Source organism: Streptomyces sp. MA5143a, assembly GCF_900290235.1.
Taxonomy (GTDB): domain Bacteria; phylum Actinomycetota; class Actinomycetes; order Streptomycetales; family Streptomycetaceae; genus Streptomyces.
In genome coordinates, this window is sequence record NZ_OLMK01000010.1 from 1 (window position 1) to 230,686 (window position 230,686).

The following is a 230,686-nucleotide window of genomic DNA, read 5'->3' on the forward strand; positions in this document are numbered from 1 at the left end:
GGTCCGCGCTGGAAGGTGTTGATGTACGACGGGCCGGTGTCGGCCGGTCCGGCCTCGCACTTGCCCGGCGAGTTGCCGTAGCCGTAGACGTTGTCCACGTCCTGCAACCAGTGCATGCCGTAGATGTCGTCCGTGTTGTAGGCGCTCTTCAGCTCCGCGGCGATGGGGTCCGAGCCGACCGAGACCGACGTGTTGAGCTGCGCCGGGTACTCATTGGGGGTGTCGTGCTCGGGGGCGTACGTCGCCGGCTTGTTCGCCTGGTAGAAGGAGTTGGTCGGCTGGTCGGCCTTGGTGGGGATCATGTACTTCTCCATGATCTCCCAGGCGCCGTTGAACTTGGACCAGTCGCCCGTGACCTTGCCGTACATGGCCTGGAGCCACAGGAGGTAGCTGTACGCCTCCGAGGTGGTCTCATGGCCGTGGTCCGGCGCCTCGACGATCAGCGTCTCCACCGAGTGGTACGGGATGCCCTCGGGGGAGAAGTAGCCGTTCGCCGGGTTGGTGATCTTGCCGTAGAGCTCCAGGAAGCGGGCGTCGTACACCTTCGACCCCGCCAGCTGCGTCACCGTCACCGAGGCCTTGGCGTGGCCGGTGGCCGTCGACTCGAAGACCGCCGAGCCCGTGCCCGAGGAGTCGGCCGTGACGGTCACCTTCTGGGCCGTGTTCCAGTTCGACGGCGTGAAGGTCAGCGACGCGCCACCCGTGACCGACAGGCCGGAGTTGCCGGAGGCCCGCGCGGTCGTCACCGTCACATTGCCCGACGGCTGGGTCGAGAGCTTCACGTCGTACGTGCCCGTCTTGCCCTGCTGCACGCCCAGTTGCGTCGGTGAGACCACCACCGCGGGGCCCGAGGCGACCGTGATGCCGACCGGCGCGGAGTCCGCCGACGCGCCCAGGCTGTCGTACGCCTTGGCGACCAGCGAGTGGCTGCCCACGGACAGACCGGTGGCCGAGAAGGTGTACGGCGAGGTCGTGTCCGTGCCCAGCAGCTTGGTGTCGTCGTAGAACTCCACCTTGGTGACGGTCGCGTTGTCCGCGGCCGCCGCGGTGGCCGCCATCGGCACCGGGTCGCCCTGCGAGTACGTGGCACCCGCGGTCGGGCTGGTCAGCACGGTGATCGGCGGCTGGTGGGCGCCGACACACGCGGTGCCGTTGATCGCGAAGCTGGTCGGCGCGGTGTTCGTGCCGCTGTAGGTGAACTGGGCGCCGGTGCTCACCGAGGCCCCGACGGCGATGGTGCCGTTCCAGGACGCGTTCTTCGCGGTCACCGCCTTGCCGGACTGTGACCAGCTGCCGCTCCAGCCGCCGGTGAGCGTCTGGTTGCCCGCGTAGGAGTACGTCAGGGTCCAGCCGTTGATGGCCTCGGTGCCCCGGTTGGTGAGGGTCAGCTCGGCGGTGAAGCCCGAGCCCCAGTCATTGGTCTTGTAGTCGACGTTGCAGGCCACGGCCGCCGCGGCGGCGGGGGACGATCCCGTGCCCAGCATCGTCAGGGGAAGAGCGAGGGCCGCGACCACGGCGGTCCACAGGCGCCGTGCGGTACGGCGTCCGCGTCTGGGGTGCATGCTCTGGTTCCTTCCGTGCGGCTCTTACGAAGGTGGGGGCGGAGCAGCAACAACAAGCCTTGAACCAGTGGGAGCGCTCCCATATTGAGGAGAGGGGTGCAGACGGTCAAGGTGCTTGAAGAGTCGAAAAGATTCGACGACGGGCGAAAAGATTTGTGGTGGGCAATAACGCAACACCCCTGTCTTTTACCGGCGCTTGGCGCTACCTTCACCAGCACCAGTGGGAGCGGTTCCACCAGTCGGCGCGGCCGTCACGGCGCGCCCGATCTGCAAGGAGTCGCTCATGCGCCACCCTCCGCGTTCAGGTCTTTTACTCGTCTCCGTGAGCGGGCTCGTCCCGCCGGACGGTGACGGGCCGCCGGTGTTCGAGCTGCCCGGCGACAGGGTCGTCCGGCGGGTTCGCGGACACCTGCGACCTGGGTCCGCGGCCGTGGAACCGACCCACCCCGCCCCGTGGCGATCCGCTTTTCGCCCGGGCCGGAACCGGAGCACACGGCCGGCTCACGCCGGCCCGGCCTGAACCCCGCCCGCGACGACAGTCCCACGTCGTCGGGCGTCGGGCCGAGCGAGCGTCCGCGCCGCCCCGGCGGACGGGCACCCCGCACGACCCCCTACGGAACCTCCACGTACACCCCACTACGGAAGAGGAAACCCGCACTCATGAGCCGTACCAGAACAGCACTCCTCGCGGCGATGGCGCTGGTCGCCGGCGCCGCCGGGACCGCGGTGGCCGCCGTGCCGGACGACTCCGGCATCCGGGCGATCCCCTGCACCGTCGACTACAAGGTGCAGAACCAGTGGTCCACCGGCTTCACCGCCGCCGTCACGATCACCAACAACGGCGCCGCGAAGTCCTCGTGGTCAGCGAAGTGGTCGTACGCGGGCAACCAGCGGGTGGGCAACGGCTGGAACGCGAAGATCTCCCAGAGTGGCAGCGCGGTGACGGCGTCCAACGAGACGTACAACGGGTCGCTCCCCACCGGCGGGTCGGTCAGCTTCGGCTTCAACGCCTCCTACAGCGGCTCCAACGCCCTCCCGGCGACCTTCACGCTGGACGGTGTCACCTGCAACGTCGACGACGGCGGCGGCGGTCCGGGCGAGCCGGGCCCGGGCAACCCCGGCTCGCGGGTGGACAACCCGTACGCCGGCGCCAAGGTGTACGTGAACCCGGAGTGGTCCGCGAACGCCGCCGCCGAGCCGGGCGGCAGCCGGATCGCCAACCAGCCCACCGGTGTGTGGCTGGACCGCACCGCCGCCATCGCGGGCGCGGGCGGCAAGATGGGGCTGCGGGCCCACCTCGACGAGGCGCTGCGGCAGAAGGGCTCGGGCGAACTCGTCGTCCAGTTGGTGATCTACAACCTGCCCGGCCGCGACTGCTCGGCCCTCGCCTCCAACGGTGAGCTGGGCCCCACGGAGATCGACAAGTACAAGACGCAGTACATCGACCCGATCAAGGCGATCCTCGCCGACTCCAAGTACGCCGGCCTGCGGATCGTCACCACGGTCGAGATCGACTCGCTGCCCAACCTCGTCACCAACGTCGGCAGCCGCCCGACGGCCGTGCCCCAGTGCGACGTGATGAAGGCCAACGGCAACTACATCAAGGGTGTCGGTTACGCGCTCAACAAGCTGGGTGACGTCCCCAACGTCTACAACTACGTCGACGCCGGCCACCATGGCTGGCTCGGCTGGGACGACAACTTCGGCCCCTCCGCCGCCATCATGAAGGAGGCGGCGACCGCCGAGGGCGCCACGGTGAACGACGTCCACGGCTTCATCACCAACACGGCGAACTACAGCGCCCTGAAGGAGAACAACTTCACCATCAACGACACCGTGGGCAGTAAGTCGGTCCGCGAGTCGAAGTGGCTCGACTGGAACCGCTACGTCGACGAGCTGTCCTTCGCCCAGGCGTTCCGGGCCCAGGCAGTCTCGGCCGGCTTCAACTCGAACGTCGGCATGCTGATCGACACCTCCCGCAACGGCTGGGGCGGCGCCGCCCGGCCCACCGGGCCGGGCGCGAAGACCACCGTGGACACGTACATCGACGGCGGGCGCTACGACCGCCGCTTCAACACCGGCAACTGGTGCAACCAGTCCGGAGCCGGTCTCGGCGAACGTCCGCAGGCGGCCCCGGCGCCGGGGATCGACGCCTACGTGTGGATGAAGCCCCCGGGCGAGTCCGACGGGGCCAGCTCCCAGATCCCGAACGACGAGGGCAAGGGCTTCGACCGGATGTGCGACCCGACGTACACGGGCAACCCGCGGAACAACAACAACATGTCCGGTGCCCTGGGCAACGCGCCGCTGTCCGGGCACTGGTTCTCCGCCCAGTTCCAGGAGCTGATGCGGAACGCGTACCCGGCGCTGTGACCTTCGCCGGCTGAGAGGATCCGCCAGGGGCGCGCACTTCCCCCACCCCCTGGCGGGTCCGGCCGCACGGCACACCCGCACCGGCGACGGCCGCCCGCCCCCCTTCACCACGGGGGCGGGCGGCCGTGGCCGTTGCGGTGGCATGGTGGTGTGACGCACGTCACCGAGACGTGGGTGGGTCACGGCGATGACTTCCGGACGGGACGCCGGTCTTCATCCCCGTAACACCTGAGCGGACGAGGAGACCATCCCATGCGCATCGTCATCACCGAGTTCATGAGCCTGGACGGCGTCGTGCAGGCCCCCGGCGGCCCCGAGGAGGACACCGACGGCGGCTTCGCCCACGGCGGCTGGACGCAGGAGTTCTTCGACCCGGAGGTGGTCGGCGGGGCCTGGGACGAGGCGCTGCGCGCGGCCGACGCGCTGCTGTACGGGCGCCGCACCTGGCAGGCGATGTCCGGGGCCTGGCCCGAGCGTGCCGGTGACCCCTTCGCCGACCGGATCAACGCCCTCCCCAAGTACGTGGTCTCCAGCACCCTCGGCGACGACGAGCTGACGTGGAACACCACCCGCGTCCCCGGTGAGGAAGCCGTCGCCCACATCCGCAAACTGCGCGAGAGCGAGGGCGGCGACCTGCTCGTCATGGGCAGCGCCGGCCTCGCCCGGACCCTCCTGCACGAGGGCCTCGTCGACGAGCTGCGGCTGATGGTCATGCCGGTCGTCCTCGGCGGCGGAAAGACGATCTTCCCCGACGGCGGCGCCAAGCACACCCTGAAGCTGGTCTCCACGGTCACGAGCCCCACCGGTGTGAACGTCTGCGTCTACCGGGCCGCCGACCAGGGCTGAGGCCCGGAGCGTCCGCAGCCGGGAGAGTTTGCCGTTACGGCAAGGGAGGTTGCCGTTCGGTGGGGCGTCGGCGCAGGCTGACGGCAACCGGAAGAGAGGCTCACCACCATGGGACACGACCACCAGCACGGCCACGGCCACGGCCACGGCCAGGGCCACGGACACGGGCACGGGCGTCACGACCACACCGACATCGACTGGGCCGAGCTGGCCGAGCACCTGGAGGAGCAGGCGGAGCTGTTCGCGCCGCTGAACCGCCAGGCCGCCGCCTGGGTGGCCGAGCGGCAGCCGGAGCCCGGGCTCGTCGTCGACGCGGGCAGCGGTCCGGGGGTGGTGAGCACGCTGCTCGCCGAGACGTTCCCCGGCGCCCGGATCGTCGCGGTGGACGGCTCGGGGCCGCTGCTGGAGCGGGCCCGGTCCCGGGCGGAACGCCTCGGCGTGGCCGACCGGTTCGCCACCCTGGAGGCGGACCTCCCCGCGGGTCTGGCCGAGTTGGAGTACCCCGTGGATGTGCTGTGGGCGAGCCGCAGTTTGCACCACCTCGGCGACCAGCGGGCCGGCCTCGCCGCCTTCGCCGAGCGGCTGGCCCCGGGCGGGGTGCTGGCGCTCGTCGAGGGCGGGCTGCCCACGCGGTTCCTGCCGCGGGACATCGGCATCGGCCGCCCCGGACTCCAGTCCCGGCTCGACGCGGTCGAGGAGCTGTGGTTCGGCGAGATGCGGGCCGCCCTGCCCGGCACGGTCGCGGAGGCGGAGGACTGGCCGGGCCTGCTCACCGCCGCGGGCCTGCGCGACGCGACCTCCCGCACCTTCCTGCTGGACCTGCCGGCCCCGGTGTCGGAGGCGGCGCGCGCCCACGCCCTCACCCTCTTCCGGCGGCGCCGGGAGACCCTCGCGGAGTACGCGGACCACCTCGACCCGTCCGACCTCTCCACCCTGGACCGGCTCCTGGATCCCGACGACAAGGCGAGCCTCCACCACCGCCCCGATCTGTTCGTCCTCGCGGCCCACACGGTCCACCTCGCCCGCGCGTGACGCGAGCGCGGCGGCGGTGCACGCCCGTGGCACACGAAACCGCCCGCCGGAGCATCTCCGGCGGGCGGTTTCGTCGGTCGGCCTCGGCCGCGGTGGACCTCAGGCCATGCCTCGGGCCGTGTCTCAGCCCATGTCGAAGGTCGCCGGGTCGGGACCGATGCGGCGGTCCTCGTTCAGCGCGCTGATCGCGGCGATGTCCTCGATGTCCAGGGAGAAGTCGAAGACCTCGATGTTCTCCTTGATACGGGACGGGGTCACCGACTTGGGGATGACCACGTTGCCCAGCTGGAGGTGCCAGCGCAGCACGATCTGGGCCGGGGTGCGGCCGTGCTTCTGCGCGATGGCGATGATCGCCGGGACCTCCAGCAGGCCCTTGCCCTGGCCGAGCGGCGACCAGGCCTCGGTGGCGATGCCCTGCTCCGCGTGAAACTCGCGGGAGGCGTGCTGCTGGAGGTGGGGGTGCAGCTCGATCTGGTTGACCGCCGGGATGACGCTGGTCGCCTCGATCAGCGTCTCCAGGTGCTCCGGAAGGAAGTTGGAGACACCGATGGCCCGCGCGCGGCCGTCGGCGTACAGCTTCTCGAACGCCTTGTACGTGTCGACGTAGGTGCCTCGGGCCGGGATCGGCCAGTGGATCAGGTACAGGTCCACGTACTCCAGGCCGAGCTTGTCCAGCGACTCGTCGAAGGCACGGAGCGTGGCGTCGTAGCCCTGGTCGGTGTTCCAGAGCTTGGTGGTGACGAAGAGGTCCTTGCGGGGGACTCCGGAGGCGGCGAGCGCCTTGCCGGTGCCCCGCTCGTTGCCGTAGATCGCGGCCGTGTCGATGCTGCGGTAGCCGGCCTCCAGCGCCGTGCCGACGGCCTGCTCGGCCTCGTCGTCCGGCACCTGCCAGACGCCGAAGCCCAGCTGGGGCATCTCGACGCCGTTGTTCAGGATGATCGGGGGGACCTTGCTGCTCACGAGCTCTCGATCCTTAAAGTCGTCGGTTGGTGCTTCCCATCGTCAACGATCACGGCGCGCGATGCATTCCTGAGCGGCCCGCTCGCCCGCCGAATCGCAGAATGGCCGGAAATGGATCCGACACCGTTCCGACGTGCATCGCTGAACTCCGGTCACGTACGTGAATGGACGGCCATGACCCCCCACGCAGGACCCTCCTCGGCGCCGCACTCGGCGGCACGGCCGCCGCGTCGGCCGTACCGGCCTGGCGCCCCTGCACGACTCCGGCGACACCTCGGGCTCGCTGCGGAACATGTGGGGCTACCAGTTGGTCTGACCTGGGTGCGCGAAGGAGCGCGGGCGGGTTCCCGGCGCTCTCACGCCCGGTACAGCGCCTCCACCTCCTTCGCGTACGTCTTCTCGATCGCCTTCCGCTTCAGCTTCAGCGACGGCGTCAGCAGACCCTGCTCCTCGGTGAACTGGTGCGCCAGTATCCGGAAGGTGCGGATCGACTCGGCCTGCGAGACCAGGGTGTTGGCGGCGACCACCGCCCGCCGCACCTCGGTCTCCAGCTCCGGGTCGCGCACCAGGTCGGCCGGTGACAGCTTCGGCTTGCCGTGCATCTGGATCCAGTGCTCGACCGCCTCCGCGTCGAGGGTGACGAGCGCGGCGATGTACGGCCGGTCGTTGCCGACGACGATGCACTGGGCGACCAGCGGATGGTCCCGCACCCGCTCCTCCAGGATCGCCGGGGAGACGCTCTTGCCGCCCGAGGTCACCAGGATCTCCTTCTTGCGCCCGGTGATCGTGAGGTAGCCGTCCTCGTCGAGGGCGCCCAGGTCCCCGGTGGCGAGCCAGCCGTCGTGCAGGGTCTCGTCGGTGGCCTTGGGGTTGTTGAGGTACCCCTGGAAGACATTGGGGCCGCGCAGCCAGACCTCGCCGTCGTCCGCGATGTGCACGGTCATGCCCGGGATGGGCTGGCCGACGGTGCCGTACCGGGTGCGCTCGGGCGGGTTCGCCGTCGCGGCCGCCGTGCACTCCGTCAGCCCGTACCCCTCGTAGATGTGGATGCCGGCGCCCGCGTAGAACAGGCCGAGCCGGCGGTCCATCGCCGAGCCACCGGACATCGCGTACTTGATCCGGCCGCCCATGGCCTCCCGGATCTTCGCGTAGACGACCTTGTCGAAGAACTGGTGCTGCACCCTGAGGCCCGCCGAGGGGCCGGGCCCGACGCCCCAGGCCTTCGCCTCCATCGCGTCCGCGTACTTCACGGCGACCTCGACGGCCTTCTCGAACGGGCCCGCCCTGCCCTCCCGCTCGGCCTTGCGCCGGCTCGCGTTGAACACCTTCTCGAAGATGTACGGCACCGCGAGGAAGAACGTCGGCCTGAAGGCGGCCAGGTCCGGCAGCAGCACGGCCGCGCTCAGCTGCGGCTGGTGCCCGAACTTCACCTTGCCCCGGATCCCGGCCACCTGCACCATCCGCCCGAAGACGTGCGCGAGCGGCAGGAACAGCAGGGTCGCCGGCTCCTGGCCCCTGCGGGACTCGAACAGCGGTGCCCAGCGCTCGATGACCGTGTCCGCCTCGACCATGAAGTTGGCGTGGGAGATGACACAGCCCTTGGGGCGGCCCGTGGTGCCGGACGTGTAGATGATCGTCGCGACCGACTCCGGGGTCACCGCCCGCCGGTGCCGGTGCACCACCTCGTCGTCGAGCTGGGCGCCCGACTCGTACAGCTCCTCCACGGCGCCCGCGTCCAGCTGCCACAGCCGGCGCAGCTGCGGCAGCCGGTCGATGACCGTGGCGATGGTCATCGCGTGGTCCTCGTGCTCGACCATGGCGGCCGTGCACTGGGAGTCGTACAGCATCCAGAAGACCTGCTCGGCGGAGGAGGTCGGGTAGACGGGGACGACCTGGGCGCCGATCGTCCACAGGGCGTAGTCGAACAGGGTCCACTCGTACCGGGTGCGGCACATGATGGCGACCCGGTCGCCGAACCGGACCCCCTGCGACAGCAGGCCCTTGGCCAGCGCCAGCACCTCGTCGCGGAACTCGGCGGAGGTCACGTCGCGCCACTCGCCCCGCTCGTCCTTGCGGCCGAGCGCGATGTACGTCGGGTCCTCCTGGGCGTACTCGAAGACGACGTCGGCCAGACCGCCCACCGGCGGCGCCGACGCCAACGGAGGGTTGGTGAACTCGCGCAAACCCGCTCCTCGTGGCGCTCCGCACAGCGCGTGAAAGCTACCTCACCGGGAGCCGGGATGGGAGGGGAATCGGAGGGGACGAATCGGCAAGATCAGTACGAGCGGGTGCCGGAGAAGGTGCGCAGACGGGCGGAGTTCGGGCGAAACTCCTTACGGCGCAGTAGGTTTCGGCACCGTAATCTCCACCGAATCTGTACGACCCGCTTACGGCCGCCACCGGGGCCGGGTCGCGCCGCTTCACGGCCGGCCACGACGGCCTCCGGTCGCCCGGACCGACATCGGTTCCAGCGCGGTCGGGCACGTGCCGTCACACCCCGTGGGCCCGGCCGTGGAGGCGGTCGCCGCCGGAGAGGACCGCCGCGGCCAGCGCGTCCGCCGCGCTCGCCGCCGCTCCCGGCCGCCGTCCGTGCACGAGAACGAAGTCGACCTCGCCCAGCTCCGGCAGCCCCGCCCGCTCGGGCACCCGGACCAGACCGGGGGGCACCAGACGACGGGAATGAGCCATCACACCGAGGCCCGCGCGGGCGGCGGCGATCAGGCCGTTGAGACTGCCGCTGGTGCAGGCCACCCGCCAGGCGCGGCCCTCCCGCTCCAGTGCCTCCAGGGCCAGCGCGCGGGTGATGCCCGGCGGCGGGTAGACGATCAGTGGGACCGGGCGGTCGGGGTCGAGACGCAGCCGCTCCGCGCCGATCCACACCAGCCGGTCCGTCCAGACCGGCTCGCCGCGCGGGTCCTCGGGGCGCCGTTTCGCCAGCACCAGGTCGAGCTTGCCCGTCGCCAGCTGCTCGTGGAGCGTGCCGGACAGCTCGACCGTCAGCTCCAGGTCGACCTCGGGGTGGTCGTGCCGGAAGCCCTCCAGGATCTCCGGCAGCCGGGTCAGCACGAAGTCCTCCGACGCGCCGAAGCGCAGCCGGCCGCGCAGCCGGGTCCCGGTGAAGAACGCCGTCGCCTGCTCGTGCACCTCCAGCAGACGGCGCGCGAACCCCAGCATCGCCTCACCGTCCTCCGTCAGCTCCACCGAGTGCGTGTCCCGGGTGAACAGCTGCCGTCCGGCCGCGTCCTCCAGACGGCGCACATGCTGGCTGACCGTGGACTGGCGCAGCCCCAGCCGCCGCGCCGCCTGCGTGAAGCTCAGCGTCTGCGCCACGGCGAGGAACGTCCGCAGGTGCGTGGGGTCGTACATGAGGGGCACCCTACTCCGGTCATCATGAAACGCGATGGCAGTCAGAGCCGTATGACGGATTCCCGATCACGAAGGGGGAGAGGAGCATGGAGAGGGGCTTGCCGGCCCCCGCCGCACCTCCGATCGAAAGCACGTGGAGCACCGTGAAACGCCTGCGCTGGCCGAGTTGGATGCCGATCGACCCGTACATCCTGCTGTTGCTCGGGACGGTGGGCCTCGCGGCGCTCCTCCCGGCGCGGGGCACCGCCGCCGAGGTCGCCTCCGGCGCGTCCACGGCCGCGATCGCCTTCCTGTTCTTCCTCTACGGCGCCCGGCTCTCCACCCGTGAGGCCCTCGACGGCCTCAAGCACTGGCGGCTCCATGTCACGGTCCTGGCCTGCACGTTCGTCGTCTTCCCGCTGCTGGGACTGGCCGCCCGGGGCCTCGAACCGGTGTTCCTGAGCCACTCCCTCTACACGGGGCTGCTCTTCCTCACCCTGGTCCCGTCGACCATCCAGTCGTCGATCGCGTTCACCTCGATGGCCCGAGGGAACGTTCCCGCCGCGATCTGCGCGGGCTCCTTCTCCTCCCTCGCCGGCATCGTCATCACCCCGCTGCTCGCGGCGAGCCTGCTCGGCGGCAGCGTGGGCGGCTTCTCCGCCGACGCGGTCTGGAAGATCGTGCTCCAGCTGCTGGTGCCGTTCGTCGCCGGACAGCTCGCCCGCCGCTGGATCGGCGATTTCGTCACCCGGCACAAGCGGATCCTCGGCCTCGTCGACCGCGCCTCGATCCTCCTCGTCGTCTACGTCGCGTTCAGCGAGGGCATGGTGCGCGGCATCTGGAGCCAGGTCAGCCCGCTGCGGCTCGGTGGACTGCTGGTCGTCGAGGCGGTGCTCCTCGCCGTGATGCTCACGCTCACCTGGTACGGCGCGAAGCTCCTGCGCTTCGACCGGGCCGACCGGATCGCCATCCAGTTCGCCGGCTCCAAGAAGTCCCTCGCCTCCGGACTGCCCATGGCGAGCGTCCTCTTCGGCGCCGAGGCGTCCCTCGCGGTGCTCCCGCTGATGCTGTTCCACCAGATGCAGCTCATGGTCTGCGCGGTCATCGCCAAGCGCCGCTCGCACGACCCCGAGGCGGCGGAGGTCACGGAGCGGCCAGACGGAGGGACACGAACCGCGGTCGGTACAGGGACACATTCCGCGTGATGTTCAGCTGTGCCGCCGCCGCGTTCGCGTCCAGCCAGTTGACGTCGTAGCTGAGGACGAGGCGCCCGTCGCCGCCGAGCGCCTCGTGCGCCTGCGGGTTGTACGCCGCGACCCCGTCCCCCGGCAGCGGCGGGCCGAACCCCTTCGTGGGCCCGTGCCAGGGCCCGGTGGGGGAGCAGGCCCAGTACGCGGTGACGGTCGTCAGGCCCTCGGTCCCGGCGGCCATGGTGAACAGCACATAGGTGCGCCCGTCCCGGACGACGCTGAAGGCGCTGCCGACGCCCTTGTCCTCGCCGTCGCCCAGTACCGCCGCGGGCCGCCCCCGCACCGCCCACCGTGAGCCGTCCCAGTACTCCCACGCGCCCGGCTGCCCGAGCCTGCCGCGCGGCACCCGGGCGACATACGCGTGGGAGGTCGGCCGGGAGGCGGCCTGGGCGTCGGTGCCGCCGAAGACGTACGTCCAGTCGCCCGTGTCGACGGCCGTCGTCCCGAACAGCACCCGCCGGGCGGGATCGGCGACCGACGCCTGGTCGAGGACCGTCGTGACCCCCTCCAGGCGCAGTGCGGGCAGCGACAGGGTGGCCACCTCGGTGGCCGTGGGCACCCCGTAGATCCAGGGCGCCTGACCCGTCGTACGCGTCCACAGCAGCACCCGGACGACCTTCTCGGCGGAGCCGGGGGAGCGGGGCTCGACCCGGGCGGCCACCGGCCAGCGCCACTGCCGCGGGGCGGGGTCCGGGAAGACGGGGGCCGGGAGCGTGGACTCCAGCCGGCCCGAGGGGGACATCACGACGGCCGAGTTGCGCATCAGCGGCGTCGCGACGTCCCGCCAGGCCACGGACTCGCCGACCGGGTTGGGCGGTGCGTGCACCGGGCCCAGATAGGTGTCGGAGAACAGCCACAGCACCCGCCCGTCGGGCAGGCGCACCGAGTGGGTGCCGTCGCCGCCGGTCCAGTCGTCGGTGCGGGTCGCGTCGTCACCGTAGCGGGCGAACTCGCCGGTCAGGGGCTCGTCCGGGGCCCAGTCCCGGACGGTGCGGGCCGTGCAGGTGCGGCCGCCCTCCCGGTCGTCGTCCGGGAGGGCGGTGAGCAGCACGGCCGCGAGGGCGAGGACCAGTGCCAGAACGATGACCGGTCCCGCCCCCGTCCGCCGTCGTGCTCCCGCGTCGCCCTGCACGGGAGGGACGTTAGTGGCCCCGCTCCACGCGGTCCATGGGCAGCCACAGGATCGCGCCGCGCCGCGCGGCCGTGTCCCCGGTCCGCAGACCGGCCACCTCGTCGTCGCTCAACGCCCGGTCGACGACGAGGACTTCGTCGAGTGCCCCGGTGAAGTGCACCCGGCTGTCCACGCGTTGCCCGAGATGCACTCCGAACGGCGAGTTCCGGCTGACCGATCCGGTGACGTCGGTGACGGCGGACCGCGTCCCGTCCACGAACAGCGTCAGCTGCCCGCCGCCGCGTCGCAGCGCCAGATGGTGCCACCGCCCGTCGTTGTACGCGCCCGTCGACCGCACCGAGACGCTCTTCGGCGGCGCGGCCCCGTCCCGCACGGTCATCAGCCCCGTCAGCCTCCCCGACGCCGGCTCACCGCGCACCCACACCTGGGGCTGTGTGGTCCCGACCCCGCCCATCCACAGCAGCGGATGCTCCCCGGTGGCCGCCGTGTAGCGGAACCAGAGCGACGCGGTGAACTCCTTGTCGCGCAGCGGCAGCCGGGACCGGTACGGCAGTCGTACGGCGTCGTCGGCGCCGTCGAACGCGATCGCGCCCCCGAACGCCCCGTCCGTGGGCCGCGCACCCCCGAGCACGGCGGCCCGCCCACCGCCGGGTGCCCGGTCGGGAGTCGTCGGGTCGGGGCCCCGGCGCGGCTTCAGCCAGTCCTCGGTGAACCGGGCGAAGCGGATCTCGTCGCGGGCGTCGACGGCACCGCCCTCGTACAGCAGCCCCACCACGTCGCCGGAGCCGTCGGCGCCGCGGCCGATCCGCACCAGGTCCGAGTAGCCGGACCAGTCGGTGGTGACGACCGTGCCCCGGTCCACGCTCTCCCAGGTGCGGCCGTCGTCGTACGAGGAACGGATCGCCATGGTCCGGCGGCGGTCCGGGTCGGCGGGCCCGGCCAGCAGCATGCGGTCGCCGAGCCGCAGCACGGAGCCCTGCACCTGGGGCATGTACAGGTCCGGGAGCGCCCGGAACGGGGAGGCGAAGCCGCGACCGCCGTCCCGGCTGACCGTCTGGCTGCGGTGCCCGAGGTCGGTGCCGTCCTGCTCGCGCCCGCTCACCAGGACCGAGCCGTCGGCGCGTTCGGTGAGCGTCAGCTCCGACGGCTTCTGCCGGAACGTTCCGTCGGCGGCGATCGGCCAGGTGTCGGTGGCGCCGATCCGCCAGGTCTCCCCGCCGTCGTCGCTGGTGACGAGCGCCGCGTGGTTGGCGGAGATCCGGCCGTCCGCCCAGGTCTCGGCGTTCACCCCGAAGACCAGCCGGCCCGCGTGCCGGCCGCGGGTGAGCTGGATGCCGTGCACCGGCCCGGTGGCGTACCAGGAGTTCCAGTGGGCCGGGCGGATCCGGTCGGCGAGCGACCGCGGCTCGGACCAGGTCAGTCCGTCGTCGTCGCTGTACTGGAGGTGAGGGGTGCGGTCACAGGGCACGTCGCAGCTCGCGCTGTCCGTGCGGCCCGTGTTGTAGGTCTGCGCGAGCACGATGCGGCCGGTCTCCCGGTCCACGACGGGGGCGGGGTTGCCGTGGGTGTCACCGGCGCCCTCGTTGACGACCAGGAGCGGGCCCCAGGTGCGGCCGCCGTCCGTGGACCGCTTCAACACGAGGTCTATGTCGGCCGCGTCCCCGCAGTTCAGGACGCGTCCCTCGGCGAAGGCCAGCAGGGTTCCGGCCGTGCTCCGCACGATCGCCGGGATGCGGAAGCAGGCGTAGCCGGGGTCCTGGGACGCCTTGAAGAGAACCTGTTGCTCGAACTCGGGGGCGCCGGCCCCTGGTCGGGCGTCCGCTCCGGCGGGGTGGGGGAGGGCGAGGAGTGCGGAGGTGGTGAGTACGGCGGTGAGCAGGGCGGTGAGGGGGGATCTGAGACGTGCGCGAAGACTTGACGGCACGGTGCGGCCAGCCCTTCATGCGTCCGGATGAGGGGACGTCGGACGTCCCATGTCCGATGTCCGGCCACAGACGGTACGGGGGGTTGGAGGGGCCGACAAGAACCGTGCGGGTGGTGTGTCAGCGGGCGCCTGGTAGCTCGGGGGTGCGCGGTGCGTTGCCGGGTGCGGGTGGGTGGGGGCTGAACCGGCGGAGCCCTGTCGCGGAGGCCGGTCAGCCGCCCTGGGTGGCCGTGGCCCGCAGGGCGATCCGGTGTTCACCCGCGTACACGTTCATGGAGGCTCCCCGGAGGAAGCCGACGAGGGTCAACCCCGTCTCGGCGGCCAGGTCCACCGCCAGCGACGACGGCGCCGACACCGCCGCCAGGACCGGGATCCCGGCCATCACCGCCTTCTGCGCCAACTCGAAGGAGGCCCGCCCCGACACCAGCAGCACGGCCCGCGACAGCGGCAGCGACCCGTTCTGGAGCGCCCGCCCGACCAGCTTGTCCACCGCGTTGTGCCGGCCCACGTCCTCCCGTACGTCGAGCAGCTCGCCGTCCTCGGTGAACAGGGCCGCCGCGTGCAGGCCTCCGGTCCGGTCGAAGACCCGCTGGGCCGCGCGGAGCCGGTCGGGGAGGCCCGCGAGGAGGTCGGGGTCGAGGCGGACCGGGGGAGCGTCACCGCCGTGCGTGTCGTCCATGGGCCAGCGGGCCGTCGTACGGACCGCGTCCAGGGACGCCTTCCCGCACAGCCCGCAGGACGACGTGGTGTAGACGTTGCGTTCGAGCGTGATGTCCGGGATCACCACGCCGGAGGTCGTCCGCACGTCCACCACGTTGTACGTGTTGGAGCCGTCGGCGGTGGCGCCCGCGCAGTACACGATGTTCTGAAGGTCGGACTTCTCGGCGAGGACGCCCTCGCTGACCAGGAACCCGGCGGCGAGCGCGAAGTCGTCGCCGGGGGTGCGCATGGTGATCGCGAGGGGCTTGCCGTTCAGCCGGATCTCCATCGGTTCCTCGGCGACGAGGGTGTCCGGGCGCGTGGAGACCGCACCGTCCCGGATGCGGATCACCTTGCGTCGTTCCGTGACTCGTCCCATGTCCTGCCCCTGTCCCGACCGGTGCCGATCAGTCCCGGTTCTGTACGTGCTGGTAGCCGAAGCGGCCCTTGATGCACAGGTTGCCGTGGGTCACCGGGTTGTCGTGCGGCGAGGTGACCTTCACGATCTCATTGTCCTGCACGTGGAGTGTGAGGTTGCAGCCCACTCCGCAGTAGGCGCACACCGTCGTCGTCTCCGTCTGCGCCGACTCGTCCCAGGTGCCGGCCTTCCGCATGTCGAACTCCGACTTGAAGGACAGCGCGCCCGTCGGGCACACCTCGACGCAGTTCCCGCAGTACACGCACGCCGATTCGGTCAGCGGCACGTCGTGCTCCACGGCGATCCGCGCGTCGAACCCGCGCCCCGTGACGGAGATCGCGAAGATGTTCTGCCACTGGTCGCCGCAGGCGTCCACGCACTTGTAGCACAGGACGCACTTGGCGTAGTCGCGGACGTAGAGGTCGTTGTCGATCCTCGGTTCCTCGTTCAGCCGGGCCGCGTCCGGGCCGAAGCGGTCCGGTTCCGCCTCGTACTCCTTGAGCCACCCGGCGACCTCGGGGGTCGTCGACAGGTCGACCGAGGACGCGAGGAGTTCGAGGACGATCCTGCGGCTGTGCCGGGCCCGCCCGGTGTCGGTCCGCACCGCCCTACCGGGCTCGGCGCGGCGGGAGCAGGCGGGGACGAGGGTGCGCGCGCCCTCGACCTCCACCACACAGACCCGGCAGGCGTTCTTCGGGGTGAGGGTGTCGCCCTGGCAGAGGGCCGGGATGTCCTTGCCGGCGGCCCGGCAGGCGTCGAGGAACTCGTCCGCCGAGTCGGGCGCGCTCCCCGCGAGGACGGCGGACCCGACGGTCGCCGGCGCCGCCACCGCCGTACGCACCGGGTCCCCGGCCTTGATCGCGAGCGCGGCCGGCGCCCGTTCGCACAGCCCCAGACACGGGCTCCGCCGCACGCTCACCCCGCTGCCGGGTCCCAGCCGCGCCTCGACTCCCGCGCACAGCTCCGCCGCACCGGACGCCGCGCACGCCAGGTCCGTGCACACATGGAGCACGGTCGCGGGGCGCGGCCGGACCGAGAACATCGCGTAGAACGTGGCCACGCCGTACGCCTCGGCCGGCGGCACAGATAGTCCAGCGCGCCCTCGCTGATCCAGCCGACCCGGTCGTTGATCGCGTGCAGCCCCGGCAGCAGCAGGTCGCGGCGGTCCCGGGCCTCCCGGCCGCCCCGCGCCCACCGCAGGTCGGCGGCGCGCGTGCCGTCGCGGGCCGCGCCCTCCCAGGAGGACTCCGGCGGTCCGAGCAGCGTGTCGACGGCTGCCCTCTCCTCGTCGGTGGGTTCGCTGTCGCCGAAGTACAGGTCCACTTGCGTCACCTCACGATGGTCGCGACGGGCAGCTTGTCGATCCGGATCGCCGACGCCTTGAACTCCGCCGTCCCGGCGATCGGGCAGTTCGCCTCGAGCGTCAGCCGGTTGGTGTCCACCTCGTCGGGAAAGCGCATGGTCATGAAGGCGAGCCCGGGCCGCAGCGCCAGGTCGATCCAGACGGGCGCCACCACCGACCCGCGCCGCGAGGACACCCGGACCTCCTCGCCGACCACGACGCCGTAGCGCTCGGCGTCCTCCGGGCACAGCTCGATGTACTCCCCGCGCCGCAGCGGCGAGGCGAAACCGCCGCTCTGCACACCGGTGTTGTACGAGTCGAGCCGTCGCCCGGTGGCCAGCCGGATCGGGTACTCCTCGTCCGTCAGGTCGACCGGCGGATCGTGCCGGACGATCCCGAAGGGGGCGGGCCTGCCCCGCCGCTCCGGGTCCCGCTCCCACAACCGGCCGTGCAGATAGGGCGGTTCGAGCCGGTCGGTGCTCGGGCAGGGCCACTGGATGCCCTGGTGCTCCGCCAGCCGCTCGTACGTCATGCCGTAGTGGTCCGGCGACACGGAGCGCAGCTCGTTCCAGACGGCCTCGGCGTCGGCGTACTTCCACTCGTGGCCGAGCCGGGCGGCGAGGTCGCAGAGGATGTCGATGTCCTCGCGGGCCTCACCGGGCGGGGTCACCGCCCTGCGGACCCGCTGGACCCGCCGTTCGCTGTTGGTGGTGGTGCCGTCCGTCTCCGCCCACCCGGCGGTCGCGGGCAGCACCACGTCGGCCAACTGGGCCGTCCTCGTCAGGAAGACGTCCTGCACGACGAGGAAGTCCAGTTGCCCCAGGCGCCGTACGGCCGCCCGCCACCATGGCCTCCCCGAACGCCCGGCAGCGCGCCGAGACGCTCCGGTCGGGCTCGCCGATGGAGAAACGGGTGCCTTCCACATGCCGTACGACGCCCGGCCCTTCGAGTTCGGTCGCGGCGTAGACGACACAGCCGACGGCCCGTTCGGGCGCGAGCACCGCGCTGACCGCGCCGCCGGGGTCCACGCTCTCCACGCGGTGGCCGTCGTGCGGGCCGCCGTGCCGGTGGAAGTACCACCAGGGGATGCCGTTCTGGGCGGCGACCACCGCCGTGGTGTCGTGCAGCAGGGGCTCGATCAGCGGCCCGCACGCCGCGTACGAGTGGGCCTTGAGGCCGAGGAGGACGACGTCGACCGGGCCGATCTCGGCCGGGGTCGTCGGTGGCGTGGGCACGGGCGGTGAAGTCGCCGCGCGGGCTGAGCACACGCACCCCGTCCCGCCTCATGGCCGCCAGATGCGGTCCACGGGCGACGAGATGCACATCGGCGCCCGAGCGGTGGAGCGCGGCGCCGACATAGGCACCGATCGCACCGGCGCCGAGAACTGCGACTTTCATGGCGGGGAGCTCCGTTCGGTCGAGGGATACCGCGGAGATGACGCACTGCCGAAATATGTCGACGAAATATTGTCTACAGTATGGAAGTTGACCCGGCAAGGGTGCGCGCGACGACTGGAACCGATCGCCCCCGGACGTGCTCCCTCGGCTTTGGTCCCGGACATGTCCATGTCCTAGGGTTCCCGGGCGAGAACGATCAACGGGGTGAACGAATGCGCGTGACAAGGGCCTTGGCGGCCGCGGTGGCCGCCGCTGCGATGGTCGTGTCCCTGGCCGGATGCGACGACAAGGACCAGGCCGGCACGAGCCCGGTCGGCAGGGAGCGGGCCGGTGAGGACCGAGCCGGTGAGGACCAGGCCGACGAGTCCGTCGTGACCGGGCAGCGCAACGGAGGTGCCACGAGTGACCTGCCGGGCGGGCTGACCACACGGCAGAAGCTCATGCTCGACAACCTCCCGGAGTCCGGGGCGGTCATGGCGGCCGGTGAGTACCTCCAGCGGTTCACGACCTGCGAGCGGTACAGCATCGATCCGGCCGACACCCGCTACTACCCCATGGACGAGGAGTTCGACGAGAGCTGGGGCGTGCGCTTCCGCGGCACCTGCGACGACGCGGGCGACAGCTACATCCGTGTCTTCTGGACCGGGACGGACGGCATGAAGACCTTCCAGGAGGCCTACCGCGCCGACATCGCCGAGCGGGTCAAGAAGTCACCGAGCGCGGGCATCGACGGCGGCTTCGCCATCGGCAGGGACTTCGCGGTGATCGCGCCGGACCCCGACACCGTGCGGCAGCTGTCCTCGTCGTTCCTGCTGGTCCTCAACTGCAACCCGAACTTCGAGCCCGTCGGCGACACGAGCACCGCGCCCGCACAGGTGGACGGGTGTGTGCTGACGGACGACTTCACCGACTGAGCTGTCCCGCACGACCGTTCGGCGCGCGTCGCATACCGTTCACCGCATACGGTCGACGCGCCGCCTTCTCAACTTCCCCGTCACTCCCTACCGTCCGGGATCATGAGTCCCCCCGTCGCGCCCGTGGGCTGGAGCCGCTGGCTCGTTCCCCCCGCCGCCCTCTCCGTCCATCTCTCCATCGGACAGGCCTACGCCTGGAGCGTGTTCAAGCCGCCGCTCGAATCCGCGCTCGGCCTCAGCGGCACACAGAGCGCGCTGCCCTTCCAACTCGGCATCGTCATGCTGGGGCTGTCCGCCGCGTTCGGCGGGACGCTCGTCGAGCGCAACGGGCCGCGCTGGGCCATGACCGTGGCCCTGATCTGCTTCTCCTCCGGTTTTCTGATCGCCTCCCTGGGCGCGGCCACCGAGCAGTACTGGCTGATCGTCTTCGGCTACGGCTTCGTCGGCGGCATCGGCCTCGGTATCGGCTACATCTCGCCCGTGTCCACCCTGATCAAGTGGTTCCCCGACAGACCCGGCATGGCCACCGGCATCGCCATCATGGGCTTCGGCGGCGGCGCGCTGATCGCCTCGCCGTGGTCCGCGCAGATGCTGGAGTCCTTCGGCGCGGACTCCTCCGGGATCGCCGTCGCCTTCCTCGTCCACGGACTGTCGTACGCCGTGTTCATGACCCTCGGGGTGCTGCTCGTGCGGGTGCCACGCGGCGAGAAGCCCGTCCGGAGCGGACCGAGCGCCTTCGAGGGCCCGCAGGTCTCGGCCCGCGACGCCATCCGCACCCCGCAGTTCTGGTGCCTGTGGGTCATCCTCTGCATGAACGTGTCCGCGGGCATCGGCATCCTGGAGAAGGCCGCCCCGATGATCACGGACTTCTTCGCCGAGTCCTCCACCCCGGTCTCGGCCGGCGCGGCGGCCGGGTTCGTGGCGCTCCTGTCGGCGGCCAACATGGCGGGCCGCATCACCTGGTCGTCGACCTCCGACCTGATCGGACGCAAGAACATCTACCGCGTCTACCTCGGCGTCGGCGCCCTGATGTACCTGCTCATCGCGCAGTTCGGCGACTCCTCCAAGCCGCTGTTCATCGTCTGCGCCCTGGTGATCCTCTCCTTCTACGGCGGCGGCTTCGCCACCATTCCCGCCTACCTCAAGGACCTCTTCGGCACCTACCAGGTCGGCGCCATCCACGGTCGGCTGCTCACCGCCTGGTCCACCGCCGGCGTCCTCGGCCCGCTGATCGTCAACTGGATCGCCGACCGCCAGGAGGAGGCGGGCAGGAGCGGCCCCGACCTCTACGGCATGTCCTTCTTCATCATGATCGGCCTGCTCGTCGTCGGCTTCGTCGCCAACGAACTGGTCCGGCCCGTCCACCCCCGCTTCCACGTCCCCGCCCCGAGGGAGGCCGCCGATGTCGTCCAGCGACAGCAGCCCGAATCAGCCTGACCGGCGCCCACTGATCGTCTTCGCCTGGCTGTGGGTGGGCGTTCCGCTCGCCTACGGACTGTACGAACTCGTACGAAAGGCCACGCAACTGTTCACCGCATAACTGCTCGGACGAGTACATGGATGTCCAGAGGTCTGACAGAAGCCCACAACATGGGTTCGTCTTTACTGTCGCCTCACTCGCCCCCTTACCCGTGGGTCACTGCGCAGACTGGTGAATCCCGCTGACCACAGGCTATGAGGGGGAACACCCATGATCGGCTCGCGCATCGCCGCCGTCGGCCACTACCAGCCCGCCAAGGTGCTCACCAACAAGGACCTGGCGGGCATGGTCGACACCAGTGACGAGTGGATCACGACCCGTGTGGGCATCCGCACCCGGCACATCGCAGGACCCGACGAACCCGTCGACGAGCTGGCCGGGCACGCCGCCGCCAAGGCGCTCGCGACGGCCGGGCTCGCCGCCGCCGACATCGACCTCGTGGTCGTCGCCACCTCCACGGCCGTCGACCGCTCCCCGAACATGGCCGCCCGGGTCGCCCGCCGGCTCGGCATCCCCTCCCCGGCCACGATGGACATCAACGTCGTCTGCGCCGGCTTCACCCACGCCCTCGCCACCGCCGACCACGCCGTCCGCGCGGGCGGGGCCACCCGGGTGCTCGTCATCGGTGCCGACAAGATGTCCGAGGTGACGGACTGGACCGACCGTACGACCTGTGTGCTCGTCGGGGACGGCGCGGGCGCGGCGGTCGTCGAGGCGACCGACCCCGCCACCGGGGCGCCCGGCATCGGCCCGGTGCTGTGGGGCTCGGTGCCCGAGATGGGCCACGCGGTACGGATCGAGGGGACGCCCGCTCGGTTCGCCCAGGAGGGGCAGAGCGTCTACCGCTGGGCCACGACCAAGCTGCCGCCCATCGCGCGCGCCGCCTGCGAGAAGGCCGGGCTCGCCCCCGCCGACCTCGCCGCGGTCGTCCTGCACCAGGCCAACCTGCGCATCATCGAGCCCCTCGCGGAGAAGATCGGCGCCGTCAACGCCGTCGTCGCCCGGGATGTCACCGAGTCCGGCAACACCTCGGCCGCGAGCATCCCGCTCGCCTTCTCCAAGCTCGTCGAACGCGGCGAGATCTCCAGCGGTGACCCCGTGCTGCTGTTCGGCTTCGGCGGAAACCTGTCGTACGCCGGGCAGGTCGTCCGCTGCCCCTGAGCACCGCCCCGGTGGTGATGTGACGAGACGGACGCGTCAACTCCCTGGCCCATGGGGCTCGTAGACTGTAGACGAAAGACAATCCATACTGGCTGTTGACTTCGACTTTCCAGTACGGGCCGTTGACTTTCCGTGTGCAGTACACCCAGTGGTGCTCTGGAGGGGGACCCGATGTTGTCGACAGGACTGCCGCAAGGGACCGTGCCCAAGCTCGAACGCCCCGGCCCGCTGCGCGACCGTGTCTACGAGGCCCTGCTCGAACTGATCACCACCCGCGCCCTGCGCCCCGGCCAGCACCTGGTCGAGAGCGAACTCGCCGGCCACCTCGGGGTGTCCCGGCAGCCGGTCCGCGAGGCCCTCCAGCGGCTGAACACCGAGGGCTGGGTCGACCTGAGGCCCGCGCAGGGCGCGTTCGTGCACGAGCCGACGGAGGAGGAGGCCGACCAACTCCTCACCGTCCGCACCCTGTTGGAGGCGGAGGCGGCCCGCCTCGCTGCGGCGAACGCCGGTACGGCGGGGATCACGGCGCTGGAGGAACTCTGTGCGGAGGGAGAGCGGGCCGTCGACGCGGACGACGTGGACGCCGCCGTCGCGATGAACGCCCGCTTCCACACGAAGGTCATGGAACTCGCCGGCAACACGGTCCTCGCCGAACTCGCCGCCCAGGTCGACCGCCGCGTCCGCTGGTACTACACGCCGGTCGCCCGGCAGCGCGGCCACCAGTCCTGGATCGAACACCGCGCACTGATCGCGGCGATCTCGGCCCGCGACGAACAGCGGGCGACGGAGGTCATGCGGGCGCACACGGAGCACACCCGCAAGACGTACCACGAGCGCCCTCGCCCGTAGCGCCGGGTCAGGACTCCGTCGCCGACAGGTCGAAGGTGGCGACGCCCCGATGGCTGAGGGCCACCAGGGCTTCGGGGCCGTCGAAGGCCCCACCGAAGCCGGTCACGCAAGCCGTGGCCCCTCATGAAGCCGTCGCTGTGTCCATGCCGGTTTCGTATACCCGTCCGAGGCGTCGTACCAAGCAAACCGCCCTGGCCTGGGCTGATTCAAGGCTCTGTGATCACGTGGGTCCGAGACGCGGTGGTAACCGGACGCTTCTTTGTCCTGCGAGTGGAGAAAGTAGGCGGCAATCTGTGCGCAACTTCTTCCCAGTCGGGGTGACCGCTGCTACGTTCCCTGCGAAAGCAAGCCACCCTGAGGTGGCCGGAACCCAGCGCGACACAGGCCGGTTGAGGCGGGGAGGGGCTCGTGAGACGGATGACGGCTCGTCCCGCGAACGCGCATCAGGCACGCCTGCTGAAGCTGTTGCGGGACGGCGGACCCCACTCCCGCGCACAGCTCGGCGACCGCGTCGACCTCTCCCGGTCGAAGCTGGCCGTCGAGGTGGACCGGCTGCTGGAGACGGGTCTGGTGGTGGCCGACGGGCTCGCCGCCTCGCGCGGCGGCCGACGCTCGCACAACATCCGGCTCGCCCCCGGGCTCCGCTTCCTCGGCGTCGACATCGGCGCCACCTCCATCGATGTGGCCGTCACCAACGCCGAGTTGGAGATCCTCGGTCACATCAACCAGCCCATGGACGTCCGGGACGGCCCCGTCGCCGTCTTCGAGCAGGTCCTCTCCATGGCCGCCAAGCTGAGGGCCTCGGGGCTCGCGGAAGGGTTCGACGGCGCCGGCATCGGCGTCCCCGGACCGGTCCGCTTCCCCGAGGGCGTCCCGGTGGCCCCGCCGATCATGCCCGGCTGGGACGGGTTCCCGGTGCGCGAGGCGCTCAGCCAGGAACTCGGCTGCCCGGTGATGGTCGACAACGACGTGAACCTGATGGCGATGGGGGAGCAGCACGCGGGCGTGGCCCGTTCCGTGGGCGACTTCCTCTGCGTCAAGATCGGCACCGGCATCGGCTGCGGCATCGTCGCCGGCGGCGAGGTCCACCGCGGTACGACGGGCAGCGCCGGCGACATAGGCCATATCCTCGCCGTGCCGGACGGCCGCCCCTGCGCCTGCGGCAACCGGGGCTGCCTGGAGGCCCACTTCAGTGGCGCCGCGCTCGCCCGCGACGCCAAGGAGGCCGCCCAGCAGGGCCTCTCGGTGGAGCTGGCCTCCCGGCTGGAGACCAACGGCACCCTGACCGCCGTCGACGTCGCCGCCGCGGCCGCCGCCGGTGACGCCACCGCCCTCGACCTGATACGCGAGGGCGGCAACCGCACCGGCCAGGTCATCGCCGGACTCGTCAGCTTCTTCAACCCCGGCCTGGTGGTGATCGGCGGCGGGGTGACCGGCCTCGGCCACACCCTCCTCGCCGCCATCCGCACCCAGGTCTACCGCCAGTCCCTGCCCCTCGCGACCGGCAACCTGCCCATCGTGCTGGGGGAGTTGGGGCCCACCGCCGGAGTGATCGGCGCGGCCCGCCTCATCAGCGACCACCTGTTCTCACCCGCGTAACCGCTCCGTACGGAGCGATCACCAGCACAGCGCCCTGCTCGGCTGCCCCATCCTGCTTCGCCCTGCCCCACCCCGCTCTGCTCTGCCCTGCCCGAACGCGCCTGCCCCGCAGGCTGATTCGCCCTGCAACCGGCCCGCACGCCCGCCAAGGGGAACTCATGGCACCAGAATTACCGCTGCTCACCATGTCCGGCATCACCAAGTCGTTCCCCGGCGTCCGGGCCCTCGACGGCGTCGACCTCGATGTGCAGGCGGGGGAGGTCCACTGCCTGCTCGGTCAGAACGGCGCCGGCAAGTCCACCCTGATCAAGGTGCTCGCGGGCGCCCACCAGCCCGACGGCGGCACCATCGGCTGGCGGGGGGAGCCCGTCACCCTCAAGTCGCCGATCGCCGCCATGCGGTTGGGCATCGCGACCATCTACCAGGAACTGGACCTGGTGGAGCATCTCTCCGTGGCCGAGAACGTGCATCTTGGGCACGAGCCGACGACCGCCGGATTCGTCGTCCGGGGCAAGGCGGCACGCGCCTCGACCGCCGCCCTGCTGAAACGCCTCGGGCACCCCGAGATCGATCCGGCGCGGCTCGTCGGTGAACTCTCCGCCGCCCAGCAGCAGATCGTCTCCATGGCGCGGGCGCTCTCCCACGACGTACGCCTCATCGTGATGGACGAGCCGTCCGCCGCCCTCGACCCCGACGAGGTCGACAACCTGTTCAGGATCGTGGGGGACCTGACCGCCGACGGGGTCGCCGTCGTCTACATCTCGCACCGGCTGGAGGAGATCCGCCGGATCGGCGACCGGGTGACCGTACTGAAGGACGGCCGGGCCGTGGCCGGCGGACTGCCCGCGAAGTCGACGCCGACCCGCGAGGTCGTGGCGCTGATGACGGGACGGAACGTCGAGTACGTCTTCCCGGACCGACCGCCCGCCCCGCCGCCGGAGGCCACCGCGCCCGTACTGGAGGTGCGGGGGCTGGCCCGTGACGGGGAGTTCGAGGCCCTCGACCTCGACGTCCGGCCCGGGGAGATCGTGGGCCTCGCCGGACTCGTCGGCTCCGGACGCTCCGAGATCCTGGAGACGATCTACGGCGCCCGCAGGCCCTCCGCGGGAGAGGTCCGCGTCGACGGGCGGCCGCTGCGGACCGGCAGCGTACGGGCCGCCGTACGCGCCGGGCTCGGGCTCGCCCCCGAGGAACGCAAGGCGCAGGCGCTGCTGATGCTGGAGTCGGTCACGAGGAACGTGTCGGTGTCGACGATGTCCCGCTTCGCCCGCGTCGGCTGGATCGACCGGGGCGCCGAGCACCGGGCCGCCCGCGCCGCGACCCGCGAGCTGTCCCTGCGCCCGGACAACCCCGCCGTCCCCGTCCGCACCCTCTCCGGCGGCAACCAGCAGAAGGCGGTCCTCGCCCGCTGGCTGCTGCGCGGCTGCCGGGTGCTGCTGCTGGACGAGCCCACCCGGGGCGTCGACGTGGGTGCCCGCGCCGAGCTGTACGCGGTGGTGCGGCGCCTCGCCGACGAGGGCCTCGCCGTGCTGCTCGTCTCCAGCGAGGTCCCCGAAGTCCTCGGCCTCGCCGACCGCGTGCTCGTGCTGCGCGAGGGCCGGGTCGTGCACACCGCGCCCGCCCGCGAACTCGACGAACACCGCGTCCTCGACCTCGTGATGGAAGGAAGCCCCGTGGCAAGTGCAGCCAGTCCCGCCGGTGCGGGCAGTCCGGTGACCGGCACGGGCGGTCCAGTGCCCGGCGCGGCCGACCAGGTGTCCGGCGTCACCGGCCCGGCGACCGGCGACGGGAGGACGGCATCATGACCCAGCACGCCTCCCCGCCCCGCGACGGCACCGACAAGGTGACCCCGGTCGCCGAACCGCCCGCCTGGCGCACCGTCCTCTTCCGCGCCGACGTCCGCACCCTCTCCCTCCTCGGTGTCCTCGCCGCGCTGATCGTCATCGGCGGCCTCACCAAGCCCGACGAGTTCCTCGACACCCGCAACCTCCAACTCGTCCTCACCCAGGCCTCGGTGATCGGTGTCGTCACCGTCGGCATGACCTTCGTCATCACCTCCGGAGGCATCGACCTGTCGGTGGGCGCGATCGTCGCCCTGGCCTCCGTGTGGGCCACGACCGTCGCCACCCAGGAGTACGGCTTCGCCGGCATCCTCTTCACCGCGGTGATCGTCGGCGTCGGATGCGGCATGGTCAACGGACTGCTCATCGCGTACGGCGGGATGGTCCCCTTCATCGCCACCCTCGCCATGCTCGCCTCCGCCCGCGGACTCGCCCTCCAGATCACCGACGGCAAGACCCAGATCGTCGAGGTGCAGGGCGTCCTCGACCTCGGTGAGCGCGACGCGTACGTCCTCGGCATCCCGCCCCTGGTCCTCGTCTTCGCGGTCGTGACCGTCATCGGCTGGCTCGTCCTCAACCGCACGACGTTCGGCCGGCGCACCGTCGCCGTCGGCGGCAACGCGGAGGCCGCCCGGCTCGCGGGCATCGACGTCCGCCGCCAGCGCCTCTACCTCTATCTGCTCTCCGGGCTGTGCTGCGGCATCGCCGCGTTCCTGCTGATCGTGCTGGCCGGCTCGGGCCAGAACACCAACGGCAACCTCTACGAACTCGACGCCATCGCCGCCGCGATCATCGGCGGAACCCTGCTCACCGGCGGCCGGGGCACCATCACCGGCTCCGTGCTCGGCGTCCTGATCTTCACCACGATCACCAACATCTTCGCGCTGAACAACCTCCAGAGCGACGTCCAGCAGATCGCCAAGGGCGCGATCATCGTCGCCGCGGTCCTCGTCCAGCGACGCACGGCCAGCACGACCTGACCCACACGACCTGACCCACCGAAGAGTCCCCACCGGAAAGGTCCACCGCCATGCCACAGTTCCCCAGCCGCAGAGGACTGCTCTTCGGGACCGCCGCCGTCTCGGCCGGCACCCTCCTCGTCGGTTGCACCAGCAACGACACCGGCGACAAAGCTGGCGCCGACAAGCAGCCCGCCGCCGACGACAAGCCCGGCAAGGAAGTGACCATCGGCTTCGCCGGCCCCCAGGCCGACCACGGCTGGCTCAACGCGATCAACGACAACGCCAAGAGCCGCGCCGAGCGGTACGAGGACGTCACCCTGGAGATCACCGAGGGCTCCAACGACACCGCCCAGCAGATCGGGCAGATCGAGACCCTCATCAACAAGAAGGTCGACGTCCTGGTGATCCTGCCCGCCGACGGCAAGGCCCTCACCCAGGTCGGCCTCAAGGCCATGCGCGCCGGAATACCCGTCGTCAACCTCGACCGGATCTTCAACTCGCCGCAGGCGTACCGCTGCTGGATCGGCGGCGACAACTACGGCATGGGCCTCAACGCAGGGCACTACATCGGCGAGAAGCTCAAGGACAAGTCCGACGCCCGCGTCATCGAACTCGCCGGCCTCGACAACCTGGAGCTGACCAAGCAGCGCACCCAGGGCTTCGACGACGCCCTGAAGAACTACCCCAACATCAAGAAGGTCGCCCGCCAGGCCGCCGAGTTCACCGTGGAGTCCGGGCAGGCCAAGATGGCCCAGCTCCTCCAGGCCCAGTCGAAGTTCGACGCGCTGTGGAACCACGACGACGACCAGGGCGTGGGCGCGCTGCGCGCCATCGAGCAGGCCGGACGCGACGACTTCCTCATGGTCGGCGGCGCGGGCGCACTCTCCGCCTTCCAGGCCATCGAGAAGGACGACGGCGTCCTCAAGGCGACCGTCCTCTACCCGCCGACCATGGCCGCCTCCGCGATCGACCTCGCCCGCGCCCTCGGCCAGAGCAAGGGCATCGGCGGCCTCGCCGAGTTCGAGATCCCGTCCTCGCTGACGCTCTACTCGGCCGTCGTCGACAAGGACAACGTCGACCAGTACATGTCCACCGGCTTCAAGTGACGGCTCCCGCCGGACGGGCCCGACCGGACCGACCACCGGGAGCCGGCAGCCTCGGCTCCCGGAGATCCGGGCAGGGCCCCACCCCCCACCGCGCCGCGACCACGAGGAGGACACACGCATGGGACAACCGCAGCAGCCCGACCAGGCCGAGGCGGAGGAGGCAGGGGCCCCGGGCCCCGGCACCGGCGCCGGGACCTGGCCCGCCGGGCTCGCCGGCGGGGCCGGCAGACCGCCGCTGCGGGTCGGCATGGTCGGGTACGCGTTCATGGGGGCCGCGCACTCACAGGGCTGGCGCACCGCGGGACGGGTCTTCGACCTGCCCCTCACCCCGGTCCTCGCCGCGGTGTGCGGACGCGACCGGGACGCCGTGCGGGCCATGGCCGACCGGCACGGCTGGGCCACGACCGAGACCGACTGGCGGGCCCTCGTCACCCGCGACGACATCGACCTCGTCGACATCTGCACCCCCGGCGACAGCCACGCCGAGATCGCCCTCGCCGCCCTGGCCGCGGGCAAACACGTCCTCTGCGAGAAGCCGCTCGCCAACACCGTCGAGGAGGCGGAGGCCATGACGGCGGCGGCCGAGGAGGCCCACGCGCGCGGCCAGGTGGCGATGGTCGGCTTCAACTACCGCCGGGTGCCCGCCACCGCGCTGGCCCGGCGCATGGTCGCCGAGGGGCGGCTCGGCACCCTCCGCCACGTCCGGGTGACCTACCTTCAGGACTGGCTCGTGGACCCGGAGTTCCCGCTCACCTGGCGGCTGCGCAAGGAGACGGCCGGCTCCGGGGCGCTCGGCGACCTCGGGGCGCACATCGTCGACCTCGCGCAGTACCTCGCCGGGGAGCCGGTCGTCGGGGTGTCGGCGCTGACCGAGACCTTCGTACGGGAACGCCCCCTGCCCGCCGGGGCGTCCAGCGGGCTGGCGTCGGCCGGGGGCTCCGACGCGCGCGGGGCCGTCACGGTCGACGACGCCGCCCTGTTCACCGGCCGCTTCGCCTCCGGCGCGATCGCCTCCTTCGAGGCCACCCGCTTCGCCACCGGACGCAAGAACGCCCTGTGCATCGAACTCAACGGCGAGCGCGGCTCGTTGGCCTTCGACCTGGAGCGGCTCAACGAGCTCTCGTACCACGACCACACCGAGCCCGGTGCGCACGCCGGCTTCCGCCGCATCCTCGTCACCGAGTCCGACCACCCCTACCTGGACGCCTGGTGGCCGCCGGGCCACGGCCTCGGCTACGAGCACACCTTCGTCCACCAGGCCCGCGACCTGGTCCACGCCGTCGCGGCGGGCGAGCGGCCCGCACCGTCCTTCGCCGACGGGCTCCAGGTGCAGCGTGTGCTCGCGGCGGTCGAGGAGAGCGCCGAGAAGAACTCCGTCTACACCCCCACCGCGGTCTGAGGAGGCCCCGCAACCATGCCGCGCACCTTCACGCTCTTCACCGGCCAGTGGGCCGACCTGCCCCTCGAAGAGGTCTGCCGCCTCGCCCGCGACTTCGGCTACGAGGGACTCGAACTCGCCTGCTGGGGCGACCACTTCGAGGTCGACAAGGCGCTCGCGGACCCGTCGTACCTCGCCTCCCGGCACCAGCTCCTCGAGAAGTACGGCCTGAAGTGCTGGGCCGTCTCCAACCACCTCGTCGGCCAGGCCGTCTGCGACGCCATCATCGACGAACGCCACCAGGCCATCCTGCCCGCCCGGATCTGGGGTGACGGCGAGCCCGAGGGCGTACGGCAGCGGGCCGCCGCCGAGATGGCCGACACCGCGCGGGCCGCGGCGGCCTTCGGCGTCGACACCGTCATCGGCTTCACCGGCTCCGCGATCTGGCACCTGGTCGCCATGTTCCCGCCCGCCCCCGAATCGATGATCGAGCGCGGCTACGAGGACTTCGCGACCCGCTGGAACCCGATCCTCGACGTCTTCGACGCCGAGGGCGTGCGGTTCGCCCACGAGGTCCACCCGAGCGAGATCGCCTACGACTACTGGACCACCCGGCGCGCGCTGGAGGCGGTCGACCACCGGCCCGCCTTCGGCCTCAACTTCGACCCCTCGCACTTCGTATGGCAGGACCTCGACCCGGTCGGCTTCCTGTGGGACTTCCGCGACCGGATCTACCACGTGGACTGCAAGGAGGCCCGCAAGCGCCTCGACGGCCGCAACGGCCGCCTCGGCTCGCACCTGCCCTGGGGCGACCCGCGCCGCGGCTGGGACTTCGTGTCCGCCGGCCATGGCGACGTGCCGTGGGAGGACGTCTTCCGGATGCTCCGCTCGATCGGCTACCAGGGCCCCATTTCCGTCGAGTGGGAGGACGCCGGCATGGACCGGCTCCAGGGCGCCCCCGAGGCCCTGAACCGCCTCAGGGCGTTCGACTTCGAACCGCCGTCGGCCTCGTTCGACGCGGCGTTCGGCGGCAACGACTAGTGCTGTGACCGGAAAGGTTCACCGGCTCGCGGCAAACCTTTCCGGTCACAGCACCAGGGCCCTTGCGGGGTCCGGCCGGGAGTGCCCGCACGGGGCTCCCGGCCCGACCCCGGCCCGGCTCATCGGGCCGGCTGTCCGGCCGGGGCCCCACGGCCCGGCCGTGTCTCCGGGGTGACGGCGCACCCCGGCGTACCGCACACACCCGTACAGCTCCGTACGACCAAGCCCCTCCTTGGAGGCCTTTCGTGCACCCGTACGACGACAACAGACACCCCACCAGCCCCACCAGCGCCACCAGCCCTTTCAGACGCCGGAGAGTCCGCGGGCCGCTGGCTCTGCTGAGCGGTCTGCTGCTCGCCGGCGCCTCGCTCTCGCTGACCTCGCCCGCCGCGGGTGCCGCCGAGGCCGCCCCGCGGGCCGCCGCGGCCGAGGACTTCCAGCAGGTCACCCTCGCCAAGGGCGAACCCGAGGTCGGCGAGCCCATGTCGCTCGCCGTGCTCCCGGACCGCTCGGTGCTGCATACCTCCCGCGACGGCGAACTGCGGCTGACCGACGCGGCTGGCAACACCCGCCTCGCCGGCAAGCTCGATGTGTACTCCCACGACGAGGAGGGCCTCCAGGGCATCGGCGTCGACCCCGGCTTCGCCGACAACCGCTTCATCTACCTGTACTACGCGCCCCCGCTGAACACCCCGGCCGGGGACGCCCCCGAGACCGGCAGCGCCGCCGACTTCGCGCCCTTCGACGGCGTCAACCGCCTGTCCCGCTTCGTCCTGAAGACGGACGGCACGCTCGACAAGGCCAGCGAGAAGAAGATCCTCGACGTGCCCGCCTCGCGCGGCATCTGCTGCCATGTCGGCGGCGACATCGACTTCGACGCGGCGGGCAACCTGTATCTGTCGACCGGCGACGACAGCAACCCGTTCCAGTCGGACGGCTTCACCCCCATCGACGAGCGCGCGAACCGCAACCCGGCCTTCGACGCGCAGCGCACCTCCGCCAACACCAACGACCTGCGCGGCAAGATCCTGCGCATCAAGGTCAACGCCGACGGCTCGTACGCCATACCCGACGGCAACCTCTTCGCGCCCGGCACCGACAGAACGCGGCCCGAGATCTACGCGATGGGCCTGCGCAACCCGTTCCGCTTCAGCGTCGACAAGAAGACCGGCATCCTCTACGTCGGCGAGTACGGCCCCGACGCGGGCGCCGCGAACCCCTCGCGCGGACCGGCCGGCCAGGTCGAGTTCGCCCGCGTCACCAAGCCCGGCAACTTCGGCTGGCCGTACTGCACCGGCAAGAACGACGCCTACGTCGACTACGACTTCGCCACCGGCGCCTCCGGCGCGGCCTTCGACTGCTCGGCACCGAGGAACACCTCCCCGAACAACACGGGCCTGACCGAACTGCCGCCCGCCGAACCCGCGTGGATCCCCTACAACGGCAACTCCCTGCCGGAGTTCGGCGACGGCTCCGAGTCCCCGATGGGCGGCCCCGTCTACCACTACGACGCCTCCCTCGACTCCCCGGTGAAGTTCCCCGAGGCCTACGACGGGGACTTCTTCGCCGGTGAGTTCGGCCGCCGCTGGATCAAGCGCATCACCAGCGACGCCGACGGCACCGTGCGCTCCATCGCCGACGTGCCCTGGACGGGCACCCAGGTGATGGACATGGCCTTCGGCCCGGACGGCGCGCTGTACGTCCTCGACTACGGCATCTCCTGGTTCGGCGGCGACGAGCACTCCGCCCTGTACCGCATCGAGAACGCCACCGACGGCCACTCGCCGGTCGCCCAGGCCGCCGCCGACCGCACCTCCGGCCAGGCGAGGCTCAAGGTCCGCTTCTCCTCCGCGGGCACCAGCGACCAGGACGGCGACGCCCTCACCTACAGCTGGGACTTCGGCGACGGCTCCACGTCCACGGCGGCGAACCCGACGCACACCTACAAGAAGAACGGCACCTACACGGCGACCGTCACCGCGAAGGACCCCTCCGGCCGCACCGGCAGCGCCAGCGTGCGCATCGTCGTCGGCAACACCGCGCCCAAGGTGACCCTGGAACTCCCGCAGGACGGACAGCTGTTCGCCTTCGGTGAGGCCGTACCGTTCAAGGTGCGGGTCAGCGACCCGGAGGACGGCCGGACCATCGACTGCGCCAAGGTCAAGGTCACCTTCGTCCTCGGCCACGACAGCCACGGCCACCCGGTGACCTCCGCCAACGGCTGCACCGGGACCATCCAGACCAGCGCCGACGGCGGCCACGACGAGAACGCCAACATCTTCGGGGTGTTCGACGCCGAGTACACCGACGGCGGGGGCGGCGGCCAGGACCCGCTGACCACCCACGACCGGCACGTCGTCCAGCCCAAGCACCGCCAGGCCGAGCACTACGGCGACTCCTCCGGCATCACCGTCCAGTCCAAGGCCACCGCCCACGGCGGCAAGACCGTCGGGGACATCTCCCACGGCGACTGGATCTCCTTCAAGCCGTACGTCCTGTCCAACGCCACGAAGATCACCGCGCGGATCTCCTCCGGAGGCGCGGGCGGCAAGCTGGAGGTCCGGGCGGGCTCGCCCACCGGCAGGCTGCTCGGCGGCACCACCGTGCCGGTCACCGGCGGCTGGGAGAACTTCCAGGACGTCACCGCCGACCTGACCAGGGCCCCACGCGGCACCACCACGCTCTACCTGGTGTTCAAGGGCAGCGGCTCCGGCGGACTGTTCGACGTGGACGATTTCACGTTCACGACGAGGTGAGGGGCGACCATGCGAACGAACGGACGTATGGGGACGGCCGCGATCGGCGCCGCCCTGCTGATCGGCTGCGTCTCGGGGCCCGCCGTGTCCGATGAGGCGGCCGACCCCGGGACGGCACACGGCTCCGCACAGGCCCGGGTGCTGGTGTTCTCCAAGACCGCCGGCTTCCGGCACGACTCCATCCCCGAGGGCATCACCGCCGTACGGGAACTGGGCGCCGCCCACGGCTTCCGGGTCGACGCCACGGAGGACGCCGGCGCCTTCACCACCCGCAACCTCGGACGGTACGCCGCCGTCGTCTTCCTCTCCACCACCGGCGACGTCCTGAACCCGGCCCAGCAGACCGCGTTCGAGCGGTACATCGGACGCGGCGGCGCCTACGTCGGCATCCACGCCGCCGCCGACACCGAGTACGACTGGGCGTTTTACGGCGGACTCGCGGGCGCGTACTTCCAGTCGCACCCCGCGATCCAGCCCGCGACGGTCGACGTCGAGGACCACGCCCACCCGGCCACCGCCTCACTGGGCGCGACCTGGAACCGCACGGACGAGTGGTACAACTACCGCTCCAACCCTCGCGCGCGGGCCCATGTCCTCGCCTCGCTCGACGAGTCGTCGTACAGCGGCGGCACCATGAACGGCGACCATCCCATCGCCTGGTGCCAGAACTACCGGGGCGGCCGCGCCTTCTACACCGGGGGCGGCCACACCAAGGAGTCGTACGCCGAACCCGCCTTCCGGCAGCACCTGCTGGGCGGCATCCGATGGGCGATCGGCGAGGCCCAGGCCGACTGCCGGCCGGAGAACGGCTACCGCCCGCTGTTCGACGGCACCTCCCTGGACGGCTGGCGGCAGGCCGGGCCGGGCTCCTTCGAGCGCGGCGCCGACGGCACGCTCACCTCCCACGGCGGCATGGGCATGCTCTGGTACGCCGACCGCAGCTTCGGGTCGTACTCCCTGAAGCTCGACTGGAGGACGGACGGCGCCTCGGGCGACGACAACTCGGGTGTCTTCGTGGGCTTCCCGCCCTCGGACGACCCGTGGTCGGCCGTGCACAACGGCTACGAGATCCAGATCGACGCCACCGACGTACCCGAGCGGACCACCGGGTCCGTCTACGGCTTCCGCTCCGCCGACCTCAGGAAACGCGACCGCGCCCTGAACCCGCCGGGGGAGTGGAACACGTACGAGATCCGTGTGGAGGGCGAACGCCTCCGCGTCTGGCTCAACGGCGTACGGATCAACGATTTCACCAACACCGATCCGGCCCGGAGCCTCAGGGACGGTCACCTCGGCATCCAGAACCACGGTGCCGGCGACCGGGTGTCCTTCCGTGACATCCGGATCAAGGAACTGCCCGCGCGGACCGCCGGCACGGCGGCCCCGCACACGGGCGACTGAACGGCGGCGGGCGGGGGACGCCGGACCCCCGCCCGCCGCCTCCCCGCCCGGCACACCCACCCTCCGGTGCTCCCCAGGTCCGCCCGGCGCGTCCGGGTCCCCGCACCACGTGCTCGACAAGGAGGCTGCCCATGTCCGCGTCCCCGTCCGTGTCCGTGCCGGGTTCCGCGCCGGGTTCCGCGCCGCGTGTCGGCGTCTGGCTGATCGGGGCCCGCGGCTCCGTCGCCACCACCGTCGTCGCGGGCTGCGCGGCCCTCACCGCGGACCTGCACGCCCCCACGGGCATGGTCACCGAGACCCCCCTCTTCGCGGGCTCGGGCCTCCCGCCCCTCGCCTCCCTCGTCTTCGGCGGCCACGACACCACGGACTGCCCCCTGCCCAAACGCGCCGAGGCCCTCGCCGCGGCCGGAGTCCTGCCGCACGGCCTGCCCGCCGCCGTCACCGCCGAACTCACCGCCACCGACCGCGAGATCAAGCCCGGCGGGCCCCTCCCCGGCGACACCCGGACCCCCGACGAGCTGATCTCCGCCTTCACCGCCGACCTCCAGGACTTCGTACGACGCCGGGGCCTCACCCGCGCCGTCGTCATGAACGTGGCCTCCACGGAGCCCGCCCCCACCGGCACCGCCCCGCCCCCCAGTTCCCTGTACGCGGCGGCCGCCCTGCGCGCCGGCTGCCCCTACGTCAACTTCACCCCGTCGACGGGCCTGGACCACCCCGCCCTCGCCTCCCTGGCGGAGTCGGCGGACGTGCCCTGGGCGGGCCGCGACGGCAAGACCGGCCAGACCCTGCTCCGGTCGGTCCTCGGCCCGATGTTCGCCCAGCGGGCGCTGACCGTCCGGGCCTGGTCCGGCACGAACCTCCTCGGCGGCGGCGACGGTGCCGCCCTCGCCGACCCGGCGGCCGCCGCCGCCAAGAACGCCGGCAAGGAACGCGTCGTGACCGACACCCTCGGCACGGCCCCCGAGGGCGAGACCCACATCGACGACGTCCCCGCCCTCGGCGACTGGAAGACCGCCTGGGACCACATCGCCTTCGACGGCTTCCTCGGCACCCGCATGGTCCTCCAGACCACCTGGCAGGGCTGCGACTCCGCGCTCGCCGCACCCCTGGTCCTCGACCTCGCCCGACTCCTCGCCCGCGCCCACGAAGCGGGCCTCACGGGCCCCCTGCCCGAGCTGGCCTTCTACTTCAAGGACCCGACGGGCGAGGCCCCGTCGGCCCTGGGGGAGCAGTACGCGGCGCTGGGGCGGTTCGCGGAGCGGCTGCGGCGAGGGGCGCGGGAGACGACCACGACCACCGCGCCGGGGGCCCCGCACGGCACACCGGGGGGCCGTTCATGAAACCCCTCGCCTTCGGCTACGGCACCAACGGTCTCGCCGACCTCCGGCTCGACGACGCCCTCGCCCTCCTCGCCGACCTCGGTTACGACGGCGTCGGGCTGACCCTCGACCACATGCACCTCGACCCGCTGGCCCCCGGCCTCGCCGCCCGCACCCGGCGGCTCGCACGACGGCTCGACGCCCTCGGCCTGGCCGTCACCGTGGAGACCGGCGCCCGCTACGTCCTCGACGCCCGCCGCAAGCACGGGCCGACCCTGTTGGACCCCGACCAGGACGACCGCGCCCGCCGCGTCGGCCTGCTCCTGACGGCCGTACGGGTCGCCGCCGACCTGGGCGCCCACGCCGTGCACTGCTTCAGCGGCGTCACCCCGCCCGGCACCGACGAGGACACCGCCTGGAAGCGCCTCCCGGACGCGATCACCCCCGTCGTCGAGGCCGCCACCGCCGCCGGCGTCCCGCTCGCCGTCGAACCCGAACCCGGTCACCTCCTCGCCACGCTCGCCGACTTCCACCGACTGCGCGAGGCCCTCGACAGCCCCGCCGCCCTCGGCCTCACCCTCGACATCGGCCACTGCCAGTGCCTCGAACTCCTCCTGCCCGCGCACTGCGTCCGCGCCGCCGCGCCCTGGCTGCGCCACGTCCAGATCGAGGACATGCGGCGCGGTGTCCACGACCATCTGCCGCTCGGCGAGGGCGAGATCGACTTCCCGGCCGTCCTCGACGCGCTGGCCGCCGTCGACTACCGGGCCCTGACCGTCGTCGAACTGCCCCGCCATTCCCACGCCGGCCCGCACCAGGCCGAGCGGTCCCTCGCCTTCCTCCGCCGGGCGACCGGCCGCACGGCGGGGCCACCGCCGGGGCCCGCCGCCGCACCTCCCGGGAGCACCTCGTGATCCACCACCGCCCCCCGACCCCGGCCGACCCGGCGGCCCACCCCGGCCACCCGGCCCGCACCGCCCCCGCCGCACTGCGCGGCCCACTGACCGAGCGGCTCGACGACCCCGCCCGCGCCTGGCTCGACCGGGCCCTCACCGAAGCCGCCGACCACCCCGGCACCCACGGCCCCATCTCCGTGTGGGAGCTGCGCCTCGCCGAGGCGGGCCGCCGCTGCGGCGCCGAGCACGCCGACGCCGTCCGCGTCCTGATCCTGCACGCGGCCCGCCCCGACACCGCCGCGCTCGACCGGGTCTACCGGCAGGGCACCGCCGACGAACGCCGGGCCGTTCTGCACGCCCTGCCCCACCTGGTGCCCGGCCCCGACGCGCTGCACCTCGTCGAGGACGCCCTGCGCACCAACGACACCCGCCTCGTCGCCGCCGCCCTCGGCCCCTACGGGGCCCGCCACCTCGGCCCGCACGACTGGCGGCACGCCGTCCTCAAATGCCTGTTCACCGGCGTCCCCGTCGACGAGATCACCGACCTGGCCCGCCGCGCCCACGGCGACACCGAACTGGCCCGCATGCTCGGCGCGTTCGCCGACGAACGCACCGCCGCGGGCCGTCCCGTCCCCGGGGACCTGAACCGCGTACTGGCCCTGACCGCGCCCCCACCGGCCGACGGGACCGGCACCGACGGCAAGGAGACCTGATGCGCATCTTCGACCCCCACATCCACATGACGTCCCGCACCACCGACGACTACGAGGCGATGCACGAGGCGGGCGTCCGCGCGGTCGTGGAACCGGCCTTCTGGCTGGGACAGCCCCGCACGTCCCCGGCCACCTTCCTCGACTACTTCGACTCGCTGCTCGGCTGGGAGCCCTTCCGGGCCGCCCAGTACGGCATCGCCCACCACTGCGCGATCGCCCTCAACCCCAAGGAGGCCAACGACCCTAACTGCACCCCCGTCCTGGACCACCTGCCCCGCTACCTCCTCAAGGACCGGGTCGTGGCCGTCGGCGAGATCGGCTACGACTCCATGACGCCCGCCGAGGACCTCGCCCTGGAGCACCAGCTCCAGCTCGCCGCCGACCACGGCCTGCCCGCCCTGGTGCACACCCCGCACCGCGACAAGCTCGCCGGACTGCGCCGCACCGTCGAGGTGGTGCGGGCCTCCGAGCTGCCGCCGGAGCGGGTGCTGCTGGACCACCTCAACGAGACCACCGTCAAGGAGGCCAAGGACAGCGGCTCCTGGCTCGGCTTCTCCGTCTACCCCGACACCAAGATGGACGAGGAGCGCATGGTCGCCGTCATCAAGGCGTTCGGCACGGAGAAGGTGCTGGTCAACTCCGCCGCCGACTGGGGCAGAAGCGACCCCCTGAAGACCCGCCGGGTCGCCGACGCCCTGCTCGCCGCCGGGTTCGGCGAGGACGACGTGGACCTCGTGCTGTGGCGCAACCCGGTCGCCTTCTACGGGCTCAGCGGCCGCCTCGACCTCGACGCCGCCCCGACCGGCGCCACCCACGAGGGCAACAGCATCCTGCGCGGCGGGGAGTGACCCATGCGCTTCCGCCACCCCGACGGATCCACCGTCCACCTCGCCTACTGCACCAATGTGCACCCGGCCGAGTCCCTCGACGGTGTCCTCGCCCAGCTGCGCGACCACTGCGAGCCCGTCCGGCGACGCCTCGGCCGTGACCGCCTCGGCATCGGCCTGTGGCTCGCCAAGGACGCCGCCGACGCCCTGATCACCGACCCCTCCGCCCTGCGCGGGCTGCGTGCCGCACTCGACCTGCGCGGCCTGGAGGTCGTCACCCTCAACGGCTTCCCGTACCAGGGCTTCGGCGCGGAGGAGGTCAAGTACCGGGTGTACAGGCCGGACTGGGCCGACCCCGAGCGCCTCGACCACACCACCTCCCTGGCCCGGGTCCTCGCCGCGCTCCTCCCCGACGACGTCACCGAGGGCACCGTCTCGACGCTCCCGCTGGCCTGGCGCACCGCCTACGACGACGCCCGCGCCGACGCCGCCCACGCGGCCCTGCGCACCCTCGGTGAACGCCTCGACGTGGTCGCCGAGCTGACGGGCCGCTCGATCCGCGTCGGACTGGAACCCGAACCCGGTTGCACCGTCGAGACCACCGCCGACGCCATCGGTCCGCTCACCGCGATCGGCCACGACCGTATCGGCGTCTGCGTCGACACCTGCCATCTCGCCACCTCCTTCGAGGACCCGCGCACCGCCCTGGACGCGCTCGTCCGGGCCCGCGTCCCCGTCGTGAAGTCGCAGCTCTCGGCAGCCCTGCACGCCGAGCACCCCCACCTCCCCGAGGTCCGCGAGGCGCTCGCCGCCTTCGACGAACCCCGCTTCCTGCACCAGACCCGCACGGCGACCGCCGCCGGTCTGCGCGGCACCGACGACCTCGGCGAGGCCCTCACCGGTGACGCCCTCCCCGACGCCTCCCCGTGGCGCGCCCACTTCCACGTCCCCCTGCACGCGGCCCCCGCGGCCCCCCTCACCTCCACGCTCCCGGTCCTCAAGGCCGCCCTCACCCGCCTGGTCGGCGGCCCGCACCCCCTCACCCGCCATCTGGAGGTCGAGACGTACACCTGGCAGGCCCTGCCGGCGGAGCTGCGCCCCACCACCCGCGCCCGCCTCACCGACGGCATCGCCGCCGAACTCAGCCTGGCCCGGGATCTGTTGACGGACCTCGGACTGAAGGAGCTGCCGTGACCACCCCCACCACGCTCCTCGTCCTCGACGTCGTCGGACTCACCCCCCGCCTCCTCGACCACATGCCCCACCTCAAGTCCCTCGCCCGGTCCGGGTCCCGCGCCCACCTCGGCACGGTCCTTCCCGCCGTGACCTGCGCCGCCCAGTCCACCTTCCTCACCGGTTCGCTCCCCGCCGAGCACGGCATCGTCGGCAACGGCTGGTACTTCCGGGAACTCGGTGACGTCCTGCTGTGGCGCCAGCACAACGCCCTCGTCGCCGGGGACAAGCTGTGGGACGCCGCCCGCCGCGCCCACCCCGGCTACACCGTCGCCAACATCTGCTGGTGGTACGCCATGGGCGCCGACACCGACATCACCGTCACCCCCCGCCCGATCTACTACTCCGACGGCCGCAAGGAACCCGACTGCTACACCCGGCCCCCGGCCCTGCGCGACGAACTCACCGACCAACTCGGCACGTTCCCCCTGTTCCACTTCTGGGGCCCCGGCGCCGACCTCGTCTCCAGCCGCTGGATCATCGACGCGACCCGCCACATCAACCGCACCCGCCACCCCGATCTGACCCTCTGCTACCTCCCGCACCTCGACTACGACCTCCAGCGCCACGGCCCCGACGACCCGCGCTCCCTGAAGGCGGCCGCCGACCTCGACCGGGCCCTGGCACCCCTGCTCGACGACGCCCGCGCCGAGGGCCGCACCGTGGTCGCCCTCTCCGAGTACGGCATCACCCATGTGGACCGGCCCGTCGACATCAACCGCGCCCTGCGCCGCGCCGGGCTCCTGGAGGTCCACGCCCAGGACGGCATGGAGTACCTCGACCCCATGGCCTCACGGGCCTTCGCGGTCGCCGACCACCAGATCGCCCACGTCTACGTACGCCGCGCCGAGGACCTGGAGGCGACCAGGGAGGCCCTCGCCGCTCTCCCCGGCATCGACCAGCTCCTCGACGACGAGGGCAAGAAGGCCCACCACCTCGACCATCCGCGCTCCGGTGAACTCGTCGCCGTGGCCGAGCCGGACGCCTGGTTCACGTACTACTACTGGCTCGACGACGATCGCGCGCCCGACTTCGCGCGCACCGTCGAGATCCACCGCAAACCCGGTTACGACCCGGTCGAGCTGTTCCTGGACCCTCGCGACCCGTATGTGAAGCTCAAGGCGGCCACCGCGCTGGCCCGCAAAAAGTTGGGGATGCGCTACCGCATGGCGGTCGTGCCTCTGGACCCCTCACCTCTTCGCGGCAGCCACGGCCGCCTCCCCCTGAGCGACGACGACGGTCCGCTCCTCATCTGCTCCACCCCCCGCGCCGTCGGCGACCGCCTCGCGGCCACCGAGGTCAAGGCACTGCTGCTCCGTCTGGCCGGTCTGTCATGACCGTCCGGCATCCGCACCGATCACCAGTGAAGCACCCACCACTGACAACGCCCTCCCACACCAAGGAGTCCCCGGCATGAGCCGCACCCACCAGCCCGACCCCGAACTCACCCACCGCCTCAGCAGACGAGGCATGCTCGGTGTGGCCGCCGGCGCCACCGTCGCCGCCCTCCTGGGCACCGCCGCGTCCCCCGCCCAGGCGGCCGACGCCCCCGAGGCCGCCACCGCGGGCAAGGGCCGGGGCCGCCCCGTCCTGCCGCCCGGCCGCCTCGGCATCCAGCTCTACAGCCTCCGCGACAAGGTCTCCACCCTCGGCTTCGCCCCGGTCTTCGCCGAGCTGGAGAAGTACGGCTACGACGAGGTCGAGTTCGCGGGCTACACCCAGGGCTCCGCTGGCCCGATCACCCTGGCGCAGCTGAAGCGGCTGGCCCGGAACCACGGTCTGACCCCGATCGGCAGCCACGTCGGCTACTACTCCAGCGACCCGAACGCGTACACCTTCGCCCAGAACCTCGACAAGGTCCTCGACGACGCCCAGGCCCTCGGTCTGAAGCACATCGGCACCGCCGCCGGCCCGTTCCGCTACGGCACCACCGTCGACGCGATGAAGCGGGCCGCCGAGGAGTTCAACACCTACGGGGCGGCGGCCAGGGCGCGCGGCATGAAGTTCTACCAGCACAACCACTCCGAGGAGTTCGCCTTCGCCTCCGACAAGCCGCACGTCCGCCTCTACGACGTGCTGCTCCGCGAGACCGACCCCGGCCTCGTCTACCTGGAGATGGACATCTTCTGGGCGTACGTCGCCCAGTTCCGCTTCTCGAAGCGGCCCGACGGCACCCCCGCCCCGTTCGAGCCCCTCGACTACGTCCTCAGGCGCCCGAACCGCTACCCCCTCTTCCATGTGAAGGACGGCGAGAGCGACCCGTCGAACCCCTTCGGCTACCGCATGGTGGACGTCGGCGACGGCGACATCGACTACCAGAAGTTCATCTCGGCCGTCACCCGGCTCAAGGGCCACCGCCTCGCCCACCACTGGCAGGCCGAGCACGACAACCCCACCGAGTCGTTCACCTTCGCCCGCCGCTCCAGCGAGCACCTGCACGCGCTGCGGGAGAAGTGCTGACCCGGGCGGACACGACAACGGCGGCAGGCGGCCGCCCCGTGGTGCGGGACCACGGGGCGGCCGCCCGCCGCCGTACGCGCGGGCGTGCCGTACGCGCGGGGCCTCAGGCCACTTCGTCGCCGAGCGGCCGAGGATTGGGAGCGATGTGCTTGGTGCGCGGCCGCCCCGGCGGGTGCAGGAACAGGGCCACGACACCGGCGAACAGCGAGAGGGAACCGGCGAGCACGAACGCCCCCGTGTAGTCCCAGGCGCCCACGACCACGGCGCCCATGCCGGAGCCCAGCAGACCCGACACCAGCTTGGAGCTGTACACCAGGCCGTAGTTGGAGGCGTTGTTGTTCTCACCGAAGTAGTCCGCGGTCATCGCCGCGAACATCGGGAAGATCGCGCCGCCGCCGAAGCCGGAGATGCTGGAGAACACCAGGAACAGCGGCAGGTTGCCGATGTTCCCGGACCAGAGGATGCCGTACTGCGCGAGGCCCAGCACCACACAGACGAAGATCAGGCACTGCTTGCGGCCGTACCGGTCGGAGAGCCAGCCGATGACACCGCGGCCCGTGCCGTTCACGATCGCCTTCAGGGACATGGCGGTCGCGACGATCCCGCCCGCGAAACCGGCCTCGTTGCCGAACGGGACCTGGAAGGCGATGCCGAAGATGTTCACCCCCGAGGTGCACAGCAGGCAGAACCACATCAGGGCCACCCGGCCCGTGCGCCACGCCTCGCCCGGCGTGTACTGCTTCACGGCCGGCGGGTTCTTCTCCAGCGCGCGCCGCGCCCGCGGGTCGTCCGGCTTGCGCAGCGGGTCGACCTGCGCGGGCCACCAGTTCTTCGGCGGGTCCTGGAGGAAGTGCCCGGCGACGGCGACGACCGCCGCGAGGAAGACCCCGACGCAGACCAGCACCCAGCGGAAGTTCGTCAGGTCCATGTAGCCGGTGAAGATGAACACGAAGGGCACCGAACCGTAGGCGAACCCGCCGTTCACGAAGCCGGTCTTGCCGCCCTTGCGCTCCGGATACCACTTGCCGACCATGTTCACGCAGGTCGCGTAGACCATGCCGGCGCCCATGCCGCTGAACATGCCGAAGCCGATGTACGCGACGACGACGTGCGGCGCGAACGCGAGGGAGAAATAGCCGAGCAGGGTGCCGACGGCGCCCAGCATCATCGCCCAGCGGGCGGGCAGCTTGCCGCTCTCGCGGAGCTTCCCGGCCGGGAAGGCCACGGCGGCCTGGAAGAACACCCACACGCCGAGCATCCAGAAGATGTGCTGGTTGCTCCAGTGGTGAGCGGTGTGCAGGGTCTCCTCGGCGGACGCGAACGCGTACTCGGCCGAGCTGATGCCCATCATGCCCACCCACGGCAGGATGACCATCCACTTGCGTGTGCGCCCCATGATGTCCAGGTCGGACTCGCCGAGCCGGTACACCCGGCCATTGGCGTCCGTCACCTCCCGGTAGGGGACGGATGTGGAGATGTCAGTTGTCGCCATGTCGATCGAACCCTTCGCGTGGAAGAACTGGCCAGCGCCCCCTGTCCGTGTTTCTTCGCGCCGGGACCCGCGGTGAGCGGTCGCCGCGAACCCCGTGGTTCGAGCCCTCCCTCAGCTCACCGACCGCCCCCCAACAGCCCCGCGGCCCGTGCCCAGCGATACTTCGCGCCGAGCACGGCCACCGGCTTCTCCGTCGTGTACGGGTAGGCCACGACCCCCCGTTCGAAGAGGTACTGGCAGGCCTCCTCGACCTCGACGTCGCCGGCCAGTGACGCCACCACCGGCTTCTCGACGCCCCGTTCGCGGAACTCGGCCACCACGCGCGCCGTGAGTTCGGCGAACACCATCGGCGGGGTGACGATCGTGTGCCAGTAGCCGAGGACCAGCGCGTGGATGCGCGGGTCCTCCAGACCCAGCCGGACGGTCGCCTCGTACGTCGACGGCGGCTCGCCCCCGGTGATGTCCACCGGGTTGCCCGCGGCCCCGAACGGCGGGATGAACGCCCTGAACGACGCGTCCAGGTCCGGTGGGATCTCCATCAGCGACAGCCCGTTGTCGGTCACCGCGTCCGACAGCAGCACACCGCTGCCGCCGGCCCCCGTGATGATCACGACGTTGTCGCCCTTCGGCGTCGGCAGCACCGGCAGGGCGCGCGCGTACTCCAGCATCTCGTTCAGGCCCGGCGCCCTGATGACACCCGCCTGCCTGAGGATGTCCTCGTACACCGCGTCGTCGCCCGCCAGCGCGCCCGTGTGCGAGCCCGCCGCCTTCGCCCCGGCCGCCGTACGGCCCGCCTTGAGGACCACGACCGGCTTCTTCGGGACGGTGGCCCGCGCCGCCTCCACGAAGGCGCGCCCGTCCTTGAGGTCCTCCAGGTGCATCGCGATGCACCGGGTGTTCGGGTCCTCGCCGAACCAGGTCAGCAGGTCGTCCTCGTCCAGGTCCGACTTGTTGCCGAGGCCGACGATCGCCGACACACCCGTCTTCGTGGTGCGGGCGAAGCCCAGGATGGCCATGCCGATGCCGCCGGACTGCGAGGTCAGCGCCACCCCGCCCTTGACGTCGTACGGCGTGCAGAACGTGGCGCACAGGTCCTGCCACGTCGAGTAGTAGCCGTAGATGTTCGGCCCGAGCAGCCGGACGCCGTGCCGTTCGGCGATCGCCACGATCTCCGCCTGGAGCGCGTGCTCACCGGTCTCGGCGAACCCGGAGGGGATGAGGACGGCGTTGGGGATGCCCTTGCGGCCCACCTCCTGAAGCGCCGCGGCCACGAACTTGGCGGGGATCGCGAAGACCGCCACATCCACCTCACCGGGAACGTCCGTGACACTCTTGTACGCCTTGCGGCCCAGAATGTCATCGGCCCGGGGGTTCACCGGATGGATCTCGCCGGGGAAGCCGCCGTCGACGAGGTTGCGCATCACCGAGTTGCCGATCTTGCCCTGCTCGTTGGAGGCGCCGATCACGGCGACCGACGAGGGCTGCATCAGCCGGCGCATCGAGGTGAGGATCTCGTCGCGGGTGTACGTACGCCGGGGCCTGGGCACCGACTCCGCGAGGATCACCCGGATGTCAGCGGCGACCGCGCCCTCCGGGGTGGCGATCACCGGGTTGAGGTCGACCTCGGCGATCTCCGGGAAGTCCGCGACCAGTTGGGACACCCGGCGGATCTGCTCGGCGATCGCCCACCGGTCGACGGGGTCCGCGCCGCGGACCCCGCGCAGGATCTCCGCCGCGCGGATCGAGTCCAGCATCGACAGCGCCTCGTCGGCGGTGACCGGCGCGAGCCGGAAGGTGACGTCCCCCAGGACCTCGACCAGCACCCCGCCGAGCCCGAACGCGACGACTTTGCCGAACGTCGGGTCCGTCACCGCGCCGACGATGACCTCCTGTCCCTTCGGCAACAGCTCCTGCACCTGCACGCCCTCGATACGGGCCTCGGGGGCATAGGCTCGGGCGTTGTCGACGACGGTGTGGAACGCGGCCCGCACGTCGACGGCGCCCTCCACCCCGACGATCACCCCGCCGGCGTCGGTCTTGTGGAGGATGTCCGGGGAGACGATCTTCATGACCACCGGTCCGCCGAAGCGGGCCGCGTACCTCACGGCCTCGTCGACGTCCCGCGCCAGCTCCTCGCCGGGTACGGCGATGCCGTACGCGTCGGCGATCACCTTGCCCTCGGGAGCGGTGAGCGCGGAGCGGCCCTCGGCGCGCACCGTGTCGAGGAGCGCGCGTACCCGCGGCTTCCGGTCCTCGGCCATCACTCAGATCACCCCGTTCGTCTTGAGCAGGCGCAGTTCCTCGTCGCCGAGGCCCAGCTCGCCCACGTAGACCTCTTCGTTGTGCTCGCCGAGCAGCGGCGAACCGGTGACGTCCACGGGGGAGTCGGAGAGCTTCAGCGGGCTGCCCACGGTCACGAAGGCGCCGCGCTCGGGGTGCGGCACGGTGACGACCATCCCGTTGGCGACCAGGGAGTCGTCCTCGATGATCTCCTTCGTGGAAAGGATCGGCCCGCAGGGGATGTTGTGGGCGTTGAGCCGCTCCAGCACCTCCCACTTGGGCAGGGTGGACGACCACTCCTCGATCAGCTGGAACATCTTGTTCAGCTTCGGCAGCCGGGCCTCCGGGGACGCCCACTCGGGGTCGTCGGCCAGCTCGGGCCGCCCGATGAGTTCGCTGATCGGCTGCCAGCCGACGGGCTGCACGATGACGTACACATAGTCGTTGGGGCCGCCCGGCGCGCACTTGACCGCCCAGCCGGGCTGGCCTCCGCCGGAGGCGTTGCCGGACCTCGGGACCTCGTCGCCGAAGTCGTCGTTCGGGTACTCCCGCAGTGGGCCGTGGGCCAGCCGCTGCTGGTCGCGGAGTTTCACCCGGCAGAGGTTGAGCACGGCGTGCTGCATGGCGACGTTGACCCGCTGGCCGCGCCCGGTGTTCTCCCGCTGGTACAGCGCCGCGAGGATCCCCGCGACGGCGTGGATGCCCGTGCCGGAGTCCCCGATCTGGGCGCCGGTCGCCAGCGGCGGCCCGTCCTCGAAGCCGGTGGTGGCCATCGACCCGCCCATGGCCTGGGCGACGACCTCGTACGCCTTGAAGTCGGTGTACGGGCCCTCACCGAAGCCCTTGATGGAGGCGTAGACGATCCGCGGGTTGATCTCCTTGATGCGGTCCCAGGTGAAGCCCATGCGGTCGACCGCGCCGGGGCCGAAGTTCTCCACCATGACGTCGGAGCGGCGGATCAGCTCGGTGAGGATCTCCTTGCCGCGCCCGGTCTTGGTGTTGAGGGTGATGCTCCGCTTGTTGCAGTTGAGCATCGTGAAGTAGAGGGAGTCGACGTCGGGGAGGTCGCGCAGCTGCCTGCGGGTGATGTCGCCGCTCGGTGCCTCCAGTTTCACGACGTCCGCGCCGAGCCAGGCGAGGAGCTGGGTGGCGGACGGACCGGACTGGACGTGTGTCATGTCGAGGACGCGGATGCCTTCGAGAGCCTTGGTCATGCCGAGGTCACCTCACTTGTACATCGTCTGGTTCATGGTTCCGGGGGCGTACGCGTCCGGGTCGACCCAGACGTTGATCAGCGACGGCTTGCCCGACTCCCGGGCGCGCCGCAGCGCGGGCCCGATGTCGGCGGGGTCGCGGACCTCCTCGCCGTGACCGCCCAGCATCCGGGCGAACCTGTCGTAGTGGACGTCGCCGAGGGTGTTGCCGATCCGCTCGCGTTCCTCGCCGTACTTGGCCTTCTGGCCGTAACGGATCTGGTTCATCGAGGAGTTGTTGCCGACGATGCCGACGAAGGGGAGGTCGTAGCGGACGAGGGTCTCGAAGTCCCAGCCGGTGAGGGAGAACGCGCCGTCGCCGAAGAGGGCCACGACCTCCTTGTCGGGCCGTGCCTGCTTGGCGGCGAGCACGAACGGGACGCCGACGCCGAGCGTGCCGAGGGGGCCGGGGTCCATCCAGTGGCCGGGCGACTTGGGCTGGACGACCTGGCCGGAGAAGGTGACGATGTCGCCGCCGTCGCCGATGTAGATCGAGTCCTCGGTGAGGAAGTCGTTGATCTCGCTGACCAGCCGGTAGGGGTGGATGGGCGAGGCGTCGGACCTCAGGCCGGGGAGCCGCTTGTCGATGGCCACCTGTTCGGCGGCGCGCAGCTCGTCGAGCCACTCCTTGCGCTTCGCCGCGCCCCCGTTGAGCCGTCCGGACGCCGCCTCCGTCACGGACTTGAGCACGAGGCCCGCGTCGCCGACGATCCCGAGGTCGATGTCACGGTTCTTGCCGACGGTCCGGTAGTCGAGGTCGATCTGCACCACGGTCGCGTCCTGCGACAGCCGCTTGCCGTAGCCCATGCGGAAGTCGAAGGGCGTGCCCACGACGACGATGACGTCGGCGTTCGAGAAGGCGTAGCGGCGGGAGAGCTGGAAGTGGTGCGGGTCGCCCGGCGGGAGGGTGCCGCGCCCGGCGCCGTTCATGTAGGCCGGGATGTTCAGGGTGCGCACCAGTTCGACGGCGGACTCGGTGCCGCGGGTCGTCCACACCTGGCTGCCCAGCAGGATCGCGGGCTTCTCCGCGTGCACCAGCAGGTCGGCGAGCCTCTCGATCGCCTCGGGGTCACCGGCGGAGCGGGTCGAGGCCCGGTAGGCGCCCGCCTTCGGCACCCGTGCCTTCTCCACGGGCACCTTGGCGTCGAGGACGTCGCGGGGGATCTCCAGGAAGGAGGGGCCGGGGGCGCCGTGGTAGCACTCGCGGAACGCCATCGACACCATGTCCGCGGCGCGCGCCGTGTCCGGCACGGTCGCCGCGAACTTGGTGATCGGCGTCATCATGTCGACGTGCGGCAGGTCCTGGAGGGACCCCATCTTGTGCTGGGTGTGCGCCCCCTGACCGCCGATCAGCAACATCGGGGACTCCGCCCGGAAGGCGTTGGCGACACCGGTGACGGCGTCGGTCGTACCGGGGCCGGCGGTGACGACGGCGCAGCCGGGCTTGCCCGTGATGCGCGCGTATCCGTCGGCGGCGTGTGCGGCGACCTGTTCGTGACGTACGTCGACGACCTCGATGCCCTCGTCGACGCAGCCGTCGTAGATGTCGATGATGTGGCCGCCGCACAGGGTGTAGATGACGTCCACACCCTCCGCCTTGAGTGCCTTCGCGACGAGATGACCACCGGAAATGAGCTCCTGGCTGTTGCCGTCGGGCATGGCGAAGTCCTGTCCCTTCGTAGGGGGTTGGAACGCTCTCGCGGTTGATTGCATACAGTCGACGCATACTGTATGAAGCTTGTTATCCCGCATCCGGTGGGTGGTGTCCAGGGGGCGTGCGGCACTTTGAGTCAGGAGCCGGAATGGACCTGTTCGAACACCAGGCAAGGGAACTCTTCGAGGAACACGGCATCGTGGTGCCGCGGGCGGAGGTCACCGACTCGTCCAAGGAGGTGCGCGGGATCGCCCGCCGACTGGGCGGACGCGTCGTCGTCAAGGCCCAGGTGAGGACCTCTACGTCTCCTACGTCCTCGACCGCGCCGCCGGCCGCTTCCTCGCGATCGCCTCCGCCGAGGGCGGCACGGACATCGAGGAGGTGGCGGCGACCCGCCCCGAGGCCGTGGCACGTGTCCCCGTCGACCCGGCGGAGGGCGTCACCTCGGCGAAGGCGGCCGAGATCGCCGACGCGGCCGGACTGCCCGCGCGGACCGTCGACGTCCTCGTACGGCTCTGGGAGGTGCTGGTCCGCGAGGACGCCCTCCTCGTCGAGGTCAACCCGCTCGTCCGGACCACGCGGGGGCAGATCCTCGCCCTCGACGGCAAGATCACCCTCGACGACAACGCGGCCTTCCGGCACGCCCGTCGGGGCGGGACGAGCCTCGCCCCCGACGACCCGCTGGAGGCGGCGGCCGCCGCCAAGGGCCTCACCTACGTGAAGCTGGACGGCGAGGTCGGCGTCATCGGCAACGGCGCCGGACTCGTCATGTCGACCCTCGACGTCGTCGCCGGCTGCGGCGCCCGCCCCGCCAACTTCCTCGACATCGGCGGCGGCGCCTCCGCCCGGATCATGGCCGACGGCCTCTCCGTCGTCCTCTCCGACCCGGACGTGAAGTCCGTCCTCGTCAACGTCTTCGGCGGGATCACCGCCTGCGACGCGGTCGCCGAAGGCATCGTGCGGGCCCTGGACGGCGTCCGGCCGACCAAGCACCTCGTCGTCCGACTCGACGGCAACAACGCCGCCCGCGGCCGGGCCGTCCTCGACGCCCGCGCCCACCCCCTGGTGCAGCAGGCCACCACCATGGACGGCGCCGCGCGCCGCGCCGCCGCACTCGCCCACGCAGCCTGAGGAGCCCGGACATGGCCATCTACCTCACCCGGGAGAGCAAGGTCCTCGTCCAGGGCATGACGGGCGGCGAGGGCAGGAAGCACACCCGCCGCATGCTCGCGGCCGGCACGCACGTCGTCGGCGGCGTCCACCCCCGCAAGGCGGGCCGCACCGTCGACTTCGACGACACCACCGTCCCCGTCTTCGGCTCCGTCCACGAGGCCATGGACGCCACCGGCGCCGATGTGAGCGTCCTCTTCGTCCCGCCCGCCTTCACCGGAGCCGCCGTCGTGGAGGCGGCCGACGCCGGCATCGGCCTCGCCGTCGTCATCACCGAGGGCGTCCCCGTCCACGACGCCGTCGCCTTCACCGCGTACGCGCGAGCCAGGGGCACCCGGATCATCGGCCCCAACTGCCCCGGCCTCATCAGCCCCGGCCAGTCCAACGCCGGCATCATCCCCGCCGACATCACCAAGCCGGGCCGCGTCGGCCTCGTCTCCAAGTCCGGCACGCTCACCCACCAGTTGATGTACGAGCTGCGCGACATCGGCTTCTCCACCTGCGTCGGCATCGGCGGCGACCCCGTCGTCGGCACCACCCACATCGACTGCCTCGCCGCGTTCGAGGACGACCCGGACACCGAGATCATCGTCCTCATCGGGGAGATCGGCGGCGACGCCGAGGAACGGGCCGCCGCGTACGTCCGCGAGCACGTCACCAAACCCGTCGTCGGCTACGTCGCCGGGTTCACCGCGCCCGAGGGCAGGACGATGGGCCACGCCGGCGCCATCGTCTCCGGTTCGTCCGGCACGGCCCGCGCGAAGCAGGAGGCCCTGGAGGCGGCCGGCGTACGCGTCGGGAACACGCCCACCGAGACCGCCCGGCTGGTCCTGGCCACCCTGGAAGGCGGTGTGTGACATGACCCCCACCCCGACCCCTGCCGCCCGATCCACGCGCACGTCCGCCGCCGACCCGGCCGCCCCACCCCCGCCCACCCCCGCCGACCCGGCCACGGCCCCTCCCGCCCTCACCCTCAAGGCGGGCACCTCCTGGTCCGACGCCTGGCAGGCCGACGGCCGGGTGCTGCCCGCGACCAGCCCCGTCGACGGCAGCCCCGTCGCGGGCCCGCCCCGTCTGGACGCCGCCACCGCGCACCGGGTGGTACGCGCCTCACTCGATCAGCACCGGGTCTGGCGCCACGTCCCCCTCGGCGAACGCCGGGCCCGGGTCGCCGCCGCCCTCGACGCCCTCACCCGACACCGCGACCTGCTGCTCGTCCGGGAGATCGGCAAACCGTGGCGGCTCGCGCGGGCCGACGTGGACCGGGCCATCGACGGGGTGCGCTGGTACGTCGACGGCATCGAGCCCATGGTCGAGGGCCGGGCCCCGCCCGGTGTCCAACATCGCCAGCTGGAACTACCCGATGAGCGTGCTCGTCCACGCGATGCTGGTCCAGGCCCTCGCCGGGAACGCGGTCATCGCGAAGACCCCGACCGACGGTGGCGTCGCCTGCCTCACCCTGGCCTGCGCACTCGCCGCCCGCGAGGGGATCCCCGTCACCCTGGTCAGCGGCAGCGGGAGCGAGCTGTCGGAGGCGCTGGTGAGGGCCCCCGAGATCGGCTGCGTCTCCTTCGTCGGCGGCCGCGACACCGGCGCCGCCGTCGCCACGGCCGTCGCCGACCTCGGTAAACGGCACGTCCTGGAGCAGGAGGGCCTGAACACCTGGGGCATCTGGAACCACACCGACTGGGACGCGCTCACCGCCGTCGTCCCCAAGCCGTTCGACTACGGCAAACAGCGCTGCACGGCCTACCCGCGCTTCGTCGTCCAGCGCGCCCTGTTCGACGACTTCCTCGCCGCGTACCTCCCGGCGGTCCGCACCCTGAGGGTCGGCCATCCGCTGGCCGTCGAGCACCCGGACGACCCCTTCCCGCGGCTCGACCTCGGCCCGGTGATCAACGCGGCCAAGGCCAAGGAACTCACCGACCAGGTCACCGAGGCCGTCGACCGGGGCGCCGTCCCGCTGTACCGGGGCAGACCCGCCGACGCCCGCTTTCTGCCCGGCCAGGACACGAGCGCCTACGTCCAGCCCGTCACCCTCCTGAACCCGCCGCCGTCCTCGCCGCTCCACCACGCGGAACCCTTCGGCCCCGTCGACACGATCGTCCTCGTCGACACCGAGGCGGAGCTCCTCGCCGCCATGAACGCCTCGAACGGCGCGCTCGTCGCCACCCTGTCCACCGACGACCGGGCGACCTACGAGCGGCACGGCGAGCTGCTGGTGAAGGCGGTCACCCAGGGGCCGCCGGGGGAGAGGCTGCCGGGCAACTTCCCCGAGTACCGCCTCAGGCCGTGACCATCCTACCGTGACCGCCCGATCACCCCTGGTGAGAGCCGTGCGGGCCTGCTCGGCGAGGCCCGCACGACCCGCCCCAGGACCCGGATACGCAGGTGAAAGCCACTCCGAAACCTTGGTATTGTTGTCCATGTCGCCGCGGGGAACACCCCCGGCCAGGCGGCAGACACCTAGTCCGGGTGGCGGAATGGCAGACGCGCTAGCTTGAGGTGCTAGTGCCCTTTATCGGGCGTGGGGGTTCAAGTCCCCCCTCGGACACCAGCAAAGCGGACATCATGAGATCGTTCGTTAGCTTTCAAGAATCACCGGCCGAGTCTGTGACTCGCCGGTGTTTCGTCGTTTCTGGTGCCTTCTGCCTTCTGCCTTCTGCCTTCTGCCTTCTGCCTTCTGCCTTCGGGCCTCGGCCGTGCGGCAGGCGACCGCCGAAGAGGCATCCGGCCGAACCCGGACGGCGCCACAGGCCCGCGACGCCACGAGGACTGGATCCTCGACGTTCTCGCGCTAATGGCCCGGGCCGTACCGGATCCCCGGGTGTGCGCATGCGCCGGTGTCGCGGTCGGGCCGGGCGTGTCACCAGCAGCGACGTCTGTGCGGCCGCGCGCGGTACACGGCTCCCGGGCCGCGGCGGGGGAGTGGTGGGAGAGGCGTGAGACCGCTGCCGCACGGCGGGATCAGCCCCGGCGGCACCGCTCCCAAAGCTCCGTGAGGATCGCCTTCTCGCGGGAGTCGACGTCACCGTCCACGGTGGCCACGCGCTCCGCCGCGTCGAGGACGTCACCGAGATCACCCGGTTCGGCGGCCACGCGCTTCCACACCTCGGCGGGGTCGATGTCGACGACGTTCGCGAGCCTCTCGTCGACCACCTCGTGCCGCTCCCGGACCAGCCTCACCAGGTGCCGCATCAGCAGTGCCTCGTCATCGGCGATCTTGGTCTTCGCGTTGGCCCTGAGGACGAGCCACGCGACCCACAGCATCAACCGCGGGTGCCGGCTGCGCTCGCTCAGCTGCTCGGCGAGTTCGATCACCCGCGCCTCGTTCCGGAACACGGCCCGCGCGTGCCGGCCGGCGACGAGCGTGGTGTAGCGGTTCAGCAGGACGGCGAGGGGGACGCCTACCAGGGGAATCCCGATCTTGATGACATTGCGCTGGAGCAGGTGCTTCCCGACGACGGGGAGTGCCCTCCCTGCGGCGAGTGTCGTTCCGGAGTAGAAGCGCTTGACCAACGGTCGCACCATGACCGGGATCGCTTTGGTCACGGTCTTGTTGGCCGCTTCCCCGCTCTTGATGGTGAAGGCCACGCGGATGAGCTTCCACAGGTCCTCGGGGTCGTGCACGTCGATCGGTACCCGGTAGAGGACGGAGATGTCGTAGGCCAGGCGCAGTTGGAGCTGGGAGATGAACGCGACGTCGACCATCATCGTCGCCGCGGCCGCCGGGACGGTCGCCGGTGAGGCGCCCCCGAGGCTGCCGATGGTGGCGGCGACGGTCGCCGTGTACGCCCCGGCGGAGAGCCCGCCTTCGAGCGCGGCGTACCGTGCCGCCATCTTGATCCGCTGGTCCACGATGACGTCCGCGGGCACACCTTCGTAACGGTCCTGGAAGTACTGCCAGTCGACCTTCTCGGTGTACGCGTTCATGGCGTGAGCGGCGAGCTTGGTGAACCAGTTGCCCGACTTGATGTCGTCCGCGCTCAGGCCCTTGACGAAGTCCTTGATCTCGGACTGCTCCTGCTCGACGACCTTCCGGTCGGCGGCGTCGTCGGCTCCGTCCGTGTCGGTGTCGGCAGCGTGCGTGGGCGCTTCTGTCACGGCGCGTTCCCCTGACTCTTCCGCGGTCGGCCGAGCCGTGGGCGCGAGCCCCGGCTGCCGTCTCCGCGCGTTGTTTCGGCGAGCGGTACCACGGCCACTCGACGTCCTCCCCAAGAGGCGCAACCCTAGCGCCTCGTCACACGATTCGCGCCGGTTTGGGGCACGGGACGCGGGTGTCCATGGGAGGGCTGTACGCGGGCACGGTTGGGTTCCACGTCCATGCCGGCAAAGCCGTGCCCGGTCTGTGAGTTGTGGCTGCCTCCGCTGGACACCGAGACTGTCAACCACCGGCGAACAGGGGCCAATGGAAGGGGGTAATGGGCAACGGGAGGGGCGGATAAGGGGATGTAGGGGTGGTGGGTATTTCCGGGACTCTATAGCCTCCTCAGCAGGTTTCCGAACGGGGCCTTCAGCAATTCGTCGAATCATCACGCCTCGGCATATCGGCGAAATCGGCGAGCCGCACATTCCCTGTCGTTTCGCCGCGGCCGTGAACCCGGCAGGCAGTGAGGAGAGGACCGCGATGAAGGCCCTAGTCCTGGCCGGCGGGACGGGAACCCGTCTGCGCCCGTTCAGCCACTCCATGCCCAAACAGCTCTTTCCCGTCGCCAACAAACCGGTGGTGGAGCACGTGCTGGAGAACATCGGCCGGGTGGGCGTCACCGAGGTCGGCGTGGTCGTCGGCGACTGGGAGGATCGCGTACGCGAGGTACTGGGCGACGGCTCCCGGTACGGGGTGCGGATCGTGTACATCCGCCAGGAACGGCCGCTGGGCCTGGCCCATTGCGTGCGGATCGCACGGGATTTCCTCGGTGACAGCGACTTCGTCATGTATCTGGGCGACAACATCCTCCCCAACGGGATAAGCGCGGTCGCCGAGACGTTCCGCACCGAACGCCCGGCCGCGCAACTGGTGACGCACAAGGTGTCCGACCCGCGGGCCTTCGGGGTGGTGGAACTGGGTCCGGACGGCTCGGTCGCCCGGCTGGTGGAGAAGCCACAGAACCCGCGCAGCAACCTGGCCCTCATCGGCGTGTACTTCTTCACGTTCCACATCCACGCGGCCGTGGACGCCATCGCGCCCAGTGCCCGCGGAGAGCTGGAGATCACCGACGCCCTCCAGTGGCTGGTGGCCTCCGGCGCCGACGTGCGCGCGAGCGAGTACAGCGGCTACTGGCAGGACACCGGCCACGTGGACGACGTACTGGAGTGCAACCGCCGTCTCCTCGCCGGCCTCACCGGCGACGTCGTCGGCGAGGTGGACGAGACGAGCGTGCTGATCGGCCCCGTCGTGCTGGAGGCGGGCGCCAGGATCATCCGGTCCCGGGTCGAGGGCCCGGTGATCATCGGTGCGGGAAGCACGATCGAGGACTGCCGGGTCGGCGCGTACACGTCGATCGGGCGGGACTGTGTCCTGCGCCGTTCCGGCATCGACCACTCCATCACCCTCGACGGGGCGACCGTGACGGACGTACCGAGCCTGCACGGCTCCATGATCGGCCGGTCGGCCGTCGTCGGCGCCGGCCGGGAGAACCCGGGGCATCGACTGATCATCGGCGACGACGCCCGCGTGGAGGTGGCCGCATGAAGGTCTTCGTCACCGGAGGCGCGGGCTTCATCGGTTCGCACTATGTGCGGACCATGCTGGCGGGCGGCTACGAGGGCTTCGAGGACGCCGAGATCACCGTCTACGACGCCCTGACCTACGCCGGAACCCGCGGCAGCCTGCCCGAGTCCCACCCGCGGATGCGGTTCGTCCAGGGCGACGTCTGTGATCTGCCGACCCTGATGGAACTCCTGCCGGGACACGACGTCGCGGTGCACTTCGCGGCCGAGTCCCACGTGGACCGCTCCATCGACGACCCCGCGGTGTTCGTGCGGACCAATGTGGCCGGCACCCAGACCCTGCTGGAGGCCTGTCTGCGGGCCGGAGTGCCACGGGTGCTGCACGTCTCCACCGACGAGGTGTACGGCTCGATCACCGACGGGTCCTGGACCGAGGAGTGGCCCCTGGCGCCCAACTCCCCCTACTCCGCGTCCAAGGCGGGGGCGGACATGATCGCCCGCGCGTACTGGAGCACCCACGGCCTCGAAGTCTCCGTCACGCGCTGCTGCAACAACTACGGGCCGTACCAGAACCCGGAGAAGCTGATCCCGCGGTTCGTCAGCAATCTGCTGGAGGGCAGGCCGGTGCCGCTGTTCGGCGACGGTTCCAACGTCCGTGAGTGGCTGCACGTGGACGACCACTGCCGGGCGCTGCACCTGGTGCTCACCCGGGGGCGCCCCGGTGAGGTCTACAACGTCGGGGGCGGAGCCGAGCGGACCAACCTGTGGCTCACGGAGCGGTTGCTGGAGCTGTGCGGGGCCCCGCCGTCCATGGTGCACAGGGTGACGGACCGGCCGGGACACGACCTGCGGTACGCGCTCGACTGCACGAAGATCCGCGAGGAACTGGGCTACGCCCCCCGGATCGACTTCGACGCGGGACTGGCCGACACGGTCGCCTGGTACCGGGACAACCCCGACTGGTGGAAGCCCCTCACGACCCCGCGGACGGTCACCGAACGGCCCCACACCGGCTGACGCCGTCCACCGGCTGACGCCGTCCGGACCGTCCCCCGCCCGTTCGCGGGCGGGGGACGGCGGTATCTACTCCGCCAGGACGCAGTCCTCGTAGCGAGGCAACATGCCCGTGGCGAGAGCCTCGGCGAGACTCGGGGCCGCCTGGTCGCGGGGGGAGAGGATCGGGGTGATGTCCTGGGGCCAGGGCAGGACCAGCTCCGGGTCCAGCGGGTGGATCGCCAGTTCCTGTTCGGCGACGTAGTTGCCGCTGACCATGTAGGCCATCACGGTGTCGTCCTCAAGGGCCACATAGCTGTGGGCGACGCCGAGAGGGAAGTACACGGCCCGGAAGGACCCGCCCCCGAGTTCGACGGCGTCCCACTTGCCGAAGGTAGGGGAGCCGACCCGGGCGTCGAGCATCACGTCCAGCGCGCGTCCGCCGGCGCAGTACACGTACTTGCTCTGCCCCGGAGGCGTCCGGGTGAAGTGCAGCCCCCGGATCACCCCGCGCATGGACCGGCTGTAGTTGAGCTGGGCGGGGGAGAAGGGCCGGCCCACCGCCGCGACGAACGCCGGTTCCTGATACGGCGCGACGAACAGGCCCCGCTTGTCGGCGTGGACGTCGGGGGTGAACTCGAAGGCACCGGCGATCGCCAGCTCACGCGCCCGCATGCCGCTCACCCCTCTCGGGGCGTCCGGCGGGCCCGCTCGGCGGGAGAACGCGATGTGTCATGGTCAGGTGATCCCATCTCGGTCGGGGTCGGTGGAACGTGAGGTACGCCGTCCTCCGAGGGGCGTGGCCCGCGCAGTCGGGGGAGCCGCGTACCGCCTGAGACCGCGCCGGCCGGCCGGGACTCGTCTTCGCGCCGATGCTCCTCCGCGGCCAACGGGGCGAACAACCCCTAATCCCTCCAGCCCCGCCACTACGAGCGCCCTGACGTCCGGGTCGCGGGTCACCCCCTAGCCTCTCCGGGCGCCGTGGATAGGGGGCCTGGACTCTGGTTTCCCGCTCACGCCTCGGACTTGAATGGGCGTACGCGTCCGAAGGAGACGCTCCGCCCGGATCGAGGAGGAGTCGGCCACGTGTCACCGCAGGCCTGGGCCGACCGGACGGTCGTCGTGACGGGCGGCACCGGTTTCATCGGATCGCACTTCGTCGAGGAACTGCTGGCGCGTCACGCCCACGTGATATGCCTGTACCGAAGGGACGACGGACGCATGTTGTCCCAACTTCCCTCCACCGAGCGACTATTGACCATTCAGGTCGACCTGTGCGACGAACCCGCGCTGCGCCGCGTGTTCGACCGGGCGCCACGGGGCGTGGACGCGGTGGTGCACTGCGCCGCCATGTGGGGAAGCGCGGGATTCCGGTACGACCATCCCGCGACCGTCTTCGAGGCCAACTTCCGGCCCGTCGCCAACGTGCTCAAGTGCGCTCAGGAACACGGGACGTCGGACGTCGTCCTCCTCGGCTCCGGCGAGGTGTACCGGTCGTCCGCGACCCGCCCGCTGAGGGAGGAGGACGACTTCCGCGCGGCCGTGCGGTACGCGACCGACGGGTACTACCTGGCGAAGCTCTACGAGGAGATGCTGGCGGACACCTACCGGCACGAGCACGGGATGAATGTCTTCCGGCCCCGGCTCACCGGCATCTACGGGCCGCGCGACAACTTCGCGCCGGGCGCGGACCGGGTGATCCCCGCCATGCTCGCCAGAGCCGCGGCCGACCAGGAGATCGTGATCTGGGGGGACGGAAGCCAGACCCGCACCTACATGTTCGTGACCGACCTGGTGCGCGCGGTTCTGCGGATGGTCGAGAAGAACACACACCACACGGTCAATGTGGGGACGTCGGAAACCGTGTCCATGCGGCATCTGGCGCAACTCGTCTGTGCCGTCATGGGAAAACCGGACCGCATCACGTTCGACAGGGAAAAGCCCACGGGACGGCCTAGTCGGACACTCGATCTCACCCGCCTCGGCGGAATCATCGATTTCCAACCACGCGGTCTTCGGGAGGGTTTGGAGCAGACGGCGGACTGGTACCGAAGGAGTCACCTTTCCTCGCGGGAAAAGAGCTGACCCTTCCTGTTCCGGATCGACAGGGGTGTTTAGGGGTGGGAGCCCCGAGTCGTCGTCCGTACTGTTCATCAGCAGCCACCGAGAACCCCGAAGGGGAAACGCGTCCATGACTGAGAATTTCACCGACCCGCGGATCGTGCCGCACGAGTCCGAACAAGAACGCGACGTGCGTGAGCGGCTGACCAAGCTGTTCGTCGACAGCCCCATCCCGCCCAAGTACCTGATCGACAACCTTCCGGTCTATCTGCGGCGCCACCAACTGGCCGACCTGCTGAGCATGGACGCCCTGTACCGCATGCTGCCCGAGGTTCCCGGCACCATCATGGAGTTCGGTGTGCTCCACGGCCGGCACCTCGTCACGCTCACGGCACTGCGCAGCATCTACGAGCCGTACAACTCGCTGCGCCGCATCGTCGGCTTCGACACCTTCACCGGCTTCCCCGACATCGAGGACGTGGACCGGGTCAGCACCAGCGCGGTGCCCGGGCGCTTCGCGGTCCCCGACGGTGAGGTGGACCACCTGCGGGAGGTGCTCGCCGCCCACGAGGCGAGCGAACCGTTCGGCCACACCCAGCGCTCCTTCCTCGTGCAGGGCGACGTACGGGAGACGGTCCCGAAGTACCTGGAGGAGAACCCGGAGACCGTCATCGCCCTCGCCTACTTCGACCTGGACCTGTACCAGCCCACCAAGGAACTCATCGAGGTCATCAAGCCGTACCTGACCAAGGGAAGCATCCTCGCCTTCGACGAGCTGGCCCACCCCAAGTGGCCCGGAGAGACGGTGGCCCTGCGCGAGGTGCTCGGCCTCGACCACGCACCGCTGCGCCAGTTGCCCGGCCGTGAGCCCCCGGTGATCTACATGAAGTGGGGCGAGTGAGACAGCGGTGCAAGGCAAGGGTCTCGACCATGCGGTCGGGGCCCTTCTCGTCTGCGGCCCAGCTCTTCCTTTTCTCTTCAACTTCTAGTCGAATGGCGGCACTTCAGTCACACGCGTCTCATGCGTTGCGGATGTCCCTGACCAGGACGACCCCTGTCCGCAGCCGGTCGTGAGGAGACCCACATGCCCCGTTCGCCCCTGAGTCGTCGCGCGTTCGTGCTGCTCGGCGCCGCGGTCGCCGCGGCCGCCGGCACCAGGACGTCGATCGCCGTCGCGGCGCCCGCCCGCACACCGGTGCCCGTCCGCATCGTCGACGACAGGGCGACCCCCGCCACCCGCGCGCTCTACGCCTATCTGAAGCGGCAGCAGGGCCAGGGCATCCTCTTCGGACACCAGCACGACCTCACCTACGGCTTCACCTTCACCACCCCCGACGGCCGGGCGTCCGACACCCGGGCGGCGGTCGGCGACTATCCCGCGATCTTCGGCTGGGACACCCTCGTCCTCGACGGCGACGAACGCCCCGGCGTCGAGGGCGGCACCCACGCCGAGAACATCGCCGCGCTCAGCCGCTGCATCCGGCAGGGCGACGCACGCGGCGGGATCAACACCCTCAGCGCCCATCTGCCGAACTTCGTCACCGGCGGGAACTTCTACGACACCACGGGCCGCGTGGTCCGGCAGATCCTGCCCGGCGGCGCGAAGCACGCGGCCTTCAACGCCTTCCTCGACCGTGTCGCGAAGGCGGTCAAGGGGGCGCGGCGGCCGGACGGCACCGCGATCCCCGTGATCTTCCGCCCGTTCCACGAGAACAACGGCGGCTGGTTCTGGTGGGGCGCCGGCCACACCACCTCGGGCGAGTTCATCGAGGTGTTCCGCTACACCGTCGAGTACCTGCGCGACACCAAGGGCGTCCACAACCTGCTCTACGCCTACTCGCCCAACGCCAGTCTCGGCGGCGACCCGGCCGGCTACCTGAGGACCTACCCGGGGGACCGTTTCGTCGACATCCTCGGCTACGACTCCTACGACGAGGCCGCCGGGCCGACCCCCTGGCTGGACGGTCTGGTGCGGGACCTGGCGATGGTGGTCCGGCTGGCCACCGAGCGCGACAAGGTGCCCGCCTTCACCGAGTTCGGGGAGAGCGGCACCGAGGTCCGCGATCCGCAGTGGTTCACCCACCTGCTGGGTGCCCTCAAGGCGGACCCGCTGGCCCGCCAGGTGACGTACATGGCGACCTGGGCCAACTTCGGCGGCACCCGACGCGCCTACGTGCCGTATCCCGGCCACCCGCTGCTGCCCGACTTCACCGCCTTCCACCGGGACCCCCACACGCTGTTCGCCGCCGATCTGAAGGGCGTGTTCGCGGCGCGCACCACCGCCGTCAGGAACGGCCCGGTCATGCATCTGGTGACCCCCACGGACCGGCAGCGTGTGACGGCCGCCCGGACCACCGTCCGGGTGCGGGTCACGCCCGCGCGGGCGAGCCGCGTCACCTACTCCGTGAACGGCGGACGGGCCCGAGCGCTGCGCCTGGACGCCGACGGTTACCACTCGGCGGTCTGGTCGATCGGCCCCGCCCTGCGGAAGAAGGGCTCCGCGACCCTCACCGTGCGAGCCCGGGTGGACGGTGAGACGCTCACCGACTCCGCCGTCGTCCTCCTCGGCGAGGCCCCACGGCTGCCCGCCGGCTGGATCGACGACTTCGAGGGGTACGCCGGTGACGACATCGCCCTGAGCGAGGCGTACACGCACCTCAACACCCACACCCTCACCCTGTCGCCCGACCACAAGTCCTCCGGCTCCTACGGACTGGCCTACGCGTACGACTTCTCCGGCGCCGAGTTCACCGGCATCGGCAGAGCGCTCGCCGCCGACTGGTCCGCGTTCACGTCCCTGGCGATGTGGCTGCGCGGCGACGGCTCGGAGAACGCCGGGGCGGTGGAGATCGTCGCCGACGGCATCCCGTTCCAGTACCGGTTCCCGCTGACCGACACCACCGGGCAGGAGCTCACGATGCCCTTCGGCGAGTTCCAGCCCGCGCCCTGGGACACCGCGCACCCCGGGGCCGTGCTCGACGCGGCCCGGCTGGCCAAGGTGACGGCGTTCACCCTCTACCTCGGCCGGGGAGGCGAGGCGACCAAGGGGGTCGTGTACGTGGACGCCATCCGGGCCGTCGCCCAGCCGCGGAAAATGCGGTGACCCGGCCCCGTCGCCGTCCCTAGACTCGGCACACATCGCGCGCCGCACGAGATCGCGGCGCGCGCTCCATGTGACGTGTGATGTGTGACGAGAGAGGGGGACCGGCCGTGTGCGACCGCGCCGCTGTCGTCGTCCCCTCGTCCCTGTACGAGGTGATCCTCGTGTCCTCGTCCGTCCGGTGCCCGCTGCGCGGCCGGTACCGGATGCCCGTGACGCCGGCCTGACGTCGCACCCACGCGCCGAGACGCGAGGACGGTCCTGTCCCGCGCCCGTCCTCGGTGTGCCCTCGTCGTTCCCCGGCCCGCACGGGAATCGCGCTGCCCTGACACAGCTCAGCTGAAAGGCCACGGGCCATGCGCACCTTCGACCCCACCACCCTGACCGCCGTCCGCAACCTGGGCATCCTCGCCCACGTCGACGCGGGGAAGACCACCGTCACCGAGCGGATCCTCTATGTCACCGGGACCACGCACAAGCGGGGCGAGGTCCACGACGGCACCACCGTCACCGACTTCGACCCGCAGGAACGCGACCGCGGCATCACGATCTTCTCGGCGGCCGTGAGCTGCGCCTGGGACGGCCACCGCGTCAACCTCATCGACACTCCCGGCCACGTCGACTTCGCCGACGAGGTGGAGCGCTCGCTCAGGGTGCTCGACGGCGCGATCGCCGTGTTCGACGCGGTCGCCGGCGTGGAACCGCAGAGCGAGTCGGTGTGGCGGCAGGCCGACCGGCACGGCGTACCGAGGATCGCCTTCGTCAACAAGCTCGACCGTGCCGGAGCCGACCTCGACACCGCGGTCGACTCCATCCGGCGGCGGCTGCACCCCGCGCCGCTGGTCGTGCAGCTGCCCGTCGGTACCGAGGACGGCTTCACCGGCGTCGTGGACCTGCTCCGTATGCGGGCGCTGACCTGGGCCGACGGCAGTGACGAGGTCCAGGAAGGGCCCGTGCCCGACGCCCTGCGCGAGGAGGCGGAGCGCCGCCGACGACGGCTGGAGGAGGCCGTGGCGGAACTGCACCCCGTCGCCCTCGACGAGTTCTGCGCCGAGGGCACGCTGTCCGCGCCGACGCTCGCCGCGGCGCTGCGCGACCTGACCGCGACCGGTGACGGCGTGGTCGTCCTGTGCGGCTCCGCCTACCGCAACCGCGGCATCGAACCACTGCTCGACGCGGCCGTGGCGTACCTGCCCTCACCGCTGGACGTGCCGCCGCTACGCGGCGCGCACGACGGTACGGAGCAGGAACGCGCCGCCGACCCCGAGGCGCCTCTCGCCGCGCTGGCGTTCAAGGTCAGCGCGACGGCCACCGGGCGGCTGACCTATCTGCGGCTGTACTCGGGGACGATCAGGAAGGGGGACACCGTGCTCGACGCGGCCACCCGGCGCACCGAGCGGATCGGTCGGATCCTGCGGGTGCGGGCCGACCGGCACGCCGAACTGGAGCGGGCGTCGGCCGGCGACATCGTCGCCGTGATCGGCCTCAAGGCGGCCCGGCCGGGCACGACGCTGTGCGCACCGGCCGCTCCGCTGCTCCTCGAACCGCCGTCCGTCGCCGACCCGGTGGTGTCGGTGGCCGTGGAGGCACGCAGGAGCACCGACACCGACCGGCTGGCGTCGGCGCTGGCCCGGCTGGCGGAGGAGGATCCCTCGCTGGTGGTGCGGACCGACCCCGAGACCGGGCAGACCGTGCTGTCCGGGATGGGGGAACTGCATCTGGAGGTGGCGGTGGAGAAGATCCGGCAGACGTCCGGCGTGGAGGTCACGGTCGGCCGGCCGCGGGTGGCCTACCGGGAGACGGTCGTCCGGGGCGTGTCCGGGCTGGTCCTCCGGCACGTCAAACAGGACGGCGGCGCGGGGCAGTTCGCCCATGTCGTCCTGGACGTGGCACCGCTGGAGGCGCCGGACGGCGACGCCGAGGGCGGCGCGACCGGCTTCGCCTTCCGTTCGACGGTCGTCGGCGGGCGGGTGCCGCAGGAGTTCGTGCGCGCGGTCGAGGCCGGGTGCCGGGACGCCCTCGTGGAGGGCCCGCTCGGCGGTCACCCGGTCACCGGGCTGAGCGTCACCCTCACCGACGGGGCGACCCACTCCAAGGACTCCTCGGAGATGGCGTTCCGCACCGCCGGGCGGCTCGCGCTGCGCGAGGCGCTGCGGGGCAGCGCGATGGCGCTGCTGGAACCGGTCGCCGAGGTCACCGTGACCGTGCCCGCGGACGCGGTGGGCGGGGTCCTCGGGGATCTCGCGGCGCGGCGCGGGCGGGTGTCGGACTCGGTGGCGCGGGCGGGGTCGGTGGTGGTCACCGCCACCGTGCCCCTGGCCGAGCTGTTCGGGTACGCCACGCGGTTGCGCAGCCGTACGCAGGGGCGTGGGACGTTCACGACGCGCCCGGCGGGTTACGCGGTGGCGCCCGCGGCCGTGGTGAGTGAGCGGTAGGGGTTTCGCGTCTTTTGTCCCCCATGGCGCAGTGCCCCGCGCCCCTGTCGGGGGCGCGGGGCACTGTCCCGCGTCACGCCCAGGGCGTCACGGCGGTGAAGGAGCTGTCTGCCTTGAAGGTGGCCGTGTCCTGGTAGGGGTCGATGCGGAGTGCGTAGTTGTAGTGGCGGAGGAAGCGGCCGGGGTAGTTGTACGACTCCAGGCTGACCGAGCCGGCCGCGCTGCCCTGGCGGGCGCAGAAGGTGGCGTCCTTGTTGAAGACGTCGGTGCCGTTGCCGGCGTCGAAGCGGATCCGGTAGTCCCAGTGGCGCAGGTAGCGGCCGGCGGAGTCGCGGAAGGAGTAGCAGGTGGCGTCGGCGAGGCCGGGCACGATCGTGAGGGTCGCGCTCTGCTTGACGGCGGCGGTGCTGGAGCTGCTCACCGGGTCGATGTAGCCGAGGTTGTCGGAGCGGACCACGGCGTAGCGGTCCGGGAAGTTGACGGACCGCAGCGACCGGGTGGTGTCGGTCGGCAGGGTCGCGCTGGGCACCTTCTCCTTCAGGACGGTCATGTGGCGGACGAAGCCGCTGAGGCCCGGCAGTTCCTTGCGAGGTGTCCAGGTGGCGAAGTTGTCGTAGCTGTCGCTGTACCAGTACTTCCCGTCGCGGTAGGCGTCGAAGTAGATGCGCCACCCTCCGTCGTCGAGCTGTACCAGGGCCGGGCCCTCGTTCCAGGATCCCCAGCCCGCCCAGTCACCGGTCTTCTTGATGGTGTACGGGCCGGTGAGGCTGGGGGCGGTGGCGTACTCGAGGTACTTCGTCGTCTCGTTCTTGATGATCGCGTGGTAGGTGGAGCCGATCTTGACGACGAAGGTGTCGATGTAGTTCGGGCCGATGCCGGCGAGCTGGGTGGGCGCGGTCCAGCTGGTCAGCGAGGAGTCGGTCGCCGTGATCTTCCAGGGGGTGAAGTGGACGGCGGTGCTCGCCGAGGTCAGGGTCATGATGATGTTGACGCTGCCGTCGGTGTCGATGAACCACTCGGGCGCCCAGGTGCGGGTGATCCCGCTGATCGGGACCGTGTAGTTGTACAGGAAGGTCCAGTTCAGACGGTCGGCGCTGCGGGCGATGCCGATCGTGTTCCCGGTCCAGTTGGTGGTGTAGGTGAGGTAGTAGAAGCCGTCGGTGTGCTTGAAGACGCTGGGGTCACGGATCAGACCGGACGGCGGGGTGTACGCCGGGCCCTTGCGCAGGGTGTACGTGGTGGCGTCCGGCGAGTCGTAGACGTACATGTTCGACTCGCTGGTGTTGGTGAAGGCGGTCATCGTGTACCGCGTCACCTGCGCCGGGGGCGGGGTGTCGGCTCCGGCCGGACCGGCGAAGGCGGTGGTGAGGCCCAGTAGGGCGGCCACCGACGTGAGCAGGGCGAGGACTGCTCTGGGGGTTCTGTTCAACGCTCGTCCCATTCTGCGCGAACTGCCCTGAGGCGTGGGATGTTGTTCGAAATGCCGCACGTCGTGCGGAAGTTCGATCAGAAGATAAGAGGGACATATGCGTGCGTCAATGCATTGTTCAGGGTTTCGCGAGAGGTGATTCCACTTGTGTCCCTCGTGGCCGAGCCGTGGCCCCACCGTGGCCACCTCTGTCCCCACGGGTGACCCCCGCGTTGCCTCCACGCCCACGCCCTCCCAGGTCACCCCTTGTTTCCCGACCGACGTCACGGCGGGCAACAGGAAACCCGTCGACCGCCCTAAGAGGCGGGGCAACTCTGGATACGTCAGCACGCGGCAACCACGACCAAGCGTGAGACGAGGGGGATCGGCTCATGAGACGGGCGCTCATGTCACTGTGCGCGGTGCTGGCGGCCACCGCGGTCGCCGCCACCGGATGCGCCGGCGGTGACGGGGACCACCGGACACCTCGGGAACCGGGGTCCCGGCCCGAGAAGCTGACCTGGCAGCAGGAGTTGCGCGTCAGCGACGCCGAGCAGCGACTGACGAAGCTGTGCATGAAGCGCCACGGCTTCACCTACTGGGAGGACCGCCGCCTGACACTCGAGGAGAGCCGTCCGGTGCGCTACGTCCAGGACGACGTGGCCTGGGCCCGTGAACACGGGTACGGCAGCCGCATCGACGCCGCGAACCAGAAGGTCCACGCGAGCAACCCCATCGGCACCTACCGCCGGAGCCTCACCCCGTCACGACGCGCCGCCTTCGATCTCGCGCTCGACGGCGGCGACGACGTCCGCACGCTCACCGCGCCGCTGCCCAACGGCCGCGGAAAGATCCACAAGCGCCTCGGCGGCTGCACCGAGGAGGCCGAGCGCAAACTCTACGGCGACCCGGCCGAATGGTTCCGCACCAGCAAGATCGCCACCGGTCTCGGCGCCCTCTACGGCGACGACCTGATGAAGGACCGCCGGCTCACCACGACACTGCGGGCCTGGTCCCGGTGCATGGAGAAGGCCGGACACCCCTACAAAGACCCCCAGGCGGCCCGCGAAGCCGTCCGGGTCAACACCGGCCGGCTCGGCGGGGCCCGCGCCGACGAGGCGTTCGCCGTCGAGCGCGAGATCGCCGTGGCCGACGCGACCTGCGCTCGCGAGACCTCGCTGCGCTCCGTGGCGTCGGCCCGGGAGACGTACTACGAGGACCGCCTGCGTGACCGGTTCGGCAAGGACCTCGACACATACCGGAGCCTCGCCCAGCGGGCATTCGACCGGGCCGTGCGCATCGTTCCGGAACGCGACTGACCACCACGCGTCCCGGACGCGCACCGACCACCGAGGACCGCAGGACCGGGCCACCGCCCGGCGTGCGGTCACCGGCCGCCACACCCACGCACGACCAAGGAAACGAGGGGAAACATCATGCGCAAGTTCACCGTCACGGCAGCGCTCCTCGGGCTCACGGCCCTGGGCGTCGTCGTACCCGCCGCCACCTCGCAGGCGGCGGACACCGCCGCCGCCTCCGGCTGTGGCGACAAGTGGGGGCCGCGCAACGGCTACATGTACGCCTGGGACGGCTACGACTGCTCGGGCGACCTGCTGATCGCCACCCCGAACACCGTCGGCGACTGGGGCAGTGGGAACTGGGACAGGGCCTCGTCCGTCATGAACCGCGGCTACACGGGCAGCCTGTCGATCGTCAAGTTCTACGAGTGGGAGGGTCACCGCGAGGGTCCCAATGACGGCCACGCCTGCCTCCTGCCCGGCGAGGCGTACGCCGACAACCTGTCCGACAACCGCCTCTCCGACGGCTCCTGGGCCGACAACAACATCCGGGGTCACAAGTGGGTCAACGGAGGCTGCGCGACCAACCTCACCTGATCCCCCACCGCCGGCGGGGGCGGCCCGGACCTGACCGACCCGGGCCGCCCGCGCCCCCGCGGTGACAGCGACGTACGTCCGGAACCGGCTGCCCGCGGTTCCGGGCGTCCCTGTTTTCGCCACTCCGGGTGAAAGACTTGGCCGCCCCCGTGGACCCGGCAGTAACCTGGGCATCCGCCGTCTCACGGCCGCTCTGCCTTGGGGGACACCTTGGGGGACCCGCAGCACGGACAGCATCCAGACCCTCATCACGGACGGGACCGGGACGCGCTGACCACGCTGTCCTTCCCGGCGCAACTGAGACGGCTCAGACAAGAGCGCGGACTGTCCCTCACCGACCTGGCCCGACGCACCCACTACAGCAAGGGCTACCTCAGCAAGATCGAGACCGGCACGAAGCGCGCGACCGTCGACGTCGCCCGGCTGTGCGACCAAGTACTGGGCGCCGAAGGGGAGTTGCTACGGCTGGTGCAGCAGGCGCCGCCCCGTGACGGCGACCCCCGCACCGACACCGACCCCGTGGAGCGGCAGCCCGACGAGAGCTGTCCCTACCGCGGCCTGGCGGCGTTCACCCCCCGGGACGCGGACATGTTCTTCGGCCGGGACCGCGCGACGGCCGCACTGGTGGAGCGGGTCTTCGAACGGGTCGGCGGCGGGCCCCTGATGCTCGTCGCACCGTCCGGCGCGGGCAAGTCCTCCCTGCTCAACGCCGGACTCGTCCCGGCCCTGCGCCGCGGCGACCTCCCCATGCCGGGCGCCGACCGCTGGCCGGTGGTGCTGCTCACCCCCACCTCGCGCCCCCTGGACGAACTGCTGGAGCGCGTCGCCAAGGCGCTGGGCAGCGACCTCGGCATCACCGCCGACGAGGTACGGGACAACCCGGGCGCCCTGCTCGGCGCCGTACGGGCCCGGTCGGAGACCCCGCCACGGACCGAGGGGCCCCGGCGGCCCCCGCCGCCCCGACCGGTGCTGATCGTCGACCAGTTCGAGGAACTCTTCACGCTCTGCCCGGACGAGGACGAACGCCGCGCGTACGTCCACGTGTTGTGCGCCCTCGCGACCTCCCGGCCCGCCGATCACCCGCACCCGGCCGCCGTCGTGGTGCTCGGTGTGCGCGCCGACTTCACCGGCCGCTGTCTGGACCTCCCCGAGCTGGCCCGGGTCTTCACCGACGGGCTGTTCGTCCTGTCCCCGATGACCGTCGCGGAACTGCGCGAGTCCATCACGCGCCCCGCCGAACTCGCCGGGGTCACCCTGGAACCCGGCCTGGTCCCCCTGCTGCTGCGGGACGCCGGACTCCGTGACGACCCCGGCACCGGCCCCCGGCCCTCCACGACCGGCTCCGACGAGACTCCCTCCGGCGCACTCCCCCTGATCTCCCACGCGCTGCTCGCCACCTGGCAGCGGCGCCGGGACTCCGCGCTGACCGTCGACGGGTACGAACGGGCCGGCGGCATCCAGGGGGCGGTCGCCCGCACCGCCGAGAACGTGTTCGCCCGGCTGTATCCCGCCGAGCAGAAGACGATCCGCCGCATCCTGTCCCGGCTGGTCCTCGTCATGGACGGGGCCGGGGCGACCCGCCGCCGGATGAGCAGGGACGCCCTGATGGCGCAGCTCGGCGCCGCGGACGGGGCCGCCGCCGCGCTCGACGCCTTCGTCCGGGCCCGGCTCATCACGCTGGACAGCGAGTCCGTCGAGATCACCCACGAGGCCCTGCTGCACGCCTGGCCCCGCCTCCGGGACTGGATCCACGCCGACCGGGCGGGCCTCCTCCTCCACCAGCAACTCGCCCACGCCGCCGCCGAATGGGAGCGCGAGAACCGCGACCCGTCCGCCCTCTACCGGGGCACCCGCCTCGACACCGTACGGACGTGGGCCGACGAGTCGGACGGCCGGGCCCGGCTCGGGCCCGTCGAGGAGGCGTTCCTGACGGCCAGTCAGGCCGAGGAGGACGCTCGGCGTGGACAGGCCCGACGCCAGGTGCGGCTGCGGCAGTCCATGCTCGCCACCCTCGCCGTGCTGCTGGGGCTCGCCGTCACCGCCGGAGCGCTCGCCTACCAGCAGCGCGAGGCCGCCCTCGACCAGGAACGCGTCGCCCGCTCCCAGGCCCTCGCCGCGCGGTCCGCGTCCCTCGCCGGGGGCCGCCCCGAGGCGTCGATGCTCCTCGCGGAGGAGGCCTACCGGGCCGCCCCCACCGCCGAGGCGCGCGGCGCTCTGCTCAGCACCCAGTCGCAGCCCTTCTCCGCCCGCCTCGACGGCCACCGCGGACCGGTCAACGCGGTGGCGTTCGCCCCCGGCGACCGGATGCTCGCCACCGCCAGCTCCGACGGCACGGTGACCCTGCGAGACACCGCCGAGGGCCACCGGATCCTCGCCCGGTTCACCGTGTCCGGACGGGCGCGCTCGGTCGCCTTCAGCCCCGACGGGCGTACGGTCGCGGTGACGTCGACCGACGGACCGGTGACCCTGTGGAGCACCACCACCCACCGCGGGACGGGCGTGCTCTCCGACGCCACGAAGGGCGCGCGGGCCGTGGCCTTCGACCCGCGCGGGGGCAGGCTCGCCGTCGCGGCCGCCGACGGCACCGTCCGGTTGTGGGACACCGCGTCCCGGCCGCCCCGGCCCGTCGCCACCCTCCCCGGCCACAAGGGCACCGTCAACGCGCTGGCGTACGCCCCCGACGGGCGGACGCTCGTCTCCGCCGGCGCCGACCGCGCCGTACGGATCTGGGACACCCGACGGAACGAGTTCGTCGACGACCTCAAGGGCCACACCGACGAGGTGCTGGGTGTCGCCTTCTCCCCGGACGGCGCCACGGTGGCGTCCGCGGGCGTCGACCGGACGGTGCGCCTGTGGGACGTCCGCGACAGACGGCTGACGGCGACGTTCACCGGGAGCAGCGACGACATCAACGCCGTCGTCTTCACCCCGGACGGGACGACGGTCGTCGGCGCGGTCGGTGACGGCACGACCCGGCTGTGGGACGTGCGCGGCGGCCGGCAGACCGCGGTGCTCGCCGGGCACACCGACTACGTCCTCGGGGTGGCCGTGACCTCCGACGGCGCCCTGCTGGCCACGGCCGGGTTCGACCAGTCCGTCGCCCTGTGGGACCTCGCCGGGCCGGTCCTGACGTCCCGTCCGTTCACCGAGGTCTGGCAGACCGCGTACAGCCCCGACGGGAAGCTGCTGGCCACCGCCGACGCCGACCACGCCGTACGGCTGTGGGACGCGCTGACGCACACCCTCGTGGTGGCGCTGAAGGGTCACACGGAGACCGTGTTCTCGGTGGCGTTCTCGCCCGACGGCCGGACCCTCGCGTCGGCGGGCTCCGACGGCACGGTCCGGCTGTGGGACGTCGCGCGGCGCGCGGCGCTGAAGAAGCTGACCGGGCACGCCGGGCAGGTCTTCGCCGTCGCCTTCGCCCCCGACGGGCGGACCCTGGCGTCGGCGGGCGCCGACCACACGGTGCGCCTGTGGGACGTGGCGAAGCGCCGCCAGACCACCGTGCTCGGCGGGCACAAGGACTTCGTCAACGATGTCGCCTTCAGCCCCGACGGCCGCACCCTCGCCGGTGCCGGCGACGATCTGACGGTACGGCTGTGGGACGTCGCCTCGCGCCGCGAACTGGGCGCGCTGCGGGGGCACTCGGGCGCCGTGCGGGGCGTGGCGTTCAGCCCGGACGGCCGTACCCTCGCCAGCAGCGGCAACGACGGCACCGTACGCCTGTGGGACGTCCGGCGCCGCCACTTCGAGGCCGCCCTCATCGGCCACTCGGGCGCGGTACGCGGTGTGGCGTTCAGCCCGGACGGGCGCACCCTCGCCAGCAGCGGCAACGACCGCACGGTCCGCCTGTGGGACGTCGCCGGGCGGCGGCCGTGGGCGACGCTCACCGGCCACACCAACGCGGTGTGGGGCGTCGACTTCGCCCCCGACGGGCGGACGGTGGCCAGCAGCAGCACCGACGGCACCGTACGGCTGTGGGACCTCGACCCGGGCGCGCGGCTCGCGGACATCTGCCGGATGCGCGCCGGGATCGGCCCCGAGGAGCGCGCCACACTGCTGCCGGGGGTGCCCGTCGCCGCGGACCCGGGGGACTGCGGGAGCCACTGAGCGACACACCGGGCGCTGCGCCGCCGCTCGGCAGCACTCGGCAACAGCGCTGGTCAGGAGGGGTTTCCCAGGTGTTTCCCGTTGCCCGGTGGGATGGGGCGACGCCGGGATCTCGACGGGCGGGGTGGTGGTCGAGCAGGCTGCTGTCCGACCACCACCAGTTCATCGGATCGACAGGAAACGGGGGTTCCGGCATGGTGAGCCGGACCAGTCTCATCCGCACACTGATCGCACTCATGGCCCTGCTGCTGTGCGCGCCGCTGACCACGGCCGCGGCGGCACCGTCCGCACCGGCCGCGCCCGCCGCCTGCGGCGTCCTCGCGCCGGGCGCCTCGGCCGCCGCCGAGCGGGCGATCGCCGCGGCCTGCGCCGAGGTCGCCGCGGGCACCTGGTACACATGGGGCGGCGGCCACGGCGACCGACCCGGCGCGACGTACGGGCAGGTCGACCCCACCGACCCGGCCAGCGAACACGACCCCGAGCGGCGCGGCTTCGACTGCTCCGGCCTCGTCCGGTACGCGTACGCCCAGGCCGCCGGAGGTACGGACATCCTCAACGGCGTCGCCAGCCAGCAGTACTACACGCACCGCGCCGCGGCCCGCTTCACCGCGGCCCAGGGCCTCGCCCCGCTGCTGCCGGGCGACCTGCTGGCCTACGGCAACAAGAAGAACCTGCACCACATCGCCATCTACCTCGGCGCGGGCAAGATGGTCGAGGCCAAGCAGTCCGGCACCAAGCTGATGGTCAGTGACGTCCGCCTCGGCGGGGACTACTTCGGTGCCGTCCGGGTCAACACCGGCCAGGTCACCGGCCACATCCACCAGACGTGGGGCACCGACGTGTGGACCAAGGAGGAGCCCCGCCTCGCGGCCGGGCGCGTCTACGCCTTCCCGTACTCGACCACCATCCGCGTCTACTGCCAGAAGCACTCGGACAAGGTCAACGCGGAGGGCTACGAGAACGACGCCTGGTCCTACCTGCCGGACTACAAGGCATGGGTCACCAACATCTACATCAAGGGCCCGGCCTGGCTCGCCGGCGTACCCAACTGCGACGACGTGCCCTTCCCGCCTCCGGGCCAGTGACCGTCCGCTCGGGCAACGCATCGGGCCAGTGACACATCGCGCCGGTGACCGTCGGGGGGCGGCCACCGGCGCGAGTCGTTCCCGAATCTCTCGGGCCGACTTGGAGAGGGCCTCCCCTGGCCGCCTCAACCACTGGGACTCCAGGCGGACTTGAGTGGCTTGCGGTGATCTCGCCGTGGGTGGTCTCGAGAAGAAGGGGGAGATGAGCGTGACTCTCAAGGAGTATTCACCGGACGAGTTGGCGGGTCAGCCCATCGGTGCCTGGACCGGCGAGGCGTACCGTCACGTGGTCGGCGCCCTCCGTGCGCAGTTGGCGGTGGAGGGGCTCACGCAGCCGCACTGGTGGACGCTCAACCACGTTGCCGGGGAGCCGGGGAGGTGGACCCGCGCGACACTGATCGAGCGGTTGGCGAAGTACGAGGACCTCGGGATCGACTTCGACGGTGTCTTCGACGATCTCGTCGCCCGTGGATGGCTGACGGAGGAGGCGGGGCTCATGACCTTGACCGAGGCCGGTGAGGACGGGCGCCTTCGGGCCCGGGAACGCAACGCCCGTGTGCATCGTCAGATGCATGAAGGCGTCGACACGGCCGACTTCGTCACCACCGTCAACGTCCTGCGCCGCATGGTCGCCAACCTGGGTGGCGACGGCAACCTGCCGGACTGACGGGCGCCGCCGTCCACCGTGGCCGGGACGAGGCGGGCCTCGGGCCCGAGCCGCACACCTTCCCGGACGTCCCGTACGCTGCGTCAGCGTACGGGCACTTTCTGTGGACAGTACGCAGATCTTCCCGCCAGTCTTGGTGCCGTCGGGGCATGGGGGCCACAGCGCACGAAGACCGGAGGTGGCCGCGGATGACGGGCGGCGGCATGGGCAACGAGTACGACGAGGGACCGGCCGACGAGGGGACGGTGGTGGACCGCGAACCGGATCCCTCGGACAGTCTGCGGACGTGGGGCGCCGTGACACAGGCGCTGCGCGAGCACGCGGGCTACAGCCGGGCCGAGTTCGCGGATCTCGTCCGCTTCTCCAAGCACACGGTGGAATCGGTGGAGCAGGGGCGCCGGATGCCGGATGTGACCTATGTGGAGCGGGCCGACGAACTGCTCGGGAACACGGGGGCGTTGCGGAAGGCGTCCCAGTACGTGACGCGGGGGAGAGGGGACGTGGGCCTGGCGGCCTGGTTCCGCCAGTGGGCCCGGCTGGAGCGGGTCGCGGTGAGCCTGTGCACCTATGAATGCAGGGTGGTGCCGGGGCTGTTGCAGTCCAGGGACTACGCGCGGGCGGTCTTCGAGGGGACCGTCCCGGTGACGCCGGACGACCAGCTGGAGAGCTTCATGGACCGGCGGATGGAGCGGCAGCGGATGCTGTCCGAGCGGCCGACGACCCCGTTCAGCTTCATCGTCGAGGAGCATGTCTTCCGGCGCCGCTTCGGCGACGGCACCCGGGTGCGGGGGTTGTTCGACCATGTGCTGGAGCTGAGCGCGCCGCGCAATGTGACGCTCCAGATCGTGCCCCTGGAAGCCGGGTTGCACGCGTGCCTCGACGGGCCGGTGCGCCTGCTGGAGACACCGAAGGGCCAGCGGTACGCGTACTCGGAAGGGCAGCAGAACGGCCGTCTGATCTGCGACGCGAAAGAGGTGAGCCTGCTCCACCAGCGCTATGACACACTGCGCTCGCAGGCCCTGAACGCCAAGGATTCCCGGGCGCTGCTGGAGCGACTCCGAGGGGAACTAGACCTATGAGCACGACGGAACTGGCGTGGTTCAAGTCCAGCTACAGCGGCAGCCAGGGTGACGACTGCGTCGAAGTCGCCGTCACTCGCCGGGCCGTGTGCGTACGGGACTCCAAGGACCTGGCCCTCCCTCACTTCGCGGTCGGCCGCGAGGAATGGGCGCGGTTCGTGGGGTTCGTGGGGCGCCACGGAAGCGCCCGGCGGGCGGATCCCATCGCGTAGACCAGGGCGGTGGGCGCCTCCCGCGCGAAGGCGCCCACCGGCACGTCGTGTGCCGCCGCCGGGACGAACGGCTCCTGCTTGACAGGTCAGTTGGCGAGGGGCAGCCGTTCGACATGGGCGACCCGGAGGGAGTCGATGTCGGCCAGGGTGTGCTTGTCCGCCAGCTCCACGTACTCGTCGAAGTCGCCTTCGGCGGAGTCGGTCTCGCCCGGTCCGAGATGGGTGGAGCTGACGTACGCCTGACCCACGAAGTCGCCTTCGTCGTCGAAACCGTTGACGATCACGGTGTAGTTGGCGGGTTCACCGCCCTTGTTGGTGATCTCGTAGTCGAAGCTGTACGTGGTGCTCGCGTCGCAGTCGTTGTAGTCGAACTCGTCGCCATCGTCGCACTGTTCGCCCTCGTCGAGGAGGTCGTTCCTCTCCTTCGCGAGCTTCCCGCCCGAGATCTCGACATGGCTCATGGCGTCGTCCCCGCCGGCCACCGTCCACCAGGTGACGCCCGCGCCGACGAGCAGGCCCGCCACGACCCCGAGGGCGACGAGCGCCACCCTCCCGCCCGGACGCTTCGGCGTTCCGTCGGGACCGTGCGGCGTCACATCGGCTCTCATCGGCGTCACATCGGGTATCTGTGGCATCCGGTCGGGCATCTGCGGTGTCTGGCCGGTCATGGCGCTGCTCCTCGTAGGGATGGATGGTCGTTCACCGACATCCACACCGTCGGCACGGAAAAGGTTGCACCGATCGCCGTCCAGCCGCCGCGCCGATCACGAAAAACGACCACCACAGGACGATTTCAGCCCACTACAGGGCGCCACGGGGCCCGTACGTTCGTCGTATGCCAACCAGCAAGCACCTCCTGACCTCGGTCCAGGTGGCCCGCTTCGTCGCGCAGGGATTCCTGCGCCTGGACGGGGTGGTGCCACGGGAGACCAACGAACGGGCCATCGCCGCGCTCGCCGAGGGCCTGCCCGGCGTGCCCTACGGCGCCCCGCTGAGCGAGGCGTTCCTACCCGGCGGTTTCGTCCGCGAACTGCTCGACCTGCCCGTCGTCGCCGGTGCCGTGGAGAGCCTGGTCGGACCCGGACCGACCGTCGACCACCACGCCGTGCACGTCCGCGAACCCCACGAGGGCCACGCCCAGGACCTCCACGCGGACGCGATCATCGACGTACGGCCGGACGCCTTCGACATCCAGCTCATGTACTACCCGCACGAGGTGACCGCCGAGATGGGCGGCACGCTCAGCGTGCCCGGCAGCCATCTGCGCCGGATCAACGAGACGGACATCGGCCGCGTCCAGAACCTGCGCGGCCAGACCCGCCTGACCTGCCCGGCGGGCACGGTCGTCCTCCTGCACCACGGCATCTGGCACGGCGGCCGCCGCAACGACACCGCCCACCGCCGCTACATGTACAAGCTGCGCCTCAACCCGACCGTGCCGCAGGTACTCCTGTGGGACACCGCCGACCTGCACGACCCGGCCGTGACCGCGGAACTGGACACCCACTTCCCGTGGTACGAGCAGGCCACCGGCCGACTGGAGATCCACAACCGGGCCCTGCTCTGGCGGGCCCTGACCGGCGATCCGTCGTTCGACATCGAGTACTGGGTCACCCGTGTCAGCAACCGGCCCGCGCTGAGGAGCCACGCATGAGGCACATGAGGCAACAGGTCCTGGTTCTCTATCTGTCGACCTCGGCGCTCGACTCCCCGGTCGTCGGCTGGTCCCGCTACGACGGGACCGGCCGGACCCGCCCCACGGCCGGTGACAGCGACGAACCGCCCTACGGCACGGGGCTCGACGCGCTGCTCGACGGGTGGCGCCTGTTCCAGGCGTCGCAACTGCTGCCGCCCCAGGCCGGCCACGAGTACGACGTCTCGTTTCTGAAGCACGAGTTCTTCTTCGAGAAACTGGAGGAGACCTCCGCAGGTTGACGGTGAGCCCCGTGGCCCGGTCGCGGGGCGAGCGAACCGGGCCACGGGAGTCTCGGACCGGCGGCCGTGAGCCATGGCCGCGGGCGCCGGTCGCGATCAGTAGCCGTAGATCATCTTGTAGGCGACCTCGGGCAGGAACTGGCCGGCCGTGGAGCCGGCTCCCACGCCGCAGTTGCCGTCCGACTCGCCCGGCGCCTTGATCCACAGCAGCATCTCGGCGCCGCCGCCCATCTGGGTGGCCGGGCCGATCCGGCGGCCCGACGGGTTGCACCACTGGCCGTTGGAGCCGTTGCCGTTGCGGCTGGTGTCCACGACGAACGGCTTGGTGTAGCCGTAGCGGGCACTGAGCTCCCTGTTCACCGCGTTGCCGTAGGCGGTGTTCTCGCCCGTGGTGAGGTAGTTGGAGATGTTCAGCGAAAAGCCGTGGGCCTGCCGCACGCCCGCCTCGTGCAGCCGCTTGGCCATGGTCGCGGCGTCCGTCCAGGCGGGGTTGCCGGCGTCCATGTAGACCCAGGTGTTGGGGGCCTGACGGCTGAACTGGGAGACGGCGCCGCTGAGCATGCTCTGGCGCTCGGCTATCTGCGCCTGGTTCATGCAGCCGTAGTCCCCGAGGGAGTCCGGCTCCAGGATCACCAGGGCCGGACGGTTGCCGATACCGCCGGCGAACTGGGAGATCCAGCTCGCGTAGGCGGACGGAGAGGAGGCGCCGCCCGCCGAGTGCCCGCCGCAGTAGTCGCGGTTGTAGACGTTGTACGCGACGAGGATGGGCAGCTTGTCCCGGCTGTCCGCCGCGCCCGTGAACGAGCTGGTGGCGGAGCCGATCGAGCCGCTCCACGAGCCGAACCAGCGGGCCATCGGGGTGTTGGCGAGGGAGTTGTTGATCGCCGACGCCCGGCCGTCACGGGGGTTGGCCGCGACCCACCGCTTCGCGCTGGAGTCGGGGTCCACGTAGAACCCGCTGGTCATGCTGGTCGGGTCGGCGGCATGGGCGGACGGAGCTGCGGCGAGCGCGAGGGGCAGAGCGCAGAGCGCTGCCATCAGGGTGCGGAACCTGCGGCGCATGACATCACCTCGGATATCTGGCAGAGGTGCGTCGCCCGCTCTCGTCCGGAGCGGGCGACGCGATGGGGGGAAGTGCGGTGATGGAGGTGGGAGCGCTCCCATTGGAAGCGCTTCCAGTGGTGCGGATGGTGCTGCGAACCTTTGGGGGTGTGGTCGGTATCGTGTGGCTGACTGGTAGAACTGTCAAGAGTCGAAGCGTGAAACTCCCTCTTGTCCCACGTGAGTTCAAGGCTCTACGGTCCTTCTGACCGGAAGCGCTCCCAGTTTTCGGACAGGGAGGAGAGACCGATGGTCATGGCAGAGGATCCGCCGCGTCGGCAGCCCACGCTCGACGCGGTGGCCCGACTCGCGGGGGTCTCCCGCTCCGTGGCCTCCCGCGTCCTCAACAACGCGCCGCACGTCAGCCGGGGAAAACGCGAGGCCGTCGAGCGGGCCGTCCGGGAACTCGGCTACGTGCCCAACCCGACCGCCCGCGCGCTGGCCACCCGGCAGACGGGCGCGGCCGCCCTGGTCGTCTCCGGCGAGGACCCGTCGATCTTCGCGGATCCGTTCTTCGCCCAGGTGATCGTGGGGGCGTCGGCGGCGCTGGAGGAGGCCGACCTGCATCTGATGCTGTGCCTGGCAGCGACCGACCGGGGCCGCAGACGTGTGGAGGAGCTCCTCCGCGGCAAGGGCGCCGACGGGGTGATGCTGATGGCGCTGCGGGAGAACGATCCGCTGGCGCGGACGGCCGACGAGGCGGAGATGCCCGTGGTGTTCGGGGGCCGCCCCGTCGGCTCGGCTCCCCGCTGGTACGTGGACGTCGACAACACCGGCGGGGCGCGCGAGGCCACGGAGTACCTGCTCTCCCGGGGCCGGAGCCGGGTGGCCGTGATCTGCGGGCGGCTGGACACCGAGGTGGGGCGCGCGCGGTACCGCGGCTACCAGGACGCCATGCTGGCCGCCGGCCTGGAACCGTTCCCGCCGAACGAGGGGGACTTCACGGAGCCCAGCGGGGCCGCCGTCATGGCCGCGCTGCTGCTCCAGCACCCCGACGTGGACGCGGTGTTCGCCGCCAACGACAACATGGCGGCGGGGGCGCTGCGCACCCTGCGGGAGGCCGGGCGACGCGTCCCCGCCGACGTCGCCGTGGTCGGCTTCGACGACCTGGCCGCGGCCCGCATGGCCGATCCACCGCTCACGACCGTCCACCAGCCGATAGCCGCCCTGGGCCGCGAGACGGCCCGCATGCTCGCCGCCCTCATCCACGGCCAGACCCCCACACCGCTGATCCTCCCCACCCACCTGGTCCGCCGCGCCAGCGCGTGACCCTGCCGGGGGCGGCCTGGTGAAACACGGGACCGCGGTGAATTCTGCGGTCGGGCTGGCGCAGTCACCGCGGGTTCACATCCCACACCCAGTGCCAGGTGATGGCACGAGCACCTTCTGGTCCGTAGCTCAGCGCGATCGGTCAGCGGGGCACAACCTCCCAAGACAGAGCGACCAGCGGGCAGGATGGCCTCATGACAAAACCGTCCGTACGGTCAGTCCGACGTGCCGCCTCTGGTTCAGTGCTGTCCTTGTGGTCACAGGACTCTGTGTTGTCGATCGGTTCAGTGGGATCGGTGCTGTCTGTGGGGTCCGTCGGTTCGGCCTTGTCAGTGGGCTCGATCGGAAGCGCCCTGTCGGTCGGCTCGATCGGCTCCGCCCTGTCGCTGATCTCAACCGGGTCGTGGCTGAGTACAGGATCGTTGTTTTCCGCGCAGTCGCGGTGGTCGGTGCTGTCCTGGCGTTCCTCTCGCGGTTTCCTGGCCGCGGGAGCGGTAGGGGCGGCGACCGGCGCCCTGCTGTTGACCCAGATGCTGCACAAGGCTGATACCGGCACCGGATGACCTTGATCAGGATGAGGGGTTGTTTCACTCGGCGTTCAGACCGGAATGAGTCTTTGGTCCCGTGACGCAGGGGCGCGCCGGAAGACGGTGGCCTCGCCGGCGAGGTCGCCCTGCTGTCCGGGCGACAGAGCGCGGAAGCCGTTCGCCCGGATGTCGGAGGAGTGGCCGAAGAAGCCGCCGGGGGTCTCGGGGGAGTCGGGGACGCCCCATCCTTCCTCGTCGTGCGGCCGGCATCGGGGTCGCGCCGTTGGGAGGTCGGCCGCGCGACCGCCAGAGCGACCGGCCCTGACCAGCCCACCTCGGCCAGGCCGGCCGGGCCCCTTTGCCCACCCCCGCCCGACGGAGCCACCCCGCCCTGCTCGACCCGCCCTGCTCGACCCCACCCCGCTCGGCACACCCCCCGGCCCCGCCCCGCCCGGCGTTCGGGGTGCTCAGCTCGCGTTCTTGCGGACCTCCTCCAGCCGGACCGGGCGGCCCTCGGCGACCGACAGGGTGCACGCCTCGGCGATCCAGCTGGCCTCGATCGCGTCGGCGACCGTGCAGGGGGAGGGGCGGGTGCCCGCGACGACCTCGGTGAACGCGGTCAGTTCGGCGCGGTACGCGGGGGCGAAGCGGTCCATGAAGAAGTTGTGCGGCGGACCCGCCGGGAACGTCACGCCCGGCTCCGCCGAGCGCAGGGGGAGCTGGCCGTCGAGGCCCGCCGCGATGCTGTCCTTCATCCCGTGCACCTCAAGGCGCACGTCGTACCCGCGGGCGTTGTGGCGGGTGTTGGAGATGACGCCGATCGTGCCGTCGTCGAACGTGAGCAGCGACGACGCCGTGTCGACGTCACCGGCCTCCTTGATGTACTCCGCGCCCTTGTTGCCACCCGTCGCGTACACCTCCACGACCTCGCGGCCCGTCACCCAGCGCACGATGTCGAAGTCGTGCACCGCGCAGTCCCGGAAGATGCCGCCCGACACCGCCACGTACGCCGCCGGCGGCGGAGCCGGGTCCAGCGTCGTCGACCGCACGGTGTGCAGCGCGCCCAGCTCACCGCTGAGCACCGCCTCACGCGCGGTCATACAGCCCGCGTCGAAGCGGCGGTTGTAGCCGATCTGCACCTCGATGCCGCTGTCCCGGACGGCGCGCAGCACGGTGAGGCTGTCCTCCACCGTCTTCGCCACCGGCTTCTCGCAGAACACCGGGATGCCCGCCTCGACGGCGGCGAGGATCAGTCCGGGGTGCGCGTCCGTCGCCGCCGTGATCACGACTCCGTCGATCCCGGAGGCGAACACCGCCTCCGGGGAGTCGGCGACCGTGGCGCCGAACTTCTCCGCCGCCGAGGCCGCCGCCGCGGCCACCGGGTCGGAGACCACCAGCTCCTCCACGACGTCCAGCCCGGACAGAGTCCCGGCGTGGAAGGCTCCGATACGGCCCAGCCCCAGGATGCCAATGCGCATGATCGAGTGTCCCTTTCAGATGTACGGGGGGAGAGAAGGAGGAGAAGGAAAACGGGGAGAAGGGTAGGTGCGGGTCAGAGGGTCAGTCGGTCGCGCCGACCACGTTCTGGTCCCAGTCGATCAGTGAACCGGTGACCACACCACTGCGGTCGGACAGCAGGAACACGACGAAGTCGGCGATCTCGTCGACCTGCCCGAGCTTCCCCATCGGCAGCCGCTCGGCCGCCCGTTCCCGCCAGTCGTCGCCCGCGTCGTGGAACTCCCGCTGGACCGCGTCCTCGCCCTCGGTCTCCGTCCAGCCGATGTTGAGGTCGTTGATCCGGATCCGGTCCCAGCGGTGGGCGTGGGCGGCGTTCCGTGTGAGGCCCGCCAGGCCGGCCTTAGCGGCGGAGTACGGCGCGAGGAACGGAGGGCCGCCGTGCGCGCAGTTCGAGCCGATGTTGACGATCGTGCCGGGCGCCCCGCGGGCCACCAGATGCGCCACCACCGCCTGCATGGCGAAGAAGGGGGCGCGCAGGTTGATCGCGATGTGCGCGTCGAACAGCTCCGGCGAGGTGTCGAGCAGCGAGCCGCGCGAGGTCAGCCCGGCCGCGTTCACCAGGCTGTCGACCCGGCCGTGTGCCGCGATCACCTCGTCCACGCTGGAGCGCACCCCCTCCGGGTCGGCGAGGTCCGCCTGTACGAACGTGGCTCCGGTCCGAGCCGCCAGCTTCTCGCCGACCTCGGCGCGGCGGCCCGTGAACGCGACGGTCGCGCCCTCGCGCAGGGCCGCGCGGACGATGCCCGCGCCGACGCCCTGGCTGCCGCCGTTGACGAGGACGACCTTGTCCTCCAGGAGTGCCATCCGGGGGTGCTTCCTTTCGTTCGAGCCCGGCGCTTCGGCCGACGGGCGGTGCGGCCGGCGAAACCGGCGCCGGCGGTTCAGGTACGGCGCCGGCGTTCAGGCACGGCGCGGGCGGTTCACGTACTGCCCCCGCGGTTCAGGTGCGGCGTCGTTCCGCGCCCGTCCGTAGTTCCTCGCGCAGTCGCGCGGGGCTCCACTCCTCCGTCACCGCACGCCACAGCGTGTCCGCCTGGGACGGCGGGGCGAGTCCGTCGACCGGTGGGTCCCGGTCCAGGTTCGTGGGGAACGCGTAACCCTCGGCGGTGGCCGCGACCACGCGGCGCAGCGCGTCCTCGGGGGCGCCGTCGGCCTTGCGCGCCAGCAGGACCGGGAACACGGCGTTCGCCATGGCCTCGCGGTCCACCGTCTCCATCGCCCGGCCGAACGCGGAGGAGACCTGGAGCAGGTTCGCCATCCGCCGGATGTCCGTCGACCGGTTGTGCCCGGCGGCGTGGAACAGCGCCGGGTTGAAGAAGACCGCGTCGCCCTTCTCCAGCGGGAGCTGCACGTGGTGGGCGTCGAAGTACGCGGCGAACTCGGGCAGCCGCCAGGCCAGGTACCCGGGCTCGTACGTCTGCGAGTACGGCAGGTACAGGGTCGGGCCGGACTCGACGGGCATGTCGCAGTGGGCGACCGCTCCCTGGAGGGTCAGCACGGGGGAGAGGCGGTGGACGTGCGCCGGGTACCCCGCCGCCCGCTGTCGGCCGAGGAAGCCGAGGTGGTAGTCGCGGTGCGGGCTCTGCGCCGCGCCGCCCGGGTTGACCACGTTGATCTGCGAGGTCACCTGGTAGCCGGGGCCGAGCCACGCCTCGGAGACCAGCGCCAGCATGTCGTTGGCGTAGTAGTCGGCGAACGCCTCCGGGGTGCGCAGGGCCGTCTTCTCCAGCGCGTTCCACACCCGGTCGTTGGCGCCGGGCTTCGCGAAGTGGTCGCTGCGGGCCGACCCGGAGGCCCGTTCCTCCTCGATCAGTGCCGTGAAGGCGGCGGTGGCCGCGTCCACGACCCGCGGGTCCGGGAAGGCCCGCTTGAGGACGACGACACCGGGACCGTCGAGCATCGCCCGGACCAGCTCGACCTGCACGGCGCGGCGGTCCGACGCCGCGCGGAGCCGCTCGCTGTCGTAGACGGGGACGTTCCGCTCGACGCCCTCCGCGTACGGGTGGTCGCGGGGATCGGTGGTGCGCTCGACCAGGGCGCGGAACACGACGAGGTCGCAGTCCTCCTCGGACAGCCAGATCGCCGAGCCCGCAGCGGTGAGGGCCATGCCGGGTCCTTTCCCTGGTCTGGTCGGCCGGTCTTTCGTCCAGCCGCCGTCTCTGTCAGTCTTGGGCCCGGACCACCCTCATTCAACCCTCAGCAGCACCTCAAAAACCCCTCATCCACAGCCGGGAACAACAGCCATGGGACACCCCTACACGATCCGTGAGATCGCCCGTCAGGCCGGGCTGAGCCTGGCCACGGTCGACCGGGTCCTCAACGGTCGCGGCGGGGTGCGGGAGAGCACCGCCCGCGAGGTCGAGCAGGCGATCAAGGACCTGGACCGGCAGCGGACCCAGGTGCGCATCGGCGGCCGTACGTTCATGGTCGACATCGTGATGCAGTCGCCGGACCGGTTCTCGACGGCCGTGCGGGAGGCCCTGGAGGCCGAACTGCCGTCCCTGCACCCGGCGGTGGTGCGCTCCCGCTTCCACTTCCGGGAGACCGGGCCCGCCTCGGAGATGGTCCGGATGCTCGACCGGATCGGGCGGCGCGGCTCGCAGGGCGTGATCCTCAAGGCCCCCGACGTCCCCGAGGTCACCGCCGCCATCGAACGGCTGGTCGCGGCCGGCATCCCCGTCGTCACCCTCGCGACGGACCTGCCGAGCAGCCCGCGCAGCGCGTACGTCGGCATCGACAACCGGGCCGCCGGGGCGACCGCCGCGTATCTGGTCCGGCAGTGGCTCGGCGACCGGCCCGGCGCCGTCCTGGTGACGATCAGCCGGGGCTTCTACCGCAACGAGGAGGAGCGCGAGATGGGGTTCCGGGCGGCGATGCGGGCCGCCGAACCGGCCCGGCGGCTCGTCGAGGTCACCGACAGCGACGGCCTCGACGCCACCCAGCGGGACCTGGTCCGGGACGCGCTGGAGCGGGAGCCGGACCTCGCCGCCGTCTACTCGATCGGCGGCGGCAACACCGCGACACTCGACGCCTTCGCCGCCGCGGGGCGGGAACCGCACGTCTTCGTCGCGCACGACCTGGACCACGACAACACCCGACTGCTGCGGGCCGGCCGACTGTCCGCCGTGCTCCACCACGACCTCCGCCAGGACCTGCGCCGCGCCTGCCAGACCATCATGCGCGCCCACCAGGCCCTCCCGGAGGAGGGCCCGTCCCTCCCCTCGGCGATCCAGGTGGTCACGCCGTACAACATGCCGCCGGGGAACGGATAGGAACATCGCGACCTTGTACATGGCCGGGCGGGTGGCCGTCGGCGGCCGCACCTTCGGCCTGCGCCTTGGGCTGGTGCAGCACGCCCCCGCCGGCGAAGGGGCATCGAAGTGCGTCTCCAGGGGAAACCGGGCCGGGGATCGTGTCCCACACCGCCGGGTCGTCAGGGTAGAACCGGACCGTGTCCCCGTCCGGGCTCGTCTTCGCGACACCACGCTGCGAGGGTCGGTGACGAAGCACCGGTAGAAGTCCGTGGTGCTCTCGATCGGAGACAGCCCACGCACGGCAACGACGCACAAATGCGCCGACCAGGAGAAAGTATTGCCAATTTCTTTCTTTCGGCGACAATGTGCATATGCTGCGGGTGTACGCCGTTTGGACGGTGCAACAACCGTTCCGTGGCTGAAAGTTGTGGTCCATGTCGGGGAAGACGGTCGGGCTGATCACGGCAATCGTGATTCCACCATCGGTGGCAGCGGGGCTGTGGCGGTCGTTGATGATGGAGCACCCTGCGGTGGCTGTGCTTCTTCTTCTGACGTACGAGGCGTTGGTTGCGTTGGTGGCGTTCGCCGGGAAGATCATCGAACAACTGGCGAAGCGCTGGGAACAACGAATCGTCGATAGTATCGACCAGGCGCTGGGGCTGAGGTTCTCACGCTTCCCCGAACGCTATCGTGCAGCCCTGCTCGGAAGTCTGCGGTATATCGATCTCAAAGGGTTTGAGACGATCGGCTTCTACACGCCTGAGTTGGACGAGGTGTTCATCCAGGTGAGCCTTGCTCACCAAACACCGGACGGCGCCGAGACGAGCCTTCTCGCTCATCTTCCCCATGACGTGACCGACCGCCATGTGCTGGGCGACCTTCTCGATCGCCGCCAACCCGTGGTGCTCGCGATTGTCGGCCCTCCTGGGAGTGGGAAGACAACGCTGCTACGGCGTACCGCACGGCAGATCTGCGAGGAGCACCGGGGCCGTCGCCGAGCCGTCCCCGTTCTGCTGTTCTTCCGTGACCACGTGGACACCGTACTCGACACGCCAGGTGTGACCCTGGCCGATCTGGTCCGGGAGACCCTTGAACGGGGGATCAGCGAACCGGCTGGTTGGTTCGAGCAGAAACTGCGGGACGGTGACTGTGTGGTCCTGCTCGACGGACTTGACGAAGTGGCGAGGCAGGACGACCGGAAGGCGATGGCTGTCTGGGTGGAGCGCCAGATCGCGTTGTACCCCTTGAATGACTACGTCCTTACCTCTCGTCCCCAGGGATATCTGTCGGCGCGCGTCAACGGCGCGGCAGTACTCCAGGTTCGAAGCCTCACCGACGAACAGGTGCTCTCATTCGTGCGCGGCTGGTATCTCGCAGTCGAAAGACACGCCGCGGGCACGGAGAACGCGGAAGTCCGCCACAAGGCCGAAACGGCCACCGGTGATCTCTTGGAGCGGCTCAACCATGCACCGGCGCTGCTCGACCTGACGGTCAACCCCATGCTGCTCACGATGATCGCGAACGTCCATCGCCATCGTGGTGCGCTCCCTGGCAGCCGGGCACGACTGTATGGCGAAATCTGTCAGGTCATCCTCTGGCGACGGCCGGAGGAGAAGGGAATCCTCAGCCACCTGAGCGGTGACGGGAAGGAGATCCTGCTCCGCGGTCTGGCCTTCTCCATGATGGAACAGCGCGTCCGGGATCTCCCCAGGCCGGCGGTTCTGTCCGTGATCGAACCCATGCTGCGGCGAATGCCCACGATCTTGACCGCGGAGGAATTCCTGGCCGACGTGGGCTCGAACGGACTGCTCATCGAACGCGAAAGCGGCCTGTACGCCTTCTCCCACCACACTTTTCAGGAATACCTCGCCGCCGCACACATCCGTGACACCGGGCAGTCCCAACTGCTTGCCGATAGTGTCGATGACGTCTGGTGGCGCGAGTCCACTCTGCTGTACGTGGTCGGCGCCGACGCCGACGCCATCGTCGAGGCCGGTCTCGAATCAGGGACCGTCACCGCGTTGTCGCTGGCCTTTGACTGCGTCGAACAGGCCAGCCACCTCGCGCCGGAACTGCGTACCCGCATGGACGACCTGCTCGGTTCGGCATTCGGTTCGGCCACGGATCCGGACCGGCTGCGGCTGATGGCCAGCGTCATGGCCATACGCCAGTTACGCCACCTCGTGCGGACTGAAGGCGGCGGCCGTGTCTGTACCCGTCCGGTCACCAAGGGCCTCTATTGGCTGTTCCGGCAGGACACCGGAGCGCTGCCCCCCGACGGCGCCGACACGACTGATGGCATGGTCGAGTCCGCTCCTGGCAGATCCGACGCGGAACTACCGGTCACCGGTGTCCGTGCACCAGCCGCGGCAGCTTTCGTCCGCTGGGTGAACGGCATCTCGGGCAATACTCCCGGCTACCGGTTGCCCAGTTGCTCGGAGATCGAGGATCCGGCCGTCCTGCGCGTCAGGAGGTTCACCCGGAGTGACACCCCGCCCGAGAGCCTGTGGCTCGCACCGGAAAGCCAACCTGGCCGGCCTCAGCTGTGGGTTCCTCCGGATCGCCCTCATCCGTACGCGACGAACTCCGCCGACCTGGGGCAGCTCGTCACACGGGACCTGCGGAGCGCCGAGCCTGCCCTCCTACGCCTGCTGCTGCTCCGGGCGATCGTCTCCGTACGGCTCCTCCCGCGAACCGTGGCCTTGGCACCGCCCCTGGACGTGGGCGTAGGCAATGTTCTGGACCACCTCCACGACCTTGCCCAGACGCTCAGACACGTGATCGCGCTCGATTCCGCCGACGGGAGTCGCCTCGCCGGCCCGCTCGCCCTCGTCGACCTGCTCACCGTCGAGGCCCGCCACGGCCGACGATCCCCGCACACACGCCATATCGACTCCGAGTTGCTGGGACCGCTGATCGACGGTCTGGAGAACCGTCGTATCGGAGATCCGGCCGATACGGTCGACTTGGTCCTCCCTGCAACCACGGTCATGACCCTGGAGCTGGCTTCCGAGTACACATTCGAGCGCGCGCTCACCTGGGTAATGGGGACCGCAATGGCGTCCACGTTGACGCATATGCTTCGCACTAGCGTCCAGCCAAGTTCCTGGTTCACGGACTTCTCGCGTAAGTTCATCGACGGAACGTTCGGTGAAGGTGTCCGTAGCCGCTTGTCGCCGGACGACCTGGCAGACCTTACGGAGGACACGCGCAGGGCGTTTACCGAGTTGTTCGGGCCGCCGAGTGGGACTGCGCCGCCTTCCTGGGCAAACAAAATGATCCAGGAGTTCCACCGGGCCGCGATTCCCCTGTTCGAAGGCAGGCGCAACATCACTTCCCGGGCCGCGAGTGAGCTACGGATCTCGGCCCTGTGCCTGGCCGTCGAGGCTGAAGTCTGTCGGGCACCCGATCTCGGCGCGTCCTTTCGCCGCATCGCGAGCGGTGTGACTCTGCTGCAGGAACGGGCAGCCGGTCGCCGGGTTCCGGACGAAGTAATAGTGCTGGCGACTCTGTGACCACGTCGGAGCAGCTGAAGAAAATGAGCGGAGCGATCCGGGGCCTGGAGGTCGCGTGTCACGCAGCAACGGTTCGATCGGACTTGACGTTCCGCATGACGACAGGTATCGCCCGTTGTCGCGTCGCGGTCTTTCCGCCGCGTCCATCGGGCATGCCATGGAATGGTTCGATTGGAACTCGTATGTGATCTTCTCCGTATTCTTTGCTCCTCAATTTTTTCCTTCTGGTAACTCGGATGCCGCGCAGCTCAAGACATTGATGATCTTCGCGATCGGCTTCCTCTTCAGGCCGCTCGGTGGGATCGTGTTGGGTGGGTTCGCCGACCGGCACGGTCGCCGGAAGGGGCTCACTCTGTCCATGACGCTCATGGCGGGCGGCAGCCTGCTCATCGCGGTCTGTCCGACGTACGATCAGATCGGGCTGCTGGCTCCGATGACGCTGCTCCTCGCGCGTATGGCCCAGGGGCTGTCCACCGGCGGCGAGATGGCAGCCTCGGCGGCCTATCTGGCCGAGGTCGCTCCACCAGGCCGCCGCGGCTTCTACTCCAGTTTTTCGTATGTGACCGGAACGCTCGGCAGTATCACCGCGACCCTCCTCGGCCAGTTGGTTCTCCTATGGCTCGGCGAGGCGGGAATGAGTGACTGGGGCTGGCGAATTCCCTTTGCCTTCGGAAGCGTGATCGGCCTCTGTGCGCTTTACTTGCGCCGCACCCTGGAAGAGTCCGGACCTTATCTCATGGGGCAGGATCTCAGGGTGAGGCGCCCCACCTGGGAAGTGCTCCGTAGGCACCCGGCAAGTGGATTGCGAGTGATCGGCTTCACCGTCGGGGCGACAACGGTCTACTACACGTTCCTTGCTTACCTTCCCGGATACGTTCAGCACACGTATGGCGTGTCTGCCAGTTCTTCCCTGTGGGTCTCAGTCGTCGCCCAGATCGCGATGGTCGTGACACTTCCTCTCCTGGGAGACCTCTCGGACAAAATCGGTCGTAAGCCCCTGCTCAGCGTCTTCGCGGGCGGCTACCTGGTACTGATCTTTCCGCTGTTCTCGCTCCTCTCCTCCTCCGTGTGGTCTCTTCTCACGGTCATGACCACCGGGCTGCTGTTGTTCGGGTGCTATGCCGCGATAGCACCTACCGCGATGGCGGAACTCTTTCCCACGCAGGTGCGTTCGGTCGGACTGGGCATGCCCTACTCGCTTGTGGTGGCGATCTTCGGAGGGACCGCTCCCTACTTGGTCCAGGGATTGACCGAGCGTGGGCACGCACATTGGTTTCCCTGGTATGTGGCCGCGCTGTGTCTGGTGTCTTTGCTGGTGTATGTGACGACACCGGAGACCAAGGATGTGAACCTGGACCGATGATCGATGGATCACCGAACGGCAAAGGGTCCGACTGGAAAGCCTATGCCGGGGACACCTGCCCCGCTGCCGGGTAGCGTGATCACATGCAGCTGTTTCTGACGCCTCCGCCGCCCGCCGCTTAAGGCGGGCAGTCGTACTCAGCCATCCCGAGGTGCCGGGATGGCTGAGTGGGTTGCCCACGGAACAGATCGTGCCGGCAACCACTTGAGGAGACCTCAGTTGCAGTCCTCTTCTGCCCTGTCTGTTCGGCAGGGTGTTCTCTACGTCGCGATCGCGGCCACAGCGTGGGGCACTGGCGGTGCTGTGGCCGCCGAACTGTACGACGTCAGCGGGATCGGCCCGATCTCCGTTTCCTTCTGGCGATTCCTGACCGGACTCGGACTACTCCTGACCGTGAGTCTGGTCCGGCGGACTTGGCGGCCGCAGACGGAGCGCCCGCTGCGCGCAACGTACGCGGCGAACCCACGGCGAGCCCTGGTCACGGGCTTCGGACTGGCCGTGTATCAGACGGCTTACTTCGCCGCCGTGCAACAGGCCGGACTGACCGTGGCCACGGTGGTGACCCTGGGCTCGGGTCCCGTACTGGTCGCCGTCGGAGCCAGGCTCACCCTGGGTGAGCGCACCGGCGCCGCCGGAACCGCCGCCGTAGTGGGCGGCGTCATGGGGCTGGTGTTGCTGATGAGAGGCGCGGATGAGAGCACCGGCCCGGATCCCCTCCTGGGCACCGGGTACGCGCTGCTCTCCGCAGTGGGCTACGCGGGCGTGACGCTGCTGGGCCGCTTCTCCGGCCGGAAGAACGCCGGTGGCGCGTACGAAGCGACGGTGACCGGCTTCGCGGTGGGCACAGTGTGCCTTCTGCCGATGGCTCTGCTGGAGGGTTTGCTCCCCGACTTGGAGCGTGCGGCCTGGACTCTGGGTCTGATCCTCTACTTGGGAGCGGTGCCGACGGCGCTGGCGTACACGTTGTTCTTCGTCGGCCTCGGAGCGGTACGGGCCACCACGGCCTCCGTCGTTGCCCTGGTCGAGCCGCTCACGGCGGCGGTCATCGGCGTCCTGGTCTTCGGCGAGCGGCTCAACGCGGTCATCCTCACTGGCACGGTCCTGCTGCTGTTCGCCGTGGTCCTCCTGACGTTGAACGAAGGGGCCGGTCGAGCGTCGGCGACCGGACGGACGCCCGACCCCGGTGCCGACCACGGCCTGAACACATGGCATCCGGTCACACAGACCAAGGACTGACGGCGACGCGCCATCCGTAGGCGGGCAGCGGGCGACCAGAGCCCTCTGCCCGCCCATTCACACGTGCGCTTGGCCGCATCCGGCGCCCGGTGGAGATCAGGGCGTATGTGTGGCCGTTCCGCGGCACGGTCTGGCGCTGCAACGAGTGCGGGGCTCCCCTTGGCATTCCGCCTGAGACTCCATACCGCGAAGCCATCGACGCCCACGCGAAATACTCCTACCATGATCCGTCTGGGTTGTCGGTGTGGTCGCCGTATTAACCGGTCCGCTCCATACCCCGCAGGCCCTGGCCACCGACAACCCGCCCGAATCGGTCGCCCTGCACTCACGGCACTCCCTGGGCAGTACCGCCTTCGACGCCTAGGGCGTGTGTCGGAAGTGCTCTAGGTTGGCTGACGTGAGTGGGCGGGGGCGGAGTTATAGGTACGTCGGACCGGTCGAGCTGAAGACCGCGGTCCGGCCTGGTGACGGCAGGCGCCCGAAGCCAAGACGATCAAGAACCGGATCCATCTGTGTCTGCGACCCGAGACCTCGCGCGATCAGGAGGTGGCCCGGCTGACAGAACTCGGCGCCACCTTCGTCGCCGATCACCGAGATCCCGATGGCTCGGGCTGGGCGGTTCTCGCTGATCCCGAGGGCAACGAATTCTGCGTTCTGCGCAGCGAGTCCGACCGAGCCGTCACGAACTCCTGAACTCCCGCGCCGGCCCCGCCTACGACCACCACCCACTAGCACGACCCACACCCCAGCCGACTACGCCTTGCGCCCCGATCGCCGGTAGGCATACGCCGCATACGCGCTGAACAGCAGCAGCCACCCGGCCAGCCCTGCTGCGGAGGTGAGGCTGGGCGCCCGGCCCCCCGCGGTGTCCCAGCCCAGCCGGGCGAAGAGGTGGCCGGGCGTCCAAGTAGCCACCGGCGCCAGCCAGCCGGGGAACTCGGAGACCGGGAACCACAGACCGCCGAGGAGAGCGAGCACCAGGTTGCACAGGATGTTCGTGACGTTCGCAGTCTGGGACGACAGTTGGTAGCCGTTGGCGATCCCCAGCATCGTGAAGGGCAACGAGCCCACCCACAGTACGAGGATCAGAACCAGCCACTGCCAGGGCTGCAGGCGCACGCCATTGGCGATCAAGGCGGTGACGAGAACCACGATGATCGCGGGCAGCACCATCAGCGAACCGGTCAGGGACCGTCCCACGACGACCTGAGCCGAGGTGAGCGGGGTGACCCGCAACCGTCGCAGCCAGCCCGCCGCCTTGTCCTCGGCCACGGCCGTACCGGACGTCAGGCCGCTGCTCAGCGCGCCGAAGGCAGCGAGACCCACCATCGCGCTGAGGGCCCAGTCGGGTGTCCTCGCGGACCCGTCACCGACGTTGGTGAACATGACGTACATCAACACGGGCGTGCCGATACCGAAGACCACGAAGCCGACATCGCGGAAGGCGCGCCGCAGCTCAAGGCCGACATAGCGCGTCACCAGAGTGAACGAAAGGATGACCGAGCTCGACATCACGCGCCCGCCTGGGGGGAGTTCATGGACACCTCGGCGGCGCCCTGTTCGGTGGACGAAACGGTGAGAGGGCGAGCGGTGAGGCTGAGGAAGGCGTCCTCGAGCCCGGCCGCCGACACCTCGAGCCCTCGCAGCGACACCATCTGAGGCAGACGGCTGACGGTGCCGTCCGGGTCTGAGGTGCGCAGCCGCACACGGCCTCCGGCGATCTCGACGGACAGGACACCCGGGAGAGATGTGAGGCTTTCCGGCAACGGGGCGGTGGGCAGGTCGAAGGAGACCGTTCCGGCTCCGACCGTCCGCTTGATCTCCGCGCTGCTGCCGTCGGCGACCAGCCGGCCCCGGTCGATGACCACGATCCGGTCCGCGTTGCGGTCGGCCTCCTCCAGGTAGTGGGTGGAGAACAGCACCGTCTTCCCGCGGTCGGTCAGGGACCGCATCGACTGCCAGAACGCCTGCCGTGCCTGCACGTCCAGAGCAGCCGTCGGCTCGTCGAGGACGAGCAGGTCGGGGTCCCCGGCCAGTGCCACGGCGAAGGCGACGCGCTGCGCCTGGCCTCCGGAGAGTCTGTCGGCCCGCCGCCCGGCGAGATCGGTCAGGCCGGCCAGGTCCAGGGATTCGTCGACGGCCATGGGCTTCGGGTAGGCGCCCGCGACGAAGGAAACGAGCTCACGGACCGTCACCCGGGGGACCGGCTTGGAGTCCTGCAGCATCGCGCCGATCCTTCCGGCGCGCACCGCCGCCGCAGGGGAGGCGCCGAACAGATGTACTGTCCCGGAGGTCGGCTCGTCCAGGCCGAGCAGCAGGCCGACGGAGGTCGACTTGCCGGCGCCGTTACGGCCGAGCAGAGCCACTCGCTCGCCCGGTCGGATCGTGAGGTCGAGCCCGTGCAGGGCGCGCATCGAGCCGAAGTCCTTGACCACTCCATCGAATGCGACCGCCGGGAACACCGCGTCAGCCGCTGCGGGCGCGGCCCCGGCGCCCGCGTCCGACACGGTTCGCAGTTCGCGGACGCGCGGGGAGGCGCCCGGTGGCCGGGAGTCGGCAGGCGGCTGGGCGACCGTCGAGGTGCCGTGCTTCATCGTCCGTCCCTGGTTCTCGTCGTGCCGGGCACTCCACCCGGCACGGCCGGGGCGGTCCCTCCGCCCGGCTGCTCAAGCCTCCCGTCCGCGCAGGTCAGGAACAACGCCCGCTTCGCTACCATGCCGATAACCGTGCGGTTATCGATCCGGGGGGACGGCTTGGAGCTGCGGGACATCGAGATATTCCTGGTGCTGGCGGAGGAGCTTCACTTCGGTCGCACCGCCGAGCGGCTCCACGTGTCGCAGGCCCGGGTCAGCCAGGCGATCAAGAAGCAGGAACGCCGGATCGGGGGAGCCCTGTTCGAGCGCACCAGCCGGTCGGTCGTCCTGACGCCGCTCGGCAGCGGCCTGCGGGCCGACCTCCGTCAGGCGTACGACCTCATCACCGACGGGCTCGCCCGGGCCACGGCCGCGGCACGGGGCGTCAGCGGCACCGTCCGGCTGGGCGTCATGGGCGCGCTGGGCCACGAGCTGCGACCGGTGATCAAGGAGTTCACCACCCGTCACCCGCACTGCGACGTCGTCCTGACGGAGTTCCATTTCAGCGACCCGTTCGCGCTGCTGCGGTCCGGTCGGGTGGACGCCCAGCTCATGTGGCTGCCGGTCCGAGAGCCCGATCTGACCGTCGGGCCCTGCGTGCTGACGGAGGGCCGCGTGCTCGCGGTACCGGCCGCCTCCGACTGGGCAGGGCGGGAGTCGATGTCGATGGAGGACCTCGGCGACTGTGTGACCTTCGAGCGCCCCCCGGTGCCCGACTACTGGGGCGACGCCATGTTGCCGCGTCACACGCCGCTGGGTCGCCCGATCCCGTCGGGCCCGGCGGCCCGCACCTTCCACGAGATACTCGCGCTGGTCGCCGCCGGACGGATCGTCAGCCCGCTGAACCAGCATGTCACCCGGTACTACACCCACCCTGGGATCAGTTACGTACCCCTCCACGACGCGCCTCGGACCGAGTGGGCGCTCGTCTGGTGCACCGCCCGTGACAGTCCCCGCCTGCACGCCTTCGCGGAGACCGCTCGCGGGGTCGGCGTACGCCCCCTCGACGGCCCCCTCCCCTGACAGACAGACACCCAGCCGCCCGGCGTCCCCCGCTACGACCAGAACTCGTCGTACGTCCTGGTGTCGGACCACAGAGCCCAGGCCTCGGTGATCTGTCCGTCCTGGATGTGGAAGACGATCGCGTAGTCCATGTCGAGCTGCTTGCCTTCACGTGAGGCCGTGACGTGAAGCAGGGCCTACCGTGTGCACGTCGTTCGCGAGCACATCGTGGAGCTGAGGGCGGTACGTGCCCCCTCACCGGCTACGTAGAACTTGGGCGGCCCTCCGGCTTCACCCAGGAGGTGGTCTTCCGGCGGTGCCACGACTGCCAGGAGCACAACATCGTGCGCGAGGACGACTTCGTCTGCGTCTTCTGCGGCAGCGATCTGCCTGCGGCGCGGAACGTGGATCCCACCACGTGACGGCCGAGGGTCACGTCTCCCCGCCCCATGAACCGTGATCATTCACAGCCCAAGATCCGCTTTCGATACACGGCCTAAGGCCGTAAGAAGATCCCCTGGAGCCACAATCACACACCCGCTTCCTGGGCCAGGTCGCCTGACCCGCCACTCGTACCGCTACGGCGGCGTCGCCCGGGGCTGGCGCAGCACCGGCCCAAGGCCGCCGCGCGGGTCGCAGCCGACGATTCTCCGGACTACCATCACTGCACCGTCACGCACCAACAGCGGCTCAGGCTGAGGATCTTCGTAGAACCGGGTCCAGCCCAAGGTGACCCTCCCGTCCGGACATCGGTGCCGACCGTGGGCCTTGGTCGCGATCCAGCGGAGGAACTGCCCGGCGCGCTCGAAGTCGTCGGGGTAAATCTCCTGCCGGCTGGTCAGGCTCCAGGCGCCCGCCTCGGGGTTCTGCCTGCGTTCCAGGACTGAGGCCAGGGAACCGCCCACCTTGGATGCCTGGTCGTGCTGGCCAGGAGTGGCTCGGGTCGGCTCTTGATCACAGGCTTTCCCGGTCAGCCTCTACTACGACGGGAAAGGTGGTCACGATGCGGAGTATGTTCGGCTCGGTGCCCAGTTCGAGGTGCCAGCGGAGCTCGGCGGGTTCCTCCTGCGTCATCTCGTCAAGCAGATCCATCGTGAGCAAATGGAGCGGGTCGTCGTGGCGGAGAAGGAGGTCGACGATGCACGGAACGCGCTCGCCGCCACTGAGGCCAGGCCCGCGCAGCGGCAGACCGAGCGGGATGCGTACGTCCGTGACGGCTCGTTCCCGGCCTTGTTCAACAGCGACACCGGGGGCCCGGATTGGGCGTTGTGCCAGTGGGCGCAGTCTCACATCGCCCAGGTGGCCTTCAAGGACCACGCTCCCACCGGTGACGCCTACGCCCGCCTAGTGGCGCAGGACAAGGTGTTCCACCGGTGGCTGCGCAAACACGGCCGCATCATCCCCGCAGCGTTCGGAGACGACGAGAGTGTCTCGCCCTCCTGGCGAAAGACGCGACCCGCCGAGGCCCTGTCGGGCGAACGGCGGGTCGGGGAGAGACGGGGCTGGTCGACCTGTCAGATGAGGTCCATCGACGAGAAGAGGGTGAGCAGGCCGAAGGTGGTGATCGCGGCGCCGCCCGCACCGAGGAAGAGTGCCGGGTAGAAGCCCAGCTCCAGGCCGACCGGCTTTTCCTTCTGGGACCCGTAGAAGCCGACGAGGAACACCGCCAGGCCTGCCAAGGCCGCGACCAGCAGCCACGCGAGACTGGACGAACCGTCGTTGGTGACAGCGGCGGAGAAGTGCACGTCGACTCCCGTACGAGAAGGGGGGAGGGAGAGTTGTCTCGCCAATCCCTCGGTTGTCTCTTACGATAGAGACAACCGAGAGACTTGACCAACGCCCAGCTCAGGAAGGGGAGGAATGCCCAATCATGGCGGGGGACGGCCGATGAAGCCGATCCCCGACGACGTCCCGGCCGAGAGGGCCGAGCTTGCTCAGGCGCTGCGCGACCTGCTCCAGCAGAGCGTGCCCGAGGACGTCCCGGCGGACGCCATCGCCCGCGCCGCGGGCATCGGCAGGTCCACCCTGTTCCATGCGCTGAGCGGACAGCGCGTGCCCAGCTTCGACACCGTGCTCACGTTCGTGAACGCCTGCGAAGGCGTCCGCACCCAGCCCGACATCGTGGGGCGCACGGCCGACGGGTCGGTGTTTATCGCCGAGGCCAAGACGTACGAGATGCCGGAGGAGACCCTGGAGGCCTGGAAGCGCGCTTGGGAGCGCGCACGGCATCCCGAGGCGCCGCGGATCAGTTATCTGACATCGCACGGTACCGCCGAGCCTGAGCAGTCCCGCTCGTCCAGGCGGGGCGGCCGTGGCAGCTTGGGCCTGCACCGAAGTGCGGTCGGGGACAGCGCCGTGTACGCGGAGCGTACGACCGTCCTTGGGCAAGGCCGTGATGCTGACACCGGGGACAACGAAGTGAGCGTCGCCGAAGCCCAGGCCCGGCTGAAACGAGCGCTGGAAGTTCTGGAGGACGCCACCCGAGGCGTCGCCCATGCGAGAACGGTGCTGGAGAAAGCCACGAAACGGGAGCGGGCGGCCATCTTCGCGAAGGCAGAGCAGCACCTGGCCGAGGCGGGGGCCGACGTGAAGGAGCTCCGCGAATCGTTCGAATCGTTCGTCCTGCTGTGGGATGACCCGGCAAGGCCCCCATCCGACCCGGGTTCTGAGGGTGACCCGGGGGCGGCCGAGTGACGACCGCGGCGGGACAACATACGGCCGCAGAAGACCCGGGACGGCTACCTGGGACTGGGAGATCTGGGGAAGTTCCACGACTGGCTCGCCACGCGGACCGGCATCCGTCTGCCGCTCAGAGGGCCACATAACCCTGCCCCTCCACCCAACTGCCGAAGCGAAGGGACACCGTCACCGCGATGGCGAATGACATCGAGGGGCGGATACGGCTGGGAGGCCGCACCTTGGCGTTGTCCAGCTGTGCGAGAACGCGGGTGGGAGGCATACAGCGCCGAGGCAATCCGAGAGGGGGACCACGGTCTCCATCCGGCTGGATGCCGCTCTGGCCGTAGGCGATTCCTGGCACTCACATCTGCCGGGCGGAACGCCACAACGTGGGTCCATGAGCAGCGAACCGATCCCTCTCAGCGGGGCGCTGGCCTCGTTCGACGCCCTGTGGAGCCCGCGCATCGTCACGCGCGTCAACGACTACGACGTTCGTGTGGCCAAGGTCGAGGGCGAACACGTCTGGCACGTCCACGACGCCACCGACGAGTTTTTCCTGGTGCTCGACGGCGAGCCGCACATCTCCTTGCGCGAGCCCGCCTGTGAACGCACGGTCCTGCTCCCGCGAGGGGGCCTTCACTGTGCCCCGAGGCACGGAGCACAAACCGTATGCCCCGTCCGGCGCCGCGATCCTCATGTTCGAGCCCGCCGGGACCCTGACCGTCGGCGATCGCGATGACGAGATCTCGGACCACGTGGACGCGACGACCGGCCACACACTCGGCACCTGAGCCGCCATGCTTCGGACCCGCCCCCTCGGCCGGGCGTACGCTCAGCGGTGCGTACGCGTCGCTCGGGTCAGCTCGACACCAGCTGGGCCTCGCGGCGCTCCGCGGCGGACTCCACGGTCACGGCCACGGCCACCTGCTCCGGCACGGTCACCGTGGCCGTCGCCGTCTCCTGGTCCTCGCGGTCGCGGTACAGCCAGGCGATGTCCCGCCCGAACGACCAGACCAGCGAGCCCAGCGCCACCGCGACGACGGCGAAGTTCGCGGCGTACGGCAGCAGCCCGGAGGCGGCGACCAGCAGGAAGACACCCTGGATCGCGGCGACCGTCTTGCGGGCCATGCTGTGCGGGAGGGAACCGTTCAACCACGGCATGGCCTTGGCGGCGGCGACGAAGCCGTACCGCATCAGGCCGATCAGCAGCACCCACGGGCCGAGCGACATCGACACGTACACGCTCAGCACCAGGATCAGGAACGCGTCTACCTCCATGTCGAAACGGGCGCCCAGCGCGGTCGACGTGCCCGTGCGCCGGGCCACCTTGCCGTCGACGCCGTCGAGTATCAGGGCCACGGAGGTCAGGCCGACGAACAGCGAGACGGGCGGCGAGCTCTGGAAGGAGTCGGCGACCAGCGCGGTGACCGCGCCGACCAGGACCGCCCGGCCGAGCGTGACCCGGTTCGCGGGGCCGAAGGAGCGGGGCCGGGTGCGCAGCAGCGCGCGGTTGAGGACCGCCCAGGTGGCGAACGCGAACGCCAGCCCGGTCAGCCAGCCCGCGGGACCCAGTCCGATCGCCGTACCGAGGAAGGCGAGCAGCAGCACCTGGGCGCCCGCGCCCACCGCCGTCTCAGAGAGCACCAGCCGGCCGTCGTAAGTGTTGTTCAGGGCCACCGCAAACCTTCCGAACGTGTGTGGAAGAGTCGATCACCGCCGCGTACCGTTCCGCGACGTCCACCGCTGCGTACGTGGAGAACCGCCCGACCGTTCATGGAGACCCCTATGAAACACACAGCCCGCGCCTTCTGGCTCAGCACCCCGGGGCAGGGCGAGATCCGCGAGGAGCGGCTCGCCGCCCCGGCCGAGGACGAGGTGCTCGTCCGCACGTTGTACACGGGTGTCAGCCGGGGCACGGAGACCCTCGTGTTCAGCGGTCGCGTACCCGAGAACCAGCACGCGACCATGCGCGCGCCCTTCCAGGAGGGAGAGTTCCCGGCCCCGGTGAAGTACGGCTACCTCAGCGTCGGCCGCGTCGAAGAAGGGCCGGACGCACTGGTCGGCCGGACCGTGTTCTGCCTGTATCCGCACCAGAGCCGCTACGTCGTCCCGACGAGCGCCGTCACCGTCGTGCCGGAGTCCGTCCCCGCGGCCCGCGCCGTCCTCGCCGGCACCGTCGAGACCGCCGTCAACGCCCTGTGGGACGCGGCGCCCCTCGTCGGCGACCGGATCGCCGTCGTCGGCGGCGGCATGGTCGGCTGCTCGGTGGCCGCCCTCCTCGCCCGGTACCCCGGTGTACGGGTCCAACTCGTCGACGCCGACCCCGCGCGCGCCGACATCGCCCGCGCACTCGGCGTGGACTTCGCGCTGCCCGGCGACGCGCTCGGGGAATGCGACCTCGTCGTGCACGCCAGCGCCAGCGAACAGGGCCTCGTCACCTCGCTCGGTCTGCTCGCCGCCGAGGGCACCGTCATCGAACTCAGCTGGTACGGCGACCGCCTGATCGCCCTGCCGCTCGGCGAGGCCTTCCACTCGCGCCGGCTGACGATCCGCAGCAGCCAGGTCGGCACCGTCTCCCCGGCCGCCCGCCCCGGCCGCACCTACGCCGACCGGCTGGCGCTCGCCCTCGAACTCCTCGCCGACGCGCGCTTCGACGCGCTCGTCACGGGGGAGTGTGCCTTCGAAGAACTCCCGGACGTGCTGCCGAGACTCGCGAGCGGAGAGCTGCCGGGGCTCTGCCATCGGGTACGGTACGCCGCCGAGTGACCTACTGACCGGTCAGCGCATCCGCCCCACCCGTCCCTGAACTGCCCCGACGGAACGCTGACCCCCAAGAAACCGCAAAACTCGGCTGAACAACGGGTAGGGAGCAGCCGTACTACACGGCATGCCCCGGCCCGGGGGCAGACGTACCGCACTGGAGGGTCGTCCGTTGTTCAGCATCACCGTCCGCGATCACATCATGATCGCCCACAGCTTCCGCGGGGAGGTCTTCGGACCCGCGCAGCGCCTGCACGGCGCCACCTTCCTCGTGGACGCCACCTTCCGGCGCGCCGAGCTGGACGACGACAACATCGTCGTAGACATCGGGCTGGCCACGCAGGAGCTGGGTGCCGTGGTGAGCGAGTTGAACTACCGCAACCTCGACAACGAGCCCGACTTCGCGAACACCAACACCTCGACGGAGTTCCTCGCCAAGGTGATCGCGGACCGGCTCGCCGAGCGGATCCACAAGGGCGCCATGGGCGAGAACGCCAAGGGCATCGCGGGCATCACGGTCACTCTGCACGAATCGCACATCGCCTGGGCGAGTTACGAGCGTGCCCTGTGACCGACACGACCATCGACCGGGCGGACCTCGGTACCGCCGCCCAGACAAGCGGTGCCGGCCAGGCCGACGGGGGAGAGCAAGTGAGGCTCGGCTACGTGCCCGTGCAGAACGCGGCGCTGAAGACCGCCGCGATCGTGCCCATGTCGCTGCGCTCCGTGCACTTCGTGATGCCGGGCGGCGTCAACGACGTGGCCCGCCCCAGCGGGGGCAACGCCTACGACCGCCGGATCTGCCTCGATCTGCCCGGCTTCGGCTGGCAGGTGCACCAGCACGCCCTTGCGGGCAGCTGGCCGCGCCCCGATGCCGACGCCCGCGCCGAACTCGCCCGTACGCTGCGGGAATTCCCCGACGGCACGGTCGTCCTCCTGGACGGACTCGTCGCCTGCGGGGTGCCCGAGATCATCCTCCCCGAGGCCGAACGCCTCTGCCTGGCCGTCCTGGTGCATCTGCCGCTGGGCGACGAGACCGGCCTGGAGCCGGACGTGGCCGCCGACCTCGACGCCAAGGAGCGCACGACCCTGCGGGGCGTGTCCGCCGTGATCGCGACCAGCGACTGGGCGGTCCGCCGGCTGGTGTCCCACCACGGCCTCGCCCCCGAGCGGGTCCATGTCGCCGCCCCCGGCGCCGACATCGCCCCCCTCGCCTCCGGCACCGACGGCGTCTCCCGGCTGCTGTGCGTCGCCGCGGTCACCCCCCGCAAGGGGCAGCACCGGCTGGTCGAGGCCCTCGCCACGGTCACCGACCTGCCGTGGAGCTGCGTCCTCGTCGGCGGCATCGACCAGGACCCCGAGTACGTCGACCACATCCGGGGCCTCGTCGCCAAGTTCGGCCTGGAGGACCGGCTGCACCTCGCCGGACCGCAGGCCGGCGCCGCACTCGACGCCAGCTACGCCTCCGCCGACCTGATGGTCCTCACCTCGTACGCGGAGACCTACGGCATGGCCGTCACCGAGGCCCTCGCCCGGGGGATCCCCGTGCTGGCCACGGACGTCGGCGGTCTCCCGGAGGCCGTCGGCCGCGCCCCCGACGGCGGGGTGCCCGGCATCCTCGTCCCGCCGGAGAACCCCGCGGCCATCGCGTCGGAGTTGCGCGGCTGGTTCGGGGAGGCCGACGTACGGCGCCGGCTGAAGGCCGCGGCGCGCGGACGCCGCGCCGCGCTCGACGGCTGGGCGACCACGGCCCGCAGCCTGGCCCACGTCCTCGGACGACTGCGCCACGAACCCCGGAGGGCGGCATGACCACTTCAGCCTCGACGGCGACCACGACGACCGCGTCCGCGGGGGCACCGACGGGCACGGCGGGTTCCGTGGGCGCCGGTGCGGGCCTCGGCGCCGCGCTCTCCGCGGGCACGCCGACTCCCACGGGCGGGACGCCGCCCGGCGGGTCCGCCACCGGTGCGATACCCGCCACCGGGGCGGTTGCCGCCCGCGGGGTGGCCCCCGACGCGGCGCTCACCGCTGGCGCGGTGGCGCCCGTGGTGGGTGGGGCTGCTTCCGCTCCGGCCGTGTCCGTGCTCGCCGCGGCCTCCGCCTCCGGCGCCGCGCTCAGCATGGCGGGGCGGGGCGGTGACACCCCGGCGGCCGAGGGACACCAGTACGCCCCGCAGTGGCTGGAGTTGCGGGAGAGCGCCGACGCCGCCGCCCGCGCGGCGGATCTGCTCGACCCGCTGCGCATACGTCTGGCGAACCTGCCCCGCCGGACCACCGGCCTGGTCGTCCACGACCTCGGCTGCGGCACCGGCTCGATGGGCCGCTGGCTCGCGCCCCGGCTCGACGGCGCCCAGCAGTGGGTCCTGCACGACCAGGACCCCGCCCTGCTGCGGCTGGCCATCGAGCGGGCGCCCCGCGCGGGCGCCGACGGCAGCCCCGTCACGGTCACCACCCGGCGCGGCGACATCGGGCGGCTCACGGCGGACGACCTGGCCGACGCCTCCCTCGTGACCGCGTCCGCGCTGCTCGACGTCCTCACCCGCGAGGAGATCGAGACGCTCGCCGGGGCCTGCGCGGACGCCGGCGTACCCGCGCTGCTGACGCTCTCCGTCGTCGGCCGGGCCGACCTCGTACCGGCCCACCCCATGGACCAGGAGATCGCCGAGGCGTTCAACGCCCACCAGCGCGCGAGCGAGCTGCTCGGCCCCGACGCGATCACCGTGGCCTGCGAGGCGTTCGCCCAGCGGGGCGCCACGGTCCGGGTCCACCCGAGCCCCTGGCGGCTCGACGACCGGCACATCGCCCTCACCGAGGAGTGGCTGCGCGGCTGGGTCGGCGCGGCCTGCGAACAGCGCCCCGAACTCACCGAGCGCGCCGAGGCCTACCTCCGCGACCGCCTGGCGGCCTGCGCGGCGGGCGAGTTGCGCGTCACCCTCCACCACAGCGACCTCCTGGCCCTGCCCCGGCCGACGGGCGGCGCGTCATGACGGCGCCGGTGGACACCCGCGCCCTGCCGGTTGAACGACGGGTCCGGGTAAGGCCGAAGGGGGTCCGGGCCCGTGTGCGGGCGAGCGCCCCGTCGGCGCGGGGGCGTATGCGCACCACCGCGCCCGTCACCCTCCCGCGCCAGCGGGCGCTGACCGAGGCGCCGGCCACCGTGGCACCCGGCGAAGCCCACGGCGCCGCCGCGCACCCCGCCCCGGCGAAGCCCCCGACCGTGGTCACCCCGGCCGCCCGCCAGGCCTCCGGCGGTCCGGTCCGGGCGCCCCGGGCGTCCTCGGCCCCGCTGCCCGGCCACCCGCCGGCGGCGCCCGCCGAGCCGTTCGACGGCCACCGGGCCCCGGCCGACGCGGTGTCCGGCCGTCCGGCACCGCACGCGCTGCCGGGTGATGACGGGTCCGGCGCGCAGGCAGAGGGCCTCCCCGCCGAGGGCGACGCCCAGGCCTCCGCCCGCCCCCGTGCCGCCGGCAAGGTGCTCCGCGCCCTGCGCGCCCACTTCGGGAGCATCGCCGGAACGATCATTCTCGTGGTCGTCGTCTGGCGGCTCGGGACCGGTGTGTTCGTGGACGGGCTGCGGCGCATCGACGGCGGGACGCTGGTCGCCGCCGTCGGCATCGGCGTGCTGACGACCGTGGTCAGCGCCTGGCGCTGGTGCGCGGTGACGAGGGCGCTGGGCCTGCGGCTGCCACTCGGCCCGGCCGTCGCGGACTACTACCGGGCGCTGTTCCTCAACGCGGCGCTGCCCGGCGGTGTCCTCGGCGACGTGCACCGGGCCGTCCGGCACGGGCAGAGCTCCGGGGACATGGGGCGCGGCGTGCGCGCGGTGGTCATCGAGCGGACGGCGGGTCAGCTGGTGCTGGCCGTCGTGGGCGTGGCGGTCCTGCTGACGATGCCCTCACCGGTGCTGGAGCAGACCCGCCGCACGGCGGGAGTCCTGGCGCTGGTCACCCTGGGCGCGACCGCGATCTGGGCGGCGCTGCGGATGGGCCGGAAGCCGCGTCCCGGGCGCGACCGGGGCGGCCGGGTCCGTGCCGCCCTGACCGAGGCGCGCGGCGCCCTGCTGAACCGCGACAGCGGCCCGGCGGTGCTGATCTCCTCCGTGGTGGTGCTGGCCGGTTACGTGGCGATGTTCCTGCTCGCCGCCCGCGTCGCCGGCACCTCCGCGGGCCCGGCGGCCCTGGTGCCGCTCGCGCTGCTGGCCCTGATCGCCATGAGCCTGCCGCTGAACGTCGGCGGCTGGGGCCCCCGCGAGGGCGTCACCGCCTGGTCGTTCGGCGCTGCGGGCCTGGGCGCCTCCCAGGGCCTGACCGTGGCCGTCGTCTACGGCGTGCTCAGCTTCGCGGCGGCGCTGCCGGGGGCCCTGGTCCTCGTCGGCCGCTGGTACGGCTCGCTCAGGGCCCGCCGTCAGCCGGCGGCCGGAGCGTCCGAGGTGACCACGGAGAAGTACGCCCCGAAGGACTCGACGAACCCCTCCAGCAATTCCTTCCCCTTCATGGCGGACGCCAACGAAGGACGGCCGATCACACCGGAATCGGTGTAGGCCGACATACCGAGGGAGAGGAGATGACGGCGGTCGTCGGCAAGGAAATCGGTGGTCTCGTGACCGGGCCGGACCAATTCCGGATGGCAATGCAGAAGTATGGAGGTCTCAATTTCTCCCGCATGCATATCACTGAGCAACGAGGTCTCGACACCCGCCCGTTCACGGGCGGCCTCCCAGTCCTCCATCGCCGGGAAAAGCGCCATTCGATGTCCCGCCGCGGTGGATTCCTGGACGACATTGCCCAGAACGTAATTCCCGCCGTGTCCGTTCACCACGACCAGCGCCTCGACGCCCGACCGGCGCAGCGAGTCGGCGATGTCGCGGACCATCGCGTGCAGGGTCGTCGCGGAAATGCTCACCGTGCCCGGCCAGCCGGCGTGCTCGTGCGAGCAGGCGATGGTCACGGGTGGCAGCAGGTGCACCGGGTAGGCGGCGGCTATCTCCCGCGCTATGGCACACGCCACCAGCGTGTCCGTGGCCAGCGGCAGATACGGGCCGTGCTGCTCGAAACTGCCGACCGGAAGCACCGCGACCTGCCGGCCGGCCGCCGCGCCCCGCTCCCGTACGTCCGCGGTGGTGTCGGCGGGCAGCAGACCGTATACCGTCGGCTGCTGTCCCCGTCCCTCCTGCCGCGCACCGGACTCCGCTCCCGAACTGCTCATCTTTTCCCGGCCTTTCGTCTCTGCTGATGCTCCGTCATTTTCGCATGACGTCAGGACTCACCAGATAGGAACCAGATCATGACAGAAAATGTTGGCGTACTCGGCGCTCACGCCCAGTCCTCCGGTGCCGTCCGCGTGGTCAATGCACCGCTGCCCACGACGTACGGCGACTTCGAGGCCGTAGGTTATCTCGACCAGGATCGCGGCGAGGAACAAGTGGCGCTGGTGTACGGCGACATCAGCGGCGGCGAGAACATACTCGTCCGGCTGCACTCGGAGTGCCTGACCGGTGACGCGTTCGGCTCCCAGCACTGCGAATGCGGGGAGCAGCTCGACAGCGCGCTGCGCGCCATCGTCGCGGAGGGCCGGGGCGTCCTCGTCTACCTGCGCGGCCACGAGGGGCGCGGCATCGGGCTGCTCGCCAAGCTCCAGGCGATGAAGCTCCAGGCCGAGGGTCTGGACACCGTCGAGGCGAACATCGCCCTCGGCCTGCCGGTGGACGCCCGCGACTACCGGGTGGCGGCCGAGATGCTGCACGACCTCGGTGTACGGTCCGTGCGGCTGATGTCGAACAACCCGCGCAAGCGGGAGGCGCTGCTGCGCCACGGCATCCAGGTCTCCGAGCAGGTGCCGCTGCTGATCACGCCCTGCGAGGACAACATCACCTACCTGCGCACCAAGCGCGAGCGGCTGGACCACTACCTGCCCCACCTGGACGCGGTGGTCCACTCCTCCTGAGCGCCGCACCACGCGTTCCCGCACGTCGCACGGGGTCGCGCGGCGGCCGTCATCGGATCGTCCGACACCGGCCGCCGCGCCCGCCGTAACGTTTTGGCGGGGCGGTGCGCACGGCGCGCCCCCGGACCGACTCCGCTGCCGCACCGCATGAACGTTCGCCTGTGGTGGAAGACCTGACTCCGTCGGGTGAACCGACCACGACCGGACGAAGGGAGCCGCGTACGTGATCCGCAGCGCACGGGTCGTCGTCATAGGCGGCGGTGTCATCGGCACGAGCATCGCCTACCATCTCGCCGCCGCAGGAGTGGACGACGTCGTCCTCGTCGAACGGGACGAACTCGCCTCCGGCTCCACCGCACGGGCCGCCGGCGGCGTACGCGCACAGTTCTCCGACGAACTGAACATCCAGCTCGGCGCCCGCAGCCTGGAGGCGTTCGGCCGGTTCGGACAGGACCTGGGCCACGACATCGGCCTCCACCGGGTCGGCTACCTCTTCCTGCTGTCGACGCCCGACGAGGTCGCCCAGTTCGAGGCCGGCGTACAACTGCAGAACGACCTGGGCGTGCCCAGCCGCCTGATCGACCCCGCCGAGGCCCAGCGGCTCTCCCCGCTGATCAGCACCGACGGGCTGCTCGCCGCCGCGTTCTCGCCCGACGACGGGCACTGCACCCCCGAGTCCGTGGTCCACGGCTACGCCTCGGGTGCCCGCCGCCACGGCGCGACCGTCCTGCGCAACTGCGAGGTCCTCGGCATCGAGACCTGGCGGGACACCATCACCGCGGTGGTCACCGGCAAGGGCCGCATCGTCACCGACACCGTGGTGTGCGCGGCCGGCGCCTGGTCCCGCTCCGTCGGCGCCATGGTCGGCGTGGACCTCCCGGTGGAGCCGCTGCGTCGGCAGATCGCGGTCACCGAACCGGTGCCGGGCCTGCCGCCGGACCTGCCCATGACGATCGACTTCACCAGCAGTCTCTACTTCCACAGCGAGGGCCCCGGTCTCCTCGTCGGCATGTCCGACCCCGACGAACGGCCCGGCTTCGCCACCGACACCCACGACCGCTGGATCCCCCGTCTCTACGAGGCCATGCGCCACCGCGCCCCCTCCCTGCTGGACCTGCGCCGCACGGGCGGCTGGGCGGGCCTGTACGAGATCACCCCGGACCACAACGCCCTGATCGGCGAGGCCGGTTCATGCTCCCGCTTCCTCTACGCCACCGGCTTCTCCGGCCACGGGTTCCTCCAGGGGCCGGCGGTCGGCGAGGTGGTCCGTGACCTGTACCTCGGCCGCGTACCCTTCGTCGACATCAGCCCCTTGAGCGTCGACCGCTTCACGGCCGACGCGTTGCGCCCGGAGGCCAACCTCGTATGACCGATCGCCACTTGTGGCTCCGCCACGAGACCCGTACCACCGAACGCCGCACCCCGATCGTCCCGTCCGACGCCCGGCGGCTCGTCGAGAGCGGCGTACGGATCACCGTCGAGGACTCCCCGCAACGGATCTTCCCGACGGAGGCGTACGAGGAGGCGGGCTGCGGGGTCACCGAGCCGGGCCGCTGGCCGCAGGCCCCGTCCGACGCGGTGATCGTGGGTCTGAAGGAACTCCCCGACGAACCCGCCGAACTCACCCACCGGCACATCTTCTTCGGGCACGCCTACAAGGGGCAGCCCGGCGCCGAGACGCTGCTGCGGAGGTTCGCCGCCGGGGGCGGGGCGCTGCTGGACCTGGAGTACCTGGTGGACGACCAGGGCCGCAGGCTCGCCGCGTTCGGCTTCTGGGCCGGCTACCTCGGCGCGGCCCTCGCGGTACTGCACCACCGGGGCGGTCTTCGGACGCCGCTGGTGCCCATGGCCAAGGAGGAGATGGAGGCCCGGCTGCGCGCCTGCGAGGGCGACCTGACCGCGCTGGTGATCGGCGCCCTGGGCCGCAGCGGCAGCGGTGCGCGGGCCGCGCTCGACGAGGCCGGGGTGGAGCCCACCTGCTGGGACGTGGCCGAGACCCGCGCCCTCGACAAGGGCGCCCTGCTCGCCCATGACCTGATGGTCAACACCGTGCTGACGACGAGCCCGGTGCCGCCGTTCCTCACGGACAAGGACCTCGACGCACCGGACCGCCGGCTGCGCACCCTCGCCGACGTCACCGTCGACGTCGGCTCACCCATGAACGTCCTGCCGGTCTACGACGCCACCACCGACTGGGACCACCCGGTCCGCCGTCTGCGCGAGCACCCGCCCCTCGACCTGATCGCGATCGACAACCTGCCCTCCCTGCTGCCCCGCGAGGCGAGCACCGACTTCTCCGCCGCGCTGCTGCCGCAGCTGCTGGACTTCCGGACCGGTGGCGCGTGGGGCCGCTGCCTGGACCGGTTCCGCCACGCGTCCCATGAACTGGGCCTGACCACACGGGAGTTGCCGGATGACTGATGACGCGGTCCCCGCGAGCGGCACCGTCCACTGGGTCGGTGCCGGCCTCTCCACGGGCAGCGGCCTGGCGAAGCTGTGCGACACCGCCGCACGGGTTCGGCTGTGGCACCGCACCGAGGAGCGCGCCGAGGAGGCCCTGGCCGCCCTCGGCCTCGCGGGCCGCGCCGAGCCCCGCGCGTACACGCGCGCGGCGCTCGCGGCCGAACTGGCCCCCGGCGACGTGGTCGTCTCGATGCTCCCGGCTCCGGAGCACGGGCCGCTGCTCGCGGCGTGCGTCGAGGCGCGGGCCCACTTCGCCTGCTCCAGCTATGTCTCGGACGCGGTCCTGGAACGGGCGCCGGCGGCGCGGGCGGCGGGCGTCACCGTCCTCACCGAGGCGGGCCTCGACCCCGGCATCGACCACCTCTTCGCCCACAGTCTGATCGCCCGGGCGACCGCGGCGATCGGGCCCGGCACGGCCGCCTCGTACACCCTGACCTCGTACTGCGGCGGTGTCCCGGCCGTGCCGAACGACTTCCGGTACCGCTTCAGCTGGGCGCCCGCCGGAGTCCTGAACGCCCTGCGCGCACCGGCCCGCTACATCGAGGACGGCACGGAGACGACAGCGGGGCGCCCCTGGCGGGCGACCCGTCCGTACGTCGTCGACGGCGAGACCTTCGAGGCCTACCCCAACCGCGACAGCGTGCCCTTCCTCGCCCAGTACGGCCTCCCGGCGGGGTGGAAACCCCGCACGTTCGTCCGCGGCACCCTCCGCCTCGACGGCTGGCTCACCGCCTGGGCCCCGGTCTTCGCGGAACTGGAACGCGACGACGACGTCCGCATCGCCGCCCTGGCCGCCGAACTCGCCGCGCTGCACCCGATGACGGAGGCGGACCGGGACCGGGTCGTCCTGGCCGTGACCCTCGATGTCGACGCCGGCTCCGGTGACCGCTGGTCGGGCCGCTACCTCCTCGACCTGACCGGCACGGCCGAGGAGAGCGCCATGGCCCGCTGCGTCTCCCGCCCCCTGGCTCTCGGCGTCACCCACATCCTCGACGCCTCCCTGCCCCCGGGCCTCCTCCGCGCGGCGGAGACGCCGGAACGCTCGGAGTCATGGCTCAGGGAACTGGCCGAGGACGGGGTGGAGTTCGCGTTGCGGGTGGAGGGCTGAGGAGTGAAGGGGGCCGCCGGTTCAGTCCACCACCGCCTCGTGGAGCAGGCGCTTCAGGTCCGGGTAGACCGAGAACGACGAACGGCGGCGTACCTGGGTCATGAACTGGACGGTCAGGTCGCGGCGGGGGTCCACCCAGAAGATCGTGGTGGCGGCGCCGGTCCAGCCGAAGGTGCCGAGGGAGGAGGGGCTCTCGGTGGCCTCGGGGTCGATGACGACGGAGACGCCGAGGCCGAAGCCGACGCCCGCGTTCCCCGGCAGCTGGTGGAAGCCGCTGCCGTAGGTGTGGATGTCGACGCCGCCCGGCAGCTGGTTGGAGGCCATCGTGTCGACGGACTCGGGGGCCAGCAGGCGGACCCCGTCGAGTTCGCCGCGGCGGCGCAGGAACTCCGCGAAGCGGTGGTAGTCACGGGCCGTGGCGACCATCCCGCCGCTGCCGGACAGGAAGCGGGGCCGGCCGTGCAGGGGCAGCCCCGGTACCGGGGCGATCGAGCCGTCCTCCTGCTCGCCGTACAGCTGGGCCAGCCGCCCGGCCTGGTCGGGGGAGACCTGGAAACCCGCGTCGGTCATCCCCAGCGGGCCGAGGATCCGCTCGGCGAAGAACGCGTCGAGGGACTGCCCCGACACGACCTCGACGATCCGGCCGAGGACGTTGCTGGCGACGGAGTAGTTCCACTGCGTGCCCGGCTCGAACTGCAGGGGCAGGCGCGCGTACTCCGCGCAGGTCTGGGCGAGGTCGGCGCCCGGCCGGACCGAGTGCTCCAGGCCCGCCTCCCGGTAGAGCGCGTCCACCGGGTGGTCGTAGTAGAAGCCGAACGTCAGGCCCGAGGTGTGGGTCATCAGATGCCGGACGAGGATCGGCTGCCGCGCCGGCCGGGTCCGCATCGCGGCACCCTCACCGGACTCGTACACCCGGGGCTCGGCGAACTCCGGCAGATGGCGGGAGACCGGGTCCGTGAGGGACAGCCGCCCCTCTTCGACCAGTATCAGCGCGGCCACCGAGGTGACCGGCTTCGTCATCGAGTAGACCCGCCACAACGTGTCGGTCTCGACGGGCAGCCCCGCGTCCACGTCGCGCCGGCCGTACGTCGTGAGGTGGGCGACGCGGCCGTGCCGGGCGACGGAGAGCAGATAACCGGGCAGCCGGCCGTCGTCGACCTGACGGCCGAGGTACTCGTCGAGGCGGGCCAGGGTCTTCGGGTCGAGGCCGGCCTCGCGCGGCTCGATCTGTCGGCGCAGTCGTTCCATGGTGCTTCTCCTCCGGTGGCCCGGTCACGGCTCACAGACGTCCTTGTCTTCATCGTTCCGTACCGATCGCGATCCATCCCTCGGAGAACGGGCGGGTCGGGGCATTCGTCCGGCGAGTGGCGCTCCCAGCGCCGACAGGCCGGCCAGCAGCCATAACGCGGGCCCCGCGGCGAGCGGCAGGAGCGTCGCGGCGGCGGCCACGCCGAGCGTCGGCCCGATGTTCATCGCGGTCTGCTGGAGGCCGCCCACCACCCCCGCCGCCTCCGGCGGAGCGTCCCGTACGACGACCGCGGTGGCCGTCACCATCACCGCGCCGAACCCGGCGCCCAGGAGCAGGAAGCCGCCGCTGGTCACCGCCGTCGGCGAGCCCGGCCCGACCGCCGACAGCACCAGCACCCCGGCGGTGAGCAGCAGGGTCCCGGTCAGGGCCGTCGGACGGGCGCCCCACCGGCGCAGCAGCACCGCCGAGAGCGGGGCGCCGAGGATCATCATCACGCCGCCGGGCAGCGCGACGAGGCTGGTGCGCAGCGGGTCCATGCCGAGCACGTCCTGCAAGAGATGGCTGCCGACGAACAGCGCGCCCATCATCGCCGCCGACGCGGTCACCAGCACCCCGAGTGCCGCGCCCGCCGTCGCCGAGCCGAGCACGGCGGGCGGCAGCAACGGGTCGGGCGCCCGCCGTTCGTGCCGCACGAGAGCAGCGGCCGCGGCGCCGGCCACGAGCAGACCGAGCACACCGGGCACCGTCCAGCCGTGCCCCGGGATCCCGACCAGGGTGTGCACGAGCGCCGCGAGCGCCACGGCGAGCAGGGCCGCGCCACGGGTGTCGAGGCCCCCGACGGGCACGCCGCGCGCTGCTCGGGGCGCACGGACCGCGAGCGCCAGCAGGCCCATGACCAGCGCCGGTGGCACGTTCAGGAAGAACACCGCGCGCCAGCCCAGCTCCGTCACCAGCACCCCGCCCACCAGCGGGCCGGTCGCGGCGGCCACCCCGATGGCGCTCGTCCGCAGCGCCACCGGCATGCCCAGCCGGTCGGGCGGGAACGCGGCCCGCAGCATCCCGAGCGTGGCCGGTTGCAGCAGCGCCCCGAACACCCCCTGGACGACCCGCAGCGCGATCACCCAGCCCACGCCGGGCGCGAGGCCGATGCCCGCCGAGGCCGCGCCGAACCCCAACACACCCCAGGCGAAGACCCGTTGGTGTCCGAACCGGTCACCGAGCCGCCCCGCGAAGACCAGCAGGCTCGCCACCGCGATCAGATAGGCGGTGCTGGTCCACTGGACCTCGGCGAAGGAGGCGTCCAGATCCCGGCGCAGGGTGGGCTGGGCGATCGTCAGCACGGTCCCGTCGAGGGCGACGATCACCGCGCCGAGCACGCTGTTCGCGAGCGTCAGCCGGCGGTACGGCACGGGCACGGCCGGCCGTTCGTCCGCGCCGGCCTCCCGGGTCACCGCGGTCATCGGTCCTCACTCCCGAGATGCGCGTCGAGTGCCGCGTCGAGCAGGGGGGTGAAGTCGTCCGTGCCCGTGATGAGTTGGAGGCTGCCCCAGGTCCACAGCTGGGCGATGCCGTACAGGTTCGCCAGGAGCGCCCCGGCGACGAGCCGGGCGTCGACGCCCGGCCGGGCCCGGCCCACGAGGTCCACGAGCAGGCCGAACACCGGGAGGCTGGCCTCCCGCAGTCCCAACGTGTTGCTCTCCAGCAGATCGTGACGGAACATCAGCTCGTGCATGCCCCGGTGGGTGAGCGCGAAGTCGAGGTACACCCGGCCCAGCGTCGCCACCTGCCGCCGGGGGCTCTCGGTGCCGTCGCCGACGGCAGCCGCGCCCCTGGCCGCGAGGTCCTCGAAGCCCCGGCGCGCGATGGCCGACAGCAGCTCCAGATGCGTCGGGAAGTACCGGCGCGGCGCCCCGTGCGACACCCCCGCCCGCCGCGCGATCTCCCGCAGCGACAGCGCCTGCACACCCTCGGTCGTCACCAACTCGACCCCGACATCCACGAGCCGGGTCCTGAGCCCGGCGTTCCGTTCACTCATAGACACTGTCTACCGCACGGCAGTAGACAGTGTCTACCAACGGCCGTGCTGCGACGTGCGCGGCGGATCGGGGAATCGCGAGCCACCTCCGGCACGTTGATTGGGCATGGCCTCGGACACTTTTGACACGGACGCCGTACAGAACGCCCTGCTCGGGCTGGTCTCCGAGCTCGACGGCGGGGTGCTGGTCACCCTCAAGGCGGACGGCCGCCCCCAGCTCTCGAACGTCAACCACGCCTACGACCCCGACGAGCGGACGATCAGGGTCTCGATCACCGACGGGCGCGCCAAGACCCGCAACATGCGCCGCGACCCCCGCGTCTCGTACCACGTGACCAGCGCCGACCGCTGGGCCTACACGGTCGTCGAGGGCACCGCCGACCTCACCCCGGTGGCCGAGGACCCCTACGACGAGACCGTCGAGGAACTGGTCCGGCTGTACCGGGACGTGGGGGGCGAGCACCCCGACTGGGACGACTACCGCGCGGCGATGGTCCGCGACCGCCGGCTCGTGCTGCGGCTGCGCGTGGAGCGGGCGTACGGCGTCCCCAAGCGCTGAGCTGTCATCCGGCGGTCCCGCGGACCTTGTCGAGCACGCACACGTCCCCGGAGTCGGGATCGCCGACGAACGCCCACAGGACGGCCTTCCGGGACGTCCCCCGCGCCTCGTACCGCGTCCAGACCTCGCTGGGCGTGAAGGTGAGGTGGACCTCCGACATGGGTGTGTCCGTCTCGGTCTCCTCCGACTCGCGGTGCTCCCAGGTGCCGCTGCCGGGGTCCGGTGCCGCGGTGGCGGCGAGGTCGTCGCCCTTGAAGTCGCCGCACACCCCGTCCGAGGTGAACGTCCCGTCCTCGCGCAGCACCAGCAGGCCGCCGGAGTCGTCCCGCCATGTGCCGAGGATCTGCTCGTCCCGCAGCGCGAGCGCCTCGCCGTCGGGGATCGGGAGCGGAGCCAGCGCCCGGCCCAGGAGCATCAGCGTGAGGGCCCCGACGATCAGCAGGACAGGGGCCACCAGCAGGCACCCCACCCCGGCGACCACGCCGATCAACACGCCCTTGCGCGACTTCTCGCTCCGCATCCCCCACCCCCGGCCGGCCCGCGTGATCGTGGCGCCGGCGTCATCATCCCTCCGACCTGCGCGGACCCTCGCGGCGGGGTACCCCACTCGCCGGACGGCGAGCCGCCGGGCGCCCGACGCGGAGCGGGGGACGCGGACAGGGCCCCGAACACCACCGGTGCTCGGGGCCCGCGATCAGGGACGGGGAGGTCAGGCCGCGACCCGCTCCCGGTCGTGCGTCGCGTCGGCGGCGCGGACGCCGAGGAGTTCGGTCGGGACCTTGTGGGTCTCGCGGGCGGTGAGGGCCGCGAGCACCGGCGGCACGCAGAGCGCCGCGGTGAACAGCGCCACCGCGAACCAGTCGTCCCCGTCGGGACCGGCGATCTGCGCGGCGAAGGTGACGGCGAAACCGGCGACCGCGAAGCCGATCTGGGTGCCGATGGCCATGCCGGACAGCCGGACCCTGGTGGAGAACATCTCGCCGTAGAAGGAGGGCCAGATGCCGTTCGCGGCGCTGTAGACGACACCGAAGGTGACGATGCCGAGGACGAGGACCAGCGGGTAGGCGCCGGTGGAGATCGCCCACAGGTAGACGAACATCATCACCGCGCTGCCGGCCGCGCCGATCAGGAACACCGGGCGGCGGCCCACACGGTCGGAGAGCGTCGCCCACAGCGGGATCGCGGCGAGCGCGACCAGATTGGCCAGCGCGCCCACCCACAGCATCGAGGAACGCGACAGACCGACCGACTCGCTCGTGCCGTAGGCCAGCGCCCACACGGTGAAGATCGTCGAGACCGAGGCGACCAGCGCGCCCGCGATCACCCGCAGCACGTCCGCCCAGTGCTCGCGCATCAGCACGGCGAGCGGCAGCTTCGCGACCCCCTCGGAGGCGGTCTGCTGCCGGGTGAACGCCGGTGTCTCGTCCAGCGTGCGGCGGATGACGTAGCCGACGACGGCCACCGCGATGCTCATCCAGAACGGGACGCGCCAGCCCCAGGACAGCAGCTGGTCCTCGGGGAGCGCGGCGATCGGGATGAAGACCAGGGTCGCGAGCAGCTGACCGCCCTGGGTGCCGCTCAGGGTGAAGCTGGTGAAGAAGCCGCGCCGGTCCTCCGGCGCGTGTTCCAGCGTCATGGAGTTGGCGCTGGCCTGCTCGCCCGCCGCCGAGATGCCCTGGAGGACCCGGCAGACCACCAGCAGGACCGGGGCGAGGGTGCCGACCTGGTCACGGGTGGGCAGGCAGCCGATGAGGAACGTCGACAGACCCATCAGGATCAGCGTGAAGACCATGATCTTCTTGCGGCCCAGCCGGTCCCCGAAGTGACCGAGGAAGAGCGCGCCGATCGGCCGCGCCGCGTACGCGACACCGAAGGTGGCCAGGGACAGCAGGGTCGCGGTCGCCGGGTCGGACTCGTCGAAGAAGACCGTAGGGAAGATCAGGGCGGCGGCGCTGCCGTAGATGAAGAAGTCGTAGTACTCCAGGGCGCTGCCGATCCAGGCGGCCGTGGCGGCCTTCCTGGGCTGGCCGGGAGGTGCGGCGGGGACGGACACGGCGTGCTCCTTCGAGGGATCTCCCCCATGGGAGGGAGTGAAGCGGAGGAAGGCAAGGCAGGGCAAGACAGGGCTGCGCAGGGCTGGGCGGGATGATGCGGTGCGCGACGTGGGGGAGGGGGCCGGGTCCCCTGGGGTGCTGGGGCGGCCACGCCGGGTGCTACCCGACTAATTAACGCACTGGATAGTTAGTAGCGGTTGGCTACGGATGTTGCGCCCACGTTTCCCGGGTGTCAAGGGGTGGCGCCGAACGAACCTCCCGGCCCGGAGCGGGTCGGGGCGCCGTCGCCGGTCCGTCGCGCGGTTTTGTCGTCAGTCCGTCGCGCGGTCCGCCGTCAGATACGCGATCACCATGTCGCCGAGCATCTTGCGGTAGTGCTCGCGCAGGTCGGGGGCGACCAGGTCGCGGCCGAAGAGGGCACCGAAGGTGTGCCGGTTGGAGACCCGGAAGAAGCAGAAGGAGCTGATCATCGCGTGCAGGTCGACGGCGTCGACATCGGCCGTGAACAGGCCGGACCGCTGCCCCGACTCCAGGATGCGGCGGATCACGTCCAGCGCCGGCGAACCGATCCTGCCCAGCTTCTCGGAGGCGGCGATGTGCTCGGCCTCGTGGATGTTCTCGATGCTGACCAGACGGATGAAGTCCGGGTGCCGTTCGTGGTGGTCGAAGGTGACCTCGGCCAGGCGCCGGATGGCGGCGACCGGGTCCAGATGCTCGACGTCCAGCTCCTGCTCCGCCTGCCGGATCACGGAGTACGCCCGCTCCAGCACGGCCGTGAACAGCTGCTCCTTGCCGCCGAAGTAGTAGTAGATCATCCGCTTGGTGGTGCGGGTGCGGGCGGCGATCTCGTCGACCCGGGCCCCCGCGAAGCCGGAGCGGGCGAACTCCTTGGTCGCGACGTCGAGGATCTCGGCCCTGGTGCGGGCCGCGTCACGGATGCGCCCGTTCGGTCGTGCCGGTTCTTCGACGCTGGTCATCGCGTTCCTTCGGGCAAGGGGCCAGTGACCGCGATTGTAGAAGAGGGCTTCCCCAGGCCGCTCCGGGGTGCTATGACTAACGTACTAGTTCGTACATTAGTGAGCCGCTCAGGAGGCCCCGCCGTGCCCCAGGTCTCGACCCCCGCCCCGAAGCGTGACGCGTATCTCGTCGGCCTCATCGGCTCCGGCATCGGGCCCTCGCTCAGCCCCGCGCTGCACGAGCGGGAGGCGGACCGGCAGGGGCTGCGGTACCTGTACCGGCTCATCGACCTCGACCGCGTCGGGGTCGGCCCCGAGGCGGTGGGGGACCTGGTGCGCGCCGCCCGGGACCTCGGCTTCGACGGGCTGAACATCACCCACCCCTGCAAGCAGCTCGTCATCGAGCATCTCGACGCGCTCGCGCCGGGGGCCGCCGCGCTCGGCGCCGTCAACACCGTGGTCTTCGAGGACGGCCGGGCCATCGGCCACAACACGGACGTCACCGGCTTCGCCGCGTCCTTCGCCCGTGGACTGCCCGACGTCCCGCTGGAGAAGGTCGTGCAGCTGGGCGCCGGCGGCGCCGGTGCGGCCGTCGCCCACGCCATGCTCACCCTCGGCGCGGAACACGTCACCGTCGTCGACGCGATGGCCGACCGCGCGGCCGGCCTCGCCACCGCCCTCGACCGGCACTTCGGCGCGGGGCGCGCGGCCGCCGCGACACCGGACGCGTTGCCGGCGCTGCTCGGCCGGGCCGACGGGGTGGTGCACGCGACGCCGACCGGGATGGCCGCGCACCCCGGCCTGCCCTTCGCCGCGGAGCTGCTGCACCCGGGGCTGTGGGTGGCCGAGGTGGTGTACCGCCCGCTGGAGACGGAGCTGCTGCGCACGGCCCGCGCCCTCGGGTGCGCCACGCTGGACGGGGGAGGGATGGCGGTGTTCCAGGCGGCGGACGCGTTCCGCCTGTTCACGGGGAGGGAGGCGGACGCGACCCGCATGCTCGCCGACATCGCCGAGCTGGCCGGCGTCGCGGAGGCCGCGCGATAGCCCCCTCGACGCGTCCCGAGGGGACCGTCCCGGTCGCCGGCGGCCCAGCCGGCCTCACCCGTCGTCGGCAGCACAGCTGGAATCAGAGGAGCAGCTCCATGCGCACAGCCATCGCCACCGTCTCCCTCAGCGGGTCCCTCACCGAGAAGCTCACGGCCGCCGCGCGGGCCGGCTTCGACGGGGTGGAGATCTTCGAGAACGATCTGCTGGCCAGCCCGCTCTCCCCGGAGGAGATCCGGGCCCGGTGCGCGGACCTGGGCCTCACCATCGACCTGTACCAGCCGATGCGGGACATCGAGGCCGTGCCGGCGGACGAGTTCGACCGGAACCTGCGGCGGGCCCAGCACAAGTTCGAGCTGATGCGGCGGCTCGGCGCGGACACGGTCCTGGTGTGCTCCAGCGTCCATCCGCTCGCCGAGGACGACGACGCCCTCGCCGCCGCCCAGCTGCACCGGCTCGCCGACCTCGCCCAGGACTTCGGGATCCGCGTCGCCTATGAGGCGCTGGCCTGGGGACGGCACGTCAGCACGTACGACCACGCGTGGCGCGTCGTCGAGGCCGCCGACCACCCCGCGCTCGGCACCTGCCTCGACAGCTTCCACATCCTCGCCCGGGGCTCCGACCCCAAGGGCATCGAGGACATCCCCGGCGAGAAGATCTTCTTCCTGCAACTGGCGGACGCCCCGCTGATGGCGATGGACGTGCTCCAGTGGAGCCGCCACTACCGCTGCTTCCCCGGTCAGGGCGGCTTCGACCTCGCGGGCCTCGTCCGGCATGTGCGGGCCGCCGGATACCAGGGCCCGCTGTCCCTGGAGGTCTTCAACGACGTGTTCCGGCAGGCCGAGGCGGGCCCCACCGCCGTCGACGCCCACCGCTCCCTGCTGATGCTCCAGGAGGCGACCGGTCTGGCCGCGCTGCCGGAGCCCGTGGTGCCCACCGGCGTCGCGTTCACCGAACTCGTCACCCCCGACGCCGAGCCCGTGGCCGCCCTGCTCGGCGCCCTCGGCTTCGCCCGCACCGCCCGCCACCGCAGCAAGCCGGTGGACCTGTGGCGCCAGGGCGAGGCACGGGTCCTGGTCAACACCGGCCCGGCGGCCCGCCGCGACGGCACCCAACTCGCCGCGATCGGCCTGGAGTCACCCGACCCGGCGGGAGCCGCCCGCCGCGCGGAGGCCCTGCTCGCCCCGGTGCTGCCCCGGCGCCGCGCCCCGCAGGACGTCGCCCTCGACGCGGTCGCCGCCCCCGACGGCACCGAACTCTTCTTCTGCGCCACCGACCGCCCCGAACTCCCCAGCTGGACCGACGACTTCCGTCCCGTGCCGCACACGGAACCCGCCCGCCACCTGAAGCGGGTGGACCACCTCGCGCTCACCCAGCCCTGGCACCAGTTCGACGAGGCGGCCCTCTTCCACCGGACCGTCCTCGGTCTGCCCGCCCGCGAGAGCGTGGACGTCGCCGATCCCTACGGCCTGTTCCGCAGCCGCCCCGTCAGCAACGCCGACGGCAGTGTCCGGATCGCCCTGAGCGTCGGCCCGGCCCCCACGGACGACTCCGGCCGGGCCCAGCACATCGCCCTCACCACGGACGACGTGGTCGCCGCGGCCCGCGCCTTCCGTGCCGCCGGGGGCCGGCTGCTGGCCGTCCCCGCCAACTACCACGACGACCTGGCCGCCCGCTTCGAGTTCGCCGACGGCGAGTTGGAGACGTACCGCGAACTCGGCATCCTCTACGACCGCGACGCGGACGGCGTCTTCCGCCACTGCTACACCGAGACCGTCGGCCGCGTCTTCTTCGAACTCGTTCAGCGCGACGGCGACTACCGGGGCTACGGAGCCCCGAACGCGCCCGTACGCCTCGCCGCCCAGCACGGCCGGCGCCCCGTCGGATGACGCGTCGAACGACCACCGGACCGGGACGCTCCTCGCGTCGCTGTCCGTCGAACGATGCGGTGCGGGATCGTCCGCAGGACCGACGTCCGCTCACTGGCGGCTGACGGTGCGCGTCACACCCGTGACCACCGTCGTCGCCAGGATCCAGCCCGTGATGACGAGGACGTACGACAGCCACTGCCCCCCGCCCTCGGGCGCGTAGGCCCGTTCCTGGCCGAAGTCGATGATCGGCAGCAGCAGGTCGAGGGTGTAGAAGACCGCGTTGAACGTCGGCGCCTCGTCGGCCTTCAGGGGCTCCGGCGGGTGCAGGGCGTACGCCACCGAGCCCACCGCCAGCAGGGACAGCAGCCAGACGGCCGCGCGCAGCGGACGGAACCCGTAGCCGACGGTCGCGTCCTGGACGAGGCCCCACAGCCGCCCGTACCAGGGGAGGGTGGCCCGGCGCCGGCGCTGCTTGGCGAGCTGCACCAGGCGGGCCGCGTCGTCGTCGCCGATGCGGCGGTACGCGGCGGTCAGCTGCTCGTAGGAGTGGGGGACGAACCCGTCGTCGTCCCGCGCCGGCATCGGCAACCGCCGCGGCGCCGGGAGATGCGGCAGGAGCGAGGTGTAGGTCAGGTCGTTGAGGCGTACCCGCGCGGGCACCACGTCGGGTTCCATGAGCAGGACCTCGATCTGCGAGCGGCGGAGGTTGAGCACGCCCTCCATCCGGGGGCCGCCGCGCAGCCACAGTTCACCGACGACACAACTGCTGGCCCGTAACGCCGTGCCGCCGGGGTGCGCCAGACGCGCGTACGACAGGTCCAGACGCCCCGCGACGCGGGCGCCGCGCATCTCGACCCGGCCCCGCACCTGGGCGCGGCGCAGTTCGACGTCGGCCTCGGCGGTGAGCGTCTCGGCGGTGAGCGCGACGCCGTCCGGCCGGTCCAGGCGGGCGTCGTTGAGGTCGACCGATCCGGCGATCCGGGCGCCGGCGAGCCTGACCTCACCCCGCGCCCGCAGTCCGGGAGCGCACAACTCCTCCCCGATCTCGACCTGGTTCAGCCGCAGCGCCGGCTCGTCGCCGTCCTGCGCGGTGAACTCGGCCCGCTCCATGAACAGGGTCCCGGAGATCTGCGCCCCCGTCAGCTTCACCGGGCCCCCGAACCGGCAGCGCGTGAGCCGCAGCCCGCCGTCGACCCGGACCCGGGCCGACCGCAGTCCCGGCAGCACGGAGCCGGTGAGGTTGAGGTAGGCGAACTGCGCGCCGGAGAGATCAGGGACCTCCTCGAAGTGGCAGCCGCTGAGCCGTACGACGCTGTCGACCGTCGCGTACTTCAGGTCCAGCGTGCCGGTGATCCGGGCCCCCGAGATCTTGAGCGCGGCGACCTCGCCCTCCTCGCGGGGCGCGGTGAGGAGCAGCGCCCGCAGCACCGCCGCCCGCACGGCCCTCCCGGGACCCCCGTCGGCCCCGTTCTCCGCCCTGTCGTCGGTGGACCCGTCCTCGGCGGCGCCGAAATCCACCGAGACACCCCGGGGAAAGGCCTCCCAGACGCGTCGCTCGGCCGGGGTGAGGTCGTCGATCATCATCAACGGGACTCTCACCCGCGACACTTGTACCTGTCAACCACCCCGTTCCGGCCGGTCAGTGGCCCCAGACACGGTCGTGGGAGCGGTGCGCGTCCGTGAGGCCGTTCACGAAGAACCGGTCGTAGTACTCGTTCTCCACGTGATGGACCTGGAGCCACACGCCCGGCACATGGATGGCGTCCGTGTGCGCGGGGAAGCGGCCATGGGTGCGCAGGACGTACGCGCAGACGTCACGGGCGCACTCCACGACCCGGTCGTCGTACTCGCCGGCCTCGGTGAGGAACCGCTGCCCGTAGTCCTCCCGATAGATACGGGCGAAGACGTCGCGGTCCGTGTAGACGCCGTCCTTGCCGAACTTCGCGTCGACGATCGTCCGTACGGCCTCGGCCATGGAAGGGAACGCGGGCGGGCAGGCCGCGGTGATCAGCTGCTCGCCGTCGGGCGAGCGCAGACCCACCGGGTGCGCGCGCACCGTCGCGTACTTCGGCAGGGGGATGTGCCAGCGGAGGATGTCGGCGGGACGCCAGCGCGGGGTGACGAAGTCGAAGCCGAGCATCCTGCCGTAGGCCCGCGAGAACTTGGGGTCGCCGAGGGCGATCTGCGGGTTGACGGACGCGTGGATCCAGGCGCCCAGTCCCATCGCCTCGGCGGTGAGCATCAGGTTCTGCAGCAGCAGATCGGCCTCGATCTGGGTGCGCATGGGGCCGAGGGCGCCGAGCGGCAGCTTCAGGTCGCCGTTCAGGAAACCGTTCCTCACCCACTTCCGTACACCGGCCGGGCGGTAGAAGTTGCGGTCGTCGACGAAGGTGGGGCGGGCGCCGTCCGGCTGTGTCAGCAGATACATCAGGGCGTTGACGTACTGGTGGGAGAGGTCCACCACCGGGAACAGCAGGGTCGTGCCCGGCAGGTTGGACAGGAAGCGGTTCGAGTCGAGGTACGCGGGGAAGTCCCGCTTGCCCGGCGCGACGTCGAGCCGGTGGTCCAGCACCCTCACCTTCGCCCGGTGCGCCCGGGCCACCAGGGTCTCGGCGTCGAACGGCTCGTCCGGCGCGGGCGGCAGCCTGCGCAGGAAGTAGGTGCCCGAGTCGTTGATGAGGAAGAAGTGGGTGCCCTGGGCGTTGTCCGGGCTCCCGGCGGTGCGGCCCGCCATCGTCAGGTTGGGCTTGGACATGATGGGCGTGCCGTTGTCCGGGTCCTCGAAGGGCCGGTCGGGCATGGTCAGCCCCGTGGTGCCGGTGATCGCGATCAGCACCGCCTCCTCCAGCTCCGTCAGCGGACGCACGGCGTGGGAGGAGGTGTGGGTCATGGTCCCGGCGGACACCTTGGCGCCCCGGCTGACCCGGTGGGTACGGCGCCGCCACACGGTGTTCAGCAGCGGACGCCGCAAGAGGTCGGCGAGGCCGGGATGGGTGGACGCGGTGCGGCCGGTCGTGCCGGAGTGCTCGTCGCCGGGCAGCCCGGACGGGTGGTCGGTGAAGGTCATGCTGTTCCCCCGTTGTGTGGTTCAGGGCCCGGGGCCGTACCGCACCCCGGGCCATGTGTCACGGCGTCATGGTGAACCGCCGTCGCTCGTGGTGCCGTTGTCCGTCGGCCGCACCGTCCGCCACGGCGCGAACGCGCTCGCCCCGCGCGGGAGCAGCGGCGCCAGCTCCGGGCAGTGGCGCAGGACGACGGAGTTCATGCCGCCCTTCTCGACCCAGTCGATGCCGAGCGGTGTGTAGACCTCCGGCCGGTAGTCGACCGTCAGGAAGCGGTCGCTCTGGAGCCGTCGGCTGGCCATCAGGATGAAGATCCGGAACGCGGTGTCGCTGAACCCGAAGCCCTCCGGCGGGTTCTCCGCGAACAGCCCCACCACGGTGTCGATCTCGTCGACGTCGCGGTACACGTCCTTCAGCCGGGCCAGGGTCTGCGCGTTCTCCGTCAACTCCTCGAACGAACGGATCCGCGGCTTGTGCAGCCCGGCACGGAAGTCGTTGTAGCGCGGCACCCCGCGCCGCCGGGTGCGGACGAGGTCCACGACCGACAGGTCGATGATCTCCCCGTCGCGCTCGAACCGCTGGAGCGAGCGGGGGAAGTTGTGCAGGGTGATCGCGCCCGGGTGGGCGATGCCGAAGGAGTACAGGGAGTTCGCGAGGCCCGTCTTGCGGATCCGGGTCTCGGCGGCGCCGCCCTGGATGTCGAGGAAACCCACCGTCTCCAGCCGCCGCCCGAACTGGTGCTCACGCAGCTCGTAGTCGTCCGGGATCAGCGGATGCATGCGGTAGACGGTGACGAAGTCCTCCGTCAGCGAGTACGGCGCCGTGTGGTGGTCCGGCAGGGTCTTCGGGATGCCGGTCAGGGAATGCGCCTCGAACAGCCACAGCCCCAGCTGGTTGAGCCAGTTCTTCGGCGGCCCCGACCAGTTGGTGTGCAGGGCGACGTCGATCGCCTCGGTGGCGAGGATCGCCGGGGTCCACTCCACCGTGTGGATCTTCGCGATCAGGGCGGAGACCACCAGCCGTGCCGTGTGGTAGATCCGCTCCTCGCTCATCGTCGGGTACTCGGCGCGCAGCGCCGCGCAGACCGCGTTGTGCTCGCGGGCGAACAGCGTGTGCATCGCGCTGAGCCCCATCCACCAGCTCTCGTTGAACCCGGTGAGCGGGATGCCGTTGCCGTTCATCGGCAGGTGGCCTTCCTCCAGCCGGAGTTCGGCACGCCCGTCGGCCTCCCGCAGGAACCGAGCGGTCCGCTCGTCCGCCCCGTACACCTCGGAGCCGTCCCACCAGTGGGAGGCGCTGTTGGCGAACAGGATCGGCGGCTGCCCCGGCCGTTCGATGCCCTCGTTCTCCGCGAACCGCATCACGTTCTCGGCCGGCCCGTTCGGGGTGTTGTGCCATCCGCCGTGTCCGGGCGGCAGCGGCACCTCCACACTGCCCTCGCCGGGCTTGCGGCGGCGGTGGTTGACCCAGTCGTGCACCTGGAACTGGATCCACGCCGCCGCCAGCACATTGAGCGAGGTCGCGGGGACGAAGCTCTCGCGGTGCAGCAACTGCCGGCTCACCGTGACCGGGTTCGGGACGTCGAAGAGGTCCGGCCGGTGGTCCGGCGCCAGATTACGGCCGAAGGCGGCACCGACCGCGCCCATCCTCGGCTCGGACAGGTCGTTGTACGTCCCGTCGTACGACCGCTCCGTGCGCAGCCGCTCGGGGACCGGCCCGGGGACGGGCTGAGCCTGGGGCGGGGCCTCGCCCGGCTCGGTGTCGATCAGGTTCAGCCGGCGCAGCACCTTGCGCAGGAACACCAGGTTCAGCAGGCTCAGCGACACCGGCAGCCGGTGCCAGGGGACGTACCGGTTCAACAGCCCGATCGCGGCCTCCACGGGGCGGCCGAGCAGCCGGTTGCGCAAGGGTTCCGCGGTGACGAAGCGCAACCCGTGACGGTGCGCGCCGCTCGCCCGGTACGCGGCCTTCCGCGCCCGGTTGATGTTCCCCAGTGGCCGGAACGCGTCGGTCGTGTACCAGGGGTTGAAGACCAGGTCCTCGACGCGCCCCGCCGCGGCCCGCGCCTCGGCGCCGTCCAGCTTCTGGCTCGGGATGGTGAGCCGCGCGATCGGCACCGCCGGCGCCACCGCGTCCTTCCACTCCACCGACGCGTCCTCGACCGGGGTGCGGCGCTCGTCCACGTACCGCTGGACGCACAGGTCGAACGCCACGTCGGCCTGCCCGAGGCGCCGCGCGAACTCGCGGTGCAGGAAGTCGGGGTCCCGCCGGTCGGGCGCGGGCGCCACCGGCGTACCGGGCGCGGGCCGGAGCAGGTACCGCACGGGCCCGGCGTCGCCCCACAGCATCGCCCCGCGGCTCCAATAGGTCTCGTTCGCGAGGGAGCTCACCGAGCGCCGGGTGGCCTCGCGCACGTTCCGCCGCATCCGCCCGGCGGTGCTGAACCCCACCGCCAGCGGCAGCTTCACCAACAGCCCGAACGCCTTGTGCAGCGGACTGCGCGCCCCCGCCATGGCCTTGGCGAACGCCACGAACTCCCGCGCGTTCGCCGCGTGCGACACCGGGAAACTGGTGGCCAGCAGATCGTGGCTCTCGTCGTCCGACACCCGTACGCGTATCGCCGCGCCCCGCAGGTCAGGGGAGCCGTCGCCCTGCCGGACGCCGCTCGCGTTGGAGAGCCGGACCACCGCCGGGTACTCGGCGCCGGGCTGTGCGAAGCCGACGCGCAGGGCCGCCGGGAGGTCGTCGTGGAAACGCAGCCGCGCGTTCTCGACGGCCACCGGTGCCTTCGCGTGGAACGCCCGCGCGACCCCGCCGCCCCCGGCCCGCCGGTTCCTGACCTGGACCTCCATCAGCTCCCGGGCCAGCCGCTCGAACACCAGCCGCTCGGCCTCCGGGCTGCCGCCTTCGTACCGCTCGTATCGCTCGTACCGCTGTTCGTGCTGCCCGGTCTCGGCCATCGGTCGCTTCCTTCGTGCGGACGCGTACACATGCGTACGGGATGCATACGGGACAGGGGCCGCACGCTACCGGCGGCGCCCGGTGGCCACAGCGACAGTTCACGCCATGTACACATCTAAGTACAATATGGAGGACAGTCGTATTTGGCATGTCATGGCGGCATCCGGACGTGCGTCCGGCGGGTCCGGCGGATCTGGCGGGGCGGTGGTGTGGCTGGGCGGGGCGAAACCCCGTCGCCGGGTGTCCGGGCCCGGCGGTAAGGTCGCGCGCATGTCGGAGGGGTTGAAGTCGATCGATCGGGCTGAGCTGGAAGCGGTCGACTGGGCGGGGCTGAAGCACAACTACGGAACCGCCGAGGACGTGCCGGACCTGCTGCGCCGATGCGCGGGACCTGACCCGGACGACGCGGAGGACGCCGCGTTCGACCTGCTGAACAACCTCTACCACCAGGGCGGTTGGGTCTGCCCGGCCGCGGCGGCCGCGCTCCCCTTCGTGTTGAGCCTGGCCGCCGCCCCGCAGGTGACGCCCCGGCGCGCGCTGCTGGAACTCGTGGAGCGTCTGGCCGCCGAGGCCGGAAGGGTCGAGGCGCGGTTCCTCGACCCCCACTGGTCCGCGGCCTGGGAACGCCATCTGCCCGAGGTGCTCGCCCTGCTGGACGACCCCGAACCGGAGATCCGGCGGGCCGCCGCCGACGTCATCGGCGCCTGCGCCGACCCCGGCGAAGGCTCCCTTCCCGCACTCCTGAGCCGCTGGCATGCCGAGAGCGACCCGGTGACCCGCCTCGACCTGGTCCTCGCACTCGGCAACGCGGCCCGCCACGCCGCGGCCGGCGCCGGGCCGGACGGGGCCGCAGCCCTCTCGGATGAAGCCGCCGCCCCCTCGGTCGAGGCCGCCGCCCTCCTGGCTTCGCTCCTCACCGCCCCGGAGCCCCAACTGCGCCTGGCGGCGCTGCACGCGCTCGGCGACCGCACCCGGGCCGCCGCTGCCGCTCCGGAGGAGGCGCGGCTGGAGATCGCGCTGGGCGCGTTGCGTGATCCGAGTGTGGAGCTGTGGCAGCGCACCAGTGCCGCGGAGTGCGGCGTGCGGGGCATGCACCAGTGGACGGCGTCCCTGTTCGACGGAGCGTCCCCCGCCTTCGCCCTCGGTTTGATGGCCGATCACCCCGACGAGGAACAGCGGGTCGGCGGTCTCGAACAGGCCGCCCGGGTGCTGTCGCGGTGGCGGTCACCGGTCGACGCGCTGCTGCCGGGCGTCGTTGCGCGGCTGGACGACCCGGCCGCCGAGGTCCGCTACCGGGCGGCCGAACTGCTGGCCTGCCTGGGCCCCGCGGCGGCCGCCCACGCCGACGCGGTCGCCGCGCTGCTCGACGACTCCGCCGTCCGGGCGACCCGCGGGGGAGAGGCGGTCGCCGACGCCGCGGTATGGGCGCTGGCCCGGATGAACGACCCGCGCTGTCTGTCCCGCCTGACCGAACACGTGGCCGGCACCCGCCCCGGCTTCGCGTCGGCCGGCGCCTACTACGGCGGCTCCGCGAACTCCTTCCACCACCCCGCCCTGCCCGCCCTGCACGAGGTGCTCACCGGCCTCCCGGACCACGCGGAGGCCCTGCTCCCGGCGATCAGTGACCGGCTCGATCCCACCGAGGACCCCCGGAACCTCCGCCGGTTCGGCGAGGTGCTCGCCGCGTGGGGGCCCGCGGCGGAGGCGGCGGTACCACGGCTGCTCGTCCTCCTGGAGGACGACGAGCGGTGGCCGGCGGCGGCGACGGCCCTGGCGGGCATCGGCGGGGCCGGCCGGGCGGGAGGAGAGGCGCTGCTGACCCGGTCACGCAAGGGCGGACCGGACGCGGAACTCGCCGCCTGGGCGTACTGGCGGGTCGGCGGCGATCCCGGCCCCGCCATGGACGTGCTCGGACCCGCCGCCACGGACGAGGACCGCGCCACCCACACCGCGCTGAGCAGACTGGCCGACCTCGGCCCGCACGCCGCCGGGTACGCGGACCGGCTCCGCGCGTTCGCGGCGGCGGAGGACCACTGGGTCAGAACGCGGGCGGCGCACGCGCTGTGGGCCGTGACCGGCGGTGACACGGCCACCGCCGTTCCGGCCCTGCTGGAGGTCGTGAGGAAGCTGACCGACGGCACGTACCTGCCGGTGATGCTCCCGGCGGTACGCCACCTGGCCCGCATGGGCGAAGCCGCGGCCCCGGCGGCCCGCCTCCTCCGGGACCTGCCCACCGACGACCGCCGCCTGTACTACTTCGGCGGCTGGCGGGGCTTCACGGAGGACGAGGCGGTCCGGACCGCGGTCGACGAGTTGCTGGTGGCGGCGTCGGACGCCTGAAGGTGTGTCGTGGAAGTGCTGGTGACCGTGCGGCGTCCGTTGGCGGCTGGGGCGGAGACAAGGCCGAGGTGTTCGAGTGCGTCCAGTACGTCACGGGCTTGCCTGCGGGTGAGGGAGAAGCGTTGCTGTAGGAGGACCATCGTGGCGCGTTGTTCGGTGACGACGGCCTGAGCGATGTCGTGGAGCGTTTCTACGCGCAGGCCGACGCGCTGGGCGCAGCGGATGAATTCTGCTTCATGTGCTGGGCCTGCGGAGGAGGGGGACGGAGGGAGCCCGAGGGAGAGCGGGTGGTCGACGCCGGCGTGCGGGGTGCCGCTTCCGGGGGCGGCGAGGTGCGCGTCGGCGGCCCGCATCAGTTGCTGCGCCGGCGGGTTGACGGGGGTGGGGGTGCCTTGCAGATCGTATTGGAACAGGGCGATGCCGTGCTCAGAGGCCCAGTCGAAGGCCGGCGGGGTGTAGCCGGCGAGGGAGAAGAACACGGCCTTCTTGTTCCGGGAACCCGCGACGCCGTGCAGTTGCTGCACCGTGGGGCGACTGGTGGGGCTGCCTTCCATCTTCACTTGGGCCACGGCGCCCCCCCCGCCAGGACGTCGATGCCCTCGTCCGCGCCGACGGGCGTGGCCACGGCATCGGTGAAGCCCAGATGACGCATCCAGTCGACGGCAACCAGTTCGGCGTCCCGCGCGGTGCGGATCAGTCTGTTCTCGGGGCGGAGGACCGCCTTGGCCGGGGGCGCGCTCTCAGCAGCCTGGGTGCGGGCAGCCAGGGCGATCCTCAACTGCGGGTTGTGGGAGAAGGAGAAGGCCAATTCGCCGACGAGCAGCATCCCCGCATCCGGATGGGGCGCCTCGATGACATCTTCCGGCGCAGGGCTGAAGCGGTAGGCCACACCCCCGTCCGTGACGGCGGCTCCGCGGTCGGACAGGACCAACAGGGCCGGGCGCGCACGGCCGCTGCCGGTGGCTGACTGGGCGACGCACAACAGACGTTCGTCGACCGCCAGGTGGCGGCGCGCGAGCCGCACCGCCTCCGCTCGAAGACGAGGGTCACGCGCCAGGCCGGCCCTCGACAGACAGAAGGCGATCGCCTCGTCCTGCGGTGTGCCACGCCCGGGAGCTTCCTGGAGCAGCCGGCGCACCTCCCGCTCCAGCACGCGGGCAGCTTCGTGAGCGCGGCGTTCCTCCTCCAACGCGAGCGCATCCTGCTTCTCCCGCGCGGTCTGTGCCGCGGACTCGGCCGCCTGGGCGCTCTGCTCGGCTTCGGCTCGCTGTCGCGGGCTGTACCGCGCCGTCCAGCGGGGGTCTTGCCGAGCAGCCACAACACCCCCGCGCAGCAGACGAACACGCTTGTCCCGGCCATCCACACCACGGGCGAGACGAACACCCCCACCAGCAGCGAGATCAGCGCGACGACCATCACGCAGGCGACGACCGCGGCCACGATCTCGAAGCGGTCATCGCCCGGTCGTTGAGGGACATCCCCCGGCAGCCCGCTCCCGCTCCCGCCGCCGCGCACATCTGCCGGGGCAACCGGCCGCGCCGACAACGCGGTCCGGCCTGTCCCCTTGCACGATGACGCACCCCGCGGGTGGGAACGGACGACGCCGTCCTCGTCCACCGGTACCCGACGCTCACACACCGGACATCTGCCACGCATCACTGGACCTCCAGCCCGCCCCACCCGCACCAGAGCGCACCACAGTAGCCCCGCGCGAACCGACCAGCAGCGACGGATCGGGCAGCCAGACGCTGCCACGCGCACCCCCCGGCGGGCTACCCCTTCGAGGACTCCACCGCGTGCCCCCCGAACTGGTTCCGCAGTGCCGCCACCATCTTCATCTGCGGGGAGTCGTCCTGGCGGGACGCGAAGCGGGCGAACAGGGACGCGGTGATCGCCGGCAGCGGTACCGCGTTGTCGATGGCGGCCTCGACCGTCCACCGGCCCTCCCCGGAGTCGGCGGCGTAGCCACGCAGCTTCTCCAGGTGCTCGTCGGCGTCCAGCGCGTTGACCGCGAGGTCCAGCAGCCAGGAACGGATGACCGTCCCCTCCTGCCAGGACCGGAACACCTCACGGACGTCGGTCACCGAGTCCACGGCCTCCAGCAGCTCCCAGCCCTCGGCGTAGGCCTGCATCATGGCGTACTCGATGCCGTTGTGGACCATCTTGGAGAAGTGCCCGGCGCCGACCTTCCCGGCGTGGACGTACCCGTACGGCCCCTCCGGCTTGAGCGCGTCGAAGATCGGCTGGAGCCGGTCCACGTGTTCCTTGTCGCCGCCGACCATCAGCGCGTAGCCGTTCTCCAGGCCCCACACGCCGCCCGAGACGCCCGCGTCGACGAAGCCGATGCCCTTGGCACCCAGTTCCTCGGCGTGCTTCTCGTCGTCCGTCCAGCGGGAGTTGCCGCCGTCGACGACGGTGTCGCCGGCCGACAGCAGGTCCGCCAGCTCGTCCACGACGGACTGGGTGGCGCCGCCGGCGGGGACCATCACCCAGATCGTGCGCGGCGCGTCGAGCCGCTCGACGAGTTCGGCCAGGCTGCCCACGTCGGAGACGTCGGGGTTGCGGTCGTAGCCGATGACGGTGTGGCCGGCGCGGCGGATCCGCTCGCGCATGTTCCCGCCCATCTTGCCGAGACCGATGAGACCGAGCTGCATGTCAGTTCACTTCTTCCTGAGCGTCACGGGTGTCATGGGAGTCGTGGGTGTCACGGGAGTCGTGGGTGTCACGGGAGTCGTCGGGGTCATGGCGGTCGTGGGTGTCGCGCAGCGCGCGGTACGCGGCGACCAGGGCCGCCGGGCGGTCCCCCAACTCGGCCGACTCCGGGCGCCGGTTGAGGCGGGGGCGTCACTCATCGCCGGTGGCCTCCCCGGTGTGTTCGCCGCCGCGCAGGGCGATCGCGTACATCTCGTCCGCGTCGAGACGGCGCAGTTCCTCGGCGATCAGCTCGGAGGTGGCGCGCACCTTCAGGGCGAGGGTGCGGGACGGCTGGCCCGGCAGGGTGAGCGTGGCGAGCGGGCCCTCGGGGCGGTCGATGACGATCTCCCCGTTCTCCGTGCCGAGCCGCACACCCGTCACGACCGGTCCGGCGGTGGTGACACGCTCGACGGTGACGCCGAGACGGGCCTCCAGCCAGCGGGCCAGCAGTTCGGCGCTCGGGTTGTCGGCCTCGCTGTCCACGGCCGCCGAGGTGATCTTCGTACGGGCCTGGTCGAGGGCGGCGGCGAGCATGGAACGCCACGGCGTCAGCCGGGTCCAGGCCAGGTCGGTGTCGCCGGGCGTGTAGGAGGCGACCCGCTGCTCCAGCGCGGCCAGCGGGGACTCGACGGCGTACATGTCGGTGATCCGGCGCTGCGCCAACGCCCCCAGCGGGTCCTTCGCCGGGTTCTCCGGTGAGTCCACCGGCCACCACACCACGACCGGCGCGTCCGGCAGCAGCAGCGGGAGGACGACGGAGTCGGCGTGGTCGGAGACCTCGCCGTACGTCCGCAGCACGACGGTCTCGCCGGTGCCCGCGTCAGCGCCCACGCGCACCTCGGCGTCCAGGTGCGACCGGGTGCGGTCGCGGGGGGTGCGGGCATGCCGCTTGATGACGACCAGGGTGCGCGAGGGGTGCTCGTGCGAGGCCTCCTCGGCCGCCTTGATCGAGTCGTACGCGTTCTCCTCGTCCGTCACGATCACCATCGTGAGGACCATGCCCACGGCGGGCGTGCCGATGGCCCGGCGTCCCTTCACCAGGGCCTTGTTGATCTTGCTTGCCGTGGTGTCCGTCAGGTCGAATTTCATGGCCTGCGCCAGCTCCGTCCGTCTCGTGCGAGCATCTCGTCGGCTTCCTCGGGGCCCCAACTGCCCGAGGGGTACTGCGCGGGCCTGCCGTGCTTGGCCCAGTACTCCTCGATCGGGTCGAGGATCTTCCAGGACTCCTCCACCTCCTGGTGGCGGGGGAAGAGGTTGGCGTCGCCGAGCAGCACGTCAAGGATCAGCCGTTCGTACGCCTCCGGGCTGGACTCCGTGAACGACTCGCCGTACGCGAAGTCCATGGTGACGTCCCGGATCTCCATCGAGGTACCCGGCACCTTCGAACCGAAGCGCACCGTCATCCCCTCGTCCGGCTGCACCCGGATGACGATCGCGTTCTTCCCCAGCTCCTCGGTGGCCGTGGAGTCGAACGGGGAGTGCGGGGCCGTCTGGAAGACGACCGCGATCTCCGTGACCCGGCGGCCGAGTCGCTTGCCGGTGCGCAGATAGAACGGGACGCCGGCCCAGCGGCGGTTGTCGATCTCCAGCTTGACGGCCGCGTACGTGTCGGTCCGGGAGTTCGGGTCGATGCCGTCCTCCTCCAGATAGCCGACCACCTTCTCGCCGCCCTGCCAGGCCTGCGTGTACTGGCCGCGCACGGTGTGGGCGCCCAGATCGGCGGGGAGCCGCACCGACTTGAGGACCTTCAGCTTCTCGGTGAGCAACGCCTCGGCGTCGAAGGCGATCGGCTCCTCCATGGCGGTGAGCGCCATCAGCTGGAGCAGATGGTTCTGGATGACGTCGCGGGCGGCGCCGATGCCGTCGTAGTAGCCGGCGCGGCCGCCGATGCCGATGTCCTCGGCCATGGTGATCTGGACGTGGTCGACGTACGACCGGTTCCAGATGGGCTCGTACATCTGGTTGGCGAACCGCAGGGCGAGGAGGTTCTGGACGGTCTCCTTGCCGAGGTAGTGGTCGATGCGGAAGACCTGGTCCGGGTCGAAGACCTCGTGCACGATCTCGTTGAGATCGATGGCGCTGGCCAGGTCGTGGCCGAACGGCTTCTCGATGACCGCGCGCCGCCAGGAACCCTCGGGCGCGTCGGCCAGCCCGTGCTTCTTCAGCTGCTGGACGACCTTGGGGAAGAACTTGGGCGGTACGGAGAGGTAGAAGGCGAAGTTGCCGCTGGTGCCTCGCGAGGCGTTCAACTCCTCGACAGCCGAGCGGAGTTGCTTGAACGCCTCGTCGTCGTCGAAGTCGCCCGGCACGAACCGCATGCCCTCGGCGAGCTGCTGCCATACCTCCTCGCGGAACTCGGTGCGCGCGTGCTCGCGCACCGCGTCGTGCACCACCTGCGCGAAGTCCTGGTCCTCCCAGTCCCGGCGGGCGAAGCCCACCAGCGAGAAGCCCGGCGGGAGCAGCCCCCGGTTGGCCAGGTCGTACACGGCCGGCATCAGCTTCTTGCGGGACAGGTCACCGGTCACCCCGAAGATGACGAGGCCGGACGGCCCCGCGATCCGGGGGAGCCGGCGATCGCGCTCGTCCCGCAGCGGATTGGCCCAGTCGACCGTCGCCCGAGAGGTCGTCTCCAAGGTCATTCCCCATCAACTCCCTTGCCGTTCATGGACTTCGCCACCGTGTCCAGCAGGTCCTGCCACGCCGCCGTGAACGTGGCGACGCCCTCCTCCTCCAACTGCCGCACGACCTCGTCGTAGGAGACACCGAGCGCCTCCACGGCCGCGAGATCGGCGCGGGCCTGGGCGTAGCCGCCGGTGACCGTGTCGCCGTGGATGACCCCGTGCGCGGCGGTGGCGCGCAGGGTCGCCTCCGGCATCGTGTTGACCGTGCCCGGCGCCACCAGTTCGTCGACGTACAGGGTCGGCTTGTACGCCGGGTCCTTCACCCCGGTCGACGCCCACAGCGGGCGCTGCCTGGTGGCGCGGGCCCCGGCGAGCGCCGTCCAGCGGTCGCCGCCGAAGACCTCCTCGTACGCCTGGTAGGCGAGCCGCGCGTTGGCGAGCGCGGCGCGGCCCCTGAGCGCGAGCGCCTCGTCCGTGCCGAGCAGGGTCAGCCGCTTGTCGATCTCGGTGTCGACACGGGAGACGAAGAAGGAGGCGACGGAGTGCACGGCCGACAGGTCGAGGCCCTTGCGCAGCGCCTTCTCCAGGCCCGCCAGATACGCCTCCATCACCTCGCCGTAGCGCTCCAGCGAGAAGATCAGCGTGACGTTGACGCTGATGCCGAGGCCGACGACCCCGGTGATCGCCGGCAGGCCCGCCCTGGTCGCCGGGATCTTGATCATGACGTTGGGGCGGTCGACCAGCCAGACGAGCTGCCTGGCCTCGGCGACCGTCGCTCGGGTGTCGTGGGCCAGCCGGGGGTCGACCTCGATGGAGACCCGGCCGTCCCGCCCGCCCGTCGCCTCGTACACCGGGCGCAGCACGTCCGCGGCGGCGCGGACGTCGGCGGTCGTCATCATCCGGACGGCCTCGTCGACCGTCACCCCGCGCACCGCCAGGTCGTCGAGCTGCTCCTCGTAGCCCTTCCCGGAGCCGATCGCGGCCTGGAAGATGGACGGGTTGGTGGTCACGCCGACGACGTGCCCGGACGTGACGAGTTCGGCGAGGTTCCCGGAGGTGACGCGCTCGCGGGAGAGGTCGTCGAGCCAGACGGAGACGCCCTCCTCGGAGAGTCGTCGCAGGGGGTCCGCGGCGGCGGCCGTCGCGGTCGTTTCGGTGGTCACAGTGATCATCTTCCTTCAGGCGCTCGCGTCAACCGCGGACGGCGGCTAGGGATTCCCTCGCGGCGGTGACGACGTTCTCGGGGGTGAAGCCGTACTCGGCGAACAGGGTCTCGGCGTCGGCGGAGGCACCGAAGTGCTCCAGGGAGACGAGGCGACCGCTGTCACCGACGTACCGGTACCAGGTGAGACCGATGCCCGCCTCGACCGCCACGCGGGCCTTCACGGACGGCGGCAGCACGCTCTCGCGGTAGGCGCGCGGCTGCTCCTCGAACCACTCCACCGACGGCATCGACACCACCCGGGTCCCGACCCCCTCGGCCTCCAGCCGCTCCCGCGCGGCGACGGCGAGCCGCACCTCGGAGCCGGTGGCGAGGAGGATCACGTCCGGCGTCGGGGCCGAGGACTCCCGGAGCACATAGCCGCCCCTCGCGGCGTCGGGGTTCGGCGCGTAGGTGGGGACGCCCTGGCGGGTGAGCGCCAGCCCGTGCGGCGCGGGGTGCGTGGCGTGCCGCCGCAGGATCTCGCGCCAGGCGATCGCCGTCTCGTTGGCGTCGGCCGGACGGACGATGTTCAGGCCGGGGATGGCGCGCAGCGAGGCCAGGTGTTCGACCGGCTGGTGGGTGGGGCCGTCCTCGCCGAGACCGATGGAGTCGTGCGTCCACACATAGGTCACGGGGAGCTGCATCAGCGCGGAGAGCCGGACGGCGTTGCGCATGTAGTCGGAGAACACCAGGAAGGTGCCGCCGTAGACGCGGGTGTTGCCGTGCAGTGCGATGCCGTTCATCTCGGCGGCCATCGAGTGCTCGCGGATGCCGAAGTGGATGGTCCGGCCGTACGGGTTCGCCTCGGGCAGCGGGTTGTCCGCGGGGAGGAACGACGACGTCTTGTCGATGGTCGTGTTGTTCGAACCGGCGAGGTCGGCGGAGCCGCCCCACAGTTCGGGGATGACGGCGCCGAGGGCCTGGAGGACCTTGCCGGAGGCGGCGCGGGTCGCGACGGACGTGCCCTCCTCGAACACCGGCAGGTGCGACTCCCAGCCCTCGGGCAGTCGGCCGGCCACCACTCGGTCGAACAGCTGTGCGCGCTCGGGCTGGGCGGCGCGCCACTCGACGATCCGCTTGTCCCAGGCGGCGTGCTCCTCGGCGCCCCGGTCGAGGGCCCCGCGGGTGTGGGCGAGGACGTCGTCGGCGACCTGGAACGTCTTGTTCGCGTCGAAGCCGAGGACCCGCTTGGTGGCCGCGATCTCCTCCTCGCCGAGCGCGGAGCCGTGCGCGGCCTCGGTGTTCTGCGCGTTCGGTGCCGGCCAGGCGATGATCGTGCGCATCGCGATGAAGGAGGGACGCGAGGTCTCCTCCCGGGCGGCCAGCAGCGCGTCGTACAGGGCGTGCACGTCGATGTTCCCGTTGAACGCCGGCTCGATCCGCTGGACGTGCCAGCCGTACGCCTCGTACCGCTTCAGCACGTCCTCGGAGAACGCGGTGGCGGTGTCGCCCTCGATGGAGATGTGGTTGTCGTCGTAGAGGAAGACCAGGTTGCCGAGCTTCTGATGGCCCGCCAGGGAGGACGCCTCGGCGGAGATGCCCTCCTCCAGGTCGCCGTCGGAGACGATCGCCCAGACGGTGTGGTCGAACGGGGAGGTGCCCTCGGCCGCGTCCGGGTCGAACAGGCCGCGCTCGTAGCGGGCGGCCATCGCCATGCCGACGGCGTTGGCGACGCCCTGCCCGAGCGGACCGGTCGTGGTCTCGACGCCGGCCGTGTGCCCGTACTCGGGGTGACCCGGCGTCTTGGAACCATGGGTCCGGAACGCCTTCAGGTCGTCCAGCTCCAGCTCGTACCCGGCGAGGAACAGCTGGGTGTACAGGGTCAGCGAGGTGTGGCCGGGGGAGAGCACGAAGCGGTCGCGGCCGGTCCACTCGGGATCGGCCGGGTCATGTCGCATCACTTTCTGAAAGAGCGTGTACGCGGCGGGCGCCAGGCTCATCGCCGTGCCGGGGTGCCCGTTGCCGACCTTCTGGACGGCGTCGGCCGCCAGCAGGCGCGCGGTGTCGACGGCACGTCGGTCGAGTTCTGTCCAGTTCATCTTCAAGAAGTCCTCGATAGGTGCGGCGGATTGGTCCTTGTGCCTTCAAAACTAAAAGTCTGACTTTTAAGAAGGAAGGTTGCCGTGTGCCACCCTTCGGTGAAACTGGGACACCGGCGGACCTGGGCGGGCGGGGGCATGAAGGACACGGGCATCGGGGACGGCGGCGACGTCGGGGAGAGCGGCCGCATCAGAACCTTCCCGTTCCCGGCGGAGCTCAGCCTCTCCGGTGTCGGTATGCAGGTCGGCCCGATGGACGACCGCCGCACCTGGCACGCGGACGTCCCCCTGGAACGGGTGCACCGCATCGACTTCCACGTCGTCATGCTGTTCGACCACGGCCCCGTCACCCACATGGTCGACTTCACCGAGTACGAGGCGGACACGGGCGATCTGCTGTGGATCCGCCCCGGACAGGTGCATCGCTTCTCACGCACCACCGGGTACCGCGGGACCGTCCTCACCATGCAACCGGGCTTCCTGCCCCGGGAGACGGTCGAGGCCACCGGCCTCTACCGCTACGACCTGCCCCCGCTGCTCCGCCCCGACGAGCCCCGACTCGTCGGCCTGCGCGCCTCCCTGGCGCACCTGGAGCGCGAGTACGTCGACACCATCACCCTGCCACCAGGGCTCCACACCGCCGTGCTGCGGCACTCCCTGACGGCGTTCCTGCTGCGCCTCGCCCATCTCGCGGACAGCTCGGCCGAGGCGTCCCCGAGCCACCACGACACGACCTTCACCCGCTTCCGGGACGCCGTGGAGCGGGAGTTCACCACCAACCACAGCGTCAGCGCGTACGCCGACGCCCTCGGCTACTCCCGCCGCACCCTCGTGAGGGCGGTGCGCGCCGCCACCGGGGAGACCCCGAAGGGCTTCATCGACAAGCGCGTCGTCCTGGAGGCGAAACGGCTGCTGGCCCACACCGACCTGCCGATCGGCCGCGTCGGCGCGGCGGTGGGCTTCCCCGACTCGGCGAACTTCTCCAAGTTCTTCCAGCTGCACACCGGGACGACACCGGTGGCGTTCCGGGCGGAGATGCGCTGACCGCCACGCCGTACGGGCGACACGCGAGGGGCGCCGTCCACGGGAAGGGGAAAGGGGCCCCGCCCGTTGGCGGAGCCCCTCCCCGTGGGGGTCAACGGCACGCTCAGCGCCCGAAGTTGAACCAGTTCACGTTCACGAAGTCCTGCGGCTGGCCGCTCGTGAACGTCAGATACACGTCGTGCGTCCCGGTGACCCGGCTGATGTTCGCGGGCACCGTCCGCCAGGACTGCCAGCCCCCGGTGTTGGCGAGGGCGAAACTGCCGACGGGGGCGTTGGAGCGGCTGTCGAGGCGGACCTCGACCAGTCCGCTCACGCCGGCGTTCGCCCCGCTGGCCACCCGGGCGACGAACTGCGTGGCCCCGGTGGAGCCGAAGTCGACGTTCTGGTACAGCGCCCAGTCGCCGCCCGCGAGGGAGCCGATGTTCTGGCCGCCGCCGGAGTCGGACGTGCTCTCGGTGCTGACTCCGCTCTGACCGTTGAACGACTCGGCCTGGATGGCGCTGTACGCGTCACGGGTGCCCGACGGCGGGGGAGTGGTGGTGCCCCCGGAGGCCGACAGCACCTGGACGTAGTCCACCACCATGGGGACCCCGGAGCGGGTGTCGCCGTCCAGCCCGCCGCCGAACGCGTCGGGGAAGGCGCCGCCCATGGCCACGTTCAGGATGATGAAGAAGCCGTGGTTGGTGGCGTTGGTCCAGGTCGTGGCGTCCACCTGGTTGGCGTTGACCGAGTGGAACTGGGTGCCGTCGACGGAGAACCGGATGGTCTCCGGGGTCACCGAGCGGTCCCACTCCATGGTGTAGGTGTGGAAGCCCGACTGGCAGGTGGTGCCCGGGCAGGCGGTGGAGCTGCCGATGCCGGTCGTCTCGTTGCACGGGCCGCCGGGGTTGGTGCCGCAGTGCATGGTGGCCCACACCTGGTTGCGGCCCTGGACGTTCTCCATGATGTCCAGCTCGCCGACGCTCGGCCAGTTCTGGTAGTTGCCCCGGTAGGGCGCGCCCAGCATCCAGAACGCGGGCCAGTAGCCCTCGGCGGCCGTGCCCGTCACGTTCGGCATCTGGAGCCGGGACTCGACCCTCAGCCTGCCGCCGGCCGGGGGCTGGAAGTCGGTGCGGTTGGTCTCGACGCGGCCCGAGGTCCATCTGCCCGCCGCGTCGCGCAGCGGGGTGATGCGCAGATTGCCGTTGCCGTCGAGCGAGACGTTGGAGGTGCTGTTGGTCATCGTCTCGACCTCGCCGGTGCCCCAGTTGGCGGGCCCGCCGGGGTACGAGGTCCCGGTCGCGTACTGCCAGTTGGAGGTGTTCACACCGGAGCCGGCGGTGCCGTTGAAGTCGTCGAGGAAGACCTGGGTCCAGCCGGAGGGCGGGGTGGGGGCGGCCCCCTGCGCGGCGGTCGCCCCCGCCGTGGCCAGCGCCACCGCGCTGACGACGGCGAGGAGCACGCGCCGGAGCGGGCGGCGACGACGCCCGACGGGTATGCCGGAGGGTTCACTCATGGCGGCCTCTTTGGGGTGGGGAGTACGGAGTGAGATGCGCGGGCGGAGAACGCTCTGCTCGGTCCCGTTCTTTGAGAGCGCTCTCAGAAGAGGAGCGTGCGGCCAATGTGCGCCCCGTCGACGCGGCCGTCAAGAGTTAAAGCGGAGAAAGTACTTGCCGGGAGGGCGAGTTCACCCTGTGAAGACGGCAACCACCGCGCGGGCGGTTATTCGGTGGCTCGGCTCCGTAACAAGCCGTTAGCTTCGCCCCCATGGTGGACACTCACGGCACGTGTACGGATCGATTCACGCCGGTGCGCTCGGCCTTGGCCGCCTCCCTGGCCGACAAGGACGTCGGGGCCTCGGTGGCGGTGTTCGTGGACGGTGAGCCGGAGGTCGACCTGTGGGGCGGCCACGTCGACGCGGACCGCACGATCCCCTGGCAGCGGGACACCCTCACCAACGTCTGGTCCAGCACCAAGACGATGACCGCGCTGTGCGCGCTGATCCTCGCCGACCGCGGCGCCCTCGACCTGGACGCGCCGGTGGCCGCGTACTGGCCCGAGTTCGCCGCCGCGGGTAAGGAGGGCGTCCGGGTGAGTCATCTCCTCTCCCACACCGCAGGGCTCCCCGTCTTCGACGCGCCGACCACGCTGGAGGACCTCTACGACTGGCCGACGGTCACCGCCCGGCTCGCCGCGCAGGCGCCCGCCTGGGAACCCGGCACCGACGCCGGGTACCACGCGGTCACCCAGGGGTATCTCGTCGGGGAGGTCGTGCGCCGGGTCACCGGCCGCAGTCTCGGCACGTTCTTCGCCGAGGAGGTCGCCGGGCCGCTGGGCGCCGACTTCCACATCGGCCTCGGCCCCGAGCACGACCAGCGGGTCGCGCCGATCCTCCCGCCGCCCTCCTCCCCGCCCCGCGGGGGTGGCGAGCCCAACCCGGACGTCCCGGCGGCCGCCGCCAACACCCTCGCCTGGCGGCGCGCCGAGATCCCGGCCGTGGGCGGACACGGCAACGCCCGCTCGATCGCCGCGGTCCAGTCGCTGCTGGCCTGCGGCGGCGAGGCCCGAGGCGTGCGGCTGCTCTCGGAGAAGGGGTGCGAACGGGCCCTTGAGGAGCAGTTCGACGGCACCGACCGGGTCCTCGGCGTACCGATGCGCTGGGGCCTCGGCTACGGCCTGAACGGCGGTCAGCTGCCCAACCCCCGCACCTGCTTCTGGGGCGGCTGGGGCGGCTCCCTCGTCCTCGTCGACCTCGACGCCCGGATGTCCGTCGCCTACACGATGAACCAGATGATCGACAACGGCGGTCTCGGCGACGACCGCGCGTTCCTCATCCTGGCAGCGGTCTACGAGGGCCTCATGGCCTGAGAGCCCCGTCACGGCGCCCGGCGCCGGCGCGGGCGCTCTCAGGAAGGCGGGGCGGACAGCGGCGTCGGCCGGGGCGGGAGGAGGGCGGAGCGGCCCGGGATCAGGGATCCCCGGCCGCTCCCGCCGCTGTCGCGGCCCGCCCTCGGCGTCGACACCTCGTCCGGCCGCCAGCCCAGGGCGCGGGAAATGCCCCGGGCCGCGACCCGTACCGCCGGGGTCAGCACCGGGACCTGCGCGCCCGCCCGGGGCACGACCACCGACACGGCGGCGACCACCGTCCCGCCCGGCCCGCGGACCGGCGCCGCCACCGACAGCGCGTCCTCCGTGACCTGCCGGCTGCTCACCGCCGCACCCGTGCGCCGGACCTCCGCCAGCACCCGGCGCAACCGGGCGCCGTCGGTGATGGTGTACGGCGTGAAGGCGGCCAACTCCCCCTGGCAGTAGGTCTCCTGGGACGCGGGGTCGCCGTGCGCCAGCAGCGCCAGCCCCACGCCCGTCGCGTGCAGCGGCCAGCGGGCGCCGACCCGGATGTGGACGCCGACGGCCGACCGCCCGGAGAGCCACTCGATGTAGACGACCTCGTCGCCGTCGCGCACCGCCAGCTGCACGTTCTCGTGCGTCGCCTCGTACAGGTCCTCCAGGTACGGCAGCGCGATCTGCCGCAGCGCGAGTCCGCGCGGGGCGAGCGCCGCGACCTCCCACAGCCGCAGCCCCACGTGGTAGACCCCGTCCGCGTCCCGCTCCAGGGCGCCCCACTCGGTGAGCGCGCCCACCAGCCGGTGCGCCGTGGTGAGGGTCAGCCCGGCCCGGCGGCTGATGTCCGTGAGGGACAGCGCGGGGTGGTCGTGGTCGAAGGCGGCCAGCACGGCGAGCAGCCGGTCCGGGGCGGAGCGCGCGGCCCCCGGCTCCGGCAGCGCGTCGGCGGTCATCGGCACCGGGTCACCCCAGCCCGGCCTCGGTGACCTTCTGGAGCAGGACGTGGAGCGCGTCGCGCTCGGCGGCGTCCAGCGGCTCCAGGAGTTCGTCGGTGACGCGTCGGCCCGCCTCGTCGGTGTCCCGGAGGAAGGCCCGGCCGTCCTCGGTCAGGACGACGATCCGGCTGCGGCGGTCGTCGGGGGAGGGGCGCCGCTCGGCGAAGCCCTGCTTCTCCAGGTCGTCCACCAGGCCGACGATCGCGCTCGGGTCGTACCCGAGGGACGCGCTCAGCTCCCGCTGGAGCGCGCCCGGCGTGGTGGCCAGGAAGCGCAGCAGCGCGTAGTGGCGCAGCCGCAGCCCCGACTCCTGCAACGAGGCGTTGAACAGCTGCCCCGAGCGCTGCCCCAGGCGGTACAGCAGATACCCCGTGTCCGCGTGCAGCCCGCGCATCCACGGCTCACGCGCGTCGATCGAGGCGGTGTTCTGAGTCTGCTGGCTGGCGATGGCGGGCTCCCTGGTCGAGGCCCCCTGCGGGGCGGCGCTTGTGGTGCTGCTCCCCAGGATGCCCCAAAGACCTCGGCTCAACAACTATTGACGTCAACAACTATTGCTCTTAACTTCAATTTCGAAGCCGCGCAGCCATCCGCGCTGCCACTCCGAAGGGACCCCACTCGTGCCCAGCATCGATCTCACCGGCAAGGTCGCCGTCGTCACCGGCAGCGGCCGCGGCCTCGGACTGGCCTACGCCCAGGCCCTCGCCGCCGCCGGTGCCTCCGTGGTCGTCAACGACATCGACGAGGCCGTGGCCGAAGCGGCCGTGAAGTCCATCACCGAGGCGGGCGGCACGGCCGTCGCCGAGGTCGTCCCGGTCGGCACCACCGAGGCCGCCGACCGGCTGGTGGGCCGCGCCGTGGAGGCGTTCGGGCGGCTCGACATCCTCGTCACCAACGCGGGCATCCTCCGCGACAAGGTGCTGTGGAAGATGTCCGACGACGACTTCGACGCCGTGATCACCACCCACCTCAAGGGCACCTTCACCTGCGCCCGCGCCGCCGCGATCCGTATGCGTGAGCAGGGCGAGGGCGGCTCCCTGATCCTCGTGGGCTCCCCGGCAGGACAGCGCGGCAACTTCGGCCAGACGAACTACGCCGCCGCCAAGGCCGGCATCGCCGCCTTCGCCCGCACCTGGGCGATGGAGCTGGGCCGCGCGAACATCACGGTCAACGCGATCATCCCGGTCGCCGCCACCGCGATGACCGAGACCATCCCGGTCTTCGCCCCGTACGTGGAGGCCCTGCGCGAGGGCAAGCCGTTCCCGGACTTCCTGCGCAAGGGCGAGGGCTTCGGCACCCCCGAGGACTGCGCCGCCCTCGTCCCGTTCCTCGCCTCCGAGGCCGCCCGCGGTGTCACCGGCCAGGCCATCGGCATCGGCGGCGACAAGGTGGCACTCTGGTCGCACCCGCAGGAGATCAAGACGGCGTACGCGAACGGCGGCTGGACGCCCGAGGCGCTCGCCGACGTCTGGCCGACCTCGCTGGGCGCCGAACCGCAGACCGTGGGCATCCCCGCCCCGAAGATCCCGGAGGCGTGATGAGCACCGCAGGTCCCGCCATGAACGTGGACGAGCTGGTCGCGATCGACGTCCACACCCACGCCGAGGTCTCGTCGAAGAAGGGCACGTCGTCGCTGGACGACGACCTCCACGACGCCTCCTCCGCCTACTTCAAGGTCGAGGGCAAGCGCAAGCCCACCCTGGAGGAGACGGCCGCCTACTACCGCGAGCGGAAGATGGCCGCCGTGATCTTCACGGTGGACGCCGAGTCCGCGACCGGCACCGAGCCCGTCCCCAACGAGGAGGTCGCCGAGGCGGCCGCCGCCAACGCGGACGCGCTGATCCCCTTCGCCTCCATCGACCCCTTCCGCGGCAAGGCCGGTGTGAAGCAGGCCCGCCGGCTGGTCGAGGAGTACGGGGTGAGGGGCTTCAAGTTCCACCCCAGCGTCCAGGGCTTCTTCCCCAACGACCGCTCCGTGGCGTACGCCCTGTACGAGGTCATCGAGGAGACCGGCACCATCGCCCTCTTCCACACCGGGCAGACGGGCATCGGCGCGGGCGTCCCCGGCGGTGGCGGCATCCGGCTGAAGTACTCCAACCCGCTGCACGTGGACGACGTCGCCGCCGACTTCCCCCATCTGAAGATCATCCTGGCCCATCCGTCCTTCCCCTGGCAGGACGAGGCGCTGGCGGTGGCCACGCACAAGCCGGGCGTCCACATCGACCTGTCCGGCTGGTCCCCGAAGTACTTCCCGCCGCAGCTGGTGCAGTACGCGAACACCCTGCTCAAGGACAAGGTCCTCTTCGGCTCCGACTACCCCGTCCTCACCCCCGACCGCTGGCTCGCCGACTTCGAGAAGCTGACGATCAAGGACGAGGTCAAGCCGAAGATCCTCAAGGAGAACGCCGCCCGGCTGCTCGGGCTGACGAAGCCATGACCACACCGTGAGGGACACCCCCATGTGCAACGACGGACAGGGGCACAGACATGCGCAATGAGGGACTGGGGTCGTGGCCCGCCCGGCGGGCCCGCAAGACCCCGCAGCGCACCGCGCTGATCCACGGCGACACCACCATCACCTACGCGGAGCTGTACGAGCGCACCACGCGCCTCGCGCACGCCCTGCGCGCCTCCGGCGTCCGACGCGGCGACCGCGTCGCCTACCTGGGGCCCAACCACCCCTCGTACCTGGAGACGCTGTTCGCCGTCGGCACCCTCGGCGCGGTGTTCGTCCCGCTCAACACCCGCCTCGCCGGACCCGAGATCGCCTACCAGCTCTCGGACTCCGGAGCCAAGGCCCTCGTGTACGCGCCCGGGTTCACCGGGCTCGTCGCGGGACTGCCGGGCGGCACCGACGTCCGTACGTACGTCGAGACGGGCGGCGAGTACGAGGCGCTGCTGGCCGGGGCGCAGACCGAGCCGATCGACCAGCCGGTCACCGCCGACGACACCTGCATCATCATGTACACCTCGGGGACGACCGGCCGCCCCAAGGGCGCCATGCTCACGCACGGCAACATCATCTGGAACGCCGTCAACGTCCTCGTCGACCAGGACGTCATCGCCGACGAACGCGCCCTGGTCTCCGCCCCGCTGTTCCACACCGCCGGGCTGAACATGCTCACCCTGCCCGTGCTGCTCAAGGGCGGCACGTGCGTCCTGGTCGAGTCGTTCGTGCCGGAGGCCACCTTCGACCTGATCGAACGGCACCGGATCACGTTCATGTTCGGCGTGCCCACCATGTTCGACCAGGTGGCCCGGCACCCGCGCTGGGCCGACGCGGACCTGTCCTCGCTCAGGATGCTGTCCTGCGGCGGCTCCCCGGTGCCGACCCCGCTCATCGCGAAGTTCCAGCAGCGGGGCCTCACCTTCCTCCAGGGCTACGGCATGACCGAGGCCGCGCCCGGCACGCTCTTCCTCGACGCGGAGCACGCCGTGAGCAAGGCGGGTTCGGCGGGCGTCCCGCACTTCTTCAGCGATGTGCGGGTCGTACGGCCGGACATGACACCGGTCGACGTGGACGAACCCGGCGAGGTCGTGGTGCGGGGCCCGCACGTCATGCCCGGGTACTGGGGCCTGCCGGAGGAGACGGCCGCCGTGTTCGCCGACGGCTGGTTCCGCAGCGGCGACGCCGCCCGCGTCGACGAGGACGGGTACGTCTTCATCGTCGACCGCATCAAGGACATGATCATCTCCGGGGGAGAGAACATCTACCCCGCCGAGATCGAGGACCAGCTCCTCGCCCACCCCGACATCGTCGAGTGCGCGGTCATCGGCGTACCCGACGACAAGTGGGGCGAGGTGCCGCGCGCGGTGGTCGTCCCCCGGGAGGGCGCCGCCCTGGACGCCGACGAGGTGCTGGCCTCCCTGGCCGGGCGGCTCGCCAAGTACAAGATCCCCAAGTCGGTCGTGATCGCCGAGGAGCTGCCCCGCACCGCCTCCGGCAAGTTGCTGAAGGCCCGGGTGCGCAAGCGCTACGGCAACAGCTGACCCACCATCAACTCATCTCGAAAGCAGGGAACATGAGCATCACCGTGAACGGCATCGACGAGCTGAAGAAGCTCGCCGGCAGCGACCTCGGCGCCAGCGAGTGGATCGAGGTCACCCAGGAGCGCATCAACACCTTCGCCGACGCCACCGGGGACCACCAGTGGATCCACGTCGACCCGGAGAAGGCCGCCGGGGGCCCCTTCGGCGCCCCCATCGCGCACGGCTATCTGACCCTGTCGCTGTTCATCCCGCTGTTCACCGAGCTGCTGGACGTCGAGGGCGTGTCGACGAAGGTCAACTACGGCCTGAACAAGGTCCGTTTCCCCTCCCCGGTGAAGGTCGGCTCCAAGATCCGCCTCGTCGGCAGGCTGGCCTCGGTGGAGGACGTCCCGGGCGGCGTGCAGATCACCGTCGACGGCACCATCGAGATCGAGGGCGCCCCCAAGCCGGCCGCCGTGCTCCAGAGCCTGTCGCGGTTCTACGCCTGACGGGGCGCCCCGGACCGGGGCACCCCGGCAACGCCACAGGGCGGAGCACTCCCCCATGGGTGCTCCGCCCTGCGGTGTGAATTCAGCCACTGACATCAGCCACTGCCGGCTCCTGGTGGCGCAGGTGGTTCGTCCCCCGACGACCCGAGACTGGCAATCGCCGACACGGCGCGACAAGGGTTTCCGCGCAGCTGGGACGCTGGGACGGCCGTCACACGACCGGCCTGCGGTGTTCCGCCGACGCTGGGACGGCACTGGGACGGAGAGCGGAAACGGATCCCGGTCGTCCGCCCGGAAGTGGCTGGAGTTTGCCGGGTTCCGGCCGTCTGTTTCTGGCACAGTGTGCTCGGGCGCGGGGATCGGGGGATCCAGGGGGGCGCCTCTCATCCATGAACACACCGCGCCGCCGTCCGACCACGTGCGGCGCCGCCGTCACGCGCGGCAGCAAGGGGAAAAAGGGGGGACGCCCGTGTCCGAGTGCACGGAGTCCGAGCGGTTCGCCGCATGTCTGCGCTCGCTCAAGGAGCGCTCGGGACTCAGTTACGCGGCCCTCGCCGCGAAGGCCGGAACCAGCGGGTCCAGCGTGCACCGCTACTGCCTGGGCGGCTCGGTACCGCAGGACTACGGCACCGTCCACCGACTGGCCGTGGCCTGCGGGGCCACCCCGGAGGAACTGCGGACGCTGCACCGCCTGTGGGCCCTGGCGGACGCCGCCCGGGAACCGGAGCCGACGACACCGGCGGAGCCGGCCACCGCTCCCACGGGGCCGGCGGCCACTCGGCCGGAACCGGAGACCGCCGGGCCGCCGTCGGTGACTGCCGAACCTGCCACGAACGCCGCCGAGTCGGAACCCCTCGCCCCTGCGCCGGAACCGACCGCCGCACGGCAGGCGCCGCAAGCCGCCCAGCCGGCCCCGGAAACCTCCCGGCCGGAGCCCGCGCCCGAGGAGGATCCGGAGGCCGGCCGGCAGGGGCCGGACACCAGGGCGCGCGAGGCGCCCCACGGGACGGTGGACACGGCCGTGGCCGCATCCGGGACCGGGGCCGTGGGGCCCGGTCGGCGGCGCGGACGTGTCGCCCTGGCCGTCGGCCTCGTGGTGCTGTTCCTCGGGGGGATGGCCTGGACCCTGCCGTCGCTGGGCTCGGCCGAGGACGGCGACGGCCCCGACGGGAACGCCGCCGCACCCGGGAAGAAGGACAGCCGTACCCTCTTCACCTCCGCCTGCCGGGAAGTGGTGGCCATGGGCCAGCACGACACCTGCGTCCGCGAGGTGCAGCGCCTCCTGGAGAGCAAGGGCGCGGTCATCGGGGTGGACGGCGACTTCGGCCCGCAGACCCTGCGCCGTGTGACCGCCTTCCAGGTGATCGCCGGGATCGAACCGCCCAACGGCGTGGTCGGCGACACCACCAAGCGGGCGCTGTACGCGTCCGAGGCGCGTATGAGCACCTGGACACCGGACAAGGTGCGCAAGCGCATCCGTGAGGTGTTCACCGAGGAACCGGACCGCGCGGTCGCGATCGCCGACTGCCAGTCCTTCCTCGACCCGCTGCACATCCTCCCGAACACCAACGGCACCCGGAACTGGGGCCTGTTCCAGATCTCCGACGCCCGGCTGAGGGACCTGAAGGGCACCCCGCGCCAGGCACTCGACCCGGAGTGGAACATCCGCGCGGCCAAGCGGCTGTGGAGCGAGGACCGGGACTTCCACGACTGGCCCCACTGCGACCGGGCGTTCAGCCCGAGTCCGTCCCCCTCCCGGTAGAGGCCGGCGCACCGAGGAGCGCGGGGGCCGTCGGACCGTCGCCGGTCGCAGGGCCCCCGCGCTCTCAAGCGGACCCGACGCTCACCGCACGTCCACGAACACCGGGTTGGTGTAGAACCACGTGTCCTGCCACGGGTCGCCGTCGCCCGGCGCGTGCGGGATCGGGCCGTGGGGGTCGACGGAGGCCCCCAGGTAGCCGGTGCCGTTGCGGTGGCCGTCACTGCCCCGCAGCCGCAGATAGAACGGCTCGTCGCCGACCGTGATCGGCACGCGCAGGGTGTAGGTGCCCTTGCGGCCGCTGACGTCCTCGGTGTGCACGACGCGGGTGTCCGGCGCCCGCCAGGAGTCCCGGTCGGTCACCGGACCCCGGACCGTGCCCCGGACGACGTCGACATGGGCCAACTCCGGCAGGATCCGCTGCGGGTTGCGGCGCGAGGCCGTGGTCACGGTCACCGTCAGGGTGAGCTTCTCGCCCTTGCGGGCGTGGAGCCGGCCGCCGAGCGTGACGCCCCGGCCGGGGGCGCGGTCCCGCTTCACCCGGACCTCCAGGCCGTCCAGCAGATGGCCGTGGTCCAGCCAGACGCGGCCCGCCCGCAGGCCCGCCATCACGGCACGGTAGCCGTACCGGGTGACGCCCACGTGGGTGCGGCTGAACTGGCCGGGCCAGAAGTCGCTGCCGGGCTGCGGGGTGTCCGTGTTCACCGGGTCGGGCAGCTTGCCGGTGGTGTCGAAGTTCTGCCCGGCGGGCCAGTCGCCGTTCTTCCAGGTGTCGAAGACGATCCGGTGGGCGTCCGAGTTGGTGGTGATCGAGAACAGCCGGCCCTCGGCGAGCAGGGAGTCCCAGAGCCCGCCCACGGTCGCCGTCGACCAGTCGAAACCGCCGTACGTGAGGTACGCCTCCGCCGGGTAGCCGGGCCAGGACTGCGCGGACGGCTTGTTCTCGTACTCGCCCCGGATGGAGTTCGCGCCCCGCCAGCCGGGGATGGCGGCGCCCTGGGCGCCGGGCGCGCCCTCCATGCCGATCATGATCTCGGGGGCCGCGTCCCGCCAGGCGCGCAGCTCGTGCGGGGAGTCGATGCCGAGCCGCAGCGGGTGGTTGGCGAGGACCAGCACGTCGTCGACGTACCCCGAACGGCGCTGCTCCGCGAGCCAATTGACGGCCTTGACGGCGTGCGCCTCGTTGCGTGCGGTGTCCGCGCCGCCCACGGAACCGTCGGTGTAGCCGAGCAGCTTGCCGTCGTACGCCCGCTCGAAGGCGGTGAGCAGGTCGACCTCGTGGGGGCCGGGCGTCGTGAAGACCGTGCAGTGCTCGGCGGCCGGGATGTACCACTCCAGGCCCTGGAAGATCAGCTGACGGGGGTTCTCCGCGCGGGCCCGGAGGATCTCCCGGTGCTCCAGCGCGGCCCCGAAGTCGGCGTGCCCGAAGTTGGAGTGCTCCGTGAACACCATCCAGTCGAGGCCGTACGTCGCGCCCGCCGCGGCCAGCTGGGAGAACGTGTACTTGGCGTCGTGGCTGTATACGGAGTGGATGTGGTGGTCGCCGACGAGATAGGCGAGGCGGGGGTCGTCGCCCCCGTGGCGCCCGGAGTCGGCGACCGCGGGTGTCGCCAGGGAGCCCAGCGCGAAGGCCGCGCCGAACAGGCCCGAGGCGCGCAGGAGGCCGCGGCGCGACAGCCCCTGCGCGTCGAGATCGGTGGGGGAGACGGACGGATCGGCCCAGACGGGCAGTTGCTGCTCGGACATGGTCGTGCGAACCCTTCCGGGGATGGTCAGTGGTTCATGAACGAGGTGACCGGCAGCGCCCGTCCGACGACGCGGACGTCACCGAGCCGTCCGTGCAGGATCTGGTCGATCTTCCCCGCGTACTCGTAGCCGCCGAGGATCCACGGCAGCCCGACCGAGGCGAGGCCGACGGCCGCCGCCCTGGGGTTGCGGACGACGGGGCAGCCCTGGACGTACAGCGTGGTGTGCCGGCCGTCGTTGACGACCGCGAGGTGCCACCACGTCTCCAGGGGGGTCTCCTGGCCCCAGTTGGTGGCGATGCCCTGCTGGTTGAGCGGGCGCACCGCCCACTGCGGTTCGCGGTCGTTGGACAGCGACAGCGTGGCGAGCGGCTCGTCGGGGTCGTCCTGGGTCCTGCCGGCGGCGCCGCCCGTGCCGGTGCGGCCGAGGATGCCGGCCCACGCGTGGCGCGCCGGGTCCCAGTCGGCGGGCAGCCGGTAGAACGCCTCGATGGTGTAACCGTCCTCGAACGTCGCCGAGTTGAGGGGCGCCCCGTCGACCGTCCGCAGATAGGCGCCCTTCAGCGGCGGCTTCCCGCCGTGGAACTCCAGGCTGCCGTGGCCCGGCTGGTCCGGATGGTGGTCGGCGGAGTGGGTGAGGGTGCCGCCGCCGACGGTGACCAGGGTGAGGTCGTTGCCGTGTCCGGAGCGGTCGCGCACGATCCCGTCGACCTCGGCCCCGTCGGCCTTGCCGTCGAAGCGCCAGTACGCGAGGGTGCCGCGCACCAGCATCCGCGACGCGGGCCGTGCGGGACGCGCGGGCACCGGGGCGAAGCCGGCGAACCGCTTCTCGAAGTCGAGGTCGACGGTGAACCGGTCGGCGTCGCCGGAGAGTTCGCTCTCCTGCCGCTCCAGCTCGTTCAGGCCCTTCGCCGCCCGGCCGAGGATCCACGGGGAGACCGTCTCCACGTCGATGGTGTTCCGGTCGAGGTCGAAGCGGTACAGGCGGATCATCGCGGCGCCGCCGAAGTACCGGTTCTGGTAGTTCGTGAGATGCAGATGGACGTCGTTGCCCGCGGCGTTCTTCCGGACGGCGCGGGCGGCCGGCCAGTAGTGCCCGTTGAGGGTGAGGAAGATCTGGTCGTGGTCCGCGATCAGCCGGTCCCACATCTGCTGCCCGTACGGGGAGAGGGAGTCGTCCCCGTCGACCAGCTCGTGCGTGGTGAGCACGACGGGCGTCCTCGGGTGCTTCGCCAGGACCTGCTCGGCCCACGCGTAGCCCTTGCCCGACAACCGCCAGTCCAGGGCGAGCACCATCCACTGCCGCCCGCCGGCCTCGAACAGGTGGAAGGAGTTGTAGCCGTCCGGGGAGGCCCCGCCGAACGTCCGCCGGCCCTCGAACCGGTCGGGGCCGAACACGTCCAGGTAGGGGGTCGGGCCCCGCTGCTCGTCGGTGGAGGAGCGGACGTCGTGGTTGCCCGCGAGGACGCTGTAGCCGACGCCCTTCCGGTCGAGCAGCCGGAACGCCTCACCGATCGCCGCGCACTCCTGCTTCGCGCCGTTCTGCGTGAGGTCGCCCAGATGGGACAGGAAGACGATGTTCTCCTCCCGCCCGTGCTCCAGCAGGTACCGCAGGGACGCCTCCACGGGCGCCTTGTCGATGCTCGGCCCGTCGAAGAGGTACTGCGTGTCCGGCATCACCGCCAGCGTGAACCGGCGACTGTCGGGGTCGGGCCGCCAACGCGCCGCCGCCGCGGGCGACTCGGCGGCGGCCGACGCGGTTCCGGCCGCCGGGACGACCGCCGCCACCGCACCCATCAGCGCGGTCGCCCGCAGGAAGTTCCGTCTGCCGGCGCCGGCCTGCGGGGCCGCCTCGCCCTGGTCGTGCTCATGCGAAGTACACACCTGTGCTCCGTGGGAAGTCCGTGGAAGGTCCGAGAGGAAAGGGGGAGAGGGGAAGTGAAGGTGGGGGGTGGGGTTCAGAGCGCGCGCAGCGTCCACGACCAGCGGTGGACACCCGGCGGGACGAGATACGACGGCGAGGTGTCGGGCCCGCACGACGCCGTGCCGAGCCCCCGGTGCGCCGCGTCGATGTGCACCACGCAGCCCGGCCGGGGCACCAGCTCGTCATGGTGCGCGACGGCCGCGAGGTCCTCCGCGCGGTACCGGTTGACCGAGACCTGCCGGGGCCCGTCGAGCCGTACCGACAGCTCGTGCCCGGCCCCCGACAGCGTGAAGTGCCGTACGCCCTGCCGTCCTCCGCTCTCCTGCGGGCGCAGATACGGCGTGAACAGGTCGTCGACGGCGGCCGAGTGGTGCCCGACGGGAGCCCCGACCGCACGGTCCGGGTAGCTCTCCCAGGGGCCCTGCCCGTACCAGGCGAGGCGGTCGAACCCTTCGGTGGTCTCGAACACCGTGCCGACGCGGGCGACGTCCGTCAGCTCCTCGGGCAGCACGGCGATCTCCTCCACCAGGATCCGGCCGTCCACCAGCGCCGTGAACGTCTGTTCGTGCTCGACGGCCCCGGCACCCGTCAGCAGCCGCGACCGCACCCGCACCAGGGGGCCCTCGCGTTCCACGGACACCGTCTCGCGCGCCGGGCTGTCGAGGCCCCAGGCCCGCCAGCGCTCGGCCATGCCGCCGAGGACGTCGTTGTCGGTGGGGGCCCGCCACAGGCTCAGCGTCGGCGGGGCGGCGAGCAGCGGATGCCGCAGCAGCCCCTCGTCGTCCGTGGGCGGCGCGGGCACATGGCCCTCAGGGGCGTCGGCGCCGGCCACCGGCTCGCCCTCGTCCGCCTCGCACCACCTCACCTGCGGGAAGCACACCTCGGTGCCGCGCGGCGCCCACGGTTCGTCGGCGGCCGTCGTCACCCGCAGCGTCAGCCAGATCTCACCGGCCCCGTGCCGCACCTCGGGCCGGTCGATGACGGCGGAGCCGCCCGCGGGCACGTCGGGCAGCCGGGCCGGCACCGTCCAGGTGCCGCCGTCGGCCGCGGCGAACTCCCACTCGGCCGCGAGCCACGAAAGGTCCCGGAAATGCTGCTTGTTGTGGACCCGCAGCACCCGCCAGGTGCCCTCGCCCTCCACGGACAGCCGTACCGGGGCGGCGATCTCGCGGTGCTCGTACATCACCGGCTTCGGCGTCCGGTCGGGGAAGACCACCCCGTCGGCGATGAACGCGCCGTCGTGGACGGTCTCGCCGAAGTCACCGCCGTACGCCCAGCGCAGTCCGGGGGCGGCGACACCGTTGTCATACAGCCCGGCGCCCCCACGCCCGGCCGGTCTTCCGTCGTTCACACGCTGGAGGATGCCGTGGTCCCAGAACTCCCAGATGAACCCGCCCTGAAGACCCGGGGTCGCCTCGATGGCCGCCCACGTGTCGGCGAGCGTGCCGTTGCTGTTGCCCATGGCGTGCGAGTACTCGCACTGGATCAGCGGCCGGGTCTGCCCGCCGGAGAGCGCGTGCGCCACACAGTCCTCGATCGGCGCGTACATCGGGCAGGCGATGTCGGAGGCGTCGTCCGTGGCCCCCCAGTCCAGCTTCGCGGCGCCCTCGTACTGCACCGGCCGCGTCGGATCGTGCCGCCGCAGCCAGCCCGCCGCCGCGTCATGGTTGGCGCCGTAGTCGGACTCGTTGCCCAGCGACCAGATGATCACCGACGGGTGGTTCTTGTCCCGCAGGACCATCCGGGACACCCGGTCGACGAACGCGTTGAGATAGCGCGGGTCGTCGGCGATCTCATGGGCGTGGTCGTGCGACTCGATGTCCGCCTCGTCCACCACGTAGAAGCCGAGCTCGTCGGCGAGGTCGTACAGCGCCGGGTCGCTCGGGTAGTGGGAGGTGCGGATCGCGTTGAAACCGAAGCGCTTCAGTGTGACCAGGTCGGCGCGCAGGTCGTCGTACGACACCGTACGGCCCGTCAGCGGATGGAAGTCATGGCGGTTCACGCCCCGGATGTAGACGCGCTCCCCGTTGACCAGCAGGTCCGGGCCGCGCACTTCGACGTCGCGGAAGCCGATCCGGTGGTGCGAGGTGTCCGCCACCGTGCCGTCGGCGCGGTGCAGCCGGACCGTGAGGTCGTACAGCTCGGGCGTCTCGGCACTCCACGTCCGCACCTCGGGGACGACCGCCTCCATCCGCGCCTCACCGAGGAAGTCGGAGACCCGCTCGTCCTCGGCGTTGACCCGGTCGAACGCGGTGTCCTGGGCGAGCGCCAGACCGTCCAGCTCGCCGCTGACGTACCACCCCGCGGGCAGCGCGCCCGTGCCCTCGCCGGTCCGCACCCGGCAGTCCACCCGCAGCGCGCCGTCGCGCCGGGCCCGCACGGTCACGTCCGCGAGATGCAGCGGGTCGGTGGCGTACAGCAGCACCGAGCGGGTGACGCCGCCGAGCCACCACTGGTCCTGGTCCTCGATGTGGGAGGCGTCGGACCACTTCACGACCGTGAGCCGTACCGTCGACGGCGCTCCGGGGCGCACGAGGTCCGTCACGTCGAACTCCGCCGCCAGATGGGAGTCCTTGGACATGCCGACCGGCCGCCCGTCCACATGGACGAGCAGCACGCTCTCCGCGGCGCCGACCTGGAGGACGATCCGGCGGCCGGCCCAGTCGGCGGGTGTCTCGACCTGCCGTTCGTACACGCCCGTAGGGTTCACGGCGGGGGAGTGCGGCGGGAACTCCGGCCAGGGCATACGGACGTTGGTGTACTGCGGGGGGTCCTCGGCCGCGTGCAGCGCCCAGGAACCGGGAAGCTCGGCCCAGGACCAGGTGGGGCCGGGCTCGTCGCCGGGCGACGGCAGCAGCTGGAACCGCCAGCGGCCGTCGAGCGACCGGGCCCGGGAGCGCCGGTCCACGGCGTTCATGGGCAGCCGCCCCCAGGAGGTCACCTCGGGGGCGGCCCAGGGACGCAGGGCGATCAGGGGATCGGTGGGCCGGGGCCCGGTGGTCGACGGATCGTTCATCGGCGGGCGGCCTCCGTACCGAGGCGGCCGGCGGCGGGGCCGGCCGGCGGGAGGACGGGGGCGAGGAGTGCGTCGGTCATGGCCGTTCCGGGTTCGGGGGCGATATGGGGTCGGGGGCCAGGACGCGGCCCGCGAGGTTCCACTCCGGGTCGACGGGGATGCCGAGCCGGTCCAGGGCGGTGGGGGCGATGTCGACGAGCCGGGGTTCGTCGAGACGGGTGCCGCCGGGCATACCGGGCTCGGCGAGGACGACGAACACCTCGCGCTCGGCGTGGCTGTCGCCGCCGTGGCCGCCGCCGTCACGGTGCCCGTGGTCCGTGGTGACCAGCACCGTCCACCGCTCGTCCGCGCGGGCCGGGTCGGAGCGGCGGGCCTCGATGGCGTCCAGCAGCCGCCCGAGGTGGGCGTCCTGGTCGAGGAGGGCCTGGTCGTAGGCGGGGGAGAGGGGGCCGGTGTCGTGGCCGGCCTCGTCGGTGGCGCCCAGATACACGAACAGGGCGTCGGGGTCCCTCTTGGTGAGCCAGCGCAGGGCGGTGCGGGCGACGAGGCGGTCCGCCGTCCCGTAGCCGCGGCGTTCGCCGTTGAACCGCACCCGTCGGCCGATGCCGCGCCCGAGGGTGCCGCGGCGGATCAGGGTCGGCCAGGACACGGCGGCCGCCGTGCGCAGGCCCGGCCGGACGGAGGCGGCGCGGGTGAGGAAGTCGGGGTAGCGGGCGTAGTCGGCGCCGACGAAGTCGTTGCCGGTCACGCCGTGCCGGTCGGGCCACACCCCGGTCATGACGCTCGACCAGCCCGGCCCCGAGTCGGTGTAGGCCATGCTCGTGGTCGGCCCGTGCCCGGCCTCGCCGTCCGCCTCGCCGTAGGGCAGCAGACTGCTGCCGTGGGCGCCGGCGGCCATCAGAGCGTGCAGCACGGGAGCCGTGGACGGCGACCGCGTCAGCCGGTCGTAGCGCAGTCCGTCCATGCCCACCACGAGCACCTTGCCCCGCTCCGGTCGTCCCGCTGCGGCGACATCCACCACGGTGCACCTCTTCTCTCGACAGGGGTCAGGGGGAAGTCCCCGCACAGCGCCCCCTAGGTGCCTTGTACCGCACCTTCGGTGGCTCCCGCGATGAATCCGCGGGCGAAGACGGAGAACACGATCACCAGCGGGAGGGACGCCATGAGCACACCGGCCATGACCATGCTGTAGTCGGTGTTGTGGCCGACGTTGAGCTGGGCCAGCTCCACCTGGAGCGTGACGTGGTCCGGGTTGGTGAGCACGATCAGCGGCCACACGTAGTCGTTCCAGGCGCCGACGAAGGCGTAGATGGCGAGGAACGACATCGCGGGCCTGATCATCGGCAGCGCGACGTTCCAGTACTGGCGGAAGAACCCGGCGCCGTCGATGCGTGCCGCGTCGAGCAGTTCGTCGGGCACACCGTTCTCGATGTACTGGCGCAGCCAGAAGATGCCGAAGGCGTTGGACAGGGCGGGCCACACCAGCGCCTTGAGCATGCCGACCCAGCCGACCTCCGACATCAGGATGAACTGCGGGAGGACGGCCAGCTGGAGCGGCAGCATCATGAACACCAGCAGCGTGGCGAAGAGGATCCTGCGCCCGGGGAAGTCGAACTTGGCGAAGGCGAAGGCCGCGAGGGAGTCGACGAACAGCACCAGCACCGTGGTGACACACGCGACGACGACCGTGTTGAGCATCGACCCGAAGAAGTCGACCGTGTCGAGCACACCCCTGATGTTCTCCAGCAGGTGCGAGCCGAACGTCAGCTTCGGAGGGCTCTTGTAGATGTCGCGGGTGGTGTTGGTCGCCATCACGATCGTCCACAGGAACGGGAAGACCGAGATCACGACGGCCAGGATCAGGAAGAGGTGGGCGGACAGGCCCTTGGGGCGGCGTGGCCGCTTCGCGCCCGTGGCCGGCCGTGGCGTGACGGCTGTCGTCATGGCTTCCTCCCTCGTTGCACGATGCGCCAGTTGATGACGACGAGCACGATGATCAGTACGAAGAAGGCCCACACGATGGCCGCGCCGTAGCCGTAGTCGTTGTCGAGGAAGGCCGACTGGTAGAAGTACAGCAGCGTGGTCAGACCGGCCTGGCCGGGGCCGCCGAGGTTCTGGTTGGCGGCGTTGCTGGCGAACAGGACCTGGGGTTCGCTGAAGCTCTGCAGACCGTTGATGGTCGAGATGACGACGGTGAACAGGATGATCGGCCGCATGATCGGAATGGTGATCTGGAAGAACGTGCGGACCGGGCCGGCGCCGTCCATCCTGGCCGCCTCGTAGACCGACTGCGGGATCGCCTGGAGGCCCGCCAGGTAGATGATCATGTTGTAGCCGGTCCACATCCAGGTCATCAGCAGCGCGATGACCACCTTGATCAGCCAGGGATCGCTCAGCCACGGCACCGGATCGATGCCGACCGTGCCCAGGATCGCGTTGACCAGACCGAAGTCGTTGCTGAACACCGCCCCGAAGAAGATCGCCACGGCGACGATCGAGGTGACGTTCGGTACGTAGAGGGCGATGCGGTAGAAGCCCTTGAAGCGGCGCACCGAGTGCAGCAGCGTCGCGAGGACGAGGGCGCCGAAGAGCGTGGGGACGGTCGACAGCACCCAGATGACCAGGGTGTTGCGGATCGACAGCCAGAAGACCGGGTCGTTCCAGAGGAACTCGAACTGCTGGAGTCCCACGAACTGCTTGGTGCCCAGGCCGTCGTAGCGCTGGAACGCCAGATACAGCGAGTAGAAGACGGGACCGAACGAGAAGACCGTGAAGATCAGATAGAAGGGCGAGATCGCCAGGTACTGCCGCCAGTACGACAGGATCCCGCGGCGCGCGGGCCGAGCGGCGCCCGCGGGCGGGGTGCGCCGCGGGCGGAAGCGGGCCGGGCCCGGCCCGCCGCGATGCTCGCGCACCGCGGCGGGGCCGGTGACCGGAGGTGACGACACCTCAGCTCACCCCCTGTCGCCGGGCGATCTGCTTGGCCTGGGAGACCGCGTCCTTCCAGGCGTCGTCGGGCTTCTTGCCCTTGGCCTCGATGCTGGTCAGCTCGGCCATGAAGGGCGCCATGACCGCGGAGTCGGCGGGTGCCTCGTAGCTCACCGGGATGGCCTCGGCGGCCGGGCCGAACACCTCGATGATCTTCTGTCCGCCGAAGAAGGCGTCGGGGCCCGTCATGGCCGGCATCGCGTACGAGGCGGGGGAGGCGGGGAAGATGGCGGCGTCGGTGAAGCTCTTGGCGTTGTTGTCGGGGCTCAGGATCCAGCTGATGATCTTGAACGCCTCTTCGGGGTTGCGGCACTGCTTCGGCAGGGTCAGATAGGAGCCGCCCTGGTTCGCCGGGCCGCCGGGGGTGGCGCAGACCCGCCACTTGCCCTTGGTGCCCGGTGCCGCCGACTCGATGTCCAACGCGTGCCAGGCGGCGCCGAGTTCGGTGGTCAGGCTCTTGCCGACGGCGGCGTTCCAGCTCTGGTCGTTGATCTTCGCGTCGAGGCCGAGCCGGTAGGCGCGGATCGCGGTGTCCCACGCGGCGCGTATGTGGTCCTGGTCGCCGATGAAGTGGTTGTCCTCGTCGATGAACCTCTTGGTGCCCTGGCCGACCGCGATGTTGAACACCGAGCCCATGTTGTTGACCAGGAAGGTGCCGGGCAGCGCCTTCTTCAGCTCGGTGCCCAGCGCGAAGTAGTCGTCCCAGGTCTTCGCCTCGGCGGCGACCTTGGCCGGGTCGTCGGGCAGGCCCGCCTTGTCGAACAGGTCGGCGCGGTAGAAGAGCGCGGTGGGGCCGATGTCGATCGGGAACCCGATCTGCTTGCCGTCCTTGGTCTGGGCGAGCTTCGTCTTCCATTCCAGGTACTGCGACGAGAGCTTCTTGAAGCCCAGGTCGTTCAGGTCGAGGAAGCGGTCGGCGTTGGGCAGGAAGGAGGCGATGTCCTCGCCCTTGATGCCGGTGATGTCGGGCACGGAGGAGCCGCCCGCGGCGAGGGTGGTGGTCAGCTTCTGCTTGAAGTCGCCGCCGATGGAGGCGCTGGTCAGCTTGATCCGGCCCTTGAAGTGCGTCTTGGCCTCGGCGACCACCTTGTCGCTGAGGGCGCCGCCCCAGTACCACATGGTCAGGTTCTTGCCGTTCTTGGTACCGCCGGACTCCGAGCCGCCGCCACAGGCGACGGTCAGTCCGGAGGCTGCCGCGGTGAAGACGGCGGCCTGGAGGAAGCCTCTACGAGAAAGGTCCACGGGACACTCCTGTTTGTTCCTGTTCGTGGTACTGAGGGGCGTTGTTTCCGGGGGGTTCAGGGCAGCCGTGCGGGTGGGGTGACCGGGGCGTGGCGCACCGGTGGTCCGGTGTCCGCCGGGATGCGGTCCGCGAGGAAGCCGTAGGTCTTCTTGAGGGCGGGGTCGGTCAGCGAGCGCCACCAGCGCTCGACGCCGTACCAGCCGGGGGCGGCGAGGGCCCCGCCGTGGTGCCCTACCGACAGGCCGGCGGCCAGGACGGCGAACCGAAGGCGTTCCTCCAGCGGCCAGCCGCCGAGGGACGCCGCGACGAAGCTCGCGCCGAACACGTCCCCGGCGCCGGTCGTGTCGAGGACGTCCACGTCGAGCGCGGGGGCCTCGGCGTACTCGCCGGTCGTCTGGTCGACGCCGATCGCGCCGGCTCCGCCGCGGGTGACGACCGCGACCGGCACCAGCTCGGAGAGCGTGCCGAGCGCGGCCGCCGCGCTGTCGGTGCGGGTGTAGGCCATCGCCTCGGTCTCGTTGGGGAGGAAGGCGTGGCACAGGGCGAGTTGGCCGAGGAGTTCGCGCGACCACTCCTGGGTGGGGTCCCAGCCGACGTCCGCGTAGATGTGTGTGCCGTTCGCGGCCGCCTTGGCGAGCCACTCGCGCGGCTCGGCCTCGATGTGCACGAGCGCGGTACGCGCCTCGGGCGGGTCGCCCATCAGCGCGTCCTGCGAGTACGGCGGCTGCCGGCCGTGGGTGACGAGGGCCCGGTCCTGGCCCTGGGCCAGCGAGACGGTGACGGGGGTGTGCCAGCCGTCCGCGGTGCGCGAGAGCGCGAGGTCCACGCCCTCCTGCCCGGCGAGGACCTCACGGCAGTACCCGCCGTAGTAGTCGTCGCCGAAGACCGTTGCCAGGGAGGTCCGCAGGCCGAAACGGGCGGTGGCCACCGCCAGGTTGGCGATGCCGCCGGGTCCGCAGCCCATGCCGTCGGTCCAGATCTCCTCGCCGGGGGTCGGCGGCCTTCCCAGCCCCGTGAGCACGAGGTCGTAGAAGAGCAGCCCGGTCAGCAGCACATCGGGCCGGTCGTGGTCCACGCGTGCACCTCTCGTCAGAACTCTTCAAATTCGATGCCGGGAATCGTGCGCTGATCCGAGAGATTGGTCAATACCCGAGCAGAAGTGAGCATGGAAATGATTGAGGATGACGAGTACTGTTCAGCGCGTGCTGGCAGAGAGACGACACCAACTCATCCTGCGGGCCCTGCGATCAGGCGGCCCCGCTGCCGTGACCGATCTGTCCGAACAGCTCGGTGTGAGCCCGGCCACCATCCGGCGAGACCTCGTCAGGCTGGAGGAGGAAGGGCTGCTCACCCGGGTGCACGGCGGGGCGGTCGTGGACGAGGGCGACCAGCCCTTCGCCGAGGTCGCCGAGGTCCGGGTGGCAGAGAAGGACGCGATAGCGGCGCGGGCCGCCTCCATGGTCCGCGACGGCCAGTCCGTCCTGCTCGACATCGGGACCACCGCCTACCGCCTGGCCCGGCAGCTGCACGGCCGCAGGCTCACCGTGATCACCAGCAATCTGGTGGTCTACGAGGAACTCGCGGACGACGAGGGCATCGAGCTGGTGCTGCTCGGCGGCATGGTCCGCCGCGAGTACCGCTCCCTCGTCGGCTTCCTCACCGAGGACAACCTCCGCCAACTGCACGCGGACTGGCTGTTCCTCGGCACCAGCGGGGTGCGGCCCGGCGGCCAGGTGATGGACACCACCGTCGTCGAGGTCCCGGTCAAGCGCGCCATGATCAAGGCGAGCGACAAGGTGGTCCTGCTCGCCGACTCCGCGAAGTTCCCCGGCACGGGGATGGCGCGGGTCTGCGGCCCCCGGGAACTCGACGTCGTGGTCACCAACACGCCCGTGGACGGGACGACCTGCTCCTCCTTCGAGGAGGCCGGGGTCGAGGTCGTGACCACGTGAACCGCGCGCCGGGTACGAACCGCGCCGCCGCAGGCATGATCCACCGCTCAGGCGGCATGCTCCCCCGGGGCGGCGGTGCGGTGGGCGACGACGGCCCGGCCCGCGTCCGTCGCCGCGACCACGGCGGCACAGGGGCGCGGCGGGCTGACACGTGTCCCGGTGACCGGTACCCCCGGCGCGCCACGGCGCGGGTCCTGCGCGCCGGGCGGCCCCACGGCCGCACGGCGGGCCCCGCGCCTGCCCGCACACATGCACGATCGGCAAAGGTGGTAGTTGCGTGAAGCTGACGATTCTGGGCGGCGGAGGATTCCGGGTGCCCCTCGTGTACGGGGCGCTCCTCGGGGACCGCGCCGAGGGCCGGGTCACCCATGTCGTCCTGCACGACCTGGACGCCGAACGGCTCTCCGCCGTCACCCGCGTCCTCGCCGAGCAGGCCGCCGACATCCCCGACGCCCCCGAGGTGACCGCCACCACCGACCTCGACGAGGCCCTCACCGGCGCCGACTTCGTCTTCTCCGCGATCCGCGTCGGCGGTCTGGAGGGCCGGGCCCACGACGAGCAGGTGGCTCTCGCCGAAGGCGTCCTCGGCCAGGAGACCGTCGGCGCCGGCGGCATCGCCTACGGGCTGCGGACCGTCCCCGTCGCCGTCGACATCGCCCGGCGTGTCGCCCGGCTCGCCCCCGACGCCTGGGTCATCAACTTCACCAACCCGGCCGGCCTGGTCACCGAGGCCATGTCCCGCCACCTCGGCGACCGCGTCATCGGCATCTGCGACTCACCGGTCGGCCTCGGCCGCCGTATCGCCCGGGTCCTCGGGGCCGACCCCCGCGAAGCCTGGATCGACTACGTCGGCCTCAACCACCTCGGCTGGGTCCGCGGACTGCGCGTCGCCGGCCGCGACGAGCTCCCGCGTCTCCTCGCCGACCGCGATCTGCTCGGTTCCTTCGAGGAGGGCAAACTCTTCGGCGTCGACTGGCTCCAGTCCCTGGGCGCCGTCCCCAACGAGTACCTGCACTACTACTACTTCAACCGCGAGGCGGTCCGCGCCTACCAGGCCGCCGAGAAGACCCGCGGCGCCTTCCTCAAGGACCAGCAGGCCCACTTCTACGAGGAGATGCGCCGCCCCGACGCCCACGCCCTCAAGGCGTGGGACCGCACCCGCGCCGAGCGCGAGGCCACCTACATGGCGGAGAACCGCGAGACGGCGGGCGCCGGCGAACGCGACGCCGACGACCTCTCCGGAGGCTACGAGAAGGTCGCCCTCGCCCTGATGCGGGCCATCGCCCGCGACGAGCGCACCACCCTCATCCTCAACGTCCGTAACCGGACCACCCTCTCCGTCCTCGACACCGAGGCGGTCATCGAGGTGCCCTGCCTGGTCGACGCCAACGGCGCCCACCCGGTCGCCGTCGCCCCGCTGCCCGACCACGCCACCGGCCTGGTCTGCGCGGTGAAGGCCGTCGAGCGCGAGGTCCTCGCCGCCGCCGAGTCGGGCTCCCGCACGACCGCGGTCAAGGCCTTCGCCCTGCATCCCCTGGTCGACTCGGTCAACGTCGCCCGACGCCTGGTGGAGGGCTACACGGCGGTGCACCCTGGCCTGGAGTACCTGAAGTAGGCTCCTCCGCGAGGGGAGCGGGAAAGCGCTTTCCGTCCACCTGTCGTCCCCGTCCCGACCCCGCCCCTCCCCGACTTCCCGACCGCTCCCCCTCCGCCCCCTCCCCCTCCGCCCCCTCCCCCCTTCTCCCTCTGCTTCCGCTGCTCGGCCCTCTTCCTGGAGACCTCTCATGCATGACGAACGCCGCCGGATCGAGGAACGCGTAGAGCGCGTCCACACCCAGCGCGTCAAGCCCGCGATCTACGCGGCCTCCGTCCCCTTCACGGTCGAGGCCTGGCAGGCGCCGGGGGAGCCCGTCCCCTTCGAGGAGGCCGAGGCCGCCCCGTACACCCCCTTCGCGATGGACACCCCCTGGGGTCCGCCCTGGGGCACGACGTGGTTCCGGATGCACGGCCGGGTGCCCGCCGAGTGGGCCGGCCGCCGCGTGGAGGCCGTCATCGACCTCGGCTTCGTCGGCGACTGGCCCGGCAACCAGGCCGAGGCCCTCGTGCACCTCACCGACGGCACCCCGCTGAAGGCGGTCAACCCGCTCAACCAGTACGTCCCCGTCGGCAACCCGGTCCGCGGCGGCGAGGCGATCGACTACCTCGTCGAGGCGGCCTCCAACCCCGACATCCTCGCCGACAACTTCTCCAAGGTCACCCCGCTCGGTGACGTCCTCACCGCCGGCGACAAGCCGCTCTACACCTTCCGGCGCGCCGACCTCGCCGTCCTCGACGAGGAGGTCTTCCATCTCGACCTGGACCTCCAGGTGCTGCGCGAGCTCATGGTCCACCTCGGTGAGCACGAACCCCGCCGCCACGAGATCCTGCACACCCTGGACCGGGCCATGGACGCCGTCGACCTCGACGACGTCTCCGGCAGCGCCACGGCGGTCCGTGAGATCCTCGCGCCCGCCCTCGCCAAGCCCGCCCACGCCAGCGCCCACACCATCTCCGGCGTCGGCCACGCCCACATCGACTCGGCCTGGCTGTGGCCGATCCGCGAGACCAAGCGCAAGACGTCCCGCACCTTCTCCAACGTGACCGCGCTGGCCGACGAGTACGAGGACTTCATCTTCGCCTGCTCCCAGGCCCAGCAGTACGAATGGGTGCGCGACAACTACCCGCAGGTCTGGGAGCGCATCAAGAAGGCCGTCGAGAAGGGCCAGTGGGCCCCCGTCGGCGGCATGTGGGTGGAGTCCGACGGCAATCTGCCGGGCGGCGAGGCCGTGGCCCGGCAGTTCGTCCACGGCAAGCGGTTCTTCATCGAGAACTTCGGCATCGAGACCAAGGGCGTCTGGCTGCCGGACTCCTTCGGCTACAACGCCGCCTACCCGCAGCTCGCCAAGCTCGCCGGCAACGAGTGGTTCCTCACCCAGAAGATCTCCTGGAACCAGACCAACACGTTCCCCCACCACACCTTCTGGTGGGAGGGCATCGACGGCACCCGCATCTTCACCCACTTCCCGCCCGTCGACACCTACAACGCCCGCTTCAGCGGCGAGGAGATGGACCGCGCAGTCCGCAACTACCGGGAGAAGGGCGCCGGCACCCGCTCCCTCGCCCCCTTCGGCTGGGGCGACGGCGGTGGCGGCCCCACCCGCGAGATCATGGAGCGCGCCCGGCGCCTCGCCGACCTGGAGGGCTCCCCGAAGGTCGTCATCGAGCACCCGGACGAGTTCTTCGCCAAGGCCCGCGCCGAGTACGAGGACGCACCCGTCTGGAACGGCGAGCTGTACCTCGAACTGCACCGCGCCACCTACACCTCGCAGGCCCGCACCAAGCAGGGCAACCGCCGCAGCGAGCACAGGCTCCGCGAGGCCGAACTGTGGGCCACCACGGCCGCGCTCCACGCGCCCGGCTACACCTACCCGTACGAGAAGCTCGACCGTCTGTGGAAGACGGTCCTCCTCCACCAGTTCCACGACATCCTGCCCGGCTCCTCGATCGCCTGGGTGCACCGCGAGGCCGAGGCCGAGTACGCGCGGGTCGCCAGGGAACTGGAGGAGCTGACGGCGCAGGCGGTCACGGCCCTCGGCGCCGGGGACGCACGGGTCTTCAACACCAGCCCGCGGGACCGGGCCGAGGTCGTCCGCACCCCCGAGGGCGCACCCGTGTACGTGGAGGTCCCCGCGAACGGCAGCGCGCCCCTCGCCGCCGCCGAGCCGCCGCACCCCGTCACCGTCGACGGCCTCACCCTCGACAACGGCCTGGTCCGGGTGGTGGTCGCCGAGGACGGCACCCTGGCCTCCGTGCGCGACCTGGTCGCCGACCGCGAGGTCCTCGGCGAGAAGGGCAACCTGCTCCGCCTGCACACCGACCTCCCCAACTACTGGGACGCCTGGGACGTCGACAAGCACTACCGGAACCGCTACACCGACCTGTTGGACGCCGAGTCCGTCACGGTCGTCGAGGCCGACCCCCTCGTCGGCGCCGTCCGCGTCGAGCGGTCGTTCGGCAAGGGCTCCCGCATCACCCAGACGATCACCGTCCGCGCCGGCAGCCGCCGGATCGACTTCGAGACGGACATCGACTGGCACGAGGCCGAGAAGTTCCTCAAGGCCGGCTTCCCGATCGACGTCCGCGCCGCGCACTCCTCCGCCGAGATCCAGTTCGGCCACGTCCAGCGCCCCACCCACACCAACACCAGTTGGGAGGCGGCCCGTTTCGAGGTCTCCGGCCACCGCTGGGTGCACGTCGGCGAACCCGGCTACGGCGTCGCGGTCATCAACGACTCGACGTACGGCCACGACGTCTCGCGCACGGTCCGCGAGGACGGCGGTACGACGACCACGGTCCGCCTCAGCCTGGTCCGCGCCCCACGCATCCCGGACCCCGAGGCCGACCAGGGCAAGCACCGCCTCACCTATGCGCTGCTGCCGGGCGCGACCATCGAGGACGCGGTCGCCGAGGGCTACGCCCTCAACCTGCCGCTGCGCGTCGCCGACGCGGCCGGCGCGCCCGCGCCGGTGGTCTCGGTGGAGGGCGAGGGTGTGACGGTCGAGGCGGTCAAGCTCGCCGACGACGCCTCCGGCGACGTGGTGGTCCGCCTCTACGAGTCCGGCGGCGGCCGCGCCCGCGGCGTCCTGCGCACGGGCTTCCCGCTCGCCGGGGCGCACCTCACCGACCTGCTGGAACGCCCCCTGTCGGAGGCGGCCACGGACGGCGACGGCGTCCCCGTGACACTGCGCCCGTTCGAGGTGCAGACCCTGCGCCTCGCGGTGGGCCGGCGCTGACGGGACGGCCCGCCACGCCCTGAGCCGGCGGCACTCTCAGGTCGTGGCGGGCGGGACAGCCCCGCCCGCCACGACCCGGGCCCGATGGCCCACCGCGAAGCGCACCGGATGCCCCAGCCGCCGCAACAGCGCCGCCGGCATGGCCTGTTGACGGGGCGGGTCGACCCTGATCCCACTGTCGCCCCGCAGCACGTGCACCGTGCCCGGCACGAGGAAGCGCAACCGGTCCGGCATCCGTCGCCCGTCTCCTTCGCTCGCCCCGCGCGTTGATCCCGCATGGATCGGCTGCTGATCGCCGCCGCCCGGCGTCGGCGGCCCAACGCACTTCAGGGAAGGCGGACGGATGCGAAACAGGACGGCTCTGCTGGCCGCTGCCGCGGCCCTCTCGGCCACCGCGCTCGTCGGCACCACCGCGACCGGCGCCACCGCCCAGGGGCCCGGGAGGAACGTCGTGCCGATCTCGGAGGTGGTTCCCGAGGCCGACCTCGCGAGAATGACCGAGCAGCGGCCCCTCGTGGAGGCGGCCGACACCATCAGATGGGCGCAGGAGCGCGGCGGGTACGCCGGTTTCACCGGCATCGGTCTGGAGGAGGGCCGGGTCGCCCTGTGGTGGAAGGGCGCGGTGCCCGCCAAGGTCCGGAAGGCGATCGAGGAGGCACGTCAGAAGGCGCCCGTACGGATCGTCGAGGCGAAGTACTCCCTGCGCGAGCTGAAGGCCGCCTCCGTGCGCCTGCGGGCGGAACTGGCCGAGAACCCGCCGCTGGGCCACACCGTGAACATCCCCACCGACGGCGCCGGGCTCGTCCTGGCCACGGACGGAGCCGGCTCGGGCTCCGGATCCGGCTCCGGATCCCGACCCGGTTCGAAGTCCGGTTCTCACCCCGGTTCCGGAGGGAAGCGGGCCGCCGCGGTGCGGGCGACCGCCGCCGAGGTGGCGGGGGTCACCGTCCGTACGGTCGTCGAGCCGCGCTCCCGGGAGGTCTCCCGCACCAACGACTGGTCCCCGTGGCGGGGCGGTGCGCGCATCCAGCGGCCCGGCGCCGGCTGCACCTCCGGCTTCGGCGTCACCGACAGCACGGGGGCGGAGTACCTGCTCACCGCGGGGCACTGCGGCAACTTCGGGGACCGTTTCAGCAGCGGCGCGGGCACCTACATCGGCACCCCGTCCAAGATCAACAAGGCGCACGACATCATGCTCGTCCAGGCCGACGACGTCACCAACTTCCTGTACACCGGCACCCCGGACGACAACGTGGGCGTCCGTGTGGACGGGTGGGACTGGGTCTACCCCGGCGAGTTCGTGTGCCAGTCCGGCTCCACCAGTGCCGGGGTCGTGGGCGGCGCGATCTGCAACATCAAGGTGCTGTTCCACTACAACGACTCCGAGGACCTGGTCGAGGCCGAGCAGATGAACGGCAAGGCCGCGGCCCGCCCCGGTGACAGCGGCGGCCCGATCTACTCGGGCTCCGCGAGCGGCGGGGCCATCGCCAAGGGCACGACGACCCGTGTCGCGGGCGCCCGCCTCGGCTTCCAGGACTTCGGCACCGCCCGGCGCGACTTCGGCATCCGGATCGCCTCCTGACCCGTAGCCGCCACGCACCCGATGCACGCGGTACGCAAGACCGGAGGGCGGCTGTCGGCGAGGACAGCCGCCCTCCTTCGTCTTCGTCGTCGGAGCGGGGTGCGGGTCCTACACCGCCAGGGGCCGGTCGGCGGCCGAGCAGGCGGACGGCGACGAGGCGCGCGGGGGAGCGTCCGGCGGCGCCACGGCGAGCGACCGGCCCTCCACGGGCTCCACCGCGCCCACGGGCACATCGACCACCATCGGCAGCCCCACGGCTCCCGGCACCTCGACGGTCGCGGTCCGGGGGATGTCCGCGACGGCCGGCACATCGGCCGGCCCATCGGCCGGCACCGGCGCACCCGCGCCGTGCCCCAGGACCGCACCCGCACTCACCCCGTGACCCACGCCCGCGCCCGTGCCCACGCCCGCGCCCGCGTCGGCGGTCGCCATGTCGTCGGCCTGCTGGGGCAGTGTCACCGGGCGCACCGGCCGCGGCCCCGACACCACGGTGTAGTCCTGTCCGAGCCGGGTCGGCAGCACGTCACCGGTCTCCTCGCCGAGCGCCAGCCGCACCGCGGCCCACGGCGCGTTGATCCCGCACAGCGCCAGCTGGTGCAGGCCGCCCGCGGGACGCGTGTTCACGTCCATCAGCACCGGCCGGTCCCCCAGCATCCGGAACTGGATGTTGGTCAGGTGGTGCAGTTCGAACGACTCGGCGAGCCGCCGGGCCGGCTCGATCCAGGCGGGGTTGAGCGAGAAGCCCCGCCGCCGCCCGTTCTTCGTACGGCCCACCGCCATCCGCACCCGCCCGTCGGTGCCGGTGAGGCAGTCGACGGACACCTCCGGCTGTTCGAGACGCGGCATCACCAGCCAGTCGACGGGCTCCCCGGCCTCCCGGAGGGCGGCGACCACGGTGTCGAGCGGTACGTACGGGCCGGGGAAGCCGCTGAGGTGATCCAGTGAGAAGGGGGCGCGGGTCACCACACGGAAGCCGACACCGCCCGCCCCGGACGCCGGCTTGAAGCACGCCCGATGCCCGTCGGCCTCCAACTCCTCGACAGCGGCGATCAGTTCATCGGCGTCGGTCACCCGGAACCACGGCGGCACGGGAATGCCGTACGCCTGGACCGCCTCGTACGCGGTGACCTTGTCCTCGAAGACCTCGATCGACGCGGCGGGCGGCGCCAGCAGCGCCGTACCGACGGCCGTGAACTCCTCGCGGTGCGCGGCGATGGTCGCCTGGTGCAGACGCGGCACGAACACGTCGATACCGCGCTTGGCGCACTGGTCGAGCGCGTACTCGACGTACGCGGCGGGGGACAGGCCCTCGGGCTCCAGATCGGCGGTGTCGGCGGCGGCCAGTACGGGGGAGTCGGCGTCACCGTGGGTGGCATGGATCTCCACCGGACGAGCGTGCGGATTATGCCGCAGCTGATCCATGAAGAAGACGTTCTCCGCGTACGTGCGGTTGAGCCAGACGCGTACGCGAGAGACCATGCAGGCCGCCTTTCTACGGTTCGCGGGCACGGCGGAGCAGGCCGTGCCCGGCCAGGGGGGATGGAGGTACGCCGAACCGCCGACGCGAACGACGGGCGTGGCGGTGGTGTTGGGGCAGATCATAAGGCCACCGGGACCCATGTTTCTGTCACGCGTGTGTTAACCCTCGTGCGACGGGCGTGCCGCGGCGCGGACAAGCGCTCAGCCAGTCACTCTTGTCCGTCGGTGCGCACTTGTGTTCTTGTGTTGCCATTCGGTGTCGCGGAGGGAGTGAGGGTGGAGTCGACGGTGGGCCGGCACGGGAATCTGCTGGCCATCAGCGATCTGCACATCGGCTATCCCGAGAACCGCGCCCTGGTCGAACAGATGCGCCCCGAGACGGACGACGACTGGCTCCTCGTGGCCGGTGACGTCTCCGAGAAGGTGGCCGACATCCGCTGGGCCCTCGAGACCCTCGCCGGACGCTTCGCGAAGGTGGTGTGGGCGCCGGGCAACCACGAGCTGTGGACCCACCCGAGCGATACCGTCCCCCACCGCGGTGTCGCACGGTACGAGCATCTCGTCGCGCTCTGCCGGGAGTTGGGCGTCGTCACCCCCGAGGACCCGTACCCCGTGTGGGAGGGCCCGGGCGGCCCCGTCGTCGTCGCGCCGCTGTTCCTGCTGTACGACTACTCGTTCCTGCCCCAGGGCTGCGCGACGAAGGCCGAGGGCCTGGAGTACGCGCACGGCACCGGCGTGGTCTGCACCGACGAGCACGTCCTGCACCCCGACCCGTACCCGAGCCGCGACGCCTGGTGCCGCGCCCGGGTCGCCGAGACCGAGCGCCGGCTCGCCGAGATCCCCGCCGACCTGCCCACGGTGCTGGTCAACCACTACCCCCTCGACCGGCACCCGACGAACGTCCTGCGCTACCCCGAGTTCGCCATGTGGTGCGGCACCGACCTGACGGCCGACTGGCACCGGCGCTTCCGCGTCGAGGTCATGGTCTACGGCCATCTGCACATCCCGCGGACCACCTGGCTGGACGGGGTCCGCTTCGAAGAGGTGTCCGTGGGTTACCCCCGCGAGTGGCGCCCGCGCCCGGAACCCCCGGGAAGGCTGCGCCGGATTCTGCCGATGGAGGTCGGAGCCGTTGATCGAGGAGCTGCTCCCGGAGTCGGTCGTGGCCGTGGAGGCGTACGACGATGACACGACCGGGGGAGCCGACGGGATCGAGCTGTACCCGGAGGAGGCGGCGATCGTGGCCCGCGCGGTGCCGAAGCGGCGCCGCGAGTTCGCCGTCGTCCGGGCCTGCGCCCGGCGGGCCATGGAGAAGCTCGGTGTCCCGCCGGGGCCGATCCTGCCCGGTGAGCGCGGCGCCCCCGGCTGGCCGGAGGGCCTGACCGGCAGCATGACCCACTGCGACGGGTACGCCGCCGCCGCACTGGTCCGCGCCACCGACCTCGCCTCCCTCGGCATCGACGCCGAACCCCACAGCTTCCTCCCCGAGGGCGTCCTGGAGGCCATCGCGCTCCCCCCGGAGGAGGCCCGACTGCGCCGACTCACCGCCGACCACCCCTCGGTCCACTGGGACCGGCTGCTGTTCAGCGCCAAGGAGTCCGTCTACAAGGCGTGGTTCCCGCTCACCGGCCGCTGGCTGGACTTCTCCGAGGCCGACATCGAGATGTCCGTCGACCCCGGCGGCCACGCGGGCGCTCTGCGCGCCGAACTCCTCGTTCCCGGACCGGTGGTGGACGGCCGGCGTCTGACGGCCTTCGAGGGGCGCTGGAGCGTCCGCCGTGGGCTGGTGGTGACGTCGGTGTCGGTTCCCTTCCCCCTGGAGAACGAGGCTCGCCGGTGAGTTCCCTCGCGTACGCAGACCTGCACGGACGGATGTCCGCGGAGATAGACGCGGAGATCGAACACGCCCTGGAGGAGCTGGGCCCGGCCTCCACGGCGGTACGAAGATCCATCTCCCGGCTGCTCGGCCACCAGCGCATGAAGTACCCCGTGTCGGTGCTCCCGTTGCTGGTGTACGGGGCGGAGACGGGCGCCCCCGAACCGGCCGTCCCCCTGTCGGCCGTGCACGTGCTGTGGTGGACCTCCGCGTGCTACCTCGACGACCTGGCCGACGGCCTCGGTGCGAACCCCCCTCGGGGACTCGGGGCGGACGAGGCGCTGCTCGCGGCCGTTCTCAGCGGCCAGTCCCTGCCCATCAGGGTCGTCCAGGCCCAGTCCGTCTCCGACGCCCTGCGCAACGCACTCACCTGCGAGATCGTCAACTGTGCCATCGGCGCCATGGAAGGGCAGTTGCGGGACCTCCGCGGCGACCTGGGGACGGCCTCGCCGGAATCCGTCGTCGAGACGTACCGGGGGAAGTCCGGTGCCCCCTACGGAATGATCACGGCGATGGCCGCGATCCTCGCGGGCGTCGACCACGACCGCATCGAACTGTGGCGGGAATTCGGCGAAGTCTTCGGCGTGCTCTGGCAGCTCTTCAACGACCAGGAGGATCTCCTCTCTGGCCGCGACGAGGACCTGCGCAACGGCACCGTCACGTACCTGCTCGCCTGCGCCCTCGACGAGGCGTCCCCCGGCACCCGGGACCGCCTCGTCGAACTGGGCGCCGCCGCAAGGGAGTCCGAGCCCGCGCGGGAGGAACTCCGGACGCTTCTGCTCGCCCCGGCCGTCCTCCACCGCTACGAGAAGGACCTCGGCACCTACCGCGACGAGGCGTACCGCGTCCTCGACCGGCTCGGCGGCCACGCGCACCACGTCTCGGCCCTGCGGCAGCTGGTGGACCAGTGCGCGGGGATGTATCTGACGTAGCCCCCGGCGATCGCGCTGTGCGCGCCCCGGCCCGGTGCCATGAGCCGGTCCGCCAGTGGTGCCGGCGGACCGGTCGGGCGGGGCGCAGGGTCACACCCGCGGGCACCAGCCGCGCAGCAGCCGGAAGAACTCCTCCTCGTTGCCCGCGAGACCCGCCTCCGCCAGTGCCTGCTCCGCCTCGGCGAGCGCGGCCGTCGGCACCACGGGTGGTCGGCCCTCCGGCGGCCCGTCGAACGCGGCTCGTACGGTCCCCAGCAGCCGCAGATAGGCCTGGACTGCGGTCCGCTCACGGTCGGTCGGCACGGCGGTCGGCATCGGACGGCGCTCCCCTCGATGGATGAGTGACACGCCACCAGCTTGCCGCCCGGCACTGACAATCCCGTTCTCCCGCACGCCGGTTCGCCCGGTCAGCGGACGGCGGAACCGTCCTACTGAGCCGCGCCCGGCACGATCTCCCGCTCACGGTCCGTCAGGGGCGGCCCCGGCAGCGGGTCCTTGACCGGGCCGCGCAGCACCGCCAGCACGACCTCCGGTCTGACCAGCGCGGCGGCCGGCGCGGAGAGGGTGATCACCCCGAGGAAGGCCCGGAACACCAGGGGCCGCCCCACCGCCGTCCGCATCAGCCGCTGCACATACAGCCCGAACAGCTTCTGCATCGCGTTCGGCCGCTTGCCGATGGCCTCGGGGTAGCGGATGTCCGTGCCGGTGGCCAGCTCCCAGGCGAGCGCCACCGGTACGGCGACGGCCCGCTGGATGCGGCGCGCCAGCCCCGGCGCGGTGATCCCGTGCTCGGCGACCTTCTCGCGCAGCCCGAGGGCGCCCTGCGCGGCGACCGACATCCCGTGCCCGTAGATCGGGTTGTACGTCGCCACCGCGTCGCCGATCGCCACGAACCCGTCGGGCCAGCGGGACACCTTCTCGAAGTAGCGGCGCCGGTTGATCGTGCTGCGGGTGACGACCACGTCGGTCAGGGGTTCGGCGGCGGATATCAGCTCACCCACGACGGGATGCCTGACGTTGCGTGCGAACTCGACGAACTCCTCGGCCTTCGCGGTGGGTTGACCGCCACGGGTGCCCGACAGGGTCACCAGCCAGCGTCCCCCCTCGACGGGTACGAGCGTCGCGCTCTGCGCCGGCACGGGATCCTCCGCGTTCGGCTGGACGTTCACCACCGGGTACTCCTCGGTGCCCTCGGGCGCCCGGAAGATCCGGCTGGCGTACACCAGCCCGGAGTCGACCTCCTCCATCGGCGCGGGCGGCACCCCCAGCACGTCGAGCCAGGCGGTGCCCCGCGACCCCCGCCCGGCGGCGTCCACCACCAGGTCGGCGGGCAGCAGCCGCTCCTCACCGTCGGCCATCCGCACCCGGACGCCCGTCACCCGGGACGCGTCGCCGGTCAGCCCCAGGATCTCGGTGCGCTCCAGGACGGTGACCCGGGGACCGGCCAGCAGCCGGGCGCGGACCACCGACTCCAGCAGATCCCGGCTGCACGCGATCATGAACTGCATCTCGGGCCAGCGCCGGACCCAGCCCTGCGCCGACAGCGACACCAGTCCCGTCGGCAACGGGATGCGCCGGGCCCCGGCGGCCAGCCACGCCTCCGTCACCCCGGGCAGCAGCTCCTCCATCGCGCGGGCCCCGCCGGACCACAGCAGATGGGCGTGGCGGGCCTGCGGCACACCCTTGCGGGCCTCGGGCCCGTCGGGCAGCGCGTCGCGCTCGACGACGGTGACCTCGGCGTGGTCGCGCAGCGCGGCGGCGGCCAGCAGGCCGGCCAGGCCCGCGCCGACGACGACGGCACGCCGCCCGGTGCCTGCCGCGGTGTCGTGTGGACCTCTAACGGGTTCGCTCATGGAAGTCGCTCTCTGACCTGGTCGCGACGGCCCAGGCGCGGGCGGCCGCTACGACGGGGGACTGACGCAGGGCGATGGACATCCGCACCAGGTCACGGGGGTTCTCGGCGGGCAGCGTGGGTGTGTCGGCAACCGCCGAGCTGATGACGCGGCCCTCAGGGTCGTCCTGTCGGGCCCGTACGGCGGCGGTCAACATCGCCGCGTCGGCCTCGGCCCGCGCCTGCACGGGCTCCGAACCCGCCGCGACGGCCGCCTCGTACGCCTTCGCCCGCACCTCGGAGTCGAAGTACGGGTACAGGCTGAGCATGCCGTCGTGGATGTCCGACTCCCGCTGCGTCATCTGTAGTTGCGCGGGCGCCCACCAGGAGATCCGCACCTCGTGCCCGGCCTGCGCCCACACCGGCCGCAGCTCCCGCCACAGCGGGCCCAGCCTGCGGTACGTCGACCAGGTGGTCCAGGCGTCGCCGATGCGCTGACCGGCGAGCGGCAGACAGAAGCCGACCGCGCTGACCTGGGCGCCGATCGACGCCAGCGCGGGGGCGACATACGTGCTCAGCCCGTCCAGGTCGTCGCCCTGCCAGCGGGCCGTGAGGGCGACCAGCTTGACCGCCGCGAAGGAGACGTTGACCAGATAGCCGAACGTGATGACCAGCAGCCCGGCGCGCAGCCAGCCGCTCACCTGGAGCGCCCAGCGCCAGCACATCACGTGCATGGCGAGGCCCGCGACGGTGAGCCCGGCGAGGTACAGCACGATCATCTCGCGCAGGAACGGCGTGTTGGCGTAGTACGTGTCGAAGTCCCGCACCCGCTCCACCGGCGCGTTCCCGAGCACGAACAGCACCACGATCGCCGCGCACACCCCGGCGTACCCGCCGATCCAGCGGCGCGACAGCCGCCGGGTGACCTCGGGGGGACCGCCCCGCCAGTTGGTGATCAGCACCAGGCAGGAGCCGCTGAACGCGCTCAGCAGGACGTACACCAGGGCCGCCGACATGTTGGTGACGCCGGTGAGGTGGTTGACCTCGGTGATCGTCGGGGGCGCGGCGAAGAAGAACACCAGGGACGCCAGGGTCATCAGGGCGCACACGGACCTGATGAGTGGATCGCCCCAGTTCCGCAGCAGCGCGGGCATCTTCAGGGCGAGGGCGATCGCCATCGCGGCGGCCGGTACGTAGTAGCTGTGCCCGTCCATGGTGTCGGCGGCTGCCTCAGCCCTGGGGGCCGCGGTAGCCCAGCGAGGCCCCGATCCGGCCGGCCAGGTGATCACGCCGCACGGGCCCGCGCAGCGCGGAACCGGCGAGCCACGTACGGCACTTGCTCGCGAGCAGCAGACCGAAGCTCTCCGCGTCCTGCTCGTCGGCCAGGTCGAAACGGGTCCGCGCGGCCACCTTCAGGACCGTCGCCTGGAGATCGGCGTCCACGTTCAATAAGCGCGCGGCGACCGCGGCACCCTCCGCGCCCTCCACGGGGTGGCCGCAGTGCCCGGCCTGCATGTGCCACAGCTCGTGGCCGAGGATCACCAACTGGTGGTCGGGGGCGGTGCGTTCCTCGATGACGACGAGGTCCTGCTCGGCCATGTCCAGCCACAGACCACTGGCCGTGCCGGGCGGGAAGGCGGCCGTACGGTAGTGCACGGGGCGGCCGCGGCGTCTGCTCATGGCGTCGCACAAGGCGCTGTAGAGGTCGGCGGGGTCCGCCGGCGCCGGGAGCGTCAGCTCGCCGACCAACTCGCCGCACAGACGGCGCATTTCCTTTCCGATGCCCACAGAAATTCCCCCGGTCAGGACTCGGGCCGCTTGACGCTCTCCAGCAGCATGTCCAGCCACTCCGCCACCTTGTCGCGGTGCTGGTCGGTGGGCAGCTGGGCCGCCCGCCAGGCGATGGAGCGCACACCGTGGTTCTGCAGCAGTCGTTGCAGCGGGTCGTCGGCGGCCTCGGCCGCCGCGCGCTCACGTTCGGCGAGCTGCTGGAGGAGCTCCTGCTCGGTGCGCATCAGGGCGCTCGCCAGGGCCTCCGGGTCCTCCGCGGTGAGGAAGCCGGCGTGGACCCGGAAGAAGCGCTGGATGGCGTCGCAGTGTTCCATCGTGGGCCGCCGGTCGCCGTTGATCAGGGCACCGGCCTGCTGGCGCGACATGCCCGCGCCGTCGGCGATCTCCTGCTGGGTGTACTTGCGCCCGTTGGGTTTGAGCCGGGTGCGCCGCAGCAGGTCCAGGCGTTGCAGGAAGCGGGCCTGGATGTCCGGCTCACCGGCGCGCTGCCCGCTCAGCAGGGCCTTCACCACCGCCTCGGGAACACCGGAGGCGACCGAGAGCCGACGTGTGTCGAAGACCTCGGAGGGCGCCACGCCCAGCTTGTCCGCCAACGCGGTGACACGGGCCACGACGGCCGGCAGCAGAACCGTCGCCGCGGCGTCCGGAACCTCGAAGCCATCCGTCACCGACAGATCTCCTACGTCTCTCTCAGGCCAATTTCGCGGTACTGCGGAATCCGTGGATCCAAGCCTGGCGCGAGACCCTGGTCCCGGCAAGTACACCGTGAACTGCGGGGAGACTAGCCGCTTCGTCGAACTCACATCCAGGTCTCGCCACAACTGTGGCGAGATTCAGCCGTCAACCGGCGTCGAATGCCACGATAGTTGACACGACTCCGCCGGGGGCAGGAGGATCAAGGGCGCCGCGTGAAGGCCGCAGAGGCAAGAGGGGTGACCTCCCGATGGCATATCAGGCAGGAGGGCAGCGGTCGGTACCGCGGCCCGTCCCCGACAGTCTCGAAGCCCGGGAAGCGCAGGCCTATCTGCTGGACTACGCCGCGCTGCTGGAGTCCGTCTCCTTCCCGTCCGTCGTCCTCGACCACGGCTGGGACGTCGTCCTCGCCAACTCCGCGTTCCGGAAGCTGTTCGGCGGCGTGGGCCCGCACCCCACGGCCATGCCCGGTGACAACTTCCTGCGCTTCGTGCTGTTCCACCCCGACGCCGCCACGGTCCTCGGCGACCACGAGTCCAGCTGGTGCCTGCCGATGCTCGCCCACTTCGCCGCCGCCGTGGAGCGCCACGCCCAGGACCGCGGCCTGCTGTCGATCCGCCGGGACATCGCCCAGGACCCCATCATGGACGCCGCCTACCGCCACGGCCTGCCGCACTGGCTGCGCACGGTCGGCCCCGGCGCCGCCCGGCACGACGGCGCGGTCCGTCCGCTCGTCCACCCCGACCCCCGCTGGGGCGCCACCGACTGTCGGGTCGTCGACGAGACCCCCGACACCCTCCGCGACCTCGGCTACACCCGTATGACCCTCGTGCTGCGCGAGGCCGGCCGGCCGTCCGAGTCCCCCCGCAGACACCGCCGCTCCCGGCGGGCCGTCGCGGGCCACCTCAGTGTGGTGCCCTCGCCCGGCCGGTGAGCAGCACCCCCTCCGGTACCGCCGGCGTTCAGGTCGCCGACGGCGCCGGGGGTCAATCCTTCCCCGCACGGGTCCCACCGGCTACAGGTCGAGCACCAGCCGTGGGCCCCGGCAGCGGGACACGCAGATGAGCATGGTCTCCCCGGCCTCGCGCTCCTCGTCGCTCAGCACCGAGTCACGGTGGTCGGGGGTGCCGTCCAGGACATCCGTCTCGCACGTCCCGCAGGTGCCCTCCGTGCACGAGTAGAGCACCTCGACCCCGGCGGCCCGTACGGTGTCCAGCACGGAGACCCCGACCGGCACCGTCACCGTCCTCCCCGACCGCTCCAGCACCACCTCGAACGCGCTGTCGGGGCCGGTCTCCTGCTCCTTCGGCCGGAAGCGTTCCACGCGCAACGCCCGCCCCGGACACCGCTCCTCGACCGCGTCGAGCAGCGGGCCGGGACCGCAGCAGTAGACGAGGGTGTCCTCGGGCAGTCCGTCGAGCACCGACCCCAGGTCGAGCAGGCCCGTCTCGTCCTGCGGCGCGACGGTCACCTTGTCCCCGTACGCGGCCAACTCGGCCAGGAACGCCATCGATCGACGGCTGCGCCCGCCGTACAGCAGCGACCACTCGGCGCCCGCCGCCTCGGCCGCGGCCAGCATCGGCAGGATCGGCGTGATGCCGATGCCGCCGGCCACGAACCGGTAGCGGGGCGCGCTCTCCAGGGCGAAGTTGTTGCGCGGCCCGCGCACGCGCACCTTGTCCCCCTGGCTCAACTCCGTGTGCACGAACGCCGATCCACCGCGCCCGTCGGGCTCCCGCAGGACCCCGACCCGCCAGGTGTGCCGGTCCGCCGAGTCACCGCACAGCGAGTACTGCCGCTCCAGCTCCGGGCCGAGCAGCACATCGATGTGCGCGCCGGGTCCCCAGGAGGGGAGTTCCTCGCCGAGCGGGTGGCGCAGAGCGAGGGTGAGCACGCCGTCGGCGGCCAACTCGCGGCTTTCGACGACGAGTTCGGCCTCGTACGGCGACGGGGGCGAGGACGAGGTCATGAGCTGTTCCCTTGCGGCTCGTGTCCTTGGGGGTGGGCGAGCATCCACTCCCACATCTCGATCGGGTCCTGCGAGGTGTGTTCGCGTCCGCAGTGGCAGGTGCCGTGCAGGACGTCGGTGCCCGGCAGCCAGTCCACACGGTAGATCTCACCGGTACGGAAGGGCGCGGCGGGGGAGGCGCTCACTGGACCTTCTCCACGGGCTTCGCGCCCTCCTCGACCAGCCGGGCGAGGATACGGCGGGCGGCCAGACCACCGGTGTCGATGTTGATGCTCAGCTCCTGGTAGCCGGTGCGTTCGGTGCCGAGCGTCTTCTGCAGGAGGTTGAGCGCGTCGACGTCCTGCATCACGACCGTGTGGTTGTTGTTCCGCAGGAACTCGGTGACCTCGTCGTCCTCCGTCGCCCAGTCGCGCGAGACCATCCAGAAGTCGTACACCTTGCCGTCGGTCGACGGGGTGATCGCGTACGTGACCTCGGTGTGGAAGCCGTTCGGGTCGGTGCCGTCCGCCTCGGGGACCACGCCGACCGGGGCGACCCGGCTGTGCAGCAGGTACAGACAGGGGGCGAAGTACTCGATGTCCTGCCAGCGGGTGATGCGGCCGGAGATACCGGTGGACCTGGCGTAGAACGGCGGGCACTCGGCGTCGTCCATGTGCCGGCTCACCCGGACGATGCCGGCGCCCTCGTCGACCTCGGTGGTGATCGGCGTCTCGGCGACCTCCGGGGTGCCGATGTAGCCGCCGTGCAGGTACGTCTCGTGGGACAGGTCGAGCAGGTTGTCGACGAGGAGCCCGTAGTCGGCGTCGATCGGTTCCATGCCGCGCACGGTGACCCAGCCGGGGGAGTCCAGGTGCTTGGCCCGAGGGATGGTCTGCGGGTCGGCGAGCGCCGGGTCGCCTATCCACACCCAGATCAGGGAGTCCTGCTCGACCACCGGGTACGAGGCGACCCGCGCGGTCCGCGGCACACGCTTCTGCCCCGGCACGTACACACAGGTGCCGGTCGTGTCGTACGTGAAGCCGTGGTAGCCGCACACGATCCGGTCGCCGTCGAGCCGGGTGGGGGCCTCGGACAGCGGGTACCGGCGGTGCACGCACCGGTCGTGCAGCGCGACGGGCGTGCCCTCCTCCTCCGTCCGGTAGAAGACGAGCGACTCGCCGAGGATCGTCCGGCCGAGCAACTCCCGCCCGACCTCATGGGCGTAGGCGGCGACGTACCACTGGTTCCTGGCGAAGGCGGTCATATGAGGCATGGGCTTCCCGTCCCTGTCGGCGGGGCGCCCTCGCCCCGCGTGCCGTGGTTGGACCCAGAGTCCTGACGGCGGCGGCGACTCGGCAAGACGGCTTCCGTCTGACGGAAGGGATTCGACGAAAGGGCTGGTCAGGTCGTGATCGGGAGGGAGACGGCCGGGTGCCGGTGGGTAGGCGGTGACGAAGGCACCGCCCGGGTCCGGGAGTTGACCGGCGGGCACGGCACGCACGTCGTTGGCTCCCCGCCCCCTCCCGCCGACAGTCGAGGCCGCCGACAGTCGAGGCCGCCGGCATGTGAGGCCGCCGGCAGGTGAGGCCGCCGACCGGCCGAGGCCCGCCGGTCGGCGCGGCTCGCGCTTGGCTTCGCCTCAGAGGAGGAGGCGTTCGGTGTGGGCCTCGGTGGGCGGGTAGGGGCTGGGGCTCGTCATGCCGACCGACCAGAAGCCGGTGGTGCCGGGGACGTGCGCCACGTCGTTGAGGTACGGCGCGGTCGCCGCGCCCGCCGGGCCCCGGACGACGGTCCAGGCGTCGCCGTCCCGGCGCAGGTACGTGCTGCTGCTCTGGTCCCGGAAGTTCCAGCCCGAGATCCACGCGGCGCGGCCCCGCGCGTCCCCGGCGATCCCGCTCAACGACCCGAGGGTGAAGCCCGCTTCCAGCCGGGCCCAGGCCTTGCCGTCCCAGTGGGCGAGGGCGGGATTGCCCGGTCGTCCCGGCGGCCCGCCGACACCCGCCTCGGTGCCCACCGCCCACACGTCGTCCGGTCCCGCCGCGTGGACGTCGGCGATGCCCAGGCGCAGGCCCGCGATCGCGGGCAGGACCCGCCACGCTCCGTCCCACCGGGCCACGAGGCCGGACCAGCCCCCGCCGCTCGACTGTTCACCGCTCACCCAGACCTCGCCCGGTCGCCGCACGACGACCCGGTAGAGATTGGCACTCCCGACGGGCAGCGGGTCCAGCCAACGCCACCGTCGCCCCTTCCCGTTCAGCAGCCGGAGGCTGCCGCCCCGGGTGCCGCAGACCCACACCTGCCGATCCGGGCCGACCGCCACCGACGTGAACCGGACGCCCGGTTCGCCCCTGCCGGGGAACGCTGCCTCGCGCCAGGTGGTTCCGGCCCAGCGCAGCAGCGGGCTGCCGTTCCCGGTCGGCTCGCCCACGCACCACGCCGAGGTCCTGTCGACTCCGGCGACGTCCCACAGTCGCGTGTGGGTGAGATGCGACAGGTCCGTCTTCGTCCAGGCGGTGCCGTTCCACACCATGGCCAGCCCCCGCTGCCCCTCAGGTCCGGAGAGGTTCTCCTCACCCACGGCCCACGCCAGCCGGGGCCCGGCGACGGCGATCCGGCGCAACTGCGCGGCGGGAGTGCTGCCGGGGGCCGGTACGGCCTGCCAGCCCTCGGCACGGGCCGGCACCACGGCGGCCCGCCGGGCCGGGCCCGACGATGAGGACGAGGACGAGGACGAGGACGAGGACGAGGACGGGGACGGGGACGGGGACGGGGACGGGGCTGGGGCCGGGGACGAGCCGAGCGTGAGCCCTCCGAGGGTGCCGACCGTCCCCGCCACGAATCGCCTTCGTCTCACTGCTGGATCCCTCCGAGCCGGTCGGACGCACAGGAGGCACCACCGTGAAGCAACGGCCCCGCGATTGCTAGCCATCCGCATGACAAAGCGCGGCGATCCGGCGAGGCCGTGTTCGATGAGGCGGTGTTCGATGGGGCCGTGTCCGGTGAGCCCGTATCGTGCGAGGCCGTAGGAGGAGAGGGGCCGGACGCCCTCGGCGACCGCTCGGACGGTCGGCGGGGCGACCGGGGCGGAAGCGATCCCCGTGCGGGGCGACCGGGGCGGAAGCGACCCAGCGCGGGGCGACCGGGGCGGAAGCGATCCCCGTGCGGTCCCGCCGTGCGCGCGGTGGCTCCGGCGCCGGGTGGAGACGACCAGGGGGTACCGCGCGAGCCCTGCCGGCCTCTTTCCGATCGCGATCCAGGATGCCGATCACCCGTCTCCTGGATGGTCTCGGCACCGCCATGGCGAGCGCTGCGCCCCGAACGCCACCGCGATCCGCCGAGGTCCTCCCGCCCCCCCCGACTCCCCCCTACGCCACCCCCAGCTCCGCTCCCACCCGCGCCGCCGTCTCGCGCAGCCAGATGTGGGCCGCGTCGTGGGTGTGGACGGGGTGCCACCACAGGGCTTCCTGGAGCGGGACGGCCGGGTAGGGCGCTTCCATACGGCGTACGGCGGCCACCCCGGTCATCAGTTCGGCCAGGCGCTGCTGAACCAGGGCGATCCGCCGGGTGCCGGCGACCAGGAAGGGCAGTGCCTGGAAGCTGTCGACGAAGACCTCCACGCGGGGATCGACCCCGAGCATGCTCAACTGCCGGGCGGCGGGGGCGTCGTAGGCGCGCTGGTAGACGACCCACGGCAGGCGTGCCAGGTCGTCCATGGTCAGCTGGTCGCCGACCTCGTCGTTGGTCTCGGCGACGAGGAAGACCCAGCGGTCGGCGAACAGCTCCACGGCCGGGAAGCCGCTGATGACGCCGTGCGGCATCAGCAGCCCGTCGGCCGTGCTGAGCAGGGTTCCGGTGTCCTCCGTGACGTCTCCGGGCGTGCGCTGGAACCGCAGCCGTACCCCCGGGGCCTCGGCGTGCACCCGGTGGGCGAGCTCGGCGCCGAAGACACTGAGCGCGTAGTCGGAGGTGAGCAGGGTGAACTCGTGCTCCTCGCTGTCCGGGGCGAAGTCGGCCCTGCTGGTGAAGACCCGTTCCAGCAGGTCGCACGCCGTCGCGGTGCGGTCCAGCAGGGCGCGGCCCAGGGCGGTCAGTTCGTACTGTTTGCCGGAGCGTGAGATCAGCTCGTCGTCGAAGTGCCGGCGCAGGCGGGCCAGCGCGGCGCTCATGGCCGGCTGGCTGAGCCCGACGCGCTGCCCGGCGCGGGTGACGTTGCGTTCCTCCAGCAAGGCCCGCAGGGACAGGACGAGGTTGAGATCGAGACTGGAGAGGGACACGGCGCCTCCATGGCTGGGCCGCCACTCATGGCATCTACCAGGTGGATGATCAACATCTGAAGAATCTATTTCTCAGATTAACGGTCGAGGGCCCAGATTGGTCCCACCGCAATCTGGAGGACATTCCCGTGAAACCCGCAGCCGCTTCCGCGTCCTTCTCCGGACCCTTCGCCCTCGGCTCCCTCTCCGCCCCGGGCCAGGCGTCTTTCCCCGCTCTCGTCATTCCCGGGGGACACGTACTGGACCTGCGCGCGGCCCTCGCGGAGCCCGCCCTGACGACCCGGCAGATCCTGGAACGCTGGGACGAACTCCTCCCTCGTCTGCGCGACCTCGCCGCCGACACCACAGCCCACCGGCAACCACTGGAGGGCCTGCGGGTACACGCCCCGGTCGAGCCCCGCCAGGTCTTCCAGTCCGGCGCCAACTACCGCCAGCACGTGATCGACCTCGAGGTCGCCCACCGCGCCCCCGACGACCCCCGCACGGCCGAGGAAGCACGCGCGGAGGTCGCCGCGGTCATGGACCACCGGGCCGCCGAGGACCTGCCGTACGTGTTCACCGGCCTGCCGAGCGCGATCACCGGCCCCTACGACGACGTCGTGCTCCCGCACTGGGCCGAACAGCCCGACTGGGAGCTGGAGTTGGCGGCCGTCATCGGCAGGCCCGCCCATCGGGTGTCCGTCGAGGACGCTCTGGAACACGTCGCCGGGTACACGATCGCCAACGACCTCACCGACCGGGCCACCGTCTTCCGCCGGGACATGAAGGCCATCGGCACCGACTGGCTGCGCAGCAAGAACGCGCCCGGCTTCACCCCGCTCGGCCCGTGGATCGTGCCCGCCGAGTCGATCGCCGACCCCGGTGACCTGCGCGTCACACTGAAGCTGAACGGCGACACCATGCAGGACGAGTCCACCAAGGACATGATCTTCGGCGTCGCGCGGCTCGTCTCGTACGCCTCGCAGGCCGCCCGGCTCCTGCCCGGCGACCTGGTGCTGACCGGCTCCCCGGCCGGCAACGGCCTGCACTGGGGCCGCCTGCTGCGCGACGGCGACGTGATGGACGGCACGATCACCGGGCTCGGCGCCCAGCGCACCCGCACGGTCGCCGAGACCACCCGATGACCCTCGACCGCGCCGACCCCGAGGGCGCCATCGCCGAGGCCGCCAAGGCCTGCTCCAACTGGGGGCGTTGGGGCGCCGACGACGTGCTCGGCACGCTCAACTTCCTCGACGGGGCCAAACGGCGCGAGGGCGCCGCGCTGGTCCGGCGGGGCGCCGCGTTCTCCCTCGCGCAGTCCTTCGACATGAACGGACCGCAGAAGGGCTGGCGGCGCCGCACCAACCCCGTCCACACCATGCTGGACACCGGCACCGACGCGGCCCTCGGCAACCAGGGCTTCCCGCACGGCATCGGTGGCGCCGACGACGTGATCAGCATGCCGTTGCAGTGCTCCACGCAATGGGATGGCCTCGGCCACATCTTCGACCACGGCAGGGCCTGGAACGGGCGCGACGCCGCGACCACCGTCACCTCCGAGGGAGACCTGGTCACCGGCATCGAGCACATGGCGCCGTACGTCGCGGGCCGCGGCGTCCTCCTCGACGTGGGCCGGGTCGTCGGACAGGGCGGTGAGTTGCCCGACGGGTTCGCCGTGACCGAGGAGCACCTGACGGCGACCGCCGAGGCCCACGGCGTGACCGTCGGCCGCGGGGACATCGTCGTCGTACGGACCGGACGGCTGACCCGGGCCCGCCGGGAGGGCTGGGGTGACTACGCGGGCGGCGACGCGCCCGGACTGTCGTTCACCACGGCGGGCTGGCTGCACCGCACCGAGATCGCGGCGATCGCCACCGACACCTGGGGCTTCGAGGTCCGGCCCAACGAGTTCGACCACGCCTTCCAGCCCCTGCACCAGGTCGCCATCCCCCACATCGGGCTGCTCATCGGCGAGATGTGGGACCCGGACGCCCTCGCCGCGGACTGCGCCGCCGACGGCGTGTACGCGTTCTGGCTCACCGCCGCGCCCCTGCCCGTCACCGGAGCCGTCGGCTCACCGGTCAACCCGATCGCCGTCAAGTGACCCGCCCAGCGAAGGAGCCGGCCATGGAGAGACAGAGAACCGTGCTGGTCGTCGGAGGAGGAACCTCCGGCAACGCGACGACCGTCCTGCTGCGGCGGGCCGGCATCGCCGTGGACCTCGTGGAGGCCCAGGCGGACTGGAACGTACGCGGCTCCGGCATCACCCTCCAGGGCAACGCCCTGCGGGTGCTGCGCGAGATCGGCGTCTGGGACGAGGTCCGCGAGCACGGCTTCTGCTTCGACTCCCTGGGACTGACCGCGCCCGACGGCACCGTCCTCCACGTCAGCGAGGACATCCGCACCGGCGGGGACGACCTGCCGGCCACCCTCGGCATGCGGCGCCCGGTGCTCCAGCGCATCCTCACCGACGCCGTCCGGGCCTCCGGCGCGCACGTCCGGCTCGGCACCACCGCCGAGATCCTCGCCCAGGACGGCGACGGCGTCGACGTCCGCCTCAGCGACGGCACCGAGCGCCGTTACGACCTGGTCGTGGCCGCCGACGGCCTCAACTCCGCGACCCGCGCCGCCATCGGTGTCGACGACAAGCCCGAGCCGACCGGCATGGCCATCTGGCGCACCCCGGCGCCCCGCCCGGCCGGTGTGACCCGCAGCGACCTCGCCCACGGCGGGCCGTGCTTCATCGCCGGCTACACACCCACCGGCGAGGACACCCTCTACGCGTACCTCGTGGAGCCCAACCGGGACCGCGCCACTATCCCGCCCGAGTCCTACGCGCGGGAGATGCGCCGTCTCGCCGAGGGCTACGGCGGTGTCTGGGACGAGATCCGGGCGTCGATCACCGATCCCGCGCAGGTGAACTACACCTGGTTCGACCGGCTGCTCGTCGAGGGTTCCTGGCACCGGGGCCGGGTCGTCCTCGTCGGGGACGCCGCCCACTGCTGTCCGCCCACGATGGCGCAGGGCGCGGCGATGTCCCTGGAGGACGCCTGGGTGCTGACCCAACTGCTGACGAGCGGCGCGGCCTGGGACGACGACCTGCTGACGCGCTACTACGAGCGGCGGATCGACCGGGTCAGGAAGGTCGTCGACGCCTCCGTACGGATCGGGCAGTGGCAGCTGGACGGTGTCCGCGGCGACGTACCGGCCTTGATCGGCGCCACCATGGCCGTCCTCAAGGAACTGCCGTGACCGTGCCCACCGCCGACGTCGTGACCGCACCCACCGTAGACGTCCACGCGCACGTCCTGCTGCCCGAGGTCGACGCCCTGGTCGCCGACCACCCGGGCCTCGCGAGGGCCAGGGCGCTGGACGTCCGCCGCAACGGCCCCGCCGCCCTCGCCGTCAACGGCCCCATGGTGCGCGCACGCGTCCCCAGGCTGACCGACGTGATCGTACGGCTGGCCGCGATGGACGCGCAGGGCGTGGACGTCCAGCTGGTCAGCCCGTCCCCGTCGCACTACCACCAGTGGGCGGACGAGGAGACGGCGGAGAAGGTGTACCGCCTCGCCAACGAGGCGACGGCCGCCCACTGCGCCCAGGCGCCCGGCCGGCTGCGCGGTCTGGGCCTCGTCCCCCTACAGCACCCGGAATCGGCGGTGCGCGCACTCGAACACGCCATGGACATGGGTCTGTTGGGCGTCGAGATCTCCTCGCACGCGCCGGGCAGGGAGCTGTCGGATCCGGCGTACGAACCCTTCTGGACCCGGGCCGAGGAGACGGGCGCGATCCTCTTCCTGCACCCCTTCGGCTGCACGCTCGACGAGCGCCTCGACCAGTGGTACCTGTCCAACACCGTCGGCCAGCCCACCGAGAACGCCGTCGCGCTCTCACACCTGATCTTCTCCGGGGTGCTGGACCGGCACCCGGAGCTGAAGGTCGTCGCCGCGCACGGGGGCGGCTATCTGCCCACCCACATCGGCCGCTCCGACCACGCCTGGTCGGCCCGCTCCGACGCGGGCGCGGGCTGCGCCCACCTGCCCAGCAGCTACCTCAAGCGCCTGTACTTCGACTCCCTGGTCCACGACCCGCAGGTACTGCGGGCACTGATCGGCACGGTCGGCCCGGACCGTGTGCTGCTCGGCTCCGACTTCCCCTTCGACATGGGCACCGAGGACCCCGTCGGCGCACTGCGCGCCGCACGCCTGCCCGACGACGACTTCCACGCCGTGCGCGGTGGCAACGCGACAACGCTGCTGCGCCTCACCTGACCCCCACACAGGAGGAGAACCCACCATGAGCGGACACCTGCTCACCCATCTGCGGCACGTCGACCTCGCCGTGCCCGACTACGACAAGCAGCTCGACTTCTACGCCGGTGTCTGGGGCCTGACCAAGGTCGACGAGGACTCCGGGATCTCCTTCCTCGCCGCCGAGGGCAGCCCCGAACAGTACGTGGTGCGGCTGCGCAAGGCCGAGGAGAAGCGCCTCGACCTCGTCTCGTACGGCGCTGCGAGCGCGGCGGACGTGGACACCCTCGCCGAACGACTCCTCGCGGGAGGAGTGCGGTTGATTTCCCAGCCGGGCAAGATCGACACACCCGGTGGCGGCTACGGCTTCCGCTTCTTCGACGTCGACGGCCGGACCATCGAAGTGTCCGCCGATGTGGACGTACGGCAGCACCGCAAGATCGAGGAGAAGGAGTCGATCCCGGTCAAGCTGTCGCACGTCGTGCTGAACTCGCCGGACCTGGACAGGACCCGTGAGTGGTACGAGACCCACCTCGGCTTCCGCCACTCCGACACGCTCAGCTCGCCGCACGTCGGTGACGTCATGCACTTCATGCGCATCTCCAACCAGCACCACTCCATGGCCATCGCCAAGGGCCCGCACACCTCCCTGCACCACGTCTCCTTCGAGATGCGCGGCCTGGACGAGTACATGCGCGGCTCCGGCCGCGTGATCCGCGCCGGCTTCAAGAAGGTCTGGGGGCCGGGCCGGCACCTGGCGGGCGACAACACGTTCTCGTACTTCCTGGACCCGCACGGCAACACCGTCGAGTACACGACGGAACTGGAGCTGCTGGACGAGGACACCTGGCACCCCCACGTCTACGACTTCTCCCGGCCCGAGGTCGCCGACCAGTGGGGCACCGCGAACCCGATGAACGAACTGGTCGCCAAGGAGTCGTTCAACGACGTCGACCGCGGCGTGTTCGTCGCCCCGCCGGTGTAAGGGGCGCCGACTCTTGCGCATCGCCACTTACCTGTACAGGGGGCGGCGCCACTGCGGAGTCGTCGAGGGCACCCTCGTACGGCCGCTGCCGGACGGGACCTCGCCGCTCGACGCGGCGGCGGGGGCCCGCCCGGCCGGGCCCGCCGTGCCGCTGGCCGACGTACGGCTGCTGCCGCCGCTGGAACCGCCCACCGTCCGGGACTTCGTCACCTTCGAGGAGCACGTCGAGGGCGTACGGCGCTCGGTCGACGGGGCGGGCGGGGTGCCCGACGCCTGGTACGACGCGCCGACCTTCTACTTCACCAACCCGTACGCGGTCATCGGCCCGTACGACGACGTACCCGTGCCGCCGGGCTCCGGGCTGCTGGACTTCGAGCTGGAGGTCGCCGCGGTCATCGGCCGCGCGGGCCGCGACCTCACCCCCGAACAGGCCCGTGACCACATCGTCGGCTACACGATCCTGGGCGACTGGTCCGCCCGGGACCTCCAGTCCCGTGAGATGCGGGTCGGACTCGGCCCCTGCAAGGGCAAGGACACCGCCGCCACCCTCGGCCCGTACCTCGTCACCACCGACGAACTGGAGGAGTTCCGGGACGCCGACGGCTTCCTGCGGCTGGCCCTGACCGCCTCGGTGAACGGCGAGGTCGTCGGGCGGGACCTGCTGTCGAACATGAGCTGGACCTTCGAGGAGATGACCGCCTACGCCTCCCGGGGCACCTGGGTGCGCCCCGGCGACGTCCTCGGCTCGGGCACCTGCGGCAACGGCGGCTGCCTCGCCGAACTGTGGGGCGTACGGGGCGAGGCGTTCCCGCCGCCGCTGAGGCCCGGCGACACCGTCACCCTCACCGTCGAGGGCATCGGCACGGTCTCCAACACGGTGGTCCCGGGCGCCGATCCGGTGCCGCTGCCGACCGCCCGCCGACGCACCCGGGAGCGGCCGTGAGCACGAGGGGGAGGCTCGCCGGGAAGGTGGTCGTCGTCACCGGCGCCGCGCGCGGCCAGGGCGCCGCCGAGGCCGAGGCACTGGCCGGGGCGGGCGCCCGGGTCGTCGCCACGGACGCGCGACCGGAGGGCGACTGCCGCCGCCTCGACGTCACCAGCGAGCGCGAGTGGACCGAACTCGCCGGCTGGCTGCGGGAGTCGTACGGGCAGGTGCACGGCCTCGTCAACAACGCGGGCGTCACCTGGCGCGCCCGCGTCGGCGACGTCCGCCCCGAGGACTTCGCCCGCGTCCACGCCGTCAACGTCACCGGCCCGCTGCTGGGGATCCAGCACCTGGCCCCGCTGATGCCGCCCGGTTCGTCCGTCGTCAACGTCGGCTCCTCCGCCGCGCTCACCGGCCACTACCCGGTCGCCTACACGGCCAGCAAGTGGGCGCTGCGCGGGCTGTCGAAGGCCGCCGCCACGGAACTCGGGCCCCGGGGCATCCGCGTGAACACCATCCACCCCGGCTTCATCGAGACCGACATGACCGCCTCGGCCGCGCCCGCCTTCCGCGAGGCGAACCTCCGTGAGACACCGCTCGGCCGGGTCGGCACCGTCCACGAGGTCGCCCCGCTCGTGGTGTTCCTGCTCTCCGACGACGCCTCCTTCATCACCGGGGCCGAGATCCCGGTCGACGGCGGCCTCACCGCGCACGGCGGCGCCAAGTCCCTCTCGGACGCGCTGCGCACCTAGGTGTATTGACCCGCCCGGCGCTGTTCGCGTCGTGGTCCCCGCTGGGTCACATCCGCGCCACGGACCCTTCCCCGGCATTCGTTCCTCTTGGACCATTCCCCCGGGGGCGCTTCGAGAGCCCCGCGCAGCACCCCCGGCGCGCAGGTCACATCCGACGCACCACGTCAGGACAAGAGGTCATCCACCCATGCCTGAAGTCAACCGGCGGCGATTCCTCCAGGTAGCGGGCGCCACCACGGCGTTCACCGCTCTGTCGGCCAGCATCCAGCGGGCCGCGGCACTGCCCGCGCACCACCGTTCCGGCACCATCGAGGACGTCGAGCACATCGTCGTCCTCATGCAGGAGAACCGGTCCTTCGACCACTACTTCGGCTCGCTGAGAGGCGTACGCGGCTTCGGTGACCCGCATCCGGTCACGCTGGACAACGGCAAGACGGTGTGGCACCAGTCGGACGGCACCAAGGACGTCCTGCCGTTCCACCCCGAGGCCGACGACCTCGGCATGCGGTTCCTGGAGGGCCTGCCGCACGGCTGGCCCGACGGGCACGCCGCCTACAACGGCGGCAAGTACGACAGGTGGGTGCCCGCCAAGGGCACCACGACCATGGCGTATCTGACCCGCGAGGACATCCCGTTCCACTACGCACTCGCCGACACCTTCACCGTCTGCGACGCGTACCACTGCTCGTTCATCGGCTCCACCGACCCGAACCGCTACTACATGTGGTCCGGCTGCACCGGCAACGACGGCACCGGCGGCGGCCCCGTCCTCGGCAACGACGAACGCGGCTACGGCTGGACGACGTACCCCGAGCGCCTCGAAGCGGCCGGGATCTCCTGGAAGATCTACCAGGACATCGGTGACGGCCTGGACGCGGCCGGTTCCTGGGGCTGGATCGCCGACGCCTACCGGGGCAACTACGGCGACAACTCCCTGCTCTACTTCGACAAGTACCGCGACGCCAAGCCCGGCGACCCCTGGTACGACAAGGCCCGCACCGGTACGAACGTCAAGGCCGGCGACGGCTACTTCGACCAGCTGAAGGCGGACGTGAAGGCGGGCCGGCTGCCGCAGGTCTCCTGGATCGCGGCGCCCGAGGCGTTCTCCGAGCACTCCAACTGGCCCTCGAACTACGGCGCCTGGTACATCGCCCAGGTCCTCGACGCGCTCACCTCCGACCCGGGCGTCTGGGCGCGGACCGCGCTGTTCATCACGTACGACGAGAACGACGGGTTCTTCGACCACGTCGTGCCGCCGCTGCCGCCGCGCTCGGCCGCGCAGGGCAGGTCGACCGTCGACGTCGGCCTGGACCTGTTCGCCGGGAGTGCGACGCACGTCGCCGGGCCGTACGGGCTCGGACCGAGGGTGCCGATGCTGGTGGTGTCGCCGTGGAGCAAGGGCGGCTTCGTGTGCTCCGAGACGTTCGACCACACGTCGATCGTGCGGTTCATGGAGCGCCGCTTCGGGGTGCGGGAGCCCAACATCTCGCCGTGGCGGCGCGCCGTCTGCGGTGACCTGACGTCCGCGTTCGACTTCTCCCGCAAGGACAGCCGGCCGGCCGCGCTGCCCGACACGGACGCGTACGAGCCGCCGGACCGCGAACGGCACCCCGACTACCGGCCGACCGTGCCCGCCGACCCGAGCATGCCGAGGCAGGAGCGGGGCCTGCGGCCCGCACGGCCGCTCCTGTACGCGCCCAGGGTGGACGGTTCGGCCGACCCGGCCGCCGGGACCTTCACGCTCACCTTCGCCTCCGGCGCGAGGGCCGGTGCCGCGTTCCTCGTCACCTCCGGCAACCGCGCGGACGGGCCGTGGACGTACACCACCGGGGCGGGCACAACCCTCTCCGACAGATGGAACCTGGCGGCCTCCGGCGGCTCCTACGACCTCACGGTGCACGGCCCGAACGGCTTCCTGCGCGTCTTCGAGGGGCCGGGCACGGGCCCGTCGGCCGGGCTGGAGGTCACCGCGCGGCCTGTCGGCGGTGACCTGGAACTGACCTTCACCAACAAGGGTTCCGCCGCGCTGAGCCTGAGGATCCGCAGCGGGTACGGCGCCGGTCGGGGCCGTACCTTCCGGGTGCGGGCCGGGGCCACCGTCCGGCGCGTCGTGGATCTCCGGGCGAGCCACCGCTGGTACGACCTGACGGTGACCACGTCGGCGGCCCCCGGCTACGTCCGCCGCTTCGCGGGCCATGTGGAGAACGGCCGGGTGGGCGTGAGCGACCCGGCGCTGGGCCGGAAGGCCGACGCCTGACGGTCCGAGAGCGCGGTCGCTGCCTCCGGCCCGGGAGGTCAGAGCGGGGTCAGTTCGGGGCGCAGTGACGGTTCCGTGGGGGCCTGCCGGGGCTCCAGGGACAGGACCGCGGCCACCGGGTGGGTCTCGTCGGCCGGGTGCGGGTGCGGGTGCGGGTGCGGGGCGGTGCGGGGGGCGCGGGTCAGGAGGACCACGCCCCGGCCCGCCACCACCGCCCCGGCCAGGGCGAGGAGCACGCCCGCCGCGCCGCCCCGCAGGCCCTCGCCGAGGAGGGACAGGCCGATCACCGCGGCGGCGACCGGGTTCGTCAGGGTCACCACCGCGAGCGGGGCGCCCAGGCCGCCCCGGTAGGCCGTCTGCGAGAGGAACAGGCCGCCCACGGCGAAGGCCGCGACCAGGAGGGACACGACGACGACCTCGACGCTCAGCAACGCGCCCGAGGGGTCGGTCGCGGCCACCGTGACCGTCTGGGTCAGCGCGGACGCGACGCCCGACGCCACCCCGGACGCGGTCGCGTGCCGCAGTCCGGGCCGGGTGCCGCGGCGGGACAGCAGCCCGATCAGCGCGGCCGTGGCCCCGGCGACGGCGACCGCCTCCGGCACGCTCAGCACGTCGCCCGGAGCGGAACCGGACGCGGTGACCAGGATCGCCGCGAGCCCCACCAGCGTGAGCGCCGTACCGCGCCACTCCACCGCGCCGACCCGTCGCCCGGCCAGCCGCGCCCCCAGCGGCACGGCGGCCACGAGGGTGAGCGCGCCCAGGGGTTGGACCACGGTGAGGGGCCCGTACTTCAGGGCGACCACGTGCAGCAGCGCGGCCCCGGCGTTGAGCGCGACCGAACTCCACCAGGCGCCGCTGGCGAGCATCCGTCGTACCCCGGTGCCGGCGTCGCGAGCGGCGAGCCGCTCCTGGGCGACGGCGGCGGCCGCGTAGGCGACGGCCGAGACGAGGGAGAGGGCGACGGCGACGAGGGTGGCGTTCATCGGCCCGCTCCGACCAGCGCGGGCTCCTCGACGGGCGAGAGGCCCACCGGCCGCCGGGCGGTCGTGGCCGTCCGGCGCGGGAGCCGGATCACGGCGAGGGCGATGCCCAGCAGCCCGCCCGCCACGATCGCGTCCAGCCAGTAGTGGTTCGCCGTGCCGACGATCACCAGCAGCGTGACCAGCGGGTGCAGCAGCCAGAGCACGCGCCACCGGGAGCGGGTCGCGGCGATCAGCCCGATCGCGACCACGAGGGCCCAGCCGAAGTGGAGCGAGGGCATCGCAGCGAACTGGTTCGCCAGCGAGTCGGTCGCCGGGACGGCCGAGTACACCGTCGGCCCGTACACCTGCCCGGTGTCGACGAGCCCCGCCGCCTCCAGCATCCGCGGCGGGGCCAGCGGAAAGGCCAGATGGAGCAGCAGGGCGGCGGCGGTGACGGCCGCGAGGATCCGGCGGGCCCACACGTAGTGCGCGGGGCGCCGCAGGTACAGCCAGACCAGGAACGCCGCGGTGGCCGGGAAGTGGACGGTCGCGTAGTAGACGTTCGCGAGGTGGACCAGCGTGTCGCCGTGCAGCAGCGCCGACTGCACGGCCCCCTCGCCGGGCAGCCGGAGCGCGCGCTCCCACTCCCAGACGCGGTCGGCGTCGCGGAACGCCTCGGCGGTGTGCCCGCTCGTCAGCGTCCGGCCGAACTTGTAGAGGAGGAAGAGACCCGCGACGAGCAGGAGCTCACGGACGAGGGGCGGCCGCGGTGTCGCGGCGGCCGGCTCTGGAGGCGCGGTGCGGCATTCCATCCCCCGGCCCTTTCCCTGACGGCGCTGGTGGCGCTGGTTCCTGGTGGCACGACGAACGACACGAACGCGTACCGATACGGACCTGTTCCGATACGGGACAGTTCCGATACGCGAGTGTACCGATACGGCACTGTACCGAAACTAGGGGGTATCGATACGGTGCTGTACCGATACGTTGGCGTTCCGGTACAGTGGCGTCCCGGCAGGCCCGGAGAGGTGACCCGACCGAAGGAGACGAGAGTCATGACGTCGCAGGCCGCGGACGGGCCGGACACGGCCGTCGCCTCGCGCCGCTCCAAGATCACGCCCGAGCGTGAGCGGGAGTTCTTCGACGCCGTGCTCGAACAGATCCGAGAGTGCGGCTACGACTCGGTGACCATGGAGGGTGTCGCCGCGAGCACCCGATGCAGCAAGTCCACGCTCTACCGGCAGTGGAAGAACAAGCCCCAGTTCGTGGCCGCGGCGCTGCGCGCCCGCCGCAGCGTCCGCTTCGGCGGCATCGACACCGGGTCCCTCCGTGGTGACCTGTGCGAGGTGGCCCGGCAGGCGAGCGAGGGGTTCGCCCTGGAGGGCCGGATCTACCAGGCGCTCGGCCAGGCCGTCGTCCAGGACGAGGAGCTGCGGGCCGCCCTGCGCCACGCCCTCGTCGAGCCCGAGATCGACGCCCTCAAGGCGATGATCGACCGCGGTGTCGCGCGGGGTGAGGTCCCCGCCGGCCATCCCGCGCTGGAGTTCGTCCCGGCCCAGATCTTCGGGGTGCTCCGGGCCCGCCCGGTCCTGGACGGGCAGGACGCGGACGAGACGTACATCATCAGATTCTTGGAGGCGGCCGTGTTCCCCGCACTCGGTCTCACCTGATGCTCGGGCCGCCGTCCAGGGATGACCGGACGGCGACTCGATCGCGCCGCACCGTGGGGACGGGGGCGGCGCGCACCCCTCGGCCGGGTGGGGTTCCTCTGGAGCGGAGAGGAACCCCACCCGGCCGGCTCACACGTCCTGGCCGTTGCCCCCGCCGCTGGTGATCGCCGCCTTCTTGATGCCCTTGGTGATGTCGTCGATCACCGACTGCTCGGGCGCCTCGTCGCTGACGTCGATGCCGAAGCGCACCACGACGAGCCGTGAGGAGTCGGCCGGGGACGGGAACGCGAGCGACTCGACATAACCGTCGTCGCCCTTGCCGGTCGCCACCTTCCAGCGGACCAGATAGCCCTTCTCGCCGGCCACGGTCACCGCCTTCGAGGCCAGCTCCTTGTGCGAGCTGATCTTGCCGTAGCCCTCGGTGCCGTAGGCGTCCTCGGCGTTCTGGGCGATGTCCTCCTTGGCCGCCGCCTCCGCCGTGGTGGCCTTCAGGTTCAGTTCCTTGGCCGGCATCGAGTACGCGCCGCCGCGCGTGCAGTTCTTCGAGGGGTCGGCGGGGCACTTGTACGACGCCTCCGTCACCACCTGCGCGCCGACCGGCAGCGGAGAGGTGACCCAGCCGTCCGGCACCGGGATGCTGATGCCGCTCGCCGAGTCGGTGGCGTACCCGTCCTCGGTCTGCGGCGGTCTCCCCGAGCCGTCCGGCGCCGGCGACTGCCCGCCGGAGCCACCGGAACCCCCCGAGCCGCCGGGCCCGCCCTGACCGCCGGAGCCCCCGTCCCGCCCGCCGTCGCCGCCCCGGCCGTCCTGCCCTCCGGAGCCCTGCGACGTCGTACTGCCGTCGCTGCCGCTGTCCCTGCCGACCAGCGCGTACGCGCCGATCCCGATGCACGCCAGGACCGCGACGGCCACGGTGACGGCTATGCCCGTGCGCAGCCCGCGCTTCGGCGCCGGGGTGCCGTACGCCGGGTATCCGGGATACGCCGGTGCGGCGCCGGGCGGATACGGCCCGGCCGCCGGCGGGAAGGCCGGAGGGCCGAACGTCCCGGCCGAGCCCGCGGGCCGGACCTGGTCCGTCCACGCCCTTCCGTCCCACCAGCGCTCGGTGGGCGGCGCGTCATTCGTCTGGCCGGGATCGGGGTACCAGCCGGGAGGAGTCACCTGCGTCATGACGCCACCGTATGAGGCCGGAGTGAGAAGCGGATGAGAGGGGACCGGAATTGGTCGCGCCGAGCGCGGTTCCGACCCCTTAGCGCACTTCCGCACGATGATCTGGATTACCCCGATATGCCGATGATGGGCGGGGGCCGATGCCCGTCAGGAACCGCCGGGTGCCCGCCCGACCACCAGCCGTACCGGCGGTCGTGTGCCGTCCGGCGGCCCCGGCGGGAACCCGGCCCGCCCGGGTGTCACCGACCCCAGGACACTCGGACGCCGCGCCCCCGTGCTCGACGCGACGGAGCCCGGCAGCCCCCGCACGGTCAGGAAGCCCAGGACGGCGAAGGCGTACGCCTCCTTGGCCGCCGCCGGCACCCCCAGCTCGTCGGAGACCCGCAACGGGACCCCCGCCAACTCGGCGCCCAGCATCCGCATCAGCACCGGATTACGGGTGCCGCCGCCCGACGCGATCACCTCCGTCGCCCGCACCGCGAGGGCGGCCCCGGCCACGGTCCGGGCGGTGAGCCCGGTCAGGGTCGCGACGACGTCCCGCACGGGCAGCCCGGGGAAACCGGCCAGGGCGTCGCGCAGATAACCCCCGTGGAACAGCTCCTTGCCCGTCGTCTTCGGCGCGGGCAGCGCGTAGTACGGCTCGTCGAGCAACCGGCGCAGCAGCGGTTCGTGGACGGCACCCCGCGCGGCCAGGGCGCCGTCCACGTCGTACGCCGCCTCCCCGCCCGTGGCGTCCACAGCCCCCGCCGGCCCGTCGGCGCGAACTCCGTCATCACCGACACCGCGCCCCCGAACTCCCCGCCCGCGGACAGACCTTGCAGCACGCGCAGCGAGGTCAGCAGCCAGGGCGCGAACGCACCGATCTCCGCGTACGTGGGCAGCGCCCCGATCAACGCCGTCGACACCGTCATCAGACCGATCACCAGGATCAGCACCGGACGGCGGCCGATCCGATCGCCGAGCCTGCCGAACAGCGCCGCGCCCACCGGTCGGAAGAAGAACGCCAGCGCGAACGAGGCGTACGTCCTCACCAGCCCCTCGACCGCGCCGCCGCCCTCCGGGGTGAAGAACCGTGCCGCGATGATCGTCGCGAAGGAGCTCTACACCCCGAACTCGTACCACTCGATGAAGTTGCCGACCGAGCCCGCGAACAGCGCCCGACGGGACCGCGTCCCCTGGAGCGTCATCGGCATCCCACCTCCCTGCGGCCGTGCCCGGCACACCGGCGAACCGGTGGCCCGTCACGGCCAGTTGACCGTCCCTCACACGCAACACGGCAGGTGGGCGGCCGTAAGCGTCGCCCTGCGGCAACCCGTTGTCACCCGACACGGCAATAGGTGCCCCGACCAGCCTCCACTTCGGCAGTCGGACGGCTACGCTCAATCACCTGTACGTCGTTTGGGCGACCTGGGGAGGTACCGGGATGACGGAGGCACGGCCCGACACGGCCGCCTCGGCTTCCCTGTGGGAGCGCGACGCGGAGCTCGCCGCGATCACGGACGCGATCGAGGAGCTCCGCGTCGACCAGACGTCACCGGGAAGAGTCCTGGTCTTCCGGGGCGAGGCGGGCATCGGCAAGACCGCCCTGCTCACCGAGGCCCGGCGCATCGCCAAGGAACGCGGTTGCACCGCCTGGTACGCGCGCGGCGGCGAGACCGTCACGTCCGTCCCGTTCAACGTGGTGCGCCAGTTGCTCCAGCCCGCGCTGCTGGAGCTGATGGACGGCGAGACCCGTGACTACCTGGGCGACTGGTACGAGATCGCGGGCCCCGCCCTCGGTCTCGCCGAACCGGGCGAGACACCCGCCGACCCCCAGCACGTGTGCGACGGCCTCGTCGCCGCCGTGGGCCGGCTCGTCCGCCGGACCTGGCCCCTCGTGCTGCTGATCGACGACGCCCACTGGGCCGACCAGGAGACCCTGCACTGGCTGTCCGCGCTCACCGGACGGCTGGCCGAGATGTGCGTCCTCGTCGTGGTCGCCCGCCGCCCCGGCGAGGCCACCGGGGAACAGGCGCGCCATCTGCAGGAGATCGCCGCCGTCGCCGGGCCCGTCACGAAGATCCGCGCGCTCACGCCCGACGCCACTGCCGGGCTCACCCGCAGCACGGTCGGCGAACACGCGGACGACGCGTTCTGCCGCGAGGTGTGGGCGGTCACCGCGGGCAACCCCTACGAGACCGTCGAACTCCTCGCCAAGGTCAGGGACAGCCAGCTGGACCCGGTGGAGGACTCCGCCGCCGAACTGCGCGCCCTCAACAGGACGGCGCGTGGCCACGGACTCGTCGCCCGTCTGGAGGAACTCGGCGTCGAAGCCACCCGGTTCGCCTGGGCGGCCGCCATCCTGCACACCGGCATCACCGTGGAGATCGTCGCCCGTCTCGCCGGGCTGCCCATGGACACGGCGCGGGAGTGCGCCGAACTGCTCACCCAGGCCCGCATCCTCACCCCGCCCGACCCGGCCAACCGCCAGCCGGACGACGGCGACCTGGTGTTCGTCCACCCCCTGATCGCCACCGCCGTCTACGACTCGATCCTGCCCAGCGTGCGCACGGCGTTCCACGGCGTGGCCGCGACCGTCGTCACCGAGTCCGGACGCGGACCCGCGGCGGCCTCCCGCCACCTCATCGAGGTCCTGCCCGACGGCGAACCCGAGCTCGTCGAACAGCTCCGGGCCGCCGCGACCGAGCACCTCGCCGTCGGCGCCCCCGAAGCGGCCCGGCGCTGCCTCGAACGCGCCCTCCAGGAACCGCCCCGCCCCGACGTCCGCGTACGCGTCCTCTACGAACTGGGCTGCGCCACCCTCCTCACGGCCCCCGCCAAAACAGTCGAATACCTCCGCTCGGCCCTCGCCGAACCGGGCCTCGACAACGCGGAACGAGTGAACGCGGTATTCCGCCTGTCGCAGGCGCTGCTCCACAACGATCAGTCGGACGAGGCCATCCGGACGGTTGACGCGGAGATCGCCCGCCTGGACTCCGGACCCGCCAGAATGCGGCTGCAGGCCGTGCGCTACATGTGGGACACCATTCATGTGGGTGAGGACCTCCCACCGGCTCACTCCGAGGAGCTCGCCCGACTCGCGGAGACCTGCAGGGGCAGGGACAACTCCGAACGGGCGCTGCTCATCCTGCGCGGTTACGACGCGATGACACGAGGTGAGAACGCCGAGGTGGTCGCCGAACACTGCGACCGCGCACTCGTCAACGGCCGCCTCGCTCCAGGACTCGGCTGGACGGACACCGAGTGGGGCATCGAACTGCTGTTGTTGCTGGCCGTCGCGTACGCCTACGCGGACCGGCTCGACCGAGCGGAAGGACTGTGCACGGAGGCTCTGCGCACCTATGAGTCCGCCGGTTGGAGCGGCGGTCACCTCGCTCTTGCCCACGCGCACGTGGGCCTCGTCCATCGTCTGAGGGGCAGGCTCAAGGAGGCGGAGAGTTTCCTGCGCAAGTCACTGGTGCTCGCCGAGCGGGTCGGCAGGGGACTGCCCCTGTACTGGAGCGCCACCTGCAACCTCGTCGACACACTGCTCGTCCGCGGGCACGTCCAGGAGGCTTGGCAGGTCGCCGAGCAGTACAACTTCGCGCCGCCGTACCCGTCCACGATCGTGATGCCGGAGCCGCGCTCCGTGCGGGGCCGACTGCTCCTCGCCGTGGGCCGCACCAAGGAAGGCATCAACGAGTTGGAGGCCGCCGAGAAGGCGACTGCTGCCCGGTGTCACTACAACACGGTCTCCGCCACGTGGGCCGGTGCGCTCGCGAGGGCCCTCGCCAACGAGGACCCTCGCCGTGCGGCCGAGCTCGCCGCCACCGTCCGTCGTCGCGCCGAGCGCTTCGGCACGGACACGGCCATCGGTGAGGCGCTCCGTCTCGAGGCCTCCCTCGCCACGGGCAAGCAGGCCGCGTCCCTGTACGCCAAGGCCGTCACCTACCTGGAGGCCTCACCCTCCGCGTATGAACACGCCGCGGCCCGCGTCGATTACGGCATCGTCACCCGCTCGACGTCCGAACTGCAGCGCGGCCTCACCCTGGCCGAGTCCTGCGGAGCGGACGGTCTTGTCGACCGTGCACGGGAGGCCATCGCCCGGCTCGTCTAGGGAGCCTTTCCGCACTCACCACGGTGGCGGTCGCGACCGCAAAGCGGCGGGCCGCGGACGATGCTCCGGTACTCGCGATGGTCCCCCTTGCGAGGGAGGGCCTTGCCCGACGGTCAGGCCTCTTTCTCACTCACCTCCTCCGCCAGCACCCGCTGAGCCGTGGCGAAGGCTGAGTTGGCTGCGGGGACTCCGCAGTAGACGGCTGTCTGGAGGAGGACCGCGGCGATGTCGTCGGGGGTGAGGCCGTTGCGGCGGGCCGCTCGGATGTGCATGGCCAGTTCGTCGTAGTGGCCGTGGGCGACCAGCGCGGTCAGTGTGATCATGCTGCGTTCGCGGCGCGAGAGTGTCGGGTCGGTCCAGATCTCCCCCCAGGCGTAGCGGGAGATGAAGTCCTGGAAGCGGGCCGTGAACGGCGACTGGCGGGACTGGGCGCGGTCCACGTGCGGATCGCCGAGGACCTGGCGGCGTACCTCCATCCCACGCCCCGGATACCCGTCGAAGTGCGCGCGCAGCGCGGCCAGCACCGCCTCCGGGCGTTCCGCGGGCGCCAGATGGGACGCGCCGGACAGTTCGGTGAGCGACGAGCCCGGCACCGCGTCCGCGATCTCCCGCAGATGCGCCGGCGGGGTCGCCGGATCCTCCCGCCCGGCGACCAGCAGGGTCGGCGCCGTGATCCCCGGCAGCGCGCCCCGGATGTCGAAGGAGGCGAGCGCGTCACAGCACGCGGCGTACGCCTCCGGGTCGGCCCGACGGTGGTCGTCGACCAGCTCCGGCACGGTGAACCCGGGCGTGAACCAACGGGAGTCGGCGGTCTCGGCGAGCCCGGCCAACCCCTCCCGCCGCACCAGCTCGGCCCGTTCCCGCCACGGCTTCTCCCCGTTGAAGTGCGACGAGGAGCAGATCACCGCGAGGGACGAGACCCGCTCCGGGTGGTGCGCGGCGAGATGCAGCCCCACCGCCCCGCCGAGGGACACCCCCGCGTACGCGAACCGTTCGACGCCCAGCGAGTCGGCGAGGGCCAGCACCAGCGCGGCCAGGTCGCCGACCGTCGCCCCGGCGGCGATCAGGTCGGCGGGGGAGCCGCCGTGCCCGGGCAGGTCCCAGCGGATCACCCGGTGTGTGATCGACAGTTCGGGCGCCACCTTGTCCCACAGCCTGGTGGAGGTACCGAGGGACGGGCCGAGCAGCAGCGGGGGAGCGGAGGCGGGTCCCTCCGCACGGTGGTCGAGCAGTGTGTCCGTCAACGTCGCTCCAGGGCACGGTCGGTGAGGTCTCCGGCGGAGCCGGTGTAGCGGGCGGGGTCCGTGAGGTCCGCCAGGTCGAGGTCCTTCAGGTCGGGCTCCTCGGCCAGCAGGTCGGCGAGCGGCCGCCCCTCGGTGTGGACGCGGGCGGCGGTCCGGGTGAGCAGCTCCTTGGCGCGGGCCCGGCCGAGTACGGGCGCCAGCTCGGCGGCCAGGCGTTCGGAGACGATCAGCCCATGGGTGAGGTCGAGGTGGCGCCGCATGGCGTCCGCGTCGACCCGGAGCCCCCGGGTCAGCTCCGCCGCGTCCCGCGCGGCGCCCCCGACCAGCCGGAGCAGATCCCGCAGCGGCTCCCACTCGGCGTGCCAGGCCCCGGCCGGCCGTTCGTCCTCGGCGGCCATCGCCCCGTACAGCGTGGCCGCGAGCTGGGGTGCCCGCCGGGCCGCCGCCGCGATCAGCGTGGAGCGGACCGGGTTCGCCTTGTGCGGCATCGCGGACGAGCCGCCGCCGCTGCCCTCGGCGACCTCCGCGATCTCGGTGCGGGCCAGCGTGAGCACGTCCACCGCGATCTTCCCGAGGGCCCCCGCGGTGACGGCGAGCGCCCCCGCGAGGTCGGCGATCGGGGTGCGCAGCGTATGCCAGGGCAACTCCGGTTCCCGCAGGCCCAGTTCACGGGCGTAGGCGGAGACTAGGGCCGACGTGTCGACCGGCGTGCCCGGTGCCCCGTCGCCGGTCACCGGGGCGAAGACGGTGAAGGCGGCCAACGTGCCTGCCGCGCCGCCCAGTTGGGCGGGCAGGCTCGTCCGTACGACCGCGACCCGGTCCCGGGCGTCCAGCACCAGCGACCGCCAGCCCGCCGCCTTCAGTCCGAAGGTCGTCGGCACGGCGTGCTGGGTGAGTGTCCGTCCGGGCATCGCCGTGTCCCGGTGCTCCCCGGCCAGTGCGGCGAGCGCGGACTCCGTGCCACCGAGGTCGGCCAGCAGTAGGTCGAGGGTGCGGGCGGCGACCAGCATCGTCGCCGTGTCCAGGATGTCCTGGCTGGTGGCGCCCCGGTGGACGTACGGGCCGTACGCCGCGCCGACCGCCGCCGTGAGGTCGGCGACCAGGGGGATCACCGGGTTGCCGCCGCCTCGGGCGCGTTCCGCGAGGGACCGTACGTCGAAGGCGCCGGAGCGGGCTGCCTCGGTCACCGCCGTCGCGGCCTCGGCGGGGGCGAGCCCGAGGGTGGCCTGGGCACGGGTCAGGGCGGCCTCGGCGTCGAGCAGCGCCCTCAGACAGGCGTCGTCGCCGGTCGCGGCCGCCGCCGGGGAGCCGGTCCACCCGGGGGCGAGCAGACCGGCGTCGGACTCGGCCGGGGGCATGTCACGCCCGGCGGGTGAGGACGTCACCGGAACTCCAGGAAGACCGTTTCGCCCTCGCCCTGGAGGCGGATGTCGAAACGGTAGGTGCCGTCGCCCCGGTCCTCGGCGATCAGCGTGCCGCGGCGCGCCTCCTCCACCCGGGAGAGCAGCGGGTCGGCGGCCAGCGCCGCCTCGTCGCCCGGCAGATAGATCCGGGTGTACAGGTGGACGAGCAGACCGCGGGCGAAGACGCACACGCTGAGGTAGGGAGCGTTCCGGCCGAGGGCGCCGGGCCGCAGCGTGCGCGCCGTCCAGTGCCCGTTGGCGTCGGTCTGGACGCGCCCCCAGCCGGTGAACTCCACGCCGTTGCGGCCGAGGAAGCCGCCGCTCGCGGGGTCGCGCCGCATGGAGCCGTCGACCCGCGGGACGTTGCCGTCGGGGTCCGGGCCCCACAGCTCCACGAAGGCGTCGGGCAGTGGAGCGCCCGCGCCGTCGAGGACGTAACCCTGGAGCGCGATGGTGTCGGGGTGGCCGACGGGGGCGATGTCGCCGCCGCCGGGGAACGGCAGGGCGTGTCCGTAGAAGGGGCCGACCGTGTGCGACGGGGTCGGGAGCACCGTCTCCGGACGGCTCGTGTCGATCTTCGTCATGGCAGGTCAGCGTCCTTCTTCTATCCAGGTGGCGTGGGGGCCGTCGAGCACGATGTCCCAGACGTAGCCCATGGAGAACTCCGGCACCGACAGGTTGTGGTCGTAGGTGGCGACCAGCCGCTGCCGCGCCGCGTCGTCCGTCACCGACTGGATGATCGGGTCGTACGGGAACAGCGGGTCGCTCGGGAAGTACATCTGCGTCACCAGCCGCTGGGTGAACGCCGTGCCGAAGAGCGAGAAGTGGATGTGGGCGGGCCGCCATGCGTTGAGGTGCTGGCGCCACGGGTACGGGCCGGGCTGGATCGTCGTGAAGTGGTAGTGCCCGTCGTCGTCGGTGAGGGTGCGGCCGACGCCGGTGAAGTTCGGGTCGAGCGGGGCGTCGTGCTGTTCCCGCTGGTGGGCGTAGCGGCCGGCCGAGTTGGCCTGCCAGATCTCGACCAGCTGGCCGCGGATCGGGCGTCCGTCGCGGTCGAGGAGGCGGCCGGAGACGGTGATGCGCTCACCGATGGGCTCGCCCTGGTGCTGCCGGGTGAGGTCGTTGTCGATCTCGGTGATGTCCCGCTCACCGAAGGCGGGGGAGGACAGCTCCACCACCTCCGGGTCCTTGCTGACGTCGATGGAGACCGGCGGCTGCTTCGGGTGCCGCAGCAGCGAGGACCGGTAGGGGGCGTAGTCGCGACGCGGCTGGTGCTCGACCGGGGCGCCGTCGGCGATCCGCTTCTCGTAGGCGGCGTGCTCGGCCGCGATCTCCAGGTCGATGTCCGCTTGGGTGAGTGTCATGAGGGTTCCTTAGCGTTCGAGGACCGGGGTGAGGCCCTGGCCCACGCCGAGCGCCCGGCGAGCAGTTAATCAGGGCACTGAGTATTTCAGTGAAGATTCCTTCACGCTGCCACTCGAGAGTCCGCCCGTCAAGACCCGCGAGAAGGGCAAGGTCAGACGCGTACGACGCTCTGGACACGCTCCGCCGGACGGCGGGTATTGTTCAGTACACAAACGAATCGCCATCCGTGTCGACCTAGCCAAGGAGCGCACATGGCCGCGGTGGACCTCTCCACCCACCCCGGGCACCTGGCCCGACGGCTGCAGCAGGCGCACTACCTGCTGTGGAACGTGATGGTCTCCGAGGAGATCACCTCGCCGCAGTTCGCGGTCCTCAACACGCTCGTCGCCGAGCCGGGGCTGGACCAGCGCACGGTGGGGGAGCGGGTCGGCCTCGACCGCTCGACGATGTCCGAGGTGATCACCAGGCTCGGCCGCCGGGGCCTGCTCGACAAGGTCCGCGACCCGCAGGACGGACGGCGCTTCCTGCTGCGGCTCACGGAGGACGGCGTACGGACGCACCGCAGGCTGACCGTGCGGACGGCCCGGATGAACCAGGTGTTCCTCGCCCCCCTGTCGGAGGACGAGCAGAACCTGTTCTTCGAGCTGATCCGGCGGGTGGCCGACGCCGCGGAGGAACTGCGCAGCCCGGCGGAGCCGCTCCGCCAGGCCACCGACCGGCTCGGCGGCGCCCCCGCTCCCGACGTGGCGCGTCATGGCGGGGACCCGGTCACTTCTTGACGTACAGCACCCAGACCTGGCCCTTCGCGAAGTTCATGGGCGCGCCCTCCGGAGTCGTGAACGTCGTGCCGTCCGACGGCGTCTTCCGCTCCCAGTCGGCCTCGAAGACGCGCCCGTCGCGCAGGACCTCGGCCTTCCCCGAGCCCACCGTCTCCGTGTACGGCGTGTTGTTGCCGAGATAGTCGTGGAACCGGGACTCCCGGATGGTCACGTGCTGCACGACCACCGTGGCCGGGGCGACCCGCGCCCCGTCGGCCAGTACGGTGTCCTGCCCGTCCATGGCGAGCAGCCAGCGTTGCTGCTCGTCGGACCAGGTGAAGGTGAAGCGGGCCGCCGGGTAGCGGATCGTGCGGGAGTCCTCGGCCGTGCCGCCGGCGGGCGCCTGGCCGTAGCGGAAGCCCGTGGTCAGTGCCTCGGCGCCGGGCGGGGAACCGACCAGCTTCGCGGGGCGCAGATAGAGGTTGTGCGGGGCGGGCTTGTCGCTGCCCCGGTAGTACGCGGCACCGGCGTCGCCCGGCGTCCTGGCCTCCAGCGGCGCCTTGTCGATCAGCGGGAGCAGTTTGCTCTGGGCGCCGGAGAAGGCGAGCGTCGGCTCGTCGAACTGGCGCAGGAGCTCCAGGTCGGACTCCCGGGCGCTGCGCACGGGGCCGACGGCGTCCGGGAACCTCGTCGCGTAGACGGCCATCAGCCGGCTCAGACCGCCCTCGACCTGCTCGGCGTAGACGATGTCCGCGGCGTCCACCCCCGTCTGGGGTCTCGCCGTGCGTACGTTGTCGATCTTCACGGCGAGTATCGAGCCGACGGGCGCCGTGGTGCCGGGACTCCGCGTGGGGCTCTCGCCCTGGCGGTGGTCGTCGTCCGAGCCGCCGCCGGAACAGCCCGCGAGGAGGGCGCCCGCCGTGAGCGCGGCGAGTACCATGCCCGTCGTCATGTGCCGCCGAGTCCGCCGCGCCTTCAGTTTCATGCCCACCATGCCCATCCTTCGCCGAGTTTGTCTTTGATTGTGGACTTATAGGCCGATAAATGGCTATCCCTGTTTCCTTCTGACCGCATCCGATCGACCGGGCCGACGGCGCTCCGAGGTGGTTCGGCGCCGGGGCCCCGGGTACCCGTGCCGGACCTGCGAGGCCGAGTCGAGGGACGGAGCGGTACGCGATGAAGGCAGTGACATGGCAGGGCAGGCGGGACGTACGCGTCGAGACCGTGCCCGACCCGACGATCCAGGAGCCGACGGACGCGGTCATCCGCATCACCTCCACCGGGCTGTGCGGCTCCGACCTGCACCTCTACGAGGTGCTCACCCCGTTCATGACGCCGGGCGACATCCTCGGCCATGAACCCATGGGCATCGTCGAGGAGGTCGGCGCAGCGGTACCGGACCTCGCGGCGGGCGACCGGGTCGTGGTGCCGTTCCAGATCGCCTGCGGCAACTGCTGGATGTGCCTCACCGGGCTGCCCACCCAGTGCGAGACCACCCAGTGCACCGCCGAGGGCATGGGCGCGGCCATCTTCGGCTACACCCGGCTGTACGGCGCGGTGCCGGGCGCCCAGGCCGAGTACGTGCGGGTCCCGCAGGCCCAGTTCGGGCCGATCAAGGTGCCCGAGGGCCCGCCCGACGACCGGTTCGTCTACCTCTCCGACGTGCTGCCCACCGCCTGGCAGGCGGTCGAGTACGCGCACATCCCGCCCGGCGGCAGCGTCGCCGTGCTCGGTCTGGGGCCCATCGGCGACATGGCCTGCCGGGTAGCCCAGGTGCGCGGCGCCGAGCAGGTGTTCGGCGTGGACCTGGTGCCCGAGCGGCTGCGCCGGGCCCGCGCCCGCGGCGTCGACACGTACGACCTCAGGGACTTCGACAGCCAGAAGGAACTCGTGGCCGCGATCCGTGACCGCACGGCCGGGCGCGGCCCGGACTCCGTGATCGACGCCGTCGGCACCGAGGCCCACGGAAGCATGGCCGCCAAGTTCGCCCAGACCGCGGCCGGCCTGCTGCCCCGCACCATCGGCGCCAAGTTCGCGGAGCACCTCAGTGTCGACCGGCTCGCCGCCCTGCACACCGCCATCGAACTGGTGCGACGCGGCGGCACCATCTCCATCTCCGGGGTGTACGGCGGCACCGCCGACCCCATGCCGCTGCTCACCATGTTCGACAAGCAGATCCAGCTGTGCATGGGCCAGGCCAACGTCCGCACCTGGAGCGACGACATCCTGCCCCTCCTCACCGACGAGGACCCGCTGGGCGTCGACGACTTCGCCACCCACCGCATGCCGCTCAGCGAGACACCGCACGCCTACGAGATGTTCCAGCGCAAGGACGACGGGGTGGTGAAGGTACTGCTGGAGCCCTGAGCGAACCTCGGGCCGCGGTGGCCTCGGGCCGGTGTGGGGCCCGGCGTGGGCGCTACGGGCCGAGGATCTCCGCCAGGTCGTAGTTCACCGGCTCCTCCAGCTGGGCGTATGTGCAGCTCTCGGGGATGCGGTCCGGGCGCCAGCGGCGGAAGCGGGCCGTGTGGCGGAAGCGGACACCGTTCTCCATGTGGTCGTACGCGACCTCGGCGACCAGCTCGGGCCGCAGCGGCACCCAGGAGAGGTCCTTCTTCCCCGACCAGCGGCTCGGCGCGCCCGGCAGCCGCGCGGTCTCATGAGCCGCCTCGTCGGCCCACGCGGCCCAGGGGTGCTCCCTGACGTCCGGCATCCGTGACGGCTCCAGCTCGGTCACCAGCTCGGCCCGCCGCTTCATGGGGAACGCGGCGGACACCCCCACGTGCTGGAGGGTGCCCCCGTCGTCGTACAGACCGAGCAGCAGGGAGCCGACGACGGGCCCGCTCTTGTGCAGCCGGTACCCGGCGACCACGACGTCAGCCGTCCGCTCGTGCTTGATCTTGAACATGGCCCGTTCGTCCTGCCGGTAGCGCAGATCGAGCGGCTTGGCGATCACCCCGTCCAGCCCCGCGCCCTCGTACTGCTCGAACCACCGCTCGGCCACCTCGCGGTCCGTGGTCGCCGGGGCGAGATGGACGGGGGCCGTCACACCGGCCAGCGCACGTTCGAGGAGCGCGCGCCGGTCGGTCAGCGGGACGTCGGTCAGGGACTCGTCGTTCAGGGCGAGCAGGTCGAAGGCGACGAAGGAGGCGGGCTGGGTGCCGGCCAGCATCCGGACACGGGAGTCCGCGGGGTGGATGCGCTCGGTGAGCGCGTCGAAGTCGAGGCGGCCCTCCCGGACGATCACGATCTCGCCGTCCATCACGCACCGCTGCGGCAACCGCTCCGCGAGGGACTCCACCAGCTCCGGGAAGTACCTGGTCAGCGTCTTGCCCGTACGGCTGCCCAGCTCCACCTCGGGCCCGTCACGGAACACGATCGCCCGGAACCCGTCCCACTTCGCCTCGTAGTGCATGTGCGGCGGGATCTTCGCCACGGACTTGGCGAGCATCGGCTTCACGGGCGGCATCACCGGCAGATCCATGCTCCGATTCTGCGGTTCGGCGAGGAGATTCGCCCGGTATGCGGCACAGGTCGCCTCCGCCTACCGTGGCCGCATGGCTGATGCGGTGGAGTTGGAGGTGGCGGGCCGGACGGTGCGGCTGTCCAGCCCCGACAAGGTGTTCTTCCCGGAGCGCGGTTTCACCAAGCTGGACCTGGCCCGGTACTACATCGCCGTCGGCCCCGGCATCCTGCGGGCCCTGCGCGACCGGCCCACGACCCTGGAGCGCTACCCGGAGGGGGTGACCGGCGAGAACTTCTTCCAGAAGCGGGCCCCGAAGAACATGCCCGACTGGATCCCCACCGCCCACATCACCTTCCCCAGCGGCCGCAGCGCCGACGAGATGTGCCCGACCGAGGTCGGGGCCGTCGTCTGGGCCGCGCAGTTCGGCACGCTCACCTTCCATCCGTGGCCGGTCCGGCGCGACGACGTCGACCGCCCCGACGAACTCCGCCTCGACCTCGACCCGCAACCCGGCACCGACTACGCCGACGCCGTCCGCGCCGCACACGAGCTGCGTTCCGTCCTCCATGACTACGGCGACCTGCGCGGCTGGCCGAAGACCTCCGGCGGGCGCGGCCTGCACGTGTTCGTCCCGATCGCACCGCACTGGACCTTCACGCAGGTCAGACGGGCCGCCATCGCCGCCGCCCGGGAACTGGAACGCCGGATGCCGGACCAGGTGACGACGGCGTGGTGGAAGGAGGAACGGGGCGAGAAGATCTTCATTGACTACAACCAGACCGCCCGTGACCGCACCATCGCCTCCGCCTACTCCGTACGGCCCCGCCCGCACGCCCCCGTCTCCGCGCCCCTCACCTGGGACGAGGTGGGCTCCGCCCTGCCCCGCGACTTCGACCTCGCCTCGATGCCGGTGCGTTACGCCGAACGCGGTGACGTCCACGCCGACATGGACGACCACGCGTACTCCCTGGAGGCGCTGCTCGAACTGGCCGCGCGGGACGAGCACGACCACGGTCTGGGCGACCTGCCGTATCCGCCGGAGTACCCGAAGATGCCGGGCGAGCCGAAGAGGGTGCAGCCGAGCCGGGCGAAGAAGGGGTGACCGGCGGCGCCGGCGGCAGCGTCCTCCCCTGCGGGTCAATACACCTAGGCGGTGGCGTAGTCGGCGAGGGCGGGTTCCAGCAGGTCGAAGACCTGGGCCGCTTCGGCGGTGATGATCGGGGCGATCCGTTCGCCGGGGTGGCCGGCGAGAGTCAGCTCCTGGATGCGCTGGAACAGCGTGCGGTGCGCGCTGCCCAGGAGTTCGGCGACGGCCCGGACCGTGAGGTCGTCGGGGTCGGCGCCGGTGGCTTCGGTGAGCGTCAGGGCGAGGTGATGTGCCCGCTGGTCGTGGAGGCCGCGCACGCACATGCTCAGGGTGGGGCTGTCGGCGATCATGCGGGCGAACTCCGGGCCGGAGAACCCGGCGACCGGGTCCTGGGCGGTGACGGAGTCGGCGAAGGCCCGGCGCAGCGCGGCCAGCGCGGATTCCCCGGGGCGTCGCGCGTCGACGGCGCGGGCCAGTGAGGTGGCGAACCGGTCCTGATGGTCCAGCGCCAGGTCTTCCTTGCGGGGGAAGTAGTTGGTGACGGTCTTCTTGGCGACGCGGGCGGCGGCGGCGATCTCCGCGATGGTCGTCTGCTCGAAGCCCTGGGCGATGAACAGCCGTGTCGCGTGGTCGGAGATGAGCTGCCGGGTCTCCTGCTTCTTCGTCTCACGAAGCCCGGCCTTGGGCGGTGGCAGCTGGGTAGCCATGGCGGAATCCTACTCCCGTGGCATTTTTATGTTGACGTCAAGAATGATCAAGGATAAGTTTACGTCGGTAGTAAGTTTACGTCGATCAGACGGTGCGGGCCGGGTGCATGCCTGTCCTCACCGCACCCAGGGAGTCCTGTGCAGTTCACCGCCTCCACCGTCTCGCTGACCGTGGACGACGTCACCCGTTCGCAGGAGTTCTTCACCGCCCACCTGGGCTATGCCGTCCGGCACGCCGCCGACGGTTTCGTGTCCCTGGCGCACGACGACGCGGTGGATGTCGTCCTGCTCGCCCGTGGTATCGAGGTGCTGCCGCCCGAGCAGCGCGACCAGCGCGTCAGCGGTCTGATCCTGGCCTACACCCTCGCCTCCGGCCTGCGGGAGGAGGAGCAGCGGCTGCGTGAGGCCGGGGTCCGGATCACCATGCCGCTGCGCGAGGAACCCTGGGGCGAGCGCCTGTTCCAGGTCACCGACCCCAACGGGGTGATCATCCAGTTCGTCGAGTGGGCTGCCGCCGAGCACGGCTGACTCCCGAACCGACGTCGATCCGCCCTGTGCGCCACCGTTGTCCGGCAACCGATCCAGAAGGAATCATTCGTGCGCAAGCTCGTGTACTACATCGCCTCCACCCTCGACGGCTTCATCGCCGGGCCCGACGGCGCCGACCCCACGGGACCTGACGGCTTCTGGCCCGTCACCGGCGACTATGTGCAGTACCTCGCCGCCGAGTACCCCGAGACCCTGCCCGCCCCGGCGAGGAAGGCGCTCTCCGTCGAGGCCGAGGGCACCCACTTCGACACCGTCCTCGAAGGACGCAAGACCTATGAGATCGGCCTCAAGGCTGGTATCGCCGACGCCTACCCCCACCTGCGGCACCTGGTCTTCTCCACCACCATGACCGAGAGCCCCGACCCGAACGTGGAGCTGGTCACGAGCGACCCGGTGGCGAAGGTGCGGGAGTTGAAGCAGGAGGACGGCAAGGACCTCTGGCTGATCGGCGGGGGTGAACTCGCGGGCGTCCTGTACGACGACATCGACCAACTCATCGTCAAACTGGGCCCCTTGACCATAGGCACCGGGATCCCCCTCTTCGGCCGCTCGGCCGCCTTCGACCCGCGCGTCTGGAACCTGACGGACCACGTCGTCCTGGAGGGCGGGGCGGCGTTCCTCACCTACACCCGCGGCTGAGGGCGGTTCGACGAGCCTGACGGGTCCGCCCGCGACCTCAGTCGGTCTCGAACGCCGCCGCCATGCGCCGGCAATCCCCGAACAACTCCTCGTCCGACGCCACGTCCCCTCGTACGTTCACGGCGGCGTGGGCGCTCTCGTGGGCGGTGTCGGTGCGGTGGCGGCGGGGTGAGGACAGTTCCGCCCGGACGAGGGGGAGGGCCGGGGCAGCCGCGGGGCCCATCTCGACGAGGCAGGCGGCGATCTCCGGGCGGTGCACCGGCTGGGCGGTCCAGTGGTGCGACAGCACCGGCAGGGCCTCCTCCGCGTCTGCGGTGATCCGCCACAGGGCGACGGCCTCGTCGACGCCCTGCGGCTCGGGCCCGCGCAGACTCGCCGCGAGCGACACGGCCGCCGGGCCGAGCGAGCCGATCACCTGGAGGGCGGCCCTCCGCTCGTACCGGTGCTCGGAGCGCAGACCGGCACTGAGGGCGGGAAGCACCGCCTCGGCGTCACCGGTCACCGCCCACAGCGCCGCCGCGGCCTCGATACGGTCGGGATCGCGGGCGGCGCCCGAGACCCGCTCCCGCAGCAGCGGGGCGGCTTCGGTCGCCGCCGTGCCGTAGCGGGCCAGGGCCCTCATCGCGTGCCGCCGGGTCGCCGCGTCGTCGCCGCTGTCGCGGAGCGCCGCTATGACCAGGGGCAGGGACGGCCGGTGCCGGAGGATGCCCAGCCCGTCGAGGAGCCGGCGCCGGGCGACACCCCGGTCCTCCGGGGCGAGGTCGGCGAGCCGCTCGTGCAGCACCGGGCCCAACTCCGCGCCCGCCTCCGGGCCGTAGGCCGCCAGCCACCGCTCGGTCTCCTCCGGTGGGTCCAGCCTGCTCAGGACGGACTTCAGGGCGTTCAACGCCCGGTCGTCGCCCTGGAGCGCCAGCACCTCCATGGCCCTGCCGATCGCCGTGTCGAGCCAGCGCAGGCCGTCCATGGACTCGGTCCGCCCGCTCTCCCACCAGTCCTCGACGAACGCCACCACGTCGTCGGCCACCACCCGCGCGACCGGCGCGAGATACCGCAGCTCGCCCAACGCGGCCTTGTTCAAGCGGAGTTCAGGCTCCCGCAGCTGCCCGGCGAGCGCGATCAGCGGCTCGTCGTCCGGGATCCGCCAGCCCGTCATCAGTGCCCCGGCCATCCTGATCGCGGCCATGCGCTGACCCCAGTCCGCGCTGCCCAACTGCCCGAGAAGCAGCGGGAACCGCAGGTCGGTCCGGTCGCCCAGCGCGTGATGCAGCTCCAGGAGGAGTTCGGGAGTGGCGTCCGTGTCGGCGAGCGCGTAGTGCGTGGCCTCCAGGTCGCGCAGGTACGACACCATCGTGTCCGTCCGCGGGCGTTCCCGGACCGGCTCGGCCGCGCGGGCGGCGGACGCCTTCCGCTCGTACGCGGAGCGCAGTGTGTCCAGGGCGATCCGCACACTGTTGACGGGCAGGGCCCGCGGGGCGCAGCGCGCCAGCTGGACGAGAGCCGACAGCCGCAGCTCGTGATCGGCCCCGCCCGAGAGCACCATCTCGCGCAGGACGGGCTCGGCCGTTTCCCCCAACTGCTCCGGGTGCGCGTCGGCCAGCTCGCCGATCGCTCCCACCAGGGCGCGCAGCGCCCCGGGGTCCCGCTCCACCGGAAGCCGCCCACGCAACGCGTCGAACACCCGCGCGGGCTGTGGATGCACTTCGGCCAGCGCTTCCGCGGCCGCCTCCCGCACCTTTGGGTCGCGGTCGCCGAGCAGCGTGAGGAAGGCGTCGGCGCGCTCCCGCACCCCGGCCCAGGCGTCGAGATACAGCTGGACGTACGCCGCGTTCTCCCGCTCGTCCGCGAACGGGGCGTCCAGCTCGGCCGGGTCGGGGTTCCGCCCGCCGGCGATGGAGCACAGCAACCGCACGATCGCCGCCCGGTCCGGCAGGCCCGGCATCGACGCCAGTTCGAAGAGGAACGGTATGCAGGCCACCGTGCTGTCGTACACGTCGCCCTGGTGGTGCACCGCCCCGTACAGCCCGTCGAGCGCGATGTCCCGCCGGGCGGGGTCCTCCGACGCCAAGCCCCACAGCAGGTCGGGGACGTCGGTCGCGGAATCGGTGTACGCATGCCCCATCGACGCCCAGTCGACGTCGTCGATCCCCGTGAGCACGAAGCCTCCCCGTGTGCGGTGGCGTACGGCAGCCACGGGTCACAGCATGCCGTACGCCACTGACAACGGGCCGGGCACGGGCGGGCGCTACCGGGGTCCATTCGCGGAGCTCCGGCCTTCAGGCCGCAGGTGAAGCGAATCTGCCAGTGCGACGGGTAGCGTCACCGAGACTGGTCCGGCGGAGCCGGACGGTGGTCCTCACATGGGCATCGGTGAACACGTTGGGCGGAACTTGGTCACGAAGTCCAAGTGGACAAGCGTCGCGAACGTGCAGTACCGAACCCGCCGGGCCGGGCAGCCGTTCCCGACGGCCGGTCAGCTGTCCACGCGCCTGATCACCGAGGCGAAGCGGACAGCCGAACGGTCCTGGCTGGGCGAGGTGTCCGCGGTGGTGCTTCAGCAGTCCCTGCGGGACGCCGAGACCGCGTACCGCACCTTCTTCGCCTCCCTCAAGGGCACCCGCAAGGGACCCAAGCTGGGTGCCCCACGCTTCAAGTCCCGCAAGGACGCGAGGCAGTCGATCCGGTTCACCGCGAACGCCCGCTGGAACATCACCGGCAGTGGCCGTCTGAACCTGCCGAAGATCGGCGCGGTGAAGGTGAAGTGGTCCCGCGCCCTGCCTACCGCCCCCACCTCCGTCACAGTCATCAAGGACGCGGCCGGTAGGTTCTTCGCCTCCTTCGTCATCGACACCGACCCCGCCGCCGACGCGACACGGATGCCGGAGACCCACTGCACCATCGGTATCGATCTCGGCCTCACGCATTTCGCCGTCCTGTCCACCGGAGAGAAGATCGACTCCCCGCGGTTCCTGCGCCGGGCGGAGAGGAAGCTGAAGAAGGCACAGCGCGAGCGTCCCGCAAGCAGAAGGGATCGAAGAACCGGGCCAAGGCCCGCTTGAAGGTCGCCCGAGCCCCCGCCAAGGTCAGCGACGCGTGCCGTGAGTTCCACCATCAGTTCTCCACGAAGCTGATCTCCGAGAACCAAGGGATCGCCGTGGAGGACCTGTCGGTGGCGGGACTGGCGCGCACGAGGCTGGCCAAGTCCGTGCACGACGCCGGATGGTCGTCGTTCATCAGCATGCTGGCGTACAAAGCACAGCGGTACGGCCGCACCTTGGTCACGATCGGCCGGTTCACCCCGACGTCCCAGACCTGCTCCACCTGCGGCGCCGTGGACGGACCCAAACCCCTGAACGTCCGGGTATGGACCTGTACCGCCTGCGGCACCGTTCACGACCGGGACACCAACGCGGCGATCAACGTGAAGACGGCCGCCGGACTGGCGGTATCGGCCTGCGGAGCGCCGGTAGGACCAGGAGCGATCCCGGCACAGCGCGAAGAAACAGGAAGCCACGGATTCCCGACCGGAAACCGTGCCGCGTAGCGGCACAGCAACCAGTCGAGAAGGCCAGAATCCTCGCCGTTCAGGGCGAGGAGCATGTCAAAGCTCCTTGATCCGGATGTCCCGGTAGGAGACCACGTCCGTCGTGCCGTGCACCTGGAGTCCGAGGTAGCCGGAGGCGAACCGCCGTCCGTCCGTGCCCGGATCGTCGGCGCGGGGCGGGGCGAAGTCCTGGCCGCCGGTGTTGTCGAACTCGTTGATCAGGACCCCGTTGCGGTACACGGAGTAGTGCTGGTCGACCACGCGGATCTCGTAGTCGTTCCAGGTGCCCTTCTGGGTGACGCCCGCGCCGGCGAGCCCCACCCGGTCGAAGCCGTAGACCGAACCCGTCTTGTACATGTCGCCGTCGGGCCGGTCCAGGACCTGCACCTCGTGGCCGTACTTGATGGCGACCCACTCCGGCCGCGACTCCTCCGGGTGCTCGTGGACCCACGGGAACCGCACGAAGACCCCGGAGTTGGCGTGGGACGTGCCGGGCGCGTCGTCCCGCCACTGAAGGCGCAGCGAGAAGTCGCCGTACTTCCGTTCCGGGAACCACAGCATGCCCAGCCCGTCCTTCGTCGTCCCGGACGTGATCGAGCCGTCGGCGTTCCGGGCGAACGAACCGCCGCCCACCTGCTGCCACTTGGCGAACGACTCGGCCGTGCCGTCGAGGATCGTGCGGTAGCCCCCGGTCTGCCCGGGCCTGCCGATGCCGGACTCCGCCGCCGCCTCCTTCACCGCGTCATGCTCGCGACGATCGACGACCCCGTCCTTCAGCAGCCTGTCGAGCACGGTGTCGACGTGCTTCAGGAACAGGGCGTGGGACGTCCACTCCTTCTCGTCCTCGATCAACTCGTTGATCCGGCACCGGTTGTCGGTCACCCGGTTCGGCACGCCCGAGTCGACCGTGCCGACGAACACCGTCAACCGCTCGTCGTACTCCGCGCAGTTGGGCGCGGGGACGCCGCCGCCCGCGACGACCGTGAAGGTCGCCGAGCGCGCGGGGGCGGTGTTCCCCGCCTTGTCGCTCGCCCGGTACGCCACGGTGTGCGTGCCCGCGCGGTCGACGACCACGGGGGCGGTGTAGGCGAGATAGGGGCCGCCGTCCAGGGAGTACTCGATCGCGGCGACACCCGACCCGCCGTGGTCCGTGGCGCTGACGGTGACCTTCGCGTTCCTCAGGTAGGCGCCGGCCGCGTTCCGCTCGCCCTCGACGGTCACCCCCGTCACCGGCGGTGTCGTGTCGGCGGCGGGCGGGGCCACGACCGTGAACCCGACGTTCTTCTCCGCCGAGACGTTGCCCGCCTTGTCCGTCGCCCGGTACCGCACGGTGTGCGGGCCGACCTCGTGCACCATCACCGGAGCCGTGTACGGCCGCCAGGCGCCCGTGGCACCGAGCGCGTACTCGACGGAGTTGACCCCGGAGCCGGTGTCCGACGCGGAGACGGTGACGGTGGCCATGGAGACGTACCGGCCCTGCGCGTCGCGCTCACCGGTCACCGTCGCCGAGGTCTCCGGCGCGGTGGTGTCGTCGGTGGGCGGGGCGACGACGGTGAACTCGACGCTCTTCTCGGCGGCCGTGTTGCCCGCCTTGTCGACGGCCCGGTAGCGGACCTTGTGGCTGCCCACCCGGTCCGTCACGACGGGGGTGGTGTACGGCGCCCAGGCGCCCGAGTCGCCGGTCGCGTACTCGATCCGCTCGACCCCGGAGCCGCCCGTGTCGGTCGCGGTGACGGTGACGGTCGCCGAACCGACGTACGCGCCCTGCGCGTTCCTGGTGCCGCTCACGGTCGCCGAGGTCTCGGGCGCGGTGGTGTCCTCGCCGGTGCCCTCGGTGACCACGAGGATGCCCTGCATCTGGCCGTGCCCGGGGATGGTGCAGTAGTAGCGGTAGCGGCCGGGGGTGAGCGTGACCTCGGCGGTGTGGCGGCCGCCCCGGTCGTCGTTCGGGTTGGCCAGGATGTTCAGCGGGACGTCGTGGTTGTACTCGGGGTCGGAGACGTCGAACGTCAGGGTGTGCGGCATGCCCGTCGTGTTGCCGGTGGCCGTGCTGTTCTCGAACACGAGGGTCGTCACACCCGCCACCGCGGTCTTCGGCGCGGTCGTGTACTTGGTGATGTCGTCACCGGCCGTCCAGGTGAGCACCTGGGCCGCGGCCTCGGCGGCCGGTTCGGCCCGCCCGGAGGCGGGTGTCGCCGTGAGGCCGAGCACCATCAGCAGGGCCGCCCCCAGGGCCACCCACAGACGTCTCTCCCGCATCACCGCGCACCCCTCGCGAGCTGGTCGGCGGACGGCGTGGGGCCGCCGCCCGTGTAGGTCACCCGCCACAGGGCGGACTTGGCGTCGGAGGTGAAGAAGCCGCGCCCGTAGTCGAGGAGGTAGAGGGCCCCGTCCGGCCCGAACTTCCAGTCCATGAGGTTCCTGATGCCGTCGTTGCCGACCGGGATGATCCGTTTCAGCGTCTCGGCGTGGACGGGGAGCCCGCCGCTGCCGTGGTTCCTCGGGTCGGTGAGGACGGCGTGCCGTGGCTGGTCGGCGTCGTAGAAGTCGCCGACGAACCACTTGCCGTCCCAGTACGCGGGCCACTGGCCGGAGCCGGTCGCGGCGGGGTCGTAGCGGTAGACCGGGCCGTTCATCGCGGCCTGCCCGCCACCCTTCAGCCAGGGCAGCAGGTACGTGGCGTCCTCGTTCTTGTACGAGGGGACGCCGTTCGCGTCCCTCGGGAAGTCAGGGGCGCCGCCCTGCGGCGAGTACCAGATGGAGTTGCCGGTCACCGGGGGCAGGTTGACGAGCCCGTCGTTGTTGGGGGACTCGTTCTTCGGGTGGTCGCAGTCGTACCAGCCCAGCGGCTTCGACGGGTCCGGCAGATTGCGGTCCCGGTACGGCTGCTCGTTGCCCATGCAGTACGGCCAGCCCCGGTTGCCCGCCTCGGTGATGACGGCGAACGTGTCGTACTTCGCCGGGCCCCAGGTCGTCGACGGCGTGGAGGCGTCCGGGCCGACCCAGCCTGCGTAGAGGACGTCCGTCTTCCTGTCGACGAAGATCCGCGCGGGGTTCCGGACACCCATCACATAGATCTCGCCGCGGGTCTTCCCGCCGCCCTCGTCGGTCTCCTTCCCGGTGAAGAGATTGCCGGCGGGCAGGGTGTACGTGCCGTCCGGCTCCGGGTGGACGCGCAGGATCTTGCCGTTGAGGTTGTTGGTGTTCCCTGCCGTGCGGCGCGCGTCGGCGAAGGACACGCCCTTGTAGTTGGGCTGCGGGTTGTTGCCCGAGTAACCGGCGCTGAAGCCGCTGGAGTTGTTGTCGCCGGTCGCGATGTAGAGGTTGCCCCGCGAGTCCCAGGCCATCCCGCCGCCCGCGTGGCAGCAGCTGTGGATCTGCACCGGCCAGGTGAGCAGCACCTTCTCGCTGCCCAGGTCCAGCTTGTTGGTGGCGAGGTCGAGGGTGAAGCGGGAGACGCGGCGCTCGGCCATCCGGGTGTCGCGGTTGATCCGCTCGTGCGGTGTGTAGTGCAGATACACCCAGCCGTTCCGCTGGAAGCCGGGGTCCAGCTCGATGCCCAGCAGACCCTCCTCGACCTTGATCAGCTCGTCGCCGCCGCCCTTGTTGCCGAAGACGGTGAGGGCGCCGGCCAGGGTGACCTGCCTGGTCCGCGGGTCGTAGACGTGGACCTCGCCCCTGCCCTTGCCGATGTTCGGGTCGTTCCAGTCGGTGACCACAGGCTGCGAGGAGTCCGCGCCGCCGCGACCGATGTAGAGGACCCGTCCGTCGGGGGCGGCGACCAGGCCGTGCGGCTCGCCGATCTGGTCGTTCTGTCCGGGCTGGTTGGGCCGGGTCAGCCGCTCCGCCTTGTAGTTGGCGTCGATCGTCGCCTTGCAGTCGGCCCGGGTCAGCCGGGACGTCCACAGCAGGGCGCCGCGCAGATGCGTACGGAAGTCGGTCTCGTCGTACGCCGACACCGTCCCGCCCATGCCCGTGTAGAAGGAGCGGCCGCCGTCGTAGTCACGGCACCAACTCACCGGATGGTCCCAGCCGTTGGCGCTCGCACCCGGCCGGTACGTGGACTCGCGTACCCGGGCCACGGTGTGGACGGCGCCGGACGGGTTCTTCACCCAGTTGAACCACTTGTCGGGCCGCTTCCACTGCACCGGCAGGTCCTTGGTCGCCGGGTGCCGCCGGTCCCCGACCTCGACCGTCGCCCGCTGCACGGACGTCGGGCTCGACGCGGCCGGGCGGGCGCCGATCAGCCCGGTGAACCAGTCGGAGTACGGCTCGGCGCGCGCCGCGTCATGGATGCCGACGAAACCGCCGCCCGCCTCCATGTACGCCTCCAGACCCGCCTCCTGCTCCGGGTCGAGGACGTCGCCCCCGCCGGTGAGGAAGACCACCGCGTTGAAGCCGCCCAGGCGGGCCCCGTCGGTGAACACGGAGGCGTCGCCGGTGGCGACGACCTCGAACCGTTCGGCCGCGGGCCCGGACAGCCCGATCCGCTCGATCGCCTCGATCCCGGCGTTGACGAGCGGCGACTCCTCACCGGCGGCCGCCGAACCGTGGAAGACCAGCACCCGCGGGCCCGAGCCGCCCGGGGGTGAGGTGATCGACATCGTTGTCAGCGTGGGTTCCGGAGCGGGGCGGGCGTGCGCCGCCGGGCCGGACAGCAGCCCCGCTGCCAGGACCGAGGCGGTCACGACGGCCGCCCAGGGCCGTCTTCCCCGTGTTCTCGTGTCGCTCAACCCTCGTAAGTACATGGGCACCTCCTCGGTCACAGCCACAGCGCCAAGGAAGTTAGACCCCTTTGCACGGTACGCCAATACCTATGACCGGAATGCCACAAACTTTGTCCTGGGCGTGGATAAACACCTGTGGTGCCGCTACCGTCTCACAGGTTCACCACAGACTCAGGCGCGTTGTCGTAAGCCGTACTCGCATGGGGAGTTCCGGATGGACGGACAGGACGGACAGGACGGACAGGACGGACTGGACGGACTGGACAGACGAGGCTTCAACCGACGGCTGCTGCTGGGTGGCGCGGCCGCCGCGACATCGTTGTCCGTGGCCGTCGACACCGTCGGCGCCCCCGAGGCCGCGAGCGCCGACGCCGCCGCGCGGACCGCCCCCGCGGGCGGCGAGGTCCGGCACATCAAGCTGTACGCCGAGAAACTGGCGGACGGTCAGATGGGTTACGGCCTGGAGAAGGGCAAGGCGTCCGTTCCCGGTCCGCTGATCGAACTGAACGAGGGCGACACGCTGCACATCGAGTTCGAGAACACCATGGACGTCCGGGCGAGCCTGCACGTCCACGGTCTGGACTACGAGACCTCCAGCGACGGCACCGCCCTCAACAAGAGCGACGTCGAGCCCGGCGGCACCCGTACGTACACCTGGCGGACGCACACACCCGGCCGGCGCAAGGACGGCACCTGGCGGGCGGGCAGCGCCGGGTACTGGCACTACCACGACCATGTCGTCGGCACGGAACACGGCACGGCCGGCATCCGCAAGGGCCTCTACGGCCCCGTGATCGTCCGCCGCAAGGGTGACGTCCTGCCCGACAAGACCGTCACCGTCGTCTTCAACGACATGCTCATCAACAACAAGCCGGCCCACACCGGACCCAACTTCGACGCGACGGTCGGCGACCGGGTGGAGTGGGTCGTCATCACCCACGGTGAGTACTACCACACCTTCCACCTGCACGGACATCGCTGGGCCGACAACCGCACGGGCCAGCTGACCGGCCCCGACGACCCCAGTCAGGTCATCGACAACAAGATCTGCGGCCCCGCCGACTCCTTCGGCTTCCAGGTCATCGCCGGTGAGGGTGTCGGCGCCGGCGCCTGGATGTACCACTGCCACGTCCAGAGCCACTCCGACATGGGCATGGTCGGCCTGTTCCTGGTCCGCAAGCCGGACGGGACGATCCCGGGGTACGAGCCGCACGAGCACGAGCCAAAGCACGAGCACGTGCACTGAGCCCCGCCCGCGCGTCACTCCCCGCTGATGTCCAGCACGCCCCACGAGGTGGACGACCGCTCCTGGACGTAGAGGCGCGGTCCCCGCGACACGACTCGTCGTCGGCGCTCCACCGGGGTGCCGTCCGCGCGCGTCAGGCGGGCCGTGGTCAGGACGTCGACCGAGGTGTCGCCGAGCGAGGCGACGACCAGCCGGTCACGGTCCTCGCCGTAACCGCCGAAGAACACGACGCGCGCCCCGTCCACGGCCACGCCCTTCGCGCCCTCGACCGGTGTCGTCCGCAGATGGGGCGGCCGGTCGGGGCGCACCTCCACCAGCGGGAAGCTGATGGAGCTGGTGTACGGATACACCCATACCCCTCTCCGGTCCACGTTCAGCGCGTAGCAGTCGGCGATCCAGTCGGCGCCGGGCGGCGGTCTGTACTCCCACAGTGCCTCGCCGGTGGCGCGCCAGCGGCGTGCGCCCGCAGCACTGAGCGGATCGTCGCCGAACACACCCTCGTCGAAGTACCCGACCCACAGGTCGCCGGACTCGTCGGTCAGCAGATGCTCGATCGCGTCGCCGACGCGGAACGTCCACGTGGGGCGTCCCAGTGCGTCGAATATCTGGACCTGCTCGTCACCCGCCTGACTACGCGCGTCGGCGACGACGAAGCCGCCGTCCGGGAGCGAGTCGACCTTGGGGTGACGGGCGGTCACCGAACTGAGCGCGGTCGCGTACGAAGCACCGTCGTCCACGGTGACGACCACCGCGTCGTACGGCCCCGGCGCCTCCGTCGGAGCCCGCAGCAGCCAGTGGGCGCGGCCGAAGGCGTCGACCGTGCTGTGGAGAAGACGTAGATCGTCGTACGCGCGGGGGAGCCGGGCGTACGGGGCGAGGCGGTCAGGCGTCATGGGCCTTTCTCATGGTCATACGGTGATCCTCATGGCCGCCCCGGCCCCGGCGCAACCGAATTCCGGCGGACGCCTCCACCCGTTCCGGGAGCGCTCTCAGGCCGGCCCGGCCGCGGCTATCCTGATCCCCACCCGCTCTTGAGGAGTCCCGAAGTGACCGAGGCAGTGTCGCGTCCCACGTTGGAGGCCGTGGCCGCGCGCGCCGGGGTGTCACGGGCCACCGTGTCCCGAGTCGTCAACGGGGGCGACGGCGTCCGCGAGCCGCTGGTGGAACGGGTGCGCAGGGCGGTCGAGGAACTCGGCTACGTCCCCAACCAGGCGGCCCGCAGCCTTGTCACCCGGCGCCACGACGCGGTGGCCGTCGTGATTGCGGAACCGGAGACCAGGGTCTTCGCGGACCCCTTCTTCGCCCTCCAGCTGCGCGGGATCAGCAAGGAACTGACGGCCCACGACTCCCAGCTGGTCCTGCTGCTCACCGAGGGGCCCGAGGACTACGCGCGGGTCGGCCGGTATCTCGCGGGCGGCCACGTCGACGGGGCGCTCGTCTTCTCCCTGCACCTCGACGACCCGCTGCCGGGACTGATCCGGGGCGCCGGCGTGCCGACCGTGTTCGGCGGACGGCCCGGCTGGGGCGACGGCCCGCGCGGCGACGGACCCACCGTCTACGTCGACAGCGACAACCGGGGCGGAGCGCGGGACGCCGTACGGCATCTCGTCGGACTCGGTCGCACCCGGGTCGCCCACATCACCGGTCCCCTCGACCAGACCTCCGCGGTCGACCGCCTCGACGGCTTCCGCGACGTCATGGTCGACGCCGACCCCCGGCTGATCGTGGAGGGCGACTTCACTCCGGCCGGCGGGGAGCGTGCGATGCGCGTCCTCCTCGACCGCTGCCCCGAGGTGGACGCGCTGTTCGCCGCCAACGACCTCTCGGCCTGCGGCGCCCTGAGGGTCCTGCGCGAGCGGGGGCGGCGGGTGCCGGAGGACGTGGCCGTGATCGGCTTCGACGACATGCTGCCGGTGGCGGAAGGCGCCGACCCGCCCCTGACGACGGTCCGTCAGGACATAGAGGAGATGGGGCGGTTGATGGCCCGACTCCTTCTGAGGGGCCTCGACCGACGCGGCCGGGACGAGGACCCGGACCCCGGACCGGGCAAGGGCCTGGGCGGCGCGCCGTCCAGCGTCGTCCTCCCGACGACACTGATCCGGCGCGCCTCCGCGTGAGCCGCGGGTCCCAGGACCTGTCGGTCGGACCGGCCGGACCGGCCAACCGGCCGAACCTGCGCGGGTGCGCGGCTCGCCAGGGCCCTACGCGCCCACCGTCACCGTGAACCGTCGTGGGTTGCCGTCATGTGCCGCGCCGGACACGTCCGGCTGGCCGTCGGGTCGTACGTCGTCGTACGGGAAGGCGTACCCGATGGGCGAGTTGGCGTGCACGACGCGCGACCAGTGGTTGGTCACGGTTCCCCGGTAGTAGTCGCCCGCCGTGGACCCGTTCGGCTGCGTGGGGTGGGTGAGCATGAGCGAGCGGTTGAAGCCGGCGGCGATCCGGGCGAGGAGGGCCTTCTTGGGGTCGGGGTCGCCGGGGTTGTTGGCGAAGGGGCCGTGGTTGCAGGTGAAGATGTCCTTCGAGGTGGGCCTGGCGAAGGAATGGCCCCCGGTGAAGGTGAGCCGGTCGCCGTCGACCCGGCCGGTGAGCACGCCCCGGCCGCCCTGGAGGTCGATCCGCAGGTCGGTCGAACGGTACTTGTCCCAGACCTGGTTGATGTACGCGTCCCAGTAGGAGCGGAACGGCATCTGGTCCGGCCGGTCGAAGTACGGCGCCATCAGGTTCTGCGGGGAGATGACCCGCAGGACCCTGCCGTCGCCGCCCCGGATGACGAGCCGGTCCCACGGCTGGCCGTCCCTCGCGGCCTGGGTCACCAGGTCCGCGGCGATCCGGTCGACGGCGCCGCTCGGCAACGGGGCCACGGTGTGCGTGGCGTCGCCCTCCAGGGTGAGGCCGATGGGGAGGGCCGTCACCAGGTCGACGTAGCTGATGTTGGCGAACAACTGGGTGGTGTCGAACGTGAACTCGCAGAACGACCATGTCCTGCCGAAGTTGGGGTCGGCGGGGGTGGCGAACGCCGGCTCGACCAGCGCCGGGCCCGGGTTGAGGAAGAAGTCGAGTGTGTTGTCGCGCACGAAGTAGACACGGGCGCCGAACATCTGGGGGAGTGTCAGCACGACGGGCGCGGAGCCGGCGGGGCCGAGCGGGATGGCGCAGTCCACCGGCAGCGGCGTGTGGGGCGCCGACGGCGAGGTCGGCCGGTAGACGCTGCCGTTGGCCCGCAGCAGCACCCAGGCGCCGGTCGCCTGTTCGTGCCCGGTGACGTACGCCCGGACCGTGCCCGGCAACGAGGCGTTGCGCAGGGCCAGTTGGCAGGTGGTGGGCGCGGCGGCCCGGGCGGGAGTGGTGAGAGCGCTCCCAGCCAGAGGCGCGCCGATCACGGCGGTCGTTCCGGCGAGGAATGTACGACGAGAGAGCATGGTGGAGCCTCCTGGGAGTGGGGAGCGGAGGCACAGGGGGTGGGGCCCCTGCTGTGGTGCCCCCACTGTTCCCAGGGGAGGTTGAGCCGTCAAGACTTATGACTGAGAGCGCTCTCAGGACTTTCCGGCGTTCGGGACTTGACGGCGGGCGGGCCGTTGCTCGGCGCGCGGCTTGGGCCAGTCCGTCATGCGGAAGACGCCCAGCATGTCGTCGTCCCGTACACCGGCTCCCGCCGGACGTCGACCGCGCCGAGGTGCTGCGAGCCCCCACCGACGGATCGGACGGACGCCGACCGCCCCGGCCTACGGCGGCCCCACAGACCCGTCGGCGGCCCCCGCGGCTCTCACCCCCGCGGCTCTCACCCCTGCGGTGGCGCGCTCCTGATCACCGCGAAGCGGGCCCCGTACGGGTCGGTCAGCTTGGCGATGCGGCCCACGCCCGCCAGGTCCGTCGCGGGCATACGGACACCGCCGCCGCGCTCCTGGGCCTTGCGCACCGTCTCGTCCGTGTCCGTGACCTCGAAGTACGGCAGCCAGTACGGCCCGGAATCCGCCTCGCTGGGGTCCGCGTCCAGCGGGACGATACCGCCGAACATGTCCCGCTCCTCCTTGCCGGCCGGGTTCACACAGGTGTAGCTGCCGCCCGCGAAGTCCATCGCCGAGGTCTCCCAGCCGAACACCGCGTTGTAGAACCCCGCCGCGGCCGGCAGGTCGGGGGTGTACAGCTCCACCCAGCACAGCGAACCGGGGTCCATGACGACGTCGAGGCCCGTGGTGCGGCGGGGCTGCCAGATACCGAAGGGGACGCCCGCCCGGTCGGCGAGGATGGCCATCCGGCCCTCCTCCGCCACATCCATGGGCCGCATCAGCACCGAGCCGTGCGCCTGCTCGGTGGCCTTGGCCGTGGCGTCCGCGTCCGGCGACTGGAAGTAGACGTTCCACGACGGCGGGCCCTGCTCCGGGGGGTTCTGCATCCCGGCCGCGGCCGTGCGGCCGTCGAGCTGGAAGAAGCCGTAGCCGCCCATCTCGGGGCCGGCCGACCGGAAGTCCCAGCCGAAGAGATGGGCGTAGAACGCACTGGCTCCCTCGATGTCGGGGGTGCCGAGGTCGATCCAGTTGGGGGCGCCGGTGACAAAGCGTGTCGTGAGCATCCTGGCCCTCCTCCGAGGGGGTCCGTGAGGGGTCCCACTGCCTTTGTGTCGAGTCTCGCACCGCCCACTGACAATCGCCGGGGGGCTACGGCCGGGGCTCGGCCGACGGGGTGGTCACCGAAGGCGGGTCGGCCGACGCGGGGGCACGTACCCCCGCGCGCCGCCGTGCGCGCGGGCGCTCTCCGGAGGGACCGTCAAGGGGCCGGACCGCCGTGTTGATGCGGCGTTGATCGAACGTTTTTCGTCGACCGGCACGATCCTCTCCATGCACATCGACACGATCACCCCGGTCGACATCGCCTGGCAGGAGCGGGCGCTGTGCGCGCAGACGGGGGCCGACTTCTTCTTTCCCGACCCCGGCAGCTCGGTGCGGGAAGCCAAGCGCATCTGCGGCATGTGCGAGATGCGCACCGCCTGCCTCGACTACGCCCTGGCCAACGACGAGCGCTTCGGTGTCTGGGGCGGCCTGTCCGAGAAGGAGAGACTGCACCTGCGGCGCGCCGGACGCGGCTGACGCCGGGTGACGGGTCTCCGTCCACCCGGCGTCAGCCGTGTCCCGCGCGGGGGTCACGCCTTCCCGCGGGCCGCCATCCGGGCCTTGCGGGCCGCGAGCTTCTCGTCGAACTTGCGGGCCTCCGCGTCGAGGCCGCCCAGGTAGAGGCCGAGTTCCTCCTGGGCCTTCATGCCCTCGGGGCCGAGGCCGTCGATCTCCATGATCTTCAGGAAGCGGATGACGGGCGCGAGGACGTCGTCGTGGTGGATGCGCAGGTTGTAGACCTCGCCGATGGCCATCTGCGCGGCGGCACGCTCGAAGCCGGGCATGCCGTGGCCGGGCATGCGGAAGTTGACGACGACATCGCGGACGGCCTGCATGGTGAGGTCGGGCGCGAACTCGAACGCGGCCTTCAGCAGGTTCCGGTAGAAGATCATGTGGAGGTTCTCGTCGGTCGCGATGCGCGCCAGCATGCGGTCGCAGACCGGGTCACCGGAGTGGTGGCCGGTGTTGCGGTGCGAGACACGGGTGGCCAGCTCCTGGAAGGCGACGTACGCGACCGTGTGCAGCATCGAGTGCCGGTTGTCCGACTCGAAGCCCTCGCCCATGTGGGACATGCGGAACTCTTCGAGCTTGTCCGGGTCCACCGCGCGCGAGGCGAGGAGGTAGTCGCGCATCACGATGCCGTGGCGGCCCTCCTCGGCGGTCCAGCGGTGCACCCAGGTGCCCCAGGCGCCGTCACGGCCGAAGAGCGTGGCGATCTCGTGGTGGTAGCTGGGCAGGTTGTCCTCGGTCAGCAGGTTCACCACGAGGGCGATACGGCCGATCTCGCTGACCTTCGACTGCCCCTTCTCCCAGGCCTCGCCGTCCTCGAACAGGCCGGGGAAGTTACGGGCGTCGCTCCACGGCACGTACTCGTGCGGCATCCAGTCCTTGGCGACCTTCAGATGCCGGTTGAGCTCCTTCTCGACGACTTCCTCCAGCGCGTACAGCAGCCGCGCGTCGGTCCAGTCGGAGGACGGGCTGCCGAGAAGAGGAGAAGTGAGCGACACAGAGGCTCCAGGGGGACGACCGGGGGATGAACACATGTGCGGTCACGCGCGCGTGACTGAACCTACGGCATCGTAGGCTACGTCTCCGTAGGTTATGAAGACGTAGGTTAAGCGCACGGTAAAGACCCCTGATCAGAAAGGCCTTGCGTCAGGCGGGCGGGTATGCCGAACGGCCCCTCGACACGCAGGTCCAGGGGCCGAGACGGTGAGACGATCACCCGGTCAGACGTACAGCTCCCGCAGGCGCACCGAGAGGCATGTCACACAGCCCTCCAGCTTCTCGAACTCGCTGATGTCGACCAGGACGGGCTCGTAGCCGAGGTCGGCGTACAGCTCCGCGGTCTTCGGGGCGCTCGCCGCCATCAGCAGCTTGTCGCCGCCGAGCAGCACGACGTGCGCCCCGGCCTCCTCCGGCACCGGCAGGAAGCGTCCGAACAGCGACGGCGTGTCCATCTTCGGGATGTGCCCGACGACCGTGCCGTCCGGCAGCGCCGTGACGGCCGACTTCAGGTGCAGCACCTTGCTCACCGGCACGGACACGACCCGCGCCCCGAGCGGCTCGAAGGCCGCCCGCAGCTGCTGGACCCCGGCCGCGTTGGTGCGTCCGCCGCGGCCCACGAAGACGGTGTCGCCGACCTTGAGGACGTCGCCGCCCTCCAGCGTGCCCGGGTCCCACACCCAGTTCACCGAGCAGCCGAGCGCGGCCACGGCCTCCTCGGTCCCGGCGGTCTCCTCCCGCCGGGACTCGGCGCCGGGGCGCGCGATCAGCGCCACGTTCTTGTACATGACCACCGTGTCCTCGACGAACACCGAGTCCGGGCAGTCGCCGGCCGGGTCCACCTCCACGGTCTCCCAGCCGTGGGTGCGCAGGGCCTCCCCGTACGCCTCCCACTGCTCGACCGCCAGGTCGACGTCCACCTCCGCGCGTTCGATGTGCGTGACGAGGCCCTCTGCCAGGCGGGGGCTGGGACGACGGACGAGGGCCTTCTTGCTGGGCACGTGTGGGGCTCCGAATCGAACGAGGGTTTCCCGGCGCCCGTGAGGCGACGCCGGTCCGCCATCATGCAGTCCCGCCCCACCAGGACAAAACCCCCGCACCCAGGCTGTGCCCCTCCTGAGATACTCGGCGGTAGCCGGTACCGGGCGTCCGGCGGCCGGGTCGGTCCGCCGGGATCAGCCCGTCGTCCCCAGTTCCTCCGGGGTCGTCGTGCGCAGCCCTCCCTCCTTCAGCAGCAGCCACCGGGTGATGCCCAGCGACTCCAGGAACGGCAGGTCGTGACTGGCCACGATCAGGGCTCCCTCGTACGACTCCAGTGCCGTCGTCAGCTGGCGCACGCTCGCCATGTCCAGGTTGTTCGTCGGCTCGTCCAGCATCAGCAGCTGCGGGGCGGGCTCGGCGAGCATCAGCGCGGCGAGGGCCGCCCGGAAGCGTTCCCCGCCGGACAGCGTCGCCGCCGGCTGGTCGGCGCGGGCGCCCCGGAACAGGAAGCGGGCCAGTCGGGCCCGCACCCGGTTGTTGGTGGCGCCCGGCGCGTACCGGGCCACGTTCTCGGCGACGGTCAGCCCGTCGTCGAGGACGTCGAGCCGCTGCGGCAGGAACCGCAGCGGAACGTGCGCCCGCACCTCGCCGCCCACGGGGTCCAGCTCGCCCGCGATCGTGCGCAGCAGCGTGGTCTTGCCCGCGCCGTTGCGCCCGACGAGCGCGATCCGCTCGGGGCCCCGCACGTCGAGGTCACCGTCCACCCTGGCCCCGTACCGCAGCCGCAGGTCCAGAGCGGTGAGCACGGTACGGCCCGGCGGTACGGCCGTGTACGGCAGGTCGACGCGGATCTCGTCGTCGTCCCGTACGGCCTCCACCGCCTCGTCGAGCCGCTCCTTGGCCTCGGCGAGCTTCTCCTCGTGCATGATGCGGTGCTTTCCCGCGGACACCTGGGCGGTGCGCTTCTTGAGCTTCATCACCGCCCGGGGCTCCCGCTTGTTCTCGTACATCTTGTTGGCGTAGCGCGTGCGCTTGGCGAGCTTGGTGTGGGCGTCGACCAGTTCGCGCTTCTGCTTCTTCAGATCGGCCTCGGCGACCCGCACCATCCTCTCGGCCGCCTCCTGCTCGGTGCCGAGCGCCTCCTCGTAGACGGAGTAGTTGCCGCCGTACCAGGTGACCTCCCCGGAGCGCAGATCGGCGATCTGGTCGACCAGGTCGAGGAGTTCGCGGTCGTGGCTGACCACGATCATCACCCCGGACCACGCCGAGACGGCGTCGTACAGCCGGCGGCGGGCGTACAGGTCGAGGTTGTTGGTGGGTTCGTCGAGGAGCAGGACGTCCGGGCGGCGCAGCAGCAGCGCGGCCAGGCGCAGCAGCACCGACTCGCCGCCCGAGATCTCGCCGATCGTGCGGTCCAGGTCGATGTGGCCGAGCCCCAGTTGACCGAGGGTCGCCAGGGCGCGCTCCTCCACGTCCCAGTCGTCGCCGACCGCCGCGAAGTGCTTCTCGGCCACGTCGCCCGCCTCGATGGCGTGCAGCGCGGCGCGGGTCGCGGCGATGCCGAGCGCCTCGTCGACGCGCAATGCGGTGTCGAGCGTGACGTTCTGCGGGAGGTAGCCGATCTCGCCGGCCACCCGGACCGTGCCGTCGGTCGGGGTCAGTTCCCCGGCGATCAGCTTCAACAGGGTGGACTTGCCGGACCCGTTGACCCCGACGAGCCCGGTCCGGCCGGGGCCGAACGCGATCTGGAGGTCCTCGAAGACGGGCGTGCCGTCGGGCCAGGCGAAGGACAGGGACGTGCAGGTAAGGGAAAGGGGAGTAGACATAAGGGCCTCGCGGTTGCTTGCGGTGGTCGGGGCAACGCGTGCGGACACCGCGAGCGCGACACTGCGAGGCGAGGGTTGACCCGCTGGGGCGGGGCCGGAAGAAGGCCCGCTGCCGGGGGGACGGCTCGTACGCCGAGGTCGCACGCAACGCACACAGGAAGCCGGGATACGGCGATGATGTGTGACGCGGTGTCTCAGGACCTCAGACGAGCAACGTCCTTCTCCAATCGACGGCAACAGGACCGCTGTACAAGGTAGGAGGGCGTTCCGGGGGTGTCAACGGATTAAATCGGCGACCCGGACCGGCCGCCCCCGGCACGGTCGGGGCGGCGTCGGGAGGCGTTGCCTCAGCAGGCGTCCCGCATCAGCTCCGCGAGGTCGCGGTCCAGGTCGACCTGGTGGTGTTCGAGGCCGAGGGGCACCAGTTCGGTCGTCCGCTCCAGGAAGCGGCGCACCTCACCGGCGAGGACGTGCACCACGGCGGTGCCCTCCGGGGCGTGGAACTCCATGACCAGCCGCTCGTAGCCGTACGGGCGGACACGGACGTCCCCCTGGCCGACGGCCTCGTCCATGCCGGTCACCAGGAGTTCGCGGGCGAAGGTCCAGCAGACCTCGACACCCTCCAGCGTCGCCGGGGCGGGGAACGTCATACGGACGGCGAACGGGTCGCTCCGGTCGTAGTGGAGCGTTGCGGGAATGCTCGGCATCCGCGGCGCGGCGGCGACGAGACGGGCCTCGACGGGCTGCTCGATGACGATGGACAACGCCTTGCTCCCTTGTGACGGCTGGACGGACTCCGGACGGCATGGCCGGACATGTGAAGAGACGCTGGATCGGGTCGATGCGTGCACGCGGGCTTCGAGTGACCTCTGTCACCGACTCCAATCACCGAGGTGATCCATTTCTCGTCCGGCGGTCCCGGCATACCCGTGAGGACACCGGACGGGGCCCCACGGTTCCCTGCCGAGGCCATCTGGACGGCGCCCGGGGGGTCGGCTAGCTTCGCCCGCCATGAGGGCCTTGGGGCAGTCGAGAAGCAGGATCCGGACGAGTCGGACGATGACGACGGGACTGGCCGCGACGGCGCTCGCCGCCGCCCTGGCCGTGCCCGCGCAGGCACAGGGGGACGGCCGACCACCGCACTGGGAACTGAAGCAGACCGGCACCGACGTGCGTTTTCGAGGGCTGGCCGCGGTCAGCCGGAACACGGCCTGGCTGGCCGGAACCGGCGGCACCGTGCTGCGCACGAGGGACGGGGGCGAGCACTGGCGCACGGTGTCACCGCCCGGCGCGCAGGATCTGCAGTTCCGGGACATCGAGGCGTTCGACGCACGCCGGGCGGTCGTTCTGGCCATCGGCGAGGGCGAGTCCTCCCGCGTGTACCGCACCGACGACGGCGGTGCCACCTGGACCGAGACCTTCCGCAACACCGATCCGCGCGCCTTCTACGACTGTCTGACCTTCTTCGACCCGCGCCACGGGCTCGCCATGAGCGACCCGGTGGACGGGAAGTTCCGCATCCTGTCCACCGAGGACGGCGGCCGCTCCTGGAACGTCCTGCCGAGCGACGGCATGCCCCCGGCCCTGGAGGGCGAGGCGGGCTTCGCGGCGAGCGGGCAGTGCCTGGTCAGCTCGGGCCGGCGCGATGTCTGGCTGGCGACCGGCGGAGCGGCACGCGCGCGTGTGCTGCACTCCGCCGACCGGGGCCTGACCTGGACGGCCACCGACACCCCCGTCCCGGCGGGCGACCCGGCCCGCGGTGTCTTCGCCCTCGCCTTCCGCGACCGGGCCCACGGCATCGCCGTCGGCGGCGACTACCGCGCCGACCAGCCGTCCCCGAGCGCGGCGGCGACCACCGGCGACGCCGGGCGCCGCTGGACGTCCGCCGCGCAACCACCGCCCTCCTACCGCTCCGGCGTCGCCTGGCTCCCGTACAGCCGTACGACCGCCCTTGCCGTCGGTCCCACCGGCACCGATCTCACCACCGACGGCGGCCGCACCTGGCGCACGGTCGACACCGGCTCGTACGACACGGTCGACTGCACCCCCGACCGCGGCTGCTGGGCCGCCGGGGAGAAGGGGCGCGTGGCCCGGCTGGAGAACTGACGGGACGGCCGGTGAACGGGCGGCGGGCGGGACTGGATCCCGCCCACCGGGATACCCGTGCGGTGTTCGCGTCATGAAGGGAGTGATCGGCATGCCACGCGGTTCGAGCCCCAAGCGGGAACGCCAGTACGAGCACATCAAGGAGAGTGCCGAGGACCGCGGTGAGAGCGAGTCGCGCGCCAAGGAGATCGCCGCCCGCACGGTCAACAAGGAACGCGCCCGGTCCGGCGAGTCCAGGACCGCGAGCCGTACGTCCACGCAGGACATGTCGTCCGGCAAGCGCGGCGGACAGCGCTCCCACAGCGGTTCCGAGGGACCCACGTACGACCAGTTGTACGAGGAGGCCAAGCGGCGCAACATCCGCGGCCGTTCCGACATGAACAAGAGCCAGCTCAAGCGCGCCCTCGACAAGTAGCCGAGCAGCCCTGGGCGGCGTGCTCACCGCGGGGATGCGTAGGCTCGTCTGATCATGACGACCGTACGCATCCCCGCGGGCTGGCCCGCCACCGACGATCAGGCCCGAGCCGTGCAGGACGAGTTGCGCGGCCAGGTGGTCCTCGACGAGACCGGGCCGCCGCCCGGCACCGGACACGTCACCGGCGTCGACGTCGCGTACGACGACGAGCGGGACGTGGTCGCGGCGGCGGCCGTCGTGCTGGACGCGGCCACCCTCGACGTGGTCGCCGAGGCCACGGCGACCGGACAGGTCTCCTTCCCGTACGTCCCCGGCCTGCTGGCCTTCCGGGAGATCCCGACCGTCCTCGCGGCCCTCGACGCGCTGCCGTGCGACCCCGGGCTCGTCGTCTGCGACGGCTACGGCCTCGCCCACCCCCGCCGCTTCGGCCTCGCCAGCCACCTCGGCGTCCTCACCGGGCTCCCCACGATCGGTGTCGCCAAG

At 71.5% G+C, this 230,686-nt stretch carries 183 protein-coding genes, 1 tRNA gene and 12 pseudogenes (1 of these 196 cut by a window edge); 104 read left to right on the forward strand and 92 right to left on the reverse strand.

Annotation, left to right across the window (positions count from 1 at the left end; translation table 11 throughout):
• Positions 1-1,562, reverse strand: a 1,562-nt coding sequence (locus tag SMA5143A_RS04405) for a glycoside hydrolase family 48 protein (protein WP_181361726.1), incomplete at its 3' end; no start/stop codon positions are given.
• Between the two features lie 660 nt (positions 1,563-2,222).
• On the opposite strand from SMA5143A_RS04405, the gene SMA5143A_RS04410 reads away from it, so the two are divergent.
• From SMA5143A_RS04410 to SMA5143A_RS04420, 3 genes are all read left to right on the forward strand, one after another.
• Positions 2,223-3,935, forward strand: a complete 1,713-nt coding sequence (locus SMA5143A_RS04410; RefSeq protein ID WP_107461606.1) for a glycoside hydrolase family 6 protein — start codon at positions 2,223-2,225, stop codon at positions 3,933-3,935.
• A 252-nt stretch (positions 3,936-4,187) separates the two neighbouring features.
• Positions 4,188-4,781, forward strand: coding sequence for a dihydrofolate reductase family protein (locus SMA5143A_RS04415; protein WP_107461607.1), 594 nt, complete (start codon positions 4,188-4,190; stop codon positions 4,779-4,781).
• A gap of 108 nt (positions 4,782-4,889) precedes the next feature.
• Positions 4,890-5,813 (forward strand): class I SAM-dependent methyltransferase, encoded by a 924-nt coding sequence (locus SMA5143A_RS04420; protein ID WP_107461608.1) that lies wholly within the window; start codon positions 4,890-4,892, stop codon positions 5,811-5,813.
• Between the two features lie 123 nt (positions 5,814-5,936).
• Here the strand turns inward: SMA5143A_RS04420 and SMA5143A_RS04425 are convergent, their stop codons facing one another.
• From SMA5143A_RS04425 to SMA5143A_RS04435, 3 genes are all read right to left on the reverse strand, one after another.
• Positions 5,937-6,773, reverse strand: coding sequence for an aldo/keto reductase (locus tag SMA5143A_RS04425; protein ID WP_107461609.1), 837 nt, complete (start codon positions 6,771-6,773; stop codon positions 5,937-5,939).
• 356 nt (positions 6,774-7,129) lie between these two features.
• Positions 7,130-8,956 (reverse strand): AMP-dependent synthetase/ligase, encoded by a 1,827-nt coding sequence (locus tag SMA5143A_RS04430; protein WP_107461610.1) that lies wholly within the window; start codon positions 8,954-8,956, stop codon positions 7,130-7,132.
• A gap of 307 nt (positions 8,957-9,263) precedes the next feature.
• On the reverse strand, positions 9,264-10,139 hold the full coding sequence (locus tag SMA5143A_RS04435) for a LysR substrate-binding domain-containing protein (protein ID WP_107461774.1): 876 nt from the start codon (positions 10,137-10,139) through the stop codon (positions 9,264-9,266).
• A 143-nt stretch (positions 10,140-10,282) separates the two neighbouring features.
• Here SMA5143A_RS04435 and SMA5143A_RS04440 point away from each other — a divergent pair, with 143 nt between their 5' ends.
• A complete protein-coding gene (locus tag SMA5143A_RS04440) occupies positions 10,283-11,323 on the forward strand; it encodes a bile acid:sodium symporter family protein (RefSeq protein WP_107461775.1) in 1,041 nt (346 codons plus the stop codon).
• On the opposite strand, the gene SMA5143A_RS04445 is transcribed toward SMA5143A_RS04440, so the two are convergent.
• The 6 genes and pseudogenes from SMA5143A_RS04445 to SMA5143A_RS04475 form a co-directional block, all read right to left on the reverse strand.
• Positions 11,262-12,500, reverse strand: a complete 1,239-nt coding sequence (locus tag SMA5143A_RS04445; protein ID WP_107461611.1) for a DUF4185 domain-containing protein — start codon at positions 12,498-12,500, stop codon at positions 11,262-11,264. The genes SMA5143A_RS04440 and SMA5143A_RS04445 overlap by 62 nt on opposite strands.
• A 10-nt stretch (positions 12,501-12,510) precedes the next feature.
• Entirely contained in the window at positions 12,511-14,424 is a 1,914-nt protein-coding gene (locus SMA5143A_RS04450) for a sialidase family protein (RefSeq protein ID WP_107461612.1), read from the reverse strand.
• Positions 14,425-14,635: 211 nt separating this feature from the next.
• Positions 14,636-15,502, reverse strand: coding sequence for a formate dehydrogenase accessory sulfurtransferase FdhD (fdhD, locus tag SMA5143A_RS04455; protein WP_107461613.1), 867 nt, complete (start codon positions 15,500-15,502; stop codon positions 14,636-14,638).
• A 28-nt stretch (positions 15,503-15,530) separates the two neighbouring features.
• Positions 15,531-16,583 carry a 2Fe-2S iron-sulfur cluster-binding protein gene (locus SMA5143A_RS04460; RefSeq protein ID WP_258193349.1) on the reverse strand — a complete coding sequence of 351 codons (1,053 nt, stop codon included), beginning with the start codon at positions 16,581-16,583 and terminating at the stop codon, positions 15,531-15,533.
• A 286-nt stretch (positions 16,584-16,869) separates the two neighbouring features.
• Positions 16,870-17,718, reverse strand: a pseudogene (locus SMA5143A_RS04470) (molybdopterin oxidoreductase family protein); the annotation flags it as partial.
• Positions 17,705-18,281: pseudogene (locus tag SMA5143A_RS04475) on the reverse strand (2-dehydropantoate 2-reductase); the annotation flags it as partial. The pseudogenes SMA5143A_RS04470 and SMA5143A_RS04475, both read right to left, overlap by 14 nt.
• 218 nt (positions 18,282-18,499) lie before the next feature.
• On the opposite strand from SMA5143A_RS04475, the gene SMA5143A_RS04480 reads away from it, so the two are divergent.
• The 20 genes from SMA5143A_RS04480 to SMA5143A_RS04570 all read left to right on the forward strand — a co-directional run bounded on the left by SMA5143A_RS04480 (position 18,500) and on the right by SMA5143A_RS04570 (position 42,220).
• The gene (locus tag SMA5143A_RS04480; protein WP_146193881.1) at positions 18,500-19,195 is read left to right on the forward strand and encodes a hypothetical protein; all 696 of its coding nucleotides are present in this window, start codon (positions 18,500-18,502) and stop codon (positions 19,193-19,195) included.
• A 102-nt stretch (positions 19,196-19,297) separates the two neighbouring features.
• Positions 19,298-20,632 (forward strand): OFA family MFS transporter, encoded by a 1,335-nt coding sequence (locus SMA5143A_RS04485; RefSeq protein ID WP_107461615.1) that lies wholly within the window; start codon positions 19,298-19,300, stop codon positions 20,630-20,632.
• Positions 20,598-20,735 (forward strand): MFS transporter small subunit, encoded by a 138-nt coding sequence (locus SMA5143A_RS44985; RefSeq protein ID WP_180303669.1) that lies wholly within the window; start codon positions 20,598-20,600, stop codon positions 20,733-20,735. The genes SMA5143A_RS04485 and SMA5143A_RS44985 overlap by 35 nt, the downstream gene beginning before the upstream one ends.
• Before the next feature lie 150 nt (positions 20,736-20,885).
• On the forward strand, positions 20,886-21,836 hold the full coding sequence (locus tag SMA5143A_RS04490) for a beta-ketoacyl-ACP synthase III (protein WP_107461616.1): 951 nt from the start codon (positions 20,886-20,888) through the stop codon (positions 21,834-21,836).
• Positions 21,837-22,007: 171 nt separating this feature from the next.
• A complete protein-coding gene (locus SMA5143A_RS04495) occupies positions 22,008-22,685 on the forward strand; it encodes a GntR family transcriptional regulator (RefSeq protein ID WP_107461617.1) in 678 nt (225 codons plus the stop codon).
• A gap of 417 nt (positions 22,686-23,102) precedes the next feature.
• Complete coding sequence (locus SMA5143A_RS04500) at positions 23,103-24,284, forward strand: ROK family transcriptional regulator (RefSeq protein ID WP_107461618.1); 1,182 nt, start codon at positions 23,103-23,105, stop codon at positions 24,282-24,284.
• Between the two features lie 158 nt (positions 24,285-24,442).
• Positions 24,443-26,089 (forward strand): sugar ABC transporter ATP-binding protein, encoded by a 1,647-nt coding sequence (locus SMA5143A_RS04505; protein ID WP_258193298.1) that lies wholly within the window; start codon positions 24,443-24,445, stop codon positions 26,087-26,089.
• The gene (locus SMA5143A_RS04510) at positions 26,086-27,105 is read left to right on the forward strand and encodes an ABC transporter permease (RefSeq protein ID WP_107461619.1); all 1,020 of its coding nucleotides are present in this window, start codon (positions 26,086-26,088) and stop codon (positions 27,103-27,105) included. The genes SMA5143A_RS04505 and SMA5143A_RS04510 overlap by 4 nt, the downstream gene beginning before the upstream one ends.
• A 50-nt stretch (positions 27,106-27,155) precedes the next feature.
• The gene (locus tag SMA5143A_RS04515) at positions 27,156-28,193 is read left to right on the forward strand and encodes a substrate-binding domain-containing protein (RefSeq protein ID WP_107461620.1); all 1,038 of its coding nucleotides are present in this window, start codon (positions 27,156-27,158) and stop codon (positions 28,191-28,193) included.
• 118 nt (positions 28,194-28,311) lie between these two features.
• Positions 28,312-29,592 carry a Gfo/Idh/MocA family protein gene (locus tag SMA5143A_RS04520; protein ID WP_107461621.1) on the forward strand — a complete coding sequence of 427 codons (1,281 nt, stop codon included), beginning with the start codon at positions 28,312-28,314 and terminating at the stop codon, positions 29,590-29,592.
• A 15-nt stretch (positions 29,593-29,607) separates the two neighbouring features.
• Complete coding sequence (locus tag SMA5143A_RS04525; RefSeq protein WP_107461622.1) at positions 29,608-30,612, forward strand: sugar phosphate isomerase/epimerase family protein; 1,005 nt, start codon at positions 29,608-29,610, stop codon at positions 30,610-30,612.
• A 245-nt stretch (positions 30,613-30,857) separates the two neighbouring features.
• Positions 30,858-33,368, forward strand: a complete 2,511-nt coding sequence (locus SMA5143A_RS04530) for a PQQ-dependent sugar dehydrogenase (protein ID WP_107461623.1) — start codon at positions 30,858-30,860, stop codon at positions 33,366-33,368.
• 9 nt (positions 33,369-33,377) lie between these two features.
• Positions 33,378-34,769 carry a ThuA domain-containing protein gene (locus tag SMA5143A_RS04535; RefSeq protein ID WP_107461624.1) on the forward strand — a complete coding sequence of 464 codons (1,392 nt, stop codon included), beginning with the start codon at positions 33,378-33,380 and terminating at the stop codon, positions 34,767-34,769.
• A 131-nt stretch (positions 34,770-34,900) separates the two neighbouring features.
• Positions 34,901-36,112 (forward strand): inositol-3-phosphate synthase, encoded by a 1,212-nt coding sequence (locus tag SMA5143A_RS04540; RefSeq protein WP_107461625.1) that lies wholly within the window; start codon positions 34,901-34,903, stop codon positions 36,110-36,112.
• Positions 36,109-37,005, forward strand: coding sequence for a sugar phosphate isomerase/epimerase family protein (locus SMA5143A_RS04545; RefSeq protein ID WP_107461626.1), 897 nt, complete (start codon positions 36,109-36,111; stop codon positions 37,003-37,005). The genes SMA5143A_RS04540 and SMA5143A_RS04545 overlap by 4 nt, the downstream gene beginning before the upstream one ends.
• Positions 37,002-37,700 (forward strand): EboA domain-containing protein, encoded by a 699-nt coding sequence (locus SMA5143A_RS04550; RefSeq protein ID WP_107461627.1) that lies wholly within the window; start codon positions 37,002-37,004, stop codon positions 37,698-37,700. The genes SMA5143A_RS04545 and SMA5143A_RS04550 overlap by 4 nt, the downstream gene beginning before the upstream one ends.
• The gene (locus SMA5143A_RS04555) at positions 37,700-38,548 is read left to right on the forward strand and encodes a TatD family hydrolase (protein ID WP_107461628.1); all 849 of its coding nucleotides are present in this window, start codon (positions 37,700-37,702) and stop codon (positions 38,546-38,548) included. Before SMA5143A_RS04550 ends, SMA5143A_RS04555 begins: the two co-directional genes overlap by 1 nt.
• 3 nt (positions 38,549-38,551) lie before the next feature.
• On the forward strand, positions 38,552-39,721 hold the full coding sequence (gene eboE, locus SMA5143A_RS04560; protein WP_107461629.1) for a metabolite traffic protein EboE: 1,170 nt from the start codon (positions 38,552-38,554) through the stop codon (positions 39,719-39,721).
• Positions 39,718-41,097 (forward strand): nucleotide pyrophosphatase/phosphodiesterase family protein, encoded by a 1,380-nt coding sequence (locus SMA5143A_RS04565; RefSeq protein ID WP_107461630.1) that lies wholly within the window; start codon positions 39,718-39,720, stop codon positions 41,095-41,097. Before eboE ends, SMA5143A_RS04565 begins: the two co-directional genes overlap by 4 nt.
• Before the next feature lie 76 nt (positions 41,098-41,173).
• Positions 41,174-42,220 (forward strand): sugar phosphate isomerase/epimerase family protein, encoded by a 1,047-nt coding sequence (locus SMA5143A_RS04570; protein ID WP_107461631.1) that lies wholly within the window; start codon positions 41,174-41,176, stop codon positions 42,218-42,220.
• A 103-nt stretch (positions 42,221-42,323) separates the two neighbouring features.
• Here the strand turns inward: SMA5143A_RS04570 and SMA5143A_RS04575 are convergent, their stop codons facing one another.
• The 4 genes from SMA5143A_RS04575 to SMA5143A_RS04590 all read right to left on the reverse strand — a co-directional run bounded on the left by SMA5143A_RS04575 (position 42,324) and on the right by SMA5143A_RS04590 (position 48,904).
• The gene (locus SMA5143A_RS04575) at positions 42,324-43,712 is read right to left on the reverse strand and encodes an OFA family MFS transporter (protein WP_107461632.1); all 1,389 of its coding nucleotides are present in this window, start codon (positions 43,710-43,712) and stop codon (positions 42,324-42,326) included.
• Between the two features lie 116 nt (positions 43,713-43,828).
• On the reverse strand, positions 43,829-45,973 hold the full coding sequence (locus SMA5143A_RS04580; protein ID WP_107461776.1) for an acetate--CoA ligase family protein: 2,145 nt from the start codon (positions 45,971-45,973) through the stop codon (positions 43,829-43,831).
• Positions 45,974-45,976: 3 nt separating this feature from the next.
• Positions 45,977-47,206 carry a formyl-CoA transferase gene (frc, locus tag SMA5143A_RS04585; RefSeq protein WP_107461633.1) on the reverse strand — a complete coding sequence of 410 codons (1,230 nt, stop codon included), beginning with the start codon at positions 47,204-47,206 and terminating at the stop codon, positions 45,977-45,979.
• A 12-nt stretch (positions 47,207-47,218) separates the two neighbouring features.
• A complete protein-coding gene (locus SMA5143A_RS04590; RefSeq protein WP_107461634.1) occupies positions 47,219-48,904 on the reverse strand; it encodes a thiamine pyrophosphate-binding protein in 1,686 nt (561 codons plus the stop codon).
• A 143-nt stretch (positions 48,905-49,047) separates the two neighbouring features.
• Between SMA5143A_RS04590 and SMA5143A_RS04595 the strand changes: the two are divergent.
• The 4 genes and pseudogenes from SMA5143A_RS04595 to SMA5143A_RS04610 all read left to right on the forward strand — a co-directional run bounded on the left by SMA5143A_RS04595 (position 49,048) and on the right by SMA5143A_RS04610 (position 52,626).
• A pseudogene (locus SMA5143A_RS04595) lies at positions 49,048-50,030 on the forward strand (ATP-grasp domain-containing protein).
• A gap of 11 nt (positions 50,031-50,041) precedes the next feature.
• A complete protein-coding gene (sucD, locus tag SMA5143A_RS04600; protein ID WP_107461635.1) occupies positions 50,042-50,926 on the forward strand; it encodes a succinate--CoA ligase subunit alpha in 885 nt (294 codons plus the stop codon).
• A gap of 1 nt (position 50,927) precedes the next feature.
• Positions 50,928-52,365, forward strand: a pseudogene (locus tag SMA5143A_RS04605) (aldehyde dehydrogenase family protein).
• A gap of 173 nt (positions 52,366-52,538) precedes the next feature.
• Positions 52,539-52,626 (forward strand) — tRNA-Leu (locus SMA5143A_RS04610).
• Between the two features lie 410 nt (positions 52,627-53,036).
• Here SMA5143A_RS04610 and SMA5143A_RS43715 read toward each other — a convergent pair.
• Positions 53,037-54,173, reverse strand: a complete 1,137-nt coding sequence (locus tag SMA5143A_RS43715) for a hypothetical protein (RefSeq protein ID WP_258193301.1) — start codon at positions 54,171-54,173, stop codon at positions 53,037-53,039.
• Between the two features lie 523 nt (positions 54,174-54,696).
• Here SMA5143A_RS43715 and SMA5143A_RS04620 point away from each other — a divergent pair.
• Entirely contained in the window at positions 54,697-55,761 is a 1,065-nt protein-coding gene (locus SMA5143A_RS04620) for a glucose-1-phosphate thymidylyltransferase (RefSeq protein ID WP_107461636.1), read from the forward strand.
• Positions 55,758-56,756 (forward strand): dTDP-glucose 4,6-dehydratase, encoded by a 999-nt coding sequence (gene rfbB, locus SMA5143A_RS04625; protein WP_107461637.1) that lies wholly within the window; start codon positions 55,758-55,760, stop codon positions 56,754-56,756. Before SMA5143A_RS04620 ends, rfbB begins: the two co-directional genes overlap by 4 nt.
• A gap of 66 nt (positions 56,757-56,822) precedes the next feature.
• Here rfbB and SMA5143A_RS04630 read toward each other — a convergent pair whose 3' ends face one another.
• Positions 56,823-57,407 (reverse strand): dTDP-4-dehydrorhamnose 3,5-epimerase family protein, encoded by a 585-nt coding sequence (locus SMA5143A_RS04630; RefSeq protein ID WP_107461638.1) that lies wholly within the window; start codon positions 57,405-57,407, stop codon positions 56,823-56,825.
• Positions 57,408-57,818: 411 nt separating this feature from the next.
• Here SMA5143A_RS04630 and SMA5143A_RS04635 point away from each other — a divergent pair, with 411 nt between their 5' ends.
• The 4 genes from SMA5143A_RS04635 to fusA all read left to right on the forward strand — a co-directional run bounded on the left by SMA5143A_RS04635 (position 57,819) and on the right by fusA (position 64,328).
• Positions 57,819-58,817 carry an NAD-dependent epimerase/dehydratase family protein gene (locus SMA5143A_RS04635; protein WP_181361727.1) on the forward strand — a complete coding sequence of 333 codons (999 nt, stop codon included), beginning with the start codon at positions 57,819-57,821 and terminating at the stop codon, positions 58,815-58,817.
• 106 nt (positions 58,818-58,923) lie between these two features.
• The gene (locus tag SMA5143A_RS04640; protein WP_107461640.1) at positions 58,924-59,694 is read left to right on the forward strand and encodes a class I SAM-dependent methyltransferase; all 771 of its coding nucleotides are present in this window, start codon (positions 58,924-58,926) and stop codon (positions 59,692-59,694) included.
• 183 nt (positions 59,695-59,877) lie between these two features.
• Entirely contained in the window at positions 59,878-61,896 is a 2,019-nt protein-coding gene (locus SMA5143A_RS04645; RefSeq protein ID WP_107461641.1) for a glycosyl hydrolase, read from the forward strand.
• 353 nt (positions 61,897-62,249) lie between these two features.
• The gene (fusA, locus tag SMA5143A_RS04650; protein ID WP_107461642.1) at positions 62,250-64,328 is read left to right on the forward strand and encodes an elongation factor G; all 2,079 of its coding nucleotides are present in this window, start codon (positions 62,250-62,252) and stop codon (positions 64,326-64,328) included.
• A 73-nt stretch (positions 64,329-64,401) separates the two neighbouring features.
• Here the strand turns inward: fusA and SMA5143A_RS04655 are convergent, their stop codons facing one another.
• Positions 64,402-65,757 (reverse strand): glycoside hydrolase family 43 protein, encoded by a 1,356-nt coding sequence (locus tag SMA5143A_RS04655; RefSeq protein ID WP_107461643.1) that lies wholly within the window; start codon positions 65,755-65,757, stop codon positions 64,402-64,404.
• Between the two features lie 371 nt (positions 65,758-66,128).
• On the opposite strand from SMA5143A_RS04655, the gene SMA5143A_RS04660 reads away from it, so the two are divergent.
• From SMA5143A_RS04660 to SMA5143A_RS04690, 7 genes are all read left to right on the forward strand, one after another.
• Complete coding sequence (locus tag SMA5143A_RS04660; RefSeq protein WP_258193302.1) at positions 66,129-67,055, forward strand: hypothetical protein; 927 nt, start codon at positions 66,129-66,131, stop codon at positions 67,053-67,055.
• A gap of 117 nt (positions 67,056-67,172) precedes the next feature.
• The gene (locus tag SMA5143A_RS04665; protein WP_107461645.1) at positions 67,173-67,631 is read left to right on the forward strand and encodes a hypothetical protein; all 459 of its coding nucleotides are present in this window, start codon (positions 67,173-67,175) and stop codon (positions 67,629-67,631) included.
• Positions 67,632-67,841: 210 nt separating this feature from the next.
• On the forward strand, positions 67,842-71,741 hold the full coding sequence (locus tag SMA5143A_RS04670) for an nSTAND1 domain-containing NTPase (RefSeq protein ID WP_107461646.1): 3,900 nt from the start codon (positions 67,842-67,844) through the stop codon (positions 71,739-71,741).
• Positions 71,742-71,935: 194 nt separating this feature from the next.
• Positions 71,936-72,826: an NlpC/P60 family protein gene (locus SMA5143A_RS04675; protein WP_107461647.1), complete on the forward strand. Its 891-nt coding sequence runs from the start codon at positions 71,936-71,938 to the stop codon at positions 72,824-72,826.
• A 202-nt stretch (positions 72,827-73,028) separates the two neighbouring features.
• A complete protein-coding gene (locus tag SMA5143A_RS04680; protein ID WP_107461778.1) occupies positions 73,029-73,493 on the forward strand; it encodes a MarR family transcriptional regulator in 465 nt (154 codons plus the stop codon).
• Positions 73,494-73,681: 188 nt separating this feature from the next.
• Positions 73,682-74,572: a helix-turn-helix domain-containing protein gene (locus SMA5143A_RS04685; protein ID WP_107461648.1), complete on the forward strand. Its 891-nt coding sequence runs from the start codon at positions 73,682-73,684 to the stop codon at positions 74,570-74,572.
• Positions 74,569-74,784 carry a DUF397 domain-containing protein gene (locus SMA5143A_RS04690; RefSeq protein WP_107461649.1) on the forward strand — a complete coding sequence of 72 codons (216 nt, stop codon included), beginning with the start codon at positions 74,569-74,571 and terminating at the stop codon, positions 74,782-74,784. Before SMA5143A_RS04685 ends, SMA5143A_RS04690 begins: the two co-directional genes overlap by 4 nt.
• Positions 74,785-74,870: 86 nt before the next feature.
• Here SMA5143A_RS04690 and SMA5143A_RS04695 read toward each other — a convergent pair whose 3' ends face one another.
• Positions 74,871-75,452 carry an FxLYD domain-containing protein gene (locus SMA5143A_RS04695; protein ID WP_107461650.1) on the reverse strand — a complete coding sequence of 194 codons (582 nt, stop codon included), beginning with the start codon at positions 75,450-75,452 and terminating at the stop codon, positions 74,871-74,873.
• Positions 75,453-75,619: 167 nt separating this feature from the next.
• Here SMA5143A_RS04695 and SMA5143A_RS04700 point away from each other — a divergent pair, with 167 nt between their 5' ends.
• Both SMA5143A_RS04700 and SMA5143A_RS04705 read left to right on the forward strand, forming a co-directional pair.
• Positions 75,620-76,438 (forward strand): phytanoyl-CoA dioxygenase family protein, encoded by an 819-nt coding sequence (locus SMA5143A_RS04700; RefSeq protein WP_181361728.1) that lies wholly within the window; start codon positions 75,620-75,622, stop codon positions 76,436-76,438.
• A 5-nt stretch (positions 76,439-76,443) separates the two neighbouring features.
• Positions 76,444-76,719, forward strand: a complete 276-nt coding sequence (locus tag SMA5143A_RS04705; RefSeq protein WP_107461651.1) for a hypothetical protein — start codon at positions 76,444-76,446, stop codon at positions 76,717-76,719.
• A gap of 96 nt (positions 76,720-76,815) precedes the next feature.
• Here SMA5143A_RS04705 and SMA5143A_RS04710 read toward each other — a convergent pair whose 3' ends face one another.
• Positions 76,816-77,781, reverse strand: coding sequence for a glycoside hydrolase family 6 protein (locus SMA5143A_RS04710; RefSeq protein ID WP_107461652.1), 966 nt, complete (start codon positions 77,779-77,781; stop codon positions 76,816-76,818).
• Between the two features lie 294 nt (positions 77,782-78,075).
• Here SMA5143A_RS04710 and SMA5143A_RS04715 point away from each other — a divergent pair, with 294 nt between their 5' ends.
• Positions 78,076-79,089, forward strand: coding sequence for a LacI family DNA-binding transcriptional regulator (locus SMA5143A_RS04715; RefSeq protein ID WP_181361729.1), 1,014 nt, complete (start codon positions 78,076-78,078; stop codon positions 79,087-79,089).
• Positions 79,090-79,283: 194 nt separating this feature from the next.
• Entirely contained in the window at positions 79,284-79,652 is a 369-nt protein-coding gene (locus SMA5143A_RS04720; protein ID WP_107461654.1) for a hypothetical protein, read from the forward strand.
• 35 nt (positions 79,653-79,687) lie between these two features.
• Here the strand turns inward: SMA5143A_RS04720 and SMA5143A_RS43720 are convergent.
• The 4 genes and pseudogenes from SMA5143A_RS43720 to SMA5143A_RS04740 all read right to left on the reverse strand — a co-directional run.
• A pseudogene (locus SMA5143A_RS43720) lies at positions 79,688-79,876 on the reverse strand (hypothetical protein); the annotation flags it as partial.
• Between the two features lie 207 nt (positions 79,877-80,083).
• Positions 80,084-81,094 (reverse strand): Gfo/Idh/MocA family protein, encoded by a 1,011-nt coding sequence (locus SMA5143A_RS04730; RefSeq protein ID WP_107461655.1) that lies wholly within the window; start codon positions 81,092-81,094, stop codon positions 80,084-80,086.
• Between the two features lie 82 nt (positions 81,095-81,176).
• Entirely contained in the window at positions 81,177-81,938 is a 762-nt protein-coding gene (locus SMA5143A_RS04735) for an SDR family oxidoreductase (RefSeq protein ID WP_107461656.1), read from the reverse strand.
• A gap of 136 nt (positions 81,939-82,074) precedes the next feature.
• A complete protein-coding gene (locus tag SMA5143A_RS04740) occupies positions 82,075-83,241 on the reverse strand; it encodes a phytanoyl-CoA dioxygenase family protein (protein ID WP_107461657.1) in 1,167 nt (388 codons plus the stop codon).
• 136 nt (positions 83,242-83,377) lie between these two features.
• Here SMA5143A_RS04740 and SMA5143A_RS04745 point away from each other — a divergent pair, with 136 nt between their 5' ends.
• The 5 genes and pseudogenes from SMA5143A_RS04745 to SMA5143A_RS04765 form a co-directional block, all read left to right on the forward strand.
• Positions 83,378-84,406, forward strand: a complete 1,029-nt coding sequence (locus SMA5143A_RS04745) for a LacI family DNA-binding transcriptional regulator (protein WP_107461658.1) — start codon at positions 83,378-83,380, stop codon at positions 84,404-84,406.
• Positions 84,407-84,822: 416 nt separating this feature from the next.
• Positions 84,823-87,903 (forward strand): NACHT domain-containing protein, encoded by a 3,081-nt coding sequence (locus tag SMA5143A_RS04750; protein ID WP_107461659.1) that lies wholly within the window; start codon positions 84,823-84,825, stop codon positions 87,901-87,903.
• Positions 87,904-87,958: 55 nt separating this feature from the next.
• Positions 87,959-89,266 (forward strand): MFS transporter, encoded by a 1,308-nt coding sequence (locus SMA5143A_RS04755; protein ID WP_146193882.1) that lies wholly within the window; start codon positions 87,959-87,961, stop codon positions 89,264-89,266.
• 159 nt (positions 89,267-89,425) lie between these two features.
• Positions 89,426-90,502, forward strand: coding sequence for a DMT family transporter (locus SMA5143A_RS04760; protein WP_107461661.1), 1,077 nt, complete (start codon positions 89,426-89,428; stop codon positions 90,500-90,502).
• A gap of 471 nt (positions 90,503-90,973) precedes the next feature.
• Positions 90,974-91,195, forward strand: a pseudogene (locus SMA5143A_RS04765) (VOC family protein); the annotation flags it as partial.
• Positions 91,196-91,255: 60 nt separating this feature from the next.
• Here SMA5143A_RS04765 and SMA5143A_RS04770 read toward each other — a convergent pair.
• Positions 91,256-92,014 carry an ABC transporter permease gene (locus SMA5143A_RS04770; RefSeq protein WP_258193303.1) on the reverse strand — a complete coding sequence of 253 codons (759 nt, stop codon included), beginning with the start codon at positions 92,012-92,014 and terminating at the stop codon, positions 91,256-91,258.
• Positions 92,014-92,916: an ABC transporter ATP-binding protein gene (locus SMA5143A_RS04775; RefSeq protein WP_258193350.1), complete on the reverse strand. Its 903-nt coding sequence runs from the start codon at positions 92,914-92,916 to the stop codon at positions 92,014-92,016. Before SMA5143A_RS04775 ends, SMA5143A_RS04770 begins: the two co-directional genes overlap by 1 nt.
• Before the next feature lie 312 nt (positions 92,917-93,228).
• On the opposite strand from SMA5143A_RS04775, the gene SMA5143A_RS04780 reads away from it, so the two are divergent.
• Positions 93,229-94,158: a LysR family transcriptional regulator gene (locus SMA5143A_RS04780; protein WP_258193304.1), complete on the forward strand. Its 930-nt coding sequence runs from the start codon at positions 93,229-93,231 to the stop codon at positions 94,156-94,158.
• Positions 94,159-95,091: 933 nt separating this feature from the next.
• On the opposite strand, the gene SMA5143A_RS42885 is transcribed toward SMA5143A_RS04780, so the two are convergent.
• Positions 95,092-95,454: a hypothetical protein gene (locus tag SMA5143A_RS42885; RefSeq protein WP_181361730.1), complete on the reverse strand. Its 363-nt coding sequence runs from the start codon at positions 95,452-95,454 to the stop codon at positions 95,092-95,094.
• Between the two features lie 197 nt (positions 95,455-95,651).
• Positions 95,652-95,882: a hypothetical protein gene (locus tag SMA5143A_RS04795; protein WP_107461665.1), complete on the reverse strand. Its 231-nt coding sequence runs from the start codon at positions 95,880-95,882 to the stop codon at positions 95,652-95,654.
• 142 nt (positions 95,883-96,024) lie between these two features.
• On the opposite strand from SMA5143A_RS04795, the gene SMA5143A_RS04800 reads away from it, so the two are divergent.
• The gene (locus SMA5143A_RS04800) at positions 96,025-96,831 is read left to right on the forward strand and encodes a hypothetical protein (protein WP_181361745.1); all 807 of its coding nucleotides are present in this window, start codon (positions 96,025-96,027) and stop codon (positions 96,829-96,831) included.
• 115 nt (positions 96,832-96,946) lie between these two features.
• Here the strand turns inward: SMA5143A_RS04800 and SMA5143A_RS42890 are convergent, their stop codons facing one another.
• Entirely contained in the window at positions 96,947-97,096 is a 150-nt protein-coding gene (locus SMA5143A_RS42890; RefSeq protein ID WP_181361731.1) for a hypothetical protein, read from the reverse strand.
• Between the two features lie 117 nt (positions 97,097-97,213).
• On the opposite strand from SMA5143A_RS42890, the pseudogene SMA5143A_RS04805 reads away from it, so the two are divergent.
• Positions 97,214-97,607, forward strand: a pseudogene (locus SMA5143A_RS04805) (cupin domain-containing protein).
• 67 nt (positions 97,608-97,674) lie between these two features.
• Here SMA5143A_RS04805 and SMA5143A_RS04810 read toward each other — a convergent pair.
• Positions 97,675-98,493, reverse strand: coding sequence for a CDP-alcohol phosphatidyltransferase family protein (locus tag SMA5143A_RS04810; protein ID WP_107461667.1), 819 nt, complete (start codon positions 98,491-98,493; stop codon positions 97,675-97,677).
• Positions 98,494-98,601: 108 nt separating this feature from the next.
• Here SMA5143A_RS04810 and SMA5143A_RS04815 point away from each other — a divergent pair, with 108 nt between their 5' ends.
• From SMA5143A_RS04815 to SMA5143A_RS43725, 5 genes and pseudogenes are all read left to right on the forward strand, one after another.
• Entirely contained in the window at positions 98,602-99,582 is a 981-nt protein-coding gene (locus tag SMA5143A_RS04815; protein WP_107461668.1) for a zinc-dependent alcohol dehydrogenase, read from the forward strand.
• A gap of 166 nt (positions 99,583-99,748) precedes the next feature.
• Complete coding sequence (locus tag SMA5143A_RS04820; protein WP_055519615.1) at positions 99,749-100,147, forward strand: 6-pyruvoyl trahydropterin synthase family protein; 399 nt, start codon at positions 99,749-99,751, stop codon at positions 100,145-100,147.
• The gene (locus SMA5143A_RS04825; protein WP_107461669.1) at positions 100,144-101,385 is read left to right on the forward strand and encodes a glycosyltransferase family 4 protein; all 1,242 of its coding nucleotides are present in this window, start codon (positions 100,144-100,146) and stop codon (positions 101,383-101,385) included. Before SMA5143A_RS04820 ends, SMA5143A_RS04825 begins: the two co-directional genes overlap by 4 nt.
• Positions 101,382-102,563 (forward strand): class I SAM-dependent methyltransferase, encoded by a 1,182-nt coding sequence (locus SMA5143A_RS04830; protein ID WP_258193305.1) that lies wholly within the window; start codon positions 101,382-101,384, stop codon positions 102,561-102,563. Before SMA5143A_RS04825 ends, SMA5143A_RS04830 begins: the two co-directional genes overlap by 4 nt.
• A gap of 107 nt (positions 102,564-102,670) precedes the next feature.
• A pseudogene (locus SMA5143A_RS43725) lies at positions 102,671-103,867 on the forward strand (lysylphosphatidylglycerol synthase domain-containing protein); the annotation flags it as partial.
• Positions 103,868-103,980: 113 nt separating this feature from the next.
• Here the strand turns inward: SMA5143A_RS43725 and SMA5143A_RS04840 are convergent.
• Positions 103,981-104,781: a creatininase family protein gene (locus SMA5143A_RS04840; protein WP_107461671.1), complete on the reverse strand. Its 801-nt coding sequence runs from the start codon at positions 104,779-104,781 to the stop codon at positions 103,981-103,983.
• A 78-nt stretch (positions 104,782-104,859) separates the two neighbouring features.
• Here SMA5143A_RS04840 and ribA point away from each other — a divergent pair, with 78 nt between their 5' ends.
• The 4 genes from ribA to SMA5143A_RS04860 all read left to right on the forward strand — a co-directional run bounded on the left by ribA (position 104,860) and on the right by SMA5143A_RS04860 (position 109,090).
• Positions 104,860-105,519 carry a GTP cyclohydrolase II gene (gene ribA, locus SMA5143A_RS04845; protein ID WP_055519911.1) on the forward strand — a complete coding sequence of 220 codons (660 nt, stop codon included), beginning with the start codon at positions 104,860-104,862 and terminating at the stop codon, positions 105,517-105,519.
• 223 nt (positions 105,520-105,742) lie between these two features.
• The gene (locus SMA5143A_RS04850; RefSeq protein ID WP_107461672.1) at positions 105,743-106,888 is read left to right on the forward strand and encodes an NAD(P)/FAD-dependent oxidoreductase; all 1,146 of its coding nucleotides are present in this window, start codon (positions 105,743-105,745) and stop codon (positions 106,886-106,888) included.
• Positions 106,885-107,940 (forward strand): saccharopine dehydrogenase, encoded by a 1,056-nt coding sequence (locus tag SMA5143A_RS04855; protein ID WP_107461673.1) that lies wholly within the window; start codon positions 106,885-106,887, stop codon positions 107,938-107,940. Before SMA5143A_RS04850 ends, SMA5143A_RS04855 begins: the two co-directional genes overlap by 4 nt.
• Positions 107,933-109,090: a saccharopine dehydrogenase family protein gene (locus tag SMA5143A_RS04860; RefSeq protein ID WP_107461674.1), complete on the forward strand. Its 1,158-nt coding sequence runs from the start codon at positions 107,933-107,935 to the stop codon at positions 109,088-109,090. Before SMA5143A_RS04855 ends, SMA5143A_RS04860 begins: the two co-directional genes overlap by 8 nt.
• 21 nt (positions 109,091-109,111) lie before the next feature.
• On the opposite strand, the gene SMA5143A_RS04865 is transcribed toward SMA5143A_RS04860, so the two are convergent.
• From SMA5143A_RS04865 to SMA5143A_RS04875, 3 genes are read right to left on the reverse strand one after another with little or no spacing between them, the layout of a single operon-like run.
• Positions 109,112-110,338 (reverse strand): serine hydrolase domain-containing protein, encoded by a 1,227-nt coding sequence (locus tag SMA5143A_RS04865; protein WP_107461675.1) that lies wholly within the window; start codon positions 110,336-110,338, stop codon positions 109,112-109,114.
• 24 nt (positions 110,339-110,362) lie between these two features.
• Positions 110,363-111,799, reverse strand: coding sequence for an MFS transporter (locus tag SMA5143A_RS04870; RefSeq protein ID WP_107461676.1), 1,437 nt, complete (start codon positions 111,797-111,799; stop codon positions 110,363-110,365).
• Entirely contained in the window at positions 111,796-112,374 is a 579-nt protein-coding gene (locus tag SMA5143A_RS04875) for a TetR/AcrR family transcriptional regulator (protein ID WP_107461677.1), read from the reverse strand. Before SMA5143A_RS04875 ends, SMA5143A_RS04870 begins: the two co-directional genes overlap by 4 nt.
• Positions 112,375-112,480: 106 nt before the next feature.
• On the opposite strand from SMA5143A_RS04875, the gene SMA5143A_RS04880 reads away from it, so the two are divergent.
• Positions 112,481-112,933 carry a PPOX class F420-dependent oxidoreductase gene (locus SMA5143A_RS04880; RefSeq protein ID WP_107461678.1) on the forward strand — a complete coding sequence of 151 codons (453 nt, stop codon included), beginning with the start codon at positions 112,481-112,483 and terminating at the stop codon, positions 112,931-112,933.
• Between the two features lie 4 nt (positions 112,934-112,937).
• Here the strand turns inward: SMA5143A_RS04880 and SMA5143A_RS04885 are convergent, their stop codons facing one another.
• The 3 genes from SMA5143A_RS04885 to SMA5143A_RS04895 form a co-directional block, all read right to left on the reverse strand.
• Positions 112,938-113,453, reverse strand: a complete 516-nt coding sequence (locus SMA5143A_RS04885; RefSeq protein WP_107461679.1) for a hypothetical protein — start codon at positions 113,451-113,453, stop codon at positions 112,938-112,940.
• A 189-nt stretch (positions 113,454-113,642) separates the two neighbouring features.
• Positions 113,643-114,986: an MFS transporter gene (locus tag SMA5143A_RS04890; protein WP_107461680.1), complete on the reverse strand. Its 1,344-nt coding sequence runs from the start codon at positions 114,984-114,986 to the stop codon at positions 113,643-113,645.
• Positions 114,987-115,298: 312 nt separating this feature from the next.
• On the reverse strand, positions 115,299-115,964 hold the full coding sequence (locus SMA5143A_RS04895) for a TetR/AcrR family transcriptional regulator (RefSeq protein WP_107461681.1): 666 nt from the start codon (positions 115,962-115,964) through the stop codon (positions 115,299-115,301).
• Positions 115,965-116,087: 123 nt separating this feature from the next.
• Between SMA5143A_RS04895 and SMA5143A_RS04900 the strand changes: the two genes are divergently transcribed.
• Both SMA5143A_RS04900 and SMA5143A_RS04905 read left to right on the forward strand, forming a co-directional pair.
• On the forward strand, positions 116,088-116,987 hold the full coding sequence (locus SMA5143A_RS04900) for a shikimate dehydrogenase (RefSeq protein WP_107461682.1): 900 nt from the start codon (positions 116,088-116,090) through the stop codon (positions 116,985-116,987).
• A 98-nt stretch (positions 116,988-117,085) separates the two neighbouring features.
• The gene (locus SMA5143A_RS04905; protein WP_107461683.1) at positions 117,086-118,876 is read left to right on the forward strand and encodes a bifunctional sugar phosphate isomerase/epimerase/4-hydroxyphenylpyruvate dioxygenase family protein; all 1,791 of its coding nucleotides are present in this window, start codon (positions 117,086-117,088) and stop codon (positions 118,874-118,876) included.
• 90 nt (positions 118,877-118,966) lie between these two features.
• On the opposite strand, the gene SMA5143A_RS04910 is transcribed toward SMA5143A_RS04905, so the two are convergent.
• From SMA5143A_RS04910 to SMA5143A_RS04920, 3 genes are all read right to left on the reverse strand, one after another.
• Complete coding sequence (locus tag SMA5143A_RS04910) at positions 118,967-120,442, reverse strand: pentapeptide repeat-containing protein (RefSeq protein ID WP_107461684.1); 1,476 nt, start codon at positions 120,440-120,442, stop codon at positions 118,967-118,969.
• Positions 120,443-120,497: 55 nt separating this feature from the next.
• Positions 120,498-121,925, reverse strand: a complete 1,428-nt coding sequence (locus SMA5143A_RS04915) for a hypothetical protein (protein ID WP_107461685.1) — start codon at positions 121,923-121,925, stop codon at positions 120,498-120,500.
• Positions 121,926-121,991: 66 nt separating this feature from the next.
• Positions 121,992-124,880: a peroxidase family protein gene (locus SMA5143A_RS04920; protein ID WP_107461686.1), complete on the reverse strand. Its 2,889-nt coding sequence runs from the start codon at positions 124,878-124,880 to the stop codon at positions 121,992-121,994.
• Positions 124,881-125,151: 271 nt separating this feature from the next.
• Here SMA5143A_RS04920 and SMA5143A_RS04925 point away from each other — a divergent pair, with 271 nt between their 5' ends.
• On the forward strand, positions 125,152-127,221 hold the full coding sequence (locus tag SMA5143A_RS04925) for a HEAT repeat domain-containing protein (RefSeq protein WP_107461687.1): 2,070 nt from the start codon (positions 125,152-125,154) through the stop codon (positions 127,219-127,221).
• Here the strand turns inward: SMA5143A_RS04925 and SMA5143A_RS04930 are convergent.
• The gene (locus SMA5143A_RS04930) at positions 127,134-127,790 is read right to left on the reverse strand and encodes a restriction endonuclease (protein WP_146193883.1); all 657 of its coding nucleotides are present in this window, start codon (positions 127,788-127,790) and stop codon (positions 127,134-127,136) included. The two genes, SMA5143A_RS04925 and SMA5143A_RS04930, sit on opposite strands and share 88 nt — an antisense overlap.
• A complete protein-coding gene (locus SMA5143A_RS04935; protein ID WP_181361733.1) occupies positions 127,778-128,410 on the reverse strand; it encodes a hypothetical protein in 633 nt (210 codons plus the stop codon). Before SMA5143A_RS04935 ends, SMA5143A_RS04930 begins: the two co-directional genes overlap by 13 nt.
• A gap of 114 nt (positions 128,411-128,524) precedes the next feature.
• Here SMA5143A_RS04935 and SMA5143A_RS42895 point away from each other — a divergent pair, with 114 nt between their 5' ends.
• Positions 128,525-128,692: a hypothetical protein gene (locus SMA5143A_RS42895; RefSeq protein ID WP_181361734.1), complete on the forward strand. Its 168-nt coding sequence runs from the start codon at positions 128,525-128,527 to the stop codon at positions 128,690-128,692.
• A gap of 301 nt (positions 128,693-128,993) precedes the next feature.
• On the opposite strand, the gene gnd is transcribed toward SMA5143A_RS42895, so the two are convergent.
• Genes gnd through tkt form a run of 6 tightly spaced genes read right to left on the reverse strand, consistent with a single transcriptional unit; the run spans position 128,994 to position 135,779 of the window.
• Positions 128,994-129,875: a phosphogluconate dehydrogenase (NAD(+)-dependent, decarboxylating) gene (gene gnd, locus SMA5143A_RS04945; RefSeq protein ID WP_107461691.1), complete on the reverse strand. Its 882-nt coding sequence runs from the start codon at positions 129,873-129,875 to the stop codon at positions 128,994-128,996.
• Between the two features lies 1 nt (position 129,876).
• Complete coding sequence (locus tag SMA5143A_RS04950) at positions 129,877-130,029, reverse strand: hypothetical protein (protein WP_181361735.1); 153 nt, start codon at positions 130,027-130,029, stop codon at positions 129,877-129,879.
• A 36-nt stretch (positions 130,030-130,065) separates the two neighbouring features.
• Positions 130,066-131,004 (reverse strand): glucose-6-phosphate dehydrogenase assembly protein OpcA, encoded by a 939-nt coding sequence (gene opcA, locus SMA5143A_RS04955; RefSeq protein ID WP_107461693.1) that lies wholly within the window; start codon positions 131,002-131,004, stop codon positions 130,066-130,068.
• Complete coding sequence (gene zwf / locus SMA5143A_RS04960; protein ID WP_107461694.1) at positions 131,001-132,554, reverse strand: glucose-6-phosphate dehydrogenase; 1,554 nt, start codon at positions 132,552-132,554, stop codon at positions 131,001-131,003. Before zwf ends, opcA begins: the two co-directional genes overlap by 4 nt.
• Positions 132,551-133,708, reverse strand: a complete 1,158-nt coding sequence (tal, locus tag SMA5143A_RS04965) for a transaldolase (RefSeq protein WP_107461695.1) — start codon at positions 133,706-133,708, stop codon at positions 132,551-132,553. Before tal ends, zwf begins: the two co-directional genes overlap by 4 nt.
• Positions 133,709-133,727: 19 nt before the next feature.
• A complete protein-coding gene (gene tkt / locus SMA5143A_RS04970; protein WP_107461696.1) occupies positions 133,728-135,779 on the reverse strand; it encodes a transketolase in 2,052 nt (683 codons plus the stop codon).
• A gap of 138 nt (positions 135,780-135,917) precedes the next feature.
• Here tkt and SMA5143A_RS04975 point away from each other — a divergent pair, with 138 nt between their 5' ends.
• A complete protein-coding gene (locus SMA5143A_RS04975; protein WP_107461782.1) occupies positions 135,918-136,823 on the forward strand; it encodes a helix-turn-helix domain-containing protein in 906 nt (301 codons plus the stop codon).
• Positions 136,824-136,926: 103 nt separating this feature from the next.
• On the opposite strand, the gene SMA5143A_RS04980 is transcribed toward SMA5143A_RS04975, so the two are convergent.
• Entirely contained in the window at positions 136,927-138,318 is a 1,392-nt protein-coding gene (locus tag SMA5143A_RS04980) for a glycoside hydrolase family 16 protein (RefSeq protein WP_107461697.1), read from the reverse strand.
• A 251-nt stretch (positions 138,319-138,569) separates the two neighbouring features.
• Here SMA5143A_RS04980 and SMA5143A_RS04985 point away from each other — a divergent pair, with 251 nt between their 5' ends.
• The gene (locus tag SMA5143A_RS04985; RefSeq protein ID WP_107461698.1) at positions 138,570-139,670 is read left to right on the forward strand and encodes a serine hydrolase domain-containing protein; all 1,101 of its coding nucleotides are present in this window, start codon (positions 138,570-138,572) and stop codon (positions 139,668-139,670) included.
• 38 nt (positions 139,671-139,708) lie between these two features.
• Here the strand turns inward: SMA5143A_RS04985 and SMA5143A_RS04990 are convergent, their stop codons facing one another.
• A complete protein-coding gene (locus tag SMA5143A_RS04990) occupies positions 139,709-140,599 on the reverse strand; it encodes an IclR family transcriptional regulator (RefSeq protein ID WP_258193309.1) in 891 nt (296 codons plus the stop codon).
• 10 nt (positions 140,600-140,609) lie between these two features.
• On the reverse strand, positions 140,610-141,035 hold the full coding sequence (locus SMA5143A_RS04995) for a MarR family winged helix-turn-helix transcriptional regulator (protein ID WP_107461699.1): 426 nt from the start codon (positions 141,033-141,035) through the stop codon (positions 140,610-140,612).
• A 223-nt stretch (positions 141,036-141,258) separates the two neighbouring features.
• Between SMA5143A_RS04995 and SMA5143A_RS05000 the strand changes: the two genes are divergently transcribed.
• From SMA5143A_RS05000 to SMA5143A_RS43730, 5 genes are all read left to right on the forward strand, one after another.
• Entirely contained in the window at positions 141,259-142,176 is a 918-nt protein-coding gene (locus SMA5143A_RS05000) for an SDR family NAD(P)-dependent oxidoreductase (RefSeq protein ID WP_055538246.1), read from the forward strand.
• Positions 142,177-142,196: 20 nt separating this feature from the next.
• Entirely contained in the window at positions 142,197-143,075 is an 879-nt protein-coding gene (locus SMA5143A_RS05005; protein ID WP_107461700.1) for an amidohydrolase family protein, read from the forward strand.
• 50 nt (positions 143,076-143,125) lie between these two features.
• A complete protein-coding gene (gene menE, locus SMA5143A_RS05010) occupies positions 143,126-144,628 on the forward strand; it encodes an o-succinylbenzoate--CoA ligase (RefSeq protein WP_107461701.1) in 1,503 nt (500 codons plus the stop codon).
• Between the two features lie 32 nt (positions 144,629-144,660).
• Positions 144,661-145,116 (forward strand): MaoC family dehydratase, encoded by a 456-nt coding sequence (locus SMA5143A_RS05015; protein ID WP_107461702.1) that lies wholly within the window; start codon positions 144,661-144,663, stop codon positions 145,114-145,116.
• 469 nt (positions 145,117-145,585) lie between these two features.
• On the forward strand, positions 145,586-146,878 hold the full coding sequence (locus SMA5143A_RS43730) for a helix-turn-helix domain-containing protein (protein ID WP_107461703.1): 1,293 nt from the start codon (positions 145,586-145,588) through the stop codon (positions 146,876-146,878).
• 81 nt (positions 146,879-146,959) lie between these two features.
• Here SMA5143A_RS43730 and SMA5143A_RS05025 read toward each other — a convergent pair whose 3' ends face one another.
• The 8 genes from SMA5143A_RS05025 to SMA5143A_RS05060 form a co-directional block, all read right to left on the reverse strand.
• The gene (locus SMA5143A_RS05025) at positions 146,960-148,621 is read right to left on the reverse strand and encodes a PHP domain-containing protein (protein WP_107461704.1); all 1,662 of its coding nucleotides are present in this window, start codon (positions 148,619-148,621) and stop codon (positions 146,960-146,962) included.
• A 26-nt stretch (positions 148,622-148,647) separates the two neighbouring features.
• Positions 148,648-150,504 (reverse strand): LamG-like jellyroll fold domain-containing protein, encoded by a 1,857-nt coding sequence (locus SMA5143A_RS05030; protein ID WP_107461705.1) that lies wholly within the window; start codon positions 150,502-150,504, stop codon positions 148,648-148,650.
• Between the two features lie 74 nt (positions 150,505-150,578).
• The gene (locus SMA5143A_RS05035) at positions 150,579-153,560 is read right to left on the reverse strand and encodes a glycoside hydrolase family 2 TIM barrel-domain containing protein (RefSeq protein ID WP_107461706.1); all 2,982 of its coding nucleotides are present in this window, start codon (positions 153,558-153,560) and stop codon (positions 150,579-150,581) included.
• 76 nt (positions 153,561-153,636) lie between these two features.
• Positions 153,637-154,581, reverse strand: coding sequence for an alkaline phosphatase family protein (locus tag SMA5143A_RS05040; RefSeq protein ID WP_375136457.1), 945 nt, complete (start codon positions 154,579-154,581; stop codon positions 153,637-153,639).
• A gap of 53 nt (positions 154,582-154,634) precedes the next feature.
• Positions 154,635-155,504: a carbohydrate ABC transporter permease gene (locus tag SMA5143A_RS05045; RefSeq protein ID WP_107461707.1), complete on the reverse strand. Its 870-nt coding sequence runs from the start codon at positions 155,502-155,504 to the stop codon at positions 154,635-154,637.
• On the reverse strand, positions 155,501-156,385 hold the full coding sequence (locus SMA5143A_RS05050; RefSeq protein ID WP_107461784.1) for a carbohydrate ABC transporter permease: 885 nt from the start codon (positions 156,383-156,385) through the stop codon (positions 155,501-155,503). Before SMA5143A_RS05050 ends, SMA5143A_RS05045 begins: the two co-directional genes overlap by 4 nt.
• A gap of 124 nt (positions 156,386-156,509) precedes the next feature.
• Entirely contained in the window at positions 156,510-157,790 is a 1,281-nt protein-coding gene (locus SMA5143A_RS05055) for an ABC transporter substrate-binding protein (RefSeq protein WP_107461708.1), read from the reverse strand.
• Positions 157,791-157,846: 56 nt separating this feature from the next.
• Positions 157,847-158,866 carry a carbohydrate kinase family protein gene (locus SMA5143A_RS05060; protein ID WP_107461709.1) on the reverse strand — a complete coding sequence of 340 codons (1,020 nt, stop codon included), beginning with the start codon at positions 158,864-158,866 and terminating at the stop codon, positions 157,847-157,849.
• A 127-nt stretch (positions 158,867-158,993) separates the two neighbouring features.
• Here SMA5143A_RS05060 and SMA5143A_RS05065 point away from each other — a divergent pair, with 127 nt between their 5' ends.
• The 3 genes from SMA5143A_RS05065 to SMA5143A_RS05075 all read left to right on the forward strand — a co-directional run bounded on the left by SMA5143A_RS05065 (position 158,994) and on the right by SMA5143A_RS05075 (position 164,575).
• Positions 158,994-159,743 carry a DeoR/GlpR family DNA-binding transcription regulator gene (locus tag SMA5143A_RS05065; protein WP_107461710.1) on the forward strand — a complete coding sequence of 250 codons (750 nt, stop codon included), beginning with the start codon at positions 158,994-158,996 and terminating at the stop codon, positions 159,741-159,743.
• A gap of 277 nt (positions 159,744-160,020) precedes the next feature.
• Entirely contained in the window at positions 160,021-161,358 is a 1,338-nt protein-coding gene (locus tag SMA5143A_RS05070; RefSeq protein WP_107461711.1) for a 6-phospho-beta-glucosidase, read from the forward strand.
• A gap of 169 nt (positions 161,359-161,527) precedes the next feature.
• Positions 161,528-164,575 carry an alpha-mannosidase gene (locus tag SMA5143A_RS05075; RefSeq protein WP_107461712.1) on the forward strand — a complete coding sequence of 1,016 codons (3,048 nt, stop codon included), beginning with the start codon at positions 161,528-161,530 and terminating at the stop codon, positions 164,573-164,575.
• Between the two features lie 36 nt (positions 164,576-164,611).
• Here SMA5143A_RS05075 and SMA5143A_RS05080 read toward each other — a convergent pair whose 3' ends face one another.
• The gene (locus tag SMA5143A_RS05080; RefSeq protein ID WP_107461713.1) at positions 164,612-164,809 is read right to left on the reverse strand and encodes a hypothetical protein; all 198 of its coding nucleotides are present in this window, start codon (positions 164,807-164,809) and stop codon (positions 164,612-164,614) included.
• A gap of 109 nt (positions 164,810-164,918) precedes the next feature.
• On the opposite strand from SMA5143A_RS05080, the gene SMA5143A_RS05085 reads away from it, so the two are divergent.
• Positions 164,919-166,157, forward strand: coding sequence for a hypothetical protein (locus SMA5143A_RS05085; RefSeq protein ID WP_107461714.1), 1,239 nt, complete (start codon positions 164,919-164,921; stop codon positions 166,155-166,157).
• Between the two features lie 437 nt (positions 166,158-166,594).
• On the opposite strand, the pseudogene SMA5143A_RS05095 reads toward SMA5143A_RS05085, so the two are convergent.
• Positions 166,595-167,636 (reverse strand): annotated as a pseudogene (locus SMA5143A_RS05095) (ATP-grasp domain-containing protein); the annotation flags it as partial.
• 276 nt (positions 167,637-167,912) lie between these two features.
• On the opposite strand from SMA5143A_RS05095, the gene SMA5143A_RS05100 reads away from it, so the two are divergent.
• From SMA5143A_RS05100 to SMA5143A_RS05110, 3 genes are read left to right on the forward strand one after another with little or no spacing between them, the layout of a single operon-like run.
• The gene (locus SMA5143A_RS05100; protein WP_107461715.1) at positions 167,913-168,824 is read left to right on the forward strand and encodes a metallophosphoesterase family protein; all 912 of its coding nucleotides are present in this window, start codon (positions 167,913-167,915) and stop codon (positions 168,822-168,824) included.
• Entirely contained in the window at positions 168,769-169,476 is a 708-nt protein-coding gene (locus tag SMA5143A_RS05105; RefSeq protein ID WP_107461716.1) for a 4'-phosphopantetheinyl transferase family protein, read from the forward strand. The genes SMA5143A_RS05100 and SMA5143A_RS05105 overlap by 56 nt, the downstream gene beginning before the upstream one ends.
• Positions 169,473-170,444: a polyprenyl synthetase family protein gene (locus SMA5143A_RS05110; RefSeq protein ID WP_107461717.1), complete on the forward strand. Its 972-nt coding sequence runs from the start codon at positions 169,473-169,475 to the stop codon at positions 170,442-170,444. Before SMA5143A_RS05105 ends, SMA5143A_RS05110 begins: the two co-directional genes overlap by 4 nt.
• 90 nt (positions 170,445-170,534) lie before the next feature.
• Here SMA5143A_RS05110 and SMA5143A_RS05115 read toward each other — a convergent pair whose 3' ends face one another.
• The 5 genes from SMA5143A_RS05115 to SMA5143A_RS05135 all read right to left on the reverse strand — a co-directional run bounded on the left by SMA5143A_RS05115 (position 170,535) and on the right by SMA5143A_RS05135 (position 174,734).
• A complete protein-coding gene (locus SMA5143A_RS05115) occupies positions 170,535-170,759 on the reverse strand; it encodes a hypothetical protein (RefSeq protein ID WP_107461718.1) in 225 nt (74 codons plus the stop codon).
• Positions 170,760-170,872: 113 nt separating this feature from the next.
• Entirely contained in the window at positions 170,873-172,297 is a 1,425-nt protein-coding gene (locus SMA5143A_RS05120; RefSeq protein ID WP_107461719.1) for an FAD-dependent oxidoreductase, read from the reverse strand.
• On the reverse strand, positions 172,281-173,489 hold the full coding sequence (locus SMA5143A_RS05125; protein WP_107461720.1) for an MAB_1171c family putative transporter: 1,209 nt from the start codon (positions 173,487-173,489) through the stop codon (positions 172,281-172,283). Before SMA5143A_RS05125 ends, SMA5143A_RS05120 begins: the two co-directional genes overlap by 17 nt.
• 16 nt (positions 173,490-173,505) lie before the next feature.
• Entirely contained in the window at positions 173,506-174,045 is a 540-nt protein-coding gene (locus SMA5143A_RS05130; protein WP_055516033.1) for a hypothetical protein, read from the reverse strand.
• Positions 174,046-174,077: 32 nt separating this feature from the next.
• Complete coding sequence (locus tag SMA5143A_RS05135) at positions 174,078-174,734, reverse strand: helix-turn-helix domain-containing protein (RefSeq protein ID WP_107461721.1); 657 nt, start codon at positions 174,732-174,734, stop codon at positions 174,078-174,080.
• A 275-nt stretch (positions 174,735-175,009) separates the two neighbouring features.
• On the opposite strand from SMA5143A_RS05135, the gene SMA5143A_RS05140 reads away from it, so the two are divergent.
• A complete protein-coding gene (locus SMA5143A_RS05140) occupies positions 175,010-175,693 on the forward strand; it encodes an MmyB family transcriptional regulator (RefSeq protein WP_107461722.1) in 684 nt (227 codons plus the stop codon).
• A gap of 81 nt (positions 175,694-175,774) precedes the next feature.
• Here the strand turns inward: SMA5143A_RS05140 and SMA5143A_RS05145 are convergent, their stop codons facing one another.
• From SMA5143A_RS05145 to SMA5143A_RS05170, 5 genes are all read right to left on the reverse strand, one after another.
• A complete protein-coding gene (locus tag SMA5143A_RS05145; protein ID WP_107461723.1) occupies positions 175,775-176,728 on the reverse strand; it encodes a PDR/VanB family oxidoreductase in 954 nt (317 codons plus the stop codon).
• Positions 176,725-176,913, reverse strand: coding sequence for a hypothetical protein (locus SMA5143A_RS05150; protein WP_055712075.1), 189 nt, complete (start codon positions 176,911-176,913; stop codon positions 176,725-176,727). Before SMA5143A_RS05150 ends, SMA5143A_RS05145 begins: the two co-directional genes overlap by 4 nt.
• Complete coding sequence (locus SMA5143A_RS05155; RefSeq protein ID WP_181361736.1) at positions 176,910-177,980, reverse strand: aromatic ring-hydroxylating dioxygenase subunit alpha; 1,071 nt, start codon at positions 177,978-177,980, stop codon at positions 176,910-176,912. The genes SMA5143A_RS05150 and SMA5143A_RS05155 overlap by 4 nt, the downstream gene beginning before the upstream one ends.
• Before the next feature lie 366 nt (positions 177,981-178,346).
• Positions 178,347-179,561, reverse strand: coding sequence for a hypothetical protein (locus tag SMA5143A_RS05160; protein WP_258193325.1), 1,215 nt, complete (start codon positions 179,559-179,561; stop codon positions 178,347-178,349).
• Between the two features lie 511 nt (positions 179,562-180,072).
• Positions 180,073-180,981 carry a LysR family transcriptional regulator gene (locus SMA5143A_RS05170; protein WP_107461725.1) on the reverse strand — a complete coding sequence of 303 codons (909 nt, stop codon included), beginning with the start codon at positions 180,979-180,981 and terminating at the stop codon, positions 180,073-180,075.
• Positions 180,982-181,103: 122 nt separating this feature from the next.
• Here SMA5143A_RS05170 and SMA5143A_RS05175 point away from each other — a divergent pair, with 122 nt between their 5' ends.
• The 8 genes from SMA5143A_RS05175 to SMA5143A_RS05210 all read left to right on the forward strand — a co-directional run bounded on the left by SMA5143A_RS05175 (position 181,104) and on the right by SMA5143A_RS05210 (position 190,129).
• Complete coding sequence (locus SMA5143A_RS05175; protein ID WP_107461786.1) at positions 181,104-182,105, forward strand: fumarylacetoacetate hydrolase family protein; 1,002 nt, start codon at positions 181,104-181,106, stop codon at positions 182,103-182,105.
• The gene (locus SMA5143A_RS05180) at positions 182,102-183,064 is read left to right on the forward strand and encodes a cyclase family protein (protein WP_107461726.1); all 963 of its coding nucleotides are present in this window, start codon (positions 182,102-182,104) and stop codon (positions 183,062-183,064) included. The genes SMA5143A_RS05175 and SMA5143A_RS05180 overlap by 4 nt, the downstream gene beginning before the upstream one ends.
• A 23-nt stretch (positions 183,065-183,087) precedes the next feature.
• Positions 183,088-184,212 carry an FAD-dependent oxidoreductase gene (locus SMA5143A_RS05185; protein ID WP_107461727.1) on the forward strand — a complete coding sequence of 375 codons (1,125 nt, stop codon included), beginning with the start codon at positions 183,088-183,090 and terminating at the stop codon, positions 184,210-184,212.
• Positions 184,213-184,232: 20 nt separating this feature from the next.
• Entirely contained in the window at positions 184,233-185,231 is a 999-nt protein-coding gene (locus SMA5143A_RS05190) for an amidohydrolase family protein (RefSeq protein WP_181361742.1), read from the forward strand.
• A 25-nt stretch (positions 185,232-185,256) separates the two neighbouring features.
• Positions 185,257-186,195 carry a VOC family protein gene (locus tag SMA5143A_RS05195; protein WP_107461728.1) on the forward strand — a complete coding sequence of 313 codons (939 nt, stop codon included), beginning with the start codon at positions 185,257-185,259 and terminating at the stop codon, positions 186,193-186,195.
• A gap of 13 nt (positions 186,196-186,208) precedes the next feature.
• Positions 186,209-187,138: a fumarylacetoacetate hydrolase family protein gene (locus tag SMA5143A_RS05200; RefSeq protein ID WP_107461729.1), complete on the forward strand. Its 930-nt coding sequence runs from the start codon at positions 186,209-186,211 to the stop codon at positions 187,136-187,138.
• Positions 187,135-187,872, forward strand: coding sequence for an SDR family NAD(P)-dependent oxidoreductase (locus tag SMA5143A_RS05205; protein ID WP_107461730.1), 738 nt, complete (start codon positions 187,135-187,137; stop codon positions 187,870-187,872). Before SMA5143A_RS05200 ends, SMA5143A_RS05205 begins: the two co-directional genes overlap by 4 nt.
• Positions 187,873-188,059: 187 nt before the next feature.
• Positions 188,060-190,129 (forward strand): phosphocholine-specific phospholipase C, encoded by a 2,070-nt coding sequence (locus SMA5143A_RS05210; RefSeq protein WP_107461731.1) that lies wholly within the window; start codon positions 188,060-188,062, stop codon positions 190,127-190,129.
• Positions 190,130-190,167: 38 nt separating this feature from the next.
• Here the strand turns inward: SMA5143A_RS05210 and SMA5143A_RS05215 are convergent, their stop codons facing one another.
• Together SMA5143A_RS05215 and SMA5143A_RS05220 are read right to left on the reverse strand one after the other, a co-directional pair.
• Entirely contained in the window at positions 190,168-191,112 is a 945-nt protein-coding gene (locus tag SMA5143A_RS05215; RefSeq protein ID WP_107461732.1) for a hypothetical protein, read from the reverse strand.
• A complete protein-coding gene (locus SMA5143A_RS05220; RefSeq protein WP_107461733.1) occupies positions 191,109-191,903 on the reverse strand; it encodes a phosphatase PAP2 family protein in 795 nt (264 codons plus the stop codon). Before SMA5143A_RS05220 ends, SMA5143A_RS05215 begins: the two co-directional genes overlap by 4 nt.
• A gap of 243 nt (positions 191,904-192,146) precedes the next feature.
• On the opposite strand from SMA5143A_RS05220, the gene SMA5143A_RS05225 reads away from it, so the two are divergent.
• Positions 192,147-192,761, forward strand: a complete 615-nt coding sequence (locus SMA5143A_RS05225; RefSeq protein WP_107461734.1) for a TetR/AcrR family transcriptional regulator — start codon at positions 192,147-192,149, stop codon at positions 192,759-192,761.
• Between the two features lie 129 nt (positions 192,762-192,890).
• Here the strand turns inward: SMA5143A_RS05225 and SMA5143A_RS05230 are convergent, their stop codons facing one another.
• The 3 genes and pseudogenes from SMA5143A_RS05230 to SMA5143A_RS42900 form a co-directional block, all read right to left on the reverse strand.
• Positions 192,891-193,931 carry a DUF2510 domain-containing protein gene (locus SMA5143A_RS05230; RefSeq protein ID WP_107461735.1) on the reverse strand — a complete coding sequence of 347 codons (1,041 nt, stop codon included), beginning with the start codon at positions 193,929-193,931 and terminating at the stop codon, positions 192,891-192,893.
• Positions 193,932-194,078: 147 nt separating this feature from the next.
• Positions 194,079-194,702: pseudogene (locus tag SMA5143A_RS05235) on the reverse strand (anhydro-N-acetylmuramic acid kinase); the annotation flags it as partial.
• A pseudogene (locus SMA5143A_RS42900) lies at positions 194,666-195,124 on the reverse strand (MFS transporter); the annotation flags it as partial. The pseudogenes SMA5143A_RS05235 and SMA5143A_RS42900, both read right to left, overlap by 37 nt.
• A gap of 230 nt (positions 195,125-195,354) precedes the next feature.
• Here SMA5143A_RS42900 and SMA5143A_RS05240 point away from each other — a divergent pair.
• Positions 195,355-198,027, forward strand: a complete 2,673-nt coding sequence (locus tag SMA5143A_RS05240; protein WP_107461736.1) for an ATP-binding protein — start codon at positions 195,355-195,357, stop codon at positions 198,025-198,027.
• Positions 198,028-198,140: 113 nt separating this feature from the next.
• On the opposite strand, the gene pcaDC is transcribed toward SMA5143A_RS05240, so the two are convergent.
• Genes pcaDC through pcaH form a run of 4 tightly spaced genes read right to left on the reverse strand, consistent with a single transcriptional unit; the run spans position 198,141 to position 202,038 of the window.
• Complete coding sequence (gene pcaDC, locus SMA5143A_RS05245) at positions 198,141-199,271, reverse strand: bifunctional 3-oxoadipate enol-lactonase/4-carboxymuconolactone decarboxylase PcaDC (protein WP_107461737.1); 1,131 nt, start codon at positions 199,269-199,271, stop codon at positions 198,141-198,143.
• Positions 199,268-200,629, reverse strand: coding sequence for a 3-carboxy-cis,cis-muconate cycloisomerase (gene pcaB / locus SMA5143A_RS05250; protein WP_107461788.1), 1,362 nt, complete (start codon positions 200,627-200,629; stop codon positions 199,268-199,270). The genes pcaDC and pcaB overlap by 4 nt, the downstream gene beginning before the upstream one ends.
• A gap of 23 nt (positions 200,630-200,652) precedes the next feature.
• On the reverse strand, positions 200,653-201,258 hold the full coding sequence (gene pcaG / locus SMA5143A_RS05255) for a protocatechuate 3,4-dioxygenase subunit alpha (RefSeq protein ID WP_107461738.1): 606 nt from the start codon (positions 201,256-201,258) through the stop codon (positions 200,653-200,655).
• Between the two features lie 6 nt (positions 201,259-201,264).
• Positions 201,265-202,038 carry a protocatechuate 3,4-dioxygenase subunit beta gene (gene pcaH / locus SMA5143A_RS05260; RefSeq protein ID WP_107461739.1) on the reverse strand — a complete coding sequence of 258 codons (774 nt, stop codon included), beginning with the start codon at positions 202,036-202,038 and terminating at the stop codon, positions 201,265-201,267.
• Positions 202,039-202,290: 252 nt separating this feature from the next.
• On the opposite strand from pcaH, the gene SMA5143A_RS05265 reads away from it, so the two are divergent.
• Positions 202,291-202,818 (forward strand): MarR family winged helix-turn-helix transcriptional regulator, encoded by a 528-nt coding sequence (locus tag SMA5143A_RS05265; protein ID WP_258193328.1) that lies wholly within the window; start codon positions 202,291-202,293, stop codon positions 202,816-202,818.
• Here the strand turns inward: SMA5143A_RS05265 and SMA5143A_RS05270 are convergent.
• A complete protein-coding gene (locus SMA5143A_RS05270) occupies positions 202,808-203,749 on the reverse strand; it encodes a DUF3048 domain-containing protein (RefSeq protein WP_258193329.1) in 942 nt (313 codons plus the stop codon). The genes SMA5143A_RS05265 and SMA5143A_RS05270 overlap by 11 nt on opposite strands.
• Before the next feature lie 224 nt (positions 203,750-203,973).
• On the opposite strand from SMA5143A_RS05270, the gene SMA5143A_RS05275 reads away from it, so the two are divergent.
• On the forward strand, positions 203,974-205,164 hold the full coding sequence (locus SMA5143A_RS05275; RefSeq protein WP_107461740.1) for a zinc-dependent alcohol dehydrogenase: 1,191 nt from the start codon (positions 203,974-203,976) through the stop codon (positions 205,162-205,164).
• A gap of 52 nt (positions 205,165-205,216) precedes the next feature.
• Here SMA5143A_RS05275 and SMA5143A_RS05280 read toward each other — a convergent pair whose 3' ends face one another.
• Complete coding sequence (locus tag SMA5143A_RS05280; RefSeq protein WP_107461741.1) at positions 205,217-206,281, reverse strand: ATP-dependent DNA ligase; 1,065 nt, start codon at positions 206,279-206,281, stop codon at positions 205,217-205,219.
• A 73-nt stretch (positions 206,282-206,354) separates the two neighbouring features.
• Between SMA5143A_RS05280 and ligD the strand changes: the two genes are divergently transcribed.
• Complete coding sequence (gene ligD / locus SMA5143A_RS05285; protein WP_107461790.1) at positions 206,355-207,365, forward strand: non-homologous end-joining DNA ligase; 1,011 nt, start codon at positions 206,355-206,357, stop codon at positions 207,363-207,365.
• Positions 207,366-207,409: 44 nt separating this feature from the next.
• Here the strand turns inward: ligD and SMA5143A_RS05290 are convergent, their stop codons facing one another.
• Positions 207,410-208,057 carry a TetR/AcrR family transcriptional regulator gene (locus SMA5143A_RS05290; protein ID WP_107461742.1) on the reverse strand — a complete coding sequence of 216 codons (648 nt, stop codon included), beginning with the start codon at positions 208,055-208,057 and terminating at the stop codon, positions 207,410-207,412.
• Between the two features lie 138 nt (positions 208,058-208,195).
• Here SMA5143A_RS05290 and SMA5143A_RS05295 point away from each other — a divergent pair, with 138 nt between their 5' ends.
• Positions 208,196-208,585, forward strand: a complete 390-nt coding sequence (locus tag SMA5143A_RS05295) for a VOC family protein (RefSeq protein ID WP_107461743.1) — start codon at positions 208,196-208,198, stop codon at positions 208,583-208,585.
• A gap of 69 nt (positions 208,586-208,654) precedes the next feature.
• Positions 208,655-209,245 (forward strand): dihydrofolate reductase family protein, encoded by a 591-nt coding sequence (locus tag SMA5143A_RS05300; RefSeq protein WP_107461744.1) that lies wholly within the window; start codon positions 208,655-208,657, stop codon positions 209,243-209,245.
• 37 nt (positions 209,246-209,282) lie between these two features.
• On the opposite strand, the gene SMA5143A_RS05305 is transcribed toward SMA5143A_RS05300, so the two are convergent.
• Positions 209,283-211,436 (reverse strand): HEAT repeat domain-containing protein, encoded by a 2,154-nt coding sequence (locus SMA5143A_RS05305; protein WP_258193332.1) that lies wholly within the window; start codon positions 211,434-211,436, stop codon positions 209,283-209,285.
• A 166-nt stretch (positions 211,437-211,602) separates the two neighbouring features.
• On the opposite strand from SMA5143A_RS05305, the pseudogene SMA5143A_RS05310 reads away from it, so the two are divergent.
• Positions 211,603-212,786: pseudogene (locus SMA5143A_RS05310) on the forward strand (RNA-guided endonuclease InsQ/TnpB family protein).
• A gap of 57 nt (positions 212,787-212,843) precedes the next feature.
• On the opposite strand, the gene SMA5143A_RS05315 reads toward SMA5143A_RS05310, so the two are convergent.
• Both SMA5143A_RS05315 and SMA5143A_RS05320 read right to left on the reverse strand, forming a co-directional pair.
• On the reverse strand, positions 212,844-215,045 hold the full coding sequence (locus SMA5143A_RS05315) for an OmpL47-type beta-barrel domain-containing protein (protein WP_181361737.1): 2,202 nt from the start codon (positions 215,043-215,045) through the stop codon (positions 212,844-212,846).
• Positions 215,045-217,534: a ThuA domain-containing protein gene (locus SMA5143A_RS05320; RefSeq protein WP_181361738.1), complete on the reverse strand. Its 2,490-nt coding sequence runs from the start codon at positions 217,532-217,534 to the stop codon at positions 215,045-215,047. Before SMA5143A_RS05320 ends, SMA5143A_RS05315 begins: the two co-directional genes overlap by 1 nt.
• 238 nt (positions 217,535-217,772) lie before the next feature.
• On the opposite strand from SMA5143A_RS05320, the gene SMA5143A_RS05325 reads away from it, so the two are divergent.
• Positions 217,773-218,759, forward strand: a complete 987-nt coding sequence (locus SMA5143A_RS05325; RefSeq protein ID WP_107461792.1) for a multicopper oxidase domain-containing protein — start codon at positions 217,773-217,775, stop codon at positions 218,757-218,759.
• 14 nt (positions 218,760-218,773) lie between these two features.
• Here the strand turns inward: SMA5143A_RS05325 and SMA5143A_RS05330 are convergent, their stop codons facing one another.
• Positions 218,774-219,652: a hypothetical protein gene (locus tag SMA5143A_RS05330; RefSeq protein ID WP_107461747.1), complete on the reverse strand. Its 879-nt coding sequence runs from the start codon at positions 219,650-219,652 to the stop codon at positions 218,774-218,776.
• A gap of 153 nt (positions 219,653-219,805) precedes the next feature.
• Between SMA5143A_RS05330 and SMA5143A_RS05335 the strand changes: the two genes are divergently transcribed.
• Complete coding sequence (locus SMA5143A_RS05335; protein WP_107461748.1) at positions 219,806-220,876, forward strand: LacI family DNA-binding transcriptional regulator; 1,071 nt, start codon at positions 219,806-219,808, stop codon at positions 220,874-220,876.
• An 84-nt stretch (positions 220,877-220,960) separates the two neighbouring features.
• Here the strand turns inward: SMA5143A_RS05335 and SMA5143A_RS05340 are convergent, their stop codons facing one another.
• Positions 220,961-222,181 carry a glycoside hydrolase family 64 protein gene (locus SMA5143A_RS05340; RefSeq protein WP_107461749.1) on the reverse strand — a complete coding sequence of 407 codons (1,221 nt, stop codon included), beginning with the start codon at positions 222,179-222,181 and terminating at the stop codon, positions 220,961-220,963.
• 359 nt (positions 222,182-222,540) lie between these two features.
• Entirely contained in the window at positions 222,541-223,332 is a 792-nt protein-coding gene (locus SMA5143A_RS05345; RefSeq protein WP_107461750.1) for a VOC family protein, read from the reverse strand.
• A 265-nt stretch (positions 223,333-223,597) separates the two neighbouring features.
• Between SMA5143A_RS05345 and SMA5143A_RS05350 the strand changes: the two genes are divergently transcribed.
• Positions 223,598-223,846 carry a WhiB family transcriptional regulator gene (locus SMA5143A_RS05350; RefSeq protein WP_180303658.1) on the forward strand — a complete coding sequence of 83 codons (249 nt, stop codon included), beginning with the start codon at positions 223,598-223,600 and terminating at the stop codon, positions 223,844-223,846.
• Positions 223,847-223,899: 53 nt separating this feature from the next.
• Here the strand turns inward: SMA5143A_RS05350 and SMA5143A_RS05355 are convergent, their stop codons facing one another.
• From SMA5143A_RS05355 to SMA5143A_RS05370, 4 genes are all read right to left on the reverse strand, one after another.
• Positions 223,900-224,913: an acyl-ACP desaturase gene (locus tag SMA5143A_RS05355; protein ID WP_375136458.1), complete on the reverse strand. Its 1,014-nt coding sequence runs from the start codon at positions 224,911-224,913 to the stop codon at positions 223,900-223,902.
• Positions 224,914-225,099: 186 nt separating this feature from the next.
• Positions 225,100-225,876, reverse strand: a complete 777-nt coding sequence (ddaH, locus tag SMA5143A_RS05360) for a dimethylargininase (protein ID WP_107461752.1) — start codon at positions 225,874-225,876, stop codon at positions 225,100-225,102.
• Between the two features lie 174 nt (positions 225,877-226,050).
• Entirely contained in the window at positions 226,051-227,682 is a 1,632-nt protein-coding gene (locus SMA5143A_RS05365) for an ABC-F family ATP-binding cassette domain-containing protein (RefSeq protein WP_107461753.1), read from the reverse strand.
• A gap of 347 nt (positions 227,683-228,029) precedes the next feature.
• Positions 228,030-228,446, reverse strand: coding sequence for an SsgA family sporulation/cell division regulator (locus SMA5143A_RS05370; protein WP_107461754.1), 417 nt, complete (start codon positions 228,444-228,446; stop codon positions 228,030-228,032).
• Positions 228,447-228,741: 295 nt separating this feature from the next.
• On the opposite strand from SMA5143A_RS05370, the gene SMA5143A_RS05375 reads away from it, so the two are divergent.
• From SMA5143A_RS05375 to SMA5143A_RS05385, 3 genes are all read left to right on the forward strand, one after another.
• Entirely contained in the window at positions 228,742-229,788 is a 1,047-nt protein-coding gene (locus SMA5143A_RS05375; RefSeq protein WP_107461755.1) for a WD40/YVTN/BNR-like repeat-containing protein, read from the forward strand.
• Between the two features lie 91 nt (positions 229,789-229,879).
• Positions 229,880-230,203 (forward strand): plasmid stabilization protein, encoded by a 324-nt coding sequence (locus tag SMA5143A_RS05380; protein ID WP_107461793.1) that lies wholly within the window; start codon positions 229,880-229,882, stop codon positions 230,201-230,203.
• 54 nt (positions 230,204-230,257) lie between these two features.
• Positions 230,258-230,686 carry the 5' portion of an endonuclease V gene (locus tag SMA5143A_RS05385; protein WP_107461756.1) on the forward strand. It continues 273 nt past the right edge of the window, so the window shows 429 of its 702 coding nt (coding positions 1-429); it begins with the start codon at positions 230,258-230,260; its stop codon lies beyond the right edge, outside the window.

Coding starts and splice junctions, on each gene's coding strand:
- SMA5143A_RS04410 (WP_107461606.1), top strand. CDS start 2,223: ATGAGCCGTACCAGAACAGCACTCCTCGCGGCGATGGCGCTGGTCGCC.
- SMA5143A_RS04415 (WP_107461607.1), top strand. CDS start 4,188: ATGCGCATCGTCATCACCGAGTTCATGAGCCTGGACGGCGTCGTGCAG.
- SMA5143A_RS04420 (WP_107461608.1), top strand. CDS start 4,890: ATGGGACACGACCACCAGCACGGCCACGGCCACGGCCACGGCCAGGGC.
- SMA5143A_RS04435 (WP_107461774.1), bottom strand. CDS start 10,139: ATGTACGACCCCACGCACCTGCGGACGTTCCTCGCCGTGGCGCAGACG.
- fdhD (WP_107461613.1), bottom strand. CDS start 15,502: ATGGGACGAGTCACGGAACGACGCAAGGTGATCCGCATCCGGGACGGT.
- SMA5143A_RS04460 (WP_258193349.1), bottom strand. CDS start 16,583: ATGTTCTCGGTCCGGCCGCGCCCCGCGACCGTGCTCCATGTGTGCACG.
- SMA5143A_RS04485 (WP_107461615.1), top strand. CDS start 19,298: ATGAGTCCCCCCGTCGCGCCCGTGGGCTGGAGCCGCTGGCTCGTTCCC.
- SMA5143A_RS44985 (WP_180303669.1), top strand. CDS start 20,598: ATGTCGTCCAGCGACAGCAGCCCGAATCAGCCTGACCGGCGCCCACTG.
- SMA5143A_RS04490 (WP_107461616.1), top strand. CDS start 20,886: ATGATCGGCTCGCGCATCGCCGCCGTCGGCCACTACCAGCCCGCCAAG.
- SMA5143A_RS04495 (WP_107461617.1), top strand. CDS start 22,008: ATGTTGTCGACAGGACTGCCGCAAGGGACCGTGCCCAAGCTCGAACGC.
- SMA5143A_RS04500 (WP_107461618.1), top strand. CDS start 23,103: ATGACGGCTCGTCCCGCGAACGCGCATCAGGCACGCCTGCTGAAGCTG.
- SMA5143A_RS04505 (WP_258193298.1), top strand. CDS start 24,443: ATGGCACCAGAATTACCGCTGCTCACCATGTCCGGCATCACCAAGTCG.
- SMA5143A_RS04510 (WP_107461619.1), top strand. CDS start 26,086: ATGACCCAGCACGCCTCCCCGCCCCGCGACGGCACCGACAAGGTGACC.
- SMA5143A_RS04515 (WP_107461620.1), top strand. CDS start 27,156: ATGCCACAGTTCCCCAGCCGCAGAGGACTGCTCTTCGGGACCGCCGCC.
- SMA5143A_RS04520 (WP_107461621.1), top strand. CDS start 28,312: ATGGGACAACCGCAGCAGCCCGACCAGGCCGAGGCGGAGGAGGCAGGG.
- SMA5143A_RS04525 (WP_107461622.1), top strand. CDS start 29,608: ATGCCGCGCACCTTCACGCTCTTCACCGGCCAGTGGGCCGACCTGCCC.
- SMA5143A_RS04535 (WP_107461624.1), top strand. CDS start 33,378: ATGCGAACGAACGGACGTATGGGGACGGCCGCGATCGGCGCCGCCCTG.
- SMA5143A_RS04540 (WP_107461625.1), top strand. CDS start 34,901: ATGTCCGCGTCCCCGTCCGTGTCCGTGCCGGGTTCCGCGCCGGGTTCC.
- SMA5143A_RS04545 (WP_107461626.1), top strand. CDS start 36,109: ATGAAACCCCTCGCCTTCGGCTACGGCACCAACGGTCTCGCCGACCTC.
- SMA5143A_RS04555 (WP_107461628.1), top strand. CDS start 37,700: ATGCGCATCTTCGACCCCCACATCCACATGACGTCCCGCACCACCGAC.
- eboE (WP_107461629.1), top strand. CDS start 38,552: ATGCGCTTCCGCCACCCCGACGGATCCACCGTCCACCTCGCCTACTGC.
- SMA5143A_RS04570 (WP_107461631.1), top strand. CDS start 41,174: ATGAGCCGCACCCACCAGCCCGACCCCGAACTCACCCACCGCCTCAGC.
- SMA5143A_RS04575 (WP_107461632.1), bottom strand. CDS start 43,712: ATGGCGACAACTGACATCTCCACATCCGTCCCCTACCGGGAGGTGACG.
- SMA5143A_RS04580 (WP_107461776.1), bottom strand. CDS start 45,973: ATGGCCGAGGACCGGAAGCCGCGGGTACGCGCGCTCCTCGACACGGTG.
- frc (WP_107461633.1), bottom strand. CDS start 47,206: ATGACCAAGGCTCTCGAAGGCATCCGCGTCCTCGACATGACACACGTC.
- SMA5143A_RS04590 (WP_107461634.1), bottom strand. CDS start 48,904: ATGCCCGACGGCAACAGCCAGGAGCTCATTTCCGGTGGTCATCTCGTC.
- sucD (WP_107461635.1), top strand. CDS start 50,042: ATGGCCATCTACCTCACCCGGGAGAGCAAGGTCCTCGTCCAGGGCATG.
- SMA5143A_RS04620 (WP_107461636.1), top strand. CDS start 54,697: ATGAAGGCCCTAGTCCTGGCCGGCGGGACGGGAACCCGTCTGCGCCCG.
- rfbB (WP_107461637.1), top strand. CDS start 55,758: ATGAAGGTCTTCGTCACCGGAGGCGCGGGCTTCATCGGTTCGCACTAT.
- SMA5143A_RS04630 (WP_107461638.1), bottom strand. CDS start 57,407: ATGCGGGCGCGTGAGCTGGCGATCGCCGGTGCCTTCGAGTTCACCCCC.
- SMA5143A_RS04640 (WP_107461640.1), top strand. CDS start 58,924: ATGACTGAGAATTTCACCGACCCGCGGATCGTGCCGCACGAGTCCGAA.
- SMA5143A_RS04645 (WP_107461641.1), top strand. CDS start 59,878: ATGCCCCGTTCGCCCCTGAGTCGTCGCGCGTTCGTGCTGCTCGGCGCC.
- fusA (WP_107461642.1), top strand. CDS start 62,250: ATGCGCACCTTCGACCCCACCACCCTGACCGCCGTCCGCAACCTGGGC.
- SMA5143A_RS04660 (WP_258193302.1), top strand. CDS start 66,129: ATGAGACGGGCGCTCATGTCACTGTGCGCGGTGCTGGCGGCCACCGCG.
- SMA5143A_RS04665 (WP_107461645.1), top strand. CDS start 67,173: ATGCGCAAGTTCACCGTCACGGCAGCGCTCCTCGGGCTCACGGCCCTG.
- SMA5143A_RS04675 (WP_107461647.1), top strand. CDS start 71,936: ATGGTGAGCCGGACCAGTCTCATCCGCACACTGATCGCACTCATGGCC.
- SMA5143A_RS04680 (WP_107461778.1), top strand. CDS start 73,029: ATGAGCGTGACTCTCAAGGAGTATTCACCGGACGAGTTGGCGGGTCAG.
- SMA5143A_RS04685 (WP_107461648.1), top strand. CDS start 73,682: ATGACGGGCGGCGGCATGGGCAACGAGTACGACGAGGGACCGGCCGAC.
- SMA5143A_RS04690 (WP_107461649.1), top strand. CDS start 74,569: ATGAGCACGACGGAACTGGCGTGGTTCAAGTCCAGCTACAGCGGCAGC.
- SMA5143A_RS04695 (WP_107461650.1), bottom strand. CDS start 75,452: ATGACCGGCCAGACACCGCAGATGCCCGACCGGATGCCACAGATACCC.
- SMA5143A_RS04700 (WP_181361728.1), top strand. CDS start 75,620: ATGCCAACCAGCAAGCACCTCCTGACCTCGGTCCAGGTGGCCCGCTTC.
- SMA5143A_RS04705 (WP_107461651.1), top strand. CDS start 76,444: ATGAGGCAACAGGTCCTGGTTCTCTATCTGTCGACCTCGGCGCTCGAC.
- SMA5143A_RS04710 (WP_107461652.1), bottom strand. CDS start 77,781: ATGCGCCGCAGGTTCCGCACCCTGATGGCAGCGCTCTGCGCTCTGCCC.
- SMA5143A_RS04715 (WP_181361729.1), top strand. CDS start 78,076: ATGGCAGAGGATCCGCCGCGTCGGCAGCCCACGCTCGACGCGGTGGCC.
- SMA5143A_RS04720 (WP_107461654.1), top strand. CDS start 79,284: ATGACAAAACCGTCCGTACGGTCAGTCCGACGTGCCGCCTCTGGTTCA.
- SMA5143A_RS04730 (WP_107461655.1), bottom strand. CDS start 81,094: ATGCGCATTGGCATCCTGGGGCTGGGCCGTATCGGAGCCTTCCACGCC.
- SMA5143A_RS04735 (WP_107461656.1), bottom strand. CDS start 81,938: ATGGCACTCCTGGAGGACAAGGTCGTCCTCGTCAACGGCGGCAGCCAG.
- SMA5143A_RS04740 (WP_107461657.1), bottom strand. CDS start 83,241: ATGGCCCTCACCGCTGCGGGCTCGGCGATCTGGCTGTCCGAGGAGGAC.
- SMA5143A_RS04745 (WP_107461658.1), top strand. CDS start 83,378: ATGGGACACCCCTACACGATCCGTGAGATCGCCCGTCAGGCCGGGCTG.
- SMA5143A_RS04750 (WP_107461659.1), top strand. CDS start 84,823: ATGTCGGGGAAGACGGTCGGGCTGATCACGGCAATCGTGATTCCACCA.
- SMA5143A_RS04760 (WP_107461661.1), top strand. CDS start 89,426: ATGGCTGAGTGGGTTGCCCACGGAACAGATCGTGCCGGCAACCACTTG.
- SMA5143A_RS04770 (WP_258193303.1), bottom strand. CDS start 92,014: ATGTCGAGCTCGGTCATCCTTTCGTTCACTCTGGTGACGCGCTATGTC.
- SMA5143A_RS04775 (WP_258193350.1), bottom strand. CDS start 92,916: ATGCGCGCCCTGCACGGGCTCGACCTCACGATCCGACCGGGCGAGCGA.
- SMA5143A_RS04800 (WP_181361745.1), top strand. CDS start 96,025: ATGAAGCCGATCCCCGACGACGTCCCGGCCGAGAGGGCCGAGCTTGCT.
- SMA5143A_RS42890 (WP_181361731.1), bottom strand. CDS start 97,096: ATGCCTCCCACCCGCGTTCTCGCACAGCTGGACAACGCCAAGGTGCGG.
- SMA5143A_RS04815 (WP_107461668.1), top strand. CDS start 98,602: ATGAAACACACAGCCCGCGCCTTCTGGCTCAGCACCCCGGGGCAGGGC.
- SMA5143A_RS04830 (WP_258193305.1), top strand. CDS start 101,382: ATGACCACTTCAGCCTCGACGGCGACCACGACGACCGCGTCCGCGGGG.
- SMA5143A_RS04840 (WP_107461671.1), bottom strand. CDS start 104,781: ATGAGCAGTTCGGGAGCGGAGTCCGGTGCGCGGCAGGAGGGACGGGGA.
- ribA (WP_055519911.1), top strand. CDS start 104,860: ATGACAGAAAATGTTGGCGTACTCGGCGCTCACGCCCAGTCCTCCGGT.
- SMA5143A_RS04855 (WP_107461673.1), top strand. CDS start 106,885: ATGACCGATCGCCACTTGTGGCTCCGCCACGAGACCCGTACCACCGAA.
- SMA5143A_RS04860 (WP_107461674.1), top strand. CDS start 107,933: ATGACTGATGACGCGGTCCCCGCGAGCGGCACCGTCCACTGGGTCGGT.
- SMA5143A_RS04865 (WP_107461675.1), bottom strand. CDS start 110,338: ATGGAACGACTGCGCCGACAGATCGAGCCGCGCGAGGCCGGCCTCGAC.
- SMA5143A_RS04870 (WP_107461676.1), bottom strand. CDS start 111,799: ATGACCGCGGTGACCCGGGAGGCCGGCGCGGACGAACGGCCGGCCGTG.
- SMA5143A_RS04875 (WP_107461677.1), bottom strand. CDS start 112,374: ATGAGTGAACGGAACGCCGGGCTCAGGACCCGGCTCGTGGATGTCGGG.
- SMA5143A_RS04880 (WP_107461678.1), top strand. CDS start 112,481: ATGGCCTCGGACACTTTTGACACGGACGCCGTACAGAACGCCCTGCTC.
- SMA5143A_RS04885 (WP_107461679.1), bottom strand. CDS start 113,453: ATGCGGAGCGAGAAGTCGCGCAAGGGCGTGTTGATCGGCGTGGTCGCC.
- SMA5143A_RS04895 (WP_107461681.1), bottom strand. CDS start 115,964: ATGACCAGCGTCGAAGAACCGGCACGACCGAACGGGCGCATCCGTGAC.
- SMA5143A_RS04905 (WP_107461683.1), top strand. CDS start 117,086: ATGCGCACAGCCATCGCCACCGTCTCCCTCAGCGGGTCCCTCACCGAG.
- SMA5143A_RS04910 (WP_107461684.1), bottom strand. CDS start 120,442: ATGATGATCGACGACCTCACCCCGGCCGAGCGACGCGTCTGGGAGGCC.
- SMA5143A_RS04915 (WP_107461685.1), bottom strand. CDS start 121,925: ATGACCTTCACCGACCACCCGTCCGGGCTGCCCGGCGACGAGCACTCC.
- SMA5143A_RS04920 (WP_107461686.1), bottom strand. CDS start 124,880: ATGGCCGAGACCGGGCAGCACGAACAGCGGTACGAGCGATACGAGCGG.
- SMA5143A_RS04925 (WP_107461687.1), top strand. CDS start 125,152: ATGTCGGAGGGGTTGAAGTCGATCGATCGGGCTGAGCTGGAAGCGGTC.
- gnd (WP_107461691.1), bottom strand. CDS start 129,875: ATGCAGCTCGGTCTCATCGGTCTCGGCAAGATGGGCGGGAACATGCGC.
- opcA (WP_107461693.1), bottom strand. CDS start 131,004: ATGAAATTCGACCTGACGGACACCACGGCAAGCAAGATCAACAAGGCC.
- zwf (WP_107461694.1), bottom strand. CDS start 132,554: ATGACCTTGGAGACGACCTCTCGGGCGACGGTCGACTGGGCCAATCCG.
- tal (WP_107461695.1), bottom strand. CDS start 133,708: ATGATCACTGTGACCACCGAAACGACCGCGACGGCCGCCGCCGCGGAC.
- tkt (WP_107461696.1), bottom strand. CDS start 135,779: ATGAACTGGACAGAACTCGACCGACGTGCCGTCGACACCGCGCGCCTG.
- SMA5143A_RS04975 (WP_107461782.1), top strand. CDS start 135,918: ATGAAGGACACGGGCATCGGGGACGGCGGCGACGTCGGGGAGAGCGGC.
- SMA5143A_RS04980 (WP_107461697.1), bottom strand. CDS start 138,318: ATGAGTGAACCCTCCGGCATACCCGTCGGGCGTCGTCGCCGCCCGCTC.
- SMA5143A_RS04985 (WP_107461698.1), top strand. CDS start 138,570: ATGGTGGACACTCACGGCACGTGTACGGATCGATTCACGCCGGTGCGC.
- SMA5143A_RS04990 (WP_258193309.1), bottom strand. CDS start 140,599: ATGACCGCCGACGCGCTGCCGGAGCCGGGGGCCGCGCGCTCCGCCCCG.
- SMA5143A_RS04995 (WP_107461699.1), bottom strand. CDS start 141,035: ATGCGCGGGCTGCACGCGGACACGGGGTATCTGCTGTACCGCCTGGGG.
- SMA5143A_RS05005 (WP_107461700.1), top strand. CDS start 142,197: ATGAACGTGGACGAGCTGGTCGCGATCGACGTCCACACCCACGCCGAG.
- menE (WP_107461701.1), top strand. CDS start 143,126: ATGCGCAATGAGGGACTGGGGTCGTGGCCCGCCCGGCGGGCCCGCAAG.
- SMA5143A_RS05015 (WP_107461702.1), top strand. CDS start 144,661: ATGAGCATCACCGTGAACGGCATCGACGAGCTGAAGAAGCTCGCCGGC.
- SMA5143A_RS05025 (WP_107461704.1), bottom strand. CDS start 148,621: ATGTCCGAGCAGCAACTGCCCGTCTGGGCCGATCCGTCCGTCTCCCCC.
- SMA5143A_RS05035 (WP_107461706.1), bottom strand. CDS start 153,560: ATGAACGATCCGTCGACCACCGGGCCCCGGCCCACCGATCCCCTGATC.
- SMA5143A_RS05045 (WP_107461707.1), bottom strand. CDS start 155,504: ATGACGACAGCCGTCACGCCACGGCCGGCCACGGGCGCGAAGCGGCCA.
- SMA5143A_RS05075 (WP_107461712.1), top strand. CDS start 161,528: ATGCATGACGAACGCCGCCGGATCGAGGAACGCGTAGAGCGCGTCCAC.
- SMA5143A_RS05080 (WP_107461713.1), bottom strand. CDS start 164,809: ATGCCGGACCGGTTGCGCTTCCTCGTGCCGGGCACGGTGCACGTGCTG.
- SMA5143A_RS05085 (WP_107461714.1), top strand. CDS start 164,919: ATGCGAAACAGGACGGCTCTGCTGGCCGCTGCCGCGGCCCTCTCGGCC.
- SMA5143A_RS05115 (WP_107461718.1), bottom strand. CDS start 170,759: ATGCCGACCGCCGTGCCGACCGACCGTGAGCGGACCGCAGTCCAGGCC.
- SMA5143A_RS05120 (WP_107461719.1), bottom strand. CDS start 172,297: ATGAGCGAACCCGTTAGAGGTCCACACGACACCGCGGCAGGCACCGGG.
- SMA5143A_RS05125 (WP_107461720.1), bottom strand. CDS start 173,489: ATGGACGGGCACAGCTACTACGTACCGGCCGCCGCGATGGCGATCGCC.
- SMA5143A_RS05130 (WP_055516033.1), bottom strand. CDS start 174,045: ATGCGCCGTCTGTGCGGCGAGTTGGTCGGCGAGCTGACGCTCCCGGCG.
- SMA5143A_RS05140 (WP_107461722.1), top strand. CDS start 175,010: ATGGCATATCAGGCAGGAGGGCAGCGGTCGGTACCGCGGCCCGTCCCC.
- SMA5143A_RS05145 (WP_107461723.1), bottom strand. CDS start 176,728: ATGACCTCGTCCTCGCCCCCGTCGCCGTACGAGGCCGAACTCGTCGTC.
- SMA5143A_RS05155 (WP_181361736.1), bottom strand. CDS start 177,980: ATGCCTCATATGACCGCCTTCGCCAGGAACCAGTGGTACGTCGCCGCC.
- SMA5143A_RS05180 (WP_107461726.1), top strand. CDS start 182,102: ATGACCCTCGACCGCGCCGACCCCGAGGGCGCCATCGCCGAGGCCGCC.
- SMA5143A_RS05185 (WP_107461727.1), top strand. CDS start 183,088: ATGGAGAGACAGAGAACCGTGCTGGTCGTCGGAGGAGGAACCTCCGGC.
- SMA5143A_RS05195 (WP_107461728.1), top strand. CDS start 185,257: ATGAGCGGACACCTGCTCACCCATCTGCGGCACGTCGACCTCGCCGTG.
- SMA5143A_RS05210 (WP_107461731.1), top strand. CDS start 188,060: ATGCCTGAAGTCAACCGGCGGCGATTCCTCCAGGTAGCGGGCGCCACC.
- SMA5143A_RS05215 (WP_107461732.1), bottom strand. CDS start 191,112: ATGAACGCCACCCTCGTCGCCGTCGCCCTCTCCCTCGTCTCGGCCGTC.
- SMA5143A_RS05220 (WP_107461733.1), bottom strand. CDS start 191,903: ATGGAATGCCGCACCGCGCCTCCAGAGCCGGCCGCCGCGACACCGCGG.
- SMA5143A_RS05225 (WP_107461734.1), top strand. CDS start 192,147: ATGACGTCGCAGGCCGCGGACGGGCCGGACACGGCCGTCGCCTCGCGC.
- SMA5143A_RS05230 (WP_107461735.1), bottom strand. CDS start 193,931: ATGACGCAGGTGACTCCTCCCGGCTGGTACCCCGATCCCGGCCAGACG.
- SMA5143A_RS05240 (WP_107461736.1), top strand. CDS start 195,355: ATGACGGAGGCACGGCCCGACACGGCCGCCTCGGCTTCCCTGTGGGAG.
- pcaB (WP_107461788.1), bottom strand. CDS start 200,629: ATGCCCCCGGCCGAGTCCGACGCCGGTCTGCTCGCCCCCGGGTGGACC.
- pcaG (WP_107461738.1), bottom strand. CDS start 201,258: ATGACGAAGATCGACACGAGCCGTCCGGAGACGGTGCTCCCGACCCCG.
- pcaH (WP_107461739.1), bottom strand. CDS start 202,038: ATGACACTCACCCAAGCGGACATCGACCTGGAGATCGCGGCCGAGCAC.
- SMA5143A_RS05265 (WP_258193328.1), top strand. CDS start 202,291: ATGGCCGCGGTGGACCTCTCCACCCACCCCGGGCACCTGGCCCGACGG.
- SMA5143A_RS05270 (WP_258193329.1), bottom strand. CDS start 203,749: ATGACGACGGGCATGGTACTCGCCGCGCTCACGGCGGGCGCCCTCCTC.
- SMA5143A_RS05275 (WP_107461740.1), top strand. CDS start 203,974: ATGAAGGCAGTGACATGGCAGGGCAGGCGGGACGTACGCGTCGAGACC.
- SMA5143A_RS05280 (WP_107461741.1), bottom strand. CDS start 206,281: ATGGATCTGCCGGTGATGCCGCCCGTGAAGCCGATGCTCGCCAAGTCC.
- ligD (WP_107461790.1), top strand. CDS start 206,355: ATGGCTGATGCGGTGGAGTTGGAGGTGGCGGGCCGGACGGTGCGGCTG.
- SMA5143A_RS05290 (WP_107461742.1), bottom strand. CDS start 208,057: ATGGCTACCCAGCTGCCACCGCCCAAGGCCGGGCTTCGTGAGACGAAG.
- SMA5143A_RS05315 (WP_181361737.1), bottom strand. CDS start 215,045: ATGCGGGAGAGACGTCTGTGGGTGGCCCTGGGGGCGGCCCTGCTGATG.
- SMA5143A_RS05320 (WP_181361738.1), bottom strand. CDS start 217,534: ATGTACTTACGAGGGTTGAGCGACACGAGAACACGGGGAAGACGGCCC.
- SMA5143A_RS05330 (WP_107461747.1), bottom strand. CDS start 219,652: ATGACGCCTGACCGCCTCGCCCCGTACGCCCGGCTCCCCCGCGCGTAC.
- SMA5143A_RS05340 (WP_107461749.1), bottom strand. CDS start 222,181: ATGCTCTCTCGTCGTACATTCCTCGCCGGAACGACCGCCGTGATCGGC.
- SMA5143A_RS05345 (WP_107461750.1), bottom strand. CDS start 223,332: ATGCTCACGACACGCTTTGTCACCGGCGCCCCCAACTGGATCGACCTC.
- SMA5143A_RS05350 (WP_180303658.1), top strand. CDS start 223,598: ATGCACATCGACACGATCACCCCGGTCGACATCGCCTGGCAGGAGCGG.
- SMA5143A_RS05355 (WP_375136458.1), bottom strand. CDS start 224,913: ATGTGTTCATCCCCCGGTCGTCCCCCTGGAGCCTCTGTGTCGCTCACT.
- SMA5143A_RS05365 (WP_107461753.1), bottom strand. CDS start 227,682: ATGTCTACTCCCCTTTCCCTTACCTGCACGTCCCTGTCCTTCGCCTGG.
- SMA5143A_RS05375 (WP_107461755.1), top strand. CDS start 228,742: ATGACGACGGGACTGGCCGCGACGGCGCTCGCCGCCGCCCTGGCCGTG.
- SMA5143A_RS05380 (WP_107461793.1), top strand. CDS start 229,880: ATGCCACGCGGTTCGAGCCCCAAGCGGGAACGCCAGTACGAGCACATC.